This is a genomic window from Dyadobacter chenhuakuii, assembly GCF_023821985.2.
GTDB lineage: Bacteria > Bacteroidota > Bacteroidia > Cytophagales > Spirosomataceae > Dyadobacter > Dyadobacter chenhuakuii.
Genome location: NZ_CP098805.1, coordinates 5,363,358 through 5,594,043, shown reverse-complemented (window position 1 = coordinate 5,594,043; position 230,686 = coordinate 5,363,358). Strand labels below are relative to the sequence as shown.

Here is a 230,686-nt window from a genome sequence, read left to right as displayed (position 1 = left end):
ATATAGTGTCTAGTTATTGTAAATATCGTTAATCTTTCCTCAACTCCGCAACCTCCCTCTCCAACTCGCGAATCCGATCCTCCTGCCGCAAAGCCTTCCGCTGCAATTCGATAAATTCATCTTTGGTAATCGTTATTTGATTTGAGAGTTCGGCTTGCTTTGTAAAAATCGGCTCATCACCGCCCTCGCCTAGTAATAACCAATAAGGATTTACCTCGAAGGCCTTTACAATGTCGGCGACGGCATCAGCAGTCAAATTTCCACTTCCCTTTTCAATTCTGTTATAGGTCGCCTGCGGGACATTAGCCTTTTTTGCAAATTGAACTGCGTTAATTTGCAAAACTTCCCTAAGCTTTTTTAGCCTGTCAATCACGGAAATTTATTGATTTGATTATAAGTATATTCATTTTGATAAATAATATCATCAAATTGACTATATTTGTGTAGCATTATCTGATTAGCACAATTTACACATATTATACAAATGGAAACAACTAGATTACCGATTAAGCAACGATTACTTATTCGTTTTCGTAGGGCCAAAGAGATGGCAGGTCCAAAATGGAGAGACAAGCTGGCTGAGCACAACCAGTTTTTTGATACGAGAACTGGTGAAGCTTACATGCGTTCAGTGGCTCAGGCGCTTCCCGATCCGAGACGTGGCGATGTGGACCGGATTGAGCATGTTACTTTGGCTTTGGAGGAGATTGCGGGGATTAGTAATGTTCGTATTTAGTTAATGCTCCGAATCGGGTAAAGCAAACGCCAGACAACAACAAAAAAACCGCCCTAAAATAGGACGGTTTTTGAAGTTTCTGAAAGCGCATTCCGCGCGGTTATGTGACCCATAGGGGAATCGAACCCCTGTTTCAACCGTGAAAGGGTCGTGTCCTAACCGCTAGACGAATGGGCCGACTGGTCTCCTACTTCGCGCGTTTTTTAAGCACTTTCTTTCACTTTTCGTTTCCGTTTTCCGAAATCGTGGTGCAAAGATGCACGACCGGTTTTTAAATTCCAAACTTACAAGAGAAATAAAACGAAGTTATTTTACACTGTCCTGATTTCCAGAACATTCAATCCAAAAATTTTTTTTATTCAATATCCCATGCCGTTAAATTGAGGTAACTTTCTAATTTTGGAATCCTCGTTTTCCATTTCATTTCCTTCAATATATGTTAAAACGTTTCTGCTGGTCATTGCTGCTGCTTTTTTCCCAATTCGCAGTGGCGCAAAATAAAACGCCGGACGAATTCCTGGGTTTCCCGCTCGGCTCCAAGTTCGCATTTCATCACCAGATCGTTGATTACATTAAGTTATTGCAATCGCAAAATGCGGACCGGGTGAAAATCGTCCAATATGGCAGCAGCAACGAAGGCAGGCCGCTGATGGTGGCGTTTATTTCCTCGCCGGAGAACATTGCGAATCTGGAAAAGATCCGCACAAACCATTTAAAGAGCATTAAACTCCTGGATGGCAAACCGGATGCCGCCACGCCACCGATCGTTTGGATGAGTTATAATGTGCATGGAAATGAGTCAGTTTCGGCGAATACGAGCATGAAAGTGGTTTATGAGCTGCTGAATAAACAGAATACGCTGACACAGGATTTTCTGAAAAATATGGTCGTGATGATCGATCCTTGTATTAATCCGGATGGGTATGACCGCTATTCGCAATGGTATAACCGCGTGCAGAATGCGACACCGGATGTAACGCCATTTGGGCTGGAACATGACGAGCCCTGGCCCGGCGGTCGTTTTAACCACTATTTGTTTGACCTCAACCGCGATTGGGCGTGGCAAACGCAGAAGGAAACGAAGGAACGCATTGCGCTTTACAATCAATGGATGCCGCATTTCCACGCCGATTTTCATGAAATGGGACACACCAGAAGCTACTATTTCCCTCCTGCTGCCCGTCCATTTCACAAGGACGTAACTGCCTGGCAAAGGCAGTTTAATGATTTGATCGGGGAATATTGCCGCAAATATTTTGATAAAAACAACTGGGCCTATTTCACCCGATATAATTACGATCTCTTTTACCCAAGTTATGGCGACACCTGGCCTACGGTCAATGGCGCAATTGGCGTGACTTATGAGCAAGGCGGCGGAGGAAGGGCCGGATTAGGCATTGAGCGCAAAGATGAACATGATACATTGACGCTCGCCAGCCGCATTTCCCATCATTATGCGACGAGTCTGGCCACGTTGGAAGCGGTGCTTTCACAAAAGGAACGCATTGTTTCTGAGATGATTAAGTTTCATGAAGATGCCGTAAATGCGCCTGCAGGTTCTTTCAAAACCTACATTGTGAAGGCCAAAGGAAATGAAGAGCGGATTCGTTCTTTCAGCGAATGGATGACGCGCCAGGGCTTTGTTTATGGCATTGCTGGTAAATCTGCATCCACAAAAGGCACGGAGCTGACGACATTGAGCGAGCAGCCGGTAAAAATTGAGAATAATGATTTGCTGATCAGCGCCTATCAGCCCAAATCGAACTTGCTAAGGATTCTCTTTGAGCCCAAACCGGTGCTGGAAGACTCTGTAACTTACGATGTTACGAGCTGGGGACTTGCTTATTTGTATGGTTTGAAAGCTTATGGATTGAAGGAAAAACTGGCTCCGGCAGCGTATCAGTCAAAGAAAATTGAAAATCCGATTCCGGCGACTTCACCTTATGCTTATCTGGCCCAATGGTCTGAGGTCGAGCACGCTGCGTTTCTTGCAGAGTTGCTGAAAAATGGAATTCTGGTCAAAAGCTCGAATATTCCGTTCGAGATGAATAAGTCGAATTTTGAAGCTGGAACATTGATTATCCCTAAAAAAGGAAATGAAAACCTGGCATTTGATAAACTTGTCACTTCTATTGCAAACAAACACTTTGTCAAGCTTACGCCTGTGCAAACGGGTTATGTGAGCAGCGGCGCTGATTTTGGAAGCGATTACATTGTGTCGCTTAAAGCGCCAAAGGTGGTTGCTGTGACGGGTGAAGGCATCAGTCCGACTGCTGTCGGCGCTGTGTGGCATTATTTCGAGCAGCAGATCGGTTATCCGGTGACGATGGTGAATGGTTCGCGGCTTTCCACATTGCCCTGGAATGAGATCGATGTGCTGATCCTTCCTGACGGCCGTTATAGTGACATTATCAACGACAAACAGCTGGAAGCTTTACAAAACTGGATCCGGAATGGTGGAAAACTCATTGCTATGGAGCGCGCAACGGATGTTTTTGTTGGAAAATCGGGTTTTAATCTGACCAAAAAAATGTCGGACAGAAAGAAAGATTCCGACACATTTAAAAAATACGGCGATCAGGAAAGAGAAGACGCGGGCGACACTTCGCCGGGCAGCATGTTCCAGGTGACGATGGACACGACGCATCCGCTGGCATTCGGCTGCGGAAAGGAATATTTCACCCTCGTGCGCGACGCCTATGAAATGGATTACCTGAAAGACGGCTGGAATGTGGGTTACCTCACCGAAACGGGCTACAAAGCTGGATTTGTCGGCAACAAAATGACCGGAAAGCTCAAAAACACATTGGTCATGGGCGTGCAGGACATGGGCCGCGGCCACGTGGTTTACCTCATGGACGACCCCGTTTTCCGCTCCATGCTGTATAGCGGGAAGATTCTGTTTAGCAATGCGGTGTTTAGGTAATTAGAAATAGCGAACCGCCAGTTCATAACCCCGAAGCCCCAACCCACAAATCATCCCCTTACAACGCGACGTTAAATAGCTATGGTGGCGGAAGGATTCTCTGGCGTGGATGTTGGAGATGTGGACTTCTACGGCCGGAGTGGTTACGGCGGAAAGGGCGTCGGCCAGGGCGATGGAGGTGTGTGTGTATCCGCCCGCATTGATCACTATCCCGTCAAATGTGAAGCCGACTTCGTGGATTTTGTCTATTAATGCGCCTTCGTGATTGGATTGAAAATAATGCAGTTCAATGTCCGGAAAAAGACCTTTCAGTGTTCCGAAATAATCCTCAAATGATTGGTTACCATAAACGCCGGGTTCGCGTTTGCCTAAAAGATTCAAATTAGGGCCGTTCAGGATCAGGATCTTTTTCATTCAATAATCAGATTAACAGTTCTTCTATGTGGCAAAGCTACATCAAACATTTTAAAAATTATCTTCGGCTGGAACGCTCCCTATCGGGCAATTCAGTGGAGGCTTATGTGCGAGATGTTGAGAAACTGGAAGAATATCTTGAATTGGCAAAAATCGATTTGCCCCCTGCGAAGATTACGGAGGAACATTTAGCGGATTTTCTGAAATATCTGTCCGAGCTCGGCCTGGCGGCACATTCTCAGGCGAGGATGCTTTCGGGCATTAAAGCTTTTTTCAGATATCTTTTGCTGGAAAATGAGATTACCGAGGACCCGACCGAACTGCTGGAATCCCCTCGCCTGCCGCGCAAGTTGCCGGATGTGCTTTCCTATGAAGAAATTGAAACAATGCTCTCCGCCATCGATCATTCCACGCCGGAAGGAACGCGAAATCGGGCGATCATTGAAGTGCTGTACAGTTCGGGCTTGCGAGTTTCAGAATTGACTGGCTTGCAACTGACCCATTGTTATTTCGACATTGGCTTTCTGCGGATTTTAGGAAAAGGCGATAAGGTAAGACTGGTCCCGATTGGCAAAGAAGCCATTAAATACACCCAGATTTACCTCGAACACGTCCGTAATGACATTGCACCGGCCAAGGATGCAGAGGACATTGTTTTCCTGAACAGAAGAGGCGGTCAGCTTTCTCGTGTGATGATTTTTATAATGATCAAGGACATTGTGGAAAAGGCAGGAATCCACAAAAATGTGAGCCCGCACACATTCCGGCATTCATTTGCGACACATTTGATCGAAGGTGGCGCGAGCTTGCGCGCAGTGCAGGAAATGCTTGGGCATGAGTCGATTACGACCACGGAAATCTATACGCACCTGGATCGCGATTATCTCCGGCAGGTTATTACGGAATTTCACCCGCGGGGTTGATTACTTCACTTCTTCCAGCAGCGAATCCAGTAAAAGCGAATCAGCGTCGGGCGTGGCGCCTGGTAGTGCGCGGTTCAGTTGCTTGGGCTTATTCCAGGGAGCGGTTGTACGGCTCGACATGTCGTAGGAAATGTATACGAAAAGCGCAATAAAAAAGACAGTTATGGCAATGAAAATGCTGCGGTTCTTGTTTGGTTTGTCCATTTTACTCAGTTTCGCTCACTTGTTTTGGTGTTTTGTATAAAGTCAGCTGCCCGGTTTTTGCCGAAAGCTCTTCCCATTTGAGTCCTTCAAATTCAATGATGGCAACGCTTCCTTTCTTCATCGAACCTAAATCTGTTCCCGACATATATTCCGCAAAATGGCTGATATCGGGATTATGGCCAAATAGCATCAGCTTTGAAAAGCTTTCCGAAACAGAATTCAATGCGTTTAAATAAGCTTTCGGCCCGCCATCGTAAAGGTCTCTGTCAGAGATCAGCTGATCCGCATTCAAGCCCAACTTTTCCGCGATAATTTCGGCAGTTTGATAAGCTCTGGGAGCCGGACTTGAAACAAAAATATCAGCACCAATATTGGCCGTGGCAAGCCATTCCCCCATCTTCGCCGACTCGCCCAGTCCCTTGTCATTAAGTTTTCTGTCAAAATCCTTGATCAAAAAACTATGGTCCTCAGCGGTGGCGTGGCGAACGAGAATTAGCGTCTTTTTCATTTTTCTTTTTTTTCAAAATTACAGATATCCTGCATTTAAACCACTTTGCAGGGACATGAAAATCGGCGTGAATTTTTTGCCACTTAGCGAGCTCATATAACCTTTCGACATTAATTATTCTACAATCCGCGACAATTAATCTGTATTTTTGTTTCTTACATACCTATGAAATAAAACCCACTAGCAAGTATATCATGTTACAATTCTTTAAATATGTCCTGGCCACTTTTGTCGGCATAATCATTTTTCTTTTCGCTTCCTTTTTCATCCTTGTGGGTATCGGTTCCATGCTTTCGTCAGATGACGAGGTCGTTATAGCAGAAAAATCTATCCTTAAATTAGACCTTAACAAACCGATACAGGAAGTAGGCGTCGAAAACCCTTTTGCTGAAATCGGCGGGCCGTTTGGTGGCAACGAAAATGCGGTCGGACTGAAAGACATCATCGAAGCCTTAAAAAGCGCTCAGAAAGACGATAACATCAAAGGCATTTACCTGAAAACAGAAGGACCGGAAGCCGGATGGGCAACATTGGAGGAGATCCGGAACCAGCTTTTGGAATTTAAAAAATCGAAAAAATTCATCGTTACTTACGGCGAATCTTACTCCGAAAAAGGCTATTACATTGCTTCATTAGCCGATAAAATTTACCTGAATCCTGCTGGCGGCATGGAATGGAATGGACTTTCTGCCGAATACAGCTTCTTTAAGGGCACTTTTGACAAGCTGGACATCAAGCCATTGGTGTTCCGGGTAGGTGAGTTCAAAAGCGCGATCGAGATGTTCTCGCGTCAGGATATGAGCGATTCGAGTAAAAAGCAGTCCATCGAATTAATTACAGCCATTAATGGCAATTTTCTTAAAAATATATCTGCCTCCCGTAAAATTCCGGTTGCTGAACTAAAAGGACTTGCCGATTCCCTTGCTGTTGACAATCCGAAAGCTGCATTAAAATACAAATTTGTGACAGATCTGGGTTACCAGGATGAATTGGAGTCCTATTTGAAAAGGGATTTGAAAATAGAGGACAAGAAAAAGATCACTTATGTGGGTGTAGATAAATATCTGAAAGGCGGCAGCAAGGTTGATGAGGGGGATTTTAACAAACGCATTGGCGTGCTTGTAGCGGAGGGAGAAATTACTTCCGGCGATGGCGGCGACGATAATATCGGCTCTGACAAATTTGTAAAAGAACTGAAAGAGATTCGTGAAAACGACAAAATCAAAGCGGTCGTGATTCGGATTAATTCCCCTGGCGGAAGCGCGCTGGCCTCTGATGTCATGTGGCGCGAAATACAAATTACAGCCAAAAAGAAGCCTGTTATTGCTTCCATGTCTGATGTGGCAGCTTCCGGCGGATATTATATGGCTATGGGTTGCGACAAAATTGTGGCACAGCCGAACACCATAACGGGTTCAATCGGGATATTCGGCTTGATTTTCAATGTTTCGGATTTCATGAATAACAAGCTTGGGGTAACATTTGACGGCGTGGGCACCAGTCCGCATGCTGACTGGCCTACTGCAACCCGCGACATGACGGAATTCGAAAAATCAATGATCCAAAAGAGTGTCAACGAAGGTTACGAGACATTCATAAAAAAAGCAGCGGCTGGCAGAAAAATGTCTGTTGAAAAACTGAAAAGCTTGGCACAAGGACGCGTTTGGTCTGGTGTTGAAGCCAAGGAAAACGGCCTAGTGGATGTTTTGGGCGGTGTGGATGATGCCATCAAAATTGCTGCAAAAGCGGCAAAATTGGGTGAAGGCGATTATCGTGTGCGTTATTATCCTGAAAAGAAAAAGCCGTTTGACGAACTGGTAACCAAAATGATGGGCGATGAGGAAGAAAAAGCATCGACAAAGGCACTTGGTGAACTTGCTCCATATGTCAAAATGTATAAAAAGCTTTTGAACATGGGCGGAACACAAACCAGAATGCCTTTCGAACTTGTAATTCGCTAAGCGTTTCTGTTAATCGACGATCAGCTCACCGGTTTCTTCATCAATTTCTTTTCTGACAATCAGCACGGCGTGTTTATTGGGAGCAATTCCAACGCCGTCCTGCTTGGCATAAACCTTCGTAAATTCTGCCCCAAAATAAAGAATAATAGAAGAATAGTAAATCCAGGTCAGCAGGATTACGATAGAAGCGGAAGTACCGTATGCTGCACCAAGGTCAGACTGGCCCAGATAAAAACTGATCACAAATTTACCTATCAGGAACAGAATAGCCGTAAAAGTTGCTCCTACCATACACTCCTTCCATCTCAGCTCGCCATCCGGTAACACTTTGAAAATCACTGTGAACAGCGCAGTAATAATGGTCAGAACCAGCGCCAGGTTTACAATGTAGAAAAGTATGACAGAACCTTCTGAAAAGTATCTTTCCAACTGATTACTCAGCACATCCACCAACGCACTTGCACCCAGGGACACAACAAGCAGAAAGCCGAGCGTAAGGATCAGTGAAAAGGATACGAGGCGGTTTTTAAGATATTGAAGCCAGCCTTTTTTGGGTTTGGATTTGATAGCCCAGATGTAGTTGATCGAATCCTGCATTTCAGCAAAAACCCCCGTTGCACCGACCAGCAATGTTCCGATCCCTATCGCCGCAGCCACACCGGACTTGTTGGAAAGCTCTGCGTTTTTAAGGATTTCCTGCAATTGCTGAGCTGCACTCGCGCCTACCAATCCTCTGATCTGGTCAAACAACTCACCTTGAATGGCATCCCGCCCGAAAAAAATGCTGAACACGGAAATGATGACCAGCAACATGGGAGCCAGGGAAAATATCGTGTAGTAGGAAAGAGCTGCACTCAGTTTCAGCCCGTTATCATTCATGAACTCACCGAAACTTTCTTTGAGGATGGAGAAATACAGCTTTACGTTTTTCATACGATGTTTTACTAATTCAATATTAACTTCGAATCAGCAAACAAAAATATCCATGCCAAAGCAGCAATCTGACCGGGCTTATAACAGCAAACCGGCAAGCGTTGCCGACATGTAGGAAGCCAATGTTCCACAAATGAGTGCTTTAAATCCCAGCCTTGCCAGGTCGGCCCGGCGTGACGGTGCGAGTTCTCCGATCCCTCCTACCTGAATGGCAATGGAGCTGAAATTTGCAAAACCGCACAATGCAAAACTGGTGATCACGATGGTTTTATGATCCAGCGTCTCCTTCATTTTCACGAGATCAAGATAGGCCACAAACTCGTTGATAACCATCTTTGTCCCCATTAACGAGCCAGCAGCCTCGATATCCTTCCCGGGAACGCCCATGGCCCACGCAAAAACGGAGAAAACTTTACCAAGCACAAAGTTGAAACTCAACTGTGGAAAAGCAAACAAACCGCCAATCAAGCCCAGCAAATAATCGAGCAAGGCAACCAATGCGATAAAGCCGATCAGCATGGCTATGACATTAAAACCAACTTTCAGGCCCTCGCCTGCTCCCGCTGCAATGGCATCCAGCAAGTTTGCATGCGTTTTCTGGATTTCCAGCTTTACGACGCCTTTTGTGTTTGAAGTTTCAGTTTCAGGAAAAACGATTTTTGAGATAACCAGTGCACCCGGAGCAGCCATTAAACTGGCAGCGATAAGATAAGGAGCCGGAACGCCCAATGAAATATAAACAGCCATTACACCGCCCGCTATACACGCGAAACTTCCTGTCATAGAAGCCATTAACTCGGAGTTGGTCATGTTTTTCAAATAAGGCTTAATCATAATCTGCGCCTCCACCTGACCTACAAATGTGCTGGCAACATTGGAAAGAGCTTCTGCACCACTTACACCCATAAGCCAGTAGACGCCGCGCGCAATGACAGAGACCACGCGTTGCATAATGCCCAAATGGTAGAGCATATTCACCAGAACGGCAACAAAGATGATAGTAGGAATTACTTTAAAGAAGAACACGAAATCATTTCCAGGACCAAATGCACGTTGCATTAAATCGGGGCGAACGAGCGTTCCGAATACAAAATCGGCGCCCCTGTCGGAAAATGAGAGTAATTTTTGAACTTTATCACCCAGCCATTGAAAGATCCGCTGGCCGGTTTCGGTACGAAGAATAAATACAGCCAAGCCAAATTGAAGTCCCAACCCCACGCCTACTGTCCGGTAATTAATCGCCTTTCTGTTATTCGACATTGCGAATGCAATGCCCAGGATCAATATGATACCCAGCAGTCCCGTAAATCTTTCCATAAATTGTTAAGTCGCCCTTTGCCAAAAGGTGCAAAATAACAACAAATTAATTGGAAGATGCGAAATGTGTAAAATATACAGGATTATACCGGAGATTATTTGGCAGCGATAATGGCCTCAGCCGGCATGGCCAGTTTATCGGATTGACGATGTACGATTTTCCACTCATTATTTTCCCGGCGGAAGACAATCGTAACATTCAGGTCAACTTTAATGCCATCTTGGAGTGTGTAATGCTCTTTTTGAAGAACATATCCCTGCTCAGGGCCAGCTTGACTCGCGATTTTTTCTAATTTGAAGTTGCTATTACCAGCCATTTTCTGAGCAAAGGAATCCAGACTTTTTTCGACCGATTCCCAACCTTTGTATTCCTGTCCATCCATTGCACAAAAATTGCTTACATCTTCCGAGTGCGACCAAAGCGATTTGTAGATGGAAGCCCGACCCTTAGCAAGCTCCTGGTTGCCTTCCTGCAATTTCAGCACGGCTTTATCGAATGCGCCGGAATCCTGACCTATATTTTTAACTGATTGAACCTGGGCGGGGCTTACTGTTGAAACTTGCCCGCGTGTTTTGGTTCTGTATTTAAATGAGGAGGCAATAAGGATGAGTAAGATGAAAACGGCGATATTACGATTCATGGCTAACAGACTTTAATTCTAACTCGAATTATAAGACAAATATTCACTGTAGAAAACTAAGAAAATAGCGTATTAATACCTGTTTCCAGCACTTCATGCTCCTTAATTACGTCATTTGTTCAAAAAAAGTATACAGCGGACAAATAAAATGGGAGAGCAGGTTACCCCCACTCTCCCAATCGAACCTTAAACATTAAACTTTTTAGTATCCCAAAACAGGAGAAAGCCACTTTTCAATTTCTTCCAGAGGCATATCTTTTCTCCTTGCATAATCCTCAACCTGGTCTTTAAATATCTTGCCAACAGGGAAATAGCGGCTGTCCGGATGCGAAAAATACCAGCCGCTCACGCTGCTTGCGGGATACATGGCATAGCTTTCCGTCAATGTAATGCCGAGCTGTTCTGCGTCTAAAAGATCGAATAGCATCCGCTTTTCTGTGTGGTCCGGGCAGGCTGGATACCCGGGTGCAGGACGAATGCCCATGTAGCTTTCCTTAATGAGGTCTTCGTTGCTAAATGTTTCATTTTTGGCATAACCCCAAATCTCCTTCCGAACGCGTTCATGCATTAATTCCGCCAATGCTTCCACCAAGCGATCCGCCAGTGCCTTCACCATAATGCTGTTGTAATCATCATGGTCCTTTTCATATTTATCCAAAAGCGCTTCGATGCCGATGCCCGCAGTCACTGCAAATCCGCCTATATAATCGGTTTTTCCCGTTTCAAGAGGTGCAATAAAATCTGATAAGCAATAATTGGCCAGATTAGACGCTTTTTGAGACTGCTGACGCAAATGATGTAAAACCGCCGCCGTATCAGCAACAAGCTCCCCTGCATTGAGATTCTCCGTTGCCGGTTGACTGATCAGATATTCGATATGTTGGTGCGAGCCATGCCTTTCGCAAGACACTTCGCGGGTTTGCTCTTCAAAATGATGCAAAACAATGTCATCCTGAATTGAATTGGCCGGCCAGAAACCAATCACGGCTTTGGCTTTAAGCGTTTTATCCCGGATGATTTCGCCTAGCAGCACCGCAGCATCCTCGTATAATTTAACTGCTTCCGCTCCAACAACTTTGTCTTCAAAAATCTTGGGAAACTTGCCGTGTAACTGCCAGGTCTGGAAGAATGGTGTCCAGTCAATGTATTTAGCAATGTCATTCAAATCATAGTCATCATAAACCCTTGTTCCCAAAAATTGCGGCTTGGTCGCCTGGAAGCTGGCCCAGTCGATTTTTGCTTTATTTTCTCTTGCTTTTGCAATGGGAACATGCGCTTTTTCCCCGCCGCGTTTGGCATGGTCGACTCTCAGCTTGGCGTATTCAGCCTTAATGTCTGATAATACATCAGCCTGACTCTGATCACTTTGGATCAGTTTACCAGCGACCGGAACAGATCTGGAAGCATCGAGAACATGAATGACAGCACCGGAATAATTGGGGTCTATTTTAACTGCCGTGTGTATACGCGAAGTTGTTGCACCTCCGATTAAAAGCGGCATTTTAAAGTTTCTGCGCTCCATTTCTTTGGCCACACCAACCATTTCGTCGAGCGAAGGCGTGATTAATCCCGAAAGACCAATAATGTCCACATTATGCTCAATGGCGGCGGCGAGGATCTTATCCGTAGGCACCATTACGCCCAGATCGATAATTTCGTAATTGTTACAGCCCAGCACCACGCCCACAATGTTTTTGCCAATGTCGTGAACGTCGCCTTTTACTGTGGCGAGCAATATTTTTCCGGCTGAATTATTGCCCTCACTTTTTTCCGCCTCAATGTAAGGTTGCAGATAAGCAACCGCTTTTTTCATTACACGAGCTGATTTCACAACCTGCGGCAGGAACATTTTTCCTTCGCCAAAAAGATCACCCACAATGCTCATTCCGTCCATTAACGGCCCTTCTATCACTTCTAATGGTCTGGCAAACAAGTGTCTGCATTCCTCCGTATCCTCATCAATATAATCCGAAATCCCTTTTACCAAAGAATGCGAAATGCGCTCTTTAACCGGCAATTCTCTCCATGAAAGATCAGGACCACTTTGTGTTTTTCCTTTGTCTTTTACTGTCTCTGCATAAGCAACAAGGCGTTCGGTTGAGTCGGCGCGACGGTTAAGCAGCACGTCTTCAACCAGTTCAAGCACATCTTTCGGGATCTCATCATAAATGCCAATTTGCGCAGCATTTACAATTCCCATATCCATTCCGGCGCGGATTGCGTGGTATAGAAATGCCGTGTGAATGGCTTCACGCACCGGTTCATTTCCCCTGAAACTGAAAGAAACATTGGAAACACCACCCGAAACTTTCGCATGCGGAAGATTTTCCTTGATCCAACGAACGGCATTGATAAAGTCAACCGCGTAGTTATTATGCTCTTCCATTCCGGTTGCAACCGTCAGAATGTTCGGATCAAAGATGATGTCCTCAGCTGGGAAACCAACTTCTTCTGTCAAAATGCGGTAAGCTCTCGAACAAATTTCAATGCGTCGTTCGAGGTTATCAGCCTGGCCTTGCTCGTCAAATGCCATTACAACAGCCGCCGCGCCGTAGCGAAGCACCGTTCTTGCGGATTCCTTGAATTTCTCCTCGCCTTCTTTCAAAGAGATCGAGTTAACGATCGACTTGCCCTGCACACATTTCAATCCCGATTCAATCACTTCCCATTTCGAAGAGTCGATCATTAAGGGCACTTTGGAAATATCAGGCTCAGAAACAATGAGGTTAACAAAGGTTTTCATTGCCTCCACGCCGTCGATCATCCCTTCGTCGAGGTTAACATCGATCACCTGCGCACCGCTTTCGACCTGTTCGCGGGCGATGGCAAGTGCTTCGTCGTATTTGCCTTCACGCACGAGCCTGGCGAATTTTTTTGAACCGGTTACATTGCAACGCTCCCCAATGTTCACAAAATTGCTCAGCTTATTGATCTTAACCGGCTCTAAACCAGATAATTTCATCACTGTTTCGCTCGGCGGCAATGTTCTTGGGCTATATTTTACAGACAGGTCCGCAATCACGCGGATGTGGTCCGGCGTCGTTCCGCAGCAGCCACCGATAATGTTGACCAGATTATCTCTCAAAAATCCATCAACCACTTCGCCCATCTGCTCGGGAGACTCGTCATACTCACCCATTTCATTCGGCAAACCTGCATTCGGGTGAGCAGAAGTAAAAAATGGGGCCTCTTTCGCCAGAATTTGCACATATGGACGCATCAGATCGGCCCCTAATGCGCAGTTCAAGCCTACTGAAAGCAATGGTAAGTGAGATACAGATGTCAGAAATGCTTCTGTCGTCTGCCCTGATAATGTTCTTCCGGAAGCGTCGGTAATTGTTCCCGATATCATGATCGGCAATGCTTCGCCGGGTTTATTTCTCCATGAATCGAGGCGCTCTATTTTACCATTTTTGGCATCAACGAAAAATTGATCGATGGCAAAAAGTGCAGCCTTCGCATTTAATGTATCAAAAATGGTTTCAACGAGCAGCAGATCGCAGCCGCCGTCCGTAAGACCTTTAATTTGCTCATAATAAGCTTCCACCAGCTGATCAAAGCTGATCGCCCGGTAACCGGGGTTATTAACGTCCGGCGAAAGTGACGCGGTCCGGTTCGTAGGCCCGATAGACCCCGCAACGAAACGCGGCTTGTCCGGATCTTTTTCTGTGAACTCATCCGCAACTTCCCTCGCAAGGCGCGCAGACTCAAAATTCAGTTCATAAACCAATTCCTCCATGCCGTAATCGGCCATGGCAATGGTGGTTCCTGAGAATGTATTGGTTTCGGCAATGTCTGCCCCTGCCTCGAAATATGCAGCATGAATGGCTTTGATAATGTCAGGGCGTGTTAGTGAAAGCAGGTCATTATTCCCTTTTACATCACGCGGCCAGTCCTTGAAACGCTCGCCCCTGTAATCGTGATCTTCCAGCTTATACCGCTGGATCATCGTTCCCATCGCACCGTCCAGTACAAGGATACGGCTTTTCAGGATTTCACGGATGTCTGCGTTTTGCGTTGCTACCATTGTGTTGTATTTCTATTAGCTGAATAATTTTAAGCGGAAGGATTCCAATGTCAACTGGAAAGCAAATTTAACCTAATAGATGTTTTGTTCAAAAAAATCAAAAAGTTCAGACTAATAGTCTACGTCCATTCCAATCGACAAATTATTTATCTATATTCGATCAGTTCAAAAAGTAATTAAAGATATTCTATCTATGTATAATCCCGACGAAACAGATGCTAAAATCCTGCATTATCTGCAACAGGATGCGACCTTGAAAACAAGGGAATTGTCGGAAAAGTTGAATCTATCCTATACGCCTGTTTATGAACGTGTTAGGAGACTGGAAAAGGAAGGGATTATTAAGAAGTATGTTGCACTTGTAGATCGCGAAAAGGTAGGCAAGAAGTTGATGGCTTTCTGCAACATTGCTTTAAAAGAACATTCCAAATCGATGGGGGAAAAATTCGTGAAAGCTGTTGTGGCCATGCCCGAAGTGATGGAATGCTTCAACATTTCAGGTGATTACGATTTTTTGCTTAAAGTCGTGGTGGATGATATGTCGCAGTATCAGCAGTTTTTAATGCAGAAACTGGGTTCGCTTGAAAATATCGGGAGCACGCACAGCCTGTTTGTCATGGGCGAAATCAAGAATTCCTCCGCTTTGGAAATGCACATCCAGAAAAAATAAATACGGCACCAGAAATTCCAGGCCGTATTCCAACTCACCCCTAACAAATTTTTTAATGTCTTTTGAATGTAAGGACATTCTCTAACTATTTACGTTCCTCACAAAGCAGCTGTTGCAAAATTTGCCACTTTTTTCGCCAGGAAAAGGGCTTTAACATTTTTTAAGAATCGTCACAAATTTAAATGCTCAACTTTTGCAACAGAATTACGGCAATATCCGTAATCCTAATTAAGCACTCAATCCCTGACAATCTGATCCTCTAACTTTGCTCTTCGGACGAAAAATATCTTTTAACGAAAACGACTTTGAGACCGTCGTTGCTGCGTGCATTGCTGGTAACAACCAGGCGCAGAGACATCTCTATAAACAGTTTTTTGGCTATTCGAAAAGTATTTGCCTGCGTTATACATCGACAACCGAAGAGGCTGAGGAAGTTTTGAACGAAGGCTTTTTGAAGGTTTTCAATAATTTGGGTAAATATGATTCCAATCACCCGTTTAAGGCCTGGCTGAGAACGATCATGGTGAACACGGCGATCAGCTATTACCGCAAGCATAAGAAGCATAATGAAGATATGGTTTCGCTGGAAGACGCTCCATATCCGAAATTTGATGAAGATATCATCGGGCAAATCACCGCAGATGAGATCCTGGAACTGATCCAGAAAATTAAGCCGGTTTACAAGAATGTGTTTTTACTTTATGTGGTCGACGGCTACAACCACCGCGAAATTGCAGATTTACTACAAATAAATGAAGCCACTGTACGCTCGCATTATGTGCGTGCAAGAGCGCGTTTGCAGCATTTGATTAAACAATATTACCCAAATCTCTATCCAAGCGATTGGGCCGTAAAGTCATTAAGAGGAAATGAAAACTAATAGATTTGAAGATACTATACGCCGGAAATTAGAAAGTATAGAACCAGACTTTCAAGAGAAGGATTGGGCTAAAATGCAAAATTACATGCAAGCCCACAACCCTCCCACTTTTTGGCAGCAGCACAGTTCCTGGATCGGTTACGCCGCCGCAGCTTCGGTTTCGACGGTGATGGCTTTTATGTATGTGAGCCAGCGCACGCAAAACTACAATCTGACGGCAGACGTCAAAAACCTGCAACACCAGATCGAGGCGATCAAAAATATACCTTCTGAAAAGACAGACACGGTGTATTTAATGCAAAAGGCAGGTGATTCTGGTGAGTTGGTCGCGGTTTCGAAAGAAAATCTGACTCAGCAAAGCCAGGTCGATGCCAGGTTTGCCGCCGAGCCTGAAGACGTGCAGCAGCGACTTGCAGAGCGTAAAATTTTAGTCAAACCAAATGCGGTTTTTGCAAAGCGTCAATCATTAATTGCTGAAAATGCATCGGTTGCCGACAACGCAGTTATTGCAGACAGTGAACTGGTTACCAACCATGCGAATGGAGGAAACGGATCCGTAACTGATCAGCTGACGGTTCCATTCGAAGCACCGTTGGATATGCAACGCGCAATAGCATTCAATAAAGGTAGCTCGCAGGCTTATAAAATGAAGTATAACCTGGTTAACCGCATTTCTTCGCGCCAGTACAAACAGGCGCTTCTTGCCCGTAATGCGAACACACTGCCTGTCGCTAATGCAGTGAAAGGCACCGAACAGTTGGCGCAAGCCGAAACGGTCATCCCAAAACTCGACCTGAAAGTGCCTTACAGATTCGGTATAGGTTTTCAAACAGACCGCGTCGGTAAGGCGAAAAGCGTTTCCGGAGAAGTTCTGGTCGGAAGAAAATTCTCGATTTCTGCCGGGATAAGCTGGCTGAAAGTGAAGCCGATGGAGTTTTTCAATGAGAAATTATTCCGGGAAAAAAGCCGCCGCGATTTCCGCGAAAGCCTTCCCGGCGAAGTGCCGGCAGCATTGCACGTCTATAACATTAAGGTTGATCCTACGGTTGTACAAATCCCCTTAACCGTTGCCTTCCGGAACAACATGAAAGACAACTGGGCCTATTATGCGGGCGCAGGCACCAACATTACCGTTTCTGCAAAAGAGAAGATTACATTCGACGCCAAGTCGCCAAACCTTGCGTACCTGAACCAGCATTTCGAAGCCAAGTCGGATGTACCATTGATTAATTCTGTGAATCTAACGATGGGCGTTGAGAAAGCCTGGTATCCGATCGTTGTGCAGGCTGAGGGATATTTGTACACTTACTTTAACCAGCTCAATCCTTTGAGCCAGTCCGCCGGGCCGGGCGTGAAAGTCAAGCTGATGTATCAGATAGGAGGAAAAATGTAAATAAGCCGCTTCAACTTTCAGGAATAATAAATAGATTCTTGTTCCTGAAAGTCCTATTTTTGGCTTTTATTTACTCCCCTATTATACCTGACTTTTGAAATTCGCTGCAATAGATATTGGATCCAACGGTGCCCGCATGCAAATCTCTTCGGTGTTGCATGACGAGGGAATTTCCCGTTTTAAGAAGGTTGAATATGTCCGTTTTCCGCTAAGACTTGGCCATGATGTTTTTACAGAAGGCCGGATAAGTCCTAACAGCGAAGACCGGATGATGAAGCTTATGCTTGCTTATCAACTTTTGATGGAACTGCATGAAGTGGACGATTACATGGCTTGCTCAACTTCGGCTATGCGCGAAGCAGACAACGGTTATGAGGTCCGCGAACACATTCAGCAGCGCACCGGCATCCACATTCAGATCATCGACGGCCAGAAAGAAGCAGAGCTGGTTAATAATGTTGTGGTTAAATCGCTGAGCGACGGCCAGTATATCCACATTGACGTGGGCGGCGGCAGTACGGAGCTGAATGTTTATAAGGACAGGCAAAAAATTGCTGCCAAATCGTTCAAATTGGGCTCAGTAAGACTTCTGGAAGGGAAAGAATCTAAAAGTTCCTGGCTTAAAATCAAGGAATGGATCAATCAGTATGTTGACTATTCCCTGCCCATCGAGGCCGTTGGAACGGGTGGTAACATTAACAAATTATTCGATCTTTCATCAAAGCTTTCCGAAAGCTCCACCAGCCTGGACGAGATCGAAAGAATGCGTGACTACATTGCCTCTTTCACACTGGAAGAGCGAATTAATAAACTACAACTTAACCCGGACCGTGCGGATGTAATTGTTCCTGCGGGCGACATTTACACATCTGCAATGAAATGGGCGGGTGCTAATGTCATTCACGTGCCTGACGTCGGCCTGAAAGACGGCATGCTGCAATTACTTTACGATCGGGCGTGCCGCAAAAAAAAGCCCGAGGTTAAGCCCGGGCCTTTGTCAGCGTAATGTTATCAGGTTACCAAACCTGTTCAAGATCCTTTGCGGAATATTTGTGATTTCTCTCAACGAAAACAGAGTCTTTCGCTTCGCGTTTCAATGCTAGCGGGTTTTTCTTGCCTAATTTGGCGATAGCTGCAACCGGGAAAAGGATCACGAAAAAAACCAGGGATAACAATATCCGGCCATTGATCGCACCCAAAATCTCCGCGATCTTGTACCATCCTTTTACGATCAGGTCTCCTGCTGCGGGGATTGCGATACTTAATACACCAACAGCCGCCGCTGCCATAAGAAGATACGGATACTTAGAGCCGAAAATAAAGTAGAAAACGACTAAGCCTGTAACGATGACCAATTGCGCTTTGGCCTTATCTGATTCACTCATTTGATATTTGGGATAATTTAAATGCAGTGGCTTTGAAAACCACTGCATCAATTTTTAAAAGTCTAACTGATCGGATATACTAGAATAGGGTGTAGATGAAAGGAGCAACCGCCGAACCTCCACCGATAACAATCAGGACACCGATAAGCAGTAAAACGACAATCACAGGAGCCAACCACCATTTCTTACGCTCCTTCATAAAGGCAAACAAGTCTGTCAAAAAATCCATTTCTTTCGTTGTTTTTATTTCAAAGATAAATATTTCAATATTTTATAATACTATTTTCCAGTTATATTATTGTTAAGGCTTCTTCATCGCGTCTGTAAGCCTGTCTGCGATAAGTTTGTTTAATGTTGCGCTGCCGTGCCCGTCGTTCTTACCTACGACACGTTCCTTTTCCGGAATCTTCAAAACGCCATCATTAATGCCTACAACAGTAACGCCTTTTGAGCGCAGATAATCTTCCACTGGCTTGGTATAACCAGCACTTTTATCAACCTGAAAAAGGAACGGTATGAAAACTGCATACATTTTAGCACCTGTGCTGTCCCGGTAATCGATCATCTTGGAAAGATCTCTCAGGTGTGCGTTGAGCACTGTTGTATCGGTGTAGGCGGTTTGAACAAATTTTTCGAATGTACTGAAACCGGTGTGAGGCAATTGCCAATAGATGAAGTTGGGCAGATAAAAACGCTTTACCAATGTCGCCATAGGGCCTTTCAAATCGGCATAAGGTTCTGCGCCTGAAAGGGAAAGCCCTTTTTCACGGCCTACTTTCTCAATGTCATTGGGAAAATATTCCAGAACAATTACGTCAGGCTTTACTGGAAACTCTTCAAGCCTTTTGGCTTCGTCACGCGTGTCGGCGCCAGACATTCCTAAGTTATAAACAGAATGTTTGTCTGCACCTAACGAAGCTTCCAGTTGATTGGAAAAACGCTCGTTCACATCTTTCAGACCGTGACCCGCCGCAAACGAATCCCCAATAACGAGGATCTGCTTTTTGCCTGGCTCTTTCGTGATCTCCTTATCGTGGTAACCCAGTGAATTGATTGGTTTCCAATACTTTTCCCACCATATCTGCGAAGCTTTGGAAAGCACACCTTCATGGCTTTGCGGAATGTACATGAAAATGATCTCGAGGAAGATAAGCGTTACAAGCAGCGGGACGGTGATGGTGACAATATTTGCCAAAAGTCCTTTTGCCTTGCTTTTTACAACGCCGTAATAGAAAATCCTGAGGATCTCAATAATGAGCAAAAACCAGAATGCAAACTTTGCCAGGCGAACATACCAGCTGTCCGCTTGCGGAAATCCGGGATAATCAAATTTTATCTGAAACTTATCAGGATAGAATAAGAAAATGAATAATAAGCCAAGAAATAAGATGCGGATAACGCTGGTAACTATTTTAGAAGCCATTTGTGTATGTTATTGATATTCAAGGAAATTAATCAAGAACAAATTCTTCTTTCCAGTTATCTTTTTCAAGCCATTCAGGCTGTTGCTTTTTATCAAAAATGAAATTGCCGACTACGAGGTAATCCATTTCTGTCCGCATGAAACAGCGATATGCATCATTAGGTGTACACACAATAGGTTCGCCGCGAACATTAAAACTTGTGTTCACGATAACCGCGTAACCTGTAAGCGCTTTGAATGAATCGATCAGCTCATAGTAGCGCGGATTGGTTTCCTTATGGACAGTCTGGATCCGTGCCGAATAATCAATGTGCGTAATGGAAGGAAGGTCTGAACGCTCAAAATAAAGCTTTTCCCGAAGGTCCATAGCACCATAATTCGCAGGAACCGGCTTGCGTCTTCCTTCTGCAACCGGGTGAACGAGAAGCATATATGGAGAAATGCCATCATAATCGAAATACTCGGCACAATCCTCTGCCAAAACCGAAGGCGCAAATGGCCTGAACGATTCGCGGTATTTAATTTTCAGGTTCAGTTTTTTCTGCATCTCGGCATTCCGGGGATCGCCCAGGATACTTCTTCCGCCCAAAGCGCGCGGCCCAAACTCCATCCTGCCCTGAATCCAGCCTACAACGTTCCCTTCGGAAAGCAATTTAGCTGCATCGCCGGCCAGGTCTTTGAAATTTTCGTAATGCGTGTAAACGGCTTTGTATTTTTTGGCCGTCAACGCTACGTCCAGGTCTGAGAATGTTGGTCCGAGATAGGAACCTCTCATTGCATCCGCTTTCCAGGTAATATTTCTCTCCTGACCGAAGAAAATATGATAAGCAGCCTGCGCCGCTCCCAATGCACCACCGGCGTCACCGGCAGCTGGTTGGATAAAAATATCTTTGAAAATATTGGCTTTCTGCAACTTACCGTTCGAAACGCAGTTCAATGCGACACCACCCGCCATACACAGGTAATCCGCACCAGTAAGGCGTTTAGCTTCCTTTGCCATCCTGATAACCGCTTCTTCGGTAATGTTCTGAATAGCAAGTCCCAGGTTGCAATGGACCGGTTCAAGTGCGTCTTCCGGCCTTCTGGTTTTGAAGCCAAAAAGCGCTTCCCATTTGTCCTCATTCACCATTTTCAAGCCCGTAGCATAATCAAAATAATCTTGATTCAGCCAAACGGAGCCGTCTTCTTTCAGTTCAATGAGGTCTTTGAGAATGATATCTTCGTACTTTTTGATATCAGGGGAAGTTGGGTTGCCATAAGGAGCCAGACCCATTAATTTATACTCACCGGAATTGACCCGGAAGCCAAGGAAATACGTAAATGCGGAATACAGAAGCCCCAATGAATGTGGAAATCTCAGTTCCTTTAAAATGCTGATATCTTTTCCTTCTCCCAAGCAAATGGAAGCTGTTGCCCATTCACCCACGCCATCAATGGTAAGAATGGCAGATTTTTCATACGGTGACGGATAGTAAGCGCTGGCCGCGTGAGAAAGGTGATGTTCCGGAAAAAGCAGTTTTACTTTTTTCTTTTTATCATAACCCAATTTCACCAGCTCTTCATTGATCAGACGCTTTAAAAACATCTTCTCTTTAATCCAAACCGGCATTGCAGTTAAAAATGACCTCACTCCTTTCGGCGCAAATGCGTAATAGGTTTCGAGAAGTCGTTCGAATTTCAGAAGTGGTTTATCGTAAAAAACGATGGCATCCAGTTCATTCAGGGTTAACCCGCCATATTCCAGGCAAAACTTCACTGCCTCAGAAGGAAATCCCGGATCATGTTTTTTTCGGGTGAAGCGCTCTTCCTGCGCTGCTGCAACAATTTCTCCGTTATCAATTAGGGCTGCCGCCGAATCATGATAAAAAGCTGAAATACCTAAAATTTTCATTTACCTATTTAAAATTTTCCACTACAAACGCTTCCGGAGATATTTAAACCAGATGGCAATAGCGTGTTTTCCTGAACGAATGCACTATATGCTTAAATTGACGACAAAGCTAGCAAAAGTTGACACAAGTTAGGTATTATAGATTTTTTGACAAATAAGAATAATCCAACGGCAACCTTTTCGCCGCCGCCTAATCCGAATGTTCCAGTAACCGGGAATCGATCAGATGCCCGGCCAGTTTGGAGGCAAAATTTTGTGCTCCCAGCTCGCTGACATGGCATACGTCACAAAAAAAACGTCCATCCTGAGGCATATTCGCTGCCATATCAAAAAAATGTGTTTGCTTCCTTTTAGCCAGATCTGTCAATATCTGATTATGCGACTGGATGCCTTTTTTCACATTATCCGCCTGCCCCCAGATTGTTACGGGCGACGCATAATGGCAACCTGCAAAATGATCCATATCTTTTTGCTCGCCGGTCAGCTTCACTCCTTCCGGGAAATAGGACGCATATTTCATCAATAGCAACGCATCCCCGCGCCTGTTCGATATGTTAATCATGTTGGTGAGGTTTTCCCGGTACGGCAAGGCAGTTTTAATGTTGCTGCCGAATTTTGCAAAACCAGGATCTACCATATCCTGGCTCACATATGCCTTACGGGTAACTTTATCCCGCACACCCCTGATGACCAGCGCACATACATAAGGAATAACTGTAAAATTAATTTCCGGGTGGGCTTGAAGCAGATAAATGTCGCTATACCATTTAATGTGCGCATAATCGGCACGAAAATCTTTGTCGGGGATGCAATTTGCGCGGTTCTCGTTAATCGCCTCGTAGTAAATGACCAGATCAAACCGCTTATCTGCCAGAAGTTTGTATTTAATAAGGTTATCGAGCGAAGTGTGGCCGGCTGCGGCTGTATTGTAGAAGGCAAACTTTTTCGATTTGCCGTATTTCTTTTGAAGGATTGTATCAAGCCGCACTTCCATATTAGACCACGGTGTGCTGATCACCGAACCACCAAGGATGAGAATGTCCTGAACTTCGTCATCACTCCTGATGTCCTTCCCAATCATCTCTTTGAGTGTCGGATAAAACCCTGTGTACAAGTAATCGCCTGGCTTCCAAAATGGATAACCATAGCATACCAGCGCAATTCTGAGGATTATTTCAGTAGCGACGAAAAGGATTACAAAGAATATTAACGAAAAGAGGAACGAACGCCAAGCCATTCTGATAGTATATCGGCACAAAACCTTAGCCGAAAAAGGAAAAATTACCCTCCAACCATCCCGACCTGCCTATATACGAACAGAAATTACTTTTGGATCACTACGTAATAATTTTAGTTGGTTTATGCTGCTCGTCGAGCGCTACGAAAGTGAATATGCCCGTTACTGCTTTTTCACGGCCTTCTTCATACATTTTCTCCACAAAAATGTCCACACGCACCTTCATACTCGTATTTCCGACCGTTTCCACGCGCCCGATAAGCTCAATAATGGTCCCTGCGGGAATAGCATGCGTGAAGTCAATGCGGTCGGTTGAGACTGTAACACAGCGCAATCTGGAAAAACGGGTGGCGGCAATGAATGCCACTTCGTCCATCATCGACAATGCGGTTCCTCCGAAAAGGGTGTCGTAATGATTGGTGTTATTAGGAAACACCGTTTTAAAAACGCGTGCTTCGGAGGCAATGATCCTTTCTTCTAATGTCAAAACAGAAATATTTTAATTTTGGCAAAGGTAAAAAAGAGTCACGCTAACGGCGCCTAATCTGCTATTAGTTTTGCCGCTTCCGAATCCAGCAGAAATTCTGCGTTCATATGGTTTTGTAAAACAGTTGCAGGAAAAGCCGTCGTTACCGGGAATGCCATTGCACGCTGTATCACAGGCGCTTTCTCACTTCCTGCTGCTATCAGAATCGCGGTTTTTGCCTCCATAATGTGCCGGATGCCGACCGTAATTCCCTTGGTGATCGTGGTCGGTTGCTGAAAATATTTTTGTCCAACCTCTCTGGTCACGTTTTCAAGCTCCGAAACATGGGCATAGCTATCCCACGGCGTTCCCGGTTCATTTAAGGCCAGATGTCCGTTCATTCCCACGCCCAGAATGATCATATCCAATCCACCCAGGTTTTCCAGAACCTTGTTAACCCGCTTGCATTCTTCTTCGGGATCAATGGCTTTTCCATCAAAAAACACGATCTGATCTGCCCGTAAGCCAATTGGTTTTAAAAAGTCCTTATTAAGTAAATTCCGGCAGCCGCCATCATCTTCCGCTCCAAAACCTACCCATTCATCCAGACCGATGAAAACACACCGGGAAAAATCTGTCATGCTCTTTTGATTGGCGGACACCAGAATTTCAAACATGCCCAGCGGCGTGCTGCCGGAGGGCAAACAGATAACAGCAGAAGGTTTTTTGGCCAGTAATGCCATTACACGCTCCGCAACGGCGAGGCTCATGGCTTTATAATCGGGGTAAATGTTCAGTTTTGGTTTCATTGTTGAAATAAAATGTAGTTAAAAATAGTCTTGAACAGATTCTTTTCACCTAAGAAACATTTATCCTTGAAAAACACCAAAAACTGAAAGTCCAATCCTAACTTTACCGCAATAAACGTGATTGTTCATTCTCACTAAATAAAAAATGGAATACCGTATAGAAAAAGATACCATGGGTGAAGTGCAGGTGCCGGCTCATGTATACTGGGGCGCACAAACACAACGTTCGATCCAGAACTTTCCTATTGCTCAGGATATCAATAAAATGCCGAAGGAAATCATCAAGGCATTTGCATATTTGAAAAAAGCCGCAGCCATTACCAATTACGAGGCGGGCATTCTTCCAAAAGAAAAGAGCGACCTGATCGGACAGGTTTGTGACGAAATCCTAACGGAAAAGCTCGACGACCAGTTTCCGCTTGTGGTGTGGCAAACAGGCTCAGGAACGCAATCCAATATGAATTGCAATGAAGTGATCGCTTACAGAGGTCATGTATTGCAAGGGGGCCAGCTGGCTGACAAAACAAAATTCCTTCATCCGAATGATGACGTGAACAAGTCACAGTCTTCCAACGACACTTATCCTACGGCCATGCACATCGCTGCCTACAAGATCCTGATCGATGTCACCATCCCAGGCATCATCAAGCTCAGGGACACATTGAAAGCCAAATCCGAAGCTTTCAGAAACGTGGTAAAAATCGGTCGTACGCACTTTATGGATGCGACCCCGCTTACATTAGGACAGGAATTTTCGGGTTATGCTTCACAGTTGGATCATGGCCTGCGTGCGATTTACAACACATTGGCGCATCTTTCCGAGCTTGCGTTGGGCGGAACGGCCGTTGGGACAGGCATTAACACGCCCGAAGGTTATTCTGAAAACGTGGCCCGTCACATTGCATCATTAACAGGCCTGCCATTTATCACTGCTGAAAACAAATTCGAAGCATTAGCAGCACACGACGCGATCGTTGAAGCACACGGCGCATTGAAAACGGTTGCTGTAAGTTTGATGAAAATTGGTAACGACATTCGTATGTTATCATCCGGCCCGCGCTCCGGGATTGGCGAGATCCATATTCCTGATAATGAGCCTGGAAGCTCTATTATGCCGGGCAAGGTGAACCCTACGCAATGTGAAGCTATGACAATGGTGGCAGCACAAGTGATGGGCAATGACGTTGCCATAGGCATCGGCGGTTCCAACGGTCATTTTGAGCTGAATGTTTTCAAACCTTTAATGGCTTACAACTTCCTGCATTCAGCGCGCCTGATCGGGGATGTATGCGTTTCCTTTAATGATAACTGCGCGGTGGGCATCGAACCTTTGCATGAGAACATTAAGAAACACGTAAACAACTCGCTGATGCTGGTTACTGCACTGAATACAAAAATTGGTTACTACAAAGCAGCCGAAATAGCGCAAACGGCACATAAAAACGGTTCAACGCTGAAAGAAACAGCTGTGGGACTAGGTTACCTGACGCCCGAAGAGTTCGACGCCTGGGTGAAACCGGAAGAAATGGTTGGTGATAATAAATAGTTTCAGATAAATATTTAACAAATGCTCTGCCAGACCCGGCGGAGCATTTGTTTTGATAAACGGCTACGCTGATGAACATCCGCAGCACATTACTGGCAGATCCCATACAATCCAAACGGCGTGCAACGGAAGTAGCCGCTTATGCCTGTCTGGACAGTACACATTTTCAGGAACTGATGGACTGCTTCGTAGCCAACGATTACAGGCTGGCACAAAGGGCCGCGCAAAGCGTAAGCATTGCCGTAAGCGAGCGCCCCGACCTGATCGCACCGCATATGGGCTCGCTCGTGGACCAGCTCACAAGACCGGGCGTTCATGACGCGGTGATCCGCAACAGCGTACGCATTATGCAGGAAACAGAAATCCCCGTTGAGCTGCACGGGAAGGTTATGGACGCCTGTTTTAATTTTATTCAAAACAGGCAAATTGCAATTGCTATCAGGGCTTTTTCGCTTACAGTGCTTTACAATTTTTCAAAAATTTATCCCGAGATCAAAAATGAACTGGGCATAATTATTGAGGAGGCGATGGAATTCGAAACGCCTGCATTCAGGGCGAGAGGAAAGAAAATTCTGGCTAACATTAAAAAGCAAAAGCATCCTTAACACAGGTAAAAGTCTTTACTTTACTTCTTTAAAACAAAAAAGCAAATGATCATATACTGCTATTCCATGCTGGATGAGTCACTGAGAAACAACCTTAGTGAAGCACTGCAACCACACCATACAGTTCATTTCAGGACCGAAACGTCCAGTGAGGAAGAAAACCTGGCAGCATTTCGTACAGCAGATTATATCTTGGGCAATCCGCCTGTCGGCTGGTTTTCGGAACCGACGGATAAGCTGCAATTCTGGCAGCTGGATTCCGCCGGATTTGACCAGTATGCTTCTGTAAACATTAAAGAAAGCGTCAAAACAGCCAACATGGGTGACTGGTTTGCACGTCCCTGCGCTGAATCCATCGTAGGCGGCGTTTTGGCATTGTATCGTGGCATTGACACATTAACCCTGCTAAAACAAAAATCAGAATGGATCGGCTCGAAGCTGAGAGGTGAGTTGAAGATCCTTTACAAGCAGAATGTGATCATCCTGGGTGCGGGGACCATTGGATTGTCGGTGAATACGATTCTCAAAGGCTTTGGCTGCACAACACATTTAATGGCACGTACTTCACCGGAAGCTGACCTGCATTCACAGGAAGAATTATTTGTAGAACTGCCATTCGCGGATCTGGTAATCAACACGCTTCCCGGAACTGCCCAGCATTTTGTTGACCAGACTTTCTTTTCCAAAATGAAAGAACGCAGCGTTTATGCAAGCGTCGGCAGGGGCAGCACCACAGACGAGGATGCGCTGATCGACGTGCTGCAATCTGGTTATCTGGATGGAGCTGTTCTGGATGTGACGGAAGTTGAGCCATTACCGGAAAACAGTCCGTTGTGGAAAATGGAAAATGTTATTCTTACGCAGCACACCGGCGGCGGGCATAGCAACGAGCATATCGGCAAGGTCGATTTGTTCCTTAATAACATCTTCGCAATCGAAAATGGTGGAAATATTGTCAACGAAGTGAACCTGCGCAGGGGTTATTAATTAAATATCAGACTAGTATTTTAAATGCAAGATTCAGAAATAGTCAATAAAATAAAGGAAAAGTATTTCCAAAAATTCGGTCAGTCCTCAAAGCCGGAGCAAGTTAGGGTGTTTCGTTCGCCGGGAAGAATCAACCTGATCGGTGAGCATACCGACTATAACAATGGCTTCGTACTGCCGGCCAGCGTGGATAAGGCCGTTTATTTCGTCATTGAACCAAGGGAAGACGACCAAGTGATCCTTCACGCAGCGGATCTGGATGAAACTTATTCATTTTCAGTTGAAGATCTTTCAAAACCAGCGCAATCCTGGGCACATTACCAGCTGGGCATTATTGAGCAGATTTATAAAAAGGGGCTAAAAATCGGAGGTTTCCAAACCACCTTCGGCGGGGACGTTCCGGTTGGCGCGGGCTTATCCTCTTCTGCGGCGCTGGAATGCTGCCTGCTTTTCGCCTTGAACGAATTATACGACCTGAATCTGGACCGGTTCAGCATTGTAAAAATGTCGCAAAAGGCCGAAAATGAATATGTTGGCGTGCAATGTGGCATTATGGACCAGTTCGCGTCCGCATTTGGCAAAGAAGAATCCGTGATCCGCCTCGATTGCCGCTCATTGGAATACGAATATTTCCCTTTCCCCATGCAGGATTACCTGCTCGTGCTTTGCGATACCAGTGTGAAACATTCACTTGCCAGCTCTGAATACAACACACGCCGCCTGGAATGCGAAAAGGGGATCGCCATACTGCAAAAATATTATCCCGAAGTGCAGAGCCTGAGGGATGCAACGCCTGAAATGGTTGAGACACATAAAGATGAACTGGGCGACATTGTTTACCGGCGTTGTAAGTTTATAACCGAAGAAATCCAGCGCGTTCAGGATGCTTGCGATCTGCTTGTGGAAGGAAATCTGATTGATTTTGGCAAAAAAATGTACGCAACCCATCAGGGATTGCAGCACGAATACGAAGTAAGCTGCCCCGAACTCGACTTTTTGGTTGACCAGACATTATCTGATCCTAACGTGCTTGGGTCGCGGATGATGGGCGGAGGTTTTGGCGGCTGCACCATTAATCTTGTTAAAAAAGAGGCCGTCGATGCTTTTGAACAAAAAATGAAGGCAGCATATCAGGAACAATATCAGATTGACCTGCCTTGCTATAAAGTGAAAATCACAGCCGGCACAGGAGAGATCATTTGAAACAAATTGCTAAATATCCAGACAAACCTTTAACCTTTTGTATGAAAAAAATATTCGTTTTACTCACTGCGCTGACGGGTTTTTATCTTTTCAGCTGCTCCAAATCAAACAAAGAAGAAATGATCAGTACGATTTCGAAAGAGTCATTTGGCAAACTCCCCGACGGCCAGGAAGCAGATTTGTACACGCTCACCAATGCCAAAGGCATGACCGTGAACATTACCAATTACGGCGGCATTATCACCAAAATCATGGCTCCGGACAAAAAAGGAGAGTTTGCGGATGTGGTGCTGGGCTTTGATTCACTTGCTCCTTACTTAAAGGAAAACCCATTTTTCGGTGCCTTAGTAGGTCGTTATGGCAACCGGATCGCGAAAGGAAAGTTCACATTGGAAGGCAAAGAGTATAACCTGGCCATAAACAACGGACCGAATTCCCTGCACGGAGGCAAAAAAGGGTTTGACAAAGTGTTGTGGAAAGCGACAGAGATTAATCAGGACTCGGTTGTGGGCCTTCAACTGGAATATGTCAGCAAGGATATGGAAGAAGGTTATCCCGGAAACCTGACAGTAAAAGTGGTTTACACATTGGATAATGACAATGCATTGAGCATCGCCTACACTGCCACAACGGACAAGCCTACGGTCCTCAACTTGACTAACCACACCTATTTTAACCTTACAGGCCTGAAAAGAGACATTCTGGATCATGAGATGATGATCGAGTCAGACAGCATTGTGCCGGTAGACGCTTCACTGATCCCAACCGGAAAGCTGCGTGCAGTAGAAGGAACACCATTTGATTTCAGAAAATCTACAAAAATCAATGCTGGCATTAACAAAACAGAAGACGAGCAGATTAAAAACGGTGGCGGTTACGACCACTGCTGGGTCCTGAAACGCTCCGAGCCCGGACTCATGCATTTCGCTACGGCAAAAGATCCTGAAAGCGGCAGGATTCTGGAAGCATTCACAACAGAGCCAGCTGTTCAGTTTTACAGCGGCAATTTCCTGGACGGGTCACTTAAAGGCAAAAACGCAACATACGCAAAGCGTTTCGGATTCTGCCTGGAAACAGAACATTACCCCGACTCCCCAAATCAACCCCAATTCCCTTCCACGGAACTAAAACCAGGAGAAACTTACCAAAGCACAACCAAATACCGGTTTTCGGCTAAGTAACAGCATTTGTTTAGGATTTAACCAAAGGACAATGACCACAGACCTAAACCATCTCGAAGTCGTTGTCCTTATTTTTAGAATCTTTTGAGTAATTTTGAATAACACACTATGATATTGATATGCCTAAAATCCTGGAATATTTCGGAATAGTTTTTTATTTCTATTCAAACGATCACCTGCCTATTCATGTGCATGTTTCCTACAATGAGTACGAAACGGTTTTTGAAATTTTCTTTGAAGAGGGCAAATTGAAGGACGTAAGGGTGCGGGAAGTTTCGGGGATCGAAGGCTTGCCTGCGGTTCAATTCAAAGAGGCGCGAAAAGTTATTGAAGCTTACGCAGAAGTAATCGTAAATCGCTGGACGGATTTTTTTGTTTTAAAAAAGAAAGTGTCAACGTTAAGGATAACCAAAAAGCTATGACTTTACACATTCACGTCATCGCTGCTGAGTATTTGTCTGGGTATAAAATCTTAGTCAAATTCAGTGATGGTACGCAACAGGTTGTGGACTTCGAAGATTTCTTGGTGTCTAATCCGCATCCGCAGCATAACCAGTTCAAAGTCAATGAGCGTTTTAAGAATTTTAAGATAGAAAAAGGAACCTTGGTATGGGGTGAAGATTGGGATTTGATATTCCCTGTCGAACAACTCCATGCTGGATACATTGAAAATTGATCTCAACGAACTAATTAAATACCCCGCAATGCTTACCAGAACAGTAAAAATCAGCAATGTTACTAATTTGTCCGATGCGCGTTATTGTGCGGGGATGGGTGTTGAAATGCTTGGTTTTTCGATTGACGAAGATTCTCCCAATTATATTTCTCCCAAAAAATTCGAAGACATTTGTTCCTGGCTGGCCGGCGTGAACCTTATTGCGGAAACTGCGCAAACGGATCCTGCCAAGATTATTGAAGCACTGGCGCTGTATCCCGTACATTCTGTGCAAGTGGAATCACCCGGGCTTTTAAATTATCTCAAAAGCGAGCTGAATCTGCCGCTGCTCCTCCGAATCAGCGTAGACCTTTACGAAGCAGGCGAAATCAATTCTATACTAAGCCGTTACGAGGGAGAAATTTCCCATTTCCTGCTCGAAAGCGACAACGAAGCCGAATTAACAGAAAACTGGATGCAAGTGCTTGGCAACCTGGCGGGTGAATATCCGATCCTGATCGGCTTTGGCCTGGACAATGAATATACCGTAAGCGCATTAACCGAACTTTTCCCAAACATTGGCATTGCATTGCGCGGAAGCGAAGAAATCCGTCCGGGTTACAAAGATTTCGGTTCCATGATGGACATTCTTGAAGCTTTGGAAGAACAATAAGTCCTTAAAAAGTCCACTTATAAGCCAATAATTAAAGGCTTTCCTTAAAAAAACCCGCTCAACACGCCCTCCCGCCGATAATAATTTTCCGGTTTGCAGTATCTTGCATTACCTACTACCTTTGATTACAAATAAACGCTAAGCTAATCATGGAAAAGAAATTGCATCGCATACCTGACCAGGCAGTTTTAGGAGGAGTTGCTTCCGGAATTGCTCAATATTTTAATATAGACGTTGTAATAGTACGAGTATTGCTTGTTGTCATGCTGCTGCTCCCTATTCCACCCACATTCGGAATGACAGCATTTATTTACATCATTCTCTGGGCAGTGCTGCCTACGGGACCGGCCGGGACAATCTACACAACCAATACGTCATTCGATCCAACGCCTAACACGCCTTCCGACCCGGTTTGGGACAAGAAGAAATCCGATCAGACTGTGATGGTTCTGGGTGGTGTCCTGATCTTTTTCGGAGCTGTGATGCTGGTGGACGATTTCCCGCTTTGGTATCAGTTTAAACAATATTTCTGGCCCATCGTTCTGATCGCAATCGGCGCGTTTCTGATCCTTCGCCAACGCGATAAAGAGCATCATGGCAATACAACGGTGTATCCTACAACGCCTCCACCGCCGGTTGATCCCATCGCGCCAGATCCTGAACCACAGCCTTATACACCTTTCACACCATCATCCGCAACAACCACGACCACCACGCACTTTCCGGAAGATCCGGAGGCCAGGAAACCGGATGACGAGGATGATCAGGTGATTAAAGTGAACTAGTTTATTGAGTTTAATATTCTTCGATTTAACACCATTAACCATACATAGCCATGAACTTTCGAAACATTTTTTGGGGTGTTATCCTCATCATTGCCGGATCTCTTTTCTTAATTGAAGAACTGACTGCATTTGATTTTGGCCGCTTTTTCTGGCCCATTATCCTGATCACCACCGGTGCTCTTTTGCTTTTGCGTAATTATTTGAGTTCTGATATTTCCAACCGTTCAAACATTTAAGACGATGAAAAACTCACGTGGTATAGTTTGGGGTGGATTGCTGATCATATTTGGAATGCTCTGGCTGCTTCGGAATATGAATCTCCTGAACGTTAATTGGGACGAGATTCTTCCTTACTGGCCTGTTTTACTAATTATTGCAGGTGCATTGCTAATCGCCAAAGGCAATGAAGACAGAGGATTAGGAGGACTGATCGGCCTGTTGATCACGCTCGCAGTGTTTGGCGGCATTGTTAACAAAACAGACAAGGCCTTTGACCGGCACGCCGACAATTGGGATTGGAACTGGAACGACGACGACGATGATGACCGGAATTTTGGTTATAACGACAACGACCACAATGATCATGACAACGATAATCACGAAGATCGGGACGAAGATTATGAAAATGACCGTGATAACCGGGATGGCAAAAAGCCGATAAATGGCAATTACAAGTATGAAATGGAGGATTTTATTCAAAAAGCCAATTTTCATCTTGAAGGCGGCGCCGGATCTTTCACATTGAACGGCAACACCCAGAAACTTTTCGAAGCCAAAACGAAGAGCACATTTGTTGGTTTTTTGTCAAACACATCCATTAACAAGCTTGATAATTCTGCAACTGTCAACCTTAAAATGGAAGAAGGCAATGTAAAGATCAAGGAAGGAGAAATCTCAAATCAGGCAAACATTCATCTGAATGAGCGCCCGGTATGGAATATTGACCTGGGCATTGGCGCCGGAAAAGGCGATTTTGATTTCAGCAATTACAAAGTTGAAAAACTGAAAGTAAGTACTGGCGTCGCCGATATGGATATTAAAATGGGCGACAAAATGACCACTTCCAACATTGATATCGAAGCAGGCGTTGCTTCCGTAACGTTGGAACTGCCTCGTTCGGTCGGCTGCGAAATGCGTATGGATGGCGCTTTGAATGCCAAAAACATGGATGATCTGGATAAAATCAGCAATGGGCTTTACCGTTCTCCGGATTTCGAAAGCGCCTCCAAAAAGATCATTATCCACTTCGAAGGCGGTCTGACCAGCGTCAACATCAAGCGCTACTGAGAAGGCCAGAAGTATAGAAATGAATATCTTTGCAGCCTATCGCAACGATATTCATTTTTTTATGCCTATTAAAATCACTTGCTCTCTGCTCATTTCCCTTTTCATATCTGGTCAAAGCTTTGCGCAAAAAGCAGAAAAAGAATCAGTTAGGGATGTAAAAATTCCTGCTATTGAGCAGAAAATGATCGAGCAGGGCTTGGTGGACATTCAAAAACTGGATCCGAACATTAAGGTTGAGCTGAAATATTCGACCACAGACAATTTTGTAGGTAAAGACGTTTACGGAGACCTGAACCGCGCTTACCTGCAACCGGAAATGGCCAAGCGCCTAGTTAAGGCCAATGCGCTTATAAGAAAAAACCATCCGGATTACACATTACTTGTTTACGACGCAGCGCGCCCCAATTCCGTGCAATATGCATTATGGGACGCATTGGACAATCTGAAAATTCCCGCCAAAAATAAGAAAATGTATGTCGCAGATCCCAAGATCGGCTCGAATCATAACTTTGGCTGCGCGGTGGACCTGACAGTGGTTGACGGAAAAGGAAAACCATTGGATATGGGGACCAAATATGATTTCTTTGGCCCCCTGGCCTATCCCCGCTCCGAGCAGGAAATGTTGAAAAAAGGGAAGCTGACCCAACAGCAGATCAGCAACCGGCAGATTTTAAGAACCGCAATGAACCAGGCCGGTTTCAAAACGAATACAACGGAATGGTGGCATTTTGACGGCATGTCCAAAGCTCAGGCGCGTGCCAAATATGGCATGATCAAATAAACTATTCCTTCCTGACTGTGCTGCCGCCCGACGTTTTCTTGTCCACATTCGGATTGCCTTTATAGCGCACATTGCTGGCGCCGCTCGCATCCACTTTCAGAAATTCTGAAACGCAAACCCGTGCCGAGCTCGCTCCTGACAATTCCAGGTCTGACTCCTGGGTAATGAGTTCAAATGCATCCAGCTGAGAGGCTCCCGAAAGATCGCCATCAAGATATTTTCCTTCGCCAACCAGAAAAAGCTGAGATGCACCCGAAAGATCAAACTTAAATTCACGGCCGGAGCCTTCAAATTCCACCTTCGAAGCACCCGATAATTCAAAATCAAGTCCTGGAAGATTTTCAAACCCAACCAATTTGGCCTTTACTGCGCCCGAGAAATTGACGGATTGAATGTCCGGCATTGTAATGTCAATGTACATCGGCTCGCGGCGATTGCGATATCCATTTTTGTAACGCGCATGCAATTTCCCGTCTTCCACAAATAAATCAAGATCGTCCAGATCATTAAGCTCGCCTTTTGCAGAAACAGAAAAAGAACTTCCGGCAATCACATTTACGCGAAAAGCATCGCCCATTTCCAGTTCATCAAAATTACGGAAATCGTAAGTCCTGGTGCCTTCGCCGCGTGGAGAAATGTCGTCTTGGGAGTCCACATAAACACAGGATTGGAAAACAAATGCAATGAGCGCAAGCGTGATGGAAAAAAATAATTGTTTCATGGCTAATAAATAAAATTTAAGAATATGGCTAATAGACGTTCATTGGCGTCTTTTATCCATGACATGTGACTTCTTGATTCCCCCTATCCAGAAAAAAAATAATTTGAAATAGGGGAAATCAGGCGGTTGGTTGTCTCAGTGAAAAGCGACTTAAACTTGGCAGCGACCGCTCTTCTTTATCGGAAACCATTAATCGACGGAGATTTTTTATTTTTGACCGAAAATCAAAAATACAATTTGGTGTACGCTACCGACCCGGATATTGTCCAAGCCATAAGGCGGGGCGATGAACAAGCTTTTGAGCAGACTTTCCGACAATATTATCAGCGGCTCTGCAACTATGCCTGCACCCTTCTCAAAGATGAAGAAGAGTCGGAGGAAGTTGTGCAGACGGTTTTTCTGACGATTTGGGAAAAAAGGGAAGATCTTGAAATTACATTATCATTGAAATCCTACCTCTATCGTGCTGTTCACAACCATTGCCTCAACCGCTTCAAGCATGCGTCGGTGCGGCAGGTGCATAAGGAACACACATTGAATTTCGGGACTCAATCCTATGAATCGGTAACAGAAGTGATCCACGCAAATGAACTGGAAGAACGAATTGAAAAAGCAGTGAGCACATTACCGGAACAATGTCAGAAAGCATTCAGGCTTAGCCGCTTTGAAGAACTGAAATACCACGAAATCGCAGAACAACTGGGCATTTCAATCAAAACAGTTGAAAACCAGATTGGTAAGGCGCTTAAAATTTTACGCATTGAACTTGCAGATTATCTGCCCGGAATGCTTTGGCCGGTCTATTTTATTGTTGAACAGCTAACCAGATCGTAAACATGAACTTATCTCATGACAACATTTCGGAGGAGCTGTTAGCACGTTACCTGGCTGAAACCGCATCCGAAAAAGAAATAGAACAAGTAAATGCCTGGCTGGCACAATCGCCTGATAACGAACGCGAACTGGCCACTTACAGGCTCATCTGGGACCATTCTGCACACGCCGCAAAAACCAGCTTCCCGGTCAATACGGATGCAGCCTGGAACAAGATGAAGGCGAAAATGACCAAGCCTGCCCCTGCCGTTTCGCCGGAAATTCCAAAACCGGAAGCTCGTGAAATTGAATTTATTCCCACACATTCCAAACGAAAATTCCCGGTAACCATGTGGGCTGCTGCAATGATCGCTTTGGCATTGCTGGCATTTGGATGGTCTCATTTCCAATCCACTAAATCCGCTGAAACGCAGCGCATTGCCACCACCAACAACACCAGTGACAGCGTGTTGCCCGATGGAACCAAGGTTTTCTTAAACTATAATTCTTCCCTGACTTATCCCGCCGATTTCGATGGCGATTTGCGGACCGTTTCCTTGCAGGGAGAAGCATTTTTTGATGTAAAGCCCGATGCCGCGCATCCTTTCGTAATCAATGCAAACGGAACGGAAATCCGTGTTTTGGGAACATCATTTAATGTGAAAGCTTACAAAGAAGCGCCTGTCCGCGTGGATGTTTCGACTGGGAAAGTGGAAGTTAGCAAGGCTTCCAGGAAAATCCGGCTAATAAAAGGGCAAGGCGCCGAAGTGCTTGATGACACGATCAGAAGTATGGAAGCAAATAGGAATATGATGAGTTATCATACGCAGGTTTATGATTTCAATGCGGCTGATCTCAACGAGGTAATCAATTCTATCCGTGACGGTTACCATGTGGATGTACGCCTTTCCAATCAGCAGATCGCGCAATGCAGACTGACGATCCGTTTTGAAAAAGAACCTTTGGATGCAACGCTTTCGGTTATTGCGGAAACATTGGATCTTGATCTGAGAAAAGAGGGAAAAACTTACTGGCTTGACGGAAATGGCTGCCAATAGTTTTTTAAAACATAAAGCAAGCATTGCATTAGCCTGGCTTTTGCTCTTGGCCGGTGCCGCCTCAGCTCAGGAATTACTCGAAAAAAAGATCTCGCTGAATGTTACCAACCGTCCGCTGGACGAAACGTTGCAAAAAATCGGCGACCTCGGCGGTTTCAGCTTTTCGTACAGCCCGGATATGATAGACGTTAAGGGAAGGGTTACTATACAGGCCAATAACCTGAGTGTCAGGGAAATTCTGACAGCTATTTTCAAAAATAAAGTCTCATTCAGAGAACGTCGCAGATATATTATTCTTCAAAAAGTCGAAGCGCCAAAAGATGAAAAGCCCGAAAACTTCAATCTGAACGGCTACATTATCGACAATAAAACGGGCAGAAAGCTGGCTAATGCGAGTATTTATGAGTCCGCAACATTAGCTTCTGCCGTCAGTAATCAATATGGTTATTACAAAATCCGCCTGCCGGTTTCGTTGTCGGCCGTTCGGCTGGAAGTCAGGAAAGAGGATTACATTGGCAAAACCATTTCAATTGCGAGCAGGGAGGATAAATATTTACAAATCAAGCTTAACCCAGACACATTAAAGCCGCTCTCAGGAAAGGCGGCACGCGCAGTTTCAATGATGGATTCGCTGCATCATAAGGTGGCAATCCCGCAGTTTGAGATCGTTTCGGAATCCAATTTCGAGCCAGACACGGTTACAGAACGAGTTGCCGCCAGCCGGCCAGAATTCAATCTTGCCAGGGAATCCGAGAAGCTTAAAACCACTTACCGCAAAGTTCAGAGCAGTTTTGTAAGTGCATTCGCCTCTGCAAAGCAGGCCATTCATACGCGCAACATTCAGGATACATTATATCGGCCTTTTCAGGCGTCGATCTTACCGTTTTTGGGGACAAATCATGAGCTGAGCGGAAACATTATCAACGATTATTCTATTAACCTGATCGCCGGTTATTCGCTAGGCGTGAACAAGTTGGAAGTCGGAAGTTTACTGAATGTTGTTCGGGGCAATGTAAATGGATTTCAATTGGCTGGCGTAAGCAACATTGTAGGCAAGGATGTGAGCGGCTTCCAATATGCCAACTTTTTGAACATTACACTAGGAAGCATTCATGGTTTTCAGGGAACAAATTTCATTAATTACATCGGCCGAAATCTGAGAGGTTTTCAGGTTGCCGGCGTGGGTAATGTGGTCGTTGGATCATTGGAAGGATACCAGCTTTCCGCAGGTTACAATTATGCGCATACCGTCCGCAGCGGCCACCAGATCGGCTTTGTAAATTATGCGGATTCATCTGCCACGACGCCTTTCGGGATTTTCAGTTATGTCCGCACCAATGGTTACCGGCGCTACGAATTCTCAACGGATGAATTCAACTATTTCAACACTGCCTTTAAAACAGGCGTCAGTTTGTTTTACAATATTTTCAGCCTGGGAACCAACGGATTTGCTAACGACAAGCCGCTCTTAACATTAGGCTACGGATTCGGAACAGCCCAAAACCTGGGCAAAGGCTGGGGCATCAACGCGGACCTGACCGCAAACCTGGTCCTATTCAAAGACGAACCTCTGGAAGACGTCGGAACAGGCCTTTTTAAAGCAAGTATTGCCGTTGAAAAAAAGCTGGGGAGGAAGTTTGCGTTATTTGCAGGCCCGTCCGTTAACCTGCTTACCAGCAAGCATTCCGGCATCATGGACACAGAAAAATCAAGAGGCCTCAGCCCAATCTGGCTCGGCGGGAGACCAGACGACTCCCGCAAAACCTATGGCTGGGTCGGCGTGCAAGCAGGGATCCGGTTTTGTAATTAATTAAAAACCAATCCGCTTTCTGCCGTTCTGAATGGCCGCGCCGCTGACAAACTCGCGCAGTTCCGCCAGTTCTTTTTCAAAACCACCAGATAAGATCGGAAAGCGGCACCAGCTCCTTGGGTCCAGATTCAGATCATCCAAATGGAATGACGGCGCATAACGCTCACGTTTCCACTGGTTCCGGCTCCAAAGCTTGAAGAAGCGCTCGGTCCAGGCCAGCAGCTGCTCCGTAGAATAAATCCCTTTATAACGCACCTGCAAATTACGATAGGCTTCCAAAGGCGACTTTTTGTCCCTGATAGCCAGTTTTTCCAACGCATTCAAGAATTCATAAGGCATCAGGTCGACCTCATCGGTTTGCGTTTGAGCAAGCGGCCTCAGCTCGGCAGTGGGCTGTAAGCTGTTCACTTTTTTCAACCCTTCGATCTTAATGTGCTTGCCTTTCACCTCACAACCAGCCGTTTCCAGCCAGCGCAGCCATTGGCGCAAATAATGTTTGTCGATCCCGGCCAGCGGACTAATGCTGCCTGCCGTATCACCATCCATAGTAGCATAACCCACCGCCGCTTCGGAGCGGTTGGATGTGGATAAGAGCAAATGATTCGTCAGATTGGTCAGCAGCCACACGCTCGGAGCACGCACGCGCGCCTGAATGTTCTGCAACGCAATGTCATCCTGCTCCCAGGTTAACTTCCTGCCAATCTGATCTTCAATCAAGCCTTTGTACGTTTCGACAAGGCCATTGATATGAATATTATAAAAAGTAGAACCAATGGATTCCGCCAGCGACTGCGCCGATTCAAGCGTATCCGTAGAGCTGTTCTCGGTTCCCTGGTAAATGTTATGAATCAAAGCCAAAGCCAGATCTTCCTCTGTTTTAGCTGACTGAATTTCTTTGATATAGTCCAATTTCTTCTTAAACCGCTCCATACCAATGCTTTCGTCGGCCAACCGGATCATGAGTCCGCACAATGCAGTGCAAGCGCAGGAATCTGCGCCGCCGGAAAGCGAGATTGTAAAACCATTGGAACGGCTTTTCCGCAGATAATCAAACAAGGCGAGACAAACAGCTCGTGCAAACTCTTCTTCCTTGATCGCACCGCCTTTTTCAAAAGGCTCAATGTCAGGAACCTGTGGCAACACCGGCTCAATTTCAGGGAAATCAAAACGCCCCGCCACACGCCATGTTCGGTCTTTGTTAGCAACCGCAATTTTGCTCTGAACCTGGCTCAGTCGCGTATATTCTGTGTCAATGACCGCCGTTGTGATCAGGAAATCTTCATAGCTGAACCGCGGGCTCGATGCCAGCAGATCACCATTGGAAGCGATCATCGCATCTCCATCATAAATGGCCCTACCCGCCTCATTACCAAGCAAATTGGTATAAATATAACTGCAAGAAAATGCCCTCGAAGCATCCACAACTAGCTTTTCACGCGTCATGAATTTGTTGAATGCAAAGTGGCTTGCGCTCGGGTTCAGGATAATGTCCACGCCCCTTTCGTAATGCCTGCGTGCGGGGCGGTTGGAAACCCAGCCGTCCTCACAGATTTCAAAAGCCACTTTTACGCTGTTCGAGCCACCCAGGATCGGGCCCATAACGAGATCAAAAACAATGTCGCCGATCGGATACAGCATTTGGTTCACCTCAATGCTCTCCACAATGCCTGGCTGCCACGGCCGAAACCAGCGTGCTTCGTAATGGATGCCGTTATTGGCCAAAAATTGCTTGCAGTAAAAACCCTGGATCTGCTTGTTGGCGATCAGACAAGCCGCGTTGTAAATGCTGCCGTTATGCCGCACCGGCAAGCCCACCGCGACAACCATTCCGGCCGTTTCCTGTACGATTTCCAGCAGACATTCCTTGGCCTGCTCCACCAGGTCGGGGGCGAAAAAATAGTCCTCACAACCGTAGCCCGAAATACACAATTCCGGCAGACAAAGCAGGCTTACCTGCTGCTTTCTGGCTTCATTAATGGCATTTATAATGTTCTTCGTGTTCCCCTCCCACGCCATCGGCGTCTGATTCACTACTCCGGAAGCTACTTTGATCAATGGCATAAAAACGATTCTGGTTTGTGCCGGCAACTTAATAAAATTGCTTGTGCGTACCGGCAAATGTTTTTCCCTATTTTTGCCAAACATAAAAATTAACCGGTAGATTCCTCTTGCAATTCCCCTCATTCATCGCAAAACGCATTCGTCACAACGAAGCAGGCTCTTTTTCTGCGACCGTTTCGCGCATCGGCGTTGCCAGTATTGCCATCGGGATTGCGGTCGGGATCATTGCATTTGCCGTGTTACTGGGTTTTAAGCAAACCATTCGGCAGAAAATATTTTTGTTTGGTGCGCATATCAATATTTCCTCGTTTGCTGTCGGCAACACTTACGAAGAAGCCCCGCTTTTTGTCAAAAACCCCATTACCGAAGCATTGCCTAAAATCCCCGAAATCCTTCGCTGGCAAGGCGTTGCGCATAAATCCGGCATCCTTAAAACGACCGACGAGATCAAAGGGGTGATACTCAAAGGGGTTGGCCAGGATTATGACTGGAAAACATTCAAACAAAACCTGATTGCGGGAAAATTAATTACCAATAAAGACTCGACATCAATTAAATACGGCTATTCTTCGGAAATCCTGATCAGCCATAAAATCGCTACGCAGCTGCGGCTGAAATCGGGTGATAATGTGATCATGTATTCCATGCAAAATCCTCCACGCCCGCGAAAGCTGACCGTCGTGGGCATTTATGACACGCAAATGGAGGAATTTGACAACAACCTGATCCTGGGCGACATTAGTCTCGTGCAGCGGCTCAATGGCTGGGGGAAAGATTCCGTGGGGACTTATGAGGTGTATTTAAAGGATTTTGACAAACTGGATGAAGTCGCGGCGGTGCTCAGAAGGACGCTCCCTCCGTCCATTTATCTGCAACGTGTCACCAGTATTTTTCCTCAGATTTTCGACTGGCTTTTGCTGCTGGATCGCAATACGGCTGTTTTTCTGACATTGATCCTTTTCGTCGCCTGCTTCAACATGATCTCGATTTTACTGGTCATGATCATGGAAAGGACACCTTTGATCGGTCTTTTGAAAACCTTAGGAAGCCCGAATAAACAGATCCGGATGGTTTTTTTCCGCGTAGGGCTTCATATGGTGCGTAAGGGCATCATCATCGGAAACATTGCAGGGCTGCTTATTTGCTGGATCCAATATCAATTCAAAGTCATTGCCCTCGACCCTGTCAATTATTATATGGACACTGTGCCCATTGTCTTTGACTGGCCTATTTTCTTCATGGTCAATGTCATCACCATTGTCATCTCCGGCCTCATTTTGCTGATCCCCACATTAATCATCTCCCAGATCACCCCGATTAAGGCGCTTTTATTTAAGAAATAGTGCTCTGGAAGATTGTTTTATTTTTTACCAAATCACTTTCCCAAGCAGTTCCGCTGCCCTCAAAAGCGTATCATCATTTTTGGCAAAACAAAAGCGCAGCGTCTTGTAACTGGTCAGTTCATTGTAAAAAACAGAAACCGGGATCGACGCCACACCTGCTTCAATGGTAAGCCGTTCGGCGAGTTCGCGATCATTTTGCTGTGTCAGATTTTCGTATGAAACATTCTGAAAAAAGCTTCCCTCGGATGGCCGGAAAGTGAATCCTATGCCTTGGATAGCATCATTAAACAGGTCTCTTTTTTGTTGGTAAAAAGCCGAAAGGCTCAGATAATGCTCGGGATTTTCCAGATATTCCGCCATAGCAAACTGAATTGGCGCTACCACGCTGAAAACCAGGAACTGATGAATTTTTCTGAATTCCGTTGTCAATGCTTTTGGTGCGAGGCAATAACCTATTTTCCAGCCCGTGGTGTGAAATGTTTTGCCAAAAGAGCCGCACAGGAAAGTCCGTTCCGCCAGCGCAGGAATCGAAGCCGTGGAGATGTGCGCCCGGCCGTCGAAGATAATGTGCTCATACACTTCATCGCTGATCACCATTAGATCATGTTTTTCGGCAATGTCTGCAAGCTGTTGCAAATCAGCCAGTTTCCAGACATTTCCCGTTGGGTTATGCGGCGTGTTGATGACAATCGCTTTTGTATTCGGGCTAATTTTTGATTTAACATCCTGCCAGTCAATGGCTTCGTATTGCGGATGCAATGTTACAAAAACCGGAATGCCGCCGTTCAGCTCGATTGCCGGAACGTAACTATCATAAGCAGGTTCAAAAACGATCACCTCATCGCCCGGGTGCACGACCGTCGACAAGGCTACATATAATGCTTCGGTTGCGCCGCTGGTGATTGTGATTTCTGTTTCGGGATGATATTCGTTGCCGGTTGCGGCGAACACTTTTTGGGCGATTGCCTCGCGCAAAGAGATGACGCCAGCCATGGGCGCATATTGATTTTTGCCTTCCGCAATGTATTTACCCACAAGCTTTTGCAGTTCCGGCGCACAATCAAATTCCGGAAAACCCTGCGCCAGATTAATCGCCCGATGCTCCTCGGCCAGCCTGGACATTTTGGTAAAAATTGTGGCTCCAACGCATGGAAGTTTGGAGCGGAGACCGGCCTTGACTAACATAAAAAATCTGTAAATCGATTGGAAAATAAGCCTTAATGATCAGGCTTTGTCCAAATCTATAAAACCGGAAGCAAATTGTTTTACACGAAGCGGATTTTGTGCCAATTCTGTGGTCAGAAACTCCGGATAAATTTTGATAGTGGAAAGTGCTGCAACCGGATGCCATTTGAATAACAGCTCACCATCGCCTTCCACGCCAATAAAATCGTTTTGATCCGCTAACGACGGAATTTCCATTTTGTAATAAAAGCCCAGCTCGTGATGTTTGATGCCATTGTAAACGAAGAAGTTTTCCGAAACCCAAAGCATTTCGCCCACATCCACATCCATTCCCGTTTCCTCCTGCATTTCCCGAACCAGTGTGTCCTTAGAAAACTCGAAAAGCGAAGCGCGGCCGCCGGGCAAGCTCCAAAACTTGTCTGACGGCGTTTTATGCAGAAGCACTTTTCCATCCAAGAGCGCAACGCCCGCGACGCGGTAATTGAATAATGCGCCGTCGATAGCCAGACTGATCATTTGATATCAACATTTAAATTACTGAATAGCTGATTTTCCTGCCGTAGACTCGCGGATAATGAGTGAGGTTTTAAGGGATCGCGTCTCAAAAACATCTGTTTTTTGCGGATGCTCGATAAGCCTGATCAGCAGCTCCACCGCCTGCTGGCCCATCTCCATGGCTGGCTGCACAACGGCAGTCAAAGGTGGATTAAGCAGCTCGGCGACACTGATGTTGGTAAACCCGACAATGGCGATCTGCTCGGGGACTTTAATGTTGTGTTTTTGAAAAACAGACATACAACCCGTCGTCAGGCGATCGCTGGCTGTGAAAATGGCGTCGGGCGGCTCGGGCATTTCGAGCATTTCCTGCACAGCGGCCTCATTTTCCTCGGCTACTTTGCCGCCGTGATAGCAATATTTGACATAAGATTCATCAAAAGGAAGCCCGTAATCCTCCAAAGCCTGCTTATAACCCGCCAATCGCTCGGTTGTGATGGACAAATAAATGGGACTCGTCAAATGTGCGATGCGCTTCCGGCCGGTTTTGATCAAATGTTCCGTCGCTTCGTAACTCCCTGCAAAATTATCTACAACCACTTTATGCGTTTCGATGGCATTAGGCACGCGGTCCAGAAAAACGATGGGCAAGCCTCTTTCCATCAGGTCCTGAAAATGGAACAAGTTGGTTGTCAGGCTGGAAAGGGATATCAGAAGACCGTCCACCTTCCGGGAAACGAGATAATTCGTATTGGCAACTTCGCGCTCGTAAGACTCGTGGCTTTGAAAAATAACCACGTGATAACCCAGATTATAAGCTATGGATTCAATGCCATTGATGAGTTGCGAGAAAAAATGATTGGCGATTTCCGGAATGATGACCCCTATGGACTTGCTTTTGCTATCCCGCAGACTCAGCGCAATGGGATTGGGCCGGTAATTCATGCGCTCAGCATATTCCATGACCAATTTCTTGGTTTCCGGGTTTATTTCATAGCTATTGCGCAAGGCACGGGAAACCGTCGAAGTCGAAAGTCCCAGCGCTTTGGCAATGTCCTTAATTGTGATAGTCTCCAAAGAAAAATTGGTTTATTCCAACTTAATGTTTGATAATATATACTTTATCCAACGGTAAGTCAATGTACTAAAATAGAAATGAATATCGAAACCGATCCCGAGATGTTTGCCGCCTCACACGAGCTGATAACGTTCCCGATAACGATTGCACAAAAAAAGACAATTCAATATTTGATAATTCTAACTATTCGCCCTAAACTGCCGGAGCGTAAGGTCTCCTATGATCGACGCGAAATTTAGGGGTTACCCCGAAAAACACAATTTGCCATTCCTTAATGAGTATAATAAATTTATTTGACCTGACGGGCAAAACCGCCTTGGTAACCGGTTGCAACCGGGGAATAGGAAAAGCCATGGCGGAGGCGCTCGCAGAAGCCGGGGCAGACATCATCGGCGTCGCCTCATCAGACATTCAATCTGCCAGCGATTTACAAAATGCCGTCACCCAGGCAGGACGAAAATTTTATCCCTACCAGGCCGATCTGGGCAATCGCGAAAGCATTTACGCATTCATCAAAAAAGTAAAAGCTGAACACCAACACATTGATATTCTGATTAATAACGCCGGCATTATTCTGCGCCAGCCCGCTGCTGAACATTCGGATGAATATTGGGACCAGGTGCTAAACATTAACCTCGATGCGCCTTATATTTTGTCAAGGGAATTTGGCCGCGATATGGTGGCGCGTGGTTCCGGGAAAATCATTTTTACGGCCTCGTTGCTCACATTCCAGGGCGGCATCAATGTGCCGGGTTATACGGCTTCAAAAAGTGCGATCGGTGGTCTGGTGAAAGCGCTGGCCAACGAATGGGCTGGTAAAGGCGTGAATGTGAATGCCATAGCGCCGGGTTATATCAACACAGACAATACGGAAGCGCTGCGAAATGATCCCGTGCGCAGCAAGTCCATTCTCGACCGCATTCCGGCCGGGAGATGGGGTACGCCCGAAGATTTTAAAGGCCCCGCGTTGTTCCTGGCGTCGGATGCTTCGAGTTATGTCAATGGCACCATTCTCACCGTGGATGGCGGCTGGATGGGCCGGTAAATTTCCCATTTTTCAGATTAACCCACTTAATAGCAAGCACATGCAGATCAGATTTGAAAGCAGCCGGAAAGAAGTTTCGCAAATGGACACGGCCGCTTTACGCGAGAATTTTTTGATTGAAAATATATTTGTAAACGACCAGATCAACTTCGTTTACACGCATTACGACCGCGTCATGATCGGCGGCGCCGTTCCGGCTACCGGGCCGCTGACACTGGAAACATACGGCCCGCTGAAAGCCGAATACTTCCTGGAAAGACGCGAGATAGGCATCATTAACATTGGTGGAAAAGGCCAGGTGAAGGCGGATGGAGCCACATTTGAAATAAGTAAGCTAGGTTGTGTTTATCTGGGAAAGGGAACCAAGGAGGCTATTTTTTCGAGTGAGAACCAGGCCGATCCGGCTGTATTTTACTTGCTATCCTCCCCTGCACACCAGACATTTCCGGCTACACTTTTCACGAAAGAAGACGCCGCGCCCACGACTATGGGCAGTATGGAAACTTCCAATCACCGGATCATTTACAAATACATTCACGCAGCCGGCATACAGAGCGCACAGCTGGTAATGGGGCTTACCGTACTGCAAACCGGAAGCGTCTGGAACACCATGCCTGCGCACGTGCACGACCGCCGTATGGAAGCCTATTGCTATTTCGATGTGCCTGCTAATCAGCGCATCCTGCACCTGATGGGCGAGCCAACCGAAACGCGGCATTTATGGCTGGCAGACCGCCAGGCGATCATTTCGCCACCCTGGTCGATCCACTCCGGCTGCGGCACTTCCAGCTATTCCTTCATCTGGGGAATGGCCGGCGAAAACAGGGATTATACAGACATGGACGCCGTGGCAATAACCGATTTGAGATAATGAGCGAGCTAAAAGGACGGGAATTTATTGACGACGCAGACATTCCCTGGGAAGAGCTGGGCGGCGGTTTGAAGCGGAAGATCATGGCTTATGATGACAATCTGATGATGGTCAAAGTGGCGTTTGAGCAAGGCGGCGTCGGCGCGTTGCACAGCCATTTTCATACGCAAATGAGTTATGTGGAAAGTGGCAAATTTGAAATCACAATTGGCCCCAAAACCGGCATACTAAGCGGCGGCGACGCCTATTACATCCCGCCGGACGTTGTTCACGGCGCATTGTGCCTCGAAGCGGGCATGCTTGTGGATATTTTCAATCCCATGCGTGCTGATTTTATCACTAGCTAATTGACAATGTTCCTTCATTCCTGATGAAAAAACTGCTACGCAGCATTTCTGTAATTGCATTATTTTACTTTGTTCCAAACATTGCATGGCAGGCTTTGGCGCAGGAACTTCCTATGTCGCGGCGCATGGCCGATTCCTTCATGGCGCGTCATAAGGATTCTATTTTAGTAGGAAAAAATACGGCAACGAAATGGGATTACGAGCAGGGATTAATGCTGAAAGCCATCGAAAAAATATGGAACAGAACGGGCGAAGGAAAATATTTTGATTACATCCGCAAAGACATTGATCAATATGTGAAGTCCGATGGCAGCATCCGAACTTACAAATTTGACGACTTTAACATTGATAACATTCCGCCAGGAAGGGCGTTGCTAACACTTTATCAACAAACACAACCCGACAAAGAGAAATATAAAAAAGCCGCTGATCTGCTCTGGAAGCAGTTAGCAGAGCAGCCTCGTACTAACGAAGGCGGTTACTGGCACAAAAAACGCTATCCCAATCAAATGTGGCTCGATGGCCTTTTCATGGGTGAACCCTTCGCCGCAGAATACAGCCTGCTATTCAACCATCCCGAACATTTCAACGACATTGCCAACCAGTTTGCCTTGATCGAAAAATATGCGGTGGACGAAAAGACGGGCCTGATTTATCATGCGTATGATGAGAGCCGTGAGCAAAAATGGGCAGATAAAAAGACCGGACGTTCGCCGAATTTCTGGGCACGGGCCATTGGCTGGTATGCCATTGCGCTGGTAGATGTGCTGGATTATTTTCCCAAAGACCATCCGAAACGAATTGAACTAATCCAATATATCAAAAGGTTGGCGCCGGTGCTGGCCAAATATCAGGACAAGCAATCCGGGCTTTGGTATCAGGTTATTGATCAGGGCAATAGGAAAGGAAATTATCTCGAAGCATCTGCTTCCTGCATGTTCATATATGCATTGGCCAAAGGTTCCCGAATGGGCTATATCGATGCGTCTTTCGCTGAAAATGCGAAACGTGGTTATGCAGGCGCATTGAAAGAATTTGTTGAAATAGAGGCAGATGGCTTGCTAAGCCTGAACAAAACCGTAAGCGTAGGCGGCCTTGGCGGCACACCTTACCGCGACGGCACTTACGAATATTATCTCAGCGAACCGATCCGCAAAAACGACCTGAAAGGCATTGGCCCATTCATTTTTGCGAGCATTGAAATGGAAATTGCCGAAGAGAATGCGGTTGGAAAAGGCAAAACGGTGGGTTTGGATTATCATTTCAATCATGAATTTAAGAAAGAACCGGACGGTTCAAGCATTCCGTTTCATTACACCTGGGAGGACCGCCTGCATTCCGGCTTCTGGCTTTGGGGCAACATTTACAGGGAACTAGGAGCAAAAACAGTAGCCGTAACCGGCGCACCGACGGCCGAAAACCTGAAAAATATCGACGTGTACATTATCGTCGATCCCGACACGAAGAAAGAATCGCCCAATCCCAACTTTATCCAGCCAAACGACATTCAAGCGATTGAAAAGTGGGTGAAAAATGGCGGGGTGCTGGTGATGATGGCGAATGACACTGCCAATTGTGAGATCACGCATTTCAATGAGCTTGCCAAAACATTCGGCATACAATTCAGCAACAAAAACCGCAATATGGTCCAGGGAACGCAGTTTGAGCAGGGAAAACTGATGATTCCGGCGGATAACAAAGCCATTTTTAAAACCACCAGCAAGATTTACATTAAAGAACTTTCTCCCCTCCTGCTTACCGCTCCGGCCCAATCTGCTTTAACGGATCAGGGTGATGTGATTCTGGGCATTTCTAAATATGGCAAAGGCACCGTGTTCGCAGTGGGTGATCCCTGGCTTTACAACGAATATGTGGACGGACGGCGAATTGATACGAGTTTTGAGAATTTTGAAGCAGGGAAAGATCTGGCCGGTTGGTTGTTAAAACAGGTCGTTAACAAGTAAAACCGCAATGCTATGAGCCGCCTTTTTCGCGAAAATCTAGGTCAGTTACGCAATCAGCCCGGACTCGTCGTCCCGGACGATTCCATTTTTCAGCTGCCCGAAAAAGTGCTTCAATTCGGCACAGGCGCATTTCTGAGAGGACTTGCCGATTATTTTATAGACAAAGCCAACAGGCAGGGCGTTTTCAACGGCCGCATTGTAGTCGTAAAGTCCACCGATGAAGGGGATCTGAAAGCATTCGAGCGACAGGATAATCTTTATACAATTTGCCTTCGTGGCAGTCGGAATGGCATCATTGAAGAAGAAAACATTATTTCCTCGGCCATAAGCAGGGTTTTGTCGGCCAAAACGCAATGGTCGCTCGTGCTGGACCTGGCCAAAAATCCGGCGGTCAGCATTGTGATTTCCAACACGACGGAAATCGGCATTCAGCTTGTGCAGGACGATATTTACCAATGGCCGCCCGTTTCTTTTCCAGGGAAACTGCTTGCTTTTTTGTATGCCCGTTACGTGGCTTTTGGCGGAAATCCTGAATACGGCGTTGTCATCATCCCCACGGAACTGATCACCGATAACGGCAAAAAACTTGAATCCATCGTGCTCGAACTTGCGCACAGGAACGGTCTTGAAGGTGCATTTATAGACTGGCTTGAAAACCACAATTCCTTTTGCAATTCACTGGTAGACAGGATTGTCCCTGGCCGGCCGGATGAAAATATTTGCAAAGAACTCGCCGAAGAACTGGGTTACCAGGACGACCTGCTGATCATGGCCGAACACTACCATTTATGGGCGATCGAAGGAGACGCGGCGATTGGCAAAAAGTTACCTTTCAAGGAAGTGGACGAGGGCATGATCGTGGAGCCGGACATTGAACTGCATCGTGAACTGAAACTAAGGCTGCTCAATGGCGCGCATACTTTGGGTTGCGGCCTGGCACATTTGTGCGGTTTCAAAACCGTGGACGAAGCCATGAGCAACCGGCTTTTTGAAACATACATTACCAATCTGATGGAAACCGAAATCGCGCCTGCGATCCCCTATCCGGTTGCTGAGGAAAGAGCATTGCAATTTGGCCGCAGTGTGGTGGAACGCTTTCATAATCCGCATTTGAGACATAAGTGGCTTAATATCAGTCAAAATTATTCTGCCAAAATGCTGTCGCGGGTCATGCCTGTTTTTTATAAATATGAAAAAACGCATGAGACATTTCCGGATCACATTGTCTTTGGTTTTGCAGTTTACATCTTTTACATGAAGGCGGTGCGAAAGGATGGCGATCATTTTTACGGCCTCGCAAATGGTGCCTATTATCTGATCCAAGACCAAAAAGCTGCTTATTTCCATCAAAAATGGCAAATACCTTCGCTGGATGACATGGTGAAGGCCATTTTGAAAGATCAGTCGATCTGGCAAAAAGATCTTTCCAAATCAGAGGTGATCCGCCAAAATATCGTCTCCTATCTTGAATCCCTGAAACAGCTTGGCGCGGTGGACACACTGAAATTATTCCTTGAAAAAACCGAATACGCCTGACCGGCATAAGCCCATTTTAACCTCTTAATTAAATCTGCAAAACCCCTACATGGAAACTCAAATGACCAAATACCGCTGGCGGATCGTGGCCCTGCTTTTTTGCGCAACTACGATCAACTATCTGGACCGGCAGGTTCTGGGCTTGTTGAAACCCACATTGGAAGCAGATTTCGGCTGGTCTGAGCAGGATTTCAGCCACATTGTAATGGCTTTCCAGACGGCTTATGCCATTTCGCTGATCGGATTTGGTGCAATCATTGATAAAATCGGAACGAAGCTGGGTTACACCATTTCAGTTGTGGTTTGGAGCATTGCCGCCATGCTGCATGCCGTCGCTACGGGCACATTCAGTTTCGGATTAATGCGCGCATTGCTAGGTTTGGGCGAAGCCGGTAACTTTCCGGTAGCCATTAAGGCAACCGCAGAATGGTTTCCAAAACGCGAACGCGCGCTCGCAACGGGTATTTTCAACTCGGGAGCCAACATTGGAGCCGTCGTCGCCCCAATCATGGTTCCCTGGATTTTGGGTTCCTATGGCTGGCAGGAAGCGTTCTTAATCACCGGTGCCATTGGTTTTGTATGGCTGTTTTTCTGGTTTCGTTATTATGAAGTGCCTGCAAAGCAGCAGCGCATTAATCAAGCCGAATTCGACTATATCCATAGTGATAATGAACCCGATACGAGCAAAGAAGCGCCTGTGAAATGGCTCGATCTTTTCAAAGTGCGACAAACCTGGGCATTTGTCTTCGGCAAAATGCTCACTGACCCGATCTGGTGGTTTTTCCTTTACTGGCTCCCCTCCTATTTCGCCGAAGCATTCAAGCTCAACCTTTCCAAACCCAGCCCGGAGCTCGTGATTGTTTACACAGCAACGACCATCGGGAGCATCGGCGGCGGTTATCTTTCGGGTCATTTTATCAAAAAAGGCTGGCCGATTTTCAAAGCTCGTAAAACTTCCATGCTCATTTTCGCTTTCCTCGTCACGCCTATTATGCTGGCCCAATACACGACTAACATTTGGCAGGCTGTGATTCTGATCAGCTTGGCGGCGGCGGCGCACCAGGCTTGGAGCGCGAACATTTTCACGACGGCTTCGGATATGTTTCCCAAGAAGGCGGTAAGCTCTGTGGTGGGTATCGGTGGGATGGCGGGATCAGTAGGAGGCATTCTTTTTCCGCTTTTGGTAGGGATCATTCTCGATAATTATAAAGCTGTCGGCAACATTGGCGGCGGTTATAACATCATTTTTGTCATTTGCGGATTCGCATATCTGCTCGCCTGGGTTATCATGCATTTGTTTGCGCCTAAGATGGAAAGAGTGGATATTTAGCAAATCATACAACCATTATCATTAATCCACATTCAACTTCGGAAATGAAAAAGACATTCTTACTCATCGCATTTCTACTTTTCAACGTTGCATCATTCGCACAAAGTGCGGACGAAAAGGCAGTTGCTGACGCAGTGGAAAAAATCCGCGTTGCGATTATCGGTGCAAAAGAGGCCGATCTCATGAAATTAACCTCTCCCAAACTAACCTACGGACATTCCAATGGCCTCATGGAAGATCAGGCAGCATTCATCCGCGCGTTGGTTAGCGAAGAGTCTAAATTTACAAAAATTGACCTGTCCGAACAGACCATCACCGTTTCCGGCGACGTCGCAATGGTGCGCCACAAACTCATCGGCGACACACACAACAAAGGAAAAGATCCTGCCCCGGTAAGACTAGGCGTCTTTATGGTTTGGCAAAAAGTGAAAGGGCAATGGATTCTGATTGGCCGCCAGGCCTTTAAGTTGGCATAATGCTGATTTTCTTGGACACTCTTTTCCAAAAATATTTTTCAACCCTCATTTTTCATCATAAAACGTCAGCGGGCCTTTGTAGTGAGCGGTGACGTGTTTGCCATTTCTTTCTATGCAATCTACGTCCAGGATGTAGTTGGGGCCGTCTTTTTTTACGGTTAGCTTGCCTTCGTAGAGCTCGTAGTACTCGCCGTCTTCGGCGGCGAAATTGCTGTTAAACACTACGTAAGGTTCAAAGAAGGTTCGTACTTCTATTGTGAAGTCGTTGTCAAATGTGTATTCTCCTTCATCCAAGGCATTCGCCGAAGCACTAACCAGCCTGAAATAAATCGCGTGACCAACCCCGTAAATAGAATCAATATGGCCGCCTGATTCCTGAATTTTTACACCTTCGGAAGATAGGAATAACACCTGGCCGCTTCCGCCTTCGGGATATTCACCTAAATGGACCAGCAGTCCTTTTGATATTTCAAACTCCCTTCCATCGTGCATCAGGGCATTTTTTGGCTCAATTTCTTTGTCATCCTTACAGCCGGCAAATGCCAGCACCAACATGAAGACCCAGCAAAGTGATTTCGTAAAATTGTACATTGTTCAAAATAGTTAGGTTAAGGATCGTGAATGCAAAATCAGAACAAAAAAAAGCACTCCGATTGTACGCATAATTAATACAATCTGAGTGCTTTAATGATATAACTTAGTGGCTTACCTAATGCGAAGGACGCTCCGGAACAGGCAGCGATGCATGGTAATCCTGCTGGATAATGTCTGCGTATTTATCCAATAACTCAATAACCTTATCACGGGTTTTGGCTCTGACAACCAACCCTACATGGTAAGGCTCGTTCATGCGCCATACGATTTCAGGATCATTGAAAACAGACAAATCCGGCCATTCCTGTCTCGCTAGTGAGATAATGATGCCTGAATAATCTTTTCTTACTGGCGGCAACTTGTAATTGTCGCCTTTTGCTTCGGCAGTCTCCATTTTCGCCCACTCTTTCCAAAGATTGATACCGGAAGACGCCTCAACCATTTCAGAAAGATTCGCCCCGCCTACGCGTGAAGACGTTTCCAGGAAATAATATTTCCCATCATCATGGCACCGGATCACTTCCGTATGCGAAGCGCTGTGCTTTAATCCAAAGGCTTTCAAAAGATCCACGGCCAATGTTTCCAGTGCATGCTCCTCCGAAGAATCAAAAGGAACAGTTACCGACCTGAAAATGCCGCCGCCGTGCGCTACGTCGAAAGGTGGCGCCAGATATTTGCTGTTCCAGGAAAAGATAACCCGGCCGTTGTAAGAAATGGAATCCACGTGATATACGTCCCCGGGCTTGTACTGCTCCACAAGGTAAGCATGCCTTTTATCACCGAGCTGGTGAATGGTTTCCCACAGCTCTACGGCATCTTCCATCTTTTTAATCCCCGTAGCAGAAGCCTCAGACCGAGGTTTGATCATCCACGGACCCGGATATTTTTCAATAAATTCATTAATAGCGTCATCATTGAAAAGCGCAGAAAAACCCGGAACAAGAATACCCGACTCGGCCGCTTTGGTGCGCATGGCCAGCTTATCCCGGAAATAGCGACCAGTGGTTTGCCCCATGCCTGGAATGCGGAAATATTCACGGATATGGGCTGCTTTTTCAACATCAAAATCATCCAGCGCCACTACGCGGTCGATTGGCCGGGAGCGCATGACGTAAGCGAGACCGTTAATGATCTCGTTCATGTTATACTTGCCGTCTTCCCCTTCCTCCACAAAAAAAAACTCGTCAATCGCGTCCCTGACCCATGGCTTTTGCTCCAACTTCCTGGCCGTAATCAGGAAAACCTTGTTACCGGAATCCTTTAAAGCTTTCAGAAAATCGTTGCCCTTGAAGTACGTCGATATGCAAAGAAAAGTAAGCGCTCGGGTCATAAAATTAAGCTTTCGTGAGTAATAGCTTATAAAAATTCTGAATGTTTAAACCAAAACTTGCTTCTTCAAATCTAGCAAAAAGAACCAGTTAGGCAAGGGAAAGGCATTTTAAATTATCGCTGCCAAATAAGCACGCAACAACCGCACGCCGTAGGCTGTGCCTGCCCTGCCGGGAGCAAATTCTGTATCTCCAAATGCCGTTCCGGCAATGTCCAGATGCGCCCAGGCGGGGTGTTCATCCGTGAATGCTTCCAGGAATTTGGCCGCTACGATGGCTCCTGCCAATGGTTTTCCATGATAATTCTTCACATCGGCGATGTCCGAAGCAATTTCTTCTTTATACGAATCCCAAACGGGCAGCCTCCACATTCTTTCGCCTGTGTTGTCACCTGCTTGGGTCAATGCTTCTGCGAGCTCATTGTTAGGCGTAAAAAGCCCCGCAGCTTCGTAACCCAATGTCTGGATCACACTGCCTGTTAATGTCGCCAGATCAATGACAACGTCTGGTTTGAAAGTCCTGACTGCATAACTAAGCCCATCGGCAAGAATCAATCTGCCTTCTGCATCCGTATCAATCACCTCGATGGTTTTGCCTGAATAGGAACCGATTACGTCCCCGGGTTTCATCGAAAGTCCGTCGACGCTGTTTTCGGTGGATGGAATTACGCCAATGATCCTAACCGGCATCTTCAATTGCGCAGCCAGTTCCACGGCCCCCAAAACAGCCGCCGCACCACCCATATCGCTCTTCATCAAATGCATATTGGCAGAAGTCTTGATAGAAATCCCACCCGTATCAAATGTTACGCCCTTACCGACCAATGCAATGGTTTTGGTATAATGTTCGGGCTCATATTCGGAAACGATCATTAAAGGCGGAGCCTCACTGCCTTTCCCAACGGCCAGCAATGCGTGCATACCCAGCTCTTCAAGCCTGGATTTGTCCAGCACAGTCACTTTATAACCGTTTTTCTCTCCTGATTCGGTTGCCCACTGGGCTAATGTTGCGGGGGTTTTATAGTTAGAGGGCGCATTCATCAGGTCCATGATCCGCATCTGAACCAGCGCTGTTTTTTGAGCGACAATCAATGCTTTGTCGATCTCCGGCGAATGGTTTTCGGTCAATACAGATAATGTTCCGGTATTGAAAAAGGCACTTAATGGTTTGGGTTCTGTTTTATAAAGTTGCAGATCGTAACCGCCTATTATGATTCCGTTCACCGCATTTTCGATCCATTCCGGCGTGCGGACTTTGCAATCCAGAACAATCTTCTCAGGCCAGCGGTCTTTACGTTTGAAAAACAGCGACCTGAAAATTTTAATGATAGCCGGAAGCTGTGGCGATTTGCCCAACCCGATCCAGAGCTCACGCGAAGAATACCACCACATTTCACCTTTTTCAGCCTTGAACATATTTTGATTTTCGGGTTCAAAACCTTGTTCAAACGGACGAATCAGCAACAGATCTTCCGATGCCTCTGATATTTGTTTAATCTGCATTATATGTTAAAAATCAGTTAAAACATTTTCAACTCCCTGTCTCACAACTGCCCGGCACGACAAATAAAACAATTCCTAATCCAAACCGCCACGACGTGTCGGCTTTCTTGGCTCCGGCCATGCTCCCGGCTCCCCTTTTGAATTTAGTGGCAGAACGCTCTTTTCGCGAGATGTTTTGGCGGGATCTTCACTGGCTTGGTAAGCCATTATAGCGGCAAGAATTGCATTGCTCCGCACATCATCGAACACGATTTTGTCGTACGTGTCGCGGTTGGTGTGCCATGTATAGGTTCCGTAGGACCAGTTCAAGGAGCTTAATGAGAATGCGGGTGCTCCTGCTGCCACAAATGAGGCAAAATCAGAGCCGCCCGCGCCGGGTGCACCGGGGAATTTAGATTCGATAGGCGCTTTAATGTTCTCCGGAACCTTGGAGAGCCAGCGGCCCAGGTAGTCGTAGGAATTCAGAAAACCTTGACCAGAGAGATTAATAACCCGTCCCGTGCCATTATCCTGATTGAAAACCGCCTGAATATTCTGCACAATTTCCGGGTGATCTTCCACAAATGCGCGCGAGCCATTCAGCCCTTGCTCTTCGCTTCCCCAATGTCCGACCAGGATTGTTCTTTTGGGATTCGGATATACTTTTTTGAGTATACGCATGGCTTCCATCATCACAATGGTGCCCGTTCCGTTGTCCGTAGCACCAGTTCCGCCATCCCAGGAATCGAAATGTGCGGAAAGGATCACATATTCATTCGGTTTTTCTGAGCCTTTTATTTCGCCAATTGTATTGAATGTCTGGCTTACGCCCGTTTCTTTCGCATCCGCCCGAACGCTGATTTTAGGCGTATGACCCGATTCCGACAGGCGATATAACAAGCCGTAATCTTCCAGAGAAATGTCAATGGTGGGGATTGCCTTTGTATAAGCACCAAAAATTTTATTTGCACCAAAACCCTTTGACCAATAAGACATAACCACGCCTGCTGCCCCAGCTTTTTCCAGTGCCAGCGGCAATGTTCGCGCATTATAACCGCTTTTTTTCATGCGGTTTGCCCAGGCTTCAGTTTGTGCATCTCGGTCTTTTTTCATTTTTTCAAATGATTCTTTTGTACCGAATTCCTGCCAGTTATAGTCCGGACGGCCCGTTGGCTGGTTCATGCTGATCATGACAAATTTGCCTTTGGCAGTGGGCAACCATTTCTGAAAAGCCAGTGAATCAGCCACATCCGGGAGAATGATCACGTCAGCTGTAACCGTTTTTCCACCCGTGCCAGGGCTCCACGCCAGCTGCATGCCTTCGAGCGATTTTACGCGCGGCGCCACCATATCAATGTGTGACACGCCGCGTTCCCAGCCGCGCCATTCACCCCACTTTTCGTTTTTCGCTGTAATGTTCCAGCCTTTGTATTTCGCCACTGCCCACTCGTGTGCCTGCATCATTTGCGGCGAGCCTACGAGCCTTGGCCCGATGACGTCCATTAATTCGTGCGCCAATTTTTCCAGTTGTGAATTTTCGGTTGCTTCTTTAACAATGTTTTCAACCACCGGATCTTTGCTTTGTGAAAAGCCAGGCTGGATCTGAACGGCAAAAAACAACAGGAAAACAAAGGAGACTTTTTTCATGGAAATGTTGGTTTAACAATTAATCTAATTCCTAAGATAGGAAATAGCGATAAAGGTTCGGATAATGGTTAGGAAAATTGTTTCGTTTGTTTTCTTCGCAAACTATTTCGTTGGCCTGCTGGCAGTGGCATTGTCGCTCGAAACCATGTTCCAGCTCAGGCTGCCATTTAATGCTGTTCCCTACTACATTCTTATTTTTTGTGCCACGGTTTTTTACTACACCATTGCCTACTCCATCCCACCGGGCACTGCGTTTTCGAGCAATCCGAGAACGGAATGGTATCGCACGCATTACAACTTTACGCGGATTAGTCAATATGTGCTTTTTACGATTTGTGCGGGGATCAGCGGCTGGTTTTTGATCCGGGATTTTACAAAATTACTGCATTTGCCGCTAGCAAATTGGCTTTTGCTCCTAAGCATTCCCGGCGCGGCAATCCTTTACTACGGACTGCTTCCCAAGTCGCTTATCTCGTTCAACCTTCGCAATACGGGCTGGCTGAAAGCATTTGTTATCGGCTTTGTGTGGGCCGGTTTCGTGAATGTGTTTCCCATTACCATGCTGCGTATCGAGCAGGGAATTGTGGTTCATGAGCCCATTTTCATGTTTTGGTTATTTGTAAAAAACTGGATGTTCTGTACGGTGAATGCGATTATGTTTGATATGAAAGACTATGAGGACGATGCCAACATTCAACTGAAAACGTTCGCCGTGCGGATCGGGCTGAGTAATACGATCGTTTATGTGCTCGTTCCGCTGCTGCTGATCGGATTGCTTTCGTTCCTTTCGTTCGCATTTTTCCAACGGCTGAGCACACCCACATTGATGCTCAATTTGCTTCCGTTTGTTTGCCTGCTGGGCGTCGCTTTTGCGTTACAAAAACCCAAAAGCGTGCTATTCTATCTCATCGTGATTGACGGATTACTGCTGGTAAAAGCCATCTGTGGAATTACAGGAAGCTTTTTTACTTATCATTAAGGTCATGAAAAACAATTACGACCGGGTTGCGGGGTTTTATGACGGGCTTTCAAAGCTGGTGTTCGGAAATGCGCTGACGGATGCCCAACGCTCCGTTCTGCACTTCATTCCGGAGAGAGCGAACATTCTCATTGCAGGCGGAGGAACGGGCGCGGTTCTGGAAGAAATATCACGCATACGGCCATATAACATTGACATTACCTACATTGAAATGTCGGAGAAAATGCTGGATATAGCCAGGAAGCGCGATGCCGGGAATAATAATGTCCGGTTCATTCACGCAGCTGTCGAGTCATTCCAATCTGCTCATCAATTTGATGTTATTATCACCTCATTTTTGTTTGATAATTTCAAACAGGATAAAGCGGAAGTCGCTTTTCAAAACCTCCATAACATTCTTATTTCAAATGGAATCTGGCTTTTTACGGATTTTAATGTGGAAGAAAAGCCCGGTAAATTTTGGCAGAAATGGCTGCTGAAATCCATGTATTTGTTCTTCGGAATCCTTTCAGAAGTGGAAGCAAAAAAGCTGCCCGACACCGCAATGTTGTTCAGTAAGGCTGGTTTTAAAACGATTTTTCAAAGATCCTTTTACAGCGGCTTTATCAACTCATTGGTTTACCAAAAACCTTAACCCAAAGCAGCGCGCCTTCTTCCAAATATAAACCGCTCATTAAAAACCACAATTGAAAGTAAGATCAGCGAATAAGCGGTAATCTGAATGGAATTGATGGGCTCATGAAAGTACACAAGCGCAATGAAGAAATTCATCAACGGATTGATATACAATAAGATGCCCATAGTAGATGAAGTTACGCTCTGCAACGCGTACAGGTTCATATACAGCGGAACGATGGTAAACAGCACCGCGATCACAAATATCAACGCGTAAAATGAAAATTCGGTTGGCAATGCTTCGCTGTATTGCGGATAGAACGGAAGCAGGATCAGGGCCGAGAAAATGATCTGGACGGTCAGGACCAAAAATTTATCCATACCCACATTCTTACGCTGACTGACCAGATAAAATGCATAAGAAAGCGCAACGATAAGACTGTAAGCAATATCGGCAACATTACTGAAAGACAGCAACATACAGCTTACTATGCTCAGTGAAACTGCTGCCCACTGCCATTTGCTCAATTTTTCATTTAATACAAAATACGCAATCACGGTTGTCATAATGGGACAGACTAGGTAAGCAAAGGACGCCGCTTTCACACTGATGTGGTTCATCACGTAAATGAAGAAAAACCAGTTTGCGGTCAGTAATATGCCACCTGCGAGCGTCAGTAATGTGACCCGTTTTCTCTGCTCAGAAGGCATCTGACGGAACGTTTTCACATTTTCCTTCAACACTTTTACCCTAACGAACAGGCTGATCACAGCCATGATAACGGCACACAAAAAGACGCGGTAAAAGAGAATATCAAGCGAAGCGTAAGCCTTTAACGGTTTCAATGCCAGACTGAAAAACCCCCAGATTACAAATGAGATAAATGCTGCCAGATAGTGTTTCGAAAATTTCATGGAGCTGGTAATGTGTATCAAACGGTGTGGATGGATGTATGGAGGGAACAGCAAAACATTTCCGCGGGTTCGGAGGCGCTGAAAATCATTCGTTTCTCAACTCAGGATATTTTAATAATACAAAAAACGGAACCTTAGCCAGTATATTTGGCTTGATTTAAGCAGAACATTAGCATTCAATATGACTTTTTCCGATATCAGGCTTGTAGCGACCGACATGGACGGCACGCTTTTGAACTCCAAACACGAAATACACGAATCTTTCTTCCCCGTTTTCAGAAAATTAAGAGACAACGGCGTCATTTTCGTCGCCGCGAGCGGGCGCCAATATTTCAATCTGGCCAAAGCATTGGAACAAGTAAAAGACGAGGTGATTTTTGCTGCTGAAAATGGCAGCTACGTTGTCTTTAAAGATGAGGAAATCCACATTCAACCCATTGAAGCAGACATTGTGCGGGAACTGGTGCAGATTTCACGCCCGATTAAGGACACATATGCAGTGATCTGTGGAAAGAAAAAGGCTTACGTAGAAAATGACGAGCCTGAATTCATCAACCATTTAAAACTGTATTTTGAGAGATATGAGATTGTTGAAGATCTGACAAAAGTGGAAGATGACCAATTCCTGAAATTTACGCTTTGCGACTTGGCTGGTTCGGAAGTGAACAGCTATCCGCATTACAAGCATTTTGAAGACAATTTGCAAGTAAAAATCTCAGGGCCGATCTGGCTGGACATTTCGCACAAAAAAGCCAATAAAGGCCGTGCTATGGAGGTTTTGCAGGAGAAATTCAACATTACGTTTGACCAGACCATGATCTTCGGCGATTATCTTAATGACCTGGAAATGCTTACGAAAGGACATTACTCGTACGCAATGGCGAACGCGCACCCGGATATTAAAAAAATAGCCCGTTTCATCGCTAAGAGTAACGATGAAAACGGGGTTGTAGAAGTCCTTTCGGAAATTACGGATTAGCCTTCGGGTTACTCCGTGTATTTTTTGAATATAGAAGTTGCCGTGTGGCCGCCGAAGCCAAATGTGTTGTTCACCGCATAATTCACGGTTTGCTTCACAGATTCGCCAAGTATAATGTTCAGCCCTTCCGGCGTAGCCTCATCAAGCGTCTCCGTATTGATCGTTCCGGGGATAATGTCGTGCTTCACAGCCAGGATAGACACAATGCTTTCAATGGCTCCGGCAGCTCCCAACAAGTGTCCGGTCATCGACTTTGTAGCGCTGATTGCCACCGGGTGATCCCCAAAAACGGTTTTGATGCCATTCAGCTCGCTCATATCGCCCAGCCCCGTGGATGTCGCATGCGCATTTACGTAATCAATCTTGTCGGGAGTGATCTCGGCCTCTTTTAAAGCTTTTCTCATTCCCAGCGCTGCGCCCATTCCATCTGGTGGCGTGCCCGTTAAATGGTAAGCGTCCGCCGCCATTCCGCCTCCGACAATTTCAGCATAAATGGTTGCTCCGCGGGCCACTGCATAGTCCAGGTCTTCCAGAACCAAAGCGGCCGCTCCTTCACCCATTACGAAACCATCACGGTCCTTATCGAACGGACGGGATGCTTTTTCAGGTGCATCATTGCGTTTGGACAACGCCTGCGCCGCACCGAATCCACCCAATGCAGAGTAAATGATCGCTGCTTCCGAGCCTCCTGCTATCATCAGCTTCGCTTTGCCCATTTTAATGGTGTCAAATGCGCTGATCACCGCCGTATTGGACGATGCACAAGCAGAAACTGTACAATAATTGGGACCGTGCAGCTTATGGCGGATAGAAATAACGCCTGCTGCAATGTCCACGATCATTTTTGGGATAAAGAAAGGACTGAAACGCGGCACACCATTCGATGCATGGAATTCCAGCAGCTGGTCTTCAAAAGTGCCCATTCCACCGTTTCCTGTGGCCCAGATCACGCCCATATCGTAGCGGTCTTCCAACTCAACCGTGCTGAAATCCAGCCCGGCGTCCTTGATGGCCGTATCCGATGCAGCAATGGCATACTGCGTGTGCAGATCGTATTTTTTCAGCTCTTTTTTATCGATATAATCCTCAGCAACGAAATTGCGGACTTCGCAGCCGAATTGCGTCTTAAACTTAGAAACATCCATTTTCGTAATGGTAGCAGCACCGCTTTTACCATTCACAATATTTTCCCAAAATTCATCTACCGAATTTCCGAGGGGAGAAATAACTCCCAAACCAGTAACAACTACTCTTCTCATAAAAATTTAGATTTTCTCGACAACATCAGGCGTTATTTGTCAAACTCCTGAGTCACTGCATCTTTGAATAAGGCTTCCACCATTTTTTGCACTCTTGGACCAACTATTAGTATCACCGGGATGACCAGCATATAGGCCATGATCCAGGATTTCAGCCAAATCACCAAAAAATTGGCAACAAATCCAATATTTATAGAAACCAAACTGAAGGAAATTATACCCGTAGTAATCACTCCCATAATCATGGCAAACGCAATTTTCTGCTTCATTTTCTCTTTTTGTTCAGTTTTGAAATTGTCACCGGTCGGTATGCGAATATCAGGCTGCACTTCCCGGGTTCATTGCCAGCAGCGCCTGTTCGGGCGATTGCAGGAATAATCCAAATAGCTCGGCAGTCCTCCCAACCCGGATTTCGTATGTATCTGTCTCAAATGCATGAACCAAAGCCTCGGCTACTTCGCGTGGCGCAATGCCGTTTTCTCCACCGATTTCGGTTGAAAAATCTGTGTTAACCAAGGGCGGCATCAGTTCAAAAACCTTTGTGGAAGTTGTTTTTGCTAATGTCAACCGCAGTGATTGCGTGTAGGAATGCAATGCTGCTTTGCTCGCGGCATAAGTCGGGATCACGTGATTAGGCACAAAAGCCGCGATGCTGGAAACATTTACGATTGCGGATTCTGCCTGGGTGATTAACAATGGCGACAATTTCTGATTGATGCCAATAATTGATAAATAATTGGTCAAAATCTCTTCCTCGGCACGTTCATAAGCATTATCCACATTATTAAGGAGATAGTAAGATGCTGTGCCGGCATTATTAATCACAACGTTCAGGTCTGGAAAATCGCTTTTTAATGTTGTTACCAGCTTGTCTACATCCTGCTTATCAGCAACGTCACTCACAATGGCCGTTGTGTTTTTCAGTTTTGCCACGGCGCTGTTGAGCCGCGCTTCGTTTCTGCCCGTGATGATCACATTGTTTCCCTTTTCCGAAAAAATCTTCGCTATCTCAAATCCGATTCCAGCGCTTCCTCCCGTGATCAAAATTGTATTTCCCGTCGTTTTCATTTTTGTTTTTGTTTAAATGAACAATCAAATATTAAAATATACCGATCGGTATATTTATGGTTAAAAAAATAGTTACAAATCTTCAATCATCTTTTTTACTGCTTTCATTATCGCCGTCCTGTATTGCAGCTTACCCGTAACTTTACTGATCATAATCCCTCCTTCGACCAACGCGATCAATGTGATAGCCACTTCTTCCGGTTCCAGATTGGCACTCAGCTCATTATCTACGATCCCTTTTTTAATCAAGGCTTCAATTTTATTTTTCCATGAATAAATGGCGTCAGCCGCTTTTTGGCGCAGCGGGGGATGTGTGTCGTCGGCTTCGATAGAAGTGTTGAGGATGGGACAGCCGCCTTCGGGAAACGGGTAAGTCAGGAAGTTTTCATAAATGCGCACATACACCAGCAACTTTTCCTTCACCGATTTCTGCGCATCCATTTCGGCCTGGACGGCGGTGAACATTTTTTTCAGGTTAAAATCAAAAGCCGCCAGGGCCACTTCGTCCTTGTTACGGAAGTTCCCATAAATGCTTCCTTTTGTAAGGCCTGTTGCTTCAATCATATCATTAATTGAAGTTCCCGAATAGCCCTTTACATTGAAAATCGGTGCCGTTTTTTCAATGATAAATTGCCTGGTTTTTTCTGCCTTATTCATATGCTTCAAATTAACAATACAAAAATATACCGATTGGTATATTATAACAAGCAAAGCTTCATTTATTTTCAAATTTATTTTATTACAAAAACAAAAAGCGGCCTGGTTTTACACCAGGCCGCTATTTTATCTCCCATAGCCAATTTTTTACTTAGCGCTCACACGCCAGATTGTCCCAGCCGAGTCATCATTGACCAGCATCGAACCATCTTCCATAACGGTCACTCCCACCGGGCGGCCGTACACTTTCTTTTCACTTTCTATAAATCCAGTTAGAAAATCCTCTGGCTTTCCAGCTGGTTTGCCGTTTTTGAATGGGATAAATACAACTTTGTAACCCGTTAGTTTCGAGCTGTTCCATGAGCCGTGCTGGCCTATGAATGCACCGTTCTGGTATTTGGCTGGAAACTGTGTTTTGTCATAGAATGCGAGTCCTAGTGAGGCTGTGTGTGATCCTAACGGCACATCGGGCACAAGGGTTTTGGCTACAAGATCGGAGCGTTCACCCTTTCTTCTTGGATCCTCATTTTTTCCAAAATACGCATACGGCCAGCCATAAAAACCGCCTTCCTTTACACTTGTAACATAATCGGGAACCAACTCATCACCGAGCTTATCCCGCTCATTTACAGCCGTCCAGAGTACATTAGAACCAGGCGCCCAATCCATCCCAACCGGGTTGCGCAAGCCGCTAGCGTAAATTCGTTCCCCCGATCCGTCCGGATTTATTTCCAAAATATTGGCCCTGCGCTTCTCCTCATCCATGCCATGATCCGCCACATTACTCGCCGATCCTACCGAAATATAGATTTTAGATCCGTCCGCATTTGCCAGCAAGTTCCTCGTCCAGTGATTATTATAACCGCCAGCCGGCAAATCAAGGATCTTTTCGCCTTTACTCGTTATTTTGGTTTCCCCGCCTTTGTAAGGATATCTGAAAACGCCGTTGGTATTGGCCACATAGAAGTAGTTTTTAAGCACCAGCATTCCCAATGGCTGTTTCAGGTTTTCCATGAAAATTTCCTTGATTTCAGGCTTACCATCTTTGTTGACATCACGCAAAAGGGTGATCCTGTCCGCGCTCTTTTTCGTATTGGATTCCGCAACTAAAACGTCTCCATTCGGTGCAACGTAAGTCCAGCGTGGATTTTTTAGCTTATCTGCATATTTGCTGACCGTGAAACCCGCTGGCGCAGTTGGCATTTTTCCTTCGGGCCAGCCAGCCTCCTCGGGTCTGTTTTCAACCGACTCGGTGGTAAATGGTGCAGGTAATGTAAGGCTGTCGGTAACTGTTTCAACTGAATCAGGGCCACTTTTTGCGGCAGCTTCTTTTTCTTCATCGCTTACTTTGGTGCTGCACCCGCCCAGCGTTAGGGCCAGGCATGTGCAGGCAATTATGAGGCAATTTGTCTTCATTCTGTGATGGTATTAAAAGTAAAAAGCAGATCATCGGTTTCTCAACCTTTGATCTGCTTTTTACAATAATGATGCCACTTTGCTATTCAGGCATATTTCGCCCTTTGACTTAGTAAATTACCGCTTGAAGAGCAGTTAAAAACTAACCGGAACCTCAACCACTGCATCGGCCCAGCCCATAAACATCTTCGCAGAAGTGTCTGAAACTTTCTCAAATACGATAGAAAAATTCTCGATCGGTGCTTCTGCTTTTTTCACAGGAGCCGTTACCCGAAGGACATCGCTGCCTTCTTTATATTTGTAAGCGCCCCAGTAATCCAGGTCTGAGCTCAGGATTACAGTCCATTCTTTTTCGCCAGGAATCGAGAAAAGCGAATAAGTGCCTGCTTTGACTTTCTTGCCACCGAATGTTGCATCCTGATAAAATTTGATCTCGGTCGCTTCGTCCGCGCCCGTTCTCCATACTTTTCCGTAAGGTTCCAGTTTACCAAAAACTTCTCTTCCTTTCAAAAACGGGCGGCTATACGAGACTTTCACCAAAGCCTTTTCTCCATCTTTCCGGTCATGCGCAAAGTGATCCGGGAAATAAGCAATATCACGCGGACTTTTATCCAAAGGCCTGAATTTCTGCGCCTGAGCAGCAAAAGCAATCACTAGTAATGTCAAGGAAAGGAAAAATATCTTTTTCATAAATGGATTGATTTTGAAGTAAGATTTGATAGTTAATTAGGCTTGGGCAATTCTACTTTTTATAATGGTGCCGGCATTTCAGGACAATGATCGTATTGTTTTCGACGGCATAAACAAGGCGGTGCTCATCCGTTATTCTTCTGGACCAGCATTCAGTAAGATCTCCTTTTAATGGTTCGGGTTTTCCTATTCCTTCAAAAGGGGATCTTCTGCAAGCCTTGATTAGCTCATTGATCTTCTTAACTATTTTTTTGTCCGTTTCCTGCCAATATAAGTAATCATCCCAACCTTCGTCGTGGAAGAGTAACTTCATTATTCGATCAGTTCGCGTTCATGAATGTTCAGCTTCCCGTTTTTAAGATCTGCAACCGCTTTTAAAAGGCGCGCTTTGTTCACGGAATCACTCAAAAGATATTCGGTCGTGTCTTGCGGCACTTGCTCTTTATCACTTTCCCGAATTTTCTTTTTTGCATTCACGGATGTCTTGTCTTTATTCCATTGGAGGTGTAATGCCATGTTTCGGATAATGTGTGTGAGATATTAGTTTAATACTTGCAAAACTAAGCGTTTGAACCAAAATACAATAACGTATATCCTTATAACGACTAATCCATCATCTTCCCACTCAAAACAGGGCGGGAATCTTTTGTTTTTCCCAGGATAGCCAGGCTGCGTTTGAATTCAATGTTTACGTTATCGGCTTCGAATTTGCAGGTTATGGTTTCGTAGTGGGCGGTTTCGACGAAGCGCCAGGTCATTTCGAATGTGTTTTCGTCTACCCAGGCTCCGTTACCGGCTACTTTGGTCAGCTTTTCACCCGGAACAGGCGTTAGTACTAGCTTCAAAGGCATGACGGGAAGGTCCGTTAACCCGATTTTCCAGTTACCCAACCCATTCACGACCAAATGCTCCCCCTTATCGTCGTACATCCGGAACAAGCACCAGCCTTTCGCAAATTCAAAGGATACTTTATTCACTTTCAGACTGTTATCGTCTATTTTAAAGCTTTTGTTGTTAAGTTTTGCCGCCCCCTCGGCGGTTGGTTTCCCAGGCGTTAACGGCAATGCTAGTGATGTTAATTTCTTTTGCAGTTCCGCCTGCGTATCCTTATCCGACTGCACGCGAGCCGACTTCACAGATGCAAGAACGTGGTTCCAAACGTGGTCGAGAATGGCTTGCATATCACCTGTTTCGCTGGTAATTGCCACCACCATATCCTCCTTCGGCATCACTATGCAATATTGTCCGTAAGCGCCATCGCCCCGGTAAGCATCGTTCCGGCAACGCCAGAACTGGTAACCGTAACCTTGCAGCCAATCGTTTTCTTCCGGTTTCCGGGCTCCTCCTTTGGACATAATGTGAGAACGCGTGGCTTCTTCCACCCATGCTTCGGACAAAATGCGCTTGCCGTTCCACTGACCCTTCTGCAAATAAAGCTGGCCGAATTTGGCAATATCCTCGGTCTTGACCCGCAGTCCCCAGCCTCCCGTATTGATGCCGTTCGGATCCACTTCCCAATCCGGATCGTCAATGCCGAGTGGTTCGAAAAGACGTGGCGTCAGATATTGCAGCAATGTCTGGCCGGTGATTTTCTGGATGATTGCGGACAGCATATACGTTGCCGCGCTGTTGTATACAAAGAATGTCCCCGGCTCATGTTCCACGGGCAAGGATAGAAATGCTTTTACCCAATTCTTTTCCTTGGATTCCCTGACAGGCCCGGTGGCATCCTTATCGTGCCCGGTAGACATGGTAAGCAGATCTTTTACCCGCATCGCGGCCAGATTCGCACTCACTGTTGCCGGTTTGTCGTCCGGAAAGAATGATAAAACTTTGTCTTCAACACTTAACTTCTTCTCCCCAACCGCCAATCCAATGGCCGTCGAAGTAAAACTTTTGCTCAGCGAATACAGCGTATGCTTCATATCAGGCCCGTATGGAGCCCACCAGCCTTCCGCAACCACTTTTCCCTGGCGTAGGATCATTAAACTGTGCAAATTGAGCTTGTCTGCCTCCACTGCGTTGGTGAAATCCAGAATATTTTTAGCCGATAATCCCTGCAATTCAGGTGAGCTGCGTGGTAAAGAACCAGAATGTAACGTTTCAGCCCAGGCCGATGCGGGAATTGCGCTGATTATGCCTAATTGTAATGCACCAAATCCAAGTTGTTGTAAAAATTCCCTGCGATTGTAAGACATGTCTATGGAGAATAAATGTTCAGAAAAGTCAAATGGTCGGGTGGCTGCGGACTGGGCATGGACGATTTGTCTGCGGTAATGGTATCTTTGTGCTTACAAAAATATTTTTGACCAACTGCGCAGCACTTTATGTCTTTCGAATCGCTTGGCTTGTCCGAACCATTATTAAAAACCATTGCCGAACAGAATTATACTCAACCTTATCCGATTCAGCAGGAAGCAATTCCGGCTATTTTGAAAGGAAATGATGTGCTGGGCATTGCCAAGACGGGTTCGGGAAAGACGGCCAGCTTCGTCCTGCCGATTTTGGAATTATTTCAAAAAAAACCGGCAGCCCCGAACCGGCATATTTCTGCATTGGTCCTGGTGCCTACGCGCGAGCTTGCGGTGCAGATTGCTGTTGTTTTTCAAACATTTGGCGAACGGCTTCCACGGAAGGTGAAGACGCTGGCTGTTTATGGAGGTGTTTCGATCAATCCGCAAATGATTGGTTTACAAGGTGTTGAGATCCTGGTGGCAACGCCCGGCCGGTTAATTGATTTGCTGTCGCACAAGGCGCTTAATATCTCAGAAACGCAGATTTTAGTCCTGGATGAAGCCGATAAAATGTTGAATCTTGGCTTTGCAGAGGAAATGAAGGACATCTTTTTCCTTTTGCCCAAAAAACGCCAGAGCATTCTGTTTTCTGCCACATTAGGAGAAGAAGTTGACCAGATCAACAAAACGCAGCTCCGAAACCCGGTGCGCATTGAGATTGAGGAAGAAGAACAAAACCTGGATCTGATCAAGCAAACGGGTTATTTCGTTGATCCGGACCGCAGAGGACCGTTGCTGAGATATTTAATCAAAACGCAGGAAATGAAGCAAGTGCTGGTATTTGTTTCGGCAACCAGAACGGCTGATAACCTGGTTGAAAAGCTGAATAAGAACGGAATCCAGGCTATGGCCATGCACAGCAAGAAAAGCCAGGGCGCCCGGACGGAGGCTTTAAACAAATTCAAAGCAGGAAAACTGACCGTGCTTGTTGCCACAGATCTTGTTTCCCGCGGGATCGATATTCAGTTTCTTCCATATGTGATCAATTTTGAATTACCCAGATCGCCAAAGGATTATGTGCACAGAATAGGCCGGACGGGCCGGGCAGAAGCGTCGGGAGAAGCGATTTCCCTGATCTGCCCGGAAGACGTGCACCATTTCAAAATTATCCAGAAGAAAATGGGCAAGCGTGTTGAAATGCTTGAATCTTATGATCTGGAATTAATGGGTTACTGAGCCGCCTTGGTCTTATTTTTTGCCGCCAGTTCTATAATCTCTTTCTTGCTGCCCGACCAGAATGCAATTTTCCGGCGGTTGAATGTATACGTCACCGCCACAGAGTCCCCGAAACTGATAATGGCCGGATAGGAATATTCGTCTTCCTTTTTACCCGTTGCAATGTCAATGCGATCCGTCCAGTTTTGACCATTATCATATGACATGATCAGTGAAAGCGGCGATCTTGAACCCCAGTCTTTATCGTTCGGGTTGTAAGCGAGCACCAGTGTTCCGTCGGGCAGTTTGGCCAGGTCAATGCCGCTGTTCGGGTTAGGAAGCGATGTTTTCTTGATTGTCGACCAGGTTTTTCCATTATCAAAAGAATCACTTCTGCCGATCACGCCTCCGGTTGTTCTTACCAGCATATGCACAGTGCCGGGCTTGGATTCCCACAATGTAGGCTGGATTGCGCCTTTTCCTTTTATTTCTGTTGTATCAATTTTAAAGTAAGGGCTTGCTTTCCAGGTTTTACCTTTGTCCGTGCTTCTGTCTACAAAAACTTCCCAGCGGTTTACCTCGTTGGACGCGCCGGCCAGCCAGTCGCCGTTTGATAGTTCGATCAGCTTGTCTTTTACAGGCCCTCTTCCTCCTTTATCGCCTTTTACCAGCTCATAGGCATCCGACCACGTTTCACCATTATCAGTCGAAGTTTTCACCCAGGTTTCCCAATGCGCTATTTCTTTTCCTACTTTGAAATATAAAATAATTTTACCGTCCGAGGTTTTTTGCAAAACCGGGTTCCAATGTGCGTCTTCGCGGATTTTGGCCACTTCTTTGGGCGCACTCCAGTTTCCCGGCTGACCTTTGGAAACCCAGATCCCTACATCCGGATTCTTTTCCTCTGTCCCACCAAACCACGCGATCAGATATTGACCGTTATCCAGCCTTACCAATGTGGATGCATGGCATTGCGCAAAGTCCCGTTTATCTCCAAAAACAAATTCCTTATCGCTTGCCAGTGAATCCTTCAACTCTTTATTCTCATTATCCGCTTTGTCCGAACTTTTAGAATTACAGGAAGTCAGCATGACGGAAGAAAGCAAAAGACCGGTTAACAGGCCGGCACACAGGTTTTTTGGAATGCGCATAGGAAGTTGAAATATTGATGTCTGAAAAATGTACGTAAAATTGGGCGGAACGGGCTATTATTTGAGCAATTTCTTTAACTCGTCCATCACCATGCCCGGCGCTTGCTCTTCGTATAAAATGCGGTAAACGGCACTTGTTATGGGCAGGCTTACCTGGTGGATCTTGTTCATTTCGGTAATGCTTTTGGTAGCATAGTAACCTTCCGCGATCATTTTCATCTCCAATTGCGCCGCCTTGACGCTATATCCGCGGCCGATCATATTGCCAAAAAGCCTGTTCCTGCTAAACTGTGAGTAAGCCGTCACAAGCAGATCTCCCAGATATGCGGAAGAGCTCATATTGCGTTCGCGCGGGTCGAGGGCAGTAACGAAATTCCCGATTTCCTGCATGGCATTGGAAACCAGCACGGCCTGAAAATTATCGCCGTAACCCAGTCCATGCGTTATGCCGCAGGCCAGCGCTACAATGTTTTTCATCACAGCCGCATATTCAACGCCGTAAAGATCGTCGAGCGGGTTCGCGGTCACGTAGCGGCAGGTCATCAGTTTAGCAAAATCCTCCGCGCTCGGACATTCCGTGGAAGCGATCGATAAATAGGATTGCTTTTCCAAAGCCACCTCTTCCGCATGGCAAGGGCCGGCTATCACACAGGTTTCTTGCAGGTCAATGCCGTATTCTTTGGCAACCCAGTCCGTAATAAGCATATTCTGGTCCGGAACCATGCCCTTAATGGCCGAAACAATCCTTTTTCCCTGCAAATGTTTCGAAGAAAGATCGCGCAATGCTTCCTGAATAAATGCGGCGGGAACTGCCAGGATCACGTAATCAGCACCTTTGACGGCTTCTGTGGTCTTTTCAAAGACCTTCACTTTCTTGGGAGAAAGCACCACGTCGCTCAGATAGCTGGGGTTATGATGGAATTTACGGATATGCTCAATATCTTTCTGGTTTCGCAGCCACCACCGGATCTGGACGTTATTCTGTTCACAAAGGATTTTGATCAGCGCAGTTGCCCAGCTGCCCCCTCCTATCACGGCGATCTTAATGTTGTTTAAAAGACTCATTTTTGAGGCCTGAAAAGGTGTTCAGGCATAAATTGGATATGAATGAATGTTTTCAAAAATGAGAAGATTTTGACAGAAAATAAAAAATCCTTGCAGCAAAGCCGCAAGGATTTTCTTTTTTAACCTAAACTAAATCGAACTTATTACCCTTTTACAACGTATCAGTTCGCGTTTTCATTTGATTTCTTATCGTCTTTTTTCACTTCTTCTTTCTTTTTTTCTACCAAGTCGCCGTTCTTCAGGTTTTTGGACACCGCAATGTAAGGGCCGGAAATAATGGTATCGCCCGGTTTAAGGCCGGAAAGAATCTCGATATTCTCAAAATCGCTGATGCCTGTTTTCACTTCTTTCATTTCTGCCTTACCATTCACATCCACAAACACAACTTCTTTGATCGCTTCCTCTTTCTTAGGCTTTTTCTCATCCTCTTCCGGAGCCTGCTCTGTCTGCTCGCCGGGGCGTGCACCAGCAGCAACGGGAGGCGTGCTGTTCCGTGTGGTCACAGCGGCTATTGGAACGGAAACCACACCATTTTTACGTTCCGTAATAATCTCAACCGAGGCGGTCATGCCCGGTTTGAACGGGTAGGATTTTTTCGATTTGGAAACCATCAGATCCGCAAAGGACTCATTCAATATCTTCACCTTCACCTCAAATTCGGTCACAGCATCGGCAGAGGCACTGGAAACGGCTGATCCTGTGGAAGCTGCGGAAGCCAAGCCGGCCGCTGTATTTGCAATTTCCTTGACAATCCCCCTGAACTTCCGTCCGGACGCGCTATATGCGTCTACATCTATTTCGGCCGTGTCGCCCAGTGCCACCCGCACAATGTCGTTCTCGTTCACATTCACACGCACTTCCATGTTGCTCAGGTTGGCAATGCGCATCATTTCGGTTCCTGCCATTTGCGAAGTTCCTACCACGCGCTCACCCGCTTCTACATTCAATAAGGATACAACCCCGGTTACCGGTGCAAAAATGCTCGTTTTTCGAAGGTTTTCTGCTGCATCTTTCAAGCTCGCCTCGGCGCTTTTAATGTTGTACAATGCGGCCGAAACATTGGCTTTCGCAGATTCAACATCCTGCTGCGCAACACCGAATGTTGAGGCAAACTGCTCGTAATCAGCAGCCGAAATCACCTTATCATTATATAGTTTTTTGTTTCTGTCAAAATTCGCTTTCGCTTGCAACAGCCGCGCTTCGGCTTGGGAAACCATTGCTTTTGTCTGTTCGTAGTTGGCTTTGCTGGAATTGACGGCTGCCTGTGCGCGGGCCATCAACGATTCATAGTTGTCAGGACGGATTTTTAATAAAAGTTGCCCTTTCACCACCGAATCTCCTTCCGCAACATTCAGGCTGATAATCTCACCTGAAACGTCCGGGCTGAGCTTAACTTCAACCTCCGGCTGAACTTTGCCCGAAGCGCTTACGCGCTCAATGATATCCGTCTTTTTAACATTGGTATACTCAACCTCCGTTGCTTTGGGCTTGCCAATGTAACCGGCTTGTTTTGCTCCAAATAAACCTGCCACAAGAAGTGCGACAATGCCTGCTGTGATCCACCAGATCCGTTTCGAAGATTTACGTGCCATATTTTACTTTGTTACAATTAATGTTGATTGAGGATTAGAGGCATTAGGCTAAAAATGAAAGCCTTTTTTAAAAATCCGATAACGGACGGTTCATATAAAAATCAAGGATCTTGGTTCGGAAAACATAGTCATATTTAGCCTGAACAAGATTACCATTCGCTCTGTCCAGATTTGCCTTAGCAATGTTGTATTCCACGGAGTTGATTGCGCCAACATCAAAACGAACCTGGGAAACGCGGAATGTTTCCTGTAACGCCTGCACCTGATTGGCCGTTGCCGAGTAGCGCTTGGCTGCATTTGTCATATCAATGTAAGCCTGTTCCACATTTTTACGGATCGTCAACTGAACCTGCTGCGCCTGATATTCATATGTTTTTTGCTGAATCTTGGCATTGGCAACATTGTATTTCACCCTGAAATTGGTAAAAATCGGAATGGTTAAATTGAGATTAATGGCCGAGTTTCTGTTGAAGTTCAGCTGATCCAGGTAACCGAATGTGCGAAGGGCACCATTTGGCGTTTCAATTTTCTGGACGATGGGCAGCTGCTGGCTGTTAACGATGATGTAATCGGTCGGCGAAATTACTTCGGTGATCTTAGTTCCTGAACCGTCGGACACAAAACGTTCCTTTGGAGCTGCGCTGGAATAGGCTGTGTAAATCCCTCCGTTTAATGTTAAGGAAGGTAAAGCTGCGCCTTTTGCCAGATCAATGTTCGTTTTTGCTGCTGCAATGCGTAATTCCGCAGCTTGCATTTGTGGCAGATTACCGAGGGCTACTTCAAATATCTCCTGGATCGTGGCATCATAAGCTTGCAAAGTTGGGTCAGCTACCTGGATCATAACCACGTTAATAGGCTCACTGCCGGGCATATTCATAAACTGTTTCAAATTCAACTTCGCAGTTTCAAGGTTGTTTTCGGCATTAACCAATGTGAGCTCGTCGTTAGCAAGCTGCGCTTTAAGGTCGAGCAGATTGCTTTCTGCCAATGTACCTGCTTCAACGAGCTTAGCAGTCCGGTCGACTTGAAGCTGGGATGCTTCCACTTGCAGCCTCGCCACTCCGATGAGCTCAATGTTGGTCATCACTTGCAGATAGGACAATGCAACATTCAGCATAATGTCATTTCGGGCAGCATCCAGGTCTTTGGCGCTTGCCTTGTAATTTTCATTATTGAACTTGATATTATTTTTTATCTGAAAACCATTGAACAATGTGAGCTGCCCGCCTAGCTGATAGTTGTTCGAGTTCACATTCTGCTGCACAAACTGGTTGGTAAAAGGATCGATATTTCTACCCGAACTGAAACCCTGGCTGGCGCTGAAACTAATGCTTGGCCAGCGCTGCCATTTGGATTGGGCGTAAATGTTGCCGTTGGTCTGAACGGTAAGCTCTGAAATTTTTATGGAAGGATTGGTTTCCAGCGCAATCCGGATGCAATCTTCGAGTGAGTAAGTATTGGCTGCCTGGCTGGTATCTTTCTGTGCGAAGGCTGTGTTTCCCGCAACACATACACAAAATACAATAAACAGCAGTGCGGATTTGCGTAACGATTTCAACATAAGCAGGTCAGAGTTAGATAATCAATATTAGTGTTTACCAGAAAAAACAGCCATCCATTTTGTACGGACGGTTGCATAGGAAGGGTAAAGGGCAATTCGTGCAGAGGTGCAAAAAAATCAGTGAAAAAATAAATATCCCAGCCATATTCCGGCCAAAACGCCTATTAAATCAGCAATTAGTCCGGCCACAATAGCGTAGCGGGTATTCTTAATGCCTACTGAACCAAAATACAGCGCAACAATATACAAGGTCGTATCTGCCGAACCTTGAAAAATACACACCAAACGCCCAACAAATGAATCGGGCCCGAATTCCTTCATGGCGTCGATCATTAATGCCCGCGCACCGCTTCCGCTGAGCGGCTTCATGAGTGCTACGGGCAATGCATCCGTGAAATCGGTGTTCATTCCGGTTGATGCAAACATCCATTTCAGTCCGTCGATCAAATAATCCATCGCTCCGCAAGCCCTGAATGCGCTGATCGCAACAAGCAATCCGACCAGATAGGGAATAATGGTTACGGATGTCGTAAAACCACCTTTTGCTCCTTCGATAAATGTTTCAAACACATTGATTTTCCGATACATTCCCCAAAACAGAAACCCTGCCACAACGCCGAGCAGCACCGAATTACCCACGAAAATGGATACCGTTTCAATCTGTTCTTTGGGAAGGCCGGATAAATACCACAGCATCAGCGCGATAATGGTCGTGATGCTGCCAAGTCCGAGCATGACAGTCCTATTGAAGAGGTTGATCTTCTGCCAGGCGGCGGTGATCAGCATGCTCGTTACCGTTGTAATGTAAGTGCCCACGACACAGGGAATAAATACGTCGGAGGGGCTTTCCGCACCCAGAATGGCCCTTTGTGCAATGATAGAAAGCGGTATGATCTGCAAGCCAGAAGTATGCAAAACGAGGAACATAATCTGTGCATTGCTGGCCGTATCCTTACTTGGGTTCAGCTCCTGCAAACTCTGCATGGCTTTTAGCCCGAAAGGCGTTGCTGCGTTATCCAACCCCAGGAAATTGGCGGAGAAGTTCATGATCATCTGCCCGTTTGCCGGGTGATCTTTGGGAACCTCGGGGAAAAGTTTGTTAAAAAAAGGGCCTATAAACCTGGCGAGCGCATTAATGATGCCTGCTTTTTCACCGACATTTAGAATCCCCAGAAAAAATGTCATCACGCCGGTAAGCGGCAAAGCGATGTCCATCACCGCAACTTTGGCCATTTCCAGCATTCCTTCCGTAATTGCCTTAAAACTCTGCACATCACCGGTAAGGATAAATTTCAGAAGCGCAATGATGAAAGCAATGACAAAAAAGGATACGAAAATGTAGTTTAAAGCCATAGTAAAAGTCCGGGGTAATAGGCAGGATTGGTAAAGATTTGTTTATTATGCCGAAAGTAAATATTTTATTTAATGCAAATAACAAAGGTATATTGCAAAGTAGTATCAGCGTCTCCAACCAAATTGTGAATCCAATGAAGTATTGCAGCCTTTTTATCCTGCTCACCTTATTTGCCTGTAATTCCAATACCAAAAATGAAAACAAAGATGCCCAGGGAAACGAGATCGTAAACGACACCATTCCTGCGGAAAGAAAAGTCGTCGAAAACAGCCCGGTGGCCAGTTATAGCGAAAAAGTGAAAGACCCGCTCAACGATTGGCGCTTTTCCGTGGACGTGTATGAGACGAAATCGACTTTTGATTTTTTGGTTAAAATAAAATACAAGGAACTGGACGCTGAGGACAACATTAAGATCCCGAATTTCGGCATTATGCCTAAAGTGGAAGTCCGCAAGGGAAAAGAAGAGCAATCCTGCATCATTGGTTTCTTGGATAAAGCGGGTGAATTTAAAGAATACAAGCTGGTTCAGGTGAAGAATCAGGAGTTGAAGATCTCCACCATTAAGCATTACGCAAGAACATTATATAAAAAGAAGAAATAAAATTTAAAAAGTTTTTTTTAAACGCAAAAGAGCCTGAATATCAGGCTCTTTTGTCGTTCGTTATGTGAGAAAAAATTTAATTCAACACAACCCGCACATTCTCCCCGGCTTTCTTATTGTGAATAATTTGCAAATAATACGTGCCTCTCGGCAGATCGCTCACCGGAATGGACATCGTTTTTTTGTCATTCAAATCATCGGTTACGACAAACTCCTCCGCTGAAACAGATTTTACTTCCTTCATGCTTGCTTCGCTGAAAAGCTTCACCATTTCAGGCAGCACGTCGTTTTCAACTTTGTTTTCAAATGTAATGTAAATGAAGTCCTTGGCTGGATTGGGGTAAATTTCATAAACCGGCCCATTTTCCAAACAATTGTCCACGCATATCGTAACACCCTTCTTCACCGATCCAAAACAATTGCTCGCCGTCACATCTACGCCATAGCAATTATTGACATAGGAATTGAAGTAAGCCGTGCCACCATTCGAGTTGATGATCGTATTCGCAGGATCGGAGGTGGTCCAGACGCTGAACTTCGTTTCCGGCTCGCTCGTGTAAGCATTCAACGAAACGCCCGCGCCGTTACACATGAAATCCGGAGACCCGCCACCATTCTCTGTGACCAGCAATGCCCCCGGCAAAGGCGCACTCCTTTTCACCTGCACCGGCGTACTATAAGCCGTAGTAACCCCACAAACCGAATTCGTAGCCGAAACCTTCACCGTCCCATCACTAACCCCTGTCAAATGTGCCATATTCGTACTCCCCGGCGAGCTAACCGTTATCCCACCGGAAGCAACCCAATTATAAGAAGTCGCATTACTCGCCGAAGCCGTAATGTCCTTTGGAGCACAAAGCAGGATTGGACCGGAGTTGATCGTAGGAACTGTCGGGAGCGGGCGGGTGATGGTAAGCTGCGAGGAAGTTGCCAGCCCCGGAACATCGCTTCTCGAAGCAACAACCTTAATGACGCCACCCGATCCCGCAGCGGGCGTAATTGTCACAGTATTCCCGCTACCACTGTGACTCCACCCGGCCGGATACGACCAAACATAATTTGTAGCATTCGTCACAGCAGGAACCGAAACCGTAATCGGCGCCTTGCCACAAGCCAGCTGATAACTGCCGGCATAAGCAATGTTATTGATCTTAATGCTGCCTGGTGTGCCCAGGTATTTGATTGGGATATTTTTAGTGACACTAAGCGCAGGGGGACAAGATGTGCAATTATCAGCCTGACTCACAGGCACGCCAGACGTAACCTTCACGATACCATCGCCATTGTAATTATTCCAGACGACTTCAATAGATGTTTTACCGTCACCACCATACTTTGAAGGACTAGTTACTGTACCACCGACAATGACACCATTGGTAACCTCCCAGTTGTATTTACAATCTTTTCCTTTACCACATTTTTCAAACTCCGTCATGCTTACTGAATATTTATGCGCAACCTGATTTGGAAGTGCATAGCTACATGTGAAGGCGGGCCCTTCGCAAACAATAGTAACCTTCTGGCACCAGGCGGAAACCGAATTAACGGCAGTGAGACATATGATAGCTAACCAAAGATTCAGATCAATTCTTTTCATGGCGAAATTGGTTTAAAGATGATAAGTGACATTGATTATCCTTACGGCATTGAAATAAGTATTGAAATACCGCGTTCTTGACCTTGTCGTTTCCTTGTCGGCATGGAGAGTCTGCTCGATGTTGTATTTGAATATCAAGGCGGTTTCGGCTGAGATGGAGAGGCGGTTTATAATTCGGTATTTGATTCCTGCAAAAGGATTGAGACCAAAGCCATATGTCTGGTTTGGGAAGGGGTCGTACCTTTGATCGTGCGACTTATGGTATGAAAACTGAAAATCAGCGCCGTAGAAGAGTTGATGTTTTCCGGAGTTTCGCCGAAATTCGTATCCAAGGGTTGCGGCCGCATTGAAGTTATCCATCAAGCGATAAGGCACAGCATTACCCGCAGAATCTGCATAGTAATAGTCTTTACCTGAACTCGAATCATAATTCTCAAGAGAGAACCGGTAAGCGCCTTTTGATTTTGGAGCATATCGGATCATTAGATTCCCAAAAGACCCTACCCAACCAATCAAGCCTATACTAGCATCCCACTTGTAGTCCTTAAATTCCTTACTCGCTTTTTTTGTTGTCTCAGGAGGTTTTTCCTGTCCATATACATGAATACTCAGCCAGAGCGTTCCGGCTAGAAGAAGGATAAATGTTCTCATCATGACTTTTAGATGTTTATTTGATTGATACAAATAAAACATCCATTAATCATACAATACCCACCAAAAACCCAGCTTCGTTCCTACAAAAACCCAGAAAAATCAGCGTCTGGCTTTGAGTTTGCTTACGTAATTTTCGGAGATTCCGAGGTAGGAGGCGATGTACTTTTGAGGGACACGGAGGAAGAGTTCTCTGGATTGCTGATGGAAAATATTGAGCCGCTCCTGCGCTGAGTGAAGCCGCATTTCGCGAAGCCGTTCTTTATCATGAAGTCCGAAACGCTCGGCGATGATCCTGCCGAGATGGCACATTTCCGGATGTTTGGCGTAAAGGTGATACAGATCTTTGCGTGATATGCAAATGAGCTGGCAGGGTTCTAATGTCTCGATGTATTCCCTTGAAGGAACCTGGCAGACAAAACTTTCAAACGCAAGAAAAAAGTCATTTTCGCTGGCAAACCATTCGGTAATTTCCTGACTCTTCCCAAGCTTATGGATAATGCAGCAGCCACGGGCGAGCCCGGCCTTAACGAACCAAAGTTTGTCGCAAATCTCGCCTTCGGAGAGCAGCAGCTTTCCTTTTGGCACATGTATCAGTTTGAACGCTTGCAGGAAATCCGAATAAACGGTGTCACTTATAGGGGTTAATGCCCCAAGGAAGGAAAGTAATTGTTTAGGCATAAATGGCATAGTGTGTCGTAATAATTAAGCAAGAATAATAAATTTTCTCGCTATAACGCAAAATAGCCCGGAAATTCCGGGCTATTTGCATTTATTACAATTCGTATGGTCACGCCTTAAAAACCTCGTCCATCTTCTCCCGGATGGTAAGCAACCGTTTCCGGTCGCCGCCGGCAACTTCTGCCGATGCCCAGCCTGAGTATCCGATTTTTTGAAGCGCTTTGTTTACTTCGGGCCAATTATTATCACCCTCCATAAACTCAACGTCGAACCCTTTCCAAAGACCCAGGTCGTTTTGTTTTTTAAAACTGAATTCTTTCAAATGGAGCTTTAAAATGCGCTTATTCAACGCTTCGATCCAGGAAGCAGGCCAACTGTAGCGAAGCACATTTCCAACGTCAAAATACCACCCTACCATGGGATGCTTGAAATCATCGACATACTTTGCCGCTTCCAGCGGACTTAGCAAAAATTGGTTCCAAACGTTCTCAATCGCTATTTTGACACCTGTTTTTTCCGCTATGGGAAGCAGTTTACGAATCTCGGCCTGTGACCGTTCATAGGCTTCTCCATAAGTTACAGTGGCATTAACCACACCTGGCACCACCAGCACTGTGTTCCCTCCATATTCTTTGGTATCCCACAACGCTTTTTCAATGGACTTGGCGCATTCTTCCCTTTTCTTGGGATCGGGATCCGATAATGGCAGCTTCCAGTGCATTGAATTAACAGTGCCGGGAATCAGCAAACCGGTTTTATCTCTGGCCGCAAGGACCTCCTTCATATCCAGTTTGTCTGGAGAATCCAGCTCCACACCGTCGTAACCAAGATCCTTTAGCAATTTAAACTTGTCCATTACAGACAAATCCTCTTTTACCATCCCCCACATTAAGCTCTTTTTTACCATTGGTCTGGCCAATGAACTAGCAGGCGTTAAGATGGGTGACCCCGGATTTGTTAGCACTGATGCATTAGCAGCCGATGCAGTGCCAACTGTGGCAGCACCAACCGCAACGCCGGTTGCGGCAAGCGCTGAGTTTTTCAGAAAATTTCTTCTTTGCATAAAATATTATGAAAACGCCGTGATACCAGGTTTAGCAACTTCAACAACCGGCGGCTTCATATCGAAGCTGTAAGTGTCCGGACCTAATTTTTCTGTTGAGTTCATTGCTTCATCCCAGGTTACGCGCTTTCCTGTGTACGCAGCCATTCTTCCCATGATAGCGATCAATGTGCTTTGCGCCATGAATTCACCATCATTTACGTGCTTACCGCTACGGATCGATGCGAAAAGCTCGTTGTGCTCAGTTTGGTACATATCATTCTGAGCACCCGTGTATTTCCATGGATTTTGTCCAAAAATTTCATGCACGTTTCTTGCGCAGTTTACCATAGCGCGACCTTTTGTCCCGATCGTTTCTACAAGATAACTGTTTTCGCAATTGGCTTGCTGTCTTGAATGGTGGAAACCTTTTGCACCGTTTTCATAATCGTAAACCACTGAGAAGTGATCGAAAATATTACCGAAAAGAGAATCCGTACGAACCTGACGGCCGCCCGTTCCTACTGCCGAAACCGGCAATTTGCCGCCCATTGCCCACGACATCATGTCAATGCTGTGCACAGCCTGCTCCACGATATGGTCACCGGCAAGCCAGGTGTAGTAAGTCCAGTTACGCAATACATATTCTGCGTCCGTCCAGCCTTGTACGCGAGGGAAAGACCATAATGTGCCTGTATCGTAAGTGTTATAAATCGCAGAAATATCACCAACGGCGCCATCCAGAATCTTTCCGAAACTCGCACGTTTTGGCTCATGATAGCGCCAGCAGAAGCCGGACATTAAGGCTACATTTTTTTGTTTAGCCAATTTAGCCGCTTCCAAAACCTTGCGGACACCCGGTGCATCCACCGCCACAGGTTTTTCACAGAAAACGTGCTTGCCTGCATTGATTGCTGCTGTCAAATGTTCCGGACGGAAATGCGGAGGCGTTGCAAGGATCACAACGTCAACACCCGAATCAAGCACCTTTTTGAAAGCATCAAAACCTACGAACTTATGACCTTCGTCCACTTTCACTTTCGCGCCGTGTACTTTGGTCAGGTTATCGAATGAAGAATCTAATTTGTCTTTGAATATGTCTCCCATTGCGTGGAGAACAACATTAGGATCTGCTTTCAAAGCTTGGTTTGCCGCACCGGACCCGCGTCCGCCGCAACCGATCAAACCTACTTTCAGCGTTTCGGCATTAACGCCTGCAAACGCGCGGTTTGGATTAAGAATAGTAACAGCTGGTAATGTGCTGCCTGCCAGCGCAATGCCCGCCATTTTCAGAACATCTCTTCGAGAAGTACTCATTGTTAATTAAGGATTAGGTGATAGATTATATGATACATACCAGATCTTTCGGAGCAATAAAGATAGAAAAATCTGTTATTTTTCCAGCAAAAGGGAACCAAAAAATCATTTTGCGTGCTCGATAACACACAAAATGTTATAACGCTGGTTTTGATTTTTGTATACATTTATATTCCGAAACTTCTCATCCCTCTATGATTCACGATAATTTACTATTAATCATTTCCCTGCTTTTCATCGTTTCAATGCTCACCATGCTGAGCGAAAAAATCGGGGTCTCCTATCCTATCTTTCTGGTAATCGCAGGCTTACTGATCAGTTTTATTCCCGGAATGCCGCATATGCAACTGGAACCCGACTGGGTTTTTCTGATATTCCTGCCCCCGCTTTTATACTCCGCAGCATGGAATACTTCCTGGAAGGATTTCTGGGAATCCAGGCGGCCGATCGGTTTGCTTTCAATTGGCCTGGTGGTTTTTACAGCGACAGCGGTCGCCTATCTTTCGAGCGCAATTATTCCCGGATTTACATTGGCAATGGGCTTTTTGCTTGGCGGTGTTATTTCTCCGCCGGATGCTGTGGCTGCGACTTCGGTTTTACAGGGACTTAAAGTTCCGAAACGCGTGGTTACCATTCTGGAAGGGGAAAGCCTGGTGAATGATGCTTCCTCACTGATTGTGTTCAGGTTTGCGCTGGCGACCATTGCTACGGGTGAATTTGTGCTCTGGAAAGCGGAAGTCAACTTTTTTGTAGTGGCCGGGATGGGCATTGTGGTAGGGCTTGTGATCGGGCACATTCTTTATTTTGTACACAAATATTTTCCAACTACGCCGAGCATCGATACTGCGCTTACATTCATTACACCTTATATGATGTATATCGCGGCAGAGCATTTTGAATACTCAGGCGTGCTGGCCGTTGTAAGCGGCGGATTGTTTTTGAGCTTCCGTGCCCACGAAGTTTTTGCTTACCAGTCGCGTATGCAGAGCACTTATGTGTGGGAAACGGTTATTTTCCTGCTCAATGGCATTGTTTTCATTCTCATCGGTCTGCAACTGCCGGAAGTCATGATAGGGCTTCAAGCATACACATTGGGTGAAGTGATCTCTTATGCGGTCATTATCAGCATTGTTACCATTATTATCCGCATAATATGGGTTTATCCGGGAACATATTTACCGCATTTATTATCAAAAAAAGTAAGGGAAAAAGAAGCAAGGCCGAGCTGGCGGACGACATTCATTGTGGCTTGGAGTGGTATGCGCGGCGTTGTTTCTCTCGCATCCGCCCTGGCGATCCCGCTCACGCTTGATGGAAAAGCTTATCCGCACCGCGACCTGATCCTGTTTATCACGTTTGTAGTGATCCTATTCACGCTGGTTTTGCAGGGACTCAGCCTTCCCTGGCTAATTCGCCTGCTCAAAATTGAAGATCCGGGTGAGAACATGACCGAACAAAAAGCGATCATTAATGCGCGCCTGGCCACGGTGAGTCTGGAATATATGCAGTCCAACTATGAAGGTGAAATCTCACAATTCGAGCCTTTCAGACTTTTGAAAGACCGTTATGAAAAGATCATCGAGCTGGCCGACACGCGTTATCTGGATATCGACAACAATGCGACCATTGGTTTTGCAAGAGCTTACCGGAAAATGCTCGTGGAAATTGTGGGCATTAAGCGCGAGGAGATAAGAAAAATTCGCCGGGACAAGGTTTGTTCCGACGAATTGATAAGGACGAAAGAAAGAGAATTAGACCTGGAAGAAGCCAGGCTGAGAAACTCGGGCTGATCAATCCCAGGACACTTCTATCACATAATTTTTCAGGTCAATGGTCGTGAAGCGCTCGCCATTCTGACGTTTCAATGCGATTTTACCATTCTGAACTTTGGCTACTTGTTGCGCCAGAACATCCTTCTCGGACTTCTTGCGGTAAATCGCTACCATTTGCTCGTCCGTATTCACATCTACATCACAACTGCGTCCTTTTGCATTGATAAGTTTTGCATTATCAGGCAAATAGGGCGCTTTTGCCAATGCCAGCGCACGTGAAGCCTGCGGCACGCCGTACCCTACAAAATTATTTCCGTATGGATACAAATGCGCCGATTTTTCAATCAGAGAAATCAGTTCTTTGTTGGTCAGTTTGGGATTTGCCTGTAACAAACAAGCTGCAAAACCTGTAATGACAGGCGCTGATAATGAGGTTCCATATAGCGAAAAGCAGGAAACATTAGGCTTTACATAAGATAAAAACTCAGGCCCTACACTGCTATAACCGATTCGGTTCCAAAGTTTTCCATTGGTAGCACCCACTGCCAGAACGCCTTTTGCATCAGCCGGGGCCGAAACAATTTCCCAGCTCTTATCATCACCTTCATTTCCGGCGGAAACAATCAGCATAATACCTTTCCTATCCGATGCAATCTGTGCTGCCTTCGAAATAGCCGAAGTTTTACCGTCCATTTGGGAAGGGACATAATTTTCTTTTGGATCTGAAAATCCTTTGGCATAGCCCAATGAAGTGTTGATCAGACGCACGCCAAGGCTGTCCATCCATTCCATGGCAGCGATCCAGTTATCTTCCTCGCCCCTGTATTCGCGCAATGAATAATCTGTTCTGGCCAAATAAAACTTGGCATTGGTAGCCATGCCATACTGAATCTCATCCTGAAAATCAACGCCGGCGATCGCAGCTAAAACCTCGGTTCCGTGCATGTCCGAAAACGATTCCGCAGTGCTGAAAAGCAATTCTCCGGCGCGGCCCGGCTTTACATAGTCGCGGATGCCCAGAATCCTTTTGTTCTTAAAAATCTGTGTGAGGGAAAGCGAAGAATCTGCGCCATAAAAACCAGCGTCGATCACGCCTATGGTCACGTCTTTGGCTGAAATGTTCTCTTTTGTAAATGCATTGGCCTGAACTTGCGACATTACTGGTGCCATTTGTGCTTTTTCAATGGCTTTGGTGCGCGCAATGTAAAATCCGGGATCAATAGGAACCACTTCCTGAACAAATTCCAGCTCGCGCACTTTCATGGCCTGCTCGCTGGTCATAATGGCAGAAACTGCATTCAGCCATTTGGAACGATTGATAATGCTGACAGATTGTTCGCGTAGTGCCCGCTCGTACTCGCCCTTTACAGGCAGGTCCATTTCGTCCGAAGCGACTAGACCAAGTTTGAGGCGGTTTTCAAGTGTTAATGCAGAAACAGCCGGTGCGGCGTTCAGGTCCTTGTTTTTGAGGTAAATCCAGTATTTCGGACTCGCCGACAAAATAAAAGGTGCAAAAACAAACGCAAGCAGAAACAATCTTTTCATGAATATGATCATAGTTAGGTTATATCAGTCAATCAAAAAAAGCGACGGATTTTTGCAAATTTGCCGCTCTACTATTGAACAAGATAAACGTAATTTTACAAATTAAATTACCAGTTACAAAATTTAACCCCTATGCGCTACGCCCCCATCGGCAAGGAGCTTTTTATAGAAAACCGCCGCCGACTTACCCAATTATTGAGGCCAAAATCCCTGGTTATATTGAATTCCAATGACCTGATGCCTACGAATGCAGACGGCACAATGGGTTTCAAGCAAAGTACGGATCTGTTTTACTTAACCGGCGTAGACCAGGAGGAAACAATCCTCGTCCTGTCTCCCGAACATCCCGATGAAAAGCTTCGGGAAGTCCTTTTTTTGAGGGAAACCAATGAAACTATTGCCGTTTGGGAAGGAGAAAAGCTGACCAAAGAACAGGCCAGAGAAGTAACGGGCATCAAAACCATTTACTGGACGCATCAATACGAAACCGTTTTCCGCAACATTGTTTTTGAAGCGGATCAGGTTTATTTAAATACCAATGAACACACCAGAAACGATTCTTTGGTGCAAACGCGTGAGACACGGTTTATAAACGAGTTCAGGGAAAAATATCCTATCCATACATTGGCAAGGCTGGCTCCTTTAATGCACCAGCTGAGGGCTATTAAGCAGCCCAGAGAAATTGAGTTGCTTCAAAAAGCATGTGACATTACCAAACTCGGTTTCGAACGGTTATTGACATTCGTAAAACCTGATGTTCAGGAATTTGAGATAGAGGCTGAGCTGCTCCATGAATTTGTCCGCAATCGTTCCAAAGGCTTTGCTTACCAGCCGATCATTGCATCGGGCGCTAATGCGTGTGTGTTGCACTACATTCAAAATGACCAGCCCTGCAAAGGTGGTGACGTGCTCTTGCTAGATGTTGCTGCAGAATATGCCAACTACGGAGCAGATCTGACGCGCAGCATTCCGGTGAATGGCCGCTTTACAAAAAGGCAGCGCGATGTTTATGATGCGGTTTTGCGTGTTTTCAAAGCGGCAAAGGGAATGTTGGTTGCGGGCAATATCTGGGATGAGTATCATTTGGAAGTGGGCAAAATTATGGAAAGCGAACTCATCGGACTGGGCTTGATTACCAAAGATGACATCGCCAAACAAGATCCCGAAACGCCTGCCTACAAGAAATATTTCCCGCACGGAACTTCCCATTTTCTGGGTCTGGACATTCACGACGTAGGCGATAAATACCGTCGGTTTGAGCCTGGAATGGTGTTTACATGTGAGCCTGGTATTTACATTCGCGAGGAAGGACTAGGCATTCGCCTGGAAAATGACATCCTCATCACAGAAGATGGCAACCGCGATTTAATGGCACATATTCCGATTGAAGCGGAGGAGATCGAGGAGATGATGAATCGTTGAGTTGCATGCTTTTTGTTTGTAGATTTGAAACAATTTATTTACACACTAAAAGCATTATACAGCATGAGCTCAATTCAGGAGGCGAAGCGTTACATTGACAATGCAAAGGAAATTCTTCGCGACAAAGCAGGGAAGGAAGACGGTTACTATCAGGATTCCAAATACGTAAAAATGGCCGGTCACACCGCTTACACCGGAATTCTGGTCGCGCTGGATGATTTGCTTGGCAAGAAAGGGAAAGGGCGAAAAGATGTGGATTGGTACCAACAACATCTTTCCCAACTCGACAAAAAGGTGCTCAATGCATTTTTGACAACTTACCAGGTGCTCCATTTGGACATGGCTTATGACGGGGCCAAAAGCGCCAGACTCGCCGCGATTGGGCTAAACGAAGCTGAGAAAATCATCTCCTGGGTTGAAACAAGAAGTGAGGCAGCCTAGCATTGTAATTAGGCATTAGTAAATCAAAAGCCGGGAGATTTAGCGTCTTTCCGGCTTTTGGTTATTTAACAACCTTTGGTTTTAGAAAATGGAGTTTTTGCCCGAAGACATTTATAAGCTGCTAGCTTCCTTTTTGCTCGGAGCTGTGATCGGTATGGAACGGGAATACCGGAGTAAGTCGGCGGGGCTGCGGACCATGATCCTGATTGCGGTGGGATCGACATTGTTTACAATCCTCTCCATCAAGATCAGTGCAGATGCGGGAAGAATTGCGGCGAACATTCTAACAGGGATTGGCTTTATCGGTGCCGGGATCATCTTCCGGGAAAATAACCGGGTCGTAGGCATTACAACGGCTGCTATTGTCTGGGTAACGGCGGCGATAGGAATGGGCATCGGTGCTGGTTTTTACGGGGTTACCATTGCTACATTCGTTATTTCAGGACTATCGCTGGTAATCCTCGCGCCTATCCAGAAATTCATTCGCAAAAAAAGCCAGATCCGCAGTTACAGAGTCGTATGCCCTTACCAGAAAAAGACGCTGAAACTGTACGAGGAATTGTTTAAAGAGCACGACCTGACAATCCTTCAAGGCGCGCAGAGCCGTTCCGGCGGACAGATCACGGGAAACTGGACATTACAAGGCTCAGAGAAAAAACACGATAAGCTGACGCATCATTTGCTGAATGACCAGGGGATCATTGAATTTGATTTCTGATCCGTTTCCAGCAAGAGCGGGAACATTAGATTTTAATTAAAAACGCGTATAAAAACCCTTCTCATGCGTCTTTTTAAAAGCGGGAAAGCGTTATAACCCGGTGGAGGGAAACTTTATAGTTAAAAAAAACTTTATCATTAATATAACCCACATTCAAGAGTGATTTACAAAGCCACAACCCGCGTAATTCGGAATTTTATTGCTTCGTTATGTCCGATATCATAAAACAGAATCTTTGGGATATCATCGTCCTCAACACCTCTGAATCTGAGGCTGAATGGTTACAAAACAGAGCTGCGTCGAGCCGGATGGATTTGATGACGGCTTTCGTTGCGGCACCAAGGTTTCTTTCCAAAAAGATCATTTTCATAAATCAAGATCAGCAATTTGCGCTGAATGCTGAAATCCCCGGATTTTCGGTGGAAGGCTGGTCGCTGGTCCGGCTTGCAAGGGTTTGGTTACTGACCCAGCTTGATCCTTCCGACAAGGAGGATTATGTCAAAGACATTGAAACGCTCTTCGACACGGCCGAAATGAATGAACTGGTGGCGCTTTATGCTGCATTACCCGTGCTTTCCTACCCCGACCAATGGCTTTTCAGGGCCACCGATGCGGTCCGCTCCAATATGGGCTTCGTTTTTGACGCCATAGCATTGCATAACCCTTACCCGGAGAAACATTTCAGCGAACTGGCCTGGAACCAGCTGGTTTTGAAAACCATATTCAATGATAAACCTATTCATTTCATAGAAGGCCTCGACAATCGTGCAAACGAGAAACTTGCGATGACACTTTCCGACTTCGCGCACGAACGGTGGGCCGCAGGAAGGAGCGTTCCGGCGCAGGTTTGGCGGCTGGCGGGCAGGTTTATGAATACAACATTACTGGCTGATATGCAGCATTTATTTGATTCTGAACAAGTTGATGACCGAAAAGCTGCTGCATTGGCTTGCAATGATTCCTCACTTGCCCCGGCCCATTATCTTTTGGCAAAATATATTGACCTTGAAAAATCAGTTAAGTCCGGCGCTCTGGCCTGGGCCGATCTCGAACACTGACACCTAAACCTATGTGCCTTAACACTAACGATATAGCACCCAATCCTTCGCATTTTGAAGACAGCGAAGAAACGGCAACTCCTGCGCACCGCGACATTGCCTGGAACGACTACAAAGACCTGATCAAAGGAATGCGCTTTTTTGACCCGCATATCCACATGGTTTCGCGAACAACTGATGATTACCAGGCCATGCATCAAGCCGGCATTGTGGCATTGATCGAGCCTGCATTCTGGGTTGGGCAGCCGCGTACGGGGCTTTCCAGCTTTAAAGATTATTACAGCAGCCTGGTGGGCTGGGAAAGATTCCGCTCTTCGCAGTTTGGCATTAAACATTACTGCACGATGGGGCTTAACTCCCGGGAAGCGAACAATGAGCCGCTGGCTGAGCAGGTGATGGAAATTCTGCCGTTATACATTTACAAAGAAGGCGTCGTAGGCGTGGGCGAAATTGGTTTTGACGACCAGACGCCCGCCGAAGAAAAATATTACCGTTTGCAGCTGGAACTTGCAAAAAAAGCCAAACTTCCCGTGCAGATCCACACGCCGCACCGCGACAAGAAAAAAGGAACGGAACGCAGCATGGCCATTGCATTGGAACACGGCATCGACCCTTCGTGGGTGATCGTGGACCATAATAATGAGGAAACGGTCAAAAGTGTGCTGGACAAAGGTTTTTGGGCAGCATTTACCATTTATCCTTTTACCAAAATGGGCAATGAGCGCATGGTAAAAGTGGTGGAACAATATGGTCCTGAACGCATTATGGTCAATTCGGCGGCTGACTGGGGCATTTCAGATCCGCTGGCCATTCCTAAGACGGCTGCATTGATGAAAATGCGTGGCATTTCAGATGAAACGATTCGCCTTGTTACTTACCAAAATGCGATTGATGCATTTGGCAAAAGCGGACAGATCGATGTGACTGATTTCGAGTCGGGTTATGCCATTGACCATACTGAAAAGTTTCATGGAAACAGCATTTTGAGAGGCGGACAGCAACCTGTGCCGGCCAAAGATTCATTAGTTATTAATTAAAGTGAGCAGCATAAAACCCTATCTGCAGCTAACCCGTCCTGCTAATGTTGTAACCGCATTCACCGACATTTTTGCGGGAATGGCCATTGTACAATTTACTTTTTCAGATTACAACCCTGCCCTGCTGCTCATTTCAACCATGGGTTTGTATGGCGGCGGCGTAGTGATGAACGATGTTTTCGACGCAAAGCTCGATGCCGTCGAGCGTCCCGAGCGTCCTATCCCGAGCGGGAAAGTGCCGCTGAGGTCAGCGACGATGATGGGTTTAACATTGCTTTTCCTTGGCGTGCTCGCTGCTACAATGTTCAGTGCATTAAGCGGGATGATCGCCATTGTGGTGGCATTGCTAACCGTGATTTACAACCGTTTTGCGAAGCATAGCCGGATTTTAGGACCATTAACAATGGGTATGTGCCGCGGTGGCAACCTGATTTTAGGTATGAGTGTGCTACCCGAATCGTTGCAGCAATGGTCCTGGATTGCCATTTTTCCCATCTTATACATTGGTGCTATCACGCTGATCAGCCAGGATGAGGTGCACGGCGGCAAGAAAACGACGCTTTACATTGCGGCGCTCTTATATATGATCGTGCTGTTTGCCCAGTTAAAATTCGCTAATGAGCATGGTAACCTGCTGTACACATTACCATTTATATTGTTACATGCCTGGCTCATATTCAGGCCCTTATGGAATGCAATGCAAAATCCCGTCGGGCCGTTAATTGGTAAGGCAGTGAAGGCGGGCGTTATTTCTCTTATAGTGATGAATGCTTCGTGGTGCGTTGCCTTTGGGCTGTGGCCGCTGGCATTGCTGGTTTTGGCGTTATTGCCCTTATCAATGCTTTTAGCAAAGGTTTTTGCGGTAACTTAGTGTTAAAAATTACTTTTTTGCGTGTTCCAATGTCGATTTCAATGCAAACCATACAACAGCGTTTCCAGGTAGAATACAATTATTCAGTATTCTTTACCGAAAATTTATTTGATACAAAAAACCCTTTGCTTCAAGACTTTTTCAACGAATACACCGAGCAGGGCTTCCAGCGCAAAGCGTTAGTGATTGTGGACGAGGGGTTTGCTCAATATCATCCCGATTTATCCAACCAGATCCAGTCCTATTTTGCTGCATCGGTTTCCCATATCCAGCTTGCTCCGGAAATCATTATCGTGCCCGGCGGTGAAGCTTGTAAAAATGATCCGGCCCTTTTCGAAAGCCTTGTTGAGGCGGTTGACACTTATGGCATTGACAGACACTCGTTTATCATTGGCATAGGAGGCGGCGCGGTGCTGGATCTGGTCGGTTACGCAGCCGCTGTTTCACACAGGGGCATTAAACTGATCCGCATCCCGACAACGGTTTTATCTCAAAACGATTCTGGTGTCGGCGTTAAAAACAGCATCAATTTCCGCGGCAAAAAGAACTTCCTGGGCACATTTGCGCCTCCGGTTGCCGTATTCAATGATCTGACTTTATTGAGAACGCTGGATGACCGCGACTGGCGGGGCGGCGTTTCGGAAGCGATCAAGGTTGCATTGATTAAGGACGCTTCATTTTTTGAGTGGATAGAAGAACACACTTCCGCATTGGCAAACCGCGACGAGGCAGCTATGGCTTACCTGATCCATCGCTGCGCAGAAATGCACACGGACCATATAGCAGGCGGTGATCCTTTCGAATTCGGTTCTTCCCGGCCACTGGATTTCGGTCACTGGGCAGCGCATAAGCTTGAATTTCTGACTGGTTTTCAGGTGCGCCACGGAGAAGCGGTGGCGATTGGCATTGCGCTGGATTGTGTTTATGCTGCCAAAATCGGGAAGCTGTCAGAAACAGAACTGAACCGTATCCTGGATGTTCTGGGGAAATTAGGTTTTGACCTTTTTCATCCAAAACTCTCTGAAAACGATAAAATAAACCTGCGTAATGGCCTGAACGAGTTCCGTGAGCATTTGGGCGGAAGACTCACCATTATGCTTTTGGAAAAAATAGGAAAGGGCGTCGAAGTTCATGAGCTGGACGCCAACATTATCGCACAATCGGTTGATTATCTGGAAGGAACAAAAATCATTCATGCATTATGATCACGCCTTACGGACATTTAACTTATTGCAGCAACATTCATCCCGGTGAAAAATGGGCTGACCATTTCAAATCGCTGCAAGACAACATTCCATACATCAGGGAGCAACTGGCACCCGGACAGCCGTTTGGCCTTGGCCTTCGCGTTGCGAATGAAGCGTCTGTGGAACTGAGCAAGCCGGAGGTTTTACAGGAATTCAAAAACTGGCTTAATGAACAGGATGTGTATGTTTTTGTGATCAACGGCTTTCCATATGGTGGCTTCCACAACACGGTGGTCAAGGACAATGTGCATACACCCGACTGGACAACGACCGATCGGTTAAACTATACAATCCGCCTTTTTAATATTCTATCTGAACTGCTTCCGGAAGGAATGCATGGAGGCGTTTCTACGCCGCCGCTGTCTTATCGCTTGTGGTGGACAACGATGGAGGAAAATATCAATGCTACCGAGCAGGCAACCGATCACATTCTGCAATTGCTGGACGAGCTGATCAAAATTGAGAAAACAACCGGCAAGCTGCTGCATCTTGACATTGAACCCGAACCCGATGGCATTCTTGACAATGCCGTTGATTTTGTAAAATGGTATCGAGATGTGCTTTTGCCAAGAGGAACTGCTTATCTATCAAATAAATACAATGCAACTTCCGAGGAAGGCAGGGACATTATTTTAAAGCACATTCAGCTTTGCTACGACATTTGTCATGCAGCGGTGGGTTATGAAAATCCCGAAGAAATCCTGGCTTCGCTGGATGAGGTCGGAATTCAGGTGGGCAGGATCCAGGTGAGTTCAGCGTTGAAGGTTAATTTTTCAAATGAAAAAGAGATCAAGCTCAAAGCGATTGAAACATTCGACGAGCCCGTTTACCTGCATCAGGTTGTGGCTTTGAATGAGGACGAAACGAAAACCCATTATCCGGACCTGAAAGAAGCACTAACGGACTGGAATGATAAGCAGAAAGAATGGCGCGTCCATTTCCACGTTCCTCTTTTTATCCATTCCTATGGCGTGCTGGAATCGACACAGGGCGATATCATTAAAACACTTGCTATTCACCGGAAAAAGCCTTTTTCGGCATTTTTGGAAGTCGAGACTTACACCTGGGGCGTTTTGCCCGAAGATATGCAGAAACCCATTGGCGATTCAATCGTTCGTGAAATTGAATGGGTGAAGAAAATACTTAGTTATGAATAAAACAGTCGTTATTGACATCGTAGGTTTAAGTGCAAACCTGATCGGTGAACATACTCCGTTCCTTGCCAAATATTTAAAGAACAGGCATTTAACTCCGATTAAACCAGTTCTTCCTGCCGTCACGACCACATCTCAAAGCACTTACATTACCGGCAAATGGCCCGCTGAAAACGGGATTGTCGGGAATGGCTGGTATGACCGTGAGGATTCAGAAATTAAGTTCTGGAAACAGTCCAACAAGCTTGTAAAAGGGGAAAAGATCTGGGATGCGGCCAAAAAGCTGGATCCGAATTTCACTTGCGCGAAGATGTTTTGGTGGTATAATATGTACTCAACCGCCGATTTTTCGGTAACACCGCGCCCGCAGTATCACGCAGATGGCGTGAAAGCGCCCGATTGTTACGCCTATCCGCCCGAACTGCGGGATGAGCTGCAAAAAGATCTGGGGCAATTTCCGCTCTTTAATTTCTGGGGGCCTAATGCCAACATTAAGTCTACAAAATGGATCGCAGACTCGTCGATGTGGGTTGAAAAGAAGCATAATCCAACATTAACGCTGATTTACCTGCCGCACCTGGATTATTGTTTACAGAAATTCGGGCCTGACTTTTCCAAAATCAGCAATGAGCTGAAAGAGATCGACGACGTGGTTGCGGAGCTGATCCAGTTTTACGAGGCGCGCAATGCCAAGATCATTTTACTTTCAGAATATGGCATCAATCCGGTGAGCAACCCGATCCATATCAACCGGATTTTAAGAAATGAAGGCTTGATTTCAGTTCGGACAGAACGTTGGTATGAACTGCTGGACGCGGGAATTTCGAAAGCATTTGCCACTGCGGATCACCAGATTGCACATGTATATTTGAATGATGAATCTGTGAAAGATCAGGTTATCAATGCATTGAAGAAAGTCCCGGGCATTGACCTGATTTTAGATAGAGAAGCACAAAAAGCATATCACATTGACCACGAACGCGCCGGCGACCTGGTTATTATGGCTAAGCCCGACAGTTGGTTTACCTATTATTACTGGCTCGACGACGCCAAGGCGCCGGATTACGCGCATTTGGTAGATATTCACCGGAAGCCTGGCTACGATCCTGTAGAAATGTTTATGGACCCAAAAAATCCGCTGATTAAGCTACGTGCCGGATATAAGTTAGCACGTAAATTGATGGGTTTCAGATATTTAATGGACGTTATCCCACTTGACGCAACATTGGTAAAGGGCTCGCACGGAAGCATTCATGTTCCCAAAGAATTTTATCCGATCCTGGTTACAGATTCTGCTCCCGGAAAACCCGAGATCGAAGCAGTAGACGTTTATGATGTGATCTGGAAGCATCTGACTTAAAACACTTTGCTGAAACAAATAAAGGCTCATCACGTTGTTAAATAAAACTTCAACGTCATGAGCCTTTATTCTTTTCCAATATTCTTCCTTCTGTTATTAGGCGTCGCAACCACTTCCTGTTCCAAGGACAAGGATATTACAGAGGACCCCGGCACAATCGGAAACGCCGATACGACCCTTAAAACCAAAGATACGTTCCCTGCCTTGAAATTTGTAGATCCGGTGGATATGAAGCAGATTCCCGGAGATAGCACCCGTTTTTTCGTTGTTGAGCAGTCGGGAGTTATCAGGGTTTTTCAAAACAATGCGACTGTTTCAAGCAGCGCTGTTTTTTTAGATATTAAAAACAAAGTCCAGGATGGCGGTGAACGCGGCCTGCTCGGGCTGGCTTTCCATCCGGATTTCAAGACCAACGGCTTCTTTTATCTTAATTACACGGCCGGAAATCCTTTAAAAACCGTCATAGCACGCTACAAAGCCTCCACAGCCACAGCTGAACGCGCCGATCCTTCCAGCGAAACGGTCCTGTTTACATTTAACCAGCCTTACGATAACCACAATGGCGGCTCGATGCAATTCGGCAAGGATGGCTTTTTGTACATTGCCACAGGCGATGGCGGCAGCGGCGGTGACCCGCAAAACAATGCGCAAAACCGTAAATCAATGCTGGGAAAAATCCTTCGTGTGGATGTCAACGGGACTGGAAAAGGCAATTATGGCATTCCCGCAGATAATCCATATCCGGTTGGAAATAATGATGGTTTCCTGCCTGAAATATATGCTTATGGTCTGCGGAATCCCTGGCGGATCAGCTTTGATATGGATAATGGCCGCCTTTTTGCCGGGGATGTAGGGCAGAACAAGCGCGAAGAAATTGACATCATTACCAAAGGTGGAAATTACGGCTGGAAGCTCAAAGAAGGAGTGGATTGCTACGAGCCTTCATCCAATTGCAATGGACAGGGCCTTATCGAACCGATCCATGATTATGTCCAAAGCAATGGCGACAGATCTATAACTGGCGGCTACGTTTACAGGGGAACATCCATTAAAAGTTTGGCAGGCAAATACATATATGGCGATTTTGCCAGCGGAAGAATCTGGGCGCTGGAACTGGATGGTGACAAAAAGAAGAGCAATGCCATGCTGTTTGAAAGCAAAGGTGCTATTTCTTCCTTCGCCCAGGATCTGAGCGGTGAGGTTTACTATCTGAATTACGGCGAAGGCAAGATAATGAAGCTGGTTAACGGAAATTTAAATTGAAAGTTTAAGCGGTCATTCTATCTTTGCGGGATATTCGACAAGACTTTCCAGATTTCAAAACCTGGGAAGTCTTTTAACTTAAACGAAACAAAATGTCTAAGGTTCTGATCATTGGTGCAGGTGGGGTTGGAAGTGTTGTAGCCCATAAATGTGCGCTGAACAGCAATGTTTTTACGGAAATTATGCTGGCCAGCCGTACCAAATCGAAGTGCGATAAAATCGCTGCTGAAATTCAGGAAATGCACGGTGTCACCATTCAAACGGCACAAGTTGATGCAGATATCGTTGCAGAAACAGTGCTTCTGATCAAACGTTTTCAACCAAAGTTACTGATCAATGTTGCCTTGCCTTATCAGGATCTGACGATTATGGAGGCATGTCTGGCAACGGGTGTACATTATCTGGACACAGCCAATTATGAGCCAAAAGATGTTGCCAAGTTTGAATACAGCTGGCAATGGGCTTATCAGGAAAGATTTAAAGAGGCAGGTTTAATGGCCGTTTTGGGCTGCGGCTTCGATCCGGGCGTAACGCAGGTTTTCACTGCATATGCCAATAAACATCATTTTGATGAAATGCATTACCTGGACATCATCGACTGTAATGCAGGCGATCACGGGAAAGCATTTGCAACGAACTTCAATCCGGAGATCAACATCCGTGAGATTACCCAGCCAGGTCGTTACTGGGAAAATGGCGAGTGGATTGAAATTCCTGCGATGTCCATTCACAAGCCTATCGAATATCCCGGAATCGGACCGAAAGAGAGCTATGTGCTTTACCACGAAGAACTGGAATCCCTTGTAAAAAACTTCCCGACATTGAAGCGCGCGCGTTTCTGGATGACATTCGGCCAGGCTTATATCACGCATTTAAATGTGCTTGAAAATGTGGGTATGACAAGCATTAAGCCCATCAAATTCAATGGCATGGACATTGTCCCGCTTGAATTCCTGAAAGCCGTGCTTCCGGCACCGGATTCGTTGGGAGAAAATTATTCAGGCCAAACATCCATCGGTTGCCAGATCAAAGGCATCGAAGGTGGTGAAGAAAAAACCTATTACGTCTGGAACAACTGCGACCACGCCGAATGCTATCGCGAAGTCCGCGCACAAGCAGTAAGTTACACCACCGGCGTCCCAGCCATGATCGGCGCAATGCTGATGCTCACTAATGAAGAATGGATGAAGCCAGGCGTTTACAATGTAGAAGAGCTTAACCCGGATCCATTTATGGACTTGCTAAACCAGCATGGGTTGACTTGGAATGAGCGGATCAATGTGCCGCTGCCGCATGAGTATTAATTAATAACCCCTGTCATGCTGAGCGGAGTCGAAGCACGGTACCAAGGAGTAGCGTGCTTCGGCTCCGCTTAGCATGACAGGGTCACAATACCCTACCCTTCCATAGTAATCATCGCTCTGGTACAAACGCCTCCTACTGGTGGATTGAACTTGGAGACCCGGACTGTTATGTTGGCTACAACCGGGTAATGTTCCCTTATTTTTTCAATAACTGTAAAACCGATGTGTTCCAGCAGCTTGGCTGGTTCTTTCATTACTTTGGAAGCGATTTGGTAGATCGTTTCGTAGTTGACTGTTTCGCTTAGCTTATCCTCTTGTGCAGCCTTGATGAAGTCGGCTGTGATGATGATGTCTAATGCATATTTATTTCCAATTCGTTGCTCCTCAGGATAATAGCCGTGGTATGCAAAGAACTCCAGACCTTCAAGGCTTATTGTTCCCAATGTATTCTAGATTTGATCAAAAAATGAACCTCCGGTTTTCTTCGGCTGGTTTTCAGGAACGCGTGGACGATTAACCGGCGTGTTTTCTCTAACCCGCTCGTTTTCCCTTACTCTTTCCGTTTCTCTGTTTAGCTCCGCTTCGCGCTCGCGGGCTGTGCGTTGCAGCTCAGCTAATGCTGCTGCCGAATCCTCAGCTGCGGTTCTTGGCTCTTCTTTTAAGCTGTATGCAATTTCTTCTTCAACCGGCTCCGGTTCCGAGAAAGCTTCCGGCTCTACTTCAACGACTTCATTCAACATTTCCGGTTCCTCGTCTTCATAGGCTATTTGCGGAACAAATTCTTCTTCCTCATCCACCACTACTTCATCCTCCGCATCAACAACTTCAAATAACACCTCAGGTTCGTCATCCTGCAAAACCACTTCCGCCTCCGTTTTTGACACTTCTTCCAATTGTGGAACAACTCTTGGTTCAGTCAGGAACGAAGCTTTCTTAGGAATTTCAATCTCAGAAATGTGCTGCTTGATCTCTTCCATTTTATTCAAAACGGACTGCTTATCATATTTCTGCTCAAACCTTTCCACCGTTTCAATGGTGTTGTTGGCCAGTGAAGAAAGCTGCACAATCAGGTTATCCCTGAAATTCTCAATTGCACGGAAATCACGTTCCTGCAACTTCACCTCGGCAGCGAAATCTTCTTTGAAACGTTTCAGCCTGTCCTCCGTTTCACGGATGATCAGGTTCGTCCTGTTTTCGGCTTCACTTACCAGATCATTGGCAGTTGTCCGGGATTCTTCAATTCGTTTTTCAGCATTTTCATTGGCTTCTTTTTCAATTAGCTTGCTGGTGTCTTCTGCCGCTTTTAATGTTCTGAACAGCGTAGATTCAATGTCTTTTAGCTTGCTAAGCTCTTTCTCAGCATATTCAAGCTGCATTTTCAAAAGACTATTTTCGCTTGAAAAACGCTCCCATTCCTGGGACAACGAATTAAGAAAAGCATCTACTTCGTCCGGGTCATAACCTCTGAAAATCTTTTCAAAAGTGTGCTTGCGTATGTCTATAGCGGATATTTTCATGATGCAATCTATGCTTTGTTACTTAGTTAAAAACGGTCGTGTAAGTTAAAGATATATGGATCATTTTTCAAAGTATTTACCAATAATCCCATATTATAAGTATACTATTCAGCCACTTCCCAAACCGAAATCATCCGGTCGTCGCTGCATGAAATCAACTGGTTTTCATAGCTCGTCCAGAGCAGTTTGTTAACCGAAGTTCCATGCCCCGCATGCCTGGCACGGTCAATGATCTTTTTGAGTTTAAAAGTAACAGCATCCCAAACCTTTACCGATTTGTCCATGCTGCAGGAGGCGAATAATGTGCGGTCGGGGCTGAAACTAATGTCGTTGACCGCATATAAATGTGCCGGAATGTCTAAAACCATCCCATAGGCGTCATTTACGTCCCATATTTTGATGTGTGCGTCCCGGCCCGTTGTAAAGAGATATTTGCCGTCCGGTGAATACTTAACGGAAAATACTGAGTTACTATGCGATTGGATCGTCTTTTTTAACACAAAACCGTCCAAATCGAAGATATTGACATTAAAATCGCTGTCACCGACCGCAAATTCACGTGTTTCATGGTTGATTGCAATGGTTCGGATGTTCTTGCCGGAGACTTTAATGTGCTTCTGAACCGCAAAAGAAGCAATGTCCATGACCACAATTACACCGTCGCCCAATGCAATCAATGCCTTGTTGTCAAAAAACTGAATGTCAAAAATAGGCGCTGTGGTGATCTTTGAGGTTCTTTCAATCTTGTTTTGAGCAATGTCGAGCACCTGGATGCCTTCGTAATTTTGCCCGATCCAAAGTGCATTATTTTCTTTTTCAAGACCTAATGCATATACCGAAACACCCACACGGGCGACGAGATTTCCCAGATCGGGTTTATTAAGATCCCATTGAATTACAAAACCATCGCCGCCAGCAGAGTAAAAGCCATGAGAAGTGTTGTCAGAAATAATTGTATAAACACTGTCTCTATGACCGGAAAAAGTATCTACTTTGCGAATGTTCATGCTTTACTTGCGATAGGGATTGAGCGTCAAAAATAGAAATTGTAAACAGAATAATTATGCCGCTCGTTCATTCCGAAATGATCGAAGAGTCCAGTACGCTGCTGCTTTGGAAGCTTACCGAAACTGAAACGGAGCTCAAAGAAACGCTGGGTTATGCCTATAATGCGGATGAACTCTCAGCAATCACGCATCCGCAAAAATTGCGTGAGTGGCTGGCCAGCAGGCTGCTGATCAAGATTATTGCTGAACAATTTGACATTAATTACATCGGGACTTACAAGGATGAGCACGGCAAGGCGTTCCTGATTGATAACGATTCGCACATTTCCATCACCCATACCAACGATTTTGTTGCCGTTGCCATTAATCCGCCTGCGGCTGTGGGCATTGATATGGAGAAAATGGACGCGAAACTACAGCGCACTTCCAAAAAATATCTATCTCAACCGGAATTTGAGCATGCCGGCGATGAAATTGCACTCCTATGCATGTATTGGTGTGCAAAAGAGGCGCTTTATAAGTTATATGGCAAGAAAAAGGTCAGTTTCAAAGATTCCATATATATAGAACCTTTTGACAAAGACGCACTACTGTTAAAGGGCAGGCTGACAGATCTGGGCAGGGATATCGAGGCCAATATAACCGTCAGGTGGTTTGATCAACATTGCCTGGCCATTGCATTATAGCCTATAAGTCAGGCATATCGTCCAATGTGGATTTCAGGATCTTCTCAATTTCCTTTATTTTATCCTGCTCACTCGTCTTTTCGTAAGATAAAATCAGGTTACGCAACACGCGCTGTACAATTTCGAGGTTTGTACAAGGCTGGTAAAATATCTCCTTCGACTTAATATTGAGCTGCGCGATATAATGGTCAATGTCTGTTTTGGAAAAAATAATTCCCCTGTTAAAGACATTGATATAAAACTGCGTCTTGTCGTTTTTGTAAGTCAGCACGAAAAGATTCGGCAGGTTCACGCCATAAACAGGCATTCCCAGCTTTCTGGCTATCAAAAGATAGATCACGCACAATGTGATCGGGTTTCCCCTCCGGCTTTCCAGCACAACATTAACCATGGAATTAGAAGGCGAATGAAAGTTTTTGGTGTTCGCCGCGAAGTTCATCACTCCAAAAAAGATGCTGTTAATACGCTTGATCTGGTCTACAGCATTCATTTCTTCCTGAAACTGGATCCATATGTCGTAATAAAGCTGTTCAATCGTGGTCCGGAGTTTTTCCATGGAAAGATCCGGATAATGGTAAGTCGAAATGATCCACATTCCTTCGAGCAAATCCAGCGCACCGCCATTTTTCCACGATTGCAAGCGCTCAATCATGATGCTCAGCTGCAATTCGTGTATCAACTCTTCTATTTTACGCTGCACAATCGGGTTGAAGCTTTCCTCCCACTCGGTTTCGAGAAATGGTATGACATTGCCACCCAACGACAAGATTTTCCCCTCCACATGCTGGCTCACTTCATGATCTTCGTCATCAAGCAAGGATATCAGTGCTTTAATTTCTCTCTGGTTCATTTTCCTCAAATCTGCATTTAACAACCAACGGATAAATAAAAACATTTTTTTTTTATGGACATCAAATTTTCTACTTTTGCCCGGAAAAAAAGCTGGCTAACGGAGCAGATTTTGAATGTTCAGCTTCTATTTTTCCACCATCTATACCACAATATTTTTTTTAATTAAGCAAAGAGCACATGAAAATTCTTGTTACGGGAGGAGCCGGCTTTATTGGTTCTCACACTGTTGTTGAACTAGATAAAGCAGGATTTGAGCCAGTCATCGTCGACAATCTCTACAATTCAAATCTCGGCGTTCTGGAAGGGATAAAAAAAATTACCGGCAAGGATTTTCCATTTTACGAAATCGATTGCAATGATTCTGAAAAGATCAAGGCGCTGTTTGAAAAAGAGAAATTTGACGGCATCATTCACTTTGCTGCTTATAAGGCCGTGGGTGAGTCTGTTGAAAAGCCGCTTAATTATTACGAAAATAACCTGATTTCCCTGCTTGTTCTATTGCGTGCGGCTCAGGAATTTAAAGTGCCCAATTTCGTATTTTCCTCATCGTGTACAGTTTACGGTCAGCCAGATGCGATCCCGGTAACCGAAAACACGCCCCGCAAACCTGCCAATTCACCTTACGGTAACACCAAAGCGATCGGAGAAGACATTATCCGCGATTATGTGTATGCCAAATCCGGTGTAAAAGCAATCTCACTTCGTTATTTCAATCCCATCGGCGCGCATGAATCATCCCTGATCGGCGAGCTTCCGAATGGTGTTCCTAGCAATCTGGTGCCGTTTATTACGCAAACTGCAGCCGGACTTCGCAAGTCACTTACCGTTTTTGGAAATGATTACGACACGGCGGACGGAACTTGCATCCGTGATTTTATACATGTTGTAGATCTTGCAAAAGCGCACGTGAAAGCACTTGAACTTTTGGATGAACAACAAGAAACAGACTACTATGATGTCTTCAATGTTGGAACAGGAGAAGGTTACACGGTTCTTGATCTGATCAACACATTTGAAGAAGTGAATGGTGTGAAACTAAATTATACCATCGGGCCACGCCGCGAAGGAGATGTTGAAAAAATCTACGCGCAGTCTGATAAAGTGAATAATGTAATGAAATGGCATGCCGAAAAAACCATGGCGGATGCTTTGAAAGACGCATGGAATTGGCAACTAAAAATAACAGCTCAACAATGAAAAAGATCTTAATCACAGGTGGTGCAGGTTTTATTGGTTCACACGTCGTGCGCCGTTTTGTAAACTTTCATCCGGATTATCATATATACAACCTCGACGCCCTGACCTACGCGGGTAACCTTGAAAATATAAAAGACATTGAGAACGCGCCTAACTACACATTTGTAAAAGGCGACATTGTTGATGCCGAATTCATTGACAAGCTCATTAGTGAAAATGATTTTCATGGCATTGTTCACTTAGCGGCTGAATCGCACGTAGACCGGTCTATTTCCGATCCGATGTCATTTGTTATGACCAATGTGGTTGGAACCGTAAATCTTTTGAATGCGGCCAAAAAAGCATGGAAAGATGATTTCACAGACCGCCGCTTTTACCATGTCTCTACGGACGAAGTTTATGGTGAACTGCACGATCCGGGCACATTCTTTACTGAAACAACAAGTTACGATCCACGTTCGCCTTATTCGGCCTCGAAGGCTTCTTCGGACCATTTTGTAAGGGCTTACCACAATACTTATAAATTGCCGGTTGTTATTTCCAATTGCTCCAACAACTACGGACCAAACCATTTCCCAGAGAAGCTGATCCCGCTGATGATCCACAACATTATCCAGCAAAAACCACTTCCTGTTTATGGGAAAGGCGAAAACATCCGCGACTGGCTTTTTGTAGAAGACCACGCCATTGCTATTGACGTGATTTTCCACGATGGCAAAAACGGCGAAACCTACAACATCGGCGGCCATAACGAATGGAAAAACCTGGACCTTGTCTTGTTGCTTTGCAGCATTATGGACCAGAAACTGGGCCGCGAGAAAGGGGAAACCGAAAAACTGATCACTTACGTGACAGACCGCGCCGGCCATGACTTGCGCTACGCAATCGATGCCACCAAACTCTCTAACGAACTTGGCTGGAAACCTTCGCTGCAATTTGAAGAAGGGCTTGAAAGAACGGTAGACTGGTATCTGAACAACCAGGAATGGCTCAATAACGTCACTTCGGGCAATTACCAGAAATATTACACCGAAATGTATTCGGACAGATAGTTCACCCAGACGCGTAGTCAGCAGGGACAACTCATTAATTTACGCTTACCAACGATCTCATAATGAAAGGAATTATTCTGGCCGGTGGATCCGGGACCCGTTTGCACCCATTGACATTGGCAGTTAGTAAACAGCTTATGCCTGTTTATGATAAACCAATGATATACTATCCGTTATCAATTTTAATGCTGGCGGGGATCCGTGAAATACTGATTATTTCAACACCCCACGATCTGCCGCATTTTGAGAAATTATTAGGAGATGGCAGCCGCCTGGGTTGCGAATTCACCTATGCCGTTCAGCCAAGCCCCGACGGACTTGCGCAGGCATTCATTATCGGTGAAGATTTTATTGGAAATGATAAAGTTGCCCTGATCCTGGGTGACAACATTTTTTATGGTTCAGGTCTTTCCCAGTTGCTGCAATCCAACAATGACCCGGATGGCGGCGTGATCTTCGCTTATCAGGTGCATGATCCTGAGCGTTACGGCGTTGTGGAATTTGATAAGGCCAATAATGTGCTTTCTATTGAGGAAAAACCGGAGGCTCCTAAATCCAATTACGCGGTTCCGGGCCTTTATTTCTATGATAATGATGTGGTGGAAATCGCAAAAACGATCCCTCCTTCCCCACGCGGCGAGCTGGAAATTACAGACGTAAACCGGGTTTACCTGGAACGAGGCAAATTAAAAGTGGGCGTTTTGAACCGCGGGACTGCCTGGCTTGATACGGGAACATTCCAGTCGCTGATGCAAGCCGGACAGTTCGTTCAGGTAATCGAAGAGCGCCAGGGCTTGAAAGTGGGCTGCATTGAGGAGATCGCTTACCGGATGGGCTTTATCAATGCGGAACAATTGCGTGAAATTGCCAAACCATTGGTTAAAAGTGGTTATGGAACCTATCTGGAGCGCATTGTTGCCAATGTCTGATTTCACGGTCACATTGCGTTTAGTCAAGCATTAAAATAAAATGAAGTTTCTGGCAGAGGAAATTGAGGCGTATTCCGTAGCACATACGGAGGATGAGAGTGCATTGCTGAAGTCTTTGAATCGGGAGACACATGCGAACATTCTCAACCCGCGTATGCTGTCCGGGCACCTTCAAGGCAGGTTTTTGTCGATGATATCCCGGATGATCCGTCCGGACAACATTCTCGAGATCGGTACTTATACGGGATATTCTGCGTTATGTCTTTGCGAAGGACTGAATGCAGGCGGTAAGCTGATCACCATCGACATTAATGAAGAGCTGGAAACTTTCACGCGCCGCTTTTTCGCCCATTCTCCTTTCGCCGATTCTATTGATTACCAGATTGGTAAAGCAACCGACATTATACCAACACTGAACACGACTTTTGACCTGGTCTTTATCGACGCCGACAAGATCAACTACACGAATTACTTCAATCTTTGCATAGAAAAAGTGCGGACTGGAGGTTTTTTAATTGCCGATAACGTACTTTGGAGCGGCAAGGTAATTCAGGACGATATCAAAATTGACAAGGATACCCAGGCGTTACTAGACTTCAACAAAATGGTTCACGACGACGGCCGCGTTTCCAACATTCTGCTTCCTATTCGGGATGGGTTGATGATTCTCCAGAAATTATAATTCACAAAACACATTCAGCCAAGCATTTACAATTTATGGCCAGGACTTTCATGAATAACATCAAGTACATTACAGTTGCCTGGATGCTGCTGCTTATTGCCAACAGCAACGTCATTGCCCAAGCTTATCCGGAGATTCCTTCCAGCATTTCGTTTGGTGGAATTAATGTTAAGCTGGACAGGAGTGCCCAGGACATTATTGAAGAAGATGTAAAAAACCTGATGTCCAATAAGAAGTTTTGGGAAGAAAAAATGGACCGCGCCGTGCTTCATTTTCCTATTGTCGAGGGCATATTAATGGATGAAGAAGTTCCTATTGACTTTAAATATCTGGCCGTTCAGGAAAGTTCTTTCCGCCCGGACGTTGTGTCTTCTTCCAATGCGGTGGGTTACTGGCAATTCAAGCCGGAGACAGCCAGGGAGTTGAACCTGCGGGTTGATAATGATGTAGATGAAAGGAAAAACATCAGCGCTTCCACACACGCGGCAGCCTGGTATCTGAAAAAGAATAATCAGCAATTTAATAACTGGGTTACAACACTTTACTCCTATTATCAGGGAGCAGGCGGTGTAAAAAAGGTGGTTCCGGCCGACTGGGCGTATGCTCGGGAAGTGACATTGACAGGGAAAACGGACCGCTATATGCTCCGGTTTTTTGCACATAAAATTGCGTTGGAAGCTGGTATCGAGAAATATAAAACAGCTAACAAACTGGTGCTTCTCGAAGCGGATTATGGCAAGGGTAAAACACTTGATGATATTTCTGCATCATTGGGCGTCTCTTCTGCCGATCTAAAAAGTTTCAACAGGTGGCTGACGGATGATAAAATCCCAAATGACCGCCAATATCTGGTAACCATCCCGGTTCCGGCCGATCAGCTTGCTTCGGTTCGTGAAAAATTATCATTGCCACCTCAGCAAACCGCTGTTGCGTCTGTTTACGAGGATACCGGTTATCCTGTTTTGAAAAAAATGCCTGCAAATTCATCTGACCCTAATGGTCCGGATCTATATGAAATCAATGGTTTAGCCGGAGCACAGGCACGCGCCGGTGACAAGCCCAAAACATTGGCAAAAGCTGGCAGAATGAGCGCACCTAAGTTTATGCGATTCAATGATATGGTTGCCGAAATGCAGCTGATTCCTGGTCAGGTTTATTATTTGGCCAAAAAACACAAAAAAGCATCCACACCATTTCACACAGCCAGACCTGGTGACACCTGGCACAGCGTATCGCAGCAATACGGTATCCGTCTGGTAAGCCTTTTAAAATACAACCGCACAACAAGCCGCAATTACCCTATCCAGACAGGACAGGTTTTGTTTCTGACCAAAAAGAGACCTAAAAAACAGCCGATAGAGATCATTGCACCGCCACAACCATCACCTGGCAAAAAGGATTCGGTTATTGCTAAAAAAGAGGATGTTATCGCCGCCGCGCCAGCAGCTAATACCAATGTAATTCCTGACAAACCCTCGGGAAGGAAAAAATATACGCCTGTGTTGGTTGAAAAGAAAGAAGAAACGGCCAGCGCACCAGCCATCGCGAATCCTCCGGTAACGAATGCGCCGGTTGCAGCTGCCACGCCTGCTGCTGCCAACATTCAAACGAATCCAACCGTAAAAACCGCTACGAACGTGCCTGCGTCAGTTCCTACCGAGCCGGTGAGCCAGCAAGCGGGTGATCGCGTTGTGATTATCACCCAGGACAATGCGGATACATCTTTCAAATCGGCCGAGGAAAGGCCTGTGGCTACTTCCTCGTCTCCTTCCAAAGTGGTTACGCCCAACGATACGCGTGCTGCTTCCGAAACTTCGGTATATATGAAACAAAGGGCTGCGGCAGAGGAAAGAGCTGCGAGAGAAGCCGCTGCGGAGCCTAAGACGGCTGCACCGGAAAAGCCGGCTGCGACAGAAAAAGCTTCGTTCCATACTGTGCAATCAGGTGATACGTATTTTAGCATTGCCAGCAAATACAGCCTGACATTAAGAGAGCTGATCGCTTTGAATAAAAATACACCGGGCAGATTGGTCGTTGGCCAGCGGCTCAATGTAAGCAAGGGGGCGCCTGCGGAAACAGCTAGCGCTGCACCAGCTAGCGCTGCGCCAGCAAGAGAAACGCCCGCCAAAGCCACCCAGGAGCCTGAGAAAATCACAGTTGTGCGCACCGAGCCTGCTGAAACATTCAAAACACCCGAAGAGATCAAGCACGAAACCCGCACAGCGACAAGTTCAGGAAGTGAATACCATGTGGTGCAGGGCGGACAAACCTATTACAGCATTTCGAAGGCTTACGGCTTGTCTGTGAAAGAATTATATGACCTTAATGATCTGAATGGCGCTTCTCCGTTGAAGTCAGGACAGCGTTTGAGAGTAAGAAGAACGGCTTCGGAAGCGCCTGCTGCTGCCGCCCCGTCGACAGGCTCGCGTTCCTCGGCAACACAAACGCACACAGTGGCTGCCGGTGAAACACTCTTCCGCATTTCCCAAACTTACCACACAAACGTGGAAGACATCAAGCGATTAAACAATATGTCGGGAAATAGTGTTATGGTGGGACAAAAGCTAAAAATCCCGCAACAATAATTGATATGATACTCATTGACAATACATGTATTAGTGATGACATTGAAGACCAGCTGTTTGTCTGCAATCTGGACAAATGCAAAGGTGCTTGCTGTGTGGAGGGAGATTCGGGTGCGCCACTGGACGAAGATGAGCTTGCTATCCTCGATGAGATCTACCCGCACGTTGAGCCATATCTGACACAGGCAGGCAAAGATGTCATTGCGAAAGAAGGAACATATACCAAGGATTGGGACGGCGACTATGTAACGCCTATCATTAATGGAAAGGAATGTGCTTATGCCCTTTATGACGAAAGAGGCATTTTAAAATGCGGCATCGAACAGGCTTATAACGATGGGAAAATTGCTTACAAAAAGCCAATTTCCTGCCATTTGTACCCGATAAGGGTTACTAAATACGAACAATATCACGCGCTGAATTACGATCGCTGGGAAATATGCAGTCCTGCATGCAGCTTAGGTGAGGAATTGGGTGTTCCGGTTTATAAGTTTCTTAAAGATCCGCTCATCCGCGCTTATGGGCCGAAATGGTACAATCAGCTTACGCAGGAAATTGAGGAGCGCAAAGAAAGCCGACTAAGAGAACATGAAGCAGGGATATGATTTTTTCACTGATGTTTACGATGTAGTAAGGCAAATTCCGGCTGGCCGCGCTACTTCCTATGGTGCAATTGCCGCTTACCTCGGCTCCAAACGTGGCGCCAGAATGGTGGGCTGGGCTATGAGCAGCGGATATACAGAACACGGTCTTCCTGCGCACCGGGTTGTGAACAAGCAAGGTGAACTAAGTGCCCGGCATCTGTTTGAGACGCCTACCACTATGCAGGAACGGCTGGAAAGTGAGGGCGTGGAAGTGAAGGATGGCCGCATTCAGCATTGGGAAAAATACTTTTGGGATCCTGAAAAGGAACTTAGTTAACAAAAGAAAGGCTCTTCATCCATTTCGGACAAAGAGCCTTTACTATTTTTGAACCTTATGTTATTGCAGGGAGATCAGTTTCTCGCTGGTGCTCTGGATCTGAACTTCTTTTACCAATTTCTCTTTATTGTAAAACAATTCAAAGTAGTAGACGCCATCATTCATTTTGTCGAGATCAAAGACGCGGCGGTATTTTGCATCATTGTTATCAAAAACTTCGGAGTAGAACACGTTTCCGCCTTTGTCCTTCAAGATGATTCTCAGTGTTTCGTCAGCTGCTTTGTTTACCGAAAGTTTAACCTTGTTTGTCTCTCTTACTTTGTAAAGAGCAGCGTCAAAAGCCACTGCATTTGCAGCAGTCTTTTCTTCATTATTTTTCTTTTTGTCTGTTGTGAATGATGCAAGAGACAAAGTGAGCGCCAATGCGCAGAACAGATTTGAAATGTTTGAAATTTTCATGGCTAATATAGTTTTCTTGTTATGACCGTACATCTGCACAGTTGAACTATATATAAAAAAGGATGTGCCAGGTCCATTTCCTACGAAACTTTCACTGGCACATCCTTACTATAACCACTTATATTTCAGATAATTAACGTGACATCCGAAAACTTTACGAACCTATGCCCAACTTTTAAAGCTGTTCATAACCGAACATTACCAGGCAAAACCGAACGGTTTAGAAGTTATACAAAACCAAGATTCTATGGTTTGCCCTAATTTAGAACAACGTTTAAATCCCTTATCTCACAAGAGGATTAGGGGTGTAGCGTTTCGCTTTGGGATCATGCAGCAACCACAGGCCGATGAATGTAATCAAGCCATTGATGATAAGCCGTTCAAAACCGAACTTATAGCCATTAAACCACTCAGCAGAGTGATCATTGATAATGTAGGTAATAATGGGTGCTAAAATGCAAACCAGCGGAACCCATTTGTCTTTGACAGGTCTTTTTAGAAATGCGCCGAAAGAGAACAATCCCAGCAAAGGTCCATAAGTGTAACCTGCCAGATCAAACACCGCGGTGATCACTTCCTTGCTGTTGAGCTTATTGAAAATCAGGATAACCAGATAAAACACTACCGAAAATCCGACATGGACCCAGAACTTAATGGTCGAGCGCTGTTCTTCCGGCCTTTTTTCAATGTTCATGAAATCGATGCAGAATGCTGTGGTCAACGCAGTCAATGCAGAATCGGAGCTGGCATAGGTGGCTGCTGTAATGCCAAGCAAGAATGTGATGCCAACAACCAGACCTAAGTGGTTCAGGGCCAGCATCGGATAGAAATCATCCGATTTGGCAGGTGCCGGAATTCCTTGCGCTTCCGCATATACGTAAAGCAGCGCACCGAGTGACAGGAACAAAAAGTTGACGATCACGAGCACAATCGTGAACCAGAACATGTTCTTCTGCGCTTCACCAATGTTTTTACAAGTCAGGTTTTTCTGCATCAGATCCTGATCCAGACCTGTCATAACAATGGCAATGAAGACTCCGGCAAAGAACTGTTTGAAAAAGTTCTTTGGATCATTCGTGTCCCAATAGAAGATCTTGGAATAGCCACTCGTCTGAACGCGGTTCCAGATGTCGCCGAAACCATCCAGATTAAGCTCACTGGAAACGAGCATAATGGTTAGAATAACGGCTGTTATGAGGAAAAAGGTTTGTAATGTATCTGTCACAATAATGGTTTTGACACCGCCTTTGAATGTGTAGATCCAGATCAGGAAGATGGTTATCGCCACAGCCACTTCAAACGGAATCCCCAATGGCTTGAACAATGCGAGCTGCAAAACTTGTGCTGCAACATAAAGCCTTACTGCTGAGCCAACTGTACGAGAAAGTAAAAAGAATCCCGAGCCTGTTTTATAAGACCAGAAACCGAAGCGCTGTTCGAGATAGGAATAAATGGATATAAGGTTCAACCGGTAATAAAGCGGCATCAGCACCGTCCCGATTACCAGATAACCCAGAATGTAGCCTATAACGACTTGGAAATAAGAAAACTGAATGTTCACAACCGCCCCCGGAACCGAAACAAACGTCACGCCGGATAAAGAGGTCCCGATCATTCCGAAAGCCACCAGATACCACGGCGACTGCCTGTTTGCGGTAAAAAATGTATTTGTATCCGCCCCTCTGGATGTGTAAATGGAAACTGTTATAAGCATCCCGAAATAAGCAACCAGGATGGCCAGAGATATATATGGATTCATTAAAGCGGCTTATAGTGGGTTATTCGTGAATTTAGCAGCTGATTAAAAGGTCCTTAAAACTTCCGATAATCTGCGTTTTTGTTTAGATTTGCTAATCAAACAGAAATTTGGTTGTTATGCAAGCGCTTACAGACACTGAGGTAGAAATTCTGGATAAAACTGTTGAAACGGATGTTCAGAAATTAGTTATCTACAACGACGATGTAAATACATTTGATTGGGTCATAGATACTTTGATGGAAGTTTGTGGCCATACCAATGAACAAGCCGAACAATGCACGCTGATCATTCATTATAAAGGCAAATGCTCCGTAAAAGAGGGCGCTTTTGAAGAATTGACCGGCATGCGCAATGAAATCTGCCGCCGCGGAATCTCCGCAGAAATCCACTAGTCTCACTCAACTTTTCACATGAATTACCCCTCACGTCTTATTGAGGAAGCCGTAAGTGAAATCTCCCGTTTGCCGGGTATAGGAAAAAAAACAGCGCTGCGTCTGGCATTACATTTGCTTAAAAGAGAGGAGGAACAAACCAGATCCCTTTCCGAGGCCCTGATCAACATGCGTACCAAAACTTCGTATTGCGAAAAGTGCCACAATATTGCCGATGACCGGCTATGCAACATTTGCAGCAGCCCCAGGCGTGACCATTCGATCATTTGCGTGGTTGTAGATACGCGAGATGTGCTGGCAATCGAGTCAACCAACCAATATAAGGGGCTTTATCATGTTTTAGGGGGAATTATTTCTCCGTTGGAAGGAATTGGCCCTTCGGACCTGCAAATTGATTCTTTAATAAAAAGAATAGAACATCCGGAAGATTCAGAACCTGTAAAGGAGATCATTCTGGCTCTAAGTCCTACGATGGAAGGCGATACGACAGCTTTTTATTTACAGAAAAAACTGAAATCGACGGGTGTAAAGATGAGTACGATTGCCCGGGGCATCCCTATCGGTGGCGACCTCGAATATGCGGATGAAATCACCCTTGGGCGCAGCATCGTGAGCCGGGTGGCCTACGATTAAGAACTAAACACTTTACTAAAAGACTGTTATGAATAGAACCGACTTCCTAAAAACATTAGCAGGCAGTTCATTGGCGATGAGCGCATTGTCCAGCCAGGCATTTGCAAAATCAGGAGAAGGCCTGCCAGCTGAAATGGCACCATTCAAACAAGCTCCGCTGCCGTACGATTTTGGTGCGTTGGAACCGAGCATTGACAAGCAAACCATGGAGATCCATTATGGCAAACACCATGCGGCCTATGTGAAAAACCTGAACGACGCTGTAAAAGGAACGGAATACGAGAAAAAATCGCTCGATGATATCATTAAATCAATCGGCAAAGCACCAGCAGCGATTCGCAATAATGGCGGAGGTCACTGGAACCATACTTTTTTCTGGGAAGTAATGGGACCTAAAAAGGCTGCTGCACCAGCCGGCCCGGTTGCTGATGCAATCAACGGTCAGTTTGGGTCTATGGATAAATTTAAAGAAGAATTTGCCAAAGCAGCAACAACGCGTTTTGGTTCGGGATGGGCTTGGTTGGTGGTGAAAGATGGCAAACTTGCGATCGGCTCGACTCCAAACCAGGATAACCCATTGATGGATGTCTCTGATTTTAAAGGAACGCCTATCCTGGGATTGGACGTTTGGGAACATGCTTATTATCTGCATTATCAAAACAAACGCCCGGATTACATTAAAGCATTCTGGGATGTGGTAAACTGGGATAAAGTGGCTGAAAAAATGAAGAAGGCTTAATATCGGTACGTTATGTTATTAGAAAGAAGGGGTTACCGATCAATGATCGGTAACCCCTTCTTATTTGCTTAAAAAATACTAATTGCAGTAACTGCTGATCACTTTGTATGCCTGCTGGTAACCCAACTCCCCTGCCCTGCTCAGGTCCAGGCAGCCGTCATTGATTTCACCAAGGCTGTTTTTCAGGATTCCTCTCAAATAATACGCTTCCGGATAATCTGAACGCAATTTGATTGAGCTGGAAAAATCCATGACGGCGCCCATCTGGTCACCCGTTGCGGAACGGATCATTGCACGTGAGAAGAATGCTGTGCTATAAGTAGGATTAAGCTCAACAGCAGTCGTCAGATCCTGAATAGCGCCCTTCGTCTCGCCCACCTTCGCCTTGTTTATGCCCCGGACAAAGTATGCCTGTGCCCTGTCATCGCTTAAATGTTCTATCTTAATATTCTGCTGAACCTGATCTCTTAATCCGTCCAGCGCTTCGCGGTTAATTTTACCAGCGTAGGTAATCTTTTTCGGATCGCCTATATAGCTGTTTTTCAAATCAATAGATGTTGAAAGATCTGATATTGCGCCACGTGTATCATTGAGTTTGCCCTTGGCATAACCTCTTCCGTAAAATGCCTGATAGTTTTCAGGATTTAATTGAATGGTTTTGTCAAAATCGATAATGGCGCCCTGATAATCCTCAATTTTATTTTTGGCAAAGCCACGCTTTTCATAGAATTCGCTTTCATTAGGACTCAATTCAATGGCACGCGTAAAATCTGCTGCTGCGCCTTGAAAATCGCCTAGCTCAATTTTTGCCAAACCCCGGCCTGCATAAGCGCCTGTTCTTTTAGGGCTCAATTCTATCACTCGTGTAAAATCGGCCAGGCTGCCCGCATACTCCTGCAAATCCTGCTTGCAATTTCCCCGTGCATATAAAGCTGCAAGTTCATCGGGATTGAGTGATAGAGCACGATCGAGATCGGTAAGCGCGCTTCTGTGCTTTTTCAATTTGGCATAGCTCACGCCGCGGTTGTAGTAGATCTTCGGATCTTCGGCATTCAGTTCCAATGCTTTCGAATAATCTTCAATGGCCGAAGAAAAATCATCCTGCAAGCTTTTGCTTACGCCGCGGCTCTGGTAATAAAGTGCTTCTTTGGGATTGAGCTCAATGGCGCGGTTATAGTCCTGAACAGCCCCGCGGTAATCTTTAAGATTTGCCTTCGCCAGCCCGCGGTTAAAATAGCTCGGCGCATGTTCGGGACTCATGGAAATTACTGTGGAATAGGCTTGCATTGCGCCGTTAAAATCCCCTGTTCCGGCTCTTGTATTCCCTTCTTCAAAAAATTCCGCAGCCGATCGTTGAGCAAAAGTGGAGCCAGGTAAAAGGATTGCAATGAAGGTAATCAGACCAAAAAATAAAACTTTCATGAATGTAAAGCGTTTCCTCAAATCAGATATGTTTTTTATTATCCTATAAAAGTATTCAAATTCCTACTACGCATCAAAAAAACAAATGCCCTATTTTTCGAACGCGGTTTTTGAGGAAGGTTATTGAGAATATGGCTACTTTTAACGGACCAATTGCAGTTTTGGAAACTCATTTTTCATTTATTCCACACCATTATGACAGCTAATTCAAGGAAATTTTTTCTCATCGTTCTGCTCATCGTCGCAGCTGCCGCCGTTTATTATTCATTTGTTAAACCCATTGATAACAAGGAAGCTAACGTAGAAAGCGCTGCACCCGGACAAGCAGAAACAGCCTCCGTATACTTGTCGGAACTGCGAGATCTGGAAGGTAAACCGGTGGCTATGGATGAAGATAAGCTGGTGTTTGTGAATGTGTGGGCAACCTGGTGCGGCCCTTGTAACATGGAGATGCCGGGCATTCAGAAATTGTATGATAAATACAAAGCCCACGAAAAAGTCGCATTCTACATTATCTCAGACGAAGATGCTGAAACAGTGAATCCGTTCATTGCGCGTAAAGGTTATAAGCTGCCGTTTTATCAGTTTGCAGGAGCATACCCACCTGCCCTGGACGGCAATGCGATCCCCCGGACTTACATTATTTATAAAGGCAAAATATTGGTCGAAGAAGTTGGCGCTTCACAATGGGACCGCCCCGAAATCACGGATCTGATCGATAAGCAACTGGCTGAAATATAGATCTTACTGGACGCAAAAAAAGCGCTGATCATCATGACCAGCGCTTTTTTTGTGTTAATCTATTCCTTATTCAACGATGAATGTTCCTTTCATCAATGCATAGTGACCTGGGAAACTGCATATGTAAGTATATGTTCCTTTTGCAGGTGCAGTAAATTCAACTGTGTCGCTTTCGCCGCCACCAACAAGTTTGGTATGCGCAAGGATACTTGCTTTTTCTGATGCAGGAATGTATTCCGTTTCTCTTGCAGCAGCCGCTTTTGAACCGAATGCAGCAACGTCAGTTCCTGGCTTCAACAAAACCCAGTTGTGGCCCATTGCAGCCTTAGCAAGTTTTCCGGAGTGTGTCAAAGTAAGCTTCACTTTTTGTCCGGCTTTCACTTTGATCTCTTTCAGGTCAAACTGCATTGCGTCACTTCCTTTTATTACGATGGTTTTAGCTTGTTTCACATCGCTAACAACTGCTTTGGCAGGCAATTTAGCCTCAGCAGTGTTCATTGTAACCGCTCCGAAAGCCAAAACTGAGGCAAGAAGCATTACGCCATACTTCGTCGTTTTCATATTAAGAGTATTAGTAAACTTGATTGTTTGATAATTAACTGGTGCAATTTACGACGCGGTATTTAAAAAAAACAATCCATTAACATTTGTTTGATAAATAGATCTTAAAACAGGATTTTATATTGATCGCGCGCCGCTCTTCCTACGCAAATCACGGACAGCACCATCATATAATGGTTAATATCGACGGGATCCATGGGAATGGGAAGCTTCCCGGATTTCGTAGATAAAGCGAGCAGCATCATTGAAAATATCACCCACAACGCACTCTTCTGACGGCTTGCCAGCCCTACACAGGATATCAGCAATGTGATCAGGATAGCCAGCGATTTAATAATGAGGCCCACATATTCTACACGAAACCAGGTAATGCAATACATAAGGAGTAATCCCAACCCAATGGTGGACGCAAAAAAGTATGTCCCGGCCCGATATCGCATAATGAGGCACCAGGATGCAGAGACGAGGCAGAATGCGCCTAATGTCATTTCACCTGCCGTGATGACCCCGTACAGTTTTTCGAAACTTTCTACGCCCACGTAGACAAGCAAGTCTGTGAGGGCAACGAGCGCAGTGAAAAACAGAAATATGCCCCAAAGCCACCTGCTGATAAACGGCTGCGTCCGGAAATACCGGGAGAAAATAAATATGCTGGTAAAACTTAAAACCAAGTTAGAAAATATATGTGGACTGCTGAGTATCTGCATAAACCTGCTTAATATTGTCAGAAAAGCAATTTACAAATTCTGGCTACATTTTGCTACTTCGTGCTTTTCGTTCTACTTTTACCAAAAAAACTGATTTACCAACATGAGCGTTTTAGTTAATAAAAATTCTAAGATTATAGTTCAGGGATTTACCGGATCGGAGGGCTCTTTTCATGCCCAGCAAATGATCGAGTACGGTACTAATGTCGTAGGTGGCGTAACTCCGGGCAAAGGCGGCCTTTCTCACTTGGAAAGACCTGTTTTCAACACCGTTGACCAGGCTGTGCGTGCTACCGGCGCTGATGTATCTATCATTTTCGTTCCGCCGGCTTTTGCTGCTGATGCTATAATGGAAGCTGCTGATGCTGGAATTGGCGTTATCGTTTGTATCACCGAAGGTATTCCTACCAAAGACATGATGCAGGCAAAAGAATATATCAAAAACAAAAATTGCCGCCTGATCGGACCTAACTGCCCGGGTGTTATTACCGCAGAAGAATGTAAAGTGGGCATCATGCCAGGCTTTATTTTCAAGAAAGGAACCATCGGCATCGTGTCAAAATCTGGAACGCTTACTTATGAGGCTGTTGACCAGCTAACGCGCGCCGGACTTGGACAAACAACTGCAATCGGGATCGGTGGTGACCCAATCATTGGAACTACAACCAAAGAGGCAGTTGAGTTACTAATGAACGATCCTGAAACAGAAGCGATTGTAATGATCGGTGAAATTGGTGGAAGTATGGAAGCGGATGCAGCCAACTACATCAAATCTACTGGAAACAAAAAACCTGTTGTCGGTTTCATCGCCGGACAAACTGCTCCGAAAGGACGCAGAATGGGCCACGCTGGTGCGATCATCGGCGGTGCTGACGATACGGCTGAGGCTAAAATCAGGATTATGAAAGAGTCGGGTATTTTTGTAGCCGAGTCACCTGCATTGATCGGCGAAACCATGCTGATCGCACTTGGAAGAAAATAGTAATCTGCTTACATATCACTTGATAAGAGGGCTGGGGAAACCCCGCCCTTTTTTATAACAATGAAGTCCATATCTTTTACGCTTTTTTGGGCTTTTCTAATAGCTTTTTCCATTTCCGGGACATTCGCTTCCGGCGCGGCCAAGGTCAATCCTCCCGAACAATATTTCCCGGTTTACGATTACCAGAACGACTGGCTGGTTTACAATCCCCAATACAAGAACTACGTCCATTTCTCCCAGGGCGTAAATGAAGGCGCGCGCTATGTGAGCCTGTATGTTGATCTGCTGAAGAACCGCCGTTATGTCCTGCTTTTAAAAGCGGAAACGGAGAGTTACTTATTCCTGGAAGGATCACTTCAAAACAAAATTAACAGAAATGAGTGGCAGGAGCTGAACATTGACAGCCTCTATAAAATCTACAAAAAGGACGAATTGCTGCTCACTATTTACGGCAGTGCCGGGATCGGAGATAAATCTGTGTTGCTTTGTAACAAAAAGAAATTAAATGACCCTACGACGATTGAACAGGCCGGGCGGAATTTTATCAATATCAAACCCATCACATTTACACCGTTCGGTAACTTTGCTGCAATTTCTCTGATTCTAATCCTGATACTCAGCGTGTGGATTTACAATGCTAATCCCCTGTCCTTTATACGTTTGATTAATCCTATTGAGTTTTTCAACAACGATCCGAGGGACCAGCTTTCAAAGATTAACAAGCCTTATAGCAACACGGTAGTTTTCTTCGTCATCATCACATCCATGCTGATGAGCTTCATAGTCGTTTTCTTTTCGGCCAATAAGCTTAATGTATTTTCTGTCAGCACGATATTGTCTGAAAAGTCTAATACACTCGAAATTCTGGGTGACTTCTTTATCCTTTCCGCGATCTTCTTTCTGCTAACTTATGTCAAATACATCTGCATGGTGATGGCAGGAAATATGCTGAATCTGGATAAGCAGGTCGACATTATCTTTCTTAAAATAATACAATCCTCTTACCTCTTTTATGCAGCATTGTTTCTGTTCGTTTTCACGCTCAGTTTCAACCACATAAACTGGCTGACCGAGATGCGAATGTATGTTCTGGCCCCATTTTTGCTATTCTATTCCGCGAGATTCCTGGCCTTGTACATTGTCACCAAGCCGCCGGGCTCGTTGATTAATCTGTATTTATTTTCGTACCTTTGCGTCATTGAAATAATCCCGCTCATTGTCGGCATAAAGTTTGCTTTGTAATTGCAGAGAGTGAAACGGAACTTAAACTAATGAGGATTATACATGAGTGATACCATCAATTTTGATCAGGAGCGGCTTAAAAAAGTAACCAGTCTTTTAGTTAGTCAATCCAGACCAGCCGACGAGAATTCACCTTATTATGAATTGGCCAAAAAGTATAACATCAAAGTAGATTTCAGGCCGTTTATACAAATCGACGGAGTTTCTTACAAAGACTTCCGTAAACAAAAAATCAACATTCTGGATCATACTGCGGTCATTTTTACAAGCCGTAACGCCATTGATCATTTTTTCCGGATTTGTAACGAGGGAAGAGTTGAGGTGCCGGCAACAATGAAATATTTCTGCATCTCAGAACAGACTGCCAATTATCTTCAGAAATACATCGTCATTCGCAAAAGAAAGATCTTTACAGGCACCAAGACGGCTGCCGAACTGATCGAGCTGATGCGGAAACACAAGAAAGAGAAATTCCTATATCCATGTTCGGACGTACGCAAAAACGATATTCCGGAGTTTGCAGATACGGAGGAGTTCCACTTCACTGAGGCTACCATGTATCAAACAGGCTCAGCCGATCTTTCTGACCTGGAAGATGTTTACTACGACATTATAGCGTTTTTTAGTCCGTCCGGGATCAAATCATTATACGACAACTTCCCTGACTTCAAGCAAAATTACACCAGAATTGCGGCTTTCGGCCCTACAACGGCGAAAGCGGTTACAGATGCAGGACTTTTTCTGGACATTCAGGCACCTTTGCCAAATGCACCATCCATGACCGGCGCGCTTGACCTTTATATCAGGCAAGCGAACAATGTTTAGACCGAATTTCGTCCAAAAAAGCCCCGGAAAATTTCCGGGGCTTTTTTGTTATTTTATCAATTTTTTTAAGCAATATGCGTTATAAATAAAATCCGAAAACTCCCAGCGTGTTCCTTAACCAAACCCACAGGCATGACTTTGACTTTTATTATTCGAAGTATTAAATATATCCGGCTGCTTGCAATAATACTCCTGACCACCAGCGGTGCGATGGCACAGAAAGACGCACAATTCAGCTTATTTTCTCTTAACCAGCTTTACCTTAATCCAGCAGCTGCCGGCGCAGACGGGCTTACGAAGTTTCAGCTCACGCACAGAACGCAATATGCTGGCTATCAGGGAACAAATATTTCGGATGAAGGTGGTGCATTGTCAACGCAACTTTTCTCATTCAGTATGCCTATCAAGAATTTCGGGATAGGCTTTTACGCACTGAATGACCGCAGCGGCCCGCGTACGGATCAGGATTTCAAATTGTCAGCAGCATATAAGATTCCGGCTTTTGGTGGTAATTTCCAGGTTGGGGCGAGCGCAGGATTATTCAGACAATCAATCGATTACAGCAAATTAAGATATCAGGATTTGGATGATCCGTTGATTCCAACCGGAAACATTTCAGAAATCAATCCTGATTTTTCTGTAGGGGCCCGTTTTGAGAATGAAACATTCTATGCAGGCGTTTCTTTAAATCACTTACTGGAACCAAAATACCAGCTCGGATCAACAACAGCGACTAACCCATTACCGAAGACATTATACTTCAACGCAGGTCTAAACATCGAATTGGGCTACCTTCTTGATATACAGCCAATTGTACTATTAAAATCCGACATCAGCACGTTCTCTGCCGAGGGCGGCGCAACAGTTACCTATAACAAACGTTACTGGATCGGTGGAACTTACAGACAGCAGGACACCTATTTTATTGTGATGGGGGGGATTTATTTGCTACCGGATCAATCGCTTAGGTTATCAGGAGCGTATGATCTTGTATTAGGAGGAAATGATTCCAAAGCACCGTCGTCTTTCGAAGTGATGTTGTCGTACGCGCTGCCATCTCCGAAGTTTGGCAAGAAGACAATCATCCGGACGCCGCGTTTCAGGTTTTGACATCACTATTGACAGGCTCCGTATATAGTACTATGGAATCCGGAAATTATTTAAAATACCTTGGATTTCGGCAATTATTAAACGGTTTTTGTAAACCAGCAGGTAATTGAAAGTGATCAGTTTGCGAAACTTTAATTTATATTTGTAAAATAATCTTGCCTTATACCATTTATCTTATTCTTACGTTAACTCGATAAATGCAGGCTTGGTGATCGATTGGGGAGCTTCACAATATAATTTCTCCCAGATTTTGCTGAGCGTGAGATTGTTATTTTTGTTTTTATTTCAAGTATACTATATATCACCAGTCGACGTTTTTAGGCTAACATTTTATTATTCAAATTTTACAAAAACACTATGAATGTGAAAGTGTTCTATCGGGATGGAGTCAAAAGCCTGCTTTTGGTAGCCGCTCTTATGCTGATGCAAAGTTGCGGGTTTATTAAGAGTAAGTTTGGCAAGGGAGGACAAGAAGAAAGCGGGATTCAAAACGGGGAAATTACAGCGACAGCCCGTAAAGGTTACAAGCAGACAACTCCGGCTGGAATGGTGGTAATCCCATCAGGTTCCTTTGTAATGGGACAAGCCGATGAAGATATAGCTTCTTCCATGAACAACATGAACCGGCGCGTGACGATCAGCTCATTCTTTATGGATGATACGGAGATCACAAACAACGAATACCGCCAGTTTGTGAATGCCTTGCTGGTTGACTCGGTTTCAGTTTTGGGAGAAGAAGAAATTATGTCCAAATACTATCCTGATACAACAGCATGGAAAAAAGACTTTGCATATTCTAACGGTGACCCATTTGTTGAATATTACTATCAACATCCAGGATTCGATACTTACCCTGTTGTAGGTGTTAGCTGGCAAGGTGCTCAGTACTTCTCTAAATGGCGTACTAATCTTCTGCATGACTTCCAGAACAAAGAAGGTCAGTTCAACTCGACAGGTTTCCGTCTTCCAACTGAGGCAGAATGGGAATGGGCAGCAAGAGGCGGACGTGCAGTTGCGAAATATCCATGGGGTAATCCTTACACTATGAATGCAAAAGGATGCTTCCTGGCGAACTTCAAACCACAACGCGGAAACTATGATGCGGATGGCTATCCTTACACAGGCCCTGCAAATGCATACAATCCAAATGACTTCGGCCTTTATAACATGGCAGGAAACGTTGCAGAATGGACTTCGGACGCTTACACAGACAATGCAACAGCGATTGTCTGGGATATGAACCCAAGATATGACAATCCAGACGAACCCCGCAAAGTGGTTAAAGGTGGTTCATGGAAAGACATCGCTTACTACTTACAGACCGGCACGAGAACGTTCGAATACGAAACTGAGCGTCGTGCATTTATCGGCTTCCGCTGCGTAATGGATAATGTTAATGACCGCGGAGGTGCCCGTGCACGCCGTCGCTAGATAGAATCTCTTCGAAAAAGAAGCAGCGTTTCAAACACTGCTTCTTTTTTACGACCTTTTCAAAACACTTTTCTTTATCAATATCTAATTTTTTCACTGTAACTGATTTCAATAAGTATGGCTAAGAATAGCGGACCTAATTTTTTTTGGGATAAACTGGTACCAACAATATATAGCGCAGGTGCTGCCGTTGTTATTTTGGGAGCGTTAGCGAAAATTCAACACTGGGACTTCGGCGGCCCTTTACTTACTGCCGGTTTGGGAACTGAGGTTCTTATATTTTTACTTTATGCACTTCAAACACTAACACAATCTTCTGACCGCGATCCGGATTGGACCCGCGTTTACCCTGAGCTTGCTGACGATTACAATGGTCCGGCAATCACGCGTGGTTCTACATCTTCAAGCGGTGTTACTGCTAAGCTGGATAACATGCTTGACAATGCTAAGCTCGGTCCTGAGGTTTTCGACAGCCTTGGAAAAGGTTTCAGAAACCTGTCTGAAACAGTTGGTAAAATAAGCGATCTGACCGATGCAACCGTTGCTACTAATGATTACGCAAGAAATGTGAAAAGTGCGTCAACGGCGATCAATGACATGAATAAATCTTATGGAGTTGCTATCAGCGCGATGAGTTCTATGGCTGATGCTACCAAGGATGCACAATCATATCGTGAGCAGTTTCAGCAGATCACTAAGAACATGGGCGCGCTGAATGCAGTTTATGAGCTGGAATTGCAAGACACAACCAAGCATTTGAAAGCAATGAATGCGTTCTATGGCAACCTTACTACTGCGATGGAAAACATGGCTGACGCTACCAAAGAATCACAAGTGTTTAAAAATGAAATGTCCAGACTAACGAACAACATCTCGTCTCTGAATGGCATTTATGGTAATATGCTGACTGCCATGCGTGGTGGCAATGCATAATAAATTATTCAATCACTGATAACTGATTTCTGAATATATGGCAGGTGGAAAAGAAACACCCCGTCAAAAGATGATTGGCATGATGTACCTGGTACTTACTGCAATGCTCGCGTTGCAGGTAAGCTCAGCTATCATAGAAAAATTCATTCTTCTGAACAATTCTTTGGAACTATCCTCCGGAGCAGCTAATAAAATAAACCAGGAAACTGTACTTAAAATAAAAGCGGCAGTTGAAAAAGCGGGTAACCGTTCAGCTGACGTTGCAGTAATTAAACAAGCCGAGGAGGTTCGTAAGTTTACAGCAGACATTACCAACCAAATCAATGCCTTAAAGCAAGAGATCATTAACAAAGCAGGTGGCGGATTCAATGAGGAAGGTGGAATTAAAAATCCTCAGGAAGAAGCTAAGGTTGCCGAATTGATGATTGCACAAGGTAAAAGAGGTAAAGCATATGGCTTGAAACAAACGCTTAATGCTTACACTGCTCAGCTTAACCAGTTGTCGCCAAACAAGTTTCAGATGCTTGCTATGGACGGCAGAGAAGATCCTAGTGTGAAAGGAAATAAAGACCAACGCAATAAGGATTTCGCTGAACTGAATTTTGAATCGACTCCTGTTGCAGCTGCATTAGCAGTTTTAAGTCAGAAACAAACAGACATTCGCCGCATGGAAGGTGAAGTCTTGAATTACCTTGCAAGCAAGGTTGGTGCAGCAGACGTTAAATTTGACCGCGTTCTGGCGATGGTTAGCGCTGATGCAAAAACCGTTGTTGCAGGTACGAAATTCAAAGGACAAATGTTCATCGCAGCTTCTGCTTCTGGAATAACACCACGTATGAGCCTGAACGGCTCACCTGTAAAGGTTGAAAACGGCGTTGGTATGATCGAATTTACTGCGCAAGGTGGCGGCTATAATGCAGAAGGTGTTGTGCGGAAAGAACTGCAAGCTCGCATTACGATCCCTACTCCATCAGGACGGGATACAACTTATACAATGAACCAGGAATACTTCGTTGTGAAGCCTTCCTACCAGATTGAAACAGGAACACTTCCTCCTTTGTACCTGGGTTGCGCTAATAAACTAAGCATCCAGAGCCCGGCATTGGGACCACTTTGGGCACCAAGCTTCTCGACCGACGGTGGAGAAATTATCCAGAGCGGACAAAAAGGAAAGTTCACGATCGTTCCTAACAAAGCACAGTTGAATATTACTGTCAGCAATGCTGGCAATGTTCTGGGTTCCGAGCCATTCAGAGTTAATAAAGTGCCTAAGCCTTCGCTTGAAGTGAGAGTTAATGGTGCAGTATTTGACGAACGTAAAGGAGCACCTGCTTCGGGAGCACGCAGCATTCAAGTGATTGCTGTTCCGGATGAAAGCTTTAAAAACTTCTCGCCGGAAGATGCGAAATTCAGAGTGTCTCAGGTTGAGGTTTCTCTGGCCAGAGGAAACAGAAGAATTGGTGGAGTTACATTGAACGGCGGTGGCGGATCAATATCGTCATTGGCACAACAAGCGCAACCTGGCGATCGTTATGTGATCTCAATCCTTAAAGTAGAGCGTCAGAATTTCAAAGGCGCTGTGAATGAAGTTGAAATGGGTAACCAATACAGACAGGTAACCTTATACTAATACGTCAATTTTAATCGTTGATTGGGCAATACAACCTTATGTATGTTATGAGAAGAATGAACGGAAAAACGATTGCATGGTCATTACTTTCTTTGTCTTTGGGCACAGGCGCTGCTTTTGCTCAGGAAAAAGAAGATTCCACAGCGAATCAGTTTTCATCACGCCCGATCGCTGACGGCGATGTCCTGATGAAAAGGACGCTTTGGAGAAGAGTCGATCTTAAAGAGAAACAGAATGTTTCAATGTTCTCTAAAAATAATGAGATCACACGTTACCTGTTGGAGGCTGCAAAAGCAGGTTTAATTGACGCTTACACAAATGACTCATGTGCTACTAAAATTGATGGTGAAGAGTTACACAAACGTATATTAATCCCAAATCAAACTGCCGGGTTATCTGCTGAGGAAATAGCAGCTGGCTTTGGTGAGCCTGCAAAAACAGACGATGGCTGGGGTGCTAAACCAAAGGCAGATCCAACTAAGACTGCGGCAGCCGCTGATGACGGATGGGGTAACACCAAAAAGGAAACAAAAACTGAAGCAGCAGCGGAAGATGATGGCTGGGGTCCTCCAAAGAAAAAATCAAGCAAAAAAGGTGCTAAAACAGAGGTTGCAAAAGCAGAGGAACCCGTTGTTGAGCAGCCTAAGGTTGATAGCAGCTTCCAAACCCAGATTGCCTCTACTGAGGAAGAGTATTTCCCTGAGCAGTTGAGCATTTTGGAAATCAAGGAAGATTGGACATTTGACAAAAAAAGATCACGCTTGTACAATGACATTCAAACATTGACAATCATTCTTCCTTCGGAGCAAACTGCTACGGGTCTTGAATTGCCAGTTGCGTCTTTCCGTTACAAAGATGTGGAAAGACTGTTCAGAAGCGATCCTAAGAAATATATCTGGTACAACACCCATAATACTGCTCAGAACAAGAACCTTGCGGATGCTTTCGATTTGCGCCTTTTCTACGGCCGTATCACCAAGTATTCTAATGCGAACGACAGAGCGTTTCTTGACATCTACAATGGAGAAAAAGAAGCACTTATTAAGTCTCTGAACTACGAGCAAGAATTAATGGAACTGGAACACGGACTTTGGGAATATTAATCTTAAAAGTCTTTATGTTAAAAAGCGAAAAGCACCTCGATCGAGGTGCTTTTCGCTTTTTAACGTTACTCACTACTTTCTGAACCTGATCTGCTTCGTCAGTTTTACATTTGCCTCAGATAGTCCTAATGCAGTAACAGCTTTATTGTAATCTTTCCAATCCACTTGGGCAGAAGTCCTTAGGAGCTCCCCAGGAACCAGGATAACACGGACATCTTCAAAAGTCCTCATAGGCGCTTTATCAACTTCTTCATACCATCTCACGTTAATAATATCAACGAAGAACGTTGCATCCTCCACTCCGTGAACAAACGTAAAATCGTTTGCTTTTGTATCATCAAAAATAACGGTGCCCGGTAATGGCCACCAAACTCCTTGCACCTTAACGTAAACCAGTACAACAGCACTTTCGTAGACTTCCTGCTCATTAGCCGATAAGCTGTCAACACCAATTCGCCCCAAAACCCCACCATCTTCTGTTGTCTTTATCTCTCCGAGTGACAGAATAGCTGCCCCCCCACCTGAGCCCGTTCCGTTCTGCCCAGCCGGTCCCGCTGGTCCAGCTGGTCCTGCCGGGCCGGCTACGCCTGCATCGCCCTTTGGCCCTACATCACCTTGCTCGCCTTTGCAGCCAACCATAAATGCCATTGACCCGATCCAGGCAAATAGTAATAATTTTTTGAACATAACTTGCAATGTTTAGAATGTGAATTGAAAATAAGAAAGAAAAATGTTAGAGCTTATTACGCTGGCCGATTCAAATTGACGAGAACAAGGGCGTTTTTTCCATAAATTATACAAAAAAAATTATTAATCCTTCTCGCTGTCAAAAGATTGCAAAACCGGCATGATACTATTGCCTAAATATGAGAAAAAGTGGTGTGTACAAACTGCTGATATGTAAATTCGCGACGAAATAACATTGAATCAAAAGCGCTTGAATGTCTGAAAGCCAACAGAAATACCTGATCATCATTGCCGGCCCTACCGCAGTTGGAAAAACCGCATTGTCCATTCAAATAGCCAAAGCGCTCAATACGGAGATCATATCCGCCGACTCGCGGCAATTTTTTAGAGAACTTAACATTGGCACAGCGAAGCCAACAAACGAAGAGCTTTCGCAAGTCAAGCACCATTTTATCAACTCGCATTCTATTTCAGAAATTTACAGCGCCGGGGATTTCGAACGCGATGTATTGACATTACTGGAAACGCTTTTCGAGAAGCACGATTACGTCGTGATGACCGGAGGTTCGGGTTTTTATGTGAAGGCTGTTTCAGAAGGCTTAGACGACCTGCCCGCACCCTTGCCGGGCCTGCGAGAATCTTTGACTCAAAAGCTGAATGAAAAAGGACTTGATGTGTTGCAGCATGAAATTCGTGAAATAGATCCGGCGTTCGCCACTACGGCAGAAATTAACAATCCGCAACGCGTAGTGCGGGCATTGGAGGTATTTCACACCACCGGCACGCCAATCAGTCAATATCATTTAAAAAACATCACTAAGCGGCCCTTTCAGCAAATCTTGATCGCGCTGGACAGGGATCGTTCCGAATTATATCAACGCATTGATGATCGGATGGATATAATGCTCGCAGAAGGGCTTGTTGACGAGGCGACAGCATTGCTTCCATACAAATCCCATCACGCACTTCAAACGGTCGGATACAAGGAAGTTTATGGTTATCTCGACAATGCGTATGACGAAAAGGAAATGATCCGGCTGCTGAAACAGAATTCAAGGCGGTATGCCAAGCGGCAACTGACCTGGTTCCGTCATCAAGGGAAATTTGAATGGTTCCAGGCCGACGAATATGAAAAAATCCTGGCCTACATTCAGGCCAGGATTCAGGATAATAATACTTTGTAGGAAGATGTTACTCCAACTCACGATAGGCAAGAATCCCGCCCAACACGTTCCTAACATTTGAAAAACCCTGCGATTCCAGGAAACGGGCCGCTTTTCCGCTTCTTGCTCCCGAACGGCAATGAATAATGATTTCCTCATCTTTCAAAGGTTCAAGCTCGTCCAGATGATCGGGCAACTCACCCAACGGGATCAGTTTCGCGCCAAGATTGTCTTCTTCGAATTCATGTTCTTCCCGAACGTCATAAAAATGCAGGTCTTCCCCTTTATCTAGACGTTCCTTCAGTTCTTGCACTGTAATATCCATAATGTCTTCTTTTTGTTATTAATAAGATTATTGGACAAATAACATCTTTTGTGTAAATGATCGTTTCCCATCCGATGATTTAACAATATAAATTCCTTCACTCAACTGAACCACGGCGGAACGCTGGTCCTTTTCTGGAACAATGGTTTGAACCAAATGTCCCTGCATTGCGTAAATTTCGATTCTTTTTATAGAGGCATTCTCCCAGTTAATAACGCCTTTGTTCGGATTCGGGAAAAAGCACATGTCCGTAGTCGTGACCGTTTCATTTCCTGTCACCACGCCCGCTGCTTTTTTTCCGAGATAAGGCCGGATCATGATACTGCCCTTCAACGCAGTTTCCTTGGCCCACTCGGTTCCTAAATTATAGAAAACCGCGTTCCTACCCAACATGGAGTTCCGGTCAAATCCTACTGTAACCGGCTGCTCGTTCAGTTGGAGCCAGCCCACATAAAATGTATCCGGGACAGCAACTGGTGTGCTGAATGCATAATCAATAAACCCGTTTCGTAAAGCGGGATATCTTGCTCCAACAGATCTTTGCGCGATCAGCTTGTCCGGTTTGCTGTTTTTGTTATCAAAGATCTGAATCGTAAATCCTTGTCCCGAAACATCTTTGTTAAACTGGACCATAGCAAGCCTTACGCCGCCAATTGTATCAGGTTTCGCCAATGTATACTGCACAGCCACGCGTCCCAGTTTCTGATTTACCTGCACGCCATATTCTGCACTTCCATCGTCATATGCATAGTAATCCGTCAAATCTACCCGGGAAGTGATGGAATCATTGGTCTTCAAATTAACTCCCGGAATGGTATCCGTGGTGGTAACCCAAAATTTAGTGATCAATTTCAAACTATCCAGGTTGCTATTGATAGCCAGCGGAGCCGTTTTGACTGCCAAAGATTTAGATTTGAGCGACTCGACGTAAATCGACCTCTGGACATTCCGGAACAATTCAGTGCCCTTAGTCGCATCCCGGACGGTAAATGTGCTGGTCAGAATGTTGAAATTGTTGAAGTTATTCGCAACATCGGTCTTCACCGAATCGGAAATGGCAGCCTGGGGGTTGACGCGATATTGCCGGAGCGGCATAGCGGTATATTTTTTCAAAAACGGAGAGATCGCTTTTCTCACCGCAACATCGAAAATGTAAGGTTGTCTTACTGAACGTTTTGTATTTAAATAAACATAATCCAAATGCCAGGTGTCGTAATAACCCGAATTACGCCCATAGGCCCGAAACCGGAACTGAAATGCATTATGGAAGTATGCCGGATCGGTAATCTTAACAAATTGATTCTTATAAACCGTATCTAGCTTGTAACCAACCTGCCGCCAGGCCGTAACCCAGCCGTTGGTTTTACTCAAAAATTCAAGCTGAAAATAGTCACTGGAATCCGGCAGTTCACCCAAACCCTTTGCCAGCCACTGAAAACTAATGTATAGTGAATCCGAAGCCTTCTTTCCGGCCAGGTCAATGGGCTGAGAAGTTAACGTATCAGTAAAATTCTGAGTAAGCGGATTGACGAGATTATACGGGGTTCCCGTTGCATTCAAGCCATCAAAAGTCGCAATGTTGAGCGAGGGCTGCGAGCTGGAAAGTGTATTGTTAATGTAAACCCCACTTCCAGGAAGCCAGTTTGCCGTGTTTGGACTGGCCGTTTTGGTGGTTGAAAAATCATCAAAAAAAGGCAGGTTCAATGTTGCCCCGGTCCGCAATGTGCTTTGTGATTCGGCCTCCTCATCGGCATAGGAGCCGTTGATAGGAACGAGCTTTAATTGGGCGTATAGCAACTGACACTGAAAAAGCGCGAGCAGCAATGTCAGGATTATACGTTTTTTATTATCAAAATAAATTTTACTGTTCCGGTAATATATTCTCATTCCCAGTTGATTCAACTGCTTGTGGTGTGATCCAGAGATCGATTACATCTCCTATTCTTACATTATTTCCAGCGTCCGGATTCTGTCTTACCACCGTGCCCGCTGCTTGTCCTTCCTCCGCCGGTATTTCCATCTGTTGCCCAACTTTAAGCCCCGCTCCTATCAGCGCAATTTTCGCTTCGTCCAACGGCAAGCCTAAAACGGACGGCGCTTCAAATTGTGCTGTTCCAAGTCCTTCGCCCAATTCCAGATCTACTTTCGAGCCCTTCGGAATTGCTTGTCCGGGTAAAATCTCTTTCCCGTTATACATTTGCCTCAAAACCGCATTCTGCGCCATATCCGGCACATAGGATATATTTCCTTCTTCAAGACCAACACTTTTCAGCAACATTTGCGCGCTGCGGTGCGTCATATCCGTCAGCTTCGGCATCTTGATCAACGGCGCGGTGCGTGATGAAACGGTCACATATATTTTCCGGCCTTCTTTTACTTTGGCTCCCGGCAATGGATATTGTGAAATGATGGTCAGCGGCGGCACATTAGCAACGAAAGTGCAATCTACTTCGTAACGCAGGTCGCGGCTCTCAAGAAATTCTTCAAGCTCGGCAACATTCTTTTTCTTCAAATCCGGGATGGTTACAGCCTCGCCATGATTGGTCGTAAAAGGCAGATAAACGAAGAAAAAACCCAGAAACAGGACCAAAAGCAATGAAACTATAATTCCGATATGAATGAAAAGATCCGTTCTGGACTGAGTACTTATTTTGGCCATGTATTGTTAAAGCTCGAAATGTATAGACCGGTAAAAATAAACGTAATATTTCAGGATGCCAATATACTATGCGGTATATGACCCAAGAATTCTTTTAATGTACTTTCCTAGAATATCAAATTCAAGATTGACACGGTGACCTGCTTTCAGGCTATGGAAATTAGTAAATTCATAGGTGTAAGGGATGATTGCAACCCGGAACGAACTGGTTTCAGAATTAAAAACGGTAAGACTCACGCCATTGATACATATGGAGCCCTTTTCTACCGTCAGATTTCCGGTGGATGCATCATATTCAAAATCAAAAAGCCAGCTGCCGTCGCGCGCTTCCACGGATGTGCACACAGCCGTCTGGTCCACATGCCCCTGCACGATGTGTCCGTCGAACCTGCCATTGGCCGGCATACAACGTTCCAGATTGACCTTATCCTGAATAGTCAGGTCACCCAGATTGGTTTTCAGCAATGTTTCCTCAATGGCGGTGACTTTATAGGTGTCTCCCTCCACGGCAACAACGGTCAGGCAAACACCATTATGGCTGATACTCTGATCGATTTTAAACTCCGAAGCAATGGGTGATTGAAACGAAAAAGTTTTGTTAGTGCCTTCTGAATCCACTTTTAAAAGCGTTGCAACGGATTCTACTATTCCTGTAAACATTATCTTAGACGAAATTTTAAACACAAAGTTACGATTTATAACGTCTCTTTGCAGTACGAAAGGCGCTATTGATGTGGGTAAATCTTTTCAAATCCACATAGTTTGCGAACTTTGCACGAACGCGGGAAACCAGCATTCCTTTTGCCTAACATATCCTTTATAACATTAATGAAAAAAGTCTTATTTATTGATCGCGACGGAACGATCATCGTTGAACCGCCCACTGATTTTCAGGTAGACTCATTAGAAAAACTCGAATTTTTACCCAAAGCAATATCCGCACTCCGCAAAATTGCCGAAGAAACTGATTATGAGCTGGTAATGGTAACCAATCAGGATGGCTTGGGAACGGATTCTTTTCCTGAACCCACCTTCTGGCCGGCGCAAAATAAGATGCTGCAAACCTTAGCGGGAGAAAATATACATTTCGCAAACATTCACGTGGACCGCAGTTTCCCCGAAGATAACCTTCCTACCAGAAAACCCGGCACCGGAATGTTAACCTCCTACTTTTCAGAAGAATACGATTTGGCTAACAGTTACGTGATCGGCGACCGCCTTACCGATGTGCAACTGGCTGTAAACCTGGGCGCTAAGGCCATTTTATTTCTGGATCAAACCCCTGAAACGGGAATGTCCGAAGAAATGCAGAAAGCTACCAGCTATGTTTCAAGGGATTGGGATGCAATCTATGAACATTTGAAGCTGCCTTCCAGAACTGCGTCTGTTGAACGCAATACAAAAGAAACACAGATTAAAGTCGAGCTGAACCTGGATGGAAGCGGCAGATCTGACATTCATACAGGACTGGGCTTTTTCGACCATATGCTGGATCAACTGGCCAGACATTCAGGCGCAGACCTCTCTATCCATGTCGAAGGTGACCTGCATATTGACGAACACCACACCATTGAAGACACCGCGCTGGCGCTGGGTGAAGCTTACCGACAAGCCATTGGCGATAAGCGCGGGATTAGCAGATATGGGTTTTTGCTTCCTATGGATGAAGCGCTTGCCCAGGTTGCTATTGATTTTTCAGGCCGTCCGTGGATTGTTTGGGATGCAGAATTTAAAAGAGAGAAAATTGGTGAGATGCCGACGGAAATGTTTTTTCACTTTTTCAAATCATTTTCAGACACGTCGCTCTCTAATTTAAATATTCAGGTAAGCGGTGACAATGAGCATCATAAGATCGAATCGATTTTTAAAGCGTTCGCGAAGGCAATAAAAATGGCCGTCAGACGTGATTTAAAAGCACTCGACTTTATGCCTTCAACAAAAGGGGTCCTTTAAATTTTTAATTTATTGAACGGTTAAAGACATTTTTAGTTAATTTTGCTAACGTTAAGTAGTGTATAAATTGCTTTTTTATGGAAATGACAATCATAATGATCGTTTTTTATGTGGTTCTTCTTGGTTCTGCGTTCCTTGTAGGACGCTGGCTGGAAAACAACGAAAAACAATGGAAAGCCAAGTAAGCGTTATTAATTAATCGTATCACAAGTTGCTCAAATCGCTCTGTCTCATATTACTTACGGCCTTCCTCATCTGTAAAGCCACAGATGTCGCCAGTCTCTTGCTGGCCAAGGAAAAGTCATCTGTGGTTTGCGATACCGGCACTTGTGATAATGAAAAAACAGAAGTTGAGAAAATCAGCGACGACCAGTTGTTGATTTCTCATTCCCTACATTTTGATAAATCCCCTTTATCATTCCCCCTTTCGAAGTCTTTCTCCTTCTCTGCCGGATTTCCAAATGAAATCTCGCTGAAGCTGCTCTCGCCGCCCCCCGAACTGATCTGATTTTCCTGCATTTATTTATTCTGTGAGCATGGTGCTCCTGCGGATGTGTACATTTTACATTCGGCCAGGCGCATTGTCCAGATTCTCCTATTCTATAATTTATATTCAAAAAAATCATGATCAAGTCATATAACCAACTGTTTGAAAATAATAAAAAATGGGTCGATGCAACTAACGAGGAAGACCCTGAATTTTTCAACAGACTAGCAAACGGACAAAGCCCAAAGTTTCTATGGATCGGATGTTCTGACAGCCGCGTTCCCGCCAATGCATTAACAGGAACAATGCCTGGTGATATTTTCGTGCACCGCAACATTGCCAACATGGTCATTCACACGGATATGAGCATGCTGAGTGTGCTCGATTACTCAGTTAATGTGCTTAATGTGCAGCATATCATCGTTTGCGGACACTACGGTTGCGGCGGTGTTGCAGCAGCAATGGGCAACAAACAAGTAGGCCTTATCGACAACTGGCTGAGACATATTAAAGATGTGTACAGACTGCACCAGGAAGAACTGAACGCCATTGAGGACACTCAAAAAAGAACCGACCGGTTTGTTGAGCTCAATGTGATCGAGCAGGTGATGGACCTTGCTAAAACTTCGATCGTGCAGAATGCCTGGGCTAACAAAAAGCCTTTGCAAGTGCACGGTGTGGTATACGCAGTCGGCACCGGCGTTCTTCAGGATCTCGGCATTACAATGGACAGTGCAGACGATATGGAGAATGTATATCGGATGGACGTTCCGGTTATCGCCTGACATTAAGCAGCCCTCATTTAATATTTGACTCTTAGCGATAATCGTATGTCAGCAGATAAAAAAAGTTTGTTTTCCAACCTGAAGTACGATGTCCCGGCCGGACTCGTCGTTTATCTGGTTGCTTTACCATTATGTCTTGGTGTGGCGCTGGCCTCGACAGGACGCTCCGATCTCCTGTTTTCGGGAATCATTGCCGGGATCATTGGTGGAATCGTGGTTGGTTCCATTAGCGGCTCGCCCTTAGGTGTGGCTGGCCCGGCCGCTGGTCTGGTTGTGATCGTGCTCAATGCGCTGGATACGCTCGGGAGTTTCGAAGCATTCCTGCTTGCAGTGGTTTTGGCGGGGGTAATCCAGGTGATTGCTGGTTTCTTGAAGGCCGGGATCATTGGCTATTATTTCCCGTCGTCTGTGATCAAAGGAATGCTTGCTGCCATTGGTATAACCCTCATTTTAAAGGAAATACCACACGCATTCGGCTATGACGCCGACTTTATGGGCGACGAAGCATTCAATCAGAAAGACGGACAAAACACCTTTACGGAGCTTTTTAACGCCGTAAAATACAGCAGCACCGGAGCCATCATTATTTCTGTGATTTCGCTCGGCTTGCTGATGTTGTTCGACCGTCCGTTCATGAAGCGCGTTTCGCTTTTCCGGTTTATCCCGGGTGCATTGTTTGTAGTGGTGAGCGGAATCCTGCTGAACCTTCTTTTTTCAAAGGTAATGCCTGCCTGGACATTGGGCGGTGATCATTTGGTGCAGCTGCCAGTGGCGAGCAATGCGCAGGAATTTTTCAGTTTTTTCAAAACACCTGATTTTTCCGCAATTACGCGCGTTGAAACTTACACCATCGCTGTAACATTAGCGATCGTAGCGAGCCTTGAAACGCTTTTATGCGTGGAAGCAACGGATAAGCTGGATCCCTACAAACGCAACACGCCCACAAACCGGGAGCTGGTTGCGCAGGGTATCGGTAACATTACATCCGGGTTAATCGGCGGGTTGCCTATCACGCAGGTGATCGTGCGCAGCTCTGCCAATATTGATTCAGGTGGCCGGACCAAGATGAGCACCATTACGCATGGGTCTATTATGCTGCTTTCGGCTTTGTTTATTCCTACATTGCTGAACTACATTCCTTTGGCTTCGCTGGCGGCGGTGTTGCTGATGGTGGGTTATAAGCTTTCCAAGTTTTCGCTTTACCAGGGCATGTATAAGCTCGGCAAAGAGCAGTTTATCCCGTTCATTGTGACCATTATCGCCATTCTGAGCACGGATTTGTTGAAAGGAATTGCTATCGGAATGGTTGTGGCGATTTATTTTATCCTTCGCAAAAACTACAAGCACTCTTATCATTATGTGAAAGAGAAACACCGCGATGGGGATGTGATCACGCTTATCTTGTCTGAGGAAGTTACATTCCTGAACAAAGGCAGCATCAGCGCAACATTGGACGACCTGCCCGACAGCTCAACAGTTGTCATCGACGGCAGCCGCTCCATGAACATAGATTACGATGTGCTGGAAATTATCCAGGATTTCAAAAAACATGCGGCACCGCTGCGTAACATTACGGTTGAAACCAAAGGAATTGAAGGCGTAGAAGTGGTCGGTGGCCACTGACATTGCTGAGATTCTGTAATTATATACGAAATAGCCGGCACCACGCCGGCTATTTTTTTGCACAAAAAATCCCACAACCGACGAGTGTCAGTGTGGGATAACGATTTGTAATAAGCCGATAAGCCGGTCAAAAATCCTTTCAGTCCTTATTTGTTCTTAAGGCGTTGGATAAGCATATCATTGAATGTACGTTCCGCCTTATATAATTCGATCACTTGGCTTGCCGTAATTACCTTTAAAAAGCGATTCTGATATTCTTTTTCAAGGTCTAGCTCTTTCTGACGCAAGTCCTGCACTTCTTTCAGGTTACCGAGCACTTGCTCGTCATTCTGCCCTTCTGCTTTTTTATCATTGATGATCTTCCTTTGCGCACGGTGAATTTCTCGGCGTTTTTGGGAATATTCATTGTAAACCGGCCAGAATCCTGTTGACTGCTCCGGCGTTAAATTCAGCCGGTTGGTAATAATAGCCACTTTCGCATCCTGAATCCGTTTTATTTCTTCCTCCGATTTCCGTTGCGCGCTTGCCGTAGTGATGGAAAGCATTGCTATGAAGAGGAGGGTTAACAGGTTTCGGTGTCTGGTAATAAGTTGTAAGTTCATTTTATAATTATTGTTAGGGTCAAATCGTCTCAGTGCCTGAAACTGATTCCTGTAATTGCTGGCGAAGAATGTCATCTTCTAATCCATCCAGGTAAAAAAGTACAGTGGAATCTGTGTCAAACGCCTTCTGAACAACTTTATGCTCGCTCAAATCGTAGTAACTGATATCCTGATCTTCAAGGTAACTCACTATGGATGCATTACTGATGCCACTCAATGGCTCCTGCCCAAGTGATCCCTGGCGTTCGGGAACAGTTACCCACACCAGCACTAAAATCAACGCCATAGCCGACACAAGCGCCAATGAACGCTGCCACGACCAGCCTATAACCGGCTTACGAACAGGTTCCGACGGGATTCTTGATTGGATCATCTGAGGCAATTTGTCAAAATAGTCCTCCGGAACCTGGAAAGGAACTTCCTTTTTCAGATCATCCAGTCGTATGCGCTTATTATCCATGATTATTTATATTTCCACTCTTGTAAATGTTTGACCAAACTAGTTTGCAATGGTTTAATCTGTCTCATTTAAATAATCCTCAATTTTTTTTGAAGCCCAATGATATGAAGCTTTTAGCGCACCCACCGACGTCCCGGTGATCTCCGAAATCTCCTCATAGGGCAGCTCTTCAAAATATTTAAGGTTAAAAACCAGCCTTTGCTTTTCTGGTAATTTTAATAATGCCTTTTGCAGTTTTAGCTGAATGGCATCGCCGCTCACCAGCGGATCCGCTTCCAGCTTTTCGCTCAGCTCGCTTTCCACGTCATTGATTGAAATGAAAAACCGCTTTCTTTTTTTGTTGAGAAAGTTAATGGCTTCATTGCTCGCAATGCGGTAAAGCCAGGTGTAGAATTTGGAATCGCCACGGAAATTTTCCAGCGCCGTCCAGGCTTTGATGAACACATCCTGTGTAATGTCATTCGCATCATCATGGTCTACAACCATTTTCCTTACCAGCCAATATACTTTTTGCTGATACTTCCGCACCAGCTGACTGAAAGCGTTCCGGCGCGTTTCGGGATTTTCAAAAAGGGATAATAATTCTTCGTCAGACATTTAATCAATACTAATTCCCGAATCAACACAAGTCAATAATAGTTCATTTTTTGGTTCAGGGCAAATAAAATTTGAGTCCTGCAAAAAGTAAAACAGTGTTTCAACCTTTCGCAAGACTCAATGATTTCCGGCCGCAAAAAGCTGGCCCGGGACTTCAATAATCTATTTTTTTCTCTCGATAGCACGTTTAGCAGCTTCCACAATGTGCTTCGCTGTCAGGCCGTATTTCTCCATTAATTGTGTAGGCGTTCCGCTTTCTCCGAAGCTGTCGTTCACCGCCACATATTCCTGAGGAACCAGTTTGTTTTTAACCAAAACCTGCGCCACGCTGTCGCCCAAACCACCAATGCGGTTGTGTTCCTCAGCAGTCACTACGCAACCTGTTTTCTCAATAGATTTCAGGATCGCTTCTTCGTCCAGCGGCTTAATGGTATGAATGTTAATGATCTCAGCATTGATGCCTTCTGCTTCCAGAAGTTCACCAGCCTGGATTGCCTCCCAAACCATATGGCCCGTTGCGAAAATGCTCACGTCCGTTCCTTCATTCACCATCCAAGCCTTACCAATCTCGAATTTCTGATCCGCATCCGTGAAAACAGGGATTACCGGACGTCCGAAACGCAGGTAAACCGGACCTTCGTAATCAGCGATCGCGATCGTTGCTGCTTTCGTCTGGTTATAGTCGCAAGGATTGATAACGGTCATGCCCGGCAACATTTTCATCATGCCAAGGTCTTCCAGGATCTGGTGCGTAGCGCCGTCCTCACCTAATGTAAGGCCCGCGTGCGAAGCACAGATTTTTACATTTTTATTGGAATAAGCAACGCTCTGCCGGATCTGGTCATAAACACGGCCCGTAGCAAAGTTCGCGAATGTAGTAGCAAATGGAATTTTACCGCCAATGGTCAAACCGGCAGAAACACCGATCATATTCGCTTCCGAAATACCGCATTGGATAAAACGGTCTGGATTTTCTTTTATAAATGGTTCGAGTTTCAGCGAACCAACCAGGTCAGCACAAAGTGCCACAACGTTTGGATTCTGCTGTCCCAACACATGCATTCCGGCCCCAAAGCCCGAACGTGTATCTTTCTTCTCAGTGAAGGTGTATTTTTTCATTGTATATAATTAATAGTCTCCCATAGTTTCTTCCAACTGGCCCAGCGCTGCTGCAAGTTGCTCATCATTAGGTGCTACGCCGTGCCATTTGTGGCTGCCCATCATGAAATCAACACCATAACCCATTCCGGTGTGCAGCAAAACCATAATTGGTCTGCCGTGTCCCATCCTGCTTTTTGCTTCGTAAAGACCTTTCAGCACAGAAGCCATATCGTTGCCTTCTTCGATAGAAATCACTTCCCAGCCGAATGCTTCGTATTTAGCACCCAGGTCGCGGTTGTTCATTACTTTCACTGTCGGGCCGTCGATTTGCTGGCCGTTGAGGTCAATGAATGCTACGAGGTTGTCGATCTGGTGGTGCGGCGCGAATGTGGCTGCTTCCCAAACCTGGCCTTCCTGCTGCTCACCATCGCCCATGAGCACGTAAACATGTCCTTTATCACCATTCAGTTTCTTCGCCATTGCAGCGCCGATCGCCACGGACATTCCTTGTCCCAGTGATCCCGATGCAATGCGGATGCCTTCCAGGTGCTCGTGCGTGGTCGGGTGACCTTGCAGACGCGAATCCAGCTTGCGGAATGTTGCCATTTCTTCCACCGGAAAATATCCCTTGCGTGCAAGTGTGCTATACCAAACCGGTGAAATATGTCCATTGGAAAGGAAAAACAAATCTTCATCCTTACCATTCATGTCAAAAACTGGCTTACCGTCCTGTTCTTTCAATTGCATACGCTCAAAATAAAGCGCCACAAGTAATTCTGTACAGCCCAGTGAACCTCCCGGGTGTCCCGACTGGCAGCCATGCACCATACGGACAATGTCCCTGCGAACTTGTGAGGCAACTTTCTCTAATTGTTCAACTTCCATGTTTATCGATTTTCTATTTATCAAATACGTTCTTTGAGCGTCCATTTTCTGCACGTAAATGTCCTATTATTACGGCTTTGAGAATGACTCTTTATTATTCACTTTTGTTAAGAATTTGATCAGTGTGATTCTTTGTATTCACTTTTTGAACAACTTCTTCAATGATCCCATTTTCATCAATGACGAATGTTGTGCGGACAATGCCCATATATTCGTGGCCAAAAGTTTTTTTCAAAGCCCAGACACCATAATCATTCACTATTTTCTGGTCAGTATCAGCGAGTAGCGGAAAAGGCAGGTTGAATTTCTTAATGAATTTCTGATGCGATTTCTCATCATCTGCACTTACACCCAAAACTTTGTAGTTCTTTTTCAAAAGCACATCGTAGTTGTCGCGGAGGTTACAGGCCTGAGCTGTGCAACTGGGCGTATCGTCTTTTGGATAAAAGTAAAGAATGACTTTTTCTCCTTTAAAATCAGAAAGTTTCACTTCATTACCATCCTGATCCTTAGCAGAAAACGCTGGGGCGGAATCGCCAACTTGAAGTCCCATACTTTTACTTTTTTCGTTTTTTCGTTTTTTTCCGCGCAACCGGCAGATCTTTCAATTCGGTTTGCAAGATAGTACTATTTCCTGCCCTATCGGTCACTTCAAGCGTTAGTTCGCCTTCAAATGGCACCGTTGGATCCATCTTTTCAGACCAGATATAGCCTTTTTTGGAATCAAAATTCATCAGCACCCATTCCCCGTTTACCAATGCTTTATAATGATCTACTCCGGAAGTGGCATCGCCGATAAATCCGCGGATCCTGTCCTTACTATGCTCCACAAGCCGGATCTTGGGCGGAACGGTGTCTGCCTGGATAACAAATGTTCCGAGCTCCCGGGTTTCAAATTTGATTTCGTCATCCGCCCATGCACCTCCCAAAAACCGATAGTAACCATCAATATAGCGGTAAACGCGCGTTCTTTCCTTGTTTTCAGGGACAGTTTCCGGTTTGAATGATACGGATATATAATCTTTGAGCGCTGTTCCCCGGTTGTTAATGGTCAGCGCATTGAAATTTTGCTGCCCGGTAAGGAATAAGGTGTCAAAAATACTCGTGTTCCGAAAATCCACCGACCATTTGTCTGCCTTATAACTGGATGCAACTGCGGGAAAAATCTGGCTTCGCAGAAAAGTTTTCACCGTCGTCTTGCCTATTTTGACTGAGTCAGGCATGTATTTCCTTAAATCTGTCAAAAAGACGGCCGACTCATCCGCATACAAATCAGGCTCTTTTTTCACTTCCTTACCATTGGAATACAAGGTTGCAAAAGGGATCGCGCTGCGGTAATATTTTGCTTTAATGACCAATGTATTTTCCTGCACATCGGTCTGAATGTATTCCGGATTTATTTCTACGTCGTAAACCGGAAGTGGCGGATTTTGCGGTTCACCTTTGATAACGAAAACGAGCTCGGACGCATTCTCGTAGGAATCGGTGATTTTAATGCGCACTTCATGAAGCAGTGTATCAGTAATGTTCAGCTTGCCGTTAATCGCATTGGTTTTATATAAATTGAAATTATTACCGTCCGGAACGTAGCATTTGAGATAACGCTGCCCGGTTTTTTGCTCCGTTTCGTAGTCGATGAGGTTGTTATAATCCCTTGTAGCGGTGTTGGGAAAAATCTCAATGTTGTAGGAAAAAACTTCATTTCCATCCATTTTAATCTCAATGCATTGCAAACCATAGCGAAACCCTGTGCCCGTCATCTGGTCGTGCGCCACCATATCAATGCCCAATATTCCCGTTGCTGAAACCGTGTCCGCAAGCCTGTAAGAACCATCTTTCAGCTTAACCGGCGAGTAAACCTTCCGACCAAACTGACCATTAAGCCGTCCGTTAATGTCCAGCGGCCGGATCGCCAGATTGACAAATTTCGGAGGCGTAACATCCTTGATTTCATTAAATCCAAAATACAAAGGATTCAGAAAATTGTCCTTGGAATCGCGGATCTCAAAATGCAAATGCGGTCCCGCAGAACCACCCGTGTTGCCGGAAAGCGCTATGATTTCACCTTTTTTGAAGCTGAATTTCCCCGCCTCCGGAAAGAGGTCGATTTCGAATGTCTGTTTTTTGTACTGCTCTTCACGCACATAGGTCGCCAAAGGATCACTGAATTTCAATAAATGCCCGTAAACCGTTGTCTGACCATTGGGATGCCGCAAATAGATCACATTGCCGTAACCACTCCGCTGAACGGCCACTTTGTAAACATAGCCTTCCGCAGCCGCGTACACATTCAGGCCTTCGCGCTGCTCGGTACGAATGTCCAGCCCGGCGTGAAAGTGATTGCTGCGCAGGTCACCGAGCCCGCCGGCAAGCGAATTGGCAAGCCCCGGCCGGATCGGAAATTGGTAATAACCTTTTGGATACGTTTGTGTTTGGGCAAAAGAAGTAAGGCATAAGCCCATGAAGCCCGACAATAACAAACCAATACGGACCATTGCCCGAAAATGATAATGCATGAAAACGAAGTGTATGGATGAACGACCCTGCAACCGAATAGAAGATCAAGGTTTACCTAACGAATAATTCAAGCATCTTCTTGCCCTCAATGGACGCAGTAAGCTTGTCGCCGATTTGCACAGGCCCTACTCCTTTTGGCGTTCCGGTGAAAATCAGGTCTCCTTTTTTAAGCATAAAATATTTGGAGACAAAGGAGATCAGGTAATTAATGCGGTAAAGCATCATGGACGAGTTGCCGTTCTGGCGCTCTTCACCATTTACATCGAGGCTAAAATTCAGGTTTTGAATGTCTTCATAATCCGAGATCGGAACGAATTCAGAGACCGGTGCCGAACCATTGAATGCTTTTGCCAATTCCCACGGCAAGCCTTTGGCCTTCAATTCTGACTGCAAATCCCTGGCGGTGAAGTCGATGCCTACGCCTATCTCGTCGTAATATTTATGTGCAAACCGCTCTTCAATGTTCTTTCCTACGCGGTTTATTTTCACCACGAGCTCGACTTCGTAATGTACATCCTTTGAAAAATCGGGATAAAAGAAGGGTTCTCCGGCCCGCACCTGCGCCGTTTCGGGCTTCAAAAAAATTACGGGAGCGTCGGGTTTTTCGTTATTTAATTCAGCTATATGCTCGGTATAATTCCTGCCTACACAAATAATTTTCATTAGGAGCAAATAAAATTTGGAATGAGTAAAAACACAACAAAACTACCGTTATTCGCCAAATCTGCTTCGGAAATGTTTAATATTTTTGAGGAAAGTATCGTTATTAACAGAAAGCTTGCGCATGAAGATCCAAATTTCCCGACAACCTTATTTCTTAATCTGCACACTCGCATTAACCTTATTTCTAACTGCCTGCGACACGCTTCGGAAAACGCCGGAAAGATCGAATTCTTCAAGATATTCCCCGTCAAAATCGTCCCGATCGCGTGGCACCGTCGCACGCAGACCCCCCGCAAGGACGCCGGCCAGAAAACCTGCAACATCTTCAAAACCAACATATAGCAAGCCAGGCGATTTTCCTCCAACAGCAGTTCCGCAAGTGGTTGAGGTGGCGCGGACTTACGCGGGAACGCCCTACCGCTCGGGTGGAAATGATAAAAACGGCATTGATTGTTCCGGCCTGATCTGCTCCGTTTATTCCGAAATCGGTGTAAAAGTGCCACGCATTTCCTGGCAGCAATCTGAATTTGGCCGGGAAGTGAGCAGCATCAAGGACATTAAGCCGGGCGACTGGCTGTTTTTTGTACCCGAAGCCGGAAAAGAAGGCTATGTCTCTCACGCCGGCATTGTTACCGACGTCCGTAACCAGGAAGAAATTATGTTTATACACGCTTCCACATCGCGCGGCGTGCGGGAGGACAATCTTTTTTCCAATTATTTCAAAGGCAGGTTTGTAAAAGCGATGCGGCCGTTTTAATCCAATTTACTGGCCGCTTGATATTTTTCCATACACATAGGGGTAAAGTACTGGCTGACTGTCTCTTTTGCAACAATAATCAAAGCCAAAATCCTTTTCGCAACCTATGGAAACTACTATGGGCCCTCCGCCAGCCATCGGAGGCCGCGTCGTCCCGCTTCATGCAGCTCCGGACATTCCTGTTTACATTTACGCCACTGTTTTTGCTTCTTTTTGCGTCATAACCGGCCTCATCTGGGACATTTGCTGGCACATAAGCATCGGCCGCGACGGACTGCTATCTCCGCCTCACCTGGTTATTTATCTGGGCGCTGTGGTTGCAGGATTATTCTCGGGATATGAAATTTTACGTAAAACATTCTGGGGCAGCGATTTGGAAAAAGCCGCCAGTGTCAAGATATGGGGCTTTTTTTATAGCTCACTCGGCTCTTTATTCTGCGTTTGGGGTGCATTAGCCATGCTCACTTCCGCCCCGTTCGACGACTGGTGGCACAACACTTACGGGCTGGATGTTACTATTTTGTCCCCACCGCACACCGTGCTGCTTTTGGGCATGATAGGCATTCAGTTTGGTGCCCTGATCAGCGTTATTGCGGTCAAGAATCAATTGAAACTAAGGCTTGCGCATTCTTTTGACAAAACAAAATTTTGGGACAAAAGACTGTTCTGGCTTTTCGCATTGTCTGCGGGCTTCCTGTTAACCATTTGGTATACATTGCTTTCTGAAAGTCTTGGTCGGATGTGGATGCACCATTCCAGCCTTTACCAATGTGTTGGCGCAGGATTTCCGCTTTTTTTAATGGCTATCGGAAAAGCGGTGAAGCACAAATGGGCGATTACCGCCGCGACAACCGTTTACACAATATTAATGTTGATGACCCTTTGGATCATTCCCCTCTTTCCCGCGGAACCCAAGCTAGGCCCGATCCTGAATCACATTGATCATTATCAGGGATTCCAGTTTCCACTTCTGCTTATTATTCCAGCCATAACCATTGATCTTTTGCGTAATCGCTTCGGTTATTTGAATGATTGGAAGCTTACATTGCTTCTGGGAAGCGCCTTTATCATTGTTTTTTCTGTATTCCAATGGTTTTTCGGATCATTCCTGATGGAATCGCCTTATGCCCGAAACTGGTTTTTTGGCAGCCATTACTGGTATTTCGGCAACAGCCCTGACTGGGAGTATCGCTACAAATTTGGCCCGTGGCTGGAAACGACATCTGAACTGCTGCAAGGACTAGGCATTGCATTGATCGCCAGTTTGATTTCAACACGTATTGGTTTGGCCTGGGGTAACTGGATGCATAAAATTCAACGATGAAAAATCTTATCTTAATCATCATGCTTTTGGCTGTTGGTATGACAGCAAAAGCGCACGTCGGAAGTGCTGGTGTGCAAATGCAGGGACAGGCGGGCCCCTATAAAGTGCTTGTGAGCGTGGAGCCGCCCGATGTGATTCCAGGGACTGCAAAAATCACGGTTTTCATCGAAAATGGCATTGCTAAAAAAGTGCTTGCAAGGCCCATTTACTTTTATTCCGGGGACAAAGGCGCTCCGTCACCCGACGAACTGGCACAGGTTGCAGGGCAAACCGGACAATTTCAGGGTGCCGTTTGGCTGATGGAATGGGGATCGTCCTCCGCCCAGATCCAGGTTGAAGGCGAACAAGGAAAAGGTGAGCTGATCGTTCCTATTGTTGCCGTTTCAACGGCGGAACGTGAAATGCCGAAACATTTAGGGATTGGTTTGAGCATTCTGGGTGTGCTGCTGTTTTTGTTAATGATCACCACCATTGGCGCAAGCGTCAGCGACGGCATTTTAAGGCCAGGCGAGACATTGACATTTGCGCAAAAAAGAAAGCGCTGGGTGAATATGGGGATTGCAACCGTGCTATGTTCGGTCATTTTATACGGCGGAAGCAGCTGGTGGGATAGCTGGGCGGAAGAATACAAGCAATGGCTTTACCGGCCGATCCAGGGAAACGCGGCCATTTTAGAGAACGGTGATCAAAGGGTTTTTCAGCTAAAAATTGACACAACAGGCTTTCACTCGCAGCGTCGTGGCAGTATGCTCAGCACATTGATCCCGGATCATGGCAAGCTCATGCATACATTTCTCGTACGTACGCCTGGAATGGACGCTTTCGCCCACATTCACCCGGAACGCAAGGATAGCACGACATTTGAAGCCTATTTACCCAAATTACCAGGCGGGAAGTATCTTGTTTACAGTGACATTGTACAACGATCGGGTTTCGCGGAAACTATTGTAGACACCATCGACATTCCTGAGCAGCAAGCAAAAAGCAACCCGCTTCAAGTGACCGCAGAGGAAGACACTTATGTCGTGACCGATCCGATCGACTCTCCGGGAGCAGTGCCATTGGATGAGAATGTAGTGGTTTGCGGCAAGCCGGGCACAAAAACTGTCTTTAAAGATGGCTCCTATGCCGTTTGGGAAGGCAAACCTGACAAGCCGCTGGACGCAGGAAAGCCGTATCAGCTGACATTTGAATTTTTTAATCCTGATGGAAGCGCCTGTTATCCCGAGCCATATCTTGGCATGACCGGCCACGTGGCAGTTGTTCGTACGGATGGCTCCGTATACATTCACCTGCATCCGACCGGCACATTTGCGATGGCGGCTGAAAAGTCATTCAAGGACCGCATGGCCGACACGGCGACTACGGTTAAAGCCCCCGCACCCGCCATGTTCCAGGATAGCATTGACCGTTACTTGGCTAAATTAAAGGCTATGCCCATGGAAGAAAGAGAAGTGTTCCTGATGACCGAAATGGGAATGTATGATGTCAAGGACGGCGCAATGTCCGGCATGGATCATGGTAACCGCATTTCATTTCCCTATTCCTTTCCCAAAGCGGGTCGTTACCGGATATTTTTGCAATTAAAACGAAATGCAAAAGTGCTCACAGGCGTGTACGATGTAAAAGTGAAAGACGCTGTTACATTATAAGCACTTATAACAGCCTTCTCAGAACAAGTCCTGAATTTGCTGAAAAGACATCTCCCTGTAATTTTCTATATAGAGGTTGCAGGGAGGTAACTCTTCCTTCGTATGCGAGCTCAGGACGCCTACCACACGCATTCCTGCATTGATAGCAGCCGAAACACCGGAAAAAGAATCTTCAAAAACAACACATTGATCCGGTTCCACGCCCAGATTTTTAGCGCTGGTAAGATAGACTTCGGGATCCGGTTTGTGCTTCCTGACATTTTCACTGGCCATTATAGAGCCTAAATGCGCCCGGATAGGCACTTTGCTCAGGATCAGGTCCAGGTTTGCCAGCGGCGCCGACGTTGCTACGCCAAGTTTCGCACCATTAATTTTCAAGTCGTTGATAAAAGCGACAATTCCTTCGATAGGATCAATGTAAGGCTCGTAGATCTGGCGGAACAAGCTTTCTTTTTCATCTTCCATTTTCAAAAGCTCATCTCCTTCTACCACCCTGTTTAAAAAGTGACTGAGAATGTAGCTGTTGCTTTTCCCAAACATATGTGCCGCAAATTCTTCGTCTGTCGGAGCCAGGTCGCGCTTTGAAAAAAATTCGCGGAACGCCATGGAGTGGTAAGGGTTGGTATGGCAAATCACGCCATCCATATCAAAAATGACTGCTATTTCTTTTTTCATCGCGCAAAGATAAACAATCAACATTTTCTGAATGTGAATCGAATCACTTTTCAGGCAACGTCGTATTTATTCTTTATAATATAGCTTGGTAAACCGCGAAACGAGACCGATATTTAACGCAATGGAACATTACACTTGACATATTTAACAGCAGTTCGGCTTCTTTTTATGTCACCGATTGCATTTTATCAGGTTATTCTGTTAAATTTACTATACCAACCTCCCGCTATTTGCAAGAATAGCAAGCTAGATTTGCCGGATCATTATACAGTTGGCTTTTCTTGCAATAATAATATGACAATGTATGAGTGAGTTAGAACCAATCAAAAATGGAGTGGACCGCCAGTCAGTTGCAAGACGAAGCGAGAACATGACTTCGCTGGAAGCGTATGATAAATATGGTGCAATGGCTTATGGCATCATTTTGCAGATTTTGCCGCAGGTCCATTTAGCTCAGGAAGTGTTGGTAAGTGTCTTTTCCTCACCCCAATTACAGGCTTGCAACAGTTACCCATTCAGCTTTGTTGCTTGTGTCATCAAGCTGGCCCGGGCCAAGGCCGTGGAAGCCAAGCGCAAGGTAACGGCGATTGCACCGATCTCTGATCCTTCCAACACGTCGGATACATCACCTGCGAAAATTTTTGATCTTTCATTCTGCCAGGGTTTTACGCCGGAAGAGGTTGCACAAAAACTCAATATATCGAAATCCGAAGTTCTTCGTTCTTTTCATGAATATTTCAAATTATACCGTAACGCTTAATCATCAGGGCATATAGTGGAAATACAGGATTTTATTGAAAGCGGAATCTTAGAGGCACACTTGTTGGGATTGACCAATAAAGAAGAGAAAGAACTCGTACAATATATGGTGGAGGAAAATCAGGAGATCCAGGATCATCTGGTTGATATTGAGAAGGATCTGACGCGTTATTTTAACGGCTCGGCAACGACGCCTCCTACTGCAATACGCGAAATAATTCATCTGAGAAGTACGCAAGACCACTTCCGGAAGGAAAAACATACATTCAAAAACAAAGCGGCGAAAGAAGACAACAACACGAAATTCCTTGATGTGGAGGTAAATGACACCCATATCAAAGTCCACAAGTTCTGGCGTCCAGCCTTTATCGCTGTATTTATTTTATCCAAAATATTCCTGATCGCCGGGCTGTATTATTACTTCAAAGCGGTTAATCAGGAAGAAGAATTACTGAGGCTTAAAACAGAGATTCATCAGGTCAAATAGTCAGACCGCATTCATAACACAAGCCGGAAATCACATCGTGATCTTCCGGCTTGTTTGTTTATATTTGAAAAATTAAACACATATTATATTTTATGAAAGAGAGAGAAAGAATTAGCATCCTCGAAGAGTTAATGTCAGAAAACCTGATCCGCCTTGACCGACTTGAATCCGGGCAATTCGATCTGAAACACGGCCAAAATGTGTTGATTCGGAGTGTGAATGACCTAAATAATTTGGTCTGGAGGAATTCAAATGACATTGAGGTCTTGAAGAGCGATGGCACAATCATGAAAGGCGACATCGCAGTCTTAAAAGAAGATGTCGCGGTCCTAAAAGAAGATGTCGCTTACCTGAAAGAAAACATGGCAACGAAGCAAATGTTTGCCAGCCTGCTGGAAGCAATGACAAGTGGCTTTGACCGGACCGACAGACAATTCGCAAGGATGCATGACGAAATGGTTTTGTTAAGGCAAGACGTCAATGTACTGAAAGCCCGGTAAACTTTCGAAAAATCCCAAAATTACTACGTTCCTCAATTTTTAAAATAAATACATGTTTCCGTTTCGCGTTGGCCAGGGTTATGATGTGCATCAGTTGGAAGAAGGCAGGCCATTCTGGCTGGGCGGGATTTTGATCCCGCATTCACACGGTGCAAAAGGCCATTCAGATGCGGATGTCGTGTGCCACGTCATGTGCGACGCGTTGCTGGGCGCTGCGAACATGCGAAACATTGGTTACCATTTCTCCGATAAAGATCCGCAATGGAAGGGCGTTGACAGCAAAATATTGTTAGCCAAAGTGCTGGAAATGATCCGTGAAAAAGGCTTTGAAGTGGGTAATGTGGATGTCACAATCGTGTTACAAAACCCAAAGCTTAATCCACACATCCCTGAAATGAAAACTTGCCTATCCGCAGTCACCCAAATTCCCGAAGAGGATATTTCCATCAAAGCAACAACTTCTGAACAGTTAGGATTTGTAGGCCGCGAAGAAGGAATCGCTGCACATTGCGTTGCATTGATATATTTGCCAAGCCTCTTTCCTATAAATAACTCGCATTAACCAAACCCTTGAAAAAACGCCTTCATGAAAAAACTTCTCCTTGCTCTCACCATTGTAATTGGTTTCACATTTATCGCTTGCGCTCAGGAAGGCGGCCAGGTTACACAACCCATTGGCTTTGAGGAATACGATCCTATCTCAACGCTGAAAGTAGAGGAGCACATTACCAAAAAAGCTAAGTTTCCCTTTATCGACGTCCATAATCACCAATATCAGATGCCTACGCAGGATCTGAAAGCGCTGACAAAAGAAATGGACGCGCTGAATATGGCTATAATGGTCAATTTGAGCGGTCGCGGTTGGTCGCAGGAGTGGGAAGAGGGAACGGCTACATTGAAAGGCTCACTGGAAAATGTTGCGAAGAATGAGCCAAAAAGAATCGCAGTTTTTACCAATCTCCAGTTCAAAGGTTTTGGAGAAAAAGACTGGTCGGCTAAGGCTGTTGCGCAACTGGAAGCGGATGTAAAAATGGGCGCAAAGGGGTTGAAAATTTACAAAAGTCTTGGTTTCAGCGGCATTAAGGATGATAAGGGCAATCGTGTTGCCGTGAGTGATCCGCGCTTGCAGCCTGTCTGGAAAAAATGCGGTGAGCTGGGAATCCCGGTTCTGATCCATACTGCCGACGTGCCGTCATTCTGGGACCCGATGGACCGCTACAATGAACGCTGGCTTGAACTGAAAACCCATCCAAACCGCCGACGCGGCGCAAAAGATCCTGTTCCGTTTGATTCGTTAATAGCCGAGCAGCACCACATTTTCAAAAGCAATCCTAAAACGACATTCATCAATGCGCATATGGGCTGGTATCCTAACAATTTAAAGAAACTGGACAGCCTGATGGTCGTTTTTCCTAATATGTATGTTGAAATTGGAGCAGTAATTGCGGAACTAGGCCGTCAGCCGCGGGCTGCCAAAAAGTTTTTTGATAAGTATCAGGACCGCGTGTTATTTGGTAAAGACAGTTGGGTGCCAGCCGAATACGCGACCTATTTCAGGGTTTTGGAGACTGAGGACGAATACTTTCCTTATCACAAGAAATACCACGCATTTTGGAGAATGTATGGGATGGGCCTTTCTGACGAAGTTTTGAAAAAGCTCTATTACAAAAATGCATTACGCATCATCCCAGGTCTGGACAAAAGCCTTTTCCCTAAATAATTATCTCATTTAAAGGCTTTTGCCTCTTTAATCAGGGACCTGTACTCAGCCTTTCCGAGGCATTTCTTGTAATAATCTTTGGCTTTGCCCTTGTTACCGGCGCGTGAAGCAACTCTCGCCAGGCCTGCGTAAGCCATTGCATGATATTCTTTTGTGTACTGATCATCATGCGGCGTCTTCAAAGCCAGCAAATATTCTCGCTGGGCCGCAGCATCGTCTTTTTCATGTTTCTCGTGCAATAAGCCCTGAAAAGTCCGCCAGGCGACGGGGTAAAAACCCTGTGTGTGTTTCTTTAACATTGCCAATTCCTTACTTGCCTGCTCGTATTTCGCTGCCAAGATCAGCGATTCTACATTTTTCATCAAGAAAAGCGGATTTTTGGGATATAAATCAATGAGCCTGTCTGTGTAGTAAACAGCTTTGTCTGGTCTTGATTCGTATTTGAGATAAATGTGTGAAATGTAAAAGTTAGCTTCTGCACGTGTTATCGTACCCACTTTGGTAGCATTATCTATTTGCTTTAAACCTAATGCCTTATCCCCACTTTTAAAGAAAAGCATGAGCGGCTTCACCATGGAATGTTCCTCGGGATATACCTCGACATAATAGTTATACATCCCCGAAGTGAAGTAAAATTCAGGGTTCTTGTTGATCAGCTTCAGGCCTTCAACAAATGCGTTATACGCCTTTTTACCCTCCCCTGCCGCGTTCATCATTTCACCCTTGTAATTGTACATCATGGCCATATAACCGCGGGCAACCATCGTGTAAAATACTGCTTCCGGGTCAAGACTGTTCTTTCCGTACTTCTTATTAATGGCTTCAAGGCATTGATCCAGCTTGTGAATGTATTCCTTCGATTTTGTGGGATTATCCTTGATCGGCAAATGTTTCCAGAAGAGCACAAACGAGTCCAGAATGTAGGAAACGGGGTGATTAGGATATTTTTTTTGAACCTGATGCATAAAAACCTCCGCCTCCTCAAACTCGTAATTGTATATTTTGTCCAGGCTCTGCTGAACATGTTTTAACGATGCCGGGTCATTCAGAAGTTGGGCAGGTGCAGGAAGCGAACAGAGTGTGAGTAAAAATAAAAAAAGAAACCGAAGGGTATTTTGCATGGCATGTACTATAAACTCAAAATGGTTTGGTGGAACCGCACCGGAACATTAGCTTTGTTAATAACCGCAAAACAAGATGGCGGGTTTCAAAAATTAATCTACTCACTGATATTATGATTCGTTACGAGCAGTTCACCCTGGATAATGGCTTGAAAGTTTTTGTTCATGAAGATTTTTCAACACCAATGGCTGCCGTAAATATCTTGTACAATGTTGGTTCACGGGATGAGGATGAGGAGCGGACTGGATTTGCACATTTGTTTGAACACCTGATGTTCGGCGGCTCCAAAAACATTCCCAGCTACGATATTCCGGTCCAGAATGTAGGTGGGGAAAACAATGCTTTCACTTCACCCGACATTACCAACTACTACATTACATTACCCGCAGACAATATAGAAACGGCTTTTTGGCTGGAATCGGATAGAATGATGAGCCTTTCTTTTGATCCCAATGTACTGGAAGTGCAGCGCAAAGTGGTGATTGAAGAGTTCAAACAGCGTTATCTGAACCAGCCTTATGGTGATATGTGGTTGAAATTAAGGCCATTGGCGTATAAGCAGCATCCCTACCGCTGGGCAACAATCGGCAAGGACATTGACCATATAGAAAGGGCAACTATGGATGATGTTCAGGACTTTTTCTTCCGGTTTTATCGTCCCAACAATGCCGTAATGGTCGTTGCCGGAGCTATAAAGACGGCTCAGGTGCGTGAATTAGCCAATAAATGGTTTGGGGACATTCCTCCGGGTACTCCTTATATGCGCAACCTGCCGCGGGAGTCTGCACAGAATGAAGCGAGACATTTGGAAATCTCAGCGGCCGTTCCGTTAAATTCTCTGATCAAAGTTTATCACATGCCGGGCAGATACGAAAACGGCTTTTACGCAACCGATCTGCTGAGTGATATTCTGGGACGTGGCAAATCGTCGCGTTTGTACCAAAGCCTTTTGAAAGAAAGATCTATTTTCAACAGCATCAGCGCCAGCGTTACTTCGTCACTTGATCCGGGCTTGCTTTTGATCAAAGGCAACTTAAATCCTGGTGTTAGTCTGGAAGAAGCAGATGCAGCTGTGACGGATATACTCAGCGAAATGGTGGCAAACGGCGCCAACGATGACGAGGTTACCAAAGTAAAAAACCAGTCGGAAGCTTCGCTGGCTTTCTCGGAAGTTGAGCTGCTGAACCGTGCGATGAATCTGGCATTTGCAGCCAATGCCGGCAATGTAGATTGGGCCAACGAGGATGCGGAGATTATCCGGAATCTGACGTCTGCCGACATTCAGAAAGCAGCAAAATCCGTATTAAGGCCCGAAAATGCCTCTACGTTATATTATCGCGCAGAAGAAAAGCAGGTTGCGCTTGTCTGACAAGTCGCACCTGCCGTGCAGTGAGAAATAGCTTATGTTAATCTTCGGGAAGAAAAGTGAGATAGCTGAAATTCTCCTCTTTGAACATTTCCTGTGCAATATCCTGCAACTGTAACGCGGTGATCTGCTCGATCTCGGTAAAGATTTCAGGAAGTGAATCCACGCGGCCCGTATCCAGCAAGCTTTTGGCCATCATCAGCATAAAGCTCATGTTACTCTCCTCAGACATAGCCAGTTGTCCCATAAGCTGCACCTTGGTTTGATGCAGTTGCAGCACCGACAATGGTACTTCGCGGATTTTTTTAAGCTCCTTATGAATCAGGGAAATGCTTTTGGTGAGCTGTTTTTGTTCTGTCCCAAAGAAAATACCCATGAAGCCAGTGTCCAGATAAGGCGTGTAATTTCCTTCAATAGAGTAAACAAAACCATATTTCTCGCGCAAAGAAAGGTTAAACCTGGAATTCATTCCCGGCCCGCCCAGCAGATTGACCAGCATAAAAAAGGACAATCTCCTGTCGTCAAGCAATGGATATGCCGGCTGGCCCATAGCACATTGCGCCTGAGAAATAGAGCGTTCTTTTTGCTGACTTACAGGCACATACTCCAATGGCGCCTGCCTGATTCGGGATGTTTTACGATGTGGAATGTTGCCCAGATATTTCTCCGCTACCCGAATTACTTTCGAAAAAGGCAAACGGCTAACAGAAGAAACCACAATGCGCTCCGTATCGATGTTGTCGTTGATAAATTGCATTAAATCCGCTTTGCCAAACGAGCCTACGGTTTCTGCTGTCCCTAATATATTATTTCCCAGGGCATGATCGGGAAAAATGAGCTGGTCAAAATCATCCTGAATGGCGTCTTCGGGAGAATCAATGTACATGGACATTTCCTCCAGAATCACATTGCGCTCACGCTCAATTTGCTTTTCCGGAAAAACAGAATGAAATGTAATGTCCGCCAGCAAATCCATGGCCTTATCGAAATGATCGTCGAGGACCGAGGCGTGGAAACAAATTTTTTCTTTGGTTGTATAAGCATTAAGTTCTCCACCCACATTCTCTAACCTGTTGATAATGTGGTAAGAACTGCGTTTTTCAGTTCCTTTAAAGGCCATATGCTCCCAGAAATGGGCTAGCCCCTGCTGATGTGGCAATTCATCGCGGCTTCCGATGTCGAGCATGATGCCGCAATGCGCGATTTGCGTATAAGGGACCCGCTTATGAGCAATGCGGATCCCGTTGGCAAGCGTATGTAAATGATAATCTTCTGTGATTGGTAGTGTGGTAGATTTGGGGTTACCCTGTTTCTGGACGTTATCTCTCTTCATTCCTTTTGAACACAAAATAGGCACCAATAATTTTCGGTGGTATCCACAAAATTACAGACTTTTGCTCTGAAACCCTTGAAAAGCACCAGTTATGCGCGTTGGATTTGATGCCAAAAGAGCTTTTGCCAATAAAACCGGACTTGGAAATTACAGTCGTTTTGTGCTCGATGCGCTTCTGACAAATGAAAAAGCACCAACTTACCTGGCCTACACGCCAAAAAATAAGGCAAAACTTTTTCCCGGTTTCCCGGAAAATAACATTCGCATTCCGCAGACATTCCTGGATAAAAAGCTCTCAGCTTACTGGCGCTACGCATCTATTACGAAGCAGCTGAAAGCGGATAACATTGATGTGTTTCACGGGTTGAGCAACGAACTCCCGCAAGGATTGCAAAATACCGGAATTAAGTCAGTGGTTACGATCCATGATCTGATCTTTGAACGGCTTCCGCATTTGTTCAAGCCCATCGACAGGCTTATTTACCGACATAAATTCCAGTCGGCATGCCGCCGCGCAGACTCAGTTATTGCCATCAGCGAGCAGACAAAGCGAGACTTAATAGCGCTATACCATGTTGATAGTGAGAAGATCCAGGTTATTTACCAGGATTGTAATCCTATTTTTAAACAAAGGGTTGAACAAAATAAAAAAGAAGAGATCAGGCGCATATACGACATTCCAGGGCAGTACATTTTGTGTGTGGGAACATTGGAAGAACGTAAAAATCAGCACCGGTTGGTGGAAGCATTCGCTAGCGTCGCCAGTAATGATTTCCAGCTTATCCTTGTCGGCAAATCAACAAGTTATACGCCCAAAATTTTGGAATACATTCAAAAATACAACCTAGAAAAGAAGGTAAAAATCCTCCATGACGTTCCCACAGCACATTTACCAGCGCTTTACCAGGAAGCTGAAATATTCGCTTACATCTCTATTTATGAAGGTTTTGGCATTCCTATTCTCGAAGCATTGCACAGCGGGACGCCCGTTTTAGCAGCGAAAGGATCGTGTCTGGAAGAAGCTGGCGGACCAGGAGGTTTGTATGCGGATCCCTATCAAAAAGAAGACATCAGCCATCAGCTAAATAAACTGATTACTGATGCCGCTTTAAGAAAACAGCTTGTAGAAGCCGGAAAACGGCACATTAGCCAGTTTTCCGGCGAAAATATTGCGCATCAGCTTGTGGATTTATATCAAAATCTCCGCTGAATTATTTCTCTCTGTATTGCTCGATGATCCTGAACAAGGCTTTTTGTTTTTCCAGATCGGGGAAAAAGTCGAAAAGCTGCACATGCGCATCGTAATCGAGCGTTAATGCTGTTTCCAGGTTTAAAAGCGCTTCACGATATGTGCCGCCGTGGATCTGATAAACGGCCATTCTGTAATAGAGGTCGGCTTCTTCGGGCATTTCGTCAATTGCAGCTTGCAAGAGGTCGCAGGCGCGAACGTAATTTCCCTGCTCAAACAGCACATGCGACCATTTAAGCCAGATATCCGGATTGGATGGCTCTATTTCCGCCGCCTTTTCGAATGCTTCAAATGCTGAGATGACATTACCAACTTTAAACTCCGTTTCAGCAAGCGCTAGCCAGTAATCCGGGTTTAATTCGGTGATCTGAATGGCTTTACGTAAAAATCCAACTGCCTCATACCAACGACCCAGCTCACTGAAACATATCCCTAATCCATACCAACCATCATCCCACTGCTTGTCCAGCTTCACAGTCTGCCGGTAATATTTGATGGCCGTTTCAAATTGACCCAGTTTCTCGTAGCAAGTGCCCAGGCAGCAGCAAGTTTCAGGCTGCTCGCCTTCGAGTTCTATCGCTTTTAAATATTGTTCTTTTGCGTCTTCGTACTTTTCGAGGTTCATGTACGAATTGCCCAATTGGAAAAAGGCCGAAGCAAAATCTTCCTTTACCAATGTTGCGTATTCGTAAGCATTCACCGCATCCTCGTAACGTTCGAGCTTACTGAATGCTATACCCAGATTATACCAGGCATGATGCGAAAACGGGTCGCGGTCAACAAGCTCATTGTAGTATTCGAGATGACTTTCCAGCTGCCCTACCAAATCCAGGCAATGTGCAAGTTCATATAGCGCACTCTCATTATTCAGGTTGTTCCGGAGCGACTTTTTATAAAACTTGATCGCCTCGTCATACTTACCCCAATTCTGATAAGTCTGCCCTATTTGAAAATATATTTCGTCCTGGTCTTCAACACGTTGCAGAAGATTTTCCAACACTTCAATGGCCTCTTCAAACTCGCCCATCATATTGGAAATGGCAACCTGCATGAAGGGAATTTCAATGTCGCCGGGATGGAAAAGGGAAGCTCTTTCCAGAATCTCCATAGCCAGCTCATGTTCACCGCGGTTGGCATGCAGCTGCACCATATTCAGCAGGAGGTCCAGCGAATAAGGATAATCCGACAACCCTAACTCACACGCTTTAAATGCTTTGTCCCAATCTCCCTTTTCAATGTAGTGAACCGTTACTTTTTCGTAAGTATCCAAATCAAAAAAAACCGGCTCACTCGTTTTAAGCATTCTTTCAAACCTGAGCAATGTTTCTTTCATATAATCCTTTCTTTCCCCAAAATTTTTCTCCATCATACGGACCGTCAGGTTAGATTTGAGGGCTAACGCACCACTAATTAATCAGAGAAAGTTATAAAATAAATAATCGTTATTCAAATCTTGCCAAGCAAACTTTCACTTACCCTGGCAACCGTTCGCTCAATGGGTTGGAACTCAAAATTCAATGCTTTCCGGATTTTCCCGTTGTCGTAACTGATCTTTCTGGCCGCAGATTTGGCCGTTTCCTTCGTAATTAACGGCTTTGTTCCTAGTAACCACGTCCTTACCGCTTCGAACCGCCAAATAATTCCGGCAAGTCCGGTACCCACCTTAAACGACGGCCTTTTTTTGTGCATTGCATCTGCAATTGTATTGAACAAATTCTGATAAGAAATGCTCCCGCCATTCAGCAAAAATCTTTCTCCGGAGATGTCAGATAACATAAGCTGGAATATAATGTCGGCAACGTCTTTTACGTCCACATAATTCGCGATGCCTTCTGTGTAAAACGGTTTTTCTTTAAAAACATAACCGAAAATCTGGGTGCTGCTCTTACTCCAATCCCCTTCACCTAGGATCAATGTGGGGTTGACGATCACCGCATTAAGCCCTTCCGCGATTCCACGCCACACTTCCAGTTCCGCCAAATGTTTGCTTTTCGCATATTCCGAATTCTCCGGGGAATCTTCCCAGCGATGATTTTCGTCCAGGACCACATCTTTTCCCGGAATGGCTTTCCGCGCGTCCGGCCTGCCGATTGCCGCAATGCTGCTCACATGACATAATTCGCCGATTTTATATTTAAGACACACATTCACAACATTCGCAGTCCCCTCCACATTCACCTTATACATTGACTTCCGCTCCTTTGGAATAAAAGAAACAACAGCAGCCGTATGTACGACCATGTCCATATTCTCCACCGCGCTTTCCAGCGCGCTGATGTCCAGAATGTCCCCTTCTACCCAATGTATTTTTGAAGCAACATCCGCAAGCAGGCTTCGGTCAGAGTCGGGCCTGGCTAGGGCAAATACTTCATGATTTTCAGCAAGAAACTTCCGTGCAGTAGCGCTTCCAACCAAACCTGTCGCACCGGTAATTAAAATTTTCATATTTATTACAACAAAATATCGAGACCAAAGTTGGTTGTAAAAATGTGAAATCTTGCATAACAACAAAAAACCCTTTCCAAATCGCGCAGATTCGGAAAGGGCAAAACACATTTATATTATTGACTGTCTATAAACTTCTCACATTTTGCAAATATTTTTCAAGCGTTGATATCCTGGGAGAAAGGTCGTCCATTTCGTTTAACTCGACTGCAAAATCTGCTTTTAATCCTCCCTGAACGGTCTCGGGCTTATCTTTCATCTTTTGAATCAATCCAGGCATTGCCGCTTTGGCTTGCTTATGCAAATTTAAACTTTGCGCAATTTGATTTTCAAATTCAGTAACGAGTGAATTATACTGATTGTCAGCAACATGGCTCTTAACTTTGCTGATTCCTTCAAAAATAAGTGCAAAGCGCCCACATTTCGAATCGATCAATTCTTTTGTCAAGAAGGAAATGAGCGCGTAATCATCTGACTTCATAACATCATAATCCATCAGAATTACCTTGGCATACTTATTCCGAAAATGCCTGATCAACAATGAATCTTCATCGTGGCTTTGCAAAAAACGCTTGTACGTCTGCACAACCCCATCTTTTTGAGCACTTGTCAATCGTGCATGTTTGGTCGGCAACGAAATCGGAGCCATTTCATTCAGCCTTACTTTTACCGCACGTTCCGCGTCAATCAACTCTTTTGTTATCGCTCCGTTCTTTGCAAGGAAATACGTGGGAAATAATTCATCGTCTTCGGTTGCCGCCTTTTTAAAATTATAGCGTTTTTCCGCCTTTTTCAGATCACGTTCCTGATCGTCCGCGCATCCAAAAGCGACAAACAGAACAAAAGAAAGCATCATAAGCCTATTGTATGTGTATATTTTCATGTTGAAAAATTTATAAGTGATGTAAAATGCATTAACGCTCCAAGTTTAGAAAATTTTATTTACACTTTCTCAAAGTCCCGGTTCTGAAAGCGTTTTTGCTAATTTTACGTTTTTGGAATGCTGAGGAACTCGATAATGTTTTCAAAGCACCACCTCATTTATATTATCCGATTCATTAAAATGCCGATTTCCGATCCAAAACGATATACTGTTACCGCTGCACTGATTTATGCCAACGGCCCTATTCACATTGGCCACCTGGCTGGATGTTATATACCGGCAGATATATACGTTCGTTACCTGCGCTCCAAAGGGAAAGATGTTGCTTTTATCAGCGGAACCGATGAGCATGGCGTCCCGATCACGATCCGTGCAAAAAAAGAAGGCTTAACGCCACAGCAGGTCGTGGATAAATATTATGCACAGATCGACGCTTCCTTTAAAGAACTGGGCATTTCGTTTGATATATATTCCCGGACCAGCAAGGCGGTCCATCATGAAACTTCACAGGAAATTTTCAAAGATCTGTACGATAAGAACGTCTTTGTTGAGGAAACAACCGAGCAATATTATGATGAAACGGCCGAGCAGTTCCTCGCAGATCGCTACATCGTCGGAACATGCCCCGTTTGTGCAAATCCTAATGCTTATGGAGACCAATGTGAGCGCTGCGGCTCTACATTAAGCCCGCTGGAACTGAAAGATCCGCGGTCGATGCTTTCCGGTGCAAAACCGATTTTGAAGGCAACCAAAAACTGGTATTTGCCTTTGGACGCCATGCAGTCTGACATTGAAAGCTACATCAACAGCCATAGCGAGTGGAAAACGAATGTTTTCGGACAATGCCAGTCTTGGTTAAAAGATGGCTTGAAACCACGCGCTATGACCCGCGACCTGGATTGGGGCATTAAAGTGCCGCTTCCCGATACAGATGGGAAAGTCCTATATGTGTGGTTTGAAGCGCCTATCGGCTACATTTCCGCAACGAAAGATTGGCTAATTCAGAAAAACGGAACTGACGAAGGCTGGAAACAATGGTGGCAACCAACCACACCGGGCGAGGAAACCAAGCTGGTGCATTTCATCGGTAAGGACAACATTGTGTTCCATTGCATCATTTTCCCGGCCATGCTGATGGCGGAAGGAAATTATATCCTGCCTGATAACGTGCCTGCAAATGAGTTTATGAACCTGGAAGGCGATAAAATTTCCACTTCAAGAAACTGGGCGGTATGGCTGCACGAATACCTGGAAGAGCTGCCCGACAAGCAGGATGTGCTGCGTTATGTGCTTACTGCTAACGCGCCTGAAACGAAAGACAGCGAATTCACCTGGAAGGACTTCCAGACCAGAAACAACAGTGAGCTTGTTGGCATTTATGGCAATTTTATCAACCGCGCCATTGTATTGACCCAAAAATTCTGTGACAGCAAAGTGCCTGCAAGAGGCGTTTTGCAGGAAATAGATGAAATTGCATTGAGAGATTTGGCCGAATTCCCGGCCCGCATCTCGGAATCTCTGGAAACTTACCGGTTCCGGGAAGCGCTTACATTGATCATGGACCTGGCAAGATCAGGCAATAAATATCTGGCGGAAACGCAGCCATGGCATGCCATCAAAACGGATCCTGAGCGCGTTAATACAATTTTAAACATCGCTTTACAGATCTCAGCAACATTATCCATCGTCTCGGAGCCGGTGCTTCCTTTCACAGCTGCTAAAATCCAGGAGCAATTAGGAATGACCAACACAGCATGGGAATATGCAGGAAACCAGGATCTTTTAGCTCCCGGACAACCGGTTTTGGAAGCGAAACTGTTATTTGAAAAAATTGAAGACCACGTCATTGAAAAACAAATTCAAAAACTGCACGACGCTAAAAGAATGAACGAGCTGGAAGGAAAAACGGTCACGGCGATAAAACCGGAAATACAGTATGATGATTTCGGGAAAATGGATATCCGGGTCGCGACCATTGTTGCTGCGGAGAATGTTCCTAAGAGCAAAAAGCTGCTCAAATTGCTCGTAGACATCGGCATAGAACAGCGAACTGTGCTTAGCGGTATTTCAGAACATTTTTCAGCCGAAGAAGTGATTGGTAAAAAAGTGCTGTATCTGGCAAACCTGGCGCCCAGGAAAATGATGGGGCTGGAAAGTCACGGAATGATCCTGATGGCCGAGGACCGGGACGGAAGTCTGGCTTTTGTGCAGCCTGGAAAAGAAGTGTGGAACGGCGGGACTGTCAACTGATCAGCCAAACCGGAAAAGATAAAAGGCTCTTGGGAAACCAGGAGCCCTTTTTTATGAACCTTTATTGAAATTCTCTCTTAACCTGATCGTACAATGAATAAACCTTATCCACCAGCACTTCACATTCACGGTCCGAAAACTGCTCGATGGTATTGCTTACTGCATTGGAAACAACTTTCCCCTCCTCGTTCACCTTCACCCCTCTTTGCTTGATTATACTCAGGATTTGCTCCCACTCTCCGATAAGGCTATCGGAAAAATACCGCGGTTCGATGATGTTGAAATATGCAGACTGGGATTTTAACTTTTGCTTAAGATGACCGGAAGTGTTTGAAACTCTAAGCTCTTCGACAAGTTTCGTGAGCTCAATATAAGCGAAGATGTTTGACTTTTTCATAACGTTGAGATTGGAGGAGTAATATATAAAATATGGTTGCTAAGATACAGAGATGAAACTCCTTTTTTTACCAAAAAACAGAATGTTTACCCTATGTTAATATTAACTATTGGATGGGTACAATTCCTCAAAGTTGTTTGCCATATGCTTCATTAATAAGACTAGACAGGAGGATAAAACCCGTTTTTCGGCCGCAATATACTCATGACACATAAAAAAAACCCGACAGTTGTAACTATCGGGTGACATTATTTAATACAAATCAGCTGTTACCAGCGCTCTATATTTACTTTCCTGTGGTAGTCTCCCTGTTCGTCTCCGTAGGGAAGAAATAACACAAGATGGCGCAAAGTATCGTCATATTTTGCGGTTATATGCTCGACGTCAACCCCGTCGGGAATGACGAATGTATTGATGAAACGTATCGTTCTCCACTGCTCTTCATCGGACAGACTTTCCTGAGAAAATATGGGCAACAAGTGAAATAGTTTTAGATTATTAGTATTCTTTTTTCCTTTTACTACTTCCAATTGAAGATCTTCAACCTCGATGCCTGGAACCTTCACAACAACTTCAAAACCGTCCGATCCTCTATCAAGCTTTATAGCGGGCTCACTCATTCCACCATTGATTGTGTTGATGAAATCAATATTCATCAGCATCTCCTGGGGTATTTTCAGTTTGCTTTCCATAGCTATCGCGTTTAAGATTCACAAGTTTTATAGACTAACGAAAAACTACGTGCCAAAGATTATTTTTTGGTTAAAATTCAAAAATATAATCAAGCCTTATAAAAGCATAAATGGCTTCAAAACGGCTTAAAACCTTATTTACAGCTCGCATAACGAAATTATCCCAAAAAAACGGGGAATAGCTAAATGCCAAAGTTGCAGTAACGGCTCCCCATAGAGCGACAAATTGTCCTGTATTTTAATATTTTATAGCGTCTTACGATCAGAATGTCCCAGGTCGCGATCCGGATCAATGCGGTCACGGACGAGTTGCTTGATTTCCTTAGGTTCCGGAAAGTGCCCCTCACGCTTCCTGTCCCAGACAATTTCCTCATTCAGGCTTATAATGTACCGCCCAGCAACTTCCGAAGGTGTCAGCTGAACCGCATGCAGGTCATCCGTGAATGTGGTGAGTAATTCCTGCGCCATCCACGCGGACCGCAGCAGCCAGCCGCATTTCGGGCAGTATTCAATGTTGATTGTGGGTTTCATGATCCTGTTACAAGCGATTTTGGCCTTCAAGATATCAAAAAAGCCGTGAAGGAGATCCCTCACGGCTTTCGAATGTTAACCTAACCCTTTAATCTTTTGAGAGAAACCTTCTGAAAATTTCTCCCATAACGCTCTACAAATGTCGCCTGGCATTCACAATCTTTTTAGCGTTATAATCCCTGATTTGTAAAATGCGTAACACGCATTTCGCGTCTTGGTAATACTCCCCAATGTAGCAAGTAGAATTACGTGTTTTTGAAGGAGGCGTATTTTCAAAGTTATTGACAGCCAAAACATTACCTTGAAACCGTTAACTCAATACAATCCGTTCTGCTTGGTGGTAATGCGGGTGGAGGTTACATTTACGTATATCAAGAAATTATAAAATTCTCTAAAACGTTTATGGATCCACGGAAATTTACGGGTAAAGAAGGACAGCTAATCTCAGCGGAACAAGCATTAAAAATTACTGAACCTTTCCAGAAAAGAGAACAGGAAATTACGCTTCGCGGCGAGAATTATGTAAAAGCGGAGTTTTTTGGAATACATAAATTCAACGAATTGATGAGCATTCACGGAGAAACTTGCGTAGGATTTCGCGTTTATTACGGTATTACGGAGGAAGAAGGACATGTGGTAGGTGAGAAATCAGCACTTAGCAGAGGCATGAAAAGACCAACTGCAAGACTAGTGCTCATACCCGTCGATGCCGACGGCAATGACCTTACCAAAACTGCCCGGCTGGGAGGAATGAAGGACATGCCCGCTCGGAAAGAAGCCATGACAGGCGGACCGCTTTGCCCGCACCAATGTTAGGCAGTGATAATTAACACACTATATGTTTGAAATTTTCATTTCGTATTGTTTCAGAAACCCGGTCTCATGCATAGCAGTATTTATCACACTAGTACCGCTAATATTAATAATTTTAAAAAAAGCATACATCGACCCCACCTTCCGATTGCTGTTGGTTTACTTGACAGTGAAATTAATAATTGATATTATAATGGTTCGTTCGGCTGCTAATCACGAGAATAATATATTGTTTTTCAATTTAGCCATCCCCGTTAATTACGCTTTGCTGGGCGGAATGTTTTATTACAAATTCAATTCACGAACATTAAAAAAAGGGATTATAGGTTCAATGGTGGGCTTTTTAGCTTTCACAGTATGGGATATTCTTAATTCAAATCCAGTGATAAGTGACCTGCACAACCACAGGGCAGTATTATTTGCAAAAACAGTGGAAGGAGTTTTGATTATTACATTGATTTTGTTGTTTTTCTATGAACTGATAAAGTCTTTGCGCATTCCAAACCTGCTGACCTTTCCCTTTTTCTGGGTATGCTCAGGTTTACTGTTATACTATTCAAGTTTTATCTTTATTGCGCCCGTATTACATTATACGGCCACCTGGAATCATTCCGTTGACATGGGCTTAACTGAAACCATTCCAACTATTTTCGAGATAGTATGTGCGTTGTGCTTTGGCATTGGTATTTATCATTTTTCGGCGGGACATTATGCAAAACAGTGAAGAGTTGAAATGGGCGTTACTCATTGCCTCCCTGGCAATGCTGACCATGGCGTTCTGCATGATCTCTTTCGTGATGTATTATCAAAAAAGACGATTCGAGGAGGAAAAGAAGATCAGCGACATTGAAAAAAACTACAACCGACTTTTACTGGACACCGCGCTCAATTCAGAGGAAACCGAGCGCCGCCGCATTGCCCAGGATTTACACGACGACATTGGAACAATGCTGTCTCTCACCAAATTAAGCCTCAACCAGCTCAGCAAACTGGTGGCCAATAGCGGGAATGAAAAAGAGGACCAGATCATGAAAAAATCGCAGTCACTGGTTGAAGAAACCATTCTGCATGTGCGCCGGATTACGCGCGATCTGGTGCCTACAACATTGGAAAGGTTTGGCTTAATGGAGGCAATAGAAGAATTTATTCATAAATTAGAAGAAGATAACAATCTCGCCATCACCTTCCAGGCCAACACCGACGACTTCCCGCGGCAGGGCCAGAAACTGGAACTTACGCTTTACCGTATTATGCAGGAACTGGTCAACAATGCGATCAAGCATGCCAGTTGTTCAAAAATAGATATTCGTCTGGAAATCAATGATCAGATGATCGGCCTGAAAGTGACAGATAACGGAGTCGGGTTTAACCCCGAGAAGATCAAAGAAAATAATCTGGCCGGGCTGGGCCTGTTGGGAATTGAAAGCCGGTTGGCCATTGTTAACGGGACAGTCCAATATGAAAAACCCGAAAAAGGCGGCGCGAGTGCATTTGCACAGATCCCCATGATGCCGGTTGCAGACAGCAAACCGGAACCTTTGCATCCATTCCGGCGCGAGCGCGTGAACATTTAATTGATATGAAAACCTTAAAACTCGGAATTGCCGACGACCATGAACTGTTCAGAAAGGGGTTTATCTCCATGCTGAGCGGCATTCCCGATTTCGAATTTATACTTGAAGCGGCCAATGGCCAGGAATTACTCGACCGCTTGCCTGCCAACACGCCTGATATCGTTTTTATGGACCTGCAAATGCCGGTTATGGATGGCATTCAAGCCACTGAGGCCGCTTTTGAAAGATTTCCCAACATTAAGGTCATCGTGGTCTCCATGTATAATGAGGACCGTTTCGTTATTCACATGCTGGAAAAAGGTGTACAAGGCTATTTATTAAAGGATACTAGTCCGGATGAAGTGGAAAAAGCCATTCGCCGCGTAGATGAAGAAGGTTTTTACTACAACGACTTCGTCTCCAAAGCCATGCACAGGAAAATGGTTACCCGACAGGTCAATAAACATCCATTCTTTCCCAACGCCTGCAATGTTGCGCTTTCGTCAAGAGAAAAAGAAGTACTGCAATTGATATGCGACGGCTTTTCGACTTCCGAAATTGGCGATAAGCTTTTCATCAGTGTGCGCACTGTGGAAGGTCACCGGCTGCGAGTCCTGGAAAAGACCGGCACGAAAAGCACGGCAGCAGCAGTGGCTTTTGCATACAAAAACCAATTATTGAACTAGAAACATTCATATCGCTATTTAAGGAATGACACGCACCCAAATGCGTGTCATTCTCGTTTTCAGCTGGGAAACTCCTATGATTTATTTATCTTTCAGCCAGTAACTCTGTAAGCGCTTATGAAAGTCCTCATTGTTTGCACGAATCATGAAACATTCCCTACCAAAACCGGCAAAACCGGCTTATGGCTCAGTGAACTGACTTATTTCTATGATGTTATGTCCAAACGCAGGGTTCTCATGGACATTGTTAGCCCGCTGGGAGGGAAAATTCCGATTGACGAACGCAGCCTGGAATTGAAAGATGAATGCAATGCAAAATATTGGGAAGATGCCGCGTTCCGGGCCAAACTAAACAATTCACTTTCCCCTGCACAGATTCATTCAGCCGATTACCGCCTGGTGTATTTTGCAGGCGGGCATGGAGCAATGTGGGATCTGGCTGAAAATACAGACTTGCAGAACATCGTCAGGGACGTTTACGAACGCAACGGAATAGTTTCCGCAGTCTGCCACGGCGTTTGCGGCCTTCTGAACGTGAAACTATCCGACGGCTCCTGGCTGATCCAGGACAAATATGTAACAGGCTTCTCCAACGTGGAAGAAGCCTTAATGAGCTTTGTGAGCGAAGTGCCGTTTTATCTGGAAGACAAGCTGAAAGAGCGCGGCGCACATTACACCAAATCAATGATCCCTTTTATGGAATTCATTGAAATGGATGAACGACTGATCACCGGCCAGAATCCAAATTCGGCTAAGAAAGTGGCTTCCAAAGCACTGGAAGAGCTTTTTGAAAAATAATATTAGATTTTCAGATCTCCGAACAGCGAGCGGAAAGTAGGCAAAATTGCATCCTTATCAGAGACATTTGCGTCTTCAACCCCCCAGTTGATCGCCAGGTCCTCATCATTCCACAGAATGCCCGATTCGGATTCCTTATTGTAGATGTTTGTGCATTTGTAGGAGAAAATCGAATCTTCCAGTGCAACAAAGCCATGCGCAAAACCTTCCGGAACGTAAGCAATGTTGTTTTTTTCACTGCTTAACTCAAAAATTTCATGCTTGCCAAAAGTGGGAGATTCCGGGCGAATATCCACCGCAACGTCCAAAACCTTTCCAGAAATGACACGAACCAGCTTTCCCTGAGCGAAAGGTGCTTTTTGGAAGTGAAGCCCTCTTACCACGCCTTTTTTCGAAAATGACTGATTATCCTGAACAAAGTTGGTAGGCAAACCTAATTGCTTAAATATCTGCTCATTATAAGATTCAAAAAACATTCCACGATCATCATGAAAAACACGTGGGGTAAGTTCGACTAATCCGGCAATGGAAGTTTCGCGAATCTGCATACAATATTATTTCTGTTGGTTGGTAATGGTAAGTCTTAATCTTGGGACAAATTTATGAATCTATTGATAGAGGTTGTAATTTCGGCGCATTATTTCCGAAATCATGACCTACGAAGCGCTGTTTGAACAAATTTCCCAGAAAAAATCCTATCTCTGCATAGGGCTCGACACGGATATCAGGAAAATCCCTGCCCATCTGCGTAAAGAGGCTGACCCTGTTTTTGAGTTTAACAAACAGATCATCGATGCCACTGCGGATTTTTGTGTTTCCTATAAGCCTAACATTGCATTCTACGAAGCATCCGGCTCAAAAGGCTGGGAGAGTTTGCAGAAAACAATCGAATACATTCCAAAAAGCCATTTTACCATTGCGGATGCCAAGCGTGGTGACATTGGAAACACATCCGGGCTTTACGCCAGAACGTTTTTCGATCCTTCGGCTTCGGGCCTCGAATTTGACGCGGTAACGGTCGCGCCTTACATGGGAAGTGACTCGGTGATCCCGTTTCTGGAATTTGAAAACAAATGGGTGATCCTGCTCGCATTGACATCCAATCCGGGTAGCGGGGACTTTCAGCGTTTGGAGGCCAACGGCGCGCCTTTATATGAACAAGTCCTCAAAGCTTCACAAACCTGGGCTGGCGCAGATCGCATAATGTATGTTGTTGGCGCCACGCAAGCTGCTGAATTTGAGAAAATCAGAATGATCATTCCTGATCATTTCCTGCTTGTCCCGGGTGTGGGCGCGCAGGGCGGAAATCTTGAAGAACTATCGAGATTTGGCATGAACGCACATTGCGGCTTGCTTGTGAACGCTTCCCGCAGCATTATTTACGCCGGTAATGATGTCGATTTTGCTCAAAAAGCAAAACAGGAAGCGCAGCTTTTGCAGCAGGAAATGGCCATTTATCTTGACAAATACTGCAAATAAACCACCCGAATTTTACCTTTAATCTCTCCAAACAATCCACCGCAATTGCTGATGCAACTTTCCGATTCCAACGCATATACCATACAAGGCATTGATCCTGAACATTTAATTGAAAAATTCGGCAGTCCGCTTTACGTGTACGACGGCGCAACGATCCGCCGCAAAACACAGGAGCTGCAACACGCATTTGCAGGCATTAATATGAAAATCAAATATGCCTGTAAAGCGAACACGAATTTGTCGATCCTTCGACTGATGCGCGAAATCGGCGTGGAATTGGATGTGGTGTCTCCGGGAGAGCTGGAAATGGGCATTATGGCGGGTTATACTGCGAATCAGATCACGTTTACACCCAGCGGAGTTCCTTTCGAAGAAGTGCGTGCGGCTGTTGATGCAGGCGCGATCGTGAATGTGGACAGCATTCCGTTGCTGGAATGGTTTGGACAAACTTACGGAAACACCAGGCCGTGCCTGATCCGGATTAAACCCAATGTGGCCGCTGGCGGGAATATCAAGATCATGACCGCCCACGCCGATTCGAAATTCGGGATCTCCGTTTTGCTTCTGGATCAAATTCTTGAAGTTATAAAGAAATACGACATTAAAATCATTGGGCTGCACCAGCATACCGGTTCAGACATTAAAGATGCAGAGCCATTCCTGAAAGTGGCGGATATACTTTTTGAAACAGCCAAACATTTCCCTGACCTTGAAATCATAGACCTGGGCGGTGGCTTTAAGGTTTCCTACTTACCAGGTGACGAGATTACCGATATGGATTTGTTGGGAAGAAAAATTTCCGAGCGTTTCATAAAGTTCTGCAGTGAATACGGCCGTGAATTGCAGCTTTGGTTTGAACCAGGCAAATTTCTGGTGAGTGAATCCGGTTATCTGCTGGTGAATGCGACAGTTGTGAAAGAGGATCCGGCAAGAAACTTCGTCCATGTAAATTCAGGATTAAATCACTTGATCCGCCCGATGATGTATGGCTCTTACCATCACATTTTGAATGTTTCCAATCCTTCCGGCGATCCAAAAACCTATAATGTAGTAGGTTACATTTGCGAAACGGATACATTCGCCACCGATCGAACATTGCCGGAAGTGAAAGCCGGAGATCTCCTAGCGTTTCTCAATGCAGGCGCTTACGGGTTTACAATGAGCTCAAATTATAATGCACGTGTCCGTCCCGCAGAAGTGCTGGTCGATCAGGCCGAAGCGCGCTTGGTGAGGAGGCGCGAGACGATGGAAGACCTGCTAAAAACGCAGATGGATTTGTAATTCAGTAGACATTTTGTCCTGATATCCCCTATTTTCATTTTTTTAATGCCAAAATTTCAGGCTTTCTGATCGGGCATATGATTTTTCATGGAGTATTGTAAACAAAGCAATATCTCCATGAACTTCAACCAATATACCATAAAGGCGCAGGAGATTATACAACACGCTGCGCAGATGGCCCAGGGCAACCAGCAACAGGCCATCGAAACGGGTCACGTCCTGAAATCAATTCTGGAAGAAGACCCTAACACTTCGCTATTCTTACTTAACAAGCTCAACATCAGTCCGGATATCCTGAATAATCGGCTGGAAAAGATTTTGGAAGGTTACCCGCGCGTAAGCGGCGGCCAGCCTTATCTGGGCAATGATATGGCGGCTGCTAGTGGCAAAGCGCAAAATTATCTGAAAGAATTTAACGACGAATTTATAAGCATTGAACTGTTCATCCTCGGCATCCTGGCTGGAAAAGATTCCACTGCGACGCTCATGAAGGAAGTCGGTTTTAAGGAAAAAGAACTTATTGACGCAATCAAAGAACTTAGAGGTAAAAATAATCCTGTGAAAGATCAAAATGCAGAAGCTAAGTATCGCTCACTGGAACGATACAGCAAAAATTTAAATGAATTGGCCAAAGCCGGTAAAATTGACCCGGTCATCGGCAGGGACGAGGAAATCCGTCGGGTTTTGCAGATTTTGAGCCGTAGAACAAAAAACAATCCGATTTTATTGGGTGAACCCGGGGTCGGTAAGACAGCAATCGTCGAAGGACTTGCGCAAAGGATCGTGCAAGGCGACGTGCCCGAAAACCTGAAATCAAAGATCATTGTATCCCTCGATATGGGACTTTTGATCGCGGGGGCGAAATATAAAGGTGAATTTGAAGAAAGGCTGAAAGCGGTTATCAAGGAAGTGACCGACTCGGAAGGCGAAATCGTTCTTTTCATTGACGAGATCCACACATTGATCGGAGCTGGCGGCGGCGGAGAAAGCGCTATGGACGCGGCTAACCTGCTGAAACCAGCCCTTGCCCGCGGTGAATTGCATGCAATCGGTGCAACCACATTGAAGGAATATCAAAAATATATGGAGAAGGATAAGGCGCTGGAACGTCGTTTCCAGGCTGTAATGGTCGATGAACCCAATATTCCTGATGCGATCAGCATTTTGCGTGGTATCAAAGAAAAGTATGAGCTGCACCACGGAGTAAGGATCCAGGATGACGCGGTGATTGCAGCCGTCGAGCTTTCCAATCGCTATATCAGCGATCGTTTCCTGCCCGACAAGGCCATTGACTTGATGGACGAAGCAGCTTCCAAACTCCGCCTCGAAATGGACAGCGTTCCCGAGGAGCTCGACGAACTGAACCGCCGCATTATGCAGCTTGAAATCGAGCGCGAAGCGATCCGTCGTGAACATAATAAGGACAAAGAGACAGTGCTTAACAAGGAGATTGCGGACCTGAGTGAGGAACGCAATACATTGAAAGCACAGTGGGAGAATGAAAAAGGCAAGGTTAATGAGGTCCGTACATTAAAAGAGCAAAGCGAGCAGCTGCGCCTCGAAGCCGAACAAGCCGAACGCGCGGGCGATTTTGGAAAAGTTGCGGAGATCCGTTACGGCCGCATTCCAGAAGTGCAAAACAAATTGACCGAATTACAGCAATCCGAGCATGCTGAGAGCTTGATGCAGGAAGAAATTACGCCGGAGGACATTGCGGAAGTGGTTGCGAAATGGACGGGTATTCCGGTGAGCAAAATGCTCCAAAGCGACCGCGAGAAATTGCTGCAACTCGAAAGTCATCTCCATAACCGTGTTGCGGGGCAGGAAGAAGCGATTGAAGTGGTTGCTGATGCGGTAAGACGGAGCCGGGCTGGTTTGCAGGATGCAAAACGCCCGATCGGAAGCTTCCTCTTCCTGGGCCCGACTGGTGTGGGTAAAACTGAATTGGCTAAAACACTCGCAGAATATCTGTTCAATGACGAAAATGCAGTTGTCCGGATCGATATGAGTGAATATCAGGAGCGCCATTCGGTAAGCAGACTGGTAGGTGCGCCTCCGGGATATGTGGGTTATGATGAAGGCGGACAATTGACCGAAGCTGTTCGTCGCAAACCTTACAGCGTGATCCTGCTGGATGAGATTGAAAAAGGCCATCCGGATGTCTGGAACATTCTTTTGCAGGTTTTGGATGAAGGCCGCTTAACTGATAACAAAGGCCGTGTTGCCAATTTCAAGAACACGATCATTATCATGACTTCGAACATTGGCAGCCACATTATCCAGGAGAAATTCGCCGAAGACGAAGGCTGGAACCACACACTGGTTGTGGAAGAAGCCAAACAAGCTGTCCTGGATCTGCTGAAAGCTTCGGTAAGGCCTGAGTTCTTGAACCGGATCGATGAGATCGTTCTTTTTGAACCGCTTACATTGAAAAACATTCGTAAGATTGTTGATATCCAGTTTAAAGGCATTCAAAAGATGCTTCAAGACCAGGGAATTACGCTTGATGCAACGGACGAAGCGCTTACAAAACTGGGTGAAGATGGATTTGACCCTGCGTTCGGGGCACGTCCTTTAAAACGGGTGATGCAGCGCCGGATCCTGAATGAGCTGTCCAAAGGCATATTAAGCGGACAGGTTGCTAAGGATTCTGTGATCATGATGGAGCTTAATTCCAAAGGCGATCTGATCTTCGAGAACGTCGGCAATGTAGAGATCTAAAATCTTGGAAAATTAATATTCAAACGAGCAGCAGCAATGCTGCTCGTTTTGTTTTTTCACTGGGATCACACTTTTCTCGGTTTGCACCACACCTTTTGAACGGGAACAACATTTCGTTGTGCAATTCGACAAGCAACCGGAACTTCGCTTTTGGCATAATTTTTGTGCAATTTAATAATCAAATAATCTAACCCTTAAATCCCTTATAAATCCCGTGGAACAGTCATTAAATTCTATCAAAGTTGCTATTCTGGTGGCGGATGGATTTGAGCAGGTAGAAATGACCTGCCCCAGAAAAGTCCTAAATCAAAAAGGAGCAACCACTCATCTTATTTCCCCTAATAAAAACAATGTCAGGGGATGGAGTCATCTTGACTGGGGTGAAAAACACGATGTGGATGTGCCGCTTACGCTGGCGCGTGCCGATTACTATGACGCATTGTTATTGCCAGGCGGTGTTTTGGGAATGAATGCGCTTCGAATGAACAGCCGGGCTGTCGAATTTGTGAAGTCTTTCTTTGCATCGGGCAAGCCAGTTGCTGCTATTGGTCATGGGCCGCAAATCCTGATCGATGCCGATGTAGTTTTAGGACGCATTATTACTTCCTACGGCTCCATCCGTCAAGACCTGGAAAATGCAGGCGCAAGATGGGTGGACCAAGATGTTGTAACCGATAACGGACTGATCACCAGCCGCACATCAGACGACATGTCTGCTTTTGCAGGTGCATTGACTAAACAGCTTAATCTTGAAGTTTTTCAATAAGAAGGTCACAATCCACTTACTACGCTCCGGATTCGCTTATATCAGAGCAAATCCGGATTTTTATTATTCGCGAAGCAAGCCAAGCCTGAATGTCTGACCGGCTAATGCAAATAAGCCTATGGCGATAAATGGCCCTAAATCAAACAAACCGCTTTCAGCAGGCGGATTTGGGAAAGTGATTGTATTTAAAATCATGAGTGCGATTCCCAATATCCCTAGTGCAAATCCCCAAAAACGCAACTCTTTCAGCCTGCGCGATGAGATCAGTAATAAGACCAGGTAAGTGCCGATAAACATATCCCAGGCAACATCCATCCCCATATCGATCAACCGAATGGATTCCTTCACAAATCTGGCCTCCTGGGTTGCTACCTGAGTATTTTCAATGTGAACCCCGACTTGCACTGCGAGCTGAGCCGAGAGGAAAGCAGCGCAGATTGTAAACGCCAGGCTGCCAAACACAAACCCAAGTCTATTGGCATAGGAAGGATTGTAAAAGTGGATATATTCCATCAGCGCAAACAGAAAAACGATCCCTAAGATGGGAAAGGCCATAGCCAGGAAAAACACGATGGGATCCGGCAAAGAGGTGAATGCGATCGTCAGATAGGAGGTGATCGACAACATGCCTGCGAGGCCGCCCGATTTGGCTAATGCTTTTAGACTTTGTAAGCCAGGTTTAGATGTAAATTGTTCCTGCATTTGATTGATAGATAGGATTTAAGCGATAACCAATAGTATAGCTTTCCCATTAATTGCTACGTATCTAGTTAGCCTTCGGCAGGCAAGAACCAGCAAACGGTTTACTGATTCCCTGCACGATCTTATCCTTGTATTTTTTTCTAAACAATCATTGCTCCTATCTTTGCCTGCTCATTGATTTTGGCGTTTACATGGCACTTGTTTCTCTTTTGGGCGTTTCTGCCCGCAAATTCAATACTACTGTTTTATCTGATATCGACTGGAATGTAGAACCGGGACAGCATTGGGCAATTATCGGCCCGAATGGCTCCGGGAAGACGATTCTGCTGGACGTTATTGCGGGTAAGTGGCCTGTTGTGAAGGGGAAAATCAGCTATAATTTGCAAACTCAACTGCGGCAGGCGATTGAGCTTGTTTCTAATGATTATTCGTTCAACCGCATTGTAAGTGCCGGGGCGGAATACTATCAGCAGCGCTTTCACGCTTACGAAAGCGAGCGCGCGCCATCGGTAAGGGCCATTTTGACGGACCAGTTGAAACCCGTCGGAACGGTGAATGAAAACTCGGTGCAGCTGGCTCCGGCCACGGTCAGTGATGAAGAACTCAACAATGTTGCTTCGCTCCTATCGATCACGCATTTGCTTGATCACCCATTTGTTACACTATCAAATGGAGAAACAAGGCGGATGCTTTTGGCTAAATCACTTTTAAAAAAGCCTGAGATACTAATCCTCGACAATGCATTCAGCGGCCTTGATGTGCATTCGAGGGAAGTGCTGCGCAATGCGCTGACGGAACTGGCGCAATCCGGCGTAACGATCATTATGGCAACCACTGCCACAGAGATTCCGCCTTGCATTACGCACGTGCTGGAACTAAAAGAAGGCCAAATTACAGCTCAACGCGACATAAGAGATTATAAAACAGCTTCCGCAACGCACATTCACAACCCAAAGCCCGACCCGGAAAAGCTGGCTCATTTCGGTCTGCCACAGCACATTGACTTCAACTATGCTATTGATATGCGCGACATTCACGTTCGCTATCACGATCAGCTTATTCTCGATCATGTAAACTGGAAAATTGCAAAAGGTGAAAAATGGGCGCTTTCTGGTCCTAATGGCTCGGGAAAATCGACATTGCTCAGCATTATCACCGCCGATAACCCGCAGCGGTTTGCCAATGATTATGATTTGTTTGATCAAAAAAGAGGAGGCGCTGGCGCTTCGATCTGGGACATTAAGCAGAAAATCGGGCACGTTTCCCCAGAGTTGCACCTTTATTTTCCAAAAGAAACGAGTGTTTTCAAAACCATAGCTTCCGGCTTTTTCGATGCGACAGGCGTATTTTTCAAAAAATTAACCGAACAGCAAATCGAACGCGTGCATGAAGTGGCGGCGCTTTTGCATGTGGATCATTTGATTGAGAAAAAGTTTTCAGAACTCTCCAAAGGACAGCAGCGTATGGTTCTGCTGGCGCGGGCTTTGGTCAAAAATCCGCCTTTACTGATCCTGGACGAACCTTGCCAAGGTTTGGACGCGGATGCGATCGAATATTTCAAAGCCGTGGTCGATGCGATTTGCGACACGCCGGAGCGGACATTGATTTACGTTTCGCATTATCCCAACGAAATCCCGAGCTGCGTTACCAAAACATTACGGCTCGAAAAAGGGAAAGTTTTGGAATGATCATTCCACATCGTCGGTAAGGGCCTCCATAAAAGAGATAACGCTGGCTATTTCGGGCTGCGTCAGGTTCAATTTATCGGCCGCCAGTGTCTGATTAGGGACATCCAGCCCCAGTCCTGCCCCGCCGCCTTCGTTGTAAAACTCCATCACTTCCTGCAATGTTGTAAAAGCGCCGTTGTGCATATAGGGAGCCGTTTTGGCGATATTTCTCAAGGTGCTGGTTTTAAATGCATTTTTCCACTGCGGAAACTGGTCGTGCACGCCCCTGCCCGGATCATTGTCCAGCTTCGCATTTTTCCATTTCGCATCCGTGGTCACACCCAAAACTTCGGATTCCGTGCGCTGGAAATCGGGCGGAACGGTTCCGTTGAATAATGGCACAAAGTGACAGGTCCCGCATTTGGCTTTGCCCATAAAAACATTGAAACCCGCCACCTGATCATCCGTAAGCGCCTTTTTATCACCCCGCATGTATTTATCAAACGGCGAATTGAACGGGTTTAATGAACGCACAAAAGCCGCCAGTGCATTCTGGATATGAACGGGTTTGATCACTTCCAGATCCGGGTAAGCTTTCTTGAAATCGTGCTTGTAATGTTCGTCCGTCGCCACCAATTTAGCCACATCTTCCATTGAACCGTGCATTTCGAGCTTATTATGGATCACATCCGCCGCCTGATCTTCCAGCGAAGGCGCACGCAGATCGTAAAATAATGCCTGCTGTAATGATGCATACATAATGCTCGGCGCATTACGGCTAACAAACTTATTATCAAAACCTTTGCTCGTTTTCAACCCATCGGCATAAGCCTTTCCAGGCTGATGGCAGGAGCCGCAGTTTGTTTTGCCGTCGCCCGAAATCCGGCTATCGTAAAACAATGTTTTTCCCAACGCAACCCGGTCCGCCGTTGCGCTGAACCTGGCGTCCGACAGCAATGCCTCGGGATTGAATGCATTCTTATCAAAAATTGTAGCCGCCTTACCGCTCAAAAGCTTGCGGTCGTTCATGAACGGGATGCCAGCCGATTCTTGGTTCTGGTGCAAGGTGTTGCAAAGCGGATTAATGTGGTCAGTAATGAATGCAGCGCGATCGAAGTCGTTGAAATTTGCACCCTTTTTCAAGAAAGCAATAGCCTCCTCAGCCTGCTTATCCAGCGCCGAAAACTGGGGTAATGTGCTTTTGTAAGGTTGTGCATAATGTTGAAATGATGTTAAAACAACTTCGCTCTCCGCCAACGCATTGCCCGAAGCCGGCGTGTCGAATCCGGAAATTCCCAGACTGATCAGCCGGAACATTTCCAGCCTTAATGCATCCAGAACATGCGAATCTGTGATCACAATGTCTTTCCAAAGCATTTTAATCCGCTTCACATTGACCTGCATCTTGCGCGAATGTCGCACCAGTTCTTCCTGATCCACAGGTTCATCCGTATAAATCAGCTCTTCAATCACCTGCAAGCCACCCGGCTCGAAAACTGCATTCTCCTCATCCTCAATCTCATCCAGCGGCGCACCATTGATCATTCTGACTGTGGTAGGAAAGAAATATTCGGCAAAAGCCTCTGTTTTTTTGTATTGAAGACGGATTTTGAGAAAGTCGTTTTGCAATGCTTTTTGCCCCGGTTTTGCCTTCACTTTTTCCAGAAACGCATCATTCATTGAAATCAGCGAGTCCAGGTCGGTGACAAAATGTTGATATACAATTTCATGCGGCTTCTGTTCCGGCTTGCATAACTGGAATGTGAAAACGGCGATGCCTGCACAAATGGCCAGGACAAATTTTTTCATGGTGAATGTAAAATAAGATAGAAGGCCCTCCGAAAAGGCCTTCTATAAGCTTGCTGAGAAGTGTTATTGCTGAATTCCGCGAACGATCACAGTTTGTCCGCCTTCTTTATTTGTAGAAATACCGCTGCCGTCAGCACCTTTGTATTTCTCGTCCTGCCAAGTGTGCGGGTGCAGGTTGATCATGAATGTCTCAGGAATGCCCACAACATCCGAAATGTCGATCATAGCACCGTATTCCCAAGTGCTCAATGAATTGTTTCCTACCGAGTTATATTTCGTGTTAAATGCTGCGTCCTCTCTGCGGTGGTGCATTTGGAGCATCGCCTTGCTCTCTTTTGTAGCCAGGTTATACTGCCAGATTGTTCCGTCGTGGTCATTGTTTTTGTAGAATGAATCACCGTCTTCCTGCACATAAACGAAGTTTTTGGTTACGCAAATGTTGTCAGGGTTCACGATGAAGCTGCCTGGCTTGTCTTCGCCATCCATAATGATCTGCAACTTGCCTTTCAATGGGTTGGTTTCATCAAATTTCAGGTTGTACACGCGTCCCCACATGTTTTTACCAGCCACAGGCGTTACCTTATCCGACTGGCTTACACCCGTTGCCGTGAAATAAATGTCACGCCCAACGCCGTTTCCGCCTTTGCGGTAATCGATGTCTTCCACACGTGCAAACTGGATCATTTTCTTATCCACCGTCTGTGCTTGCAGCTCCGTTCCTGTGCTTGTTTTTACATTGTCAAAAGGAACAAATTCAACGTCGTAGGTTTGTCCTTTAACCATATCCGTTTCCACACTTTCCTGGTTTGTGCGGCGTAATGCATATAATTTACCATTGTTCAGGTCGCCTACCACGTCCGAAACGTAAGCAACAAGCTGACCATTTGTATCGTCTTCACCGATAATGATTACAGTTTTGCCGGGAAATGCATCCTTAGGAAGCGGAACTGCGTTTTCAGCATTCCATTTACCAAAAGCACTTACGGTTCTTGTCTTGTTCTTTTTATCTGCCGGTGCAAAAGGATCAATTGCGTGCGTCATCGACTCCGAGTTGCTCTCGCCCGCTGTCAGGAATAATGGGCCGAAACCGTGTTCCTGCGGCGTTGCCATCGTTGCCGAGCACAATCTCCACTGTCCGCCTTCTGCGTCCACAATGTATTCTCCTTTAACGGGTTTCAATTCTTTATCCAAAAAAACGCGGGACACCGAGAAAAGAATCTCGTGGTTGTTGATCATCACAAAACCTTCGCCATTCGGGTTTTTCATGAAAGCGCCGCCATCTGGCTGGGCACCGTAAATGAAATCAGGAGAATCCTGCAATTTGTCGTCGGAGCTGATCAATGTCGTAATTTTCAGATCTTCAAAACCTGGCAACGCACGCACCAGTGAAGGGTTTACCGACCGGTTGATCAGTTTAGAAGAATCTACCTGTGGATCATTGTGATCCTTAATGCAGCCGGAAAAGGTCATTGCGCCACAAACCAGCGCGGTAAGGGCATTTTTTGGAATAGAATTAAAATTCATCGCCATGGTGAGATAGTTTCTTAACAAAACTAGCCGAACCACAGCTCTCCGGTTTTACCTGAATATTAAGCTATTATGAACAAAATTTAACATTAAGAAAACGAGTAAGGCGCTTAGGGACGCACTTTGACGGTTTCTTTTACAAAGCCATTTTTCAAATTCATCACAATCGACAAGGAGCTGCTGCTAAACCCCGGAACATACTGCGAACGACCGTAACCAACCTCAAACCGCTTGATCCGCAGCCATGCGCCAAACGAAAAACCGGCCAATGCGCCCCTGTTGGCAAGCCGCAATTCCTGCCTCCGCAAATGGTCGTAACCGAGCATAATCCTGAAATTAGGATGCAGCAATGCTTCCGCTCCGAGCGAAAGATGCCGGGCCAGTTTCTCTGCTATGCCCACTTTTCTCGCAATTTTGTTGCCATTATCGTCATAAGTGAAGAAGAGGTTCGGATCATTATAGACCATATCGAAGCGGTTCAAATGATGCGCCGTGAGCGAAACGCGGATGGGCATATATTCCGGTTTGAATGTTAATCCAAGCCGCACGTCCAAAGGCAATGCAGGATCATTTAAACTGGAAAAATTCTGTTTGACAAACCCTAGATTTTTGACTACAAACCCAACCGTCAGATCCTGCCCGGGATGCTTGAAAACGCCGCCCCAGTCCAGCGCCACGCCAAACACATTATAAGACTGTACCGAAGCGCCTACAAACTTCAATGTTCCACCCACCGTAAAAGCACCCAATGTATGTCCATAACCCGCAGAAACGCCATAATCCGCTGCTCGGAACTCTCCGATTACATTGCCAATGTCATCCGTTTCGACCATTGTGCCATAGTTAAGATATTGCAGCCCAACCGCCCAAACGCCCGCAGACTTGCCCACGCGCCGCGCATAAGCGGCATTCACAAACCGCGTATCGGCCAGGTAAGGCATCAGGTTGACGGACACATTATTGGCTTTGGAAGAGTCCAGTAAAGCAGGATTTTGGATAAAAAGGGCAGGATCATTGCCCGAAATGGTGATGTGATTGGCGCCTAATGCCGTGCTTTTGGCCTGTGCTGGCAGTTGCAGAAAATCGAGCTTATTTCTTCCGCCGGTCGGTTGCGCTTGTGCTGTTTTTTGGAAACCAAAAAAAATTCCCGCCAAAAACAAAGCGCACATTCCGATCTGCCTCATAAGTCGCATTAATTTCCCGAATCAGTAAAATGACAGTATATTTAGATTCTCACAAGAACAAATGTAACCATATCGTCCGTATTACATGGGATCAGCACCTTCCGCCGCTTCAAAAAAAGAATTGTTAGATCAGAAAAATGCTGAGGCCGACCTGGGCGGCGGTGCGCAACGGATTGAAGCACAACACGCCAAAGGCAAACTCACCGCCCGCGAGCGCATTATGGTGCTGATCGACAAAGGGACATTTGAAGAAATCGGGAAGTTTGTGATGCACCGCAGCAAGGATTTCGGGCTGGATAAGGAACATTATCTGGGCGATGGCGTGGTGACGGGTTATGGAAAGGTGAATGGCCGGCTGGTTTACGTTTTTGCGCAGGATTTCACCGTTTTCGGCGGCTCGCTTTCCGAAACGCATGCCGAGAAAATCTGCAAGATTATGGACCTCGCCATGAAAAACGGCGCTCCGCTGATCGGTTTGAATGATTCGGGCGGCGCCCGGATTCAGGAAGGCGTACTTTCCTTGGCTGGTTATGCGGATATTTTTTATAAAAATACATTGGCTTCAGGCGTCATTCCGCAGATTTCAGCCGTGATGGGCCCGTGCGCGGGCGGCGCGGTGTATTCTCCGGCGATCACGGATTTTATATTAATGGTTGAAAATACGAGCTACATGTTCGTGACCGGGCCTAATGTCGTGAAAACGGTTACGCACGAGACCGTTACAGCCGAGGAACTGGGCGGCGCGATGACACATGCGACCAAATCGGGCATCACGCATTTTGTCTCGCCCAATGAGGTTGAATGTTTGCTGAACATTAAAAAACTGCTCAGCTATATGCCTCAGAATTGTGAGGAAAATGCGCCGGGCATTCCATATGAAGCTCAAAATGAATCACGCCCGGTTTTAAACAACATTATTCCCGACAATGCCAACCAGCCTTACGACATGCGCGAGGTGATCACGGAAATTGCCGATGCGGAGAGTTTTTTCGAAGTCCATCAGAATTTTGCAGAGAACATTGTCGTTGGTTTTGCGCGGATTGCAGGTCGTAGCATTGGCATAGTGGCCAACCAGCCCGCCGTACTGGCGGGTGTGCTTGACATTCATTCGAGCCAGAAAGCTGCGCGTTTTGTTCGGTTTTGTGATTGTTTCAACATTCCTTTATTGGTTCTGGAAGATGTCCCGGGCTTTTTGCCGGGCACCGATCAGGAGTGGAATGCCATCATTACCAACGGTGCGAAGCTGCTTTACGCATTCTCGGAAGCGACTGTTCCGCGCATTACAGTCATCACGCGCAAGGCTTACGGCGGCGCCTATGATGTAATGAATTCCAAGCACATCGGCGCGGACCTGAACTTTGCATGGCCTACGGCGGAAATTGCGGTTATGGGTGCTAGCGGAGCCGCAGAAATTATTTTCAAACGCGAAATCGCCCAGGCCGAAGATCCGGCCGAAAAGCTGAAAGAGAAAATCGACGATTACACCGAAAAATTCACCAACCCATATCGCGCCGCACACCGCGGTTACATTGACGAGGTTATTTATCCCGATCAAACGCGCAAAAAGCTCATCCGGGCTTTTGAAATGCTGGAAAACAAAGTGGCTGTTCTGCCCAGAAAAAAGCATGGAAACATTCCGCTTTAAGATTAATATTCTAATTTCACTCCCAAGTTCATTTCCTAAACAACCTTAATTAATGAAAGAAGAAACAGGCACCTCTGCGTCCAGACGGACCTTTATCAAAGGCTCACTGGCAACGCTGGCCACTTTTTCCATCGTTCCCCGCCACGTTCTCGGCAAAGGCTTCATCGCGCCGAGCGACCAGCTGACCAAAGCCATCGTCGGCACCGGCTCCATGGGCCGCGGCCACATTCCGTATGCAGGCACCAAAGTCGTTGCGCTTTGTGATGTGGATAAAAAACACCTGGACATTGCCGTCGGCATGGTGGATAAGGGCGTAAAAACCTTTGCTGATTATCGCGAGGTGATCCAGCTTCCCGAAGTGGACATTGTGCACGTGGCCACGCCGCCGCACTGGCACGGGATCATTGCCGCCGATGCAGCCCGCGCCGGAAAAGATGTATGGTGTGAAAAACCCATGACAAGGACCATAGGCGAAGGAAAAAGGCTTGTGGAAGCCGTGCAGCAGCATGGAAGGATATTCCGTTTAAACACCTGGTTCCGTTTTCAGGACAATTTTTACGGCATGCGCACGCCGGTTAAGCCCATTAAAAAGCTGGTGCAAAGCGGTTTATTAGGCTGGCCCTTGAAAGTGACGGTAAGCAAGCACACCGGTTTCGACTGGAAATTTTACTGGGTAGGAAACACCAATAATGCACCGCAGCCCGTTCCGGCCGAGCTGGATTATGAAATGTGGCTCGGCCCCGCGCCTTACAAGCCGTATAGCGAGCACCGCGTACACCAGACATTCCGTGGTTACTGGGATTACGACGGCGGCGGACTCGGCGATATGGGCCAGCATTACATTGACCCGATCCAGTATTTCCTGGGCAAAGATGATACGAGCCCGGTAAGCGTGGAAATCGATGCGCCTCAGCAACACACCGAAGCCGTAGGAACCTGGCGGAGAATCACTTATACTTATGCGGACGGATGCCAGATCGTGCTGGATGGCGAAGCGAAAGATGAAAAAGTGGCTTACATCGAAGGTCCGAAAGGCAAACTTTACCCCAATTTCCAATCCGACATTCCGGACCTTGAAAAGAAACTCGCCGCATTCCCCGATCCCGAGCCACAGGTTACAGATTTTGTAGATGCCGTGAAAAACCGCAAAAAGTTTGCGCTGAATGAAGAAAACGGACATCGTTCCTGCACCATTGTGAACATGGGATTAGCAGCATTAAGACTCGGCCGCTCCTTGAAATTTGACCCCGAAAAACAGGAATTTATAGACGATGAAGGTGCAAACCGGTTGATTAACCAGCCCATGCGTGGCCCCTGGACCATTTAATCAGCATTAAACTCGTTTGCATACATTCATTTCTATCCTTGACCATTCATGAAAAAACAAATATATACTATCCTGGCCCTCTGCATGTTACTTTCGCAGGCATGGGCACAAACAGACGATGCGATGGCCAGCAAAGCCAAAGCATTGTTATCCAAATTTCCTTCCCAGAACGAAGCCGCGTTAAAAAAGAACATGGAAGAACTCGGCCAGCTCGGCAAGCCGGGACTCGTGCAGATCGCATCCATGCTCACGCCGCTCGGAAAGGGGGATAATACCAAAATTCAATACGCGATCGGCGGTTTTACTTACTATGCTTCACAAGCTGGCAAAGAAGATTTCCGAAAAACCGCCGCCGAGGCTTATGGCGAAGCATTATCGAAAGTAACCGACCCGGACAGCAAGAATTTCCTGATCTATCAATTGCAGACGGTTGGGAAAGATGAGTCTGTGGAGGTTTTGAAACCCTATCTAAAAGACGAAAGGCTTTCCGGTCCGGCTTCGCGGACATTGGCGAGAATCGGTTCGCCGGTGGCTGGTGCTGCGTTGTTGCAAGGCTTGGAGGGCGCTCCTGAAAGCACAAAAATTGCGATTATTGAAGCATTGGGCGGTGCGCGTTATAAGGAAGCGGCGCCTATGATCGAGAAATCGGCTGTGAATGAGGATCTGCTTTTACGTAAGGTGAGCCTTTTTGCGCTTTCGGAGATCGGTGCGCCTTCTTCTGAGGCAATTTTAATGGCTGCTGCGCAAAAGGTGAATTTCGGTTATGATGAGTCGGATGCAACGGCGGTTTATTTAAAGTACCTGGCACGTCTGGCCGAAAATGGGAACGCGCCTGCCGCGGAAAAAGCTGCTCTGGCATTGCTCAAAAACACCCCGGACGTAAAGCAAACACCGACGCGGTCTTCCGCTTTGAAAATTTATTCAGACATTAAAAAACGCGAATCTGTGCCTGTTTTGGTAAATGCATTGCAAAGCGCAGATCCGGAATATCGCATTGCTGCATTGAAATTGGGACAAAAATACCTGATGGCTGACGGCACAACGCCCTGGCTCAATGCCATGAAAAAAGCCAAACCCGAAGTGCAGGCCGAAATCATCACCATGCTGGGCCACGCCAATTCACTGGATGCATTGCCAACCATTCAAAAAGCATTGGCCGCGAAGGATAGCAAAGTAAAAATGGCTGCGATCTGGGCTGCTGGCAAAATTGGTCAGGAGAAAAGCCTTCCTGCATTGATTAATGTGCTGAAAACGGCGAGTGCGGAGGAAGTTGCGGTTGTGAAAAGCAGTTTGCTTACCATCAAAGGGGAAGGCGTTGTCAATCAATTGGCGACAGCATTGCCAACATTGCCGGCCGCTTCGCAGGCTGTCGCCATTGACGTGATTGCCGCCCGGGAGGCGAATGCCAAGTTCAGCAATGTTTTCGCCTTATTGAAAAGCCCGAATGCAGATGTTTCAAAATCGGCTTACACGGCATTGAAATCGCTGACAACGGCGAATGATCTGCCGCAAATGTACATTTTGCTGAACACCGTAACGGACGCCGGGCAAATGGCGGCTATTCAAAAAGCGGTGGCTGCGGGCGTGAAAAGCGCTGGTGATGCGAAAGCGAAGACCGATATTATTTTAAAACAAATGCAGGCCTCACCTGCTGATAAGCAATCCAATTACCTCGCTGTTTTGGCGAGCATAGGCGGCAAAACGGCGCTTAATTCGGTGGTTTCGGCTTATAATAGTGGTGATGCAAAGTCCAAAAAGGCTGCAATCGCTGCGTTATCATCCTGGTCGGATGCGAGCGCTGCGGGTGATCTTTTGAGCATTGCAAAAAAGGCAACGGATAGCGAAGAGCTTACCCTGGCATTGACTGGTTATGTTGCTGCGACTGCGAAATCGACGAAAACGCCGGTTAATAAGGTGATTATGCTGCGCGAAGCCATGACTTTGGCTAAAACTGATTCTCAGAAAATTGCGATCCTGAAAGAGTTGCCCCGATTGAGAACATTCAATGCATTGCTTTTTGCAGGGAAATATCTCGACAATCCCGCAACAGAGCAGGCGGCTGCGCAAGCTGTTATGGCCATTGCATTGGCTAATAAGGGTTTTTACGGTCCTGAAATCCGTGATTTGCTGACTAAAACTGCTTCCCTACTAAAAGGAAAAGATGCGGAATATGCACGAGAGTCGATCAAAAGACATTTGTCGGAGCTGCCTAAGGATGAAGGTTTTGTGGCTCTGTTCAATGGAAAAGATCTTACTGGCTGGAAAGGCTTGGTTGAAAACCCGATTGCGCGTGGAAAAATGAGCGCGGACAGTTTGGCTTACAAACAAAAAAAGGCTGACGAAGCCGCCAATAAGGATTGGTTTGCCAAAGACGGCGAACTCGTTTTCTCGGGACACGGCGATAACCTGGCTACGGTGAAGCAATATGGTGATTTCGAAATGTATGTGGACTGGAAAATCCAGAAAGATGGCGACGCGGGCATTTACCTGCGTGGAACGCCGCAAGTGCAGATCTGGGACACGTCGCGTGTGAGCGTAGGCGCGCAGGTGGGCTCCGGTGGATTGTACAACAACCAGAAGAACCCAAGCAAACCTTCGAAATTGGCCGATAACGCCATTGGCGATTGGAACACATTCCATATTACCATGATCGGCGACCGCGTTTCGGTGGATCTGAACGGGGAGAATGTTGTGGATAATGTGATCCTGGAAAATTACTGGGACCGCAACCTGCCGATTTTTGCCAAAGAGCAAATTGAGTTGCAGGCACATGGAAATCAGATCAATTATCGGGATGTGTATGTGCGTGAAATTGAGCGACCTGAACCATTCAAGCTAAGCGATGCAGAGCAGAAGGAAGGTTTCAAAGTGCTGTTTGACGGAACGGATATGTTCAATTGGGTTGGCAACCGCACCGACTATTTTATTGAAAACGGCGCATTGGTCGTAGATCCTAAGAAGGGCGGCAAAGGGAATTTGTATACCAAAGACGAATACAGCGATTTCGACTTCCGTTTCGAATTCCAATTGACGCCCGGCGCCAATAACGGTTTGGGGATCAGGACACCGATGGAAGGCGACGCGGCTTACGTAGGAACCGAAATTCAGATCCTGGACAATGATGCCGACATTTATAAAGACCTGCACGAATATCAATATCACGGCTCTGCGTATGGCATTATCCCTGCAAAAAGAGGATTTTTGAAACCCATGGGCGAATGGAATTACGAGGAAGTCCGCGTGCAGGGTTCCAAAATAAAAGTAACATTGAATGGCACCGTAATCCTGGATGGCGATCTCGCCGAAGCCAGCAAAAACGGAACCGTCGACCACAAGGAGCACCCCGGATTGAAGCGCACCAGCGGACATTTGGGGTTCCTGGGCCACGGCTCGGAACTGAAATTCAGAAACATCAGGATCGCAGATTTAACCAAAACACCCGCCGAACCGCCCGTTGCTTCAAAAAAGAAGCGGAAGAAATAAGCGAACAAAAAAACTCCTGTCAGCTGGCAGGAGTTTTTTTGTTTGGTATAAATTTATACTGAAATTAGTGTAAATTTGTTTTATGAAGCAGCGCGGAAAGAAGCCTTACTCAACATTGAATGAAACGGAACCTAAGACTTTGAACGAGCCTATGGGCGCGGTCGGTTATGGCTCCGCACCGGCAAGTATGATATTTAATACCCCGGCACGAAAACCTGAAAGTAAAATGACGGCAATCGAGAAAATGTATTTTGTGAAGCAAGGGATCAGCAAAGCGGACCTGGAAGGCTTTAAAGATCGGATTGGCATGGACTATGACCAGCTGGCCGCGACACTTTCCGTGGCGCGAGCAACGCTGATTAATAAGAAGGGTTCTGAGAAATTTAATCCTACGGTGAGTGAGAAGATCGTCGGGCTGGCGGATATATATTCTTATGGCTACGAGGTCTTCGAGGATGTGGACCGTTTTAACCGATGGATCTTTAGTCCTAACCGGGCATTGGGCGGAGAGGCTCCTTATGATCTTTTGGATAACCAATATGGCCGTGAAGAAGTCAAAAACATTATCGGGCGCATCGATTATGGCGTTTATTCTTAATCCGCTATGCTCGTTTACAGAGTAGGACGCACAAAATACGCACACGATTTGGAAGGAGAAGGCGCCCGGCTTTACGGCGGACGCTGGAATCACAAACTGACACCATGCATTTACACTTCGGCCAGCCGCGCGCTGGCATTGCTGGAATACACCGCCAACATTAACATTGATGATATCCCAAGGGCGCTGAGCATCACCACATTTGAACTCCAACCGCTTGACATTCACGAAATTCAGATCCCTGATCTTCCCGGCAACTGGCGTGACGCTCCGGCACCGGCTTCTACGAAAGATTTTGGAACAACATTATTAAGAAAAGCATCGCACGCATTCCTGCAAATTCCCTCTGCGATCCTGCCGGACGAATTTAATTATCTTCTCAATCCTTTGTTCAACCACCCGGATGCTTTTCGGATTCTGGAAATCAAAGACTTTGTTTATGATTTGCGGATTAAATTATAAAAAAATTTAAAAATGGCCTTGACGAACCGATTTGGGCATTTTTATTTAGCTTTGAGTAACGGTCGTAAAAATCTGTCGATACGTAAAGTATATCACTATTAAATGCTCTTTCCTTAACAGAAAACATTTACACCTAATTTGACAATGAAAACCAGTCACATCTTCCTTGCTGCATCCCTGTTACTTTCGTCGGCTGCTGCAAATGCACAGCATTCCCTGACACAGCTTTGGGCTTCGGAAGCCACATTGCCTGTTCCTGAGTCTGTATTTTACAGTGCTAAAAACAAAATTTTATATGTAGCGCTCATTGACGGAAAGCCTGGTGAGAAAGATGGTAAAGGCGGGATTGCGAAAGTAGGATTGGATGGAAAAATCGTTGCAAAAGATTGGATAACAGGACTGCACGCGCCAAAAGGCATGGGCGTTATGGGCGACAAGCTTTACGTTGCCGACGTGACTGATTTGGTTGAAATTGATCTAAAATCAGGAAAAATCTTAAAGAAACATGCCGTTGAAGGTTCCGTATTCTTGAATGACGTTACCATCGATGCAGAAGGAAATATCTACGTTTCGGATTCCAGCACGAAAAAAGTGCATTTGATCAAAGACGGAAAGGTTTCGACCTTTCTTGAAGGCTTGAATGGCCCTAACGGCGTTTTGGCAGTTGGTTCGGACCTGCTGGTTGCTGATGCGGGAACATTGAAAAAAGTTAGCTCGACCAAAGAAATAAGCGTCTTGGCAGAAGGAATGGATAAAAGCACCGACGGAATCGAGCAGGTTGTGCCGGGTGAATACATTGTTTCGTGCTGGGCAGGTGTGGTTTACTACGTTAAATCTGACGGAACAAAGCAGGAATTGCTGAACACGAGCGCGGATAAAACGAATTCGGCTGACATTGGCTACGATTCGGTAAAGAAAATCGTTTATGTGCCGACTTTTGGCAAAAACAGTGTTGTAGCTTATCAGCTAAAATAAATATATTTATAACCTAAAAATTAAATTAAAACAAGTCGTTTCCATGGACATTTTTGTTGGGAGTCTTTCTTTTAAATTGAAGGAAAGCGAATTGCGTGAAGCTTTCGAAAAATTTGGAACAGTGAGCTCCGCGAAAATTATCATTGACAAGATTACACGTCAGAGCAAGGGTTTCGGCTTTGTCGAAATGCCGGATGAAGAAGAGGCAAGGTTGGCGATCAACAATTTGAACGGAGCCGATATGTACGGAAGGCCGTTGGTTGTAAATGAATCGCAGAAGAAAGAAGCAAGAGGAGACGCAGGCGCGCCAAGGAGAGAAGGCGGTTTCAACAGAACGCCACGTCCTGACGGCGGCAGTTCCGACAGACCAAGCAGCGTACCTGGAAGCGGAAGCAGCACAGGCGGCGGATACAGCGGAGGCGGTGGTTTCAGCGGTGGAGGCGGTTACAGTGGCGGTGGAGGCTATTCCGGAGGCGACAGAAGCTCAGGCGGCGGAAGCAACGACCGATACAGAAGCAGCGACCGTGGACACAGTGGCGGCGGATATGGTGATAAAGGTGGATTCGGAGGCAAATCAAGATCTGACGACCGGTTTGGAAAAGGCGGAGGAGATTATAAAAAAGGCGGAGGCGGATCCAAAAACTACACCCGCAACATTGGCGATGACGATGATGATGATTGATAATAAAGATCATTGATCTATAAATAGAAAAACCCTGTAAGAAATCGTCTTACAGGGTTTTTTATTGGCAACAAAAGCATGTTATGCTGTCGCCTTTACCTTATTATCTTTAAAGAAAAGCACAAATAGAACCAAAACAACGGCTGCAATGCCAGCTGGCACCATCCAGATGCTTGTCCAGTCTTTCACACCATTCACCGTGTACATATCGGCAACGATGCCCGCAAGCCACGAACCGATGCCCATTCCAATCCCGTAAGTCGCGATGGAGATAAGTCCCTGCGCAGATGAACGATATTTTTCGCCTGCTTTGCTGTCTGTGTAGATTTGTCCGGTAACGAAGAAGAAGTCATAGCAAACGCCGTGCAAAATGATGGCCATATAAAGCAGCCATTCGCTGGAAGCATCGCCGTAACCAAAGCCGATAAAGCGGATAATCCAGGCAATCAACCCAACAACCAGCATCCATTTAACGCCTAAGCGGCTGAATGCAAGGGGAATTAAAAGCATGAAAACCACTTCGGAAGCCTGTCCAAGTGACATTTTGTTCTCCACATTGGTCATTCCTGAGTCTGTCAGCGACGGATTGGCCATGGCGTAATAGAAGGACAACGGAATGCAGATCAGCAGCGAAGAGATGAAAAAGATGGCGAATGAGCGGTCTTTGAAAAGCGTAAAGGCATCCAATCCCAAAATGTCCGAGAATGAAGTTTTGGTGCTTGGTTTCGGCGGGGTGTCTGGCAAAAAGAATGAATAAACGCCCAAAAACGCCGAAGCAACCATTGAAATCTTAAAGATCATTACATCATCTCCAAAGCCATAATAACCGATAATGTTGGAAACGACAATCCAGGAAACCGTTCCCATTACGCGTATGGCAGGGAAATCTTTTTCTGAATTGGTGACCTGCTGCATTGCGATCGAAGTCGTCAGCGACATCATCGGTGCAAATGAGATACAGTAAGCCAGGATGATCCAGAAGAAGTTGTCCGGATCGTCAACGCCTGTGAGGACGAAAAGCAATGCGGCACCTGCAAGGCTCAACACGCCCAGCACTTTTTGAGCGGCAAAATAACGGTCGGCGATCATTCCGACAAAGAACGGAGCGATGATCTGCGCGATGGAAAAGGCCGCATAGGCATTCCCGACTTGCGCGCCGGTTGCGCCCAGTGCCGTGAATAAATATTTACTCATTTGACCGTACCACGATCCCCAGATAAAATAGAGGAGGAACATCATGGCCATCAACTGAAAACGCGTTGTGTTTTTCATAAAAGGGATAGGAGTTTGATTGAGTAATTTTTAAAGTGTTATGGGTTACTTTTTAACGATTTTCTGGAATTCATTCAGTTTCAAAAGCGCCTCGATGGGCGATAATGTGTTCACATCCACCAGCGATAGTTTTTCTTTTAACTCTTCCATTCGCGGATCGGCTGGTTCAAAAATGCTTAACTGGAAGTTGTTTTTAGGAATTTCCTTCACCCGCTTTTTGTGCTCATGTGTGACGTGATCTTTCTCCAAATGATGCATGATCTCACTTGCGCGCAACACGATCAGCTGCGGCATGCCCGCGATCTGAGCCACGTGGATCCCAAAACTATGCGCGCTTCCGCCCGGTTTCAATTTGCGAAGGAAAATCACTTTGTTATCCACTTCCTTCACCGCCACGTTGAAGTTCTTAATGCGTGGAAAATCTTCGGTAAGCTGATTTAACTCGTGGTAATGTGTTGCAAATAATGTTTTTGGCTTGCAATCAGCCTGATTATGGAGATATTCTGCTATTGCCCAGGCAATGGAAACGCCGTCATAAGTGCTTGTTCCTCGTCCGATCTCGTCCATTAGCACCAAACTCCGGTCGCTCAGGTTATTGAGAATGCTGGCTGTTTCGGTCATTTCAACCATGAATGTACTTTCACCGCGGCTCAGGTTGTCGCTCGCTCCTACCCGGGTGAAGATTTTATCTACTATTCCAATGTTTGCGGATTTGGCGGGCACATAGCAACCCATTTGTGCCATGAGCACGATTAATGCGGTTTGCCTCAGCAAGGCAGATTTCCCGGCCATGTTAGGACCAGTAATGATGATGATTTGTTGTGAAACATCATCCAAAAACAGGTCATTCGGCACATAACTTTCTCCCACGGGAAGTTGCTGCTCGATAACGGGATGCCGTCCATCCTTGATATCCAGCTCGTTGCCTTCGCTCATGACGGGTTTTGTGTATTTATTTTTTCGCGCAACCGTAGCGAATGAACTTAGCGCATCAAGCGTGGATATCACCAATGCATTCTGCTGCACCGTGCCCACATATTCAGCTGCCATAGACATTAATTCGCTGAAAATCCGGTATTCGATCGCTGAAATTTTATCCTCGGCATTCAGGATTTTCTCCTCGTATTCTTTGAGCTCGGGCGTAATGTATCGCTCGGCATTTACCAGCGTTTGTTTTCTGATCCAATCGGCCGGGACTTTATTTTGATGTGCGTGCGTGACTTCCAGATAATACCCAAAAACCTTGTTATAAGCGATTTTGAGTGACCCGATGCCCGTGCGCTCTATTTCCCTGTTTTGCAGTTTGATTAAAAAATCCTTCCCCTCGTACGAAATGGCATGCAACTCGTCGAGCTCAGGATCAACGCCACTTTTCACAATGCGGCCATTGTTTGTCAGCAGAGGGGCGTCTTCACGGATTTCATTTTCAATTTTATCAACCAAAAAACTGCAAGGATTAAGCTGATCCGCATATTTCTTCAATATCTCAACGGCCTGCGTAGAAAGTTCCTTCTTCCCTGCCTTCTTGGATTTTTCTTCTTCCTGGTTAATAATGCCGGAAATCAGCTCCTTAACCGGACCGATTTGTTTTAACGACTTTTTCAGCTGCACTAATTCACGGGGATTGATTCGCTTCACGGCAACTTTGGAAATAAGTCTTTCCAAATCCCCTATTTGCTTCAAATGCCCTATAATCGCATCATGAAGGTCTTCATTTTCAAGAAAATGCTCGACCGTATTCAACCGGTCTTCGATAGCCAGCTTGTCTTTTAATGGCAAAACAATCCATTTCCGAAGCAAACGCGCACCCATAGGCGTCACGGTCTGATCCAGAATTTGTATCAATGGCACGCCACCTTCCTGTTGCGGGTAAACGAGTTCGAGATTACGAACAGTAAAGCGATCGAGCCAGACGTATTTCTCCTCCTCCAAACGCGTAATACGGCCAATGTGGCCCACTTCCTTATGCTCCGTTTCGCGCAGATAATGCAGGATCACGCCCGCTGCAATGATCCCCATCGGCAGCGCTTCAATTCCGAAACCTTTTAATGTCGTTGTCTGAAAATGCCCGATCAGCTGCTCATAGCCATATTCGTAGCCAAAGCACCAGTCGTCCAGTTGGAAAGAGTGGTATTTCCCTCCGAAAAGCTGATTAAATTCCTGTTTGTGTCTTTTGCAAAATAGCACTTCGGCGGGGCTGAAACCCTGTAACATTTTATCAATGTAAGCCGCATTGCCCTGGGCCGTCATAAATTCCCCCGTAGAAATGTCCAGGAAAGCAAGTCCGTAAATGTTGTCGGGTCCAATGTGGACAGCTGCCAGATAGTTGTTTTTACGGGTGTCGAGCACATTATCATTCAGCGAAACGCCGGGTGTAACCAGCTCGGTAACGCCTCTTTTTACAATGCCTTTGGCTGCGGCAGGATCTTCAAGCTGATCGCAAATCGCCACGCGCTCGCCCGCACGGACCAGCTTGGGAAGATAATTATCAAGGGAATGGTGTGGAAATCCCGCCAGTTCTTCGTGCGCACCGCCATTGTTCCGGCGGGTAAGCACGATGCCCAGAATTTTAGAGGCACGAATGGCGTCTTCTCCGAAGGTTTCGTAAAAATCCCCCACGCGAAACAGCAGCAGCGCGCCCGGGTACTTGGCCTTGATCTCGTTGTATTGTTTATTAAGCGGAGTTTCTTTTTGTGCCTTTGCCAACTATCAGCCTTATTTTAAGAAAAGGATATGTACAAAATTAAGCCTTCTCTCCGGTTTGGCAACATTGGGCCAAGGTTTTGTGAAAGCAGCAGTTATCTCAATCGTATACGCGGCGCACGTCTTTGGCCGTAACTTCCCACACGTCCCCTGGTTTAGGAAATTCACCCGTTTTATCAGCGAGAGAAATTTTTCCAATTGACCAGCGCACGAGCCGCAATGTTGGAAAACCGGCCGCGGCGGTCATGCGTCTTACTTGCCTGTTTTTGCCCTCGCCTATGGAAATGGAAACCCAGGAAACAGGAATGTTCTGGCGGAAACGGATGGGTGGATTGCGTTCAGGTAATGTTGGTTCGTCAATCGGCGAGATTTTCGCAGGGAGCGTTAAGTGCTTTTTTCCGTTAATCGAGATTTGCACGCCGTCGCGGAGCCTTGCGCATGCCTCCTCAGTAATAGTGCCTTCAACCTGCGCATAATACGTTTTGGAATGTTTGTTTTTTGGATCCAAAACCTTTGTTTTCAGAAAATTATCATTGGTAAGCAGCAGCAATCCTTCACTATCCGCATCCAACCGCCCAACAGGGTAAATGTCTTTGGGAAACTCAAAATCAAGATCCGCAAGCGTAGGATGATCGCCTTCACGAGAAAATTGTGAAAGCATTCCGAATGGCTTGTAAATGAAGAAGTAACGAAACAAATTGAAAGGAAATTAGGATGATTCAGCGCTGTTATTTTAGAAGCGCGCCTGGATTTAGAGAAAAACCGGGCAAAATATCTTGTCCTGAAAGCGTCACATCTAATGTATCATGAATGATAATAGATTGATCAGCTTTGTAAATATGAATTTTGTTATCAAACCGATCGATCAGCCAGCCAAGCTTGGTGCCATTGGCGATAAACTCTTTCATTTTATCCTGTAAATAACGCAAGCCATCAGACTTAGATCGGATTTCAACTACGAAGTCAGGACAAACATGACCAAAAGTTTCCAGCTCGTCTTTGGAAAGTGCGTCCCATTTTTCGCTTGTCACGAATGAAACATCCGGCGATCGTACTGCGCCATTAGGTAATGTAAAACCAGTAGACGAATCGAAAACTTTGCCTAAATGATTTTCTCTATTCCAGATCCCCAGTTCGATTAAAACCTGGGAATTGAATTCACCTGTAAATATTCCGGTTGGAGACATAAGTATAATATTTCCTTGCGAGTCCCTTTCGAACTCTAGTGTGTCGTTCATTTGGCAAAACTGGAAGAATTCTTCTTCACTCATCAGGTCGCCCATCTTCATAGTTACCGGCATTGGCATGTCCATAACGCTTTTGGTTTGAATCTTGCTTTAATCAAAAATACGAAATTTATGAGTCGGTGCGCGAATATGGCGATTCAATTTCTAACCACACCGGACAATGGTCCGAGTGGACGGCGTCATTTATTTGCCGGCTGGAAATGATGCCATCTTTCAAACTATCGGCAACAGAAATGTAGTCGATGCGCCAGCCTTTGTTGTTGCCCCGGGCGCCTGCGCGGTAAGTCCACCAGGAATATTCGCGCAGCTCCGGATTTTTGAAACGGAATGCGTCGGTGTAGCCGTTACTGAACCATTTCGTCATCCATTCCCGCTCCTCGGGAAGGAAGCCGGACATTTTCTTATTCCTAACCGGATCGTGAATGTCGATTTCGTTATGCGCAATGTTGTAGTCTCCGCAAATGATGAGGTTAGGGCGTTCTTTTCTTAGTTCGGTAACCCAATCAAAGAAGTCACCCAAAAACTGAATTTTCACGCCTTGGCGAATTTCTCCGCTTGTTCCCGAAGGAAAGTAGCAGTTCAAAACAGTGATATCTCCAAAATCCGCACGCAAAATCCGGCCTTCTGCATCATAAGCTGGAATGGCGCAACCTGCGGAAACCATATCGGGCTGGATTTTGGAAAACATCGCAACTCCGCTATAACCTTTTTTCTCTGCCGCATGCCAGCCAATGAGTTCATAACCAAGCGATTCCAGGCCAGACAAATCCACCACATCGGGCGTGGCTTTCACTTCCTGGAAACACAAAACGTCAGCAGAAACCGTGCTTAGCCATTCAACCAGACCATTCCGCAATGCGGCACGAATCCCGTTGAGATTGTAAGTAAGTATTTTCATATCAGCTATTTATGAATTTTGGTTTCGCACAAAGAAATGCTTTTTCCAGTAAAGTAGGATTTCCATTTTCCAAGTGCAGCAGCATCTTTTTCCACCATCCAAACTTCAAATAAACCTGCCGGAAGCTTTGTCCGGTATAGCGAGTATTGATATTCAGATCCGTAGTAAGTTTGTTTTTTCAAAAATTGAGCAGGGGAATTCGGCACGGGAAGTGCGGGTAAGAGCAGGGTGCGGTTTTCGGAAGCCAGAGCAAAATAGACGGGATTTCCACTCCCATTATCGTTTGCCTGAATACGCAGGAATTTGACCGGAATGTTATTGCCATCATTCAAATAACTGACCTTAACCTCCACTTTTCCCCTGTAACGATCCGTTTTTTGTCCGGTTTCAGCAATCAACTGCTGGTGGGATGGAAAGTCCTTATATTGATCAAAATTGAGCAGATTATTGGCATTTAATGTATCGATCAGATTGCTCATTCTCGTGGGATGGTTCCAGAATGGAATGTCCCCGAAATTGTCACCCGTTGTCAGGAAGGTTTTGTGGTTTTTCCAGTAAAAACTGTCGATCACAAGATCCTCGTGGAACCGTCGGATACTGGCAACCGACATATAATAACTCACAAAATTCAACGATACAAAGCAAACCAAACCAAGTAATACGGCAATGTGCCTGAGGTTTTTGAAATTTTTGACCAAAATCAAAACACATATATACACCGTTACCAGCAACGCAACCCCGAAAATCATGTAACGCCGGGAAAATATATTGCCGCCATACATCACATACGTGTTGATAGGCCTGCTGATCACGAACATTGCACCTGTTCCCATGGCGAACATCATTGCACCCCACAAAAACCAATCGCTCCAGAGCGGTTTTTTATTTAGCAAAAGTCGCAACACCCAAATGCAAAAAACAAGCAACATGCCCGCTCCCAGTAACACGCACCAGACCATATCGGCGTAAAACGTGTTGATAACCGGATGTATAACGTCCATGTAAAGCGCGTTGCCCCAGAAGGCAAACACAAAAATGAGGTTAAAAATCGGATGTGGCCAAACGGAGCCGGTGTGTGATGGAATAACCTGGTAATCAAACAAAAAGTAAAAAAGCACAATGGCCACCGCGACGGCAAGCCAGATAAAAAGCAGCCTGAATCTTCTCTGTAATCCCAGGATCAGGGCGCCGATGATCCAGGTGAGGATGCCGCTTCCGCTTGTAAATGTGGTTAAAAGCGCAGCTGCGATCCCTAAATACCAGCCTTTCTGATCATTCCTTGCAATTCCATAAGCGGAAAGCAATGCGAAAAAGATTAAGGGCGTATTCTGGATTGCGGCGATTCCCCAAACGGCGTTTTCAAAATAAACCAGATTGAAAAGCACGTAAGGAACGGGAATGAAGTAATACCAGGAAACCTGCTCTTTTTTGAATGACAGGAAAAGCAAATAAAAAATGCCCAGCAACGCGAGGTTACCGAGCAGTATTTGAGTTTTGACATTGACCGTACCCGTGAAAAAGTACATGATCAGCATCACAATCCTTTCAAATGCAAAACGGTGCTGATTGACCTGCTCGAAAAGCACTTCGATCTTGCCTACAAAACCATTAGCAACATGAAAATTATGGATCGTTTCCAGCAGATTGAAGTCATCCGTATAAGGAATATTCAATGTGTAGGCTTCCAGAATAAGATAAAAATAGACAACCGGTGTAATGATCAGGCCTATTCCCGACCATTTTCGCAATGTAACCTGGCCTCTGTAAAAGCTTATTCCAAACAAAATAAGCAGAATAATGACCAGGCTGAAATATTGAAAGAGATAAGGGTTGTCTACAAGTATTCTCAAAACCGTGTGATTTAAATTTAGCGTGCGAGCATCTTACTCGTAACCTCTTTTTCGAATGTAATATATCCGGGATAATTAACTTGTTTTCCGGCTACGTCAAGCGTTGGGCGGATTTTAACCTGGAATTTCGCGGGTTTTGCGTCGCCTTTGCCAGTCAGCGCCATGATCATGTTCACGAACTCATCACGCGTTTTGTCATTGGAAAGCAACTGGTAAGCATTTGTATTAAGCCTTACGGGAACTCGTGTAGGGCTGGTTCCTGGCATTACTTCGATCAGCTGGCTCAGGTAGCCGTTGAAAATCTCGTTATTGGTAAGCAGCACTTTGTATTCCAACTGGTTGATCGCGGCGCGTTTCTTGGTTGGATTTGTAATGTCAATGTTCACCCGGAGATCCAGAGGCACATTTTTTCTTAAAAGTCCCATCGCAAGTCCCGGATATTTCGCCAGGTCAAAATCGCTGAAACTGCGGATATTCTTAAATTCCCGAATATCAATTCCCGACAGATAAACGCTATCGACCGAGGCAATGTCGTATTTACAATCGCCAAATGTTTTCGCATCGGCAACCTGGCGGCCTACTCCGCAACTGGAAAGCGCACCGGCTACAATCATGAGTACAAGGACCCAAATGTTCTTTTTCATTATCAAAATATTTTTCGCAAGTTAAACAGTAGGTATCAGAACGCATGCACCGCATAACGATTATTAGTTTGTGACTATATTTTTTGCACGCCTTCACCCAAGCGTTTACATTTGCCTACTTTTAAGAAAATAAAAACTACAAATATGGCGAGCTGGTATTTAGGGAAAATTCGGTATCAAAAAGAGGATGAGGCGGGAAGTCTTAAAACGATCAATGAAGTTTATCTGGTGGATGCCGTTTCGTACACGGAATCCGAAGCCAGGCTTTACAAGCAAATCGTTACCGGTGCCAGCGATTTCAGCGTAATGAGCATTTCACGGATGCGTCTAGCCGATTTGTTCGCTTTCGAGGAAGGTGAACAGTGGTTTAAGGCGAAAGTGATCTATTTTTCAGTTGATGAAAAAAGCGGCAAAGAGAAGAAAATCATCAATCAGATGCTGGTTAATGCCGATGGCATTCAGCAGGCGCTAGACAGGATCAACGAAAGCATGCGGAATTTCCTGATCCCCTACGAGACGACAGACATTGTGTTAACGCCGATTCTGGACGTTTTCCCGTACACAGCGGAAGAAGACGAGCAAGAAATCCCGGCCAATATGCGGCCATTATCAGAAGTAAAAGCGGAACGCGCGGAAGCAGAAGCCGTTGCAGAATAAAAACGTTCTCCGTCCCTTTAAAGGGACGGAAATGTTTTTTCTTTATTCTGTTTTGAATACTGGGTATCCCTTCGTTGACACTGTCTGCGGATCCCGTCCGAAGCTTTTCAGTTTCAAAATCGTGTCTTTGGAATTAATCTCGGCAACGAGCTGATTTGGCTCCAAAAGGTGCATATAATCAAACGAAATCGGCATTGCGACCGCGCTTTCTACGAATTCCAATCCATATAGTGGATATACATTAAAAGGCGTTTTGGCCAGCCAAACCGTATCCTTGTTCTCGGAAGTGGCAAAGCTTACATTGTATTCCAGGCTTTCGAAACCAAAATCATCCCTTTTGTTTCCCGTTGCTGCCCAGTAGGTCGAGAAATCTTCTCTAGCCTGTGCTTTGGTGTCCGGACCGGGTTTCAATGCGCCCACCGCCTCGTTAATCCTCATTTTTTTACCATTCTCATCCGCGCCGCAGAAAATGTATTTCCCATCCGGAAACCCGATTACAAAATCGAAGTCCTTACCGCCTTTTCCAAAGCTGTTTTCTTTCTTGAAACACATCCCGCCACTCACCGGGTCAAGGTAAATGGTGATGGTGCCTTTGGTTTGATCGGCTTTATTTTCGTAATCATACACCAGCGAATGGCTGAAATAATACTGGCCTTTGGCAGGCTGCCACTGCGCAGCGCGTTGTTTATCAGCTGGGATTTTCTTCGCAACCTGGGCGAAGACAGGCGCGCCATAATACAGCGCACAGCACATTATAAGTAGGGAAGCAAAAAATCTTTTCATCATCATAAGTTGTAAACGGCGTGCAATCTAGAAAGAGATTGCTAAAAAATCACGCCGGTGAATGTAAATTGCAGCGCATTTAAAATTCCGCATGAACTTTCATTTTGAGAAAAAGACGATTCACCTGCAAGATGGCCGCCGCGCCTATTTTTCATCGGATTATCATCTTGGCGTCCCTTCCCCGTTGCAGAGTCGCGAGCGCGAAAAGCGCATTGTAAGCTGGCTGGAATCCATTCAGCACGATGCACAGGTGATATTTTTGGTGGGTGATATTTTTGATTTTTGGTTTGAATACAAAAAGGCAGTTCCCAAGGGTTTTGTGCGGTTGCTAGGGAAACTGGCAGAGCTTTCCGACAAAGGAATTGAGCTCATTATCTTCACCGGAAACCATGATATGTGGATGTCGGGCTATCTGACAGAAGAAGTTGGCGCTGCTATTTACAGAAATCCTGTCTCGTTTACATTTGATACAAAAGGCACTTCGAAAACCATGTTAGTAGGCCACGGCGATGGACTCGGGCCGGGCGACAGCACTTATAAGTTTCTGAAAAAGGTTTTTGAAAACCGTTTTTTCCAAATGATCTTCCGTATTGTTCATCCGGATGTGGGCATGTGGATTGCGATGGAATGGTCTAGAAGAAGCCGGATTGCCAACGTGAACAAGGGCGAAGAGCGCTTTATGGGCGCGGACCATGAATGGTTATTTCAATATTGCAGAGAAGTTGAGCAAACGCAGCACCACGATTTTTACATTTTCGGGCACCGGCATCTCGTCCTGGATATGCAGGTCAATGCGCGATCTCGTTACATTAATCTCGGAGAATGGGTTTCGCAGCAACATTTCGCCACGTTTGACGGCAGCAATCTGACATTGAAAAAGTTTGATCCTGCGCTGCTTTAAGCATTACTGACCGTTTTTCTTAATATCATTATCAGGCATGGGAGGAATAAAATCCTGCTTGGTAATATTCTCGCGGGGAGCCGCGTTGAGGTCTTTTCTCCAATCTTTTTGTTTCAAATCACCTTTTTTAACGGATTTGATGAAGTTGGCCCAGGCGAATGGGTTCAGGAATGGAAATGTGGTCGCAAAGCCTTTATTACCCGTTGATTCACGCCCGAAAAGCAACTGGTCCATCGAATAGCGATAATTGGTTTGTGCATTATTAGGCACCTGCGCAGCCATTCTGTTAATGTAGTCCGGGTCTGTGCTTCTTGCCAATGCATCCCTATCTGCCTGATCGGGCAATTTCAAATCGAGGAATGCTTTCTTGAATTCTTCTTCTGTTGAATAGGGATAAATGGTCACGCCGGAAAGCGTTACCACATCTTCTCTCAGCGCTACAATGGCCGAGTAAATATCTGAATTATAGCTTCTTGGAATAACGTGATATTGTTTTTTGAAACCTACATAACCAAAAACAATGCTATCGCCCGGAAAAACTTTAATTGTGAAAGAACCGTCGCTTCTGGATAATGTTCCCCGTCCCGCGTTTACAATGAAAATCGTTGCCCCAGGCAGGATTTCGGTGGTTTTGCCTCCTACGACCATCCCTGAAAACACAATTGCACTTTGTTCACCCTGCGCATACGAATCCCGGACTCCAGTTACACCTGCAAGTATCAATAAAAATATAAAAAGACTCCGTTTCATTTCCAGATTGTTATTCCAAAATCAATGTTAAACCAAATGCATTTGTAATCGTTGCTAAACTTTTGTTCCTGTTTTAAAAACGACTTACCGCCTCACGGATTGCCTGCTGAACAGACTTACTCGTGTTACTAGGAAAAAAGCTTTAAAAAAGTGACGATAAACGGAGCCGAAAGAAGCAGACCATCGAACCGATCTAAAAAGCCTCCGTGACCCGGAATACTACTTCCCGAGTCCTTAATGGCAATGCTCCGCTTGAAAAGGGACTCTACCAGATCGCCGTAAGTGCCCACTACCACAATAATGGCCCCGATGCAATACCATTTCCAGGGTTCGAAGGTACGGAAATAATAACCGAGGGCAAAGGCGATAAATGCCGCGAACACCGCACTTCCCACCGCACCTTCCCATGATTTCTTGGGAGAAATGCGCTCAAAAAGCTTTCTTTTCCCAAATTTCGTCCCTGCAAAATAGCCGCCAATGTCCGAGGCCCAAAGCAAAAGCAGGCTCCCCAGCACGATTTCATAATTGTAATTCCCGCCGCGCATCGCCATCACAATAATAAGGGCAAATGGAAGCGCCACGTAAATGATGCCCAGAAACGTAAAACCAATGTTGGTAAAGGGTTTCAGATCGTTCTTTTTATACAGCTTGATAAAAAATATCATCGATAGCAACGGGCTGATTATGAAGTAATTTTCAAATGGCACAATGTCTTGCTCTATCAGATACGCAAGTAACATCATGACTGTGCCACAGAATGTTCCATAATATGTCAGCGGCTGGTTTCCGTCGAGGCCAAGGAGCTTGTAAAATTCCAGTTGGGTAAGCGAGCTGATGGTGCAAAAAAGGAGCAGAAAGGTCAATTCATTGTAAAGGATGCAGCTAATGATCACAAATACACCTGCCAGAGCAGTGATTGTCCTTTGCTGTAAATTATTCAGATTCGTTAAGCGCTCCTTCATTCGTTATTATCATTTGGGCCTGTGAAAGATCACCAGCCGGCACGTGCACTTCATACATTCCGAATACCGGATAATTGCTGTCTTTTTTGTCAACGATGACAGCTGCAATTCCGTTTTGTTCTAAAATTTCACGGGCAATATCAGCCCGCATCACTTGTGCGCTCTGATAAGCCTTCACCCAATTTTCAGCCATATATAATTAAAATATTGATTTAAAACTCCTTATCCATCAGTAAAGGCTCTTTCTGCATCGCGCTCGTTTTCCGTATAGAAAACAATATGCCAGCAGAAACCAGCAACGAAGATAAGATCAGCATCACCGGCATCGACTTTGTTTCTTCCACATCGATGCTCACCGCACCAATGTTGTTGAGATACATCATCACAAGCACGAAGCCGTTATTGACAAAATGGGCGAGTATAGCCACCCAGATGTTTCCCGTCCAGTAATATAGGTAACCAAACACTGCCCCCAACATCATCCGGGGCAAAAATCCGTAAAACTGAAAATGGATAGCACTAAAAATAGCCGCCGCAACCCAGATCCCCACATGCGGGTTTCCCCAAAGCTTGATCAGCTTAGTCTGGATAACCCCGCGAAAAAGCACTTCCTCGCCTAGTGCAGGCAACAAAACCACCACAAACAATGCAACCAGCAACTGGCTAAACTGTGTATATTCCGTCATAAAAGCCGTCATCACCGAAAGCTGATTCTCTTTCTCCTTCATCCACAATTCCAGCTCCGACAATGCATCCGGCAGCTTCATGGCTGCATTCCATTCTATAAACTTGCTATTAACTGGAATAAAAGCCAGAACAAGCAAAAAAGCCAGTAACCAGACCCTGAAAGCGGGTTTGGGACGGAAGTCAAATTCAGCGATCGATTTACGATCTATATAAATCCAGAAAACAAGCGAAGGAAGCAGGTAGGAGAAGAAATGGACCGTGCCCTGCAGCAACATTAATGCATACCAACCATTGGGAACTTCGCCCGGGTTGCTTAGTAATTGAGTCAAAACACCGGTAATGCTGCTGGTATCCACATGCAAATAAAGCGCAAGCACCATAACCGCCAGGATATTGCCCACCGCCATACCAATGAGCACAAAGCCGATGAGGACCAACAAACTGCCTCCTATGCCGGGTACACGGGAAACTAACTGAATAGGGTTACTATTTTGCATAATTGATGTAAATTTACAGTTAATTATGAATTTAAAAATAAGGAATAGGCGTCAGCCTTTGTGAGATGGTAAAAATCGGAAACATACAGTTAGGTGATTTTCCACTGCTTCTGGCACCGATGGAGGACGTAAGTGACCCTCCTTTCAGGGCGGTTTGCAAGGAAAACGGTGCGGATCTGATGTACACGGAATTTGTATCGTCGGAAGGATTGATCCGCGATGCGGCGAAAAGTGTGCAGAAGCTTGACATATTTGAATATGAACGGCCGGTTGGCATTCAGCTTTTTGGCAGCGACATTGAAACCATGGGTTCATGCGCCGAGATCGCATCCCGCGTAAATCCCGACCTGATCGATATAAATTATGGCTGCCCGGTGAAAAACGTGGCTTGTCGTGGCGCCGGTGCTGCATTGTTGCAGGATATCCCTAAAATGGTCAAGATGACCGACGCGGTGGTGAAATCGACGCATTTGCCGGTAACCGTGAAAACCCGACTAGGTTGGGACGAGAATACAAAGAATGTGCAGGAAGTTGCAGAACGCTTGCAGGATATCGGCATTCAGGCATTATCCATTCACGGCCGCACGCGCGTACAAATGTACAAAGGCTCGGCAGATTGGACATTGATCTCGATGATTAAGGACAATCCGCGCATTACGATCCCAATTTTCGGGAATGGCGATGTAGATTCCCCTGAAAAGGCATTGGAATACAAAAACAGGTTCGGCGTGGACGGCATCATGATTGGCCGCGCAACGATTGGCAATCCCTGGATCTTTAACGAGATCAAACATTATATGAGAACGGGCGAAAAGCTGGCTCCGCCTACAATGGAACAGCGCGTGGCCGTTTGCCGCAAACACCTTGAATTCTCGATCCGCTGGAAAGGCCCGGTTGCGGGTATTTTTGAAATGCGCAGGCATTATACCAATTATTTCAAAGGACTCGATCATTTCAAACCCTTCCGCATGCGGCTGGTTGAAGGAATGACCTATGAAGAGCTCGACGGGATTTTACAGGAAGTTGTCCACGAATACAGCGAAGCATTATGCTAAAAATCGCTGTATCCGACGCGCCGGCAACCGAACATGGTGACGACGCGTCTACCGGGCATGTTTTTGAGATCAATAAAGAGCAGAACAACTTGTCCATAGGCGGCGAAACGTTTGATGGCGACATTACAACGCTTGGCAACAACCATTTTCACGCCATTTGGAAAAACAAATCCTACAACATTGAGGTCCTCGAACACAATGTTGCAGAGAAAACGTTTCACCTGCTCATCAACGGCCAGCACATTCATACCAAAGCAAAAGACGAGCTGGACTTGCTGCTGGAAGGAATGGGATTGCAAAACACCAGCATCGCCAAGATTAATAATGTGAAAGCACCCATGCCCGGACTCATCCAGTCCGTCGCCGTTGCCGAAGGCGATACGATCCAAAAGGGCGACACATTGCTCGTGCTGGTGGCCATGAAGATGGAAAATACGATTAAATCTTCCGGAAACGGAGTGGTGAAGACATTGAAGGTTGCGGCTGGTGAAATCGTTGAAAAAAACCAGGTATTGCTCGAGTTTCAATAAATTACTTGTTAATCTTAACTTCCTACGCTTATTTTTACGGTCGAAAACACCTATCTCACAATCATGCCCGAACCAAAATATAAACGTTTACTACTGAAACTGAGCGGAGAAGCACTAAATGGCGGCGACAAAGGCCAGGTTATTGACTTCAACATTCTTGATAATTATGCCCGGGAAATCAAGAGAATTGCCGAAGTAGGCGTTCAGATTGCAATCGTGATCGGAGGAGGAAATATTTTCCGCGGCGCATCCGTCGAAAAATCGGGCATCGACAGAGTGCAGGGCGACCATATGGGCATGCTGGCCACCGTCATTAATGGGATGGCCATTCAGAGTTCACTTGAAAAACATGGAGTAAACACGCGTTTAATGTCTGCGATCAAAATGGAGCAGGTTTGCGAGCCTTTGATCCGCCGCCGCGCGATCCGTCACTTGGAAAAAGGACGCGTTGTTATATTCGGTGCCGGAACGGGTAACCCCTATTTCACCACAGACACAACAGCCGGACTTCGTGCGATTGAATCGGAATCCGAGGTGGTTTTAAAAGGAACACGTGTAGACGGTGTTTACACAGCCGATCCTGAAAAAGACCCGCTTGCTACGAAATACACCCAACTTACATTTGACGAAGCATTGTCCAAAAATCTGAAAATCATGGATTTGACGGCATTTACACTTTGCAAGGAAAACAATGTTCCGATCATCGTTTTTGATATGAACAAGCCTGGTAACCTGTACGATCTGGTGATGGGTGAAGAAGTGGGAACATTGATATCTAACTAGCAGTAATACAATATATTATTACAAAATAATGGAAGAAATAGAATTATATCTGGATGACGCCAAGGACACCATGGAAGGCGCCATCAAGCACCTGATCATTGAACTCGGTAAAATACGCGCCGGAAAAGCATCTCCTCAAATGCTGGAAGGCCTTCAGATCGATTATTACGGCTCCATGACGCCATTGCAAAATGTGGCAACGATCAACACGCCTGACGCGAGGACGATCGCGATCAGGCCGTTTGAGAAAAAAATCATCAATGACATTGAAAAAGCGATCCGTAACGGAAACCTGGGTTTTGCACCTTCCAATGATGGGGAAATGATCCGTATTTCGGTTCCGCCATTGAACGAAGAACGCAGAAGAGAACTGGTGAAACGTGCGAAAAACGAGATCGAGACGGCGAAGATCAACATCCGTAACATTCGCCAGGATGCGAACAATTCATTGCGTAAGCTGACGAAAGAAGGCGTTGCGGAGGATTTGGTGAAGCTAAGCGAAGACCGCGTTCAGAAACTAACCGATGGCTTTATCACCAAAGTGGAGCAGATTTTCAATGCGAAAGAAAAAGAGATCATGGAAGTGTAGTGATTTAATATCAATAGCCTGCCAACAAAAAATCCCGCAGAAGCGGGATTTTTTGTTTACTATCATTTCTAAAAGTATCTCTTATTTTGAGGCGCTGAAACTTTCAAATCCTCTATGGTTGGATTCTTCGTAAAGTCTCTCCTTCGGAAGGTTGCGGAAGTAATCGTAAGTGATACGCAAACCTTCTTCACGGGTAACTTTTGGTTCCCAGCCAAGGATTTCTCTTGCCAATGTAATGTCCGGCTGACGCTGTTTCGGATCATCTTGTGGCAAGGGCTGATAAATCACTTTTTGATTCGTTCCGGTCAACTTGATAATTTCCTCAGCAAACTCTCCGATCGTAATCTCAGCAGGGTTACCAATGTTAACAGGCAACGAATAATCGCTCATTAGCAATCGATAAATGCCTTCTACAAGGTCATCTACATAGCAGAATGCACGAGTTTGCGTTCCGTCACCGAACACCGTGATGTCCTCGCCTCTCAGCGCTTGTCCGATGAATGCCGGCAATACGCGTCCGTCGTTGAGGCGCATTCTTGGTCCGTAAGTGTTAAAGATCCTTACAATGCGCGTTTCCAGCTCGTGATAACGGTGGTAAGCCATCGTGATCGCTTCCTGATAACGTTTTGCTTCGTCATAGCAGCCGCGTGGCCCGATCGGGTTTACGTGGCCCCAGTAATCTTCGGTTTGCGGGTGAACCAATGGATCACCGTACACTTCGGATGTGGAAGCAATGATAAAACGTGCTTTTTTAACCCGGGCAAGCCCAAGCAGGTTATGTGTTCCCATCGCACCCACTTTCAGGGTTTGGATAGGGATTTTTAGATAGTCAATAGGACTGGCAGGCGATGCAAAGTGCATGATGTAATCCAGCTCTCCCGGCACGTGTACAAATTTCGTAACATCGTGGTGGTTAAACTCAAAATTCGGATTTGGCATCAAATGCTCAATGTTGCGCATATCCCCTGTGATGAGGTTATCCATCCCGATCACATACATGCCTTCTTTCAGGAAGCGCTCGCAAAGGTGTGAGCCCAGGAAACCCGCCGCTCCGGTTATTAATACACGTTTCATTTAAAATGAGATAGGTTTAATGTTGAAATTTGACTTCCTCAGGCCGGAACGACTTTTTCGCGTCCAATGCTGAAATAAGTGTAACCCATTTCACGCATTGTTTCCAGTTCATAGAGGTTTCTTCCGTCAAAAACTACTTTATTTTTAAGCAGCTTACCCATTTTTTCAAACTCAGGTGTACGGAACTGCGGCCATTCTGTGAAGATCATTAGTGCATCTGCATCATCCAGGGCTGCATATGGTGTATGGCAGAAAGTTACTTTATCGCCAAGTATATTTTTGACATTCGTCATCGCTTCCGGATCGTAAACGGTCACTCTCGCGCCGCCTGCCAGCAATGCCTGAATGTTTTCCAAAGCCGGTGCTTCACGGATATCGTCTGTATAAGGCTTAAATGCAAGTCCCCACACAGCGATTGTTTTATCTTTCAGACTTCCTCCGAAATAGTTGTCAACCATTGGCAACAGCTTTTTCTTCTGGTCATCATTCACATCCATTACTGATTGCAGGATGCGGAAATCGTAGTCGTAATCTTTTGATGTTTTGGCAAGTGCCTGCACGTCTTTCGGGAAACAGCTTCCGCCATAACCGATTCCGGCGAATAAGAAACGCTTTCCGATACGGCTGTCTGTTCCGATACCACGACGGATATCGTCCACATTAGCACCCACTTTTTCGCAAAGGTTTGCGATTTCGTTCATGAAAGTGATTTTCATGGCCAGGAATGAGTTGGCAGCATATTTTGTCATTTCAGCAGAACGCTCGTCCATGAAAATAACAGGGTTACCCTGGCGAACCAATGGAGCGTACAATTTCTCCATCACTTTCTTCGCTTTTTCAGAGGAAGTTCCAACCACAACGCGGTCTGGCTTCATAAAGTCCTCAACAGCAACACCTTCCCGCAGGAACTCGGGGTTAGAAACCACATCGAATTCAACTGTTGCATTGGCTGCGATGGCTGCATGCACTTTTTCAGCAGTTCCCACAGGAACAGTGCTTTTATCAATAATTACCGCGTATTGTTCCATAATATGTCCCAGATCGTCGGCAACTTTCAGGATATATTTCAAGTCGGCAGAACCATCTTCACCCGGAGGCGTTGGAAGTGCAAGGAAAATAACCTCTGCATCCTTAATTCCTTCTGCAAGATTGGTTGTGAACACCAAACGACCTTCGGCAACATTGCGATCAAAAAGCACGTCAAGACCCGGCTCATAAATGGGAATTTCGCCTTTTTGCAAACGTTCAACTTTTTTGACATCAATGTCAACGCAGGTTACCTGATTGCCCGTCTCGGCGAAGCATGTTCCCGTAACCAAACCTACGTACCCTGTTCCTACAACTGCGATTTTCATAAAATGTGATAATTATTATATAGCTGTTCTGAGACTTATTAATTAACGTTAAATATTTGTACTTAACCAAGACGGCTAACTTTTGGGGTATGCAAAAGTAACTTTTTTTAAATGAATCTTCACCTCCTCTTGTAGGATTTGTTCGTTTACGGATGGTGATTTTTATACAAATCTTACTAACATTGAACAACACAATATAATCATCAGCAAATATGGACTTACTAAAAGAGGATTCAGTTGAAAGCCAGCGGGAACAAACCTGCGACCTGATCCGTGAGACAGTCAAAGACTTTACAGCGATCCATATAAAGCCTTATATCAGAGAGTGGGACGAAGCACAGCAATTTCCTAAAACATTGTTTCACAGCCTGGGCGAACTGGGCCTGATGGGCATGCTGGTGCCGGAGCAGTACGGCGGATCCGGATTAGGATATAAAGAATATGTGACGGCGATCATTGAGCTCTCCAAAACAGATCCTTCGGTGGGATTATCCATGGCTGCGCACAACTCGCTTTGCACAAATCATATATTAATGTTCGGCAGCGAAGAGCAAAAACAAACCTATCTTCCCAAACTGGCATCCGGCCAGAACGTAGGCGCCTGGGGACTTACGGAACCTAATACAGGCTCGGACGCGGGCAATATGCAGACCGTGGCCGTGCGTGACGGCGACGACTGGATCATCAACGGCTCCAAGAATTTCATCACCAATGGGAGATCAGGAGATGTTGCTGTAATCATTACCAGAACCGGCGAGCCCGGCGACAAGCACGGCGCCACAGCATTCATCATTGAGCAGGGCACCCCCGGGTTCACATCCGGTCGCAAAGAAGACAAGCTCGGCATGCGCGCATCCGAAACTGTGGAGCTTATTTTCCAGGATTGCCGCGTTTCCGACCGGCAGCGGCTGGGTGATGTAGGAGATGGTTTTATTCAATCATTAAAAGTCCTGGATGGCGGCCGGATCTCCATTGCCGCATTGGGCGTAGGCACTGCATTGGGTGCCTATGAAGCCGCGCTGGCTTATTCCAAGGAGCGCAAGCAATTCGGGAAAGCGATCTGTGATTTTCAGGCGATTGCCTTCAAGCTGGCCGACATGTATACTGACGTTCAGGCATCCACATTGCTTACTTTTCACGCTGCAGCATTGAAGGATGCCGGACAAAAAGTGGCACTGGCGAGCTCAGTTGCCAAATATCACTCTTCCGAAACAGCCGTAAGGGTCGCAAATGAAGCCGTTCAGATTTTTGGCGGATACGGATTCGTGAAGGATTATCCAGCCGAAAAGTTCTACCGCGACAGCAAGCTTTGTACCATTGGCGAGGGCACAAGTGAAATTCAAAAAATGGTTATATCAAAAGAAATATTAAAATAGTAATATACGCGCAACCATCCATCCCCATCTTAAGCCGACGAGCAAGTTTCCGTAATACTGATGCAGGAAGCAGTAGGAAGGAAGTCATGTTATGGCTATTTTCGCAATAGACCATAACCTGACTTGATATGACCACTCCACTTATCGTGTTGCTTGTCCTTGTAGTGTTCACGATCCTGATGACCGTGAAAGTGATCCCACAGCAAACCGCTTACATTATGGAGCGGCTGGGTAAATTCTACGCCGTCCTGCAACCCGGCATCAACTTCATCATCCCGTTTTTCGACCGCATTGCTTATAAATACACGCTTAAGGAAACCGCCATCGACATTCCCGAACAGATCTGCATCACGCGGGATAACGTGCAAGTGCGTATGGACGGTGTCATTTTCATTCAGGTGATTGATCCTAAAAAAGCTGCTTACGGCATTGCTGATTATACATTTGCCGTGATCCAGCTCGCGCAAACAACCATGCGCAGTGAAATAGGAAAACTTGATCTGGACAAAACATTCGAAGAACGGATGACCATTAACCGTGCCGTCGTAGAATCCATTGACGAGGCGGCTACGGGCTGGGGTGTGAAAGTTTTACGTTACGAGATCAAGAATATCACGCCACCCCAGAGCGTTTTGATTGCTATGGAAAAACAAATGCAGGCAGAAAGGGAAAGAAGGGCTGTAATTTTGCAGTCCGACGGTGAGAAGCAGGCGGCGATCAATGTTGCCGAAGGTCAGAAACAAAAAGTGGTTTTGGAATCGGAAGGTCTCAGGTTGAGACAGATTAATGAGGCGGAAGGGGAAGCAGCGGCGTTGCGCTCGGTGGCGGAAGCCACAGCGGAAAGCATCAGGCTGGTGGCCCAGGCCATTCAAGTGGAAGGTGGCGTGGAGGCGGTGCAGCTCAAAGTGGCCGAAAATTATGTGGAACAATTTGGCAAGCTGGCTAAGGCAGGCAATACGCTTATTCTGCCCGCCAACCTGGCAGATATGGGATCATTGATCGCCACCGCGCTTACTGTTGTTAAATCAGAACAAAAGAAATAGTATGGATTTGTCTTTGCCGCAAATATGGCTCATCGTCGGACTGATCATGCTAATTGCAGAACTGGTCAGTGTTTTACTTGTTTTCGTGTTTTTCGCGATCGGTGCATTGTTCACCTCCTTGCTGGCCGCCATAGGCCTGCTCGGCAGCACTGAAAGTCAGATTATTGCTTTCTCTGTTATTTCGCTGGTCTCTATGCTCGTGTTACGCAAGCATGCGCGGCGGTTGCTGGACCGTAAAGGCGCGGCGGAATACAATGAGTTTGTAGGTGAAACGGCCATGGTAATCAAGGACATTCCGGCCCAGGGGGAAGGAAAAATCTATTACCGTGGCGCAGAATGGAAAGCCAACTCCGAAAACCACACCTCCATCACAGCCGGAAGTAAAGTGGTGATTAAAAAAGCAGACGGAATTCTGCTCATTGTCGAAGAATCCTGAATAAGGTCAACCAGAAATTAACAAAAAGAGGCTGCATAGCAGGGATCAGCTCCCCTATGCAGCCTCTTTTTATGTAACAACTTACTTCTTAATCGCCTCCTCCACCGGATTTCCAATGTTGCCGCTGGCTGGCAAAATGTGCAACAATGCAGAAATAGTAGGCGCAATGTCCGAAACCGAAGTCCGGCGCAACGTTTCCCCTTTATTTATCCCCCAACCAAACATAAGGAAAGGCACCTGCGTGTCGTAATTGTAGGGTGTTCCATGGGAAGTTCCCGTCGGCGTTCCGTAAAACCATCCCGGCTCGGCAAGGATCTGAATATCGCCGCTGCGCTTTGCATTCACATTGTTTTTGTAAAGTTCAAGCTGATAGGTGTTCAAAGGCGCCTTTCCCATATCCGTCAGGTTCAAAACGTCTGCTACGCCAGGGACTTTAAGCAATGCTTCCCGGATCACTTCTGTCGCCATAGCAACGGTTATTTTATTTTTCCGCAAAAGGGCGTGATCGAAATACAACTGGTTATTTTCTCTGCTCAGAACGTATTTTTCTTTACCAAATGCGTCATCCAATGCTTTATCGACGGTCGCATTTACAACCCTGCGTTCGACCAGCCCGGCAGGAAGCTTATGCGCCGCTGCAAATCCCGGAACGTCCACAACGCCGTGATCGGCTGTCAGGAAAACGGTGTATTCGCCCTTGCCCACCCAGCTGTCCAGGAAGCCGAAAAGCTCCGCGAATTCGCGGTCCAGGCGCAGGAAGTCGTCTTGCTGTTCCACGGAGTTAGGCCCTACCCTATGCCCGATCTTGTCTGTCGATGAAAAGCTGATCGCCAGGAAATCCGTATCCTTTCCTTTCCCCAGATTTTCTCCCTTAATCGCCTCAATGGCCATTTCTTTCGTAATCGTGTTACCCCACGGCGTATCCGTGACCACACCAAATGCATCGCCAGCCAAACCAGCCAGGTCATAGGGGAAAACAGGCCTTTTGGCACCAGGCAATTTGCCTTCCCAATCTACATCGTCCGGCGAGCTCTGTCCGTAACTATCCGCAGAAAGCAGCAATTGCCAGCCTTTTTGCAGATAGGCCGAAGGCATTTTTTTGGCATTATAATCCTTCACCCACTGCGGCAGGTCGTCCATATAATAGGTGCTCGTCACCCAGTTCCCGGTTTTGGAATCAAACCAATATGAACCGTTGGCGGTATGCCCGCCAGGCAGAATAGAGCCTCTATCCTTGATCGCTACCGCAATCGTTTTGTTACGGAAGTTAGTAGCAATCCTAAGCTGGTCAGACACCGTGCTTGTCAGCAAGTTCCTCGGCGACATTTTGCCCACCGATGGATTATTGCTTCCTACCGTTTTCACTGTGCTGTCTTCCACGCAATAAATGCTTTGCCTGGTAATGGGGTCAAACCATTCATTGCCCACGATGCCGTTGATCGCAGGCACCGAGCCAGTATAGGCCGATGCGTGACCGGCAGCAGTCACGGTTAGTGCATAACTGTAATGATTGTTCCGGCAGTTGAAACCCTCATTCATCATTCTTTTAAAACCACCCTCCTGATATTGATCGTAATAGCGATACAAATAATCGTAACGCATCTGATCCACAACAATACCAACCACGAGTTTAGGCCGCGCGAGTGGAGATGATTTAGGCGTTGTTTTTTTAGGGGTTTGGGCAAATGCAGATACAGAAAGCAGCACCAGCATTGCTTTGAAGCAAATTTTTCTCACGGTTTAGGAATATTTATTAAACAAAAAACCTTGCAACCAATAAAGACTGCAAGGCATAAAACTACTTTTTCAATGCTTCTTCAACGGGGTTGCCCACATTGCCGCTCGGCGGCAGGATGTGCAGCAATGCAGAAATCGTCGGTGCAATGTCCGCAATGGTCGTCCGGCGCAATGTTTCACCTTTATTCACACCCCAACCATAAAGCAGGAACGGCACGTGCGTATCATAATTATAGGGCGTTCCATGATCCGTTCCCGTTGCATACGAAGATGCGAACCAGCCCGGCTGCACAATCACCTGAATATCTCCGGTCCGCTTCGCGTGAATATTGTTCTTATACATTTCCAGTTGATATGTATTCAAGGGAGCACGGTTAATGTCCGTCAGGTTCAAGACATCGGCAACGCCTTCCATAGGCAGCAATGCGGTGCGCACAATCTGGTAAGCATCAGCAACGCTTACCTTCTTTTCCTTCAAAAGCGCTTTGTTAAGGTAAAGCTGATAATTTTCAAAAGCCGAAATGTAATCGCCTTCTCCATAGGCATCATTCAATGATTTCACAACAGCACGCGTCAATGCTGTCGCACTCATTAAGCCAGCGGGCAGCTTGTTTTCTTTCCAGAATGCAGGCACATCCATAGCCCCGTGATCCGCTGTCAGGAAAACTGTGTAATTGCCCTTTCCAGTCCATGTATCCAGGAAATTAAATAGGTCAGCGAATTCCATATCCAGTTTCAGATAATTATCTTCCTGTTCAACAGAATTAGGTCCGAATGCATGGCCGATCCGGTCAGGCGTTGAAAAGCTTACGGCCAGAAAGTCGGTATCCGCTCCCTTACCCAGATTTTCACCCTTAATAGCCGCAATCGCCATATCCTTGGTCATGGTGTTGCCCCATGGAGAAGTGGTGATCACTGTGTAAGCATCACCGGCAGTTCCGATAAGCTCATGCGGGAAAATGGATTTTGGCTCGCCGGAAATTTTACCTTCCCAAACCACATCATCCGCTGTGCTCTGCGTGTATTCCTCAACGGGCAACAACAATTTCCAGCCCGCTTTGGAGTATTCCGAAGGCATTTTTCGATTATTGTATGCAGTCACCCAATCCGGCAAGTTGTCGCGGTAATACGTGCTTGTTACGAAATTCCCTGTTTTTGAATCGAACCAGTAAGCGCCTGATGCGGCATGTCCGGCTGGCAAAATGGAAGCGCGGTCCTTAATGGCTACACCAATTGTTTTTGAACGAAAATTGGTTGCAATCCGCAACTGGTCCGTTACGGTGCTGGTGAGCAGGTTGCGCGGCGACATTTTGCCCACTGCCCCATTGTTGCTTCCTACGGTTGCTACCGTGCTGTCATCTGTGCAGTAGACCGTTTTGGCGGCTTGCGCATCGTACCAGTCGTTCCCGACAATGCCGTTAATGGCTGGCAGCGAACCTGTGTAAACAGCCGAATGTCCTGCGGCAGTGACGGTTAATGCATAATGATAATGGTTGTTCCGGCAATTGAAACCCTCATTCATCAATCTCTTCAAACCGCCTTCTTTGTATTTGTCGTAATAGCGATACAGATAATCATAGCGCATCTGATCCACCACGATGCCCACAACCAGCTTCGGCCGGGCAAGTTTGCCAGGGCTAGCCGTGGCAGGTTTTGTTTTGGATTGACTAAAAACGGAGGGGCTGATGATGAGTCCTGCAATCAGTAATCTTAATGTCAGGTTTTTTATCAATTTCATTGGAGAGGCATTGTAGCGATAAAGGTTTCCTTGTATACTGGGCAAAGATAAAGATGTACTGCTTTAAAAGCAGAAACCGGCAGCAATTTGCCGCCGGTTTAATTCTTCCTTAATATTAAATGCCTCTATTTCTTCTCGCTTCCACCCAGCGGTGCAGGCGCAGCGGCAGCAGGCGCTCCTTTTTTGGCCTTTGCAAAATCACCCGCCTTAATGATTACCAGCTTGTTGTAATCAATGTGTTTATTAAATGCAGATTTGATTTGCTCCGGGGTCAATGCTTCGATCTTCTTCTCAAAATCTGCATCCCACTGCATAGTCCGGTTAAGGTAAAGGTTGTTTGCCAATGTGTTGGTCAGTGAAGCATCCTGCGAGCGTCCTACCTGCCGGGATTGCAGGTAACCCGATTTCGCCGCCTTCAATTCCTCTGCCGTAAAACCTTCCTTCATTGCTTTCTCGATCTCTTCTTTGAATGCAGCTTCCAGCTTCTCTGCATTTTGAGGTGCGTAAATCGCATAGGACATAAATGTGCCGCTTTTATCCAAGGAACTTGCAGAGAATTGTGATCCTACACCATAGCTTAACCCATCTTTCTGGCGAATGCGTGTGGCAAGCCGGGAGTTCAAAAAGCCTCCGCCCAAAAGATAATTACCGATCACCAATGCCGGATAATCCGGGTCTGTGTCTTGCAGAGGCATATTAAGGCCCGCTATAAACATGGCGTTGGCTTTGTCCGGCGTTTCCACCATTTTATTTTCTGCTTTCACAGCTACATAAGGGGAAGCAACGCGTGTAAATGGTTTCGCACTTTTCCAGGTTCCGAATTCGTCATTAATGATCTTTTGAAGTGCCGCTTTGTCGAAATCTCCTACAACCGTTGCAGAAGCATTGTTGGCACCATAAAAATCTTTGTGGAACTGCTTGATCTGGTCAATAGTTGTGGCCTTAATGCTCTCCAGATCTTCATCAAATGTTCCCACGTAACGAATGTCCCCTTTTGGATAGGGCGTTACAATGCGGCGATACTGGTTGAATGCAATCGCCTGCGGCTCACTCCGCTGCGATTCGATTCCGGCCAGTTCCTCCTGTTTTAGTTTTTCAAATTCTGTTTCATCAAAAGCAGGGTTTTTCAAAACTTCCGCCACCAGCTTCATTACAGCAGGCAGGTTTTCTTTTGTCGTTTCAATGTTCGCCCCAGCCTGGTTATTGATCCCGAAGAAACTAACCCGCGCTTTCAGCCGGTCGAATTCGTCTTTCAGCTGCTGTCTTGTCTTAGTTTTTGTGCCCTTATCGAGCATGGACCCCGTAAGATCGGAAATGGTCGCTTTGTTCATCAGGCTCTTTTCATCCCCGTAGCGCAATATGATTTTAGCTGCGACGACATTGCCCCTAGTCGTTTTGGGAAGCAGGGCTATTTCAATGGCATTAGGCTTTTCAACGCGCGTCGTGCGGGATTCCACATTCATTGGCGACGGATCAAATGCCTCTCCTTCTGCTACAACGGCTTCACCTTTATAGCCTTTCACCAATTCCGCTACATTCGGCGCTTCCGGGATTTCAGCCCTTACCGGGTTGGATTCCGGCACGAATGTTCCTAATGTGCGGTTGGACGGACGGAAGTAATATTGTGCAACGCGGAAGACGTCCTCCGGCGAAACTTTCCGAATGTTATCCCGGAAAAGAAATGCAAGCCGCCAGTCGCCAGTTGCAATGGCTTCGCTGATGCTCAGTCCTACCCTTTCGGAATTACGGAATTCCAGGTCCCAGTTTTTCAAAATGGTCGTTTTCGCACGTTCAATGTCTTCTTTGGAGGGTTTCAGAACTGCTGCCGAATCCAATGTGGCGGTAAATGCTTTTTTAGCTTCATCCAGCGATTTTTCCTTTAAAACCTCGGCTCCAAAAAGCACAAATCCCGGATCAAACAACTGAAAGCTGAATCCGAATTCAGATGAAGCCTTCTTTGTATTCACCAGATTTTTGTAAAGCCGGCCGTTGGGTTCAGCAGTTAACAGCTCGGTAAGCACTTCCATGGCGGGATAGTCGGCATGCGAGCCGGGCATAATGTGGTAAGCTGCCATGAGCATTTGCACATCGCCTGTCCTTTTCAGCTCCACAAAACGCTCTCCGTCCTGCGTCGGTTCAGAGGTGTAGGACTTGGGTAATACACGTTCCGGTTTTGCGATTTTACCAAAATAATCATTGATCATTGCCAACGTTTTGGCTTCGTCAATTTTTCCCGCAACCGTCAGGACTGCATTGTCCGGCTGGTAATATTTTTTATAAAAAGCCTGTAAATTTTCAATCGGCACCCTTTCAATGTCGGAGCGGTTTCCGATGGTCGATTTTCCATAGTTATGCCAAAGAAATGCACCCGAAATCACACGCTCCATCAAAACACGGAACGGGCTGTTTTCTCCCGATTCAAACTCATTGCGTACCACGCTGAATTCGCTGTCCAGGTCTTTCTTGGCAATGAAAGAATTCACCATCCTGTCGGATTCCAGGTCGAGCGCCCATTTCAGGTTTTCTTCGGTTGCCGAGAATGTTTCGTAGTAATTGGTGCGGTCATACCAGGTCGTTCCGTTCGGTCTGGTTCCATGCTCTGTGAGCTCCTGTGGAATGTTCGGATGCTTGGGCGTGCCTTTAAATACCATGTGTTCCAGCAAATGCGCCATGCCTGTTTCGCCATAACCTTCATGGCGGGAACCCACCAGGTAAGTGACATTCACCGTAATAGTCGGCTTGGACGGGTCGGGAAACATGAGCACTTTCAGCCCGTTTTCCAGATTGTATTCAGTGATCCCTTCCACCGAAGTGACCTTTTTCACACCTTTCGGCAGATCTTGCGAAAAGGACGGAGCGGCGATCAGGGAGGTTAGCAGCAGACCGATAACAGCTTTGCCACGGAATGCATTTCTTCTTTTAAAATTCATGACCATATCCAGAAGATTATGTAAGATTTAGATTGCATGAAAATAACTCAGATTCCGGCATTTAGCAATGACTTAGGGATAAATGGCGAAATAAAATCCGGTGCAACAGAATGGCAACGTTTTGATGTATAGGCTTCAACTGCCATACATATTTTCCGGTGTCAGTAGGAATTCTGGGAGAAGAATAGCAGTTTTAACTTATATGATTTAATTAAAATAAATGACGCCGATCAAAAGTATAACCCGCCTGCTATTCCTATCTGCCATCATTATCCTGGCGGGCTGCGCCTCGGGCATCCCCATTTCAACGAATACAAAATATCCTATTGAAGTGCTTTATGATAACCAGCCGCTAGATCGGCCCTATTCGGAGATCGGGGTTGTGGAAATTACCAGTGAAGACTCGCTTACCGCGCGTCAAACGCAGGATAAGCGCATGATGTATCGTGGTAATGATGCCAAAACCAAGGAGTTGCTTACTGCGCGTTTGGTTATCAAGGCTCAAAAAATCGGTGCTGATGCGATTATCAATGTCAAATACAAGTATTACACAAGCGTAAAAAGTGAGGGCTATATGCTCAGCGGGCTGGCCGTGAGATACCGCGGGGAATAATTTCAGCGCGTCGGATCCTTTTTAGAGATCATTTTATTGACCGTCGTGTCCTGCCTGCTTGTATCGGCAGGCACATAGGGGATTTTTACCGAAGGTTTTGGCATTAAAGAAATGCGGTTGAAACTGTGCGTAAACTGCATACTCACACCACCGGTTGTCACCGAATTCAAGACAAGCGAGTTCAATACATTGCGGTTATAGGCTTTTACCCGCACCGAACCACTGGGATTGAGCCAGTATTCCAAAGTCCATTCACCCAGCAAGCTGGCCGCGTCATATTGTGATGCGCCGTTCGCACTTTGGGTCCCGGAAGTAAAACGTCCGTCACGCGTAACGCGGAAGCGATCGTTCAGAAAACGGTAAGAAAACCTCAATTGCAGGTTATTAAGCGCATTTTGATCCAGAGAAAGTCCTGAAACCCCCACTTCCAGATTCTCATTGATTCCCGAAGCCCAGCGGCTGATCTGATTGGAAACCAGCTCACTAATGCTGCTCCCCAGGAAATTCTGACTCCCCACCGCGGCCAAACTTGCCTCGGGAAGCAACTGGTTTACAAGCAATAAACTGCTCACCTGTCTGCTCAGTTCCTGTTCGTCAGACTTCAACTTATTCTGAAATGCTTCCAATTGCCCGCGATATGTGCTTAACGATGGGTTATCGAGCACTTTCAGGTCGTAGCGGATCTGTGGCGACATCAGTTGCTCCGAAAGCGCAATAGTCACCTCCACCGGATAGCGGCGCGATAATGCATCGTTTCCTGTTTCGGTGGTGCTGGTATTCGGCAAAACGCCGGCCAGAGAAACCATTTGTGTATAACCTGCTTTCACATCCAGTTGCGCGCCATAAGGATCACCGGACCACACAATGCGGCTTCCGGGTTTGATGCTGAATTTCTTATTAATGACATTCTGCAATGTGAAATTGTATTCTCCCCTTTCAATTTCGTACGTTCCGGCCATCGTGAAATCGCCTTTTGTATCAATGTTGAGGTTCAGCCTGCCGCTGCCGTTCCCGCGGATAATGTCGCCGGTTTGCCTGTCAAAAATGATCTCGCAAGTTGCATCAGGCGTCAGGTTGAAATTAAAATCCATCTTAATGCCGCCTGCAACCTGGCTTCTTGCCGTGGAATCGCCTGATTTTGCGGTGCTGTCTGCCGGTGGCATTTTACTTACAAACTGAATGTAATCCTGCGTGGCCACCTCCGTAGCGCCGTCCAGCGGAATGTGGATTTTGGTGCCTTTGTTGCTGGTCACATTGGCTTCTATATTAAGGTTGTCAATAGGGCCAAAAACGGCCACCGGGCCTGTAACATAAGCTGTTCCGTAAAAAATGCTGTTATCCTTTGCCGTTGTGTTCAGGATTTTAAAATTGTGCAAATCCGCATTAAAACCCAGAGAAAAGTACTTGAAACCATCATGAAAAACCCCACCGCGCAGGTTGGCCGTGTTTCCGTCCGTATCCGTAATGAGCATGTTATCGGATGTAATTTCACTCTCGGTAAAGTTGATCTTATCGCTGAAAGTAAAGGTCGATTGCAGATAATCGAATTTCATCCGGCCTTTATCCACCATTAAAGAACCGGAAAGGATCGGTGCATTCACCACGCCTTTGATCGTTACCACCCCCTTGGCCGTCCCGCTAATGTCCGAAACCAGGCCCGTAGCAAACGGTTCGAGACCTTTGAAATCGAAATTGTTGAAAATAGCCTTCAAATCCAGCGTATTAGCGCTTAATTTGGGACGATAGGCGCCGGTGAGATTGAACACGCGCCGTGCATCTTTGTTCAGCTGCGCATCAATTTCCAGCTCGCTCCTGCTCTGGTCCCAATCGCCTGTCCCGGATAAATTTCCAAATTCATACTGACCATAACCAAGGCTTTCAATGCTGAAATTGGCATCCAGTACAACGTCATTATAAATGTCCTTCACTTTCGCAGAGCCGTCCATAATCCCTGCTAACTGCGTGGTCAACAATGCATTTAAACTGGATAACCTGAAATTTTTGATGTCCAGCACCATGCTTTTTTCCGGATCTTCCGAAGCCGTGCCGTTCACAAAAATCCGCTGCTTGCCACTCACAACGCCTAAATTGGACATCGTCACATCACGCCCTACAATAGAAATGAAGCTTTCAGAAGGCACATTCCAGGTTTCCTCTAAAAGATTAAGCTTCGAATTTTTAAAATTAATGTCCAAGCCAGCGGGCAGGAAACGGATTTCACCGGCCAGATTCGCATTATTCGTGCTGGCTACCTGACTCAGAGCACCATTAAAATCGATATGATCAACATCCCAGGTTCCTTCAATTTCCAGTTTTTCGGTGGGGACCAGCGCGCTTATCTTCTGATTTTCGGATGTTACCAGCATGGAAGCCAAAACTTCCGCTGAGTTCACAAACTTTGAAGTTGTCACATCGACTTCCGCCTTCACAAATTCATTGGTTCCATAACGAACCGTGTCCGAAAGTGCATTCAATGTTAAAAAAGCCGTGTTATCCATTTTAAAGACACCCTCCGCCCTTGCTCCCCTTGAAATATGCACGTCAGGGCTCAGGAATGCGAGGAATCGCGACAGATTCCTGGTTTCCACCGCATAGTCGATCTGGTAACGGCTTAATGACGTGCTAACCGGCTTTTTGGCATAGTATTCGGTCCGGTTTGCTTCGTTTTCGAAGAAGTAAAGTCTGTATTCGGCTAAAATGCGGCTAATGTCCTTGTATGCAGCGGTTGGAAGAAAATTTCCATCCATTTTTGCGGTCAGGAATTCACTTTCCAGTTTCAGGATCCTTCTGTCGGCGATCTGGCGCGATGAGAAAACCAGCGTGTCCATCACCAGATTTCGTTCCTTTTCCGACATCAGCAAATAGGTGTCAAGCAGCTTGGCATCGCCTGTCAGCGCGTCAAATGTATTGCCGGACAGATTAACGTTCAGTTGCGTGCGTAATGTGATGGCCTCCTTTGTAAAACCAAGTTCTTTGAGGTTCGCACGTTCAATGGTTCCTTGCACATCAAATGCATTCTGCGCCTTTGAAAGGTCAAATTCTCCTTCAATGTTGGCGATCAGATTGCTATCTCGCGCAACTACCAGGCCGTTGAAATACTGATTTTGTATATTTCCTTTGAGCTGAATGTTCTTATAATTGTAATGCTGGAACCCAACCCGTCCGACGGTTGCATTCATATCCGTCGATGCGAATTTCAACTCTGTCCCTTTGCCGAAAACCTTACCATCAAAATCCAGCTCCTGCCAGGTTTCTTCGTCATCCAATAACTTACCCAGCTTGAAAGCGGCCGTTTTGATCGTTCCGGAATAGGTGGTTGACTGTGCGTCGGCAATGTGGAAAACGAGATCGCCCGCCACTTCACCCATATCCGAAGAAGCCGTGGCATTCAAAGCAAAATCTTCCAATGTGCCCTTAAATGTGCCATCCAGTAATGTGAGGCCAAATTTCGAAAGCGTGGAATGCATATCCCATTCAGGATAATACTGGATAATGTCCATCGGTTCCACCTTCGAAAGCGACAGTTGAATGTCCATTTTTACACCTTCAATCTTCGGCAATCCCTGAAAACCCACATTACCAACCAAACGGCTCCCTCTTCCGAAATGCAGGTCCATATCCGAAACCATGAAATCATCGACTTTGCCATTAAAATCGCCCGATATGCGCCAGGTTTCACTTAGGTTATCAACATAACTTGAAAAAAGTCCCAGGTCTTTGGAATCAACACGACTTCCTACCAAATGCCCTTTCATGCGGACTTTATGATTGAAATCGCCCAGCTCGCCGGATCTGTTATAGTAAAATATGACTTCATCTTTCAAATGTGAATTGCCGATATGGGCGTCCAGCTCTTTGAGCTCCATCTTTTTTTGGCAAAACAAAAAGCGCGTTTCCAGATCATGCATCCTAAGGCCGGTCTGCTTATCGACTGTTTCCAGGTTTCGGGCCAGAAAAGAAATGGTGTCGCCCTGAACCAGGAAATTTCTCAGGTCCCCGTTTAATTTATTCAACTCGAAATGGGAATAGTCAAAAGTCCTGGCACCTTTATCGCGGGGCTGACGCGGATCATCATAGCGGAATGTGCCGTCGATGACTTTTGATTTACCAATAATAAAAGGCGTGTTGTTTTCAGGTGCGTTTTTGGGGCGCGGAACAGCCGGGGCGGTGAGCTCGTTGATCCGTTCGATGAAGCCATCAATGTTCAATGAGCCTGAGGAAGGTATAATGGCCAGGTGCACATTGGGCTGATATACATTCACTTCATCGAGATAAATTTCTTTTGAAGCGTTTTCAATAATGTTATTAAGGTCCAGATTAACGTCAATCCTGCCGACGTCGATCATATCCTTCTGGCTCGTGTCTTTCACCGAAATACCTTCGAGGGAAACCACGTCGAACCACTTGATATTGACTTTCTCAATGGTAATGGGATAACCCAGCTTCTCAGAAATATTACTGGTAACACGCTGAACTGCCCAGGTTTGGACGGAAGGAAGCTGAAGTGCAATGGTCACAATTCCCAGCGCCAGCAGCGCGAAGATGATCACTACGATCAGACCATTACCAAACGCCTTCAGGAATTTTAACATATATAGCTTCGCGGCGGGATACCGCTTATCTTATTGTTATGCTTAATTTTGCGACTATAGTTCAACAAATATGAATATCCTCGCCATTGAATCGTCTTGTGACGAAACCTCCGCAGCCGTAATCACTAACGGGAAAATCTGCTCCAATGTTGTTGCTACGCAACTGATTCACACACAATATGGCGGCGTGGTTCCCGAACTTGCTTCGCGGGCACACCAGCAACACATTCTGCCTGTGGTAGATAACGCGCTGAACGATGCAAAAGTAGCAAAAAAAGACCTGGATGCCATTGCTTTTACCAAAGGACCGGGGTTATTAGGTGCTTTGCTGGTAGGGACTTCATTTGCCAAATCCATGGCATTGGGGCTCAATATTCCGCTTATCGAGATCAATCACATGCAAGCGCACGTGCTCGCGCATTTCATCGATGATCCCAAACCTGCATTTCCTTTTCTCTGCCTCACCGTCAGCGGCGGGCATACGCAGATTGTGAAGGTTACCGGGCCACTGGAAATGGAAATTATTGGTGAGACAAAAGACGATGCTGTGGGCGAAGCATTTGATAAAACAGCCAAATTGCTCGATCTGCCCTATCCTGGCGGACCGTTGATCGATAAATATGCCGCTTTGGGTAACCCGAATGCTTACCCTTTCCCGCTTCCTGAAATGCCCGGGCTGGACTTTTCTTTCAGTGGGATCAAGACTTCGTTTATGTATTTTTTGCAAAAACGGGTGCGTGAGAATCCTGGTTTCATCGGTGAAAATATCAATGATATCTGTGCGAGCATTCAGTTTACATTGGTGGACATCTTGTTGAAAAAACTAAAAAAAGCGTCGCGGGAAACGGGCATTAAGGAAATTGCAATCGCCGGCGGTGTCTCTGCGAACTCGGGATTACGGAAATCACTGCTTGAATTGGGGGAAAAACTGGGATGGAAAGTGTACATTCCGGCATTCGAATACTGCACAGATAATGCAGCCATGATTGCGATGGCAGCGCATTATAAGTTTGAAGCCAGGGATTTTACGGATCAAACTGTAAGTCCGCTCGCCCGGATGGAATTTTAAAAGTCATGAATAAAACACCTTTGAACAATGCGTTTATCAGAAATTTGGATCTATCCGGTCAAGTCGTTGGGTGGAATTCGCCTTACCGAGGCTAATGTCGAAGAAAGAGGCCTGCAGTACGATCGTCGCTGGCTCATCATTGACGAAAACAATGTGTTTATCACGCAAAGGGTTTTTGGTCAAATGGCCCTGATCGATGTCGCGCTGGAATCAAGTGGACTTAAAATATTTTTGAGAAACAATCCCAAAAACAATGTGATCCTTCCTTACGAACCTGGTTCTGGGAAAAAGGTCTCTGTAACGATCTGGGACGACATTGTGAATGCGGTAACAGTTTCTGATGAAGCGGATGCCTGGCTCTCGGCGCAACTGGATAAGCGCGTCAGGCTTGTAATGATGCCGGAATCAACAGAGCGAAAGGCGGATCCGAAATATGCCAGCAATGGAGAGAATGTGAGCTTTGCGGATGGATTTCCATTCCTTGTCATATCTCAGGCCTCACTGGACGAGTTAAATTCCCGGTTGGAAGAACCGATTTCCATGGTCCGTTTTCGCCCAAATTTCGTGATTGCTGAAACAATGCCTTTCGAAGAAGATCAATGGAAGCGTATCCGGGTGGGAGAACTGGATTTTGAAATTGTAAAACCTTGCGGCCGGTGCGTGCTGATAACCGTCGACCCGGCAACAGGCGAAAAAGGCGCAGAGCCCCTGAAAACACTGGCATCTTACCGAAGGGTCAACAACAAGGTGCTTTTCGGACAGAATATGGTAGCAAGTAATTTTGGGCTTGTTAAGGAAGGGGATGCATTAGAAGTGGTTGAATAACAGCGAAAGCCGGAAATTTGCTTCAAGATTCTTTTAGATTTCATGCGTAAAAAAAGCCCGGGAAAACAATCCCGGGCTTCATATATTTTAACAAAATCCAATTGGAAAATCCCTAAGGCTGCGCTTCTGCTTCGGTGGTTCCGTTTGTCTGGAAAGGGCTTTTCATAATCCCTCTTTCCGAATTACGGATGAAATTAATGACCACATCCCGCTCGTTGGATGGCGGCAATTCCAGTTCTATTTTTTGCAGAGCTTCCGCATTGTTCAGGCCGCGCATGTATATGTAGCGGTAAATGTTCTGGATCTCGTTAATCTTTTCGTTGCTGTAACCACGTCTGCGCAGCCCTACCGAATTGATCCCGGCATAGGAAATGGGTTCACGCGCCGCTTTTGTAAAGGGCGGCACATCCTTCCGGACCAATGTTGCCCCAGAAACGAAAGCATGCGAACCGATTTTAACAAACTGATGAACAGCGCTTAACGCACTCACAATCGCCCAGTCGCCTACATGTACGTGACCTGCCATTTGCACATTGTTGCCGATAATGCAGCTGTTTCCAACCCGGCAATCGTGCGCCACGTGGGCGTAAGCCATGATCAGGCAGTCGGAGCCGACCACCGTTTTCCAATGTTCCTCGGTTCCGCGGCTGATCGTCGCATACTCGCGGATGGTGGTGTTATCTCCGATGATAGTGAATGTGTATTCGTTGTTATATTTAAGATCCTGGGGCGTCGATGCAATGACAGCTCCCGGAAAGATCCGGCAGTTTTTTCCTATTCTCGCGCCTGAATTAATAACAGCGTGTGATCCTATCCATGAGCCCTCACCAATTTCAACATCGGAATGTATCATTGCGAATGGTTCAATTTCTACATTCTGAGCGATCTTAGCGTCAGGATGAATATATGCTAATGATTGAGTCATTTTTTCTTTACCAGGCTTGCTATCATATCCGCTTCACACACCAACTGTCCGGCTACGTATCCCCGGCCACTCATTTTCACGATCCCTCTTTTCATCGGAGAAGTGAATTCACATTTAAATATCACCGTATCCCCGGGGAACACATTGCGGCGGAAGCGGCAAGCATCAATTCCGATCAGATAAGGCCAGTAATTATCAGGATCCGGCACGCTCGTTAAAACAAGGATACCGCCCGTCTGCGCCATCGCTTCCAATTGTAAAACGCCCGGCATAACAGGGTTTCCAGGGAAATGCCCTAAGAAAAACTGCTCATTGATCGTCACATTTTTCACGCCTACCACGCTGTTTTCGTCCAGCGCGATGATCTTATCGATCATCTGGAACGGATAACGGTGCGCAAGCAGCTGACCGATCTGGTTAATATCAAAGACCGGCGCTTTATTCGGGTCGTATTGAGGAATATCCCCTTTGCCGGATTTTATTAGTTTCTTAATTTTTTTGGCCAAAGCCACATTGGCCGCATGTCCCGGACGGGCAGCCAAAATCTGCGCCTTGATCGGACGGCCTACCAGTGCAAGGTCCCCGATCAGGTCCAGCAGCTTGTGCCGCGCCATTTCGTTCGGATAATGCAGGTCAACGTTGTTGAGAATGCCTTTTGACTTATTAACACTCACCTTAGGCTTGCTCAAAAGCTGCGAAAGATGGTCCAACTCGCCATCCTGCACTTCACGATCCACAATAACAATCGCATTCGTCAGGTCGCCGCCTTTGATCAGGTTTTGACCGTATAACGCTTCAAGTTCGTGTAAGAATACAAATGTGCGGCATTCTGCGATATCGTCTTTAAATAATGTAATATCGTTCAGGGATGCGTGCTGACTGCTGATGACCGTGGAATTATAGTCAACCATGACGGTCAGACGATAATCGGACAGCGGCAGCGCCACAAGTTCCGTGTCAGTTTCTTTATTCATATAATGCACATATTCAGGAACTTCGAAGTAATTCCTGTATGCATTTTGTTCTTCAATGCCTGCATCGAGCAAAGCATCTACAAACTTGATGGAACTTCCGTCCATGATCGGCGGCTCGGGGCCGTCGAGCTGGATGAGCACATTGTCAATTTGCAAACCAACCAATGCTGCTAATGTATGCTCAACCGTATGGATCCGTGCTCCGTTTTGTTCAATGGTGGTTCCGCGCGACAGGTCGACAACATTGTCGACGTCGGCATCTACGATTGGCTGGTCGGGTAAATCAATGCGTTGAAACTTGTATCCGTGGTTGGCAGGGGCTGGTACAAATGTCATTGTAGCCACCACACCTGTATGTAAACCTACTCCTGTTACGGATACAGACTTGGAAATGGTTTGTTGTTTTTCGTTCATTATAAATTTCCTTTTCTTCTTAAAGGCGCGTTGTATTATTGACCCTGAAAATCGGATGTTTCGTGTTTATTTTCCAGATCTTTCAGCCTTTCTTCTATTTCGGGGAGCCTTCTTACGAGGGCCATGGATCTTAAATGTTCGTTCAAATCCCTTGCTGGCGAGCCTGATAGCGAAAGTCCTTCCTTTTTGATGGATTTCCCTAATCCGCTCTGGGCGCCGATTTTGGTTTTATTAGCAATCGTAATGTGTCCCACAATCCCAACTTGTCCGGCAACAACACACTGTTCGCCTACCGTCGTCGATCCTGAGATTCCGGACTGTGCTGCAATTACGGTATTTTTTCCAATCTCTACATTATGTGCGATTTGCACGAGATTATCTATTTTAACCCCTTTGCGAATAATTGTAGAACCCATTGTCGCACAATCGATTGTGGAATTGGACCCAACACTTACATCATCTTCGAGAATCACATTGCCAAGCTGCGGAATTGTTTTATAAGTCCCGTCAGTTTGCGGTGCAAAACCGAACCCATCGCTTCCAATGACTGTATTAGCGAAGATCACGCAGTTTTTACCAATGATCGTGTTGTCATAAATACGGACACCGGGATGGATAACCGAATTGTCGCCAATTTCAATGTTATCTCCGAGATATGTGTTTGGATAAATCTTTACGCTATTCCCGATCACGCAGTTTTTACCAATGTAGGAAAATGCGCCCCGGTAGCAATTCTCGCCGGTCTGACTGTTCTCTCCGATAAAACTAGGCTGTTCAACCCCTGTTTTGCCACCGGCGATGCGTTTTTGATATTCTTCTAGCAGGATTGTGAATGCGGTGTAAGCGTTTTCGACATAGATCAGGGTTGTCGAAATCTCTTTTTTAGGAACAAAATCCTTGTTGACAATAACGGCAGAGGATTGTGTTGTATATATGTAAGGTTCGTATTTACTATTGGCTAAAAAGGAAATACAGCCCGGACGCCCTTCTTCAATTTTAGCAGCCGAATCAATTGTAATTTTTTCATTTCCAACAATGGTTCCATCAAGCATTTGAGCAATCTCGCTGACAGTAAATTTCATATATTTTCGGCTAATTTCGGGTAACGAATATCGAGTACTTATAGTGGATTTTGAAAAGGGCTTTTTCTTTTAACGATCCTGACTAACCACGCAAAGATACATTTTTAGCCCAACATACATAGTACTTGCGTACAATCTTAGTGAGCGCCTTAATGGTTGGTATATCGGATGCATCGGCAATGTCCAGCAGCGCGCCGCCCTTCATTTTCACCCGGATCGGGTCGAGTTCTTTTGCATAAGCCCAGTTGGTTGTTTCGCCGCTTACCAGAAAATAATCCATCTGCTCCTCAGCAACGCCTGCTTCCAGAAGCTGTCCCCGTAAGTCAGCAAGCAATGCCTCGCTTGGGGGAGCATCATAGAAAGTAATTTTAAACAACTGCCGGTTCAGGAGCATGGTACAGAGCGTCGAGAGAACGGGATCACTATGTGTTCGCCAGCCCTTTACAGAAGCCCATACGTCGTTATCATCCAAACCGTTGAACGAATCGAGCAGATCCTGGTGTATATCAAAGTCCTCAAGGCTGTAATTATTGTGCAGAAACCTCGCAAAATCCGGTGTGGCAAATAATGTTGCACCGCTTTCCGACAATTCACGGGCCCTTTGCAGCAGCTGGGTGAGCATGGCCTGCGCGCTTAGCAATGTTTTATGCAGATAAACCTGCCAGTACATGAGCCTCCGCGCATGCAGGAAATTTTCAATGCTAAGCAAGCCTTTTTCCTCTACTACCAGCTGGTCTTCGCTCACATCAAGCATTTTAATGAGTCTGTCGGCACCGATAGAACCCTCAATCACACCCGTATAAAAACTATCGCGGTTGAGATAATCCATCCGGTCCATATCCAGCTGGCTGGAAACCATTTGATGGAAAAACTTTCTGGGATAAGTCCCCTCAAACATCTGAATAGCCAGATCCAGCCTTCCCTCCATTTGCCGGTTCAAAGCTTTCATCATCACCAGCGTAATAGATTCATGGGCAACATGCTGTAATAAAACACTTTCCAAAACGTGGGAAAACGGTCCATGACCCAGGTCGTGGAGTAAAATCGCAGCTTGCGCGGCCTCAAATTCTGGTTCCGAAATGGCGTGGCCTTTTTGTTGCAATACTTTGAGGGCTTGTCCCATGAGGTGCATGGCGCCCAGTGCGTGATGGAAGCGGGTATGCAGTGCGCCAGGATAAACGACATCTGCCAATCCCAGTTGCTTAATCCGCCTCAAACGCTGAAAATAGGGATGATCAACCAGGTCGTAAAGCAGATCAGAAGAGATAGATATAAACCCGTAAACGGGATCGTTAATGATTTTCCTTTTATTCAAAGCTCGATTTTTTGGCAAAAGTAATAAACAAGCAACGGACAAAAGAAGTTATTCTTATCAATATGATTTGGAGAATTGCCGCTATTAAGTAATTTTGCAGTCCATTAACGGGCCTATAGCTCATTCGGTTAGAGCAACTGACCGCGCGGCGTCCGCTCATAATCAGTAGGTGCCTGGCCTATCCAGGAAAAAGTAACGGGCCTATAGCTCATTCGGTTAGAGCAACTGACTCATAATCAGTAGGTGCCTGGTTCGATCCCAGGTGGGCCCACTTAAAAATCAAGGACTTACAAGATAAAACTTGTAAGTCCTTTTTTATTTGCAAACAATTTGCAAACATTTTGAGGGGTGTAAAAGATCCGCCAGAAAAGTTGGAAATCAGACGAAATCTTTTTTGGAGCGTGTTTGATCCATCATTTTAAAGAGCAGTGCAAGACAGATCTGACATTATGTAACCAAAAATCATTGATAATTACATTTTAACCCTGTTGTTGAAATACACTGTAATTTGATTGGATGTACCACTAAAATGAACTCTTTCAGCTCGCTTTCTGCCAGAATTAGGCCACCGAAGTGTCGAGTGCTAGTGTACGGAAATACCACCGGTTTTTTAAGGCTGACGAAGCGGTTACATATTGTTATAAAAACGGATGAATACTTATTGCTTAGTTGGTAGTACAGCGCCAAACGGTATTAAGACGAATGTCCGCTTATAATAAAAGCAAGAGCTATGTGATGTTGTAGCGAATATGGTGCACCAATTAGCCATCTGGAAATACGACGCATAATTCAGTAATGAAAAATGTTCCTTTTCAAACTTGCCATCTCCTTGCCTTCAGAAAGGAATTGGACAAAGCCCGTTTGATAAGCCATACGCTTTTTAGATGCCGCTACAACGCAAGTTAAATTAATGACTAAAAAGTCAATAATTTAACTTGCGTTGAACTTTTGCATTTGACTTCCTGTTGCAAAGTAAATAGTTAATGACTCAAAAGTCAACAACTCAAACAGGATCTAAAATGACACAAACAGACATTCTCATTGTAGGAGCAGGCCCCACTGGCCTCGCTCACGCTTTATGGCTTACCAAACAAGGTCTTAAAGTTAGGATCATCGATAAGAGCAGCGGACCGGGCGAGACTTCTCGCGCCATGGCGGTTCAGGCCCGCACCTTAGAATTCTACCGGCAGCTTGATATGACTGATGCGGTCGTGTCGGCTGGCTATAAGACCCCGGCTATGAACATGTGGGTTCGTGGCAAGCGCCAGGCTCAGGTCAAATTGTTAGATGCCGGGCAGGAAATATCACCTTACCCTTTTGTCCTGGTATATCCCCAGGATCGCCATGAACGCCTGTTAGTAGACCGTTTGCAGTCATTAGGGATAGAAGTCGAACGCCAGACCGAATTGGTGTCGTTTGAAGACAAAGGAGATAAAGTTACCGCTCTCTTAAAGCATAAGGATGGGCAGGAAGAAACCTGCCAAGCGCTATATTTAGCTGGATGTGATGGCGCGCGTTCGCCGATCCGCCACCAAATTGGCAGCGGCTTTGAAGGCGGCACCTATAAGCAGGTGTTCTATGTGGCCGACGTAGTAGCAACTGGGGTGAATCCTGCCGGGGAAGCCCAGATTGCCTTCGAAAAGTCTGAATTCATTTTGATGATGCCTTATACGAACACAAACCAGTACCGGTTAATTGGCATTGTTCGTGACGAACGTGCCGAGCATCCCGAAAACCTTACCTTCGAGGATGTAGGTCATGAAGCAATCAAGGCCCTTAATATTAAAATCGAACAAGTGAACTGGTTCTCTACCTACCGGGTCCACCATCGCGTCACCGATCACTTTCGAAAAGGCCGTGTTTTCCTACTTGGCGATGCTGCGCACGTTCATAGTCCTGCTGGTGGCCAAGGTATGAATACGGGCATCATGGATGCAATCAACTTGGCTTGGAAGCTTGCGGCTGTGGTGAAAGGACAAGCTCCCGACAGCCTGCTCGACAGTTATGAGACTGAG

217 protein-coding genes and 2 tRNA genes (1 of these 219 running past the window's edge) are annotated in these 230,686 nt (G+C 45.7%); 115 read left to right on the top strand and 104 right to left on the bottom strand.

The window, feature by feature from the left end:
* Positions 1-28 precede the first annotated feature (28 nt).
* Positions 29-373, bottom strand: a complete 345-nt coding sequence (locus NFI80_RS23485) for a helix-turn-helix domain-containing protein (protein ID WP_235164011.1) — start codon at positions 371-373, stop codon at positions 29-31.
* A 111-nt stretch (positions 374-484) separates the two neighbouring features.
* On the opposite strand from NFI80_RS23485, the gene NFI80_RS23480 reads away from it, so the two are divergent.
* Positions 485-736, top strand: a complete 252-nt coding sequence (locus tag NFI80_RS23480) for a hypothetical protein (RefSeq protein ID WP_235164010.1) — start codon at positions 485-487, stop codon at positions 734-736.
* Positions 737-841: 105 nt separating this feature from the next.
* On the opposite strand, the gene NFI80_RS23475 is transcribed toward NFI80_RS23480, so the two are convergent.
* Positions 842-913: transfer RNA gene (locus NFI80_RS23475), tRNA-Glu, on the bottom strand.
* 259 nt (positions 914-1,172) lie between these two features.
* Between NFI80_RS23475 and NFI80_RS23470 the strand changes: the two genes are divergently transcribed.
* Entirely contained in the window at positions 1,173-3,662 is a 2,490-nt protein-coding gene (locus NFI80_RS23470) for a M14 family zinc carboxypeptidase (RefSeq protein WP_235164009.1), read from the top strand.
* Here the strand turns inward: NFI80_RS23470 and aroQ are convergent, their stop codons facing one another.
* A complete protein-coding gene (aroQ, locus tag NFI80_RS23465; protein WP_235164008.1) occupies positions 3,663-4,076 on the bottom strand; it encodes a type II 3-dehydroquinate dehydratase in 414 nt (137 codons plus the stop codon).
* A 26-nt stretch (positions 4,077-4,102) separates the two neighbouring features.
* Here aroQ and xerD point away from each other — a divergent pair, with 26 nt between their 5' ends.
* Positions 4,103-4,999, top strand: a complete 897-nt coding sequence (xerD, locus tag NFI80_RS23460; protein ID WP_235164007.1) for a site-specific tyrosine recombinase XerD — start codon at positions 4,103-4,105, stop codon at positions 4,997-4,999.
* Here the strand turns inward: xerD and NFI80_RS23455 are convergent, their stop codons facing one another.
* A complete protein-coding gene (locus NFI80_RS23455; protein WP_035360193.1) occupies positions 5,000-5,203 on the bottom strand; it encodes a hypothetical protein in 204 nt (67 codons plus the stop codon).
* Position 5,204: 1 nt separating this feature from the next.
* Positions 5,205-5,711: a SixA phosphatase family protein gene (locus tag NFI80_RS23450; protein ID WP_235164006.1), complete on the bottom strand. Its 507-nt coding sequence runs from the start codon at positions 5,709-5,711 to the stop codon at positions 5,205-5,207.
* Between the two features lie 194 nt (positions 5,712-5,905).
* Here NFI80_RS23450 and sppA point away from each other — a divergent pair, with 194 nt between their 5' ends.
* A complete protein-coding gene (gene sppA / locus NFI80_RS23445; protein WP_235164005.1) occupies positions 5,906-7,672 on the top strand; it encodes a signal peptide peptidase SppA in 1,767 nt (588 codons plus the stop codon).
* A gap of 9 nt (positions 7,673-7,681) precedes the next feature.
* Here sppA and NFI80_RS23440 read toward each other — a convergent pair whose 3' ends face one another.
* The 4 genes from NFI80_RS23440 to metH form a co-directional block, all read right to left on the bottom strand.
* Positions 7,682-8,605 carry a YihY/virulence factor BrkB family protein gene (locus NFI80_RS23440; protein WP_235159299.1) on the bottom strand — a complete coding sequence of 308 codons (924 nt, stop codon included), beginning with the start codon at positions 8,603-8,605 and terminating at the stop codon, positions 7,682-7,684.
* Positions 8,606-8,683: 78 nt separating this feature from the next.
* Positions 8,684-9,922 (bottom strand): NupC/NupG family nucleoside CNT transporter, encoded by a 1,239-nt coding sequence (locus NFI80_RS23435; protein WP_233797210.1) that lies wholly within the window; start codon positions 9,920-9,922, stop codon positions 8,684-8,686.
* Positions 9,923-10,017: 95 nt separating this feature from the next.
* Complete coding sequence (locus tag NFI80_RS23430) at positions 10,018-10,563, bottom strand: nuclear transport factor 2 family protein (RefSeq protein WP_235164004.1); 546 nt, start codon at positions 10,561-10,563, stop codon at positions 10,018-10,020.
* 202 nt (positions 10,564-10,765) lie between these two features.
* Complete coding sequence (gene metH / locus NFI80_RS23425; protein ID WP_235164003.1) at positions 10,766-14,590, bottom strand: methionine synthase; 3,825 nt, start codon at positions 14,588-14,590, stop codon at positions 10,766-10,768.
* Positions 14,591-14,783: 193 nt separating this feature from the next.
* On the opposite strand from metH, the gene NFI80_RS23420 reads away from it, so the two are divergent.
* The 4 genes from NFI80_RS23420 (at position 14,784) to NFI80_RS23405 (ending at position 18,539) form a co-directional block, all read left to right on the top strand.
* Positions 14,784-15,260 (top strand): Lrp/AsnC family transcriptional regulator, encoded by a 477-nt coding sequence (locus NFI80_RS23420; protein WP_233797213.1) that lies wholly within the window; start codon positions 14,784-14,786, stop codon positions 15,258-15,260.
* A gap of 265 nt (positions 15,261-15,525) precedes the next feature.
* Positions 15,526-16,140 (top strand): RNA polymerase sigma factor, encoded by a 615-nt coding sequence (locus NFI80_RS23415; protein WP_026628354.1) that lies wholly within the window; start codon positions 15,526-15,528, stop codon positions 16,138-16,140.
* Between the two features lie 85 nt (positions 16,141-16,225).
* Positions 16,226-17,533, top strand: a complete 1,308-nt coding sequence (locus NFI80_RS23410; protein ID WP_235164002.1) for a hypothetical protein — start codon at positions 16,226-16,228, stop codon at positions 17,531-17,533.
* 94 nt (positions 17,534-17,627) lie between these two features.
* Positions 17,628-18,539 carry a Ppx/GppA phosphatase family protein gene (locus tag NFI80_RS23405; RefSeq protein WP_026628356.1) on the top strand — a complete coding sequence of 304 codons (912 nt, stop codon included), beginning with the start codon at positions 17,628-17,630 and terminating at the stop codon, positions 18,537-18,539.
* Between the two features lie 10 nt (positions 18,540-18,549).
* On the opposite strand, the gene NFI80_RS23400 is transcribed toward NFI80_RS23405, so the two are convergent.
* The 7 genes from NFI80_RS23400 to NFI80_RS23370 all read right to left on the bottom strand — a co-directional run bounded on the left by NFI80_RS23400 (position 18,550) and on the right by NFI80_RS23370 (position 24,744).
* Positions 18,550-18,918 (bottom strand): SxtJ family membrane protein, encoded by a 369-nt coding sequence (locus NFI80_RS23400; protein WP_026628357.1) that lies wholly within the window; start codon positions 18,916-18,918, stop codon positions 18,550-18,552.
* 79 nt (positions 18,919-18,997) lie between these two features.
* Complete coding sequence (locus NFI80_RS23395; RefSeq protein WP_169719989.1) at positions 18,998-19,147, bottom strand: DUF5989 family protein; 150 nt, start codon at positions 19,145-19,147, stop codon at positions 18,998-19,000.
* Positions 19,148-19,219: 72 nt separating this feature from the next.
* Positions 19,220-20,341, bottom strand: coding sequence for an SGNH/GDSL hydrolase family protein (locus NFI80_RS23390; RefSeq protein WP_235164001.1), 1,122 nt, complete (start codon positions 20,339-20,341; stop codon positions 19,220-19,222).
* 28 nt (positions 20,342-20,369) lie between these two features.
* Positions 20,370-22,232 (bottom strand): carbamoyltransferase family protein, encoded by a 1,863-nt coding sequence (locus NFI80_RS23385; protein WP_235164000.1) that lies wholly within the window; start codon positions 22,230-22,232, stop codon positions 20,370-20,372.
* A gap of 190 nt (positions 22,233-22,422) precedes the next feature.
* Complete coding sequence (locus tag NFI80_RS23380) at positions 22,423-23,469, bottom strand: hypothetical protein (protein ID WP_235163999.1); 1,047 nt, start codon at positions 23,467-23,469, stop codon at positions 22,423-22,425.
* Between the two features lie 100 nt (positions 23,470-23,569).
* A complete protein-coding gene (locus tag NFI80_RS23375) occupies positions 23,570-23,956 on the bottom strand; it encodes an acyl-CoA thioesterase (protein ID WP_233797218.1) in 387 nt (128 codons plus the stop codon).
* A gap of 53 nt (positions 23,957-24,009) precedes the next feature.
* Positions 24,010-24,744 carry a 6-phosphogluconolactonase gene (locus tag NFI80_RS23370; RefSeq protein WP_235163998.1) on the bottom strand — a complete coding sequence of 245 codons (735 nt, stop codon included), beginning with the start codon at positions 24,742-24,744 and terminating at the stop codon, positions 24,010-24,012.
* Positions 24,745-24,889: 145 nt separating this feature from the next.
* On the opposite strand from NFI80_RS23370, the gene fumC reads away from it, so the two are divergent.
* From fumC to NFI80_RS23310, 12 genes are all read left to right on the top strand, one after another.
* Positions 24,890-26,290, top strand: a complete 1,401-nt coding sequence (fumC, locus tag NFI80_RS23365) for a class II fumarate hydratase (protein WP_233797220.1) — start codon at positions 24,890-24,892, stop codon at positions 26,288-26,290.
* A gap of 71 nt (positions 26,291-26,361) precedes the next feature.
* Positions 26,362-26,895, top strand: coding sequence for a HEAT-like fold family protein (locus tag NFI80_RS23360; RefSeq protein ID WP_235163997.1), 534 nt, complete (start codon positions 26,362-26,364; stop codon positions 26,893-26,895).
* Positions 26,896-26,940: 45 nt separating this feature from the next.
* Positions 26,941-27,882 (top strand): D-2-hydroxyacid dehydrogenase, encoded by a 942-nt coding sequence (locus tag NFI80_RS23355; RefSeq protein WP_235163996.1) that lies wholly within the window; start codon positions 26,941-26,943, stop codon positions 27,880-27,882.
* A 24-nt stretch (positions 27,883-27,906) separates the two neighbouring features.
* Positions 27,907-29,085: a galactokinase gene (locus NFI80_RS23350; RefSeq protein ID WP_235163995.1), complete on the top strand. Its 1,179-nt coding sequence runs from the start codon at positions 27,907-27,909 to the stop codon at positions 29,083-29,085.
* A 41-nt stretch (positions 29,086-29,126) separates the two neighbouring features.
* A complete protein-coding gene (locus NFI80_RS23345) occupies positions 29,127-30,266 on the top strand; it encodes an aldose epimerase family protein (RefSeq protein ID WP_235163994.1) in 1,140 nt (379 codons plus the stop codon).
* 119 nt (positions 30,267-30,385) lie between these two features.
* On the top strand, positions 30,386-30,688 hold the full coding sequence (locus tag NFI80_RS23340) for a DUF4160 domain-containing protein (RefSeq protein WP_235163993.1): 303 nt from the start codon (positions 30,386-30,388) through the stop codon (positions 30,686-30,688).
* Positions 30,685-30,942, top strand: coding sequence for a DUF2442 domain-containing protein (locus tag NFI80_RS23335; RefSeq protein ID WP_235163992.1), 258 nt, complete (start codon positions 30,685-30,687; stop codon positions 30,940-30,942). Before NFI80_RS23340 ends, NFI80_RS23335 begins: the two co-directional genes overlap by 4 nt.
* Before the next feature lie 28 nt (positions 30,943-30,970).
* Entirely contained in the window at positions 30,971-31,594 is a 624-nt protein-coding gene (locus NFI80_RS23330; RefSeq protein ID WP_235163991.1) for a hypothetical protein, read from the top strand.
* A 149-nt stretch (positions 31,595-31,743) separates the two neighbouring features.
* Entirely contained in the window at positions 31,744-32,379 is a 636-nt protein-coding gene (locus NFI80_RS23325) for a PspC domain-containing protein (RefSeq protein WP_235163990.1), read from the top strand.
* Positions 32,380-32,429: 50 nt separating this feature from the next.
* A complete protein-coding gene (locus tag NFI80_RS23320) occupies positions 32,430-32,615 on the top strand; it encodes a LiaI-LiaF-like domain-containing protein (protein ID WP_026628370.1) in 186 nt (61 codons plus the stop codon).
* A gap of 4 nt (positions 32,616-32,619) precedes the next feature.
* The gene (locus tag NFI80_RS23315; RefSeq protein WP_235163989.1) at positions 32,620-33,666 is read left to right on the top strand and encodes a toast rack family protein; all 1,047 of its coding nucleotides are present in this window, start codon (positions 32,620-32,622) and stop codon (positions 33,664-33,666) included.
* A 19-nt stretch (positions 33,667-33,685) separates the two neighbouring features.
* Positions 33,686-34,447, top strand: coding sequence for a M15 family metallopeptidase (locus NFI80_RS23310; protein WP_235163988.1), 762 nt, complete (start codon positions 33,686-33,688; stop codon positions 34,445-34,447).
* Position 34,448: 1 nt separating this feature from the next.
* Here NFI80_RS23310 and NFI80_RS23305 read toward each other — a convergent pair whose 3' ends face one another.
* A complete protein-coding gene (locus NFI80_RS23305; RefSeq protein WP_235163987.1) occupies positions 34,449-35,168 on the bottom strand; it encodes a head GIN domain-containing protein in 720 nt (239 codons plus the stop codon).
* Positions 35,169-35,408: 240 nt separating this feature from the next.
* On the opposite strand from NFI80_RS23305, the gene NFI80_RS23300 reads away from it, so the two are divergent.
* From NFI80_RS23300 to NFI80_RS23290, 3 genes are read left to right on the top strand one after another with little or no spacing between them, the layout of a single operon-like run.
* Positions 35,409-36,002: an RNA polymerase sigma-70 factor gene (locus tag NFI80_RS23300; RefSeq protein WP_235163986.1), complete on the top strand. Its 594-nt coding sequence runs from the start codon at positions 35,409-35,411 to the stop codon at positions 36,000-36,002.
* Between the two features lie 2 nt (positions 36,003-36,004).
* On the top strand, positions 36,005-37,039 hold the full coding sequence (locus tag NFI80_RS23295; RefSeq protein WP_235163985.1) for a FecR family protein: 1,035 nt from the start codon (positions 36,005-36,007) through the stop codon (positions 37,037-37,039).
* Complete coding sequence (locus tag NFI80_RS23290) at positions 37,026-38,849, top strand: STN and carboxypeptidase regulatory-like domain-containing protein (protein ID WP_235163984.1); 1,824 nt, start codon at positions 37,026-37,028, stop codon at positions 38,847-38,849. The genes NFI80_RS23295 and NFI80_RS23290 overlap by 14 nt, the downstream gene beginning before the upstream one ends.
* On the opposite strand, the gene nadE is transcribed toward NFI80_RS23290, so the two are convergent.
* Positions 38,850-40,910: an NAD(+) synthase gene (gene nadE, locus NFI80_RS23285; protein ID WP_235163983.1), complete on the bottom strand. Its 2,061-nt coding sequence runs from the start codon at positions 40,908-40,910 to the stop codon at positions 38,850-38,852.
* Between the two features lie 107 nt (positions 40,911-41,017).
* Between nadE and NFI80_RS23280 the strand changes: the two genes are divergently transcribed.
* Entirely contained in the window at positions 41,018-42,253 is a 1,236-nt protein-coding gene (locus NFI80_RS23280) for an ABC transporter permease (protein ID WP_026628378.1), read from the top strand.
* A gap of 24 nt (positions 42,254-42,277) precedes the next feature.
* On the opposite strand, the gene NFI80_RS23275 is transcribed toward NFI80_RS23280, so the two are convergent.
* The 3 genes from NFI80_RS23275 to NFI80_RS23265 are packed head-to-tail and all read right to left on the bottom strand — an operon-like array spanning position 42,278 to position 45,010.
* Positions 42,278-43,438 (bottom strand): methionine aminotransferase, encoded by a 1,161-nt coding sequence (locus NFI80_RS23275; RefSeq protein ID WP_235163982.1) that lies wholly within the window; start codon positions 43,436-43,438, stop codon positions 42,278-42,280.
* A gap of 39 nt (positions 43,439-43,477) precedes the next feature.
* Complete coding sequence (locus NFI80_RS23270; RefSeq protein ID WP_235163981.1) at positions 43,478-43,954, bottom strand: NUDIX hydrolase; 477 nt, start codon at positions 43,952-43,954, stop codon at positions 43,478-43,480.
* Positions 43,955-43,972: 18 nt separating this feature from the next.
* The gene (locus NFI80_RS23265) at positions 43,973-45,010 is read right to left on the bottom strand and encodes a LacI family DNA-binding transcriptional regulator (protein WP_235159276.1); all 1,038 of its coding nucleotides are present in this window, start codon (positions 45,008-45,010) and stop codon (positions 43,973-43,975) included.
* Between the two features lie 275 nt (positions 45,011-45,285).
* Here NFI80_RS23265 and kduD point away from each other — a divergent pair, with 275 nt between their 5' ends.
* Genes kduD through NFI80_RS23230 form a run of 7 tightly spaced genes read left to right on the top strand, consistent with a single transcriptional unit; the run spans position 45,286 to position 52,580 of the window.
* On the top strand, positions 45,286-46,056 hold the full coding sequence (gene kduD / locus NFI80_RS23260) for a 2-dehydro-3-deoxy-D-gluconate 5-dehydrogenase KduD (protein WP_255703502.1): 771 nt from the start codon (positions 45,286-45,288) through the stop codon (positions 46,054-46,056).
* A gap of 40 nt (positions 46,057-46,096) precedes the next feature.
* On the top strand, positions 46,097-46,927 hold the full coding sequence (gene kduI / locus NFI80_RS23255) for a 5-dehydro-4-deoxy-D-glucuronate isomerase (protein WP_235163980.1): 831 nt from the start codon (positions 46,097-46,099) through the stop codon (positions 46,925-46,927).
* Positions 46,927-47,274, top strand: coding sequence for a cupin domain-containing protein (locus NFI80_RS23250; protein ID WP_235163979.1), 348 nt, complete (start codon positions 46,927-46,929; stop codon positions 47,272-47,274). The genes kduI and NFI80_RS23250 overlap by 1 nt, the downstream gene beginning before the upstream one ends.
* Before the next feature lie 23 nt (positions 47,275-47,297).
* Positions 47,298-49,238 (top strand): glycoside hydrolase family 88 protein, encoded by a 1,941-nt coding sequence (locus NFI80_RS23245; RefSeq protein ID WP_374759646.1) that lies wholly within the window; start codon positions 47,298-47,300, stop codon positions 49,236-49,238.
* 12 nt (positions 49,239-49,250) lie between these two features.
* Positions 49,251-50,774 carry a tagaturonate reductase gene (locus NFI80_RS23240; protein ID WP_235163978.1) on the top strand — a complete coding sequence of 508 codons (1,524 nt, stop codon included), beginning with the start codon at positions 49,251-49,253 and terminating at the stop codon, positions 50,772-50,774.
* A gap of 49 nt (positions 50,775-50,823) precedes the next feature.
* Positions 50,824-52,104 (top strand): MFS transporter, encoded by a 1,281-nt coding sequence (locus NFI80_RS23235; protein WP_235163977.1) that lies wholly within the window; start codon positions 50,824-50,826, stop codon positions 52,102-52,104.
* 44 nt (positions 52,105-52,148) lie between these two features.
* Positions 52,149-52,580, top strand: a complete 432-nt coding sequence (locus NFI80_RS23230) for a nuclear transport factor 2 family protein (RefSeq protein WP_235163976.1) — start codon at positions 52,149-52,151, stop codon at positions 52,578-52,580.
* Between the two features lie 45 nt (positions 52,581-52,625).
* Here the strand turns inward: NFI80_RS23230 and NFI80_RS23225 are convergent, their stop codons facing one another.
* From NFI80_RS23225 to NFI80_RS23210, 4 genes are all read right to left on the bottom strand, one after another.
* Positions 52,626-53,171 (bottom strand): hypothetical protein, encoded by a 546-nt coding sequence (locus NFI80_RS23225; protein WP_235163975.1) that lies wholly within the window; start codon positions 53,169-53,171, stop codon positions 52,626-52,628.
* 118 nt (positions 53,172-53,289) lie between these two features.
* Complete coding sequence (locus tag NFI80_RS23220; protein WP_235163974.1) at positions 53,290-54,504, bottom strand: ATP-grasp domain-containing protein; 1,215 nt, start codon at positions 54,502-54,504, stop codon at positions 53,290-53,292.
* 108 nt (positions 54,505-54,612) lie between these two features.
* Positions 54,613-56,004 (bottom strand): leucyl aminopeptidase family protein, encoded by a 1,392-nt coding sequence (locus tag NFI80_RS23215; RefSeq protein ID WP_235159268.1) that lies wholly within the window; start codon positions 56,002-56,004, stop codon positions 54,613-54,615.
* A 75-nt stretch (positions 56,005-56,079) separates the two neighbouring features.
* Entirely contained in the window at positions 56,080-57,630 is a 1,551-nt protein-coding gene (locus NFI80_RS23210) for a M20/M25/M40 family metallo-hydrolase (protein ID WP_235159267.1), read from the bottom strand.
* A gap of 64 nt (positions 57,631-57,694) precedes the next feature.
* Here NFI80_RS23210 and NFI80_RS23205 point away from each other — a divergent pair, with 64 nt between their 5' ends.
* On the top strand, positions 57,695-58,609 hold the full coding sequence (locus NFI80_RS23205) for a UbiA family prenyltransferase (RefSeq protein ID WP_235159266.1): 915 nt from the start codon (positions 57,695-57,697) through the stop codon (positions 58,607-58,609).
* Positions 58,610-58,613: 4 nt separating this feature from the next.
* Positions 58,614-59,243: a class I SAM-dependent methyltransferase gene (locus NFI80_RS23200; RefSeq protein ID WP_235159265.1), complete on the top strand. Its 630-nt coding sequence runs from the start codon at positions 58,614-58,616 to the stop codon at positions 59,241-59,243.
* On the opposite strand, the gene NFI80_RS23195 is transcribed toward NFI80_RS23200, so the two are convergent.
* Entirely contained in the window at positions 59,240-60,139 is a 900-nt protein-coding gene (locus tag NFI80_RS23195; RefSeq protein ID WP_235159264.1) for an EamA family transporter, read from the bottom strand. The two genes, NFI80_RS23200 and NFI80_RS23195, sit on opposite strands and share 4 nt — an antisense overlap.
* 181 nt (positions 60,140-60,320) lie before the next feature.
* Between NFI80_RS23195 and NFI80_RS23190 the strand changes: the two genes are divergently transcribed.
* The gene (locus NFI80_RS23190; protein WP_235163973.1) at positions 60,321-61,118 is read left to right on the top strand and encodes an HAD family hydrolase; all 798 of its coding nucleotides are present in this window, start codon (positions 60,321-60,323) and stop codon (positions 61,116-61,118) included.
* A gap of 8 nt (positions 61,119-61,126) precedes the next feature.
* On the opposite strand, the gene fabF is transcribed toward NFI80_RS23190, so the two are convergent.
* The 9 genes from fabF to NFI80_RS23145 form a co-directional block, all read right to left on the bottom strand.
* Positions 61,127-62,377 (bottom strand): beta-ketoacyl-ACP synthase II, encoded by a 1,251-nt coding sequence (gene fabF / locus NFI80_RS23185; RefSeq protein ID WP_235163972.1) that lies wholly within the window; start codon positions 62,375-62,377, stop codon positions 61,127-61,129.
* A 32-nt stretch (positions 62,378-62,409) separates the two neighbouring features.
* Positions 62,410-62,646, bottom strand: coding sequence for a DUF2798 domain-containing protein (locus tag NFI80_RS23180; RefSeq protein WP_235159262.1), 237 nt, complete (start codon positions 62,644-62,646; stop codon positions 62,410-62,412).
* Between the two features lie 49 nt (positions 62,647-62,695).
* A complete protein-coding gene (locus NFI80_RS23175) occupies positions 62,696-63,445 on the bottom strand; it encodes an SDR family oxidoreductase (RefSeq protein WP_235163971.1) in 750 nt (249 codons plus the stop codon).
* A gap of 72 nt (positions 63,446-63,517) precedes the next feature.
* The gene (locus NFI80_RS23170) at positions 63,518-64,102 is read right to left on the bottom strand and encodes a TetR/AcrR family transcriptional regulator (protein WP_235163970.1); all 585 of its coding nucleotides are present in this window, start codon (positions 64,100-64,102) and stop codon (positions 63,518-63,520) included.
* Positions 64,103-64,249: 147 nt separating this feature from the next.
* Positions 64,250-65,518 carry a PQQ-dependent sugar dehydrogenase gene (locus NFI80_RS23165; RefSeq protein ID WP_235163969.1) on the bottom strand — a complete coding sequence of 423 codons (1,269 nt, stop codon included), beginning with the start codon at positions 65,516-65,518 and terminating at the stop codon, positions 64,250-64,252.
* Between the two features lie 135 nt (positions 65,519-65,653).
* Positions 65,654-66,208, bottom strand: a complete 555-nt coding sequence (locus tag NFI80_RS23160; protein WP_235159259.1) for a DUF2911 domain-containing protein — start codon at positions 66,206-66,208, stop codon at positions 65,654-65,656.
* Between the two features lie 52 nt (positions 66,209-66,260).
* Positions 66,261-66,521: a Txe/YoeB family addiction module toxin gene (locus NFI80_RS23155; RefSeq protein WP_235159258.1), complete on the bottom strand. Its 261-nt coding sequence runs from the start codon at positions 66,519-66,521 to the stop codon at positions 66,261-66,263.
* Positions 66,521-66,724 (bottom strand): hypothetical protein, encoded by a 204-nt coding sequence (locus NFI80_RS23150; protein ID WP_235163968.1) that lies wholly within the window; start codon positions 66,722-66,724, stop codon positions 66,521-66,523. The genes NFI80_RS23155 and NFI80_RS23150 overlap by 1 nt, the downstream gene beginning before the upstream one ends.
* 89 nt (positions 66,725-66,813) lie before the next feature.
* On the bottom strand, positions 66,814-68,406 hold the full coding sequence (locus NFI80_RS23145; protein ID WP_235163967.1) for a serine hydrolase domain-containing protein: 1,593 nt from the start codon (positions 68,404-68,406) through the stop codon (positions 66,814-66,816).
* A gap of 129 nt (positions 68,407-68,535) precedes the next feature.
* On the opposite strand from NFI80_RS23145, the gene NFI80_RS23140 reads away from it, so the two are divergent.
* On the top strand, positions 68,536-69,678 hold the full coding sequence (locus NFI80_RS23140; protein WP_026628405.1) for a DEAD/DEAH box helicase: 1,143 nt from the start codon (positions 68,536-68,538) through the stop codon (positions 69,676-69,678).
* Here the strand turns inward: NFI80_RS23140 and NFI80_RS23135 are convergent.
* The 5 genes from NFI80_RS23135 to NFI80_RS23115 all read right to left on the bottom strand — a co-directional run bounded on the left by NFI80_RS23135 (position 69,672) and on the right by NFI80_RS23115 (position 76,379).
* Positions 69,672-70,808, bottom strand: coding sequence for a sialidase family protein (locus tag NFI80_RS23135; protein WP_235163966.1), 1,137 nt, complete (start codon positions 70,806-70,808; stop codon positions 69,672-69,674). The genes NFI80_RS23140 and NFI80_RS23135 overlap by 7 nt on opposite strands.
* 57 nt (positions 70,809-70,865) lie before the next feature.
* Positions 70,866-71,873, bottom strand: coding sequence for an NAD(P)H-dependent glycerol-3-phosphate dehydrogenase (locus NFI80_RS23130; protein WP_233797254.1), 1,008 nt, complete (start codon positions 71,871-71,873; stop codon positions 70,866-70,868).
* A gap of 161 nt (positions 71,874-72,034) precedes the next feature.
* Positions 72,035-73,465 (bottom strand): efflux RND transporter periplasmic adaptor subunit, encoded by a 1,431-nt coding sequence (locus NFI80_RS23125; RefSeq protein WP_235159252.1) that lies wholly within the window; start codon positions 73,463-73,465, stop codon positions 72,035-72,037.
* Positions 73,466-73,532: 67 nt separating this feature from the next.
* The gene (locus tag NFI80_RS23120) at positions 73,533-75,026 is read right to left on the bottom strand and encodes a TolC family protein (RefSeq protein WP_235159251.1); all 1,494 of its coding nucleotides are present in this window, start codon (positions 75,024-75,026) and stop codon (positions 73,533-73,535) included.
* Positions 75,027-75,143: 117 nt separating this feature from the next.
* Positions 75,144-76,379: a spore maturation protein gene (locus NFI80_RS23115; protein WP_233797257.1), complete on the bottom strand. Its 1,236-nt coding sequence runs from the start codon at positions 76,377-76,379 to the stop codon at positions 75,144-75,146.
* Between the two features lie 134 nt (positions 76,380-76,513).
* Between NFI80_RS23115 and NFI80_RS23110 the strand changes: the two genes are divergently transcribed.
* The gene (locus NFI80_RS23110; RefSeq protein ID WP_235159250.1) at positions 76,514-76,981 is read left to right on the top strand and encodes a hypothetical protein; all 468 of its coding nucleotides are present in this window, start codon (positions 76,514-76,516) and stop codon (positions 76,979-76,981) included.
* A 76-nt stretch (positions 76,982-77,057) separates the two neighbouring features.
* Here NFI80_RS23110 and NFI80_RS23105 read toward each other — a convergent pair whose 3' ends face one another.
* The 5 genes from NFI80_RS23105 to NFI80_RS23085 form a co-directional block, all read right to left on the bottom strand.
* On the bottom strand, positions 77,058-78,578 hold the full coding sequence (locus NFI80_RS23105; RefSeq protein WP_235163965.1) for a PKD-like domain-containing protein: 1,521 nt from the start codon (positions 78,576-78,578) through the stop codon (positions 77,058-77,060).
* Between the two features lie 12 nt (positions 78,579-78,590).
* Entirely contained in the window at positions 78,591-79,232 is a 642-nt protein-coding gene (locus tag NFI80_RS23100; RefSeq protein WP_235163964.1) for a TonB-dependent receptor, read from the bottom strand.
* Positions 79,233-79,331: 99 nt separating this feature from the next.
* Positions 79,332-79,910, bottom strand: coding sequence for a Crp/Fnr family transcriptional regulator (locus tag NFI80_RS23095; RefSeq protein WP_235159248.1), 579 nt, complete (start codon positions 79,908-79,910; stop codon positions 79,332-79,334).
* Between the two features lie 109 nt (positions 79,911-80,019).
* Positions 80,020-80,973 (bottom strand): sugar phosphate isomerase/epimerase family protein, encoded by a 954-nt coding sequence (locus NFI80_RS23090; RefSeq protein ID WP_235159247.1) that lies wholly within the window; start codon positions 80,971-80,973, stop codon positions 80,020-80,022.
* 6 nt (positions 80,974-80,979) lie between these two features.
* Complete coding sequence (locus NFI80_RS23085) at positions 80,980-82,239, bottom strand: Gfo/Idh/MocA family protein (RefSeq protein WP_026628416.1); 1,260 nt, start codon at positions 82,237-82,239, stop codon at positions 80,980-80,982.
* Positions 82,240-82,463: 224 nt separating this feature from the next.
* On the opposite strand from NFI80_RS23085, the gene NFI80_RS23080 reads away from it, so the two are divergent.
* On the top strand, positions 82,464-84,059 hold the full coding sequence (locus tag NFI80_RS23080; protein WP_233797263.1) for a Na+/H+ antiporter: 1,596 nt from the start codon (positions 82,464-82,466) through the stop codon (positions 84,057-84,059).
* On the opposite strand, the gene NFI80_RS23075 is transcribed toward NFI80_RS23080, so the two are convergent.
* Entirely contained in the window at positions 84,060-85,586 is a 1,527-nt protein-coding gene (locus NFI80_RS23075) for a S8 family serine peptidase (RefSeq protein WP_235163963.1), read from the bottom strand.
* A 132-nt stretch (positions 85,587-85,718) separates the two neighbouring features.
* Here NFI80_RS23075 and NFI80_RS23070 point away from each other — a divergent pair, with 132 nt between their 5' ends.
* The 11 genes from NFI80_RS23070 to NFI80_RS23020 all read left to right on the top strand — a co-directional run bounded on the left by NFI80_RS23070 (position 85,719) and on the right by NFI80_RS23020 (position 97,461).
* Positions 85,719-87,008, top strand: coding sequence for an aminopeptidase P family protein (locus tag NFI80_RS23070; protein WP_235163962.1), 1,290 nt, complete (start codon positions 85,719-85,721; stop codon positions 87,006-87,008).
* A gap of 63 nt (positions 87,009-87,071) precedes the next feature.
* Positions 87,072-87,449: a DUF5618 family protein gene (locus tag NFI80_RS23065; RefSeq protein ID WP_235163961.1), complete on the top strand. Its 378-nt coding sequence runs from the start codon at positions 87,072-87,074 to the stop codon at positions 87,447-87,449.
* Positions 87,450-87,537: 88 nt separating this feature from the next.
* Complete coding sequence (locus NFI80_RS23060; RefSeq protein WP_235163960.1) at positions 87,538-88,167, top strand: MgtC/SapB family protein; 630 nt, start codon at positions 87,538-87,540, stop codon at positions 88,165-88,167.
* Positions 88,168-88,376: 209 nt separating this feature from the next.
* Positions 88,377-89,225, top strand: coding sequence for an EboA domain-containing protein (locus NFI80_RS23055; protein WP_235163959.1), 849 nt, complete (start codon positions 88,377-88,379; stop codon positions 89,223-89,225).
* An 11-nt stretch (positions 89,226-89,236) separates the two neighbouring features.
* On the top strand, positions 89,237-90,262 hold the full coding sequence (locus tag NFI80_RS23050) for a TatD family hydrolase (protein ID WP_233797269.1): 1,026 nt from the start codon (positions 89,237-89,239) through the stop codon (positions 90,260-90,262).
* Position 90,263: 1 nt separating this feature from the next.
* Complete coding sequence (eboC, locus tag NFI80_RS23045) at positions 90,264-91,133, top strand: UbiA-like protein EboC (RefSeq protein WP_235159241.1); 870 nt, start codon at positions 90,264-90,266, stop codon at positions 91,131-91,133.
* 41 nt (positions 91,134-91,174) lie between these two features.
* The gene (locus NFI80_RS23040; RefSeq protein ID WP_235159240.1) at positions 91,175-92,338 is read left to right on the top strand and encodes a 3-dehydroquinate synthase; all 1,164 of its coding nucleotides are present in this window, start codon (positions 91,175-91,177) and stop codon (positions 92,336-92,338) included.
* A complete protein-coding gene (eboE, locus tag NFI80_RS23035; RefSeq protein ID WP_235159239.1) occupies positions 92,335-93,537 on the top strand; it encodes a metabolite traffic protein EboE in 1,203 nt (400 codons plus the stop codon). Before NFI80_RS23040 ends, eboE begins: the two co-directional genes overlap by 4 nt.
* The gene (locus NFI80_RS23030) at positions 93,530-94,894 is read left to right on the top strand and encodes an alkaline phosphatase family protein (RefSeq protein WP_235159238.1); all 1,365 of its coding nucleotides are present in this window, start codon (positions 93,530-93,532) and stop codon (positions 94,892-94,894) included. Before eboE ends, NFI80_RS23030 begins: the two co-directional genes overlap by 8 nt.
* A gap of 57 nt (positions 94,895-94,951) precedes the next feature.
* A complete protein-coding gene (locus NFI80_RS23025; protein WP_235159237.1) occupies positions 94,952-96,157 on the top strand; it encodes a PQQ-dependent sugar dehydrogenase in 1,206 nt (401 codons plus the stop codon).
* 92 nt (positions 96,158-96,249) lie between these two features.
* Positions 96,250-97,461, top strand: coding sequence for a saccharopine dehydrogenase family protein (locus NFI80_RS23020; RefSeq protein WP_235163958.1), 1,212 nt, complete (start codon positions 96,250-96,252; stop codon positions 97,459-97,461).
* Positions 97,462-97,553: 92 nt separating this feature from the next.
* Here the strand turns inward: NFI80_RS23020 and folB are convergent, their stop codons facing one another.
* From folB to NFI80_RS23005, 3 genes are all read right to left on the bottom strand, one after another.
* Entirely contained in the window at positions 97,554-97,904 is a 351-nt protein-coding gene (folB, locus tag NFI80_RS23015; RefSeq protein ID WP_082216098.1) for a dihydroneopterin aldolase, read from the bottom strand.
* Between the two features lie 6 nt (positions 97,905-97,910).
* Positions 97,911-98,978 carry a DivIVA domain-containing protein gene (locus NFI80_RS23010; protein ID WP_235163957.1) on the bottom strand — a complete coding sequence of 356 codons (1,068 nt, stop codon included), beginning with the start codon at positions 98,976-98,978 and terminating at the stop codon, positions 97,911-97,913.
* Positions 98,979-99,082: 104 nt separating this feature from the next.
* On the bottom strand, positions 99,083-99,985 hold the full coding sequence (locus tag NFI80_RS23005) for a WD40 repeat domain-containing protein (protein WP_235163956.1): 903 nt from the start codon (positions 99,983-99,985) through the stop codon (positions 99,083-99,085).
* A 56-nt stretch (positions 99,986-100,041) separates the two neighbouring features.
* Between NFI80_RS23005 and NFI80_RS23000 the strand changes: the two genes are divergently transcribed.
* Complete coding sequence (locus NFI80_RS23000; RefSeq protein WP_235163955.1) at positions 100,042-100,671, top strand: 4'-phosphopantetheinyl transferase family protein; 630 nt, start codon at positions 100,042-100,044, stop codon at positions 100,669-100,671.
* Position 100,672: 1 nt separating this feature from the next.
* Here NFI80_RS23000 and NFI80_RS22995 read toward each other — a convergent pair whose 3' ends face one another.
* Complete coding sequence (locus NFI80_RS22995) at positions 100,673-101,521, bottom strand: transglutaminase-like domain-containing protein (protein ID WP_235159232.1); 849 nt, start codon at positions 101,519-101,521, stop codon at positions 100,673-100,675.
* Positions 101,522-101,700: 179 nt separating this feature from the next.
* Between NFI80_RS22995 and galE the strand changes: the two genes are divergently transcribed.
* The 7 genes from galE (at position 101,701) to NFI80_RS22960 (ending at position 108,889) form a co-directional block, all read left to right on the top strand.
* A complete protein-coding gene (gene galE / locus NFI80_RS22990; protein WP_233797280.1) occupies positions 101,701-102,720 on the top strand; it encodes a UDP-glucose 4-epimerase GalE in 1,020 nt (339 codons plus the stop codon).
* Positions 102,717-103,772, top strand: coding sequence for a dTDP-glucose 4,6-dehydratase (gene rfbB / locus NFI80_RS22985; protein WP_235163954.1), 1,056 nt, complete (start codon positions 102,717-102,719; stop codon positions 103,770-103,772). The genes galE and rfbB overlap by 4 nt, the downstream gene beginning before the upstream one ends.
* 62 nt (positions 103,773-103,834) lie before the next feature.
* Positions 103,835-104,701, top strand: a complete 867-nt coding sequence (rfbA, locus tag NFI80_RS22980; RefSeq protein WP_233797282.1) for a glucose-1-phosphate thymidylyltransferase RfbA — start codon at positions 103,835-103,837, stop codon at positions 104,699-104,701.
* 40 nt (positions 104,702-104,741) lie between these two features.
* Positions 104,742-105,383 carry an O-methyltransferase gene (locus NFI80_RS22975; RefSeq protein WP_235163953.1) on the top strand — a complete coding sequence of 214 codons (642 nt, stop codon included), beginning with the start codon at positions 104,742-104,744 and terminating at the stop codon, positions 105,381-105,383.
* Between the two features lie 50 nt (positions 105,384-105,433).
* On the top strand, positions 105,434-107,968 hold the full coding sequence (locus tag NFI80_RS22970; RefSeq protein WP_235163952.1) for a LysM peptidoglycan-binding domain-containing protein: 2,535 nt from the start codon (positions 105,434-105,436) through the stop codon (positions 107,966-107,968).
* A 5-nt stretch (positions 107,969-107,973) separates the two neighbouring features.
* Complete coding sequence (locus tag NFI80_RS22965) at positions 107,974-108,573, top strand: DUF3109 family protein (protein WP_235163951.1); 600 nt, start codon at positions 107,974-107,976, stop codon at positions 108,571-108,573.
* Entirely contained in the window at positions 108,557-108,889 is a 333-nt protein-coding gene (locus tag NFI80_RS22960) for an MGMT family protein (RefSeq protein WP_235163950.1), read from the top strand. The genes NFI80_RS22965 and NFI80_RS22960 overlap by 17 nt, the downstream gene beginning before the upstream one ends.
* 60 nt (positions 108,890-108,949) lie before the next feature.
* Here NFI80_RS22960 and NFI80_RS22955 read toward each other — a convergent pair whose 3' ends face one another.
* Entirely contained in the window at positions 108,950-109,348 is a 399-nt protein-coding gene (locus tag NFI80_RS22955; protein ID WP_235163949.1) for a hypothetical protein, read from the bottom strand.
* 283 nt (positions 109,349-109,631) lie between these two features.
* Entirely contained in the window at positions 109,632-111,107 is a 1,476-nt protein-coding gene (locus tag NFI80_RS22950; RefSeq protein WP_235163948.1) for a sodium:solute symporter, read from the bottom strand.
* A 116-nt stretch (positions 111,108-111,223) separates the two neighbouring features.
* Here NFI80_RS22950 and NFI80_RS22945 point away from each other — a divergent pair, with 116 nt between their 5' ends.
* Genes NFI80_RS22945 through NFI80_RS22935 form a run of 3 tightly spaced genes read left to right on the top strand, consistent with a single transcriptional unit; the run spans position 111,224 to position 112,871 of the window.
* Positions 111,224-111,499: an ATP-dependent Clp protease adaptor ClpS gene (locus NFI80_RS22945; protein ID WP_233797289.1), complete on the top strand. Its 276-nt coding sequence runs from the start codon at positions 111,224-111,226 to the stop codon at positions 111,497-111,499.
* A gap of 18 nt (positions 111,500-111,517) precedes the next feature.
* A complete protein-coding gene (gene recR / locus NFI80_RS22940; protein ID WP_235160356.1) occupies positions 111,518-112,132 on the top strand; it encodes a recombination mediator RecR in 615 nt (204 codons plus the stop codon).
* A gap of 28 nt (positions 112,133-112,160) precedes the next feature.
* Positions 112,161-112,871 (top strand): superoxide dismutase, encoded by a 711-nt coding sequence (locus NFI80_RS22935; RefSeq protein ID WP_275978145.1) that lies wholly within the window; start codon positions 112,161-112,163, stop codon positions 112,869-112,871.
* 78 nt (positions 112,872-112,949) lie between these two features.
* Here NFI80_RS22935 and NFI80_RS22930 read toward each other — a convergent pair whose 3' ends face one another.
* Positions 112,950-114,293 carry a tetratricopeptide repeat protein gene (locus NFI80_RS22930; RefSeq protein ID WP_235163947.1) on the bottom strand — a complete coding sequence of 448 codons (1,344 nt, stop codon included), beginning with the start codon at positions 114,291-114,293 and terminating at the stop codon, positions 112,950-112,952.
* A gap of 195 nt (positions 114,294-114,488) precedes the next feature.
* Between NFI80_RS22930 and NFI80_RS22925 the strand changes: the two genes are divergently transcribed.
* On the top strand, positions 114,489-115,034 hold the full coding sequence (locus NFI80_RS22925; RefSeq protein WP_233797292.1) for a TlpA family protein disulfide reductase: 546 nt from the start codon (positions 114,489-114,491) through the stop codon (positions 115,032-115,034).
* 66 nt (positions 115,035-115,100) lie between these two features.
* Here the strand turns inward: NFI80_RS22925 and azu are convergent, their stop codons facing one another.
* Both azu and NFI80_RS22915 read right to left on the bottom strand, forming a co-directional pair.
* The gene (azu, locus tag NFI80_RS22920; protein WP_233797293.1) at positions 115,101-115,595 is read right to left on the bottom strand and encodes an azurin; all 495 of its coding nucleotides are present in this window, start codon (positions 115,593-115,595) and stop codon (positions 115,101-115,103) included.
* Positions 115,596-115,699: 104 nt separating this feature from the next.
* Entirely contained in the window at positions 115,700-116,302 is a 603-nt protein-coding gene (locus tag NFI80_RS22915) for a hypothetical protein (RefSeq protein WP_026628451.1), read from the bottom strand.
* Positions 116,303-116,405: 103 nt separating this feature from the next.
* On the opposite strand from NFI80_RS22915, the gene sucD reads away from it, so the two are divergent.
* From sucD to porN, 8 genes are all read left to right on the top strand, one after another.
* On the top strand, positions 116,406-117,284 hold the full coding sequence (sucD, locus tag NFI80_RS22910) for a succinate--CoA ligase subunit alpha (protein ID WP_026628452.1): 879 nt from the start codon (positions 116,406-116,408) through the stop codon (positions 117,282-117,284).
* A gap of 60 nt (positions 117,285-117,344) precedes the next feature.
* Positions 117,345-118,526, top strand: coding sequence for a DUF4271 domain-containing protein (locus tag NFI80_RS22905; RefSeq protein ID WP_235163946.1), 1,182 nt, complete (start codon positions 117,345-117,347; stop codon positions 118,524-118,526).
* A gap of 42 nt (positions 118,527-118,568) precedes the next feature.
* A complete protein-coding gene (locus NFI80_RS22900; RefSeq protein ID WP_233797295.1) occupies positions 118,569-119,351 on the top strand; it encodes a uroporphyrinogen-III synthase in 783 nt (260 codons plus the stop codon).
* A 132-nt stretch (positions 119,352-119,483) separates the two neighbouring features.
* A complete protein-coding gene (locus NFI80_RS22895) occupies positions 119,484-120,461 on the top strand; it encodes a PorP/SprF family type IX secretion system membrane protein (RefSeq protein ID WP_233797296.1) in 978 nt (325 codons plus the stop codon).
* 357 nt (positions 120,462-120,818) lie between these two features.
* Positions 120,819-121,892 (top strand): T9SS ring complex lipoprotein PorK/GldK, encoded by a 1,074-nt coding sequence (gene porK / locus NFI80_RS22890; RefSeq protein ID WP_026628456.1) that lies wholly within the window; start codon positions 120,819-120,821, stop codon positions 121,890-121,892.
* A 117-nt stretch (positions 121,893-122,009) separates the two neighbouring features.
* Entirely contained in the window at positions 122,010-122,825 is an 816-nt protein-coding gene (porL, locus tag NFI80_RS22885) for a type IX secretion system motor protein PorL/GldL (RefSeq protein WP_233797297.1), read from the top strand.
* A 37-nt stretch (positions 122,826-122,862) separates the two neighbouring features.
* On the top strand, positions 122,863-124,455 hold the full coding sequence (gene porM / locus NFI80_RS22880; RefSeq protein WP_255699299.1) for a type IX secretion system motor protein PorM/GldM: 1,593 nt from the start codon (positions 122,863-122,865) through the stop codon (positions 124,453-124,455).
* A 38-nt stretch (positions 124,456-124,493) separates the two neighbouring features.
* Entirely contained in the window at positions 124,494-125,558 is a 1,065-nt protein-coding gene (gene porN, locus NFI80_RS22875) for a type IX secretion system ring subunit PorN/GldN (RefSeq protein ID WP_233797298.1), read from the top strand.
* A 72-nt stretch (positions 125,559-125,630) separates the two neighbouring features.
* Here the strand turns inward: porN and NFI80_RS22870 are convergent, their stop codons facing one another.
* Positions 125,631-126,245, bottom strand: a complete 615-nt coding sequence (locus NFI80_RS22870) for a hypothetical protein (RefSeq protein WP_235163945.1) — start codon at positions 126,243-126,245, stop codon at positions 125,631-125,633.
* 254 nt (positions 126,246-126,499) lie between these two features.
* Between NFI80_RS22870 and miaA the strand changes: the two genes are divergently transcribed.
* Positions 126,500-127,429 (top strand): tRNA (adenosine(37)-N6)-dimethylallyltransferase MiaA, encoded by a 930-nt coding sequence (miaA, locus tag NFI80_RS22865; RefSeq protein WP_235163944.1) that lies wholly within the window; start codon positions 126,500-126,502, stop codon positions 127,427-127,429.
* A gap of 7 nt (positions 127,430-127,436) precedes the next feature.
* Here the strand turns inward: miaA and NFI80_RS22860 are convergent, their stop codons facing one another.
* From NFI80_RS22860 to NFI80_RS22845, 4 genes are all read right to left on the bottom strand, one after another.
* Positions 127,437-127,733 carry a rhodanese-like domain-containing protein gene (locus tag NFI80_RS22860; protein WP_026628462.1) on the bottom strand — a complete coding sequence of 99 codons (297 nt, stop codon included), beginning with the start codon at positions 127,731-127,733 and terminating at the stop codon, positions 127,437-127,439.
* Between the two features lie 27 nt (positions 127,734-127,760).
* Entirely contained in the window at positions 127,761-129,620 is a 1,860-nt protein-coding gene (locus NFI80_RS22855) for a T9SS type A sorting domain-containing protein (RefSeq protein WP_235163943.1), read from the bottom strand.
* Positions 129,595-130,392: a PASTA domain-containing protein gene (locus NFI80_RS22850; protein WP_233797303.1), complete on the bottom strand. Its 798-nt coding sequence runs from the start codon at positions 130,390-130,392 to the stop codon at positions 129,595-129,597. Before NFI80_RS22850 ends, NFI80_RS22855 begins: the two co-directional genes overlap by 26 nt.
* A gap of 66 nt (positions 130,393-130,458) precedes the next feature.
* The gene (locus tag NFI80_RS22845; RefSeq protein ID WP_235163942.1) at positions 130,459-131,052 is read right to left on the bottom strand and encodes a riboflavin synthase; all 594 of its coding nucleotides are present in this window, start codon (positions 131,050-131,052) and stop codon (positions 130,459-130,461) included.
* 168 nt (positions 131,053-131,220) lie between these two features.
* Here NFI80_RS22845 and hisB point away from each other — a divergent pair, with 168 nt between their 5' ends.
* The 4 genes from hisB (at position 131,221) to NFI80_RS22825 (ending at position 135,240) form a co-directional block, all read left to right on the top strand.
* On the top strand, positions 131,221-132,345 hold the full coding sequence (gene hisB / locus NFI80_RS22840; protein ID WP_235160364.1) for a bifunctional histidinol-phosphatase/imidazoleglycerol-phosphate dehydratase HisB: 1,125 nt from the start codon (positions 131,221-131,223) through the stop codon (positions 132,343-132,345).
* A 211-nt stretch (positions 132,346-132,556) separates the two neighbouring features.
* A complete protein-coding gene (locus NFI80_RS22835) occupies positions 132,557-132,853 on the top strand; it encodes a hypothetical protein (RefSeq protein ID WP_233797306.1) in 297 nt (98 codons plus the stop codon).
* A gap of 116 nt (positions 132,854-132,969) precedes the next feature.
* Entirely contained in the window at positions 132,970-133,617 is a 648-nt protein-coding gene (gene can / locus NFI80_RS22830; RefSeq protein WP_026628467.1) for a carbonate dehydratase, read from the top strand.
* Between the two features lie 45 nt (positions 133,618-133,662).
* The gene (locus tag NFI80_RS22825) at positions 133,663-135,240 is read left to right on the top strand and encodes a SulP family inorganic anion transporter (protein WP_233797307.1); all 1,578 of its coding nucleotides are present in this window, start codon (positions 133,663-133,665) and stop codon (positions 135,238-135,240) included.
* 146 nt (positions 135,241-135,386) lie between these two features.
* On the opposite strand, the gene NFI80_RS22820 is transcribed toward NFI80_RS22825, so the two are convergent.
* The 8 genes from NFI80_RS22820 to NFI80_RS22785 form a co-directional block, all read right to left on the bottom strand.
* On the bottom strand, positions 135,387-135,842 hold the full coding sequence (locus NFI80_RS22820; RefSeq protein WP_233797308.1) for a hypothetical protein: 456 nt from the start codon (positions 135,840-135,842) through the stop codon (positions 135,387-135,389).
* 19 nt (positions 135,843-135,861) lie between these two features.
* Positions 135,862-136,302: an ash family protein gene (locus tag NFI80_RS22815; RefSeq protein WP_233797309.1), complete on the bottom strand. Its 441-nt coding sequence runs from the start codon at positions 136,300-136,302 to the stop codon at positions 135,862-135,864.
* 54 nt (positions 136,303-136,356) lie between these two features.
* Complete coding sequence (locus NFI80_RS22810) at positions 136,357-136,899, bottom strand: RNA polymerase sigma factor (RefSeq protein ID WP_026628471.1); 543 nt, start codon at positions 136,897-136,899, stop codon at positions 136,357-136,359.
* A gap of 162 nt (positions 136,900-137,061) precedes the next feature.
* On the bottom strand, positions 137,062-138,018 hold the full coding sequence (locus NFI80_RS22805; RefSeq protein WP_233797310.1) for a transketolase family protein: 957 nt from the start codon (positions 138,016-138,018) through the stop codon (positions 137,062-137,064).
* 9 nt (positions 138,019-138,027) lie between these two features.
* A complete protein-coding gene (locus NFI80_RS22800; RefSeq protein WP_026628473.1) occupies positions 138,028-138,885 on the bottom strand; it encodes a transketolase in 858 nt (285 codons plus the stop codon).
* A gap of 94 nt (positions 138,886-138,979) precedes the next feature.
* Entirely contained in the window at positions 138,980-139,438 is a 459-nt protein-coding gene (gene bcp / locus NFI80_RS22795; protein ID WP_233797311.1) for a thioredoxin-dependent thiol peroxidase, read from the bottom strand.
* A 4-nt stretch (positions 139,439-139,442) separates the two neighbouring features.
* The gene (locus NFI80_RS22790; RefSeq protein ID WP_235163941.1) at positions 139,443-141,401 is read right to left on the bottom strand and encodes a M23 family metallopeptidase; all 1,959 of its coding nucleotides are present in this window, start codon (positions 141,399-141,401) and stop codon (positions 139,443-139,445) included.
* A 52-nt stretch (positions 141,402-141,453) separates the two neighbouring features.
* Positions 141,454-142,065 (bottom strand): fumarylacetoacetate hydrolase family protein, encoded by a 612-nt coding sequence (locus NFI80_RS22785; protein WP_233797313.1) that lies wholly within the window; start codon positions 142,063-142,065, stop codon positions 141,454-141,456.
* A 121-nt stretch (positions 142,066-142,186) separates the two neighbouring features.
* On the opposite strand from NFI80_RS22785, the gene NFI80_RS22780 reads away from it, so the two are divergent.
* From NFI80_RS22780 to NFI80_RS22770, 3 genes are all read left to right on the top strand, one after another.
* Positions 142,187-142,822: a C40 family peptidase gene (locus NFI80_RS22780; RefSeq protein WP_235163940.1), complete on the top strand. Its 636-nt coding sequence runs from the start codon at positions 142,187-142,189 to the stop codon at positions 142,820-142,822.
* A gap of 106 nt (positions 142,823-142,928) precedes the next feature.
* Entirely contained in the window at positions 142,929-144,146 is a 1,218-nt protein-coding gene (locus NFI80_RS22775) for a hypothetical protein (protein WP_235163939.1), read from the top strand.
* Positions 144,143-145,798: a DUF8832 domain-containing protein gene (locus tag NFI80_RS22770; protein WP_235163938.1), complete on the top strand. Its 1,656-nt coding sequence runs from the start codon at positions 144,143-144,145 to the stop codon at positions 145,796-145,798. Before NFI80_RS22775 ends, NFI80_RS22770 begins: the two co-directional genes overlap by 4 nt.
* Positions 145,799-145,816: 18 nt before the next feature.
* Here NFI80_RS22770 and NFI80_RS22765 read toward each other — a convergent pair whose 3' ends face one another.
* Positions 145,817-146,473 (bottom strand): HAD family hydrolase, encoded by a 657-nt coding sequence (locus NFI80_RS22765; protein ID WP_235163937.1) that lies wholly within the window; start codon positions 146,471-146,473, stop codon positions 145,817-145,819.
* 304 nt (positions 146,474-146,777) lie between these two features.
* Here NFI80_RS22765 and NFI80_RS22760 point away from each other — a divergent pair, with 304 nt between their 5' ends.
* The 5 genes from NFI80_RS22760 to NFI80_RS22740 all read left to right on the top strand — a co-directional run bounded on the left by NFI80_RS22760 (position 146,778) and on the right by NFI80_RS22740 (position 149,939).
* A complete protein-coding gene (locus NFI80_RS22760; RefSeq protein ID WP_233797318.1) occupies positions 146,778-147,233 on the top strand; it encodes an RNA polymerase sigma factor in 456 nt (151 codons plus the stop codon).
* Positions 147,234-147,248: 15 nt separating this feature from the next.
* Positions 147,249-147,719: a hypothetical protein gene (locus NFI80_RS22755; RefSeq protein ID WP_235160372.1), complete on the top strand. Its 471-nt coding sequence runs from the start codon at positions 147,249-147,251 to the stop codon at positions 147,717-147,719.
* A gap of 92 nt (positions 147,720-147,811) precedes the next feature.
* Positions 147,812-148,219: a hypothetical protein gene (locus tag NFI80_RS22750; RefSeq protein ID WP_235163936.1), complete on the top strand. Its 408-nt coding sequence runs from the start codon at positions 147,812-147,814 to the stop codon at positions 148,217-148,219.
* A gap of 52 nt (positions 148,220-148,271) precedes the next feature.
* Positions 148,272-148,781: a 2-C-methyl-D-erythritol 2,4-cyclodiphosphate synthase gene (gene ispF / locus NFI80_RS22745; RefSeq protein WP_235163935.1), complete on the top strand. Its 510-nt coding sequence runs from the start codon at positions 148,272-148,274 to the stop codon at positions 148,779-148,781.
* 24 nt (positions 148,782-148,805) lie between these two features.
* A complete protein-coding gene (locus NFI80_RS22740; RefSeq protein ID WP_235163934.1) occupies positions 148,806-149,939 on the top strand; it encodes an amidohydrolase family protein in 1,134 nt (377 codons plus the stop codon).
* Between the two features lie 5 nt (positions 149,940-149,944).
* Here the strand turns inward: NFI80_RS22740 and NFI80_RS22735 are convergent, their stop codons facing one another.
* Complete coding sequence (locus NFI80_RS22735; protein WP_235163933.1) at positions 149,945-151,060, bottom strand: tetratricopeptide repeat protein; 1,116 nt, start codon at positions 151,058-151,060, stop codon at positions 149,945-149,947.
* A 113-nt stretch (positions 151,061-151,173) separates the two neighbouring features.
* Between NFI80_RS22735 and NFI80_RS22730 the strand changes: the two genes are divergently transcribed.
* A complete protein-coding gene (locus NFI80_RS22730; protein ID WP_235163932.1) occupies positions 151,174-152,430 on the top strand; it encodes a M16 family metallopeptidase in 1,257 nt (418 codons plus the stop codon).
* A 37-nt stretch (positions 152,431-152,467) separates the two neighbouring features.
* Here NFI80_RS22730 and NFI80_RS22725 read toward each other — a convergent pair whose 3' ends face one another.
* Positions 152,468-153,760 (bottom strand): M16 family metallopeptidase, encoded by a 1,293-nt coding sequence (locus NFI80_RS22725; RefSeq protein WP_235163931.1) that lies wholly within the window; start codon positions 153,758-153,760, stop codon positions 152,468-152,470.
* A 91-nt stretch (positions 153,761-153,851) separates the two neighbouring features.
* Here NFI80_RS22725 and NFI80_RS22720 point away from each other — a divergent pair, with 91 nt between their 5' ends.
* Positions 153,852-154,970 carry a glycosyltransferase family 4 protein gene (locus tag NFI80_RS22720; RefSeq protein WP_235163930.1) on the top strand — a complete coding sequence of 373 codons (1,119 nt, stop codon included), beginning with the start codon at positions 153,852-153,854 and terminating at the stop codon, positions 154,968-154,970.
* Between the two features lies 1 nt (position 154,971).
* Here the strand turns inward: NFI80_RS22720 and NFI80_RS22715 are convergent, their stop codons facing one another.
* From NFI80_RS22715 to NFI80_RS22705, 3 genes are all read right to left on the bottom strand, one after another.
* Positions 154,972-156,378, bottom strand: coding sequence for a tetratricopeptide repeat protein (locus tag NFI80_RS22715; RefSeq protein WP_235163929.1), 1,407 nt, complete (start codon positions 156,376-156,378; stop codon positions 154,972-154,974).
* A gap of 77 nt (positions 156,379-156,455) precedes the next feature.
* Positions 156,456-157,454 carry an SDR family NAD(P)-dependent oxidoreductase gene (locus NFI80_RS22710; protein WP_235163928.1) on the bottom strand — a complete coding sequence of 333 codons (999 nt, stop codon included), beginning with the start codon at positions 157,452-157,454 and terminating at the stop codon, positions 156,456-156,458.
* A 127-nt stretch (positions 157,455-157,581) separates the two neighbouring features.
* Positions 157,582-158,337 (bottom strand): hypothetical protein, encoded by a 756-nt coding sequence (locus tag NFI80_RS22705; RefSeq protein ID WP_235163927.1) that lies wholly within the window; start codon positions 158,335-158,337, stop codon positions 157,582-157,584.
* Positions 158,338-158,517: 180 nt separating this feature from the next.
* On the opposite strand from NFI80_RS22705, the gene metG reads away from it, so the two are divergent.
* The gene (metG, locus tag NFI80_RS22700; protein WP_235163926.1) at positions 158,518-160,587 is read left to right on the top strand and encodes a methionine--tRNA ligase; all 2,070 of its coding nucleotides are present in this window, start codon (positions 158,518-158,520) and stop codon (positions 160,585-160,587) included.
* 61 nt (positions 160,588-160,648) lie between these two features.
* Here the strand turns inward: metG and NFI80_RS22695 are convergent, their stop codons facing one another.
* From NFI80_RS22695 to NFI80_RS22685, 3 genes are all read right to left on the bottom strand, one after another.
* Positions 160,649-160,984 (bottom strand): hypothetical protein, encoded by a 336-nt coding sequence (locus tag NFI80_RS22695; protein ID WP_233797331.1) that lies wholly within the window; start codon positions 160,982-160,984, stop codon positions 160,649-160,651.
* 269 nt (positions 160,985-161,253) lie between these two features.
* A complete protein-coding gene (locus tag NFI80_RS22690) occupies positions 161,254-161,676 on the bottom strand; it encodes an Hsp20/alpha crystallin family protein (RefSeq protein ID WP_233797332.1) in 423 nt (140 codons plus the stop codon).
* Positions 161,677-161,922: 246 nt separating this feature from the next.
* Complete coding sequence (locus tag NFI80_RS22685; protein WP_235163925.1) at positions 161,923-162,270, bottom strand: Rdx family protein; 348 nt, start codon at positions 162,268-162,270, stop codon at positions 161,923-161,925.
* Between the two features lie 339 nt (positions 162,271-162,609).
* On the opposite strand from NFI80_RS22685, the gene NFI80_RS22680 reads away from it, so the two are divergent.
* The 5 genes from NFI80_RS22680 to NFI80_RS22660 all read left to right on the top strand — a co-directional run bounded on the left by NFI80_RS22680 (position 162,610) and on the right by NFI80_RS22660 (position 166,057).
* On the top strand, positions 162,610-163,023 hold the full coding sequence (locus NFI80_RS22680; RefSeq protein ID WP_233797334.1) for a hypothetical protein: 414 nt from the start codon (positions 162,610-162,612) through the stop codon (positions 163,021-163,023).
* Between the two features lie 190 nt (positions 163,024-163,213).
* Positions 163,214-163,744, top strand: a complete 531-nt coding sequence (locus NFI80_RS22675; RefSeq protein ID WP_235160384.1) for a hypothetical protein — start codon at positions 163,214-163,216, stop codon at positions 163,742-163,744.
* Positions 163,731-164,594 (top strand): sensor histidine kinase, encoded by an 864-nt coding sequence (locus NFI80_RS22670; protein WP_233797336.1) that lies wholly within the window; start codon positions 163,731-163,733, stop codon positions 164,592-164,594. Before NFI80_RS22675 ends, NFI80_RS22670 begins: the two co-directional genes overlap by 14 nt.
* A 5-nt stretch (positions 164,595-164,599) precedes the next feature.
* Positions 164,600-165,259: a response regulator transcription factor gene (locus NFI80_RS22665; RefSeq protein ID WP_235160386.1), complete on the top strand. Its 660-nt coding sequence runs from the start codon at positions 164,600-164,602 to the stop codon at positions 165,257-165,259.
* A 117-nt stretch (positions 165,260-165,376) separates the two neighbouring features.
* Entirely contained in the window at positions 165,377-166,057 is a 681-nt protein-coding gene (locus tag NFI80_RS22660; protein ID WP_235163924.1) for a type 1 glutamine amidotransferase domain-containing protein, read from the top strand.
* A gap of 2 nt (positions 166,058-166,059) precedes the next feature.
* Here the strand turns inward: NFI80_RS22660 and rfbC are convergent, their stop codons facing one another.
* Entirely contained in the window at positions 166,060-166,605 is a 546-nt protein-coding gene (gene rfbC / locus NFI80_RS22655; protein ID WP_235160388.1) for a dTDP-4-dehydrorhamnose 3,5-epimerase, read from the bottom strand.
* 103 nt (positions 166,606-166,708) lie between these two features.
* On the opposite strand from rfbC, the gene pyrF reads away from it, so the two are divergent.
* The 4 genes from pyrF to NFI80_RS22635 all read left to right on the top strand — a co-directional run bounded on the left by pyrF (position 166,709) and on the right by NFI80_RS22635 (position 172,304).
* Positions 166,709-167,536 (top strand): orotidine-5'-phosphate decarboxylase, encoded by an 828-nt coding sequence (pyrF, locus tag NFI80_RS22650; protein ID WP_235163923.1) that lies wholly within the window; start codon positions 166,709-166,711, stop codon positions 167,534-167,536.
* A gap of 51 nt (positions 167,537-167,587) precedes the next feature.
* The gene (lysA, locus tag NFI80_RS22645) at positions 167,588-168,817 is read left to right on the top strand and encodes a diaminopimelate decarboxylase (RefSeq protein ID WP_235163922.1); all 1,230 of its coding nucleotides are present in this window, start codon (positions 167,588-167,590) and stop codon (positions 168,815-168,817) included.
* Between the two features lie 117 nt (positions 168,818-168,934).
* On the top strand, positions 168,935-171,538 hold the full coding sequence (gene clpB, locus NFI80_RS22640) for an ATP-dependent chaperone ClpB (protein WP_235163921.1): 2,604 nt from the start codon (positions 168,935-168,937) through the stop codon (positions 171,536-171,538).
* A 214-nt stretch (positions 171,539-171,752) separates the two neighbouring features.
* Positions 171,753-172,304: a type 1 glutamine amidotransferase domain-containing protein gene (locus NFI80_RS22635; protein ID WP_233797343.1), complete on the top strand. Its 552-nt coding sequence runs from the start codon at positions 171,753-171,755 to the stop codon at positions 172,302-172,304.
* Positions 172,305-172,367: 63 nt separating this feature from the next.
* On the opposite strand, the gene NFI80_RS22630 is transcribed toward NFI80_RS22635, so the two are convergent.
* Positions 172,368-173,006, bottom strand: coding sequence for a hypothetical protein (locus NFI80_RS22630; RefSeq protein WP_235163920.1), 639 nt, complete (start codon positions 173,004-173,006; stop codon positions 172,368-172,370).
* Between the two features lie 191 nt (positions 173,007-173,197).
* On the opposite strand from NFI80_RS22630, the gene NFI80_RS22625 reads away from it, so the two are divergent.
* Entirely contained in the window at positions 173,198-174,694 is a 1,497-nt protein-coding gene (locus NFI80_RS22625; protein WP_235163919.1) for an ATP-binding cassette domain-containing protein, read from the top strand.
* Here the strand turns inward: NFI80_RS22625 and NFI80_RS22620 are convergent, their stop codons facing one another.
* The 3 genes from NFI80_RS22620 to porQ form a co-directional block, all read right to left on the bottom strand.
* Positions 174,695-176,482 carry a cytochrome-c peroxidase gene (locus NFI80_RS22620; RefSeq protein WP_235163918.1) on the bottom strand — a complete coding sequence of 596 codons (1,788 nt, stop codon included), beginning with the start codon at positions 176,480-176,482 and terminating at the stop codon, positions 174,695-174,697.
* A gap of 63 nt (positions 176,483-176,545) precedes the next feature.
* Complete coding sequence (locus NFI80_RS22615; protein WP_235163917.1) at positions 176,546-178,012, bottom strand: PhoX family protein; 1,467 nt, start codon at positions 178,010-178,012, stop codon at positions 176,546-176,548.
* 107 nt (positions 178,013-178,119) lie between these two features.
* Entirely contained in the window at positions 178,120-179,193 is a 1,074-nt protein-coding gene (gene porQ / locus NFI80_RS22610) for a type IX secretion system protein PorQ (RefSeq protein ID WP_235163916.1), read from the bottom strand.
* 85 nt (positions 179,194-179,278) lie between these two features.
* Here porQ and NFI80_RS22605 point away from each other — a divergent pair, with 85 nt between their 5' ends.
* The 7 genes from NFI80_RS22605 to rbp all read left to right on the top strand — a co-directional run bounded on the left by NFI80_RS22605 (position 179,279) and on the right by rbp (position 188,365).
* Positions 179,279-180,838, top strand: coding sequence for an acyl-CoA carboxylase subunit beta (locus NFI80_RS22605; protein ID WP_235163915.1), 1,560 nt, complete (start codon positions 179,279-179,281; stop codon positions 180,836-180,838).
* Between the two features lie 52 nt (positions 180,839-180,890).
* Positions 180,891-182,165 (top strand): Gfo/Idh/MocA family oxidoreductase, encoded by a 1,275-nt coding sequence (locus NFI80_RS22600; RefSeq protein WP_235163914.1) that lies wholly within the window; start codon positions 180,891-180,893, stop codon positions 182,163-182,165.
* Between the two features lie 48 nt (positions 182,166-182,213).
* The gene (locus NFI80_RS22595) at positions 182,214-185,648 is read left to right on the top strand and encodes a 3-keto-alpha-glucoside-1,2-lyase-like domain-containing protein (RefSeq protein ID WP_235163913.1); all 3,435 of its coding nucleotides are present in this window, start codon (positions 182,214-182,216) and stop codon (positions 185,646-185,648) included.
* 82 nt (positions 185,649-185,730) lie between these two features.
* Positions 185,731-186,246, top strand: coding sequence for an Xre family toxin-antitoxin system antitoxin (locus NFI80_RS22590; RefSeq protein ID WP_233797351.1), 516 nt, complete (start codon positions 185,731-185,733; stop codon positions 186,244-186,246).
* Positions 186,247-186,252: 6 nt separating this feature from the next.
* Positions 186,253-186,708, top strand: coding sequence for an RES family NAD+ phosphorylase (locus NFI80_RS22585; RefSeq protein WP_235163912.1), 456 nt, complete (start codon positions 186,253-186,255; stop codon positions 186,706-186,708).
* 144 nt (positions 186,709-186,852) lie between these two features.
* Entirely contained in the window at positions 186,853-187,683 is an 831-nt protein-coding gene (locus NFI80_RS22580) for an SMP-30/gluconolactonase/LRE family protein (RefSeq protein ID WP_235163911.1), read from the top strand.
* Positions 187,684-187,726: 43 nt separating this feature from the next.
* Positions 187,727-188,365 (top strand): RNA-binding regulator, encoded by a 639-nt coding sequence (gene rbp / locus NFI80_RS22575; RefSeq protein WP_233797354.1) that lies wholly within the window; start codon positions 187,727-187,729, stop codon positions 188,363-188,365.
* 81 nt (positions 188,366-188,446) lie between these two features.
* On the opposite strand, the gene NFI80_RS22570 is transcribed toward rbp, so the two are convergent.
* The 7 genes from NFI80_RS22570 to NFI80_RS22540 form a co-directional block, all read right to left on the bottom strand.
* On the bottom strand, positions 188,447-189,637 hold the full coding sequence (locus tag NFI80_RS22570) for an MFS transporter (RefSeq protein WP_235160401.1): 1,191 nt from the start codon (positions 189,635-189,637) through the stop codon (positions 188,447-188,449).
* A 45-nt stretch (positions 189,638-189,682) separates the two neighbouring features.
* Positions 189,683-192,343, bottom strand: a complete 2,661-nt coding sequence (mutS, locus tag NFI80_RS22565) for a DNA mismatch repair protein MutS (RefSeq protein WP_235163910.1) — start codon at positions 192,341-192,343, stop codon at positions 189,683-189,685.
* A 97-nt stretch (positions 192,344-192,440) separates the two neighbouring features.
* A complete protein-coding gene (locus NFI80_RS22560) occupies positions 192,441-193,037 on the bottom strand; it encodes a pseudouridine synthase (protein WP_255703484.1) in 597 nt (198 codons plus the stop codon).
* 31 nt (positions 193,038-193,068) lie between these two features.
* The gene (locus NFI80_RS22555) at positions 193,069-193,653 is read right to left on the bottom strand and encodes a Uma2 family endonuclease (RefSeq protein WP_235163908.1); all 585 of its coding nucleotides are present in this window, start codon (positions 193,651-193,653) and stop codon (positions 193,069-193,071) included.
* Between the two features lie 43 nt (positions 193,654-193,696).
* Complete coding sequence (locus tag NFI80_RS22550; protein WP_235163907.1) at positions 193,697-194,485, bottom strand: exodeoxyribonuclease III; 789 nt, start codon at positions 194,483-194,485, stop codon at positions 193,697-193,699.
* A gap of 5 nt (positions 194,486-194,490) precedes the next feature.
* Positions 194,491-196,335, bottom strand: a complete 1,845-nt coding sequence (locus tag NFI80_RS22545; RefSeq protein ID WP_235163906.1) for a glycosyltransferase family protein — start codon at positions 196,333-196,335, stop codon at positions 194,491-194,493.
* 17 nt (positions 196,336-196,352) lie between these two features.
* Complete coding sequence (locus NFI80_RS22540; RefSeq protein WP_235163905.1) at positions 196,353-196,979, bottom strand: hypothetical protein; 627 nt, start codon at positions 196,977-196,979, stop codon at positions 196,353-196,355.
* A 144-nt stretch (positions 196,980-197,123) separates the two neighbouring features.
* Between NFI80_RS22540 and NFI80_RS22535 the strand changes: the two genes are divergently transcribed.
* Complete coding sequence (locus tag NFI80_RS22535; RefSeq protein ID WP_026628522.1) at positions 197,124-197,636, top strand: DUF4494 domain-containing protein; 513 nt, start codon at positions 197,124-197,126, stop codon at positions 197,634-197,636.
* 42 nt (positions 197,637-197,678) lie between these two features.
* On the opposite strand, the gene NFI80_RS22530 is transcribed toward NFI80_RS22535, so the two are convergent.
* Complete coding sequence (locus tag NFI80_RS22530) at positions 197,679-198,419, bottom strand: hypothetical protein (protein ID WP_235163904.1); 741 nt, start codon at positions 198,417-198,419, stop codon at positions 197,679-197,681.
* Between the two features lie 91 nt (positions 198,420-198,510).
* On the opposite strand from NFI80_RS22530, the gene NFI80_RS22525 reads away from it, so the two are divergent.
* Positions 198,511-199,320 (top strand): UDP-2,3-diacylglucosamine diphosphatase, encoded by an 810-nt coding sequence (locus NFI80_RS22525; protein ID WP_235163903.1) that lies wholly within the window; start codon positions 198,511-198,513, stop codon positions 199,318-199,320.
* A gap of 3 nt (positions 199,321-199,323) precedes the next feature.
* Here NFI80_RS22525 and NFI80_RS22520 read toward each other — a convergent pair whose 3' ends face one another.
* From NFI80_RS22520 to NFI80_RS22505, 4 genes are all read right to left on the bottom strand, one after another.
* On the bottom strand, positions 199,324-200,070 hold the full coding sequence (locus NFI80_RS22520) for a carboxypeptidase-like regulatory domain-containing protein (RefSeq protein WP_235163902.1): 747 nt from the start codon (positions 200,068-200,070) through the stop codon (positions 199,324-199,326).
* Between the two features lie 128 nt (positions 200,071-200,198).
* A complete protein-coding gene (locus tag NFI80_RS22515; RefSeq protein WP_235163901.1) occupies positions 200,199-201,032 on the bottom strand; it encodes a phosphatidate cytidylyltransferase in 834 nt (277 codons plus the stop codon).
* Entirely contained in the window at positions 201,004-201,225 is a 222-nt protein-coding gene (locus NFI80_RS22510; protein WP_026628527.1) for a putative signal transducing protein, read from the bottom strand. The genes NFI80_RS22515 and NFI80_RS22510 overlap by 29 nt, the downstream gene beginning before the upstream one ends.
* A 19-nt stretch (positions 201,226-201,244) precedes the next feature.
* Complete coding sequence (locus NFI80_RS22505) at positions 201,245-202,216, bottom strand: CPBP family intramembrane glutamic endopeptidase (protein WP_235163900.1); 972 nt, start codon at positions 202,214-202,216, stop codon at positions 201,245-201,247.
* Between the two features lie 65 nt (positions 202,217-202,281).
* Between NFI80_RS22505 and dusB the strand changes: the two genes are divergently transcribed.
* The 4 genes from dusB (at position 202,282) to frr (ending at position 205,173) form a co-directional block, all read left to right on the top strand.
* Positions 202,282-203,271, top strand: a complete 990-nt coding sequence (gene dusB, locus NFI80_RS22500; RefSeq protein WP_235163899.1) for a tRNA dihydrouridine synthase DusB — start codon at positions 202,282-202,284, stop codon at positions 203,269-203,271.
* A complete protein-coding gene (locus NFI80_RS22495; protein WP_235163898.1) occupies positions 203,265-203,801 on the top strand; it encodes a biotin/lipoyl-containing protein in 537 nt (178 codons plus the stop codon). Before dusB ends, NFI80_RS22495 begins: the two co-directional genes overlap by 7 nt.
* A gap of 63 nt (positions 203,802-203,864) precedes the next feature.
* Positions 203,865-204,584 (top strand): UMP kinase, encoded by a 720-nt coding sequence (pyrH, locus tag NFI80_RS22490; protein WP_026628531.1) that lies wholly within the window; start codon positions 203,865-203,867, stop codon positions 204,582-204,584.
* A gap of 28 nt (positions 204,585-204,612) precedes the next feature.
* On the top strand, positions 204,613-205,173 hold the full coding sequence (frr, locus tag NFI80_RS22485) for a ribosome recycling factor (RefSeq protein ID WP_235160414.1): 561 nt from the start codon (positions 204,613-204,615) through the stop codon (positions 205,171-205,173).
* Positions 205,174-205,254: 81 nt separating this feature from the next.
* On the opposite strand, the gene NFI80_RS22480 is transcribed toward frr, so the two are convergent.
* Positions 205,255-206,247, bottom strand: coding sequence for a UDP-glucuronic acid decarboxylase family protein (locus NFI80_RS22480; RefSeq protein ID WP_235163897.1), 993 nt, complete (start codon positions 206,245-206,247; stop codon positions 205,255-205,257).
* Between the two features lie 38 nt (positions 206,248-206,285).
* Positions 206,286-207,602 carry a UDP-glucose dehydrogenase family protein gene (locus tag NFI80_RS22475; RefSeq protein ID WP_235163896.1) on the bottom strand — a complete coding sequence of 439 codons (1,317 nt, stop codon included), beginning with the start codon at positions 207,600-207,602 and terminating at the stop codon, positions 206,286-206,288.
* A gap of 212 nt (positions 207,603-207,814) precedes the next feature.
* Between NFI80_RS22475 and NFI80_RS22470 the strand changes: the two genes are divergently transcribed.
* The 3 genes from NFI80_RS22470 (at position 207,815) to NFI80_RS22460 (ending at position 210,457) form a co-directional block, all read left to right on the top strand.
* On the top strand, positions 207,815-208,978 hold the full coding sequence (locus NFI80_RS22470; RefSeq protein ID WP_235163895.1) for an acyl-CoA dehydrogenase family protein: 1,164 nt from the start codon (positions 207,815-207,817) through the stop codon (positions 208,976-208,978).
* A 128-nt stretch (positions 208,979-209,106) separates the two neighbouring features.
* Positions 209,107-210,021, top strand: coding sequence for an SPFH domain-containing protein (locus NFI80_RS22465; RefSeq protein ID WP_235163894.1), 915 nt, complete (start codon positions 209,107-209,109; stop codon positions 210,019-210,021).
* Between the two features lies 1 nt (position 210,022).
* Positions 210,023-210,457, top strand: a complete 435-nt coding sequence (locus tag NFI80_RS22460; protein ID WP_026628537.1) for an NfeD family protein — start codon at positions 210,023-210,025, stop codon at positions 210,455-210,457.
* 81 nt (positions 210,458-210,538) lie between these two features.
* Here NFI80_RS22460 and pafA (NFI80_RS22455) read toward each other — a convergent pair whose 3' ends face one another.
* The 3 genes from pafA (NFI80_RS22455) to NFI80_RS22445 all read right to left on the bottom strand — a co-directional run bounded on the left by pafA (NFI80_RS22455) (position 210,539) and on the right by NFI80_RS22445 (position 216,868).
* On the bottom strand, positions 210,539-212,170 hold the full coding sequence (gene pafA, locus NFI80_RS22455; RefSeq protein ID WP_235164357.1) for an alkaline phosphatase PafA: 1,632 nt from the start codon (positions 212,168-212,170) through the stop codon (positions 210,539-210,541).
* Positions 212,171-212,255: 85 nt separating this feature from the next.
* Complete coding sequence (gene pafA, locus NFI80_RS22450; protein ID WP_235163893.1) at positions 212,256-213,932, bottom strand: alkaline phosphatase PafA; 1,677 nt, start codon at positions 213,930-213,932, stop codon at positions 212,256-212,258.
* Between the two features lie 125 nt (positions 213,933-214,057).
* The gene (locus tag NFI80_RS22445; RefSeq protein WP_235163892.1) at positions 214,058-216,868 is read right to left on the bottom strand and encodes a M16 family metallopeptidase; all 2,811 of its coding nucleotides are present in this window, start codon (positions 216,866-216,868) and stop codon (positions 214,058-214,060) included.
* Positions 216,869-217,082: 214 nt separating this feature from the next.
* Between NFI80_RS22445 and NFI80_RS22440 the strand changes: the two genes are divergently transcribed.
* Entirely contained in the window at positions 217,083-217,475 is a 393-nt protein-coding gene (locus NFI80_RS22440; protein ID WP_233797373.1) for a hypothetical protein, read from the top strand.
* Between the two features lie 2 nt (positions 217,476-217,477).
* On the opposite strand, the gene NFI80_RS22435 is transcribed toward NFI80_RS22440, so the two are convergent.
* On the bottom strand, positions 217,478-222,067 hold the full coding sequence (locus NFI80_RS22435) for a translocation/assembly module TamB domain-containing protein (protein WP_235163891.1): 4,590 nt from the start codon (positions 222,065-222,067) through the stop codon (positions 217,478-217,480).
* Positions 222,068-222,137: 70 nt separating this feature from the next.
* Here NFI80_RS22435 and tsaD point away from each other — a divergent pair, with 70 nt between their 5' ends.
* Positions 222,138-223,136: a tRNA (adenosine(37)-N6)-threonylcarbamoyltransferase complex transferase subunit TsaD gene (gene tsaD / locus NFI80_RS22430; protein ID WP_233797375.1), complete on the top strand. Its 999-nt coding sequence runs from the start codon at positions 222,138-222,140 to the stop codon at positions 223,134-223,136.
* A gap of 27 nt (positions 223,137-223,163) precedes the next feature.
* The gene (locus NFI80_RS22425) at positions 223,164-223,961 is read left to right on the top strand and encodes an MOSC domain-containing protein (RefSeq protein WP_235160418.1); all 798 of its coding nucleotides are present in this window, start codon (positions 223,164-223,166) and stop codon (positions 223,959-223,961) included.
* A 112-nt stretch (positions 223,962-224,073) separates the two neighbouring features.
* Here NFI80_RS22425 and lpxA read toward each other — a convergent pair whose 3' ends face one another.
* The 4 genes from lpxA to NFI80_RS22405 form a co-directional block, all read right to left on the bottom strand.
* Positions 224,074-224,886 (bottom strand): acyl-ACP--UDP-N-acetylglucosamine O-acyltransferase, encoded by an 813-nt coding sequence (lpxA, locus tag NFI80_RS22420; protein ID WP_233797377.1) that lies wholly within the window; start codon positions 224,884-224,886, stop codon positions 224,074-224,076.
* The gene (locus NFI80_RS22415) at positions 224,883-226,274 is read right to left on the bottom strand and encodes a bifunctional UDP-3-O-[3-hydroxymyristoyl] N-acetylglucosamine deacetylase/3-hydroxyacyl-ACP dehydratase (RefSeq protein WP_233797378.1); all 1,392 of its coding nucleotides are present in this window, start codon (positions 226,272-226,274) and stop codon (positions 224,883-224,885) included. Before NFI80_RS22415 ends, lpxA begins: the two co-directional genes overlap by 4 nt.
* 35 nt (positions 226,275-226,309) lie before the next feature.
* The gene (gene lpxD / locus NFI80_RS22410; protein ID WP_233797379.1) at positions 226,310-227,356 is read right to left on the bottom strand and encodes a UDP-3-O-(3-hydroxymyristoyl)glucosamine N-acyltransferase; all 1,047 of its coding nucleotides are present in this window, start codon (positions 227,354-227,356) and stop codon (positions 226,310-226,312) included.
* An 82-nt stretch (positions 227,357-227,438) separates the two neighbouring features.
* Positions 227,439-228,671 (bottom strand): HD domain-containing protein, encoded by a 1,233-nt coding sequence (locus NFI80_RS22405; RefSeq protein WP_235160419.1) that lies wholly within the window; start codon positions 228,669-228,671, stop codon positions 227,439-227,441.
* Between the two features lie 197 nt (positions 228,672-228,868).
* On the opposite strand from NFI80_RS22405, the gene NFI80_RS22400 reads away from it, so the two are divergent.
* Together NFI80_RS22400 and NFI80_RS22395 are read left to right on the top strand one after the other, a co-directional pair.
* Positions 228,869-228,942: transfer RNA gene (locus NFI80_RS22400), tRNA-Ile, on the top strand.
* 712 nt (positions 228,943-229,654) lie between these two features.
* A protein-coding gene (locus NFI80_RS22395; protein ID WP_254414161.1) for an FAD-dependent oxidoreductase crosses the window boundary here: on the top strand, positions 229,655-230,686 show its 5' portion. The gene runs 531 nt beyond the window's last position; only the first 1,032 of its 1,563 coding nucleotides appear in the window; the start codon lies at positions 229,655-229,657; its stop codon lies beyond the right edge, outside the window.

Coding starts and splice junctions, on each gene's coding strand:
- NFI80_RS23480 (WP_235164010.1), top strand. CDS start 485: ATGGAAACAACTAGATTACCGATTAAGCAACGATTACTTATTCGTTTT.
- NFI80_RS23470 (WP_235164009.1), top strand. CDS start 1,173: ATGTTAAAACGTTTCTGCTGGTCATTGCTGCTGCTTTTTTCCCAATTC.
- aroQ (WP_235164008.1), bottom strand. CDS start 4,076: ATGAAAAAGATCCTGATCCTGAACGGCCCTAATTTGAATCTTTTAGGC.
- xerD (WP_235164007.1), top strand. CDS start 4,103: ATGTGGCAAAGCTACATCAAACATTTTAAAAATTATCTTCGGCTGGAA.
- NFI80_RS23455 (WP_035360193.1), bottom strand. CDS start 5,203: ATGGACAAACCAAACAAGAACCGCAGCATTTTCATTGCCATAACTGTC.
- NFI80_RS23450 (WP_235164006.1), bottom strand. CDS start 5,711: ATGAAAAAGACGCTAATTCTCGTTCGCCACGCCACCGCTGAGGACCAT.
- sppA (WP_235164005.1), top strand. CDS start 5,906: ATGTTACAATTCTTTAAATATGTCCTGGCCACTTTTGTCGGCATAATC.
- NFI80_RS23440 (WP_235159299.1), bottom strand. CDS start 8,605: ATGAAAAACGTAAAGCTGTATTTCTCCATCCTCAAAGAAAGTTTCGGT.
- NFI80_RS23435 (WP_233797210.1), bottom strand. CDS start 9,922: ATGGAAAGATTTACGGGACTGCTGGGTATCATATTGATCCTGGGCATT.
- NFI80_RS23430 (WP_235164004.1), bottom strand. CDS start 10,563: ATGAATCGTAATATCGCCGTTTTCATCTTACTCATCCTTATTGCCTCC.
- metH (WP_235164003.1), bottom strand. CDS start 14,590: ATGGTAGCAACGCAAAACGCAGACATCCGTGAAATCCTGAAAAGCCGT.
- NFI80_RS23420 (WP_233797213.1), top strand. CDS start 14,784: ATGTATAATCCCGACGAAACAGATGCTAAAATCCTGCATTATCTGCAA.
- NFI80_RS23410 (WP_235164002.1), top strand. CDS start 16,226: ATGCAAGCCCACAACCCTCCCACTTTTTGGCAGCAGCACAGTTCCTGG.
- NFI80_RS23400 (WP_026628357.1), bottom strand. CDS start 18,918: ATGAGTGAATCAGATAAGGCCAAAGCGCAATTGGTCATCGTTACAGGC.
- NFI80_RS23395 (WP_169719989.1), bottom strand. CDS start 19,147: ATGGATTTTTTGACAGACTTGTTTGCCTTTATGAAGGAGCGTAAGAAA.
- NFI80_RS23390 (WP_235164001.1), bottom strand. CDS start 20,341: ATGGCTTCTAAAATAGTTACCAGCGTTATCCGCATCTTATTTCTTGGC.
- NFI80_RS23385 (WP_235164000.1), bottom strand. CDS start 22,232: ATGAAAATTTTAGGTATTTCAGCTTTTTATCATGATTCGGCGGCAGCC.
- NFI80_RS23380 (WP_235163999.1), bottom strand. CDS start 23,469: ATGGCTTGGCGTTCGTTCCTCTTTTCGTTAATATTCTTTGTAATCCTT.
- NFI80_RS23370 (WP_235163998.1), bottom strand. CDS start 24,744: ATGAAACCAAAACTGAACATTTACCCCGATTATAAAGCCATGAGCCTC.
- fumC (WP_233797220.1), top strand. CDS start 24,890: ATGGAATACCGTATAGAAAAAGATACCATGGGTGAAGTGCAGGTGCCG.
- NFI80_RS23360 (WP_235163997.1), top strand. CDS start 26,362: ATGAACATCCGCAGCACATTACTGGCAGATCCCATACAATCCAAACGG.
- NFI80_RS23355 (WP_235163996.1), top strand. CDS start 26,941: ATGATCATATACTGCTATTCCATGCTGGATGAGTCACTGAGAAACAAC.
- NFI80_RS23350 (WP_235163995.1), top strand. CDS start 27,907: ATGCAAGATTCAGAAATAGTCAATAAAATAAAGGAAAAGTATTTCCAA.
- NFI80_RS23345 (WP_235163994.1), top strand. CDS start 29,127: ATGAAAAAAATATTCGTTTTACTCACTGCGCTGACGGGTTTTTATCTT.
- NFI80_RS23340 (WP_235163993.1), top strand. CDS start 30,386: ATGCCTAAAATCCTGGAATATTTCGGAATAGTTTTTTATTTCTATTCA.
- NFI80_RS23335 (WP_235163992.1), top strand. CDS start 30,685: ATGACTTTACACATTCACGTCATCGCTGCTGAGTATTTGTCTGGGTAT.
- NFI80_RS23330 (WP_235163991.1), top strand. CDS start 30,971: ATGCTTACCAGAACAGTAAAAATCAGCAATGTTACTAATTTGTCCGAT.
- NFI80_RS23325 (WP_235163990.1), top strand. CDS start 31,744: ATGGAAAAGAAATTGCATCGCATACCTGACCAGGCAGTTTTAGGAGGA.
- NFI80_RS23320 (WP_026628370.1), top strand. CDS start 32,430: ATGAACTTTCGAAACATTTTTTGGGGTGTTATCCTCATCATTGCCGGA.
- NFI80_RS23315 (WP_235163989.1), top strand. CDS start 32,620: ATGAAAAACTCACGTGGTATAGTTTGGGGTGGATTGCTGATCATATTT.
- NFI80_RS23310 (WP_235163988.1), top strand. CDS start 33,686: ATGAATATCTTTGCAGCCTATCGCAACGATATTCATTTTTTTATGCCT.
- NFI80_RS23305 (WP_235163987.1), bottom strand. CDS start 35,168: ATGAAACAATTATTTTTTTCCATCACGCTTGCGCTCATTGCATTTGTT.
- NFI80_RS23295 (WP_235163985.1), top strand. CDS start 36,005: ATGAACTTATCTCATGACAACATTTCGGAGGAGCTGTTAGCACGTTAC.
- NFI80_RS23290 (WP_235163984.1), top strand. CDS start 37,026: ATGGCTGCCAATAGTTTTTTAAAACATAAAGCAAGCATTGCATTAGCC.
- nadE (WP_235163983.1), bottom strand. CDS start 40,910: ATGCCATTGATCAAAGTAGCTTCCGGAGTAGTGAATCAGACGCCGATG.
- NFI80_RS23275 (WP_235163982.1), bottom strand. CDS start 43,438: ATGTTAGTCAAGGCCGGTCTCCGCTCCAAACTTCCATGCGTTGGAGCC.
- NFI80_RS23270 (WP_235163981.1), bottom strand. CDS start 43,954: ATGATCAGTCTGGCTATCGACGGCGCATTATTCAATTACCGCGTCGCG.
- kduD (WP_255703502.1), top strand. CDS start 45,286: ATGAGTATAATAAATTTATTTGACCTGACGGGCAAAACCGCCTTGGTA.
- kduI (WP_235163980.1), top strand. CDS start 46,097: ATGCAGATCAGATTTGAAAGCAGCCGGAAAGAAGTTTCGCAAATGGAC.
- NFI80_RS23250 (WP_235163979.1), top strand. CDS start 46,927: ATGAGCGAGCTAAAAGGACGGGAATTTATTGACGACGCAGACATTCCC.
- NFI80_RS23245 (WP_374759646.1), top strand. CDS start 47,298: ATGAAAAAACTGCTACGCAGCATTTCTGTAATTGCATTATTTTACTTT.
- NFI80_RS23240 (WP_235163978.1), top strand. CDS start 49,251: ATGAGCCGCCTTTTTCGCGAAAATCTAGGTCAGTTACGCAATCAGCCC.
- NFI80_RS23235 (WP_235163977.1), top strand. CDS start 50,824: ATGGAAACTCAAATGACCAAATACCGCTGGCGGATCGTGGCCCTGCTT.
- NFI80_RS23230 (WP_235163976.1), top strand. CDS start 52,149: ATGAAAAAGACATTCTTACTCATCGCATTTCTACTTTTCAACGTTGCA.
- NFI80_RS23225 (WP_235163975.1), bottom strand. CDS start 53,171: ATGTACAATTTTACGAAATCACTTTGCTGGGTCTTCATGTTGGTGCTG.
- NFI80_RS23220 (WP_235163974.1), bottom strand. CDS start 54,504: ATGACCCGAGCGCTTACTTTTCTTTGCATATCGACGTACTTCAAGGGC.
- NFI80_RS23215 (WP_235159268.1), bottom strand. CDS start 56,004: ATGCAGATTAAACAAATATCAGAGGCATCGGAAGATCTGTTGCTGATT.
- NFI80_RS23210 (WP_235159267.1), bottom strand. CDS start 57,630: ATGAAAAAAGTCTCCTTTGTTTTCCTGTTGTTTTTTGCCGTTCAGATC.
- NFI80_RS23205 (WP_235159266.1), top strand. CDS start 57,695: ATGGTTAGGAAAATTGTTTCGTTTGTTTTCTTCGCAAACTATTTCGTT.
- NFI80_RS23200 (WP_235159265.1), top strand. CDS start 58,614: ATGAAAAACAATTACGACCGGGTTGCGGGGTTTTATGACGGGCTTTCA.
- NFI80_RS23195 (WP_235159264.1), bottom strand. CDS start 60,139: ATGAAATTTTCGAAACACTATCTGGCAGCATTTATCTCATTTGTAATC.
- NFI80_RS23190 (WP_235163973.1), top strand. CDS start 60,321: ATGACTTTTTCCGATATCAGGCTTGTAGCGACCGACATGGACGGCACG.
- fabF (WP_235163972.1), bottom strand. CDS start 62,377: ATGAGAAGAGTAGTTGTTACTGGTTTGGGAGTTATTTCTCCCCTCGGA.
- NFI80_RS23180 (WP_235159262.1), bottom strand. CDS start 62,646: ATGAAGCAGAAAATTGCGTTTGCCATGATTATGGGAGTGATTACTACG.
- NFI80_RS23175 (WP_235163971.1), bottom strand. CDS start 63,445: ATGAAAACGACGGGAAATACAATTTTGATCACGGGAGGAAGCGCTGGA.
- NFI80_RS23170 (WP_235163970.1), bottom strand. CDS start 64,102: ATGAATAAGGCAGAAAAAACCAGGCAATTTATCATTGAAAAAACGGCA.
- NFI80_RS23165 (WP_235163969.1), bottom strand. CDS start 65,518: ATGAAGACAAATTGCCTCATAATTGCCTGCACATGCCTGGCCCTAACG.
- NFI80_RS23160 (WP_235159259.1), bottom strand. CDS start 66,208: ATGAAAAAGATATTTTTCCTTTCCTTGACATTACTAGTGATTGCTTTT.
- NFI80_RS23155 (WP_235159258.1), bottom strand. CDS start 66,521: ATGAAGTTACTCTTCCACGACGAAGGTTGGGATGATTACTTATATTGG.
- NFI80_RS23150 (WP_235163968.1), bottom strand. CDS start 66,724: ATGGCATTACACCTCCAATGGAATAAAGACAAGACATCCGTGAATGCA.
- NFI80_RS23145 (WP_235163967.1), bottom strand. CDS start 68,406: ATGTCTTACAATCGCAGGGAATTTTTACAACAACTTGGATTTGGTGCA.
- NFI80_RS23140 (WP_026628405.1), top strand. CDS start 68,536: ATGTCTTTCGAATCGCTTGGCTTGTCCGAACCATTATTAAAAACCATT.
- NFI80_RS23135 (WP_235163966.1), bottom strand. CDS start 70,808: ATGCGCATTCCAAAAAACCTGTGTGCCGGCCTGTTAACCGGTCTTTTG.
- NFI80_RS23130 (WP_233797254.1), bottom strand. CDS start 71,873: ATGAGTCTTTTAAACAACATTAAGATCGCCGTGATAGGAGGGGGCAGC.
- NFI80_RS23125 (WP_235159252.1), bottom strand. CDS start 73,465: ATGGCACGTAAATCTTCGAAACGGATCTGGTGGATCACAGCAGGCATT.
- NFI80_RS23120 (WP_235159251.1), bottom strand. CDS start 75,026: ATGTTGAAATCGTTACGCAAATCCGCACTGCTGTTTATTGTATTTTGT.
- NFI80_RS23115 (WP_233797257.1), bottom strand. CDS start 76,379: ATGGCTTTAAACTACATTTTCGTATCCTTTTTTGTCATTGCTTTCATC.
- NFI80_RS23110 (WP_235159250.1), top strand. CDS start 76,514: ATGAAGTATTGCAGCCTTTTTATCCTGCTCACCTTATTTGCCTGTAAT.
- NFI80_RS23105 (WP_235163965.1), bottom strand. CDS start 78,578: ATGAAAAGAATTGATCTGAATCTTTGGTTAGCTATCATATGTCTCACT.
- NFI80_RS23100 (WP_235163964.1), bottom strand. CDS start 79,232: ATGATGAGAACATTTATCCTTCTTCTAGCCGGAACGCTCTGGCTGAGT.
- NFI80_RS23095 (WP_235159248.1), bottom strand. CDS start 79,910: ATGCCTAAACAATTACTTTCCTTCCTTGGGGCATTAACCCCTATAAGT.
- NFI80_RS23090 (WP_235159247.1), bottom strand. CDS start 80,973: ATGCAAAGAAGAAATTTTCTGAAAAACTCAGCGCTTGCCGCAACCGGC.
- NFI80_RS23085 (WP_026628416.1), bottom strand. CDS start 82,239: ATGGCGGGCATTGCGCTGGCAGGCAGCACATTACCAGCTGTTACTATT.
- NFI80_RS23080 (WP_233797263.1), top strand. CDS start 82,464: ATGATTCACGATAATTTACTATTAATCATTTCCCTGCTTTTCATCGTT.
- NFI80_RS23075 (WP_235163963.1), bottom strand. CDS start 85,586: ATGAAAAGATTGTTTCTGCTTGCGTTTGTTTTTGCACCTTTTATTTTG.
- NFI80_RS23070 (WP_235163962.1), top strand. CDS start 85,719: ATGCGCTACGCCCCCATCGGCAAGGAGCTTTTTATAGAAAACCGCCGC.
- NFI80_RS23065 (WP_235163961.1), top strand. CDS start 87,072: ATGAGCTCAATTCAGGAGGCGAAGCGTTACATTGACAATGCAAAGGAA.
- NFI80_RS23060 (WP_235163960.1), top strand. CDS start 87,538: ATGGAGTTTTTGCCCGAAGACATTTATAAGCTGCTAGCTTCCTTTTTG.
- NFI80_RS23055 (WP_235163959.1), top strand. CDS start 88,377: ATGTCCGATATCATAAAACAGAATCTTTGGGATATCATCGTCCTCAAC.
- NFI80_RS23050 (WP_233797269.1), top strand. CDS start 89,237: ATGTGCCTTAACACTAACGATATAGCACCCAATCCTTCGCATTTTGAA.
- NFI80_RS23040 (WP_235159240.1), top strand. CDS start 91,175: ATGCAAACCATACAACAGCGTTTCCAGGTAGAATACAATTATTCAGTA.
- eboE (WP_235159239.1), top strand. CDS start 92,335: ATGATCACGCCTTACGGACATTTAACTTATTGCAGCAACATTCATCCC.
- NFI80_RS23030 (WP_235159238.1), top strand. CDS start 93,530: ATGAATAAAACAGTCGTTATTGACATCGTAGGTTTAAGTGCAAACCTG.
- NFI80_RS23025 (WP_235159237.1), top strand. CDS start 94,952: ATGAGCCTTTATTCTTTTCCAATATTCTTCCTTCTGTTATTAGGCGTC.
- NFI80_RS23020 (WP_235163958.1), top strand. CDS start 96,250: ATGTCTAAGGTTCTGATCATTGGTGCAGGTGGGGTTGGAAGTGTTGTA.
- NFI80_RS23010 (WP_235163957.1), bottom strand. CDS start 98,978: ATGAAAATATCCGCTATAGACATACGCAAGCACACTTTTGAAAAGATT.
- NFI80_RS23005 (WP_235163956.1), bottom strand. CDS start 99,985: ATGAACATTCGCAAAGTAGATACTTTTTCCGGTCATAGAGACAGTGTT.
- NFI80_RS23000 (WP_235163955.1), top strand. CDS start 100,042: ATGCCGCTCGTTCATTCCGAAATGATCGAAGAGTCCAGTACGCTGCTG.
- NFI80_RS22995 (WP_235159232.1), bottom strand. CDS start 101,521: ATGAACCAGAGAGAAATTAAAGCACTGATATCCTTGCTTGATGACGAA.
- galE (WP_233797280.1), top strand. CDS start 101,701: ATGAAAATTCTTGTTACGGGAGGAGCCGGCTTTATTGGTTCTCACACT.
- rfbB (WP_235163954.1), top strand. CDS start 102,717: ATGAAAAAGATCTTAATCACAGGTGGTGCAGGTTTTATTGGTTCACAC.
- rfbA (WP_233797282.1), top strand. CDS start 103,835: ATGAAAGGAATTATTCTGGCCGGTGGATCCGGGACCCGTTTGCACCCA.
- NFI80_RS22975 (WP_235163953.1), top strand. CDS start 104,742: ATGAAGTTTCTGGCAGAGGAAATTGAGGCGTATTCCGTAGCACATACG.
- NFI80_RS22970 (WP_235163952.1), top strand. CDS start 105,434: ATGAATAACATCAAGTACATTACAGTTGCCTGGATGCTGCTGCTTATT.
- NFI80_RS22965 (WP_235163951.1), top strand. CDS start 107,974: ATGATACTCATTGACAATACATGTATTAGTGATGACATTGAAGACCAG.
- NFI80_RS22960 (WP_235163950.1), top strand. CDS start 108,557: ATGAAGCAGGGATATGATTTTTTCACTGATGTTTACGATGTAGTAAGG.
- NFI80_RS22955 (WP_235163949.1), bottom strand. CDS start 109,348: ATGAAAATTTCAAACATTTCAAATCTGTTCTGCGCATTGGCGCTCACT.
- NFI80_RS22950 (WP_235163948.1), bottom strand. CDS start 111,107: ATGAATCCATATATATCTCTGGCCATCCTGGTTGCTTATTTCGGGATG.
- NFI80_RS22945 (WP_233797289.1), top strand. CDS start 111,224: ATGCAAGCGCTTACAGACACTGAGGTAGAAATTCTGGATAAAACTGTT.
- recR (WP_235160356.1), top strand. CDS start 111,518: ATGAATTACCCCTCACGTCTTATTGAGGAAGCCGTAAGTGAAATCTCC.
- NFI80_RS22935 (WP_275978145.1), top strand. CDS start 112,161: ATGAATAGAACCGACTTCCTAAAAACATTAGCAGGCAGTTCATTGGCG.
- NFI80_RS22930 (WP_235163947.1), bottom strand. CDS start 114,293: ATGAAAGTTTTATTTTTTGGTCTGATTACCTTCATTGCAATCCTTTTA.
- NFI80_RS22925 (WP_233797292.1), top strand. CDS start 114,489: ATGACAGCTAATTCAAGGAAATTTTTTCTCATCGTTCTGCTCATCGTC.
- azu (WP_233797293.1), bottom strand. CDS start 115,595: ATGAAAACGACGAAGTATGGCGTAATGCTTCTTGCCTCAGTTTTGGCT.
- NFI80_RS22915 (WP_026628451.1), bottom strand. CDS start 116,302: ATGCAGATACTCAGCAGTCCACATATATTTTCTAACTTGGTTTTAAGT.
- sucD (WP_026628452.1), top strand. CDS start 116,406: ATGAGCGTTTTAGTTAATAAAAATTCTAAGATTATAGTTCAGGGATTT.
- NFI80_RS22905 (WP_235163946.1), top strand. CDS start 117,345: ATGAAGTCCATATCTTTTACGCTTTTTTGGGCTTTTCTAATAGCTTTT.
- NFI80_RS22900 (WP_233797295.1), top strand. CDS start 118,569: ATGAGTGATACCATCAATTTTGATCAGGAGCGGCTTAAAAAAGTAACC.
- NFI80_RS22895 (WP_233797296.1), top strand. CDS start 119,484: ATGACTTTGACTTTTATTATTCGAAGTATTAAATATATCCGGCTGCTT.
- porK (WP_026628456.1), top strand. CDS start 120,819: ATGAATGTGAAAGTGTTCTATCGGGATGGAGTCAAAAGCCTGCTTTTG.
- porL (WP_233797297.1), top strand. CDS start 122,010: ATGGCTAAGAATAGCGGACCTAATTTTTTTTGGGATAAACTGGTACCA.
- porM (WP_255699299.1), top strand. CDS start 122,863: ATGGCAGGTGGAAAAGAAACACCCCGTCAAAAGATGATTGGCATGATG.
- porN (WP_233797298.1), top strand. CDS start 124,494: ATGTATGTTATGAGAAGAATGAACGGAAAAACGATTGCATGGTCATTA.
- NFI80_RS22870 (WP_235163945.1), bottom strand. CDS start 126,245: ATGTTCAAAAAATTATTACTATTTGCCTGGATCGGGTCAATGGCATTT.
- miaA (WP_235163944.1), top strand. CDS start 126,500: ATGTCTGAAAGCCAACAGAAATACCTGATCATCATTGCCGGCCCTACC.
- NFI80_RS22860 (WP_026628462.1), bottom strand. CDS start 127,733: ATGGATATTACAGTGCAAGAACTGAAGGAACGTCTAGATAAAGGGGAA.
- NFI80_RS22855 (WP_235163943.1), bottom strand. CDS start 129,620: ATGAGAATATATTACCGGAACAGTAAAATTTATTTTGATAATAAAAAA.
- NFI80_RS22850 (WP_233797303.1), bottom strand. CDS start 130,392: ATGGCCAAAATAAGTACTCAGTCCAGAACGGATCTTTTCATTCATATC.
- NFI80_RS22845 (WP_235163942.1), bottom strand. CDS start 131,052: ATGTTTACAGGAATAGTAGAATCCGTTGCAACGCTTTTAAAAGTGGAT.
- hisB (WP_235160364.1), top strand. CDS start 131,221: ATGAAAAAAGTCTTATTTATTGATCGCGACGGAACGATCATCGTTGAA.
- can (WP_026628467.1), top strand. CDS start 132,970: ATGATCAAGTCATATAACCAACTGTTTGAAAATAATAAAAAATGGGTC.
- NFI80_RS22825 (WP_233797307.1), top strand. CDS start 133,663: ATGTCAGCAGATAAAAAAAGTTTGTTTTCCAACCTGAAGTACGATGTC.
- NFI80_RS22820 (WP_233797308.1), bottom strand. CDS start 135,842: ATGAACTTACAACTTATTACCAGACACCGAAACCTGTTAACCCTCCTC.
- NFI80_RS22815 (WP_233797309.1), bottom strand. CDS start 136,302: ATGGATAATAAGCGCATACGACTGGATGATCTGAAAAAGGAAGTTCCT.
- NFI80_RS22810 (WP_026628471.1), bottom strand. CDS start 136,899: ATGTCTGACGAAGAATTATTATCCCTTTTTGAAAATCCCGAAACGCGC.
- NFI80_RS22805 (WP_233797310.1), bottom strand. CDS start 138,018: ATGAAAAAATACACCTTCACTGAGAAGAAAGATACACGTTCGGGCTTT.
- NFI80_RS22800 (WP_026628473.1), bottom strand. CDS start 138,885: ATGGAAGTTGAACAATTAGAGAAAGTTGCCTCACAAGTTCGCAGGGAC.
- bcp (WP_233797311.1), bottom strand. CDS start 139,438: ATGGGACTTCAAGTTGGCGATTCCGCCCCAGCGTTTTCTGCTAAGGAT.
- NFI80_RS22790 (WP_235163941.1), bottom strand. CDS start 141,401: ATGCATTATCATTTTCGGGCAATGGTCCGTATTGGTTTGTTATTGTCG.
- NFI80_RS22785 (WP_233797313.1), bottom strand. CDS start 142,065: ATGAAAATTATTTGTGTAGGCAGGAATTATACCGAGCATATAGCTGAA.
- NFI80_RS22780 (WP_235163940.1), top strand. CDS start 142,187: ATGAAGATCCAAATTTCCCGACAACCTTATTTCTTAATCTGCACACTC.
- NFI80_RS22775 (WP_235163939.1), top strand. CDS start 142,929: ATGGAAACTACTATGGGCCCTCCGCCAGCCATCGGAGGCCGCGTCGTC.
- NFI80_RS22770 (WP_235163938.1), top strand. CDS start 144,143: ATGAAAAATCTTATCTTAATCATCATGCTTTTGGCTGTTGGTATGACA.
- NFI80_RS22765 (WP_235163937.1), bottom strand. CDS start 146,473: ATGAAAAAAGAAATAGCAGTCATTTTTGATATGGATGGCGTGATTTGC.
- NFI80_RS22760 (WP_233797318.1), top strand. CDS start 146,778: ATGAGTGAGTTAGAACCAATCAAAAATGGAGTGGACCGCCAGTCAGTT.
- NFI80_RS22750 (WP_235163936.1), top strand. CDS start 147,812: ATGAAAGAGAGAGAAAGAATTAGCATCCTCGAAGAGTTAATGTCAGAA.
- ispF (WP_235163935.1), top strand. CDS start 148,272: ATGTTTCCGTTTCGCGTTGGCCAGGGTTATGATGTGCATCAGTTGGAA.
- NFI80_RS22740 (WP_235163934.1), top strand. CDS start 148,806: ATGAAAAAACTTCTCCTTGCTCTCACCATTGTAATTGGTTTCACATTT.
- NFI80_RS22735 (WP_235163933.1), bottom strand. CDS start 151,060: ATGCAAAATACCCTTCGGTTTCTTTTTTTATTTTTACTCACACTCTGT.
- NFI80_RS22730 (WP_235163932.1), top strand. CDS start 151,174: ATGATTCGTTACGAGCAGTTCACCCTGGATAATGGCTTGAAAGTTTTT.
- NFI80_RS22725 (WP_235163931.1), bottom strand. CDS start 153,760: ATGAAGAGAGATAACGTCCAGAAACAGGGTAACCCCAAATCTACCACA.
- NFI80_RS22720 (WP_235163930.1), top strand. CDS start 153,852: ATGCGCGTTGGATTTGATGCCAAAAGAGCTTTTGCCAATAAAACCGGA.
- NFI80_RS22715 (WP_235163929.1), bottom strand. CDS start 156,378: ATGATGGAGAAAAATTTTGGGGAAAGAAAGGATTATATGAAAGAAACA.
- NFI80_RS22710 (WP_235163928.1), bottom strand. CDS start 157,454: ATGAAAATTTTAATTACCGGTGCGACAGGTTTGGTTGGAAGCGCTACT.
- NFI80_RS22705 (WP_235163927.1), bottom strand. CDS start 158,337: ATGAAAATATACACATACAATAGGCTTATGATGCTTTCTTTTGTTCTG.
- metG (WP_235163926.1), top strand. CDS start 158,518: ATGCCGATTTCCGATCCAAAACGATATACTGTTACCGCTGCACTGATT.
- NFI80_RS22695 (WP_233797331.1), bottom strand. CDS start 160,984: ATGAAAAAGTCAAACATCTTCGCTTATATTGAGCTCACGAAACTTGTC.
- NFI80_RS22690 (WP_233797332.1), bottom strand. CDS start 161,676: ATGGAAAGCAAACTGAAAATACCCCAGGAGATGCTGATGAATATTGAT.
- NFI80_RS22680 (WP_233797334.1), top strand. CDS start 162,610: ATGGATCCACGGAAATTTACGGGTAAAGAAGGACAGCTAATCTCAGCG.
- NFI80_RS22675 (WP_235160384.1), top strand. CDS start 163,214: ATGGTTCGTTCGGCTGCTAATCACGAGAATAATATATTGTTTTTCAAT.
- NFI80_RS22670 (WP_233797336.1), top strand. CDS start 163,731: ATGCAAAACAGTGAAGAGTTGAAATGGGCGTTACTCATTGCCTCCCTG.
- NFI80_RS22665 (WP_235160386.1), top strand. CDS start 164,600: ATGAAAACCTTAAAACTCGGAATTGCCGACGACCATGAACTGTTCAGA.
- NFI80_RS22660 (WP_235163924.1), top strand. CDS start 165,377: ATGAAAGTCCTCATTGTTTGCACGAATCATGAAACATTCCCTACCAAA.
- rfbC (WP_235160388.1), bottom strand. CDS start 166,605: ATGCAGATTCGCGAAACTTCCATTGCCGGATTAGTCGAACTTACCCCA.
- pyrF (WP_235163923.1), top strand. CDS start 166,709: ATGACCTACGAAGCGCTGTTTGAACAAATTTCCCAGAAAAAATCCTAT.
- lysA (WP_235163922.1), top strand. CDS start 167,588: ATGCAACTTTCCGATTCCAACGCATATACCATACAAGGCATTGATCCT.
- clpB (WP_235163921.1), top strand. CDS start 168,935: ATGAACTTCAACCAATATACCATAAAGGCGCAGGAGATTATACAACAC.
- NFI80_RS22630 (WP_235163920.1), bottom strand. CDS start 173,006: ATGCAGGAACAATTTACATCTAAACCTGGCTTACAAAGTCTAAAAGCA.
- NFI80_RS22625 (WP_235163919.1), top strand. CDS start 173,198: ATGGCACTTGTTTCTCTTTTGGGCGTTTCTGCCCGCAAATTCAATACT.
- NFI80_RS22620 (WP_235163918.1), bottom strand. CDS start 176,482: ATGAAAAAATTTGTCCTGGCCATTTGTGCAGGCATCGCCGTTTTCACA.
- NFI80_RS22615 (WP_235163917.1), bottom strand. CDS start 178,012: ATGGCGATGAATTTTAATTCTATTCCAAAAAATGCCCTTACCGCGCTG.
- porQ (WP_235163916.1), bottom strand. CDS start 179,193: ATGAGGCAGATCGGAATGTGCGCTTTGTTTTTGGCGGGAATTTTTTTT.
- NFI80_RS22605 (WP_235163915.1), top strand. CDS start 179,279: ATGGGATCAGCACCTTCCGCCGCTTCAAAAAAAGAATTGTTAGATCAG.
- NFI80_RS22600 (WP_235163914.1), top strand. CDS start 180,891: ATGAAAGAAGAAACAGGCACCTCTGCGTCCAGACGGACCTTTATCAAA.
- NFI80_RS22595 (WP_235163913.1), top strand. CDS start 182,214: ATGAAAAAACAAATATATACTATCCTGGCCCTCTGCATGTTACTTTCG.
- NFI80_RS22590 (WP_233797351.1), top strand. CDS start 185,731: ATGAAGCAGCGCGGAAAGAAGCCTTACTCAACATTGAATGAAACGGAA.
- NFI80_RS22585 (WP_235163912.1), top strand. CDS start 186,253: ATGCTCGTTTACAGAGTAGGACGCACAAAATACGCACACGATTTGGAA.
- NFI80_RS22580 (WP_235163911.1), top strand. CDS start 186,853: ATGAAAACCAGTCACATCTTCCTTGCTGCATCCCTGTTACTTTCGTCG.
- rbp (WP_233797354.1), top strand. CDS start 187,727: ATGGACATTTTTGTTGGGAGTCTTTCTTTTAAATTGAAGGAAAGCGAA.
- NFI80_RS22570 (WP_235160401.1), bottom strand. CDS start 189,637: ATGAAAAACACAACGCGTTTTCAGTTGATGGCCATGATGTTCCTCCTC.
- NFI80_RS22555 (WP_235163908.1), bottom strand. CDS start 193,653: ATGGACATGCCAATGCCGGTAACTATGAAGATGGGCGACCTGATGAGT.
- NFI80_RS22550 (WP_235163907.1), bottom strand. CDS start 194,485: ATGAAAATACTTACTTACAATCTCAACGGGATTCGTGCCGCATTGCGG.
- NFI80_RS22540 (WP_235163905.1), bottom strand. CDS start 196,979: ATGAAAAAGAACATTTGGGTCCTTGTACTCATGATTGTAGCCGGTGCG.
- NFI80_RS22535 (WP_026628522.1), top strand. CDS start 197,124: ATGGCGAGCTGGTATTTAGGGAAAATTCGGTATCAAAAAGAGGATGAG.
- NFI80_RS22530 (WP_235163904.1), bottom strand. CDS start 198,419: ATGAAAAGATTTTTTGCTTCCCTACTTATAATGTGCTGTGCGCTGTAT.
- NFI80_RS22525 (WP_235163903.1), top strand. CDS start 198,511: ATGAACTTTCATTTTGAGAAAAAGACGATTCACCTGCAAGATGGCCGC.
- NFI80_RS22520 (WP_235163902.1), bottom strand. CDS start 200,070: ATGAAACGGAGTCTTTTTATATTTTTATTGATACTTGCAGGTGTAACT.
- NFI80_RS22515 (WP_235163901.1), bottom strand. CDS start 201,032: ATGAAGGAGCGCTTAACGAATCTGAATAATTTACAGCAAAGGACAATC.
- NFI80_RS22510 (WP_026628527.1), bottom strand. CDS start 201,225: ATGGCTGAAAATTGGGTGAAGGCTTATCAGAGCGCACAAGTGATGCGG.
- NFI80_RS22505 (WP_235163900.1), bottom strand. CDS start 202,216: ATGCAAAATAGTAACCCTATTCAGTTAGTTTCCCGTGTACCCGGCATA.
- dusB (WP_235163899.1), top strand. CDS start 202,282: ATGGTAAAAATCGGAAACATACAGTTAGGTGATTTTCCACTGCTTCTG.
- NFI80_RS22495 (WP_235163898.1), top strand. CDS start 203,265: ATGCTAAAAATCGCTGTATCCGACGCGCCGGCAACCGAACATGGTGAC.
- pyrH (WP_026628531.1), top strand. CDS start 203,865: ATGCCCGAACCAAAATATAAACGTTTACTACTGAAACTGAGCGGAGAA.
- frr (WP_235160414.1), top strand. CDS start 204,613: ATGGAAGAAATAGAATTATATCTGGATGACGCCAAGGACACCATGGAA.
- NFI80_RS22480 (WP_235163897.1), bottom strand. CDS start 206,247: ATGAAACGTGTATTAATAACCGGAGCGGCGGGTTTCCTGGGCTCACAC.
- NFI80_RS22475 (WP_235163896.1), bottom strand. CDS start 207,602: ATGAAAATCGCAGTTGTAGGAACAGGGTACGTAGGTTTGGTTACGGGA.
- NFI80_RS22470 (WP_235163895.1), top strand. CDS start 207,815: ATGGACTTACTAAAAGAGGATTCAGTTGAAAGCCAGCGGGAACAAACC.
- NFI80_RS22465 (WP_235163894.1), top strand. CDS start 209,107: ATGACCACTCCACTTATCGTGTTGCTTGTCCTTGTAGTGTTCACGATC.
- NFI80_RS22460 (WP_026628537.1), top strand. CDS start 210,023: ATGGATTTGTCTTTGCCGCAAATATGGCTCATCGTCGGACTGATCATG.
- pafA (WP_235164357.1), bottom strand. CDS start 212,170: ATGCTGGTGCTGCTTTCTGTATCTGCATTTGCCCAAACCCCTAAAAAA.
- pafA (WP_235163893.1), bottom strand. CDS start 213,932: ATGAAATTGATAAAAAACCTGACATTAAGATTACTGATTGCAGGACTC.
- NFI80_RS22445 (WP_235163892.1), bottom strand. CDS start 216,868: ATGGTCATGAATTTTAAAAGAAGAAATGCATTCCGTGGCAAAGCTGTT.
- NFI80_RS22440 (WP_233797373.1), top strand. CDS start 217,083: ATGACGCCGATCAAAAGTATAACCCGCCTGCTATTCCTATCTGCCATC.
- NFI80_RS22435 (WP_235163891.1), bottom strand. CDS start 222,067: ATGTTAAAATTCCTGAAGGCGTTTGGTAATGGTCTGATCGTAGTGATC.
- tsaD (WP_233797375.1), top strand. CDS start 222,138: ATGAATATCCTCGCCATTGAATCGTCTTGTGACGAAACCTCCGCAGCC.
- NFI80_RS22425 (WP_235160418.1), top strand. CDS start 223,164: ATGCGTTTATCAGAAATTTGGATCTATCCGGTCAAGTCGTTGGGTGGA.
- lpxA (WP_233797377.1), bottom strand. CDS start 224,886: ATGACTCAATCATTAGCATATATTCATCCTGACGCTAAGATCGCTCAG.
- NFI80_RS22415 (WP_233797378.1), bottom strand. CDS start 226,274: ATGAACGAAAAACAACAAACCATTTCCAAGTCTGTATCCGTAACAGGA.
- lpxD (WP_233797379.1), bottom strand. CDS start 227,356: ATGAAATTTACTGTCAGCGAGATTGCTCAAATGCTTGATGGAACCATT.